General features: G+C 45.2%; 225 protein-coding genes, 6 tRNA genes, 3 rRNA genes and 2 pseudogenes (2 of these 236 only partly in view). 111 read left to right on the forward strand and 125 right to left on the reverse strand.

Going from position 1 to position 230,686, the window contains the following annotated elements:
* The 6 genes in view from OC23_RS15880 to rfbB are tightly spaced (at most 2 nt apart) and all read right to left on the reverse strand, a layout consistent with a single transcriptional unit that may run on beyond the window.
* Positions 1–178: the beginning of a glycosyltransferase family 2 protein gene (locus tag OC23_RS15880; protein ID WP_038345955.1), read on the reverse strand. Its footprint begins 662 nt before the window's first position; 178 of the gene's 840 nt are visible here — the first part of the coding sequence; its start codon is at positions 176–178; the stop codon falls past the left edge of the window.
* 2 nt (positions 179–180) lie between these two features.
* Positions 181–1,437 carry an O-antigen translocase gene (locus OC23_RS15885; RefSeq protein ID WP_038345957.1) on the reverse strand — a complete coding sequence of 419 codons (1,257 nt, stop codon included), beginning with the start codon at positions 1,435–1,437 and terminating at the stop codon, positions 181–183.
* A 1-nt stretch (position 1,438) separates the two neighbouring features.
* Positions 1,439–2,554, reverse strand: coding sequence for a DegT/DnrJ/EryC1/StrS family aminotransferase (locus OC23_RS15890; RefSeq protein ID WP_038345958.1), 1,116 nt, complete (start codon positions 2,552–2,554; stop codon positions 1,439–1,441).
* A complete protein-coding gene (locus OC23_RS18910; RefSeq protein ID WP_081407337.1) occupies positions 2,551–3,411 on the reverse strand; it encodes a WxcM-like domain-containing protein in 861 nt (286 codons plus the stop codon). The genes OC23_RS15890 and OC23_RS18910 overlap by 4 nt, the downstream gene beginning before the upstream one ends.
* Positions 3,408–4,283: a glucose-1-phosphate thymidylyltransferase RfbA gene (gene rfbA, locus OC23_RS15905; protein ID WP_038345959.1), complete on the reverse strand. Its 876-nt coding sequence runs from the start codon at positions 4,281–4,283 to the stop codon at positions 3,408–3,410. The genes OC23_RS18910 and rfbA overlap by 4 nt, the downstream gene beginning before the upstream one ends.
* Positions 4,283–5,341, reverse strand: a complete 1,059-nt coding sequence (gene rfbB / locus OC23_RS15910; protein WP_038345960.1) for a dTDP-glucose 4,6-dehydratase — start codon at positions 5,339–5,341, stop codon at positions 4,283–4,285. Before rfbB ends, rfbA begins: the two co-directional genes overlap by 1 nt.
* 498 nt (positions 5,342–5,839) lie before the next feature.
* Between rfbB and OC23_RS15915 the strand changes: the two genes are divergently transcribed.
* The 4 genes from OC23_RS15915 (at position 5,840) to OC23_RS15930 (ending at position 10,778) form a co-directional block, all read left to right on the forward strand.
* Positions 5,840–6,937 (forward strand): polysaccharide biosynthesis/export family protein, encoded by a 1,098-nt coding sequence (locus tag OC23_RS15915; protein ID WP_038345961.1) that lies wholly within the window; start codon positions 5,840–5,842, stop codon positions 6,935–6,937.
* Positions 6,938–7,018: 81 nt separating this feature from the next.
* Entirely contained in the window at positions 7,019–9,136 is a 2,118-nt protein-coding gene (locus OC23_RS15920; protein ID WP_038345962.1) for a GNVR domain-containing protein, read from the forward strand.
* Positions 9,137–9,339: 203 nt separating this feature from the next.
* Entirely contained in the window at positions 9,340–10,047 is a 708-nt protein-coding gene (locus OC23_RS15925) for an FKBP-type peptidyl-prolyl cis-trans isomerase (RefSeq protein WP_038345963.1), read from the forward strand.
* Between the two features lie 47 nt (positions 10,048–10,094).
* Positions 10,095–10,778, forward strand: coding sequence for an FKBP-type peptidyl-prolyl cis-trans isomerase (locus tag OC23_RS15930; RefSeq protein WP_038345964.1), 684 nt, complete (start codon positions 10,095–10,097; stop codon positions 10,776–10,778).
* Positions 10,779–10,821: 43 nt separating this feature from the next.
* Here the strand turns inward: OC23_RS15930 and murJ are convergent, their stop codons facing one another.
* Both murJ and ampD read right to left on the reverse strand, forming a co-directional pair.
* Entirely contained in the window at positions 10,822–12,372 is a 1,551-nt protein-coding gene (gene murJ, locus OC23_RS15935) for a murein biosynthesis integral membrane protein MurJ (protein WP_171194816.1), read from the reverse strand.
* A 62-nt stretch (positions 12,373–12,434) separates the two neighbouring features.
* Complete coding sequence (ampD, locus tag OC23_RS15940; protein WP_038346441.1) at positions 12,435–13,028, reverse strand: 1,6-anhydro-N-acetylmuramyl-L-alanine amidase AmpD; 594 nt, start codon at positions 13,026–13,028, stop codon at positions 12,435–12,437.
* Between the two features lie 145 nt (positions 13,029–13,173).
* Here ampD and nadC point away from each other — a divergent pair, with 145 nt between their 5' ends.
* Positions 13,174–14,019: a carboxylating nicotinate-nucleotide diphosphorylase gene (nadC, locus tag OC23_RS15945; protein ID WP_038345966.1), complete on the forward strand. Its 846-nt coding sequence runs from the start codon at positions 13,174–13,176 to the stop codon at positions 14,017–14,019.
* On the opposite strand, the gene OC23_RS15950 is transcribed toward nadC, so the two are convergent.
* From OC23_RS15950 to OC23_RS15975, 5 genes are all read right to left on the reverse strand, one after another.
* A complete protein-coding gene (locus OC23_RS15950) occupies positions 14,016–14,204 on the reverse strand; it encodes a hypothetical protein (protein ID WP_038345967.1) in 189 nt (62 codons plus the stop codon). The genes nadC and OC23_RS15950 overlap by 4 nt on opposite strands.
* Before the next feature lie 495 nt (positions 14,205–14,699).
* A complete protein-coding gene (locus OC23_RS15960; protein ID WP_038345968.1) occupies positions 14,700–16,880 on the reverse strand; it encodes a phosphocholine-specific phospholipase C in 2,181 nt (726 codons plus the stop codon).
* Positions 16,881–17,197: 317 nt separating this feature from the next.
* Entirely contained in the window at positions 17,198–17,914 is a 717-nt protein-coding gene (gene rph, locus OC23_RS15965) for a ribonuclease PH (protein ID WP_005228254.1), read from the reverse strand.
* 98 nt (positions 17,915–18,012) lie between these two features.
* Positions 18,013–19,155 (reverse strand): fatty acid desaturase family protein, encoded by a 1,143-nt coding sequence (locus OC23_RS15970; protein WP_171194827.1) that lies wholly within the window; start codon positions 19,153–19,155, stop codon positions 18,013–18,015.
* 33 nt (positions 19,156–19,188) lie between these two features.
* Complete coding sequence (locus OC23_RS15975) at positions 19,189–20,214, reverse strand: flavin reductase family protein (RefSeq protein ID WP_038345970.1); 1,026 nt, start codon at positions 20,212–20,214, stop codon at positions 19,189–19,191.
* 312 nt (positions 20,215–20,526) lie between these two features.
* On the opposite strand from OC23_RS15975, the gene OC23_RS15980 reads away from it, so the two are divergent.
* Both OC23_RS15980 and OC23_RS15985 read left to right on the forward strand, forming a co-directional pair.
* Positions 20,527–21,177: a TetR family transcriptional regulator gene (locus OC23_RS15980; RefSeq protein WP_038345971.1), complete on the forward strand. Its 651-nt coding sequence runs from the start codon at positions 20,527–20,529 to the stop codon at positions 21,175–21,177.
* Positions 21,178–21,284: 107 nt separating this feature from the next.
* Complete coding sequence (locus OC23_RS15985; protein WP_038345972.1) at positions 21,285–21,920, forward strand: TetR/AcrR family transcriptional regulator; 636 nt, start codon at positions 21,285–21,287, stop codon at positions 21,918–21,920.
* A gap of 49 nt (positions 21,921–21,969) precedes the next feature.
* Here the strand turns inward: OC23_RS15985 and OC23_RS15990 are convergent, their stop codons facing one another.
* Positions 21,970–22,590 (reverse strand): thiol:disulfide interchange protein DsbA/DsbL, encoded by a 621-nt coding sequence (locus tag OC23_RS15990; RefSeq protein ID WP_038345973.1) that lies wholly within the window; start codon positions 22,588–22,590, stop codon positions 21,970–21,972.
* A gap of 178 nt (positions 22,591–22,768) precedes the next feature.
* Here OC23_RS15990 and ubiG point away from each other — a divergent pair, with 178 nt between their 5' ends.
* From ubiG to OC23_RS16055, 13 genes are all read left to right on the forward strand, one after another.
* The gene (gene ubiG, locus OC23_RS15995) at positions 22,769–23,482 is read left to right on the forward strand and encodes a bifunctional 2-polyprenyl-6-hydroxyphenol methylase/3-demethylubiquinol 3-O-methyltransferase UbiG (RefSeq protein ID WP_038345975.1); all 714 of its coding nucleotides are present in this window, start codon (positions 22,769–22,771) and stop codon (positions 23,480–23,482) included.
* The gene (locus tag OC23_RS16000) at positions 23,479–24,180 is read left to right on the forward strand and encodes an HAD family hydrolase (RefSeq protein WP_171194817.1); all 702 of its coding nucleotides are present in this window, start codon (positions 23,479–23,481) and stop codon (positions 24,178–24,180) included. Before ubiG ends, OC23_RS16000 begins: the two co-directional genes overlap by 4 nt.
* 30 nt (positions 24,181–24,210) lie before the next feature.
* Complete coding sequence (locus OC23_RS16005) at positions 24,211–24,957, forward strand: YciK family oxidoreductase (protein WP_038345978.1); 747 nt, start codon at positions 24,211–24,213, stop codon at positions 24,955–24,957.
* A gap of 182 nt (positions 24,958–25,139) precedes the next feature.
* Positions 25,140–25,523: an RcnB family protein gene (locus OC23_RS16010; RefSeq protein WP_038345979.1), complete on the forward strand. Its 384-nt coding sequence runs from the start codon at positions 25,140–25,142 to the stop codon at positions 25,521–25,523.
* Positions 25,524–25,635: 112 nt separating this feature from the next.
* Positions 25,636–26,994: an amino-acid N-acetyltransferase gene (gene argA / locus OC23_RS16015; protein WP_038345980.1), complete on the forward strand. Its 1,359-nt coding sequence runs from the start codon at positions 25,636–25,638 to the stop codon at positions 26,992–26,994.
* Between the two features lie 310 nt (positions 26,995–27,304).
* Entirely contained in the window at positions 27,305–28,297 is a 993-nt protein-coding gene (locus tag OC23_RS16020) for an aliphatic sulfonate ABC transporter substrate-binding protein (protein ID WP_038345981.1), read from the forward strand.
* A gap of 12 nt (positions 28,298–28,309) precedes the next feature.
* Positions 28,310–29,299 carry an aliphatic sulfonate ABC transporter substrate-binding protein gene (locus tag OC23_RS16025; protein ID WP_038345983.1) on the forward strand — a complete coding sequence of 330 codons (990 nt, stop codon included), beginning with the start codon at positions 28,310–28,312 and terminating at the stop codon, positions 29,297–29,299.
* Between the two features lie 30 nt (positions 29,300–29,329).
* On the forward strand, positions 29,330–30,505 hold the full coding sequence (ssuD, locus tag OC23_RS16030; protein WP_038345984.1) for an FMNH2-dependent alkanesulfonate monooxygenase: 1,176 nt from the start codon (positions 29,330–29,332) through the stop codon (positions 30,503–30,505).
* Positions 30,502–31,305, forward strand: coding sequence for an aliphatic sulfonate ABC transporter permease SsuC (ssuC, locus tag OC23_RS16035; RefSeq protein WP_038345986.1), 804 nt, complete (start codon positions 30,502–30,504; stop codon positions 31,303–31,305). The genes ssuD and ssuC overlap by 4 nt, the downstream gene beginning before the upstream one ends.
* Positions 31,306–31,318: 13 nt before the next feature.
* On the forward strand, positions 31,319–32,119 hold the full coding sequence (locus tag OC23_RS16040; protein WP_038345988.1) for an ATP-binding cassette domain-containing protein: 801 nt from the start codon (positions 31,319–31,321) through the stop codon (positions 32,117–32,119).
* 242 nt (positions 32,120–32,361) lie between these two features.
* Positions 32,362–32,973: a TetR/AcrR family transcriptional regulator gene (locus OC23_RS16045; RefSeq protein ID WP_038346442.1), complete on the forward strand. Its 612-nt coding sequence runs from the start codon at positions 32,362–32,364 to the stop codon at positions 32,971–32,973.
* Positions 32,974–33,329: 356 nt separating this feature from the next.
* Positions 33,330–34,481, forward strand: coding sequence for a DNA cytosine methyltransferase (locus tag OC23_RS16050; protein ID WP_038345989.1), 1,152 nt, complete (start codon positions 33,330–33,332; stop codon positions 34,479–34,481).
* On the forward strand, positions 34,450–35,460 hold the full coding sequence (locus OC23_RS16055; RefSeq protein ID WP_081407338.1) for a hypothetical protein: 1,011 nt from the start codon (positions 34,450–34,452) through the stop codon (positions 35,458–35,460). The genes OC23_RS16050 and OC23_RS16055 overlap by 32 nt, the downstream gene beginning before the upstream one ends.
* A gap of 152 nt (positions 35,461–35,612) precedes the next feature.
* On the opposite strand, the gene OC23_RS16060 is transcribed toward OC23_RS16055, so the two are convergent.
* Positions 35,613–36,179 carry a 5'-nucleosidase gene (locus OC23_RS16060; protein ID WP_038345990.1) on the reverse strand — a complete coding sequence of 189 codons (567 nt, stop codon included), beginning with the start codon at positions 36,177–36,179 and terminating at the stop codon, positions 35,613–35,615.
* 61 nt (positions 36,180–36,240) lie between these two features.
* Positions 36,241–37,374: a TDT family transporter gene (locus tag OC23_RS16065; RefSeq protein WP_038345992.1), complete on the reverse strand. Its 1,134-nt coding sequence runs from the start codon at positions 37,372–37,374 to the stop codon at positions 36,241–36,243.
* A 207-nt stretch (positions 37,375–37,581) separates the two neighbouring features.
* Here OC23_RS16065 and ribF point away from each other — a divergent pair, with 207 nt between their 5' ends.
* From ribF to OC23_RS16095, 6 genes are all read left to right on the forward strand, one after another.
* Positions 37,582–38,589: a riboflavin biosynthesis protein RibF gene (ribF, locus tag OC23_RS16070; RefSeq protein ID WP_038345993.1), complete on the forward strand. Its 1,008-nt coding sequence runs from the start codon at positions 37,582–37,584 to the stop codon at positions 38,587–38,589.
* Between the two features lie 50 nt (positions 38,590–38,639).
* Complete coding sequence (gene ileS, locus OC23_RS16075) at positions 38,640–41,477, forward strand: isoleucine--tRNA ligase (RefSeq protein WP_038345994.1); 2,838 nt, start codon at positions 38,640–38,642, stop codon at positions 41,475–41,477.
* Positions 41,478–41,481: 4 nt separating this feature from the next.
* Entirely contained in the window at positions 41,482–42,012 is a 531-nt protein-coding gene (lspA, locus tag OC23_RS16080) for a signal peptidase II (protein WP_152607853.1), read from the forward strand.
* Positions 42,013–42,014: 2 nt separating this feature from the next.
* Positions 42,015–42,497: an FKBP-type peptidyl-prolyl cis-trans isomerase gene (locus tag OC23_RS16085; protein ID WP_038345996.1), complete on the forward strand. Its 483-nt coding sequence runs from the start codon at positions 42,015–42,017 to the stop codon at positions 42,495–42,497.
* A gap of 105 nt (positions 42,498–42,602) precedes the next feature.
* Positions 42,603–43,151, forward strand: a complete 549-nt coding sequence (locus tag OC23_RS16090) for an NADPH-dependent FMN reductase (protein WP_038345998.1) — start codon at positions 42,603–42,605, stop codon at positions 43,149–43,151.
* 317 nt (positions 43,152–43,468) lie between these two features.
* Positions 43,469–44,014 carry a type 1 glutamine amidotransferase domain-containing protein gene (locus OC23_RS16095; protein ID WP_038345999.1) on the forward strand — a complete coding sequence of 182 codons (546 nt, stop codon included), beginning with the start codon at positions 43,469–43,471 and terminating at the stop codon, positions 44,012–44,014.
* A gap of 77 nt (positions 44,015–44,091) precedes the next feature.
* Here OC23_RS16095 and rrf read toward each other — a convergent pair.
* The 5 genes from rrf to OC23_RS16120 all read right to left on the reverse strand — a co-directional run bounded on the left by rrf (position 44,092) and on the right by OC23_RS16120 (position 49,412).
* Positions 44,092–44,206 (reverse strand): 5S ribosomal RNA (rrf, locus tag OC23_RS16100).
* Positions 44,207–44,364: 158 nt separating this feature from the next.
* Positions 44,365–47,256 (reverse strand): 23S ribosomal RNA (locus tag OC23_RS16105).
* 353 nt (positions 47,257–47,609) lie between these two features.
* Positions 47,610–47,685: transfer RNA gene (locus tag OC23_RS16110), tRNA-Ala, on the reverse strand.
* A 54-nt stretch (positions 47,686–47,739) separates the two neighbouring features.
* A tRNA-Ile gene (locus OC23_RS16115) sits at positions 47,740–47,816 on the reverse strand.
* Between the two features lie 59 nt (positions 47,817–47,875).
* Positions 47,876–49,412 (reverse strand): 16S ribosomal RNA (locus OC23_RS16120).
* Together the 16S, 23S and 5S rRNA genes with 2 tRNA genes alongside form the textbook arrangement of a ribosomal RNA operon.
* Positions 49,413–49,981: 569 nt before the next feature.
* On the opposite strand from OC23_RS16120, the gene OC23_RS16125 reads away from it, so the two are divergent.
* Genes OC23_RS16125 through OC23_RS16135 form a run of 3 tightly spaced genes read left to right on the forward strand, consistent with a single transcriptional unit; the run spans position 49,982 to position 52,172 of the window.
* Entirely contained in the window at positions 49,982–50,455 is a 474-nt protein-coding gene (locus tag OC23_RS16125) for a YfiR family protein (protein ID WP_038346000.1), read from the forward strand.
* A 5-nt stretch (positions 50,456–50,460) separates the two neighbouring features.
* Positions 50,461–51,684 carry a diguanylate cyclase domain-containing protein gene (locus tag OC23_RS16130; RefSeq protein WP_038346001.1) on the forward strand — a complete coding sequence of 408 codons (1,224 nt, stop codon included), beginning with the start codon at positions 50,461–50,463 and terminating at the stop codon, positions 51,682–51,684.
* An 8-nt stretch (positions 51,685–51,692) separates the two neighbouring features.
* On the forward strand, positions 51,693–52,172 hold the full coding sequence (locus OC23_RS16135; RefSeq protein WP_038346002.1) for an OmpA family protein: 480 nt from the start codon (positions 51,693–51,695) through the stop codon (positions 52,170–52,172).
* Positions 52,173–52,216: 44 nt separating this feature from the next.
* Here the strand turns inward: OC23_RS16135 and OC23_RS16140 are convergent, their stop codons facing one another.
* Complete coding sequence (locus OC23_RS16140) at positions 52,217–53,227, reverse strand: metallophosphoesterase (protein WP_038346003.1); 1,011 nt, start codon at positions 53,225–53,227, stop codon at positions 52,217–52,219.
* Positions 53,228–53,396: 169 nt separating this feature from the next.
* Here OC23_RS16140 and OC23_RS16145 point away from each other — a divergent pair, with 169 nt between their 5' ends.
* Entirely contained in the window at positions 53,397–54,959 is a 1,563-nt protein-coding gene (locus OC23_RS16145) for a phospholipase D family protein (RefSeq protein ID WP_227505570.1), read from the forward strand.
* Here OC23_RS16145 and OC23_RS16150 read toward each other — a convergent pair.
* Positions 54,952–55,782: a lysophospholipid acyltransferase family protein gene (locus tag OC23_RS16150; protein ID WP_038346005.1), complete on the reverse strand. Its 831-nt coding sequence runs from the start codon at positions 55,780–55,782 to the stop codon at positions 54,952–54,954. The two genes, OC23_RS16145 and OC23_RS16150, sit on opposite strands and share 8 nt — an antisense overlap.
* Positions 55,783–55,972: 190 nt before the next feature.
* On the opposite strand from OC23_RS16150, the gene OC23_RS19325 reads away from it, so the two are divergent.
* The 6 genes from OC23_RS19325 to OC23_RS16175 all read left to right on the forward strand — a co-directional run bounded on the left by OC23_RS19325 (position 55,973) and on the right by OC23_RS16175 (position 59,798).
* Positions 55,973–56,113, forward strand: a complete 141-nt coding sequence (locus OC23_RS19325) for a hypothetical protein (RefSeq protein ID WP_171194818.1) — start codon at positions 55,973–55,975, stop codon at positions 56,111–56,113.
* Between the two features lie 74 nt (positions 56,114–56,187).
* Entirely contained in the window at positions 56,188–57,531 is a 1,344-nt protein-coding gene (gene hflX / locus OC23_RS16155) for a ribosome rescue GTPase HflX (RefSeq protein ID WP_038346006.1), read from the forward strand.
* A gap of 41 nt (positions 57,532–57,572) precedes the next feature.
* Positions 57,573–57,935, forward strand: a complete 363-nt coding sequence (locus OC23_RS16160; protein ID WP_038346007.1) for a hypothetical protein — start codon at positions 57,573–57,575, stop codon at positions 57,933–57,935.
* 11 nt (positions 57,936–57,946) lie between these two features.
* The gene (locus OC23_RS16165; RefSeq protein ID WP_038346008.1) at positions 57,947–58,615 is read left to right on the forward strand and encodes an LrgB family protein; all 669 of its coding nucleotides are present in this window, start codon (positions 57,947–57,949) and stop codon (positions 58,613–58,615) included.
* Between the two features lie 87 nt (positions 58,616–58,702).
* Complete coding sequence (locus OC23_RS16170) at positions 58,703–59,146, forward strand: DUF2147 domain-containing protein (protein WP_038346010.1); 444 nt, start codon at positions 58,703–58,705, stop codon at positions 59,144–59,146.
* A gap of 208 nt (positions 59,147–59,354) precedes the next feature.
* Positions 59,355–59,798, forward strand: coding sequence for a DUF2147 domain-containing protein (locus OC23_RS16175; RefSeq protein WP_413772406.1), 444 nt, complete (start codon positions 59,355–59,357; stop codon positions 59,796–59,798).
* Between the two features lie 196 nt (positions 59,799–59,994).
* Here the strand turns inward: OC23_RS16175 and OC23_RS16180 are convergent, their stop codons facing one another.
* Positions 59,995–62,178, reverse strand: coding sequence for a carboxy terminal-processing peptidase (locus tag OC23_RS16180; protein WP_038346012.1), 2,184 nt, complete (start codon positions 62,176–62,178; stop codon positions 59,995–59,997).
* A 239-nt stretch (positions 62,179–62,417) separates the two neighbouring features.
* Between OC23_RS16180 and nagZ the strand changes: the two genes are divergently transcribed.
* A complete protein-coding gene (gene nagZ / locus OC23_RS16185; RefSeq protein ID WP_038346013.1) occupies positions 62,418–63,440 on the forward strand; it encodes a beta-N-acetylhexosaminidase in 1,023 nt (340 codons plus the stop codon).
* Between the two features lie 335 nt (positions 63,441–63,775).
* Complete coding sequence (locus tag OC23_RS16190; protein WP_038346015.1) at positions 63,776–64,618, forward strand: class I SAM-dependent methyltransferase; 843 nt, start codon at positions 63,776–63,778, stop codon at positions 64,616–64,618.
* Between the two features lie 62 nt (positions 64,619–64,680).
* Here OC23_RS16190 and OC23_RS16195 read toward each other — a convergent pair whose 3' ends face one another.
* The gene (locus OC23_RS16195) at positions 64,681–65,991 is read right to left on the reverse strand and encodes an alpha/beta fold hydrolase (protein WP_038346016.1); all 1,311 of its coding nucleotides are present in this window, start codon (positions 65,989–65,991) and stop codon (positions 64,681–64,683) included.
* 354 nt (positions 65,992–66,345) lie between these two features.
* Here OC23_RS16195 and OC23_RS16200 point away from each other — a divergent pair, with 354 nt between their 5' ends.
* The gene (locus OC23_RS16200) at positions 66,346–67,611 is read left to right on the forward strand and encodes a glutamate-5-semialdehyde dehydrogenase (protein WP_038346017.1); all 1,266 of its coding nucleotides are present in this window, start codon (positions 66,346–66,348) and stop codon (positions 67,609–67,611) included.
* Between the two features lie 109 nt (positions 67,612–67,720).
* Here OC23_RS16200 and OC23_RS16205 read toward each other — a convergent pair whose 3' ends face one another.
* The 5 genes from OC23_RS16205 to edd all read right to left on the reverse strand — a co-directional run bounded on the left by OC23_RS16205 (position 67,721) and on the right by edd (position 74,098).
* Complete coding sequence (locus tag OC23_RS16205) at positions 67,721–69,349, reverse strand: NADP-dependent glyceraldehyde-3-phosphate dehydrogenase (RefSeq protein ID WP_038346019.1); 1,629 nt, start codon at positions 69,347–69,349, stop codon at positions 67,721–67,723.
* Positions 69,350–69,521: 172 nt separating this feature from the next.
* Positions 69,522–70,034, reverse strand: coding sequence for a gluconokinase (locus OC23_RS16210; RefSeq protein WP_038346020.1), 513 nt, complete (start codon positions 70,032–70,034; stop codon positions 69,522–69,524).
* A gap of 17 nt (positions 70,035–70,051) precedes the next feature.
* Positions 70,052–71,410, reverse strand: coding sequence for a gluconate:H+ symporter (locus tag OC23_RS16215; protein WP_038346021.1), 1,359 nt, complete (start codon positions 71,408–71,410; stop codon positions 70,052–70,054).
* A 193-nt stretch (positions 71,411–71,603) separates the two neighbouring features.
* Positions 71,604–72,224, reverse strand: a complete 621-nt coding sequence (gene eda, locus OC23_RS16220; RefSeq protein ID WP_038346023.1) for a bifunctional 4-hydroxy-2-oxoglutarate aldolase/2-dehydro-3-deoxy-phosphogluconate aldolase — start codon at positions 72,222–72,224, stop codon at positions 71,604–71,606.
* A gap of 20 nt (positions 72,225–72,244) precedes the next feature.
* Complete coding sequence (gene edd, locus OC23_RS16225) at positions 72,245–74,098, reverse strand: phosphogluconate dehydratase (RefSeq protein WP_038346024.1); 1,854 nt, start codon at positions 74,096–74,098, stop codon at positions 72,245–72,247.
* Between the two features lie 749 nt (positions 74,099–74,847).
* Here edd and OC23_RS16230 point away from each other — a divergent pair.
* Both OC23_RS16230 and pta read left to right on the forward strand, forming a co-directional pair.
* Positions 74,848–76,023, forward strand: coding sequence for an acetate/propionate family kinase (locus tag OC23_RS16230; protein ID WP_038346025.1), 1,176 nt, complete (start codon positions 74,848–74,850; stop codon positions 76,021–76,023).
* 33 nt (positions 76,024–76,056) lie between these two features.
* Complete coding sequence (gene pta / locus OC23_RS16235; RefSeq protein ID WP_038346026.1) at positions 76,057–78,192, forward strand: phosphate acetyltransferase; 2,136 nt, start codon at positions 76,057–76,059, stop codon at positions 78,190–78,192.
* Between the two features lie 65 nt (positions 78,193–78,257).
* Here pta and OC23_RS16240 read toward each other — a convergent pair whose 3' ends face one another.
* Positions 78,258–78,905 carry a DUF6348 family protein gene (locus tag OC23_RS16240; protein WP_038346027.1) on the reverse strand — a complete coding sequence of 216 codons (648 nt, stop codon included), beginning with the start codon at positions 78,903–78,905 and terminating at the stop codon, positions 78,258–78,260.
* Positions 78,906–78,974: 69 nt separating this feature from the next.
* Positions 78,975–79,880, reverse strand: coding sequence for a DMT family transporter (locus OC23_RS16245; RefSeq protein WP_038346028.1), 906 nt, complete (start codon positions 79,878–79,880; stop codon positions 78,975–78,977).
* A gap of 179 nt (positions 79,881–80,059) precedes the next feature.
* Here OC23_RS16245 and OC23_RS16250 point away from each other — a divergent pair, with 179 nt between their 5' ends.
* The 5 genes from OC23_RS16250 to OC23_RS16270 all read left to right on the forward strand — a co-directional run bounded on the left by OC23_RS16250 (position 80,060) and on the right by OC23_RS16270 (position 84,414).
* Complete coding sequence (locus OC23_RS16250) at positions 80,060–80,920, forward strand: helix-turn-helix transcriptional regulator (RefSeq protein WP_038346029.1); 861 nt, start codon at positions 80,060–80,062, stop codon at positions 80,918–80,920.
* 141 nt (positions 80,921–81,061) lie between these two features.
* Positions 81,062–82,588, forward strand: a complete 1,527-nt coding sequence (locus tag OC23_RS16255; protein WP_038346030.1) for a fumarate hydratase — start codon at positions 81,062–81,064, stop codon at positions 82,586–82,588.
* A gap of 81 nt (positions 82,589–82,669) precedes the next feature.
* Positions 82,670–83,227 carry a hypothetical protein gene (locus OC23_RS16260; RefSeq protein WP_052209189.1) on the forward strand — a complete coding sequence of 186 codons (558 nt, stop codon included), beginning with the start codon at positions 82,670–82,672 and terminating at the stop codon, positions 83,225–83,227.
* Positions 83,227–83,748, forward strand: coding sequence for a hypothetical protein (locus OC23_RS16265; RefSeq protein ID WP_227505571.1), 522 nt, complete (start codon positions 83,227–83,229; stop codon positions 83,746–83,748). The genes OC23_RS16260 and OC23_RS16265 overlap by 1 nt, the downstream gene beginning before the upstream one ends.
* Positions 83,749–83,871: 123 nt before the next feature.
* The gene (locus OC23_RS16270; RefSeq protein ID WP_038346032.1) at positions 83,872–84,414 is read left to right on the forward strand and encodes a DUF2059 domain-containing protein; all 543 of its coding nucleotides are present in this window, start codon (positions 83,872–83,874) and stop codon (positions 84,412–84,414) included.
* A gap of 22 nt (positions 84,415–84,436) precedes the next feature.
* On the opposite strand, the gene OC23_RS16275 is transcribed toward OC23_RS16270, so the two are convergent.
* The 4 genes from OC23_RS16275 to tig form a co-directional block, all read right to left on the reverse strand.
* Complete coding sequence (locus OC23_RS16275) at positions 84,437–85,153, reverse strand: DUF2846 domain-containing protein (protein ID WP_038346033.1); 717 nt, start codon at positions 85,151–85,153, stop codon at positions 84,437–84,439.
* Between the two features lie 153 nt (positions 85,154–85,306).
* Positions 85,307–86,617, reverse strand: coding sequence for an ATP-dependent Clp protease ATP-binding subunit ClpX (gene clpX / locus OC23_RS16280; RefSeq protein ID WP_038346034.1), 1,311 nt, complete (start codon positions 86,615–86,617; stop codon positions 85,307–85,309).
* Positions 86,618–86,658: 41 nt separating this feature from the next.
* Positions 86,659–87,264: an ATP-dependent Clp endopeptidase proteolytic subunit ClpP gene (clpP, locus tag OC23_RS16285; RefSeq protein WP_004640929.1), complete on the reverse strand. Its 606-nt coding sequence runs from the start codon at positions 87,262–87,264 to the stop codon at positions 86,659–86,661.
* A 349-nt stretch (positions 87,265–87,613) separates the two neighbouring features.
* Positions 87,614–88,945, reverse strand: a complete 1,332-nt coding sequence (gene tig / locus OC23_RS16290; RefSeq protein ID WP_038346035.1) for a trigger factor — start codon at positions 88,943–88,945, stop codon at positions 87,614–87,616.
* A gap of 441 nt (positions 88,946–89,386) precedes the next feature.
* Here tig and OC23_RS16295 point away from each other — a divergent pair, with 441 nt between their 5' ends.
* From OC23_RS16295 to rdgB, 8 genes are all read left to right on the forward strand, one after another.
* Entirely contained in the window at positions 89,387–91,666 is a 2,280-nt protein-coding gene (locus OC23_RS16295; RefSeq protein ID WP_038346036.1) for a TonB-dependent receptor, read from the forward strand.
* Positions 91,667–91,765: 99 nt separating this feature from the next.
* Complete coding sequence (locus OC23_RS16300) at positions 91,766–92,449, forward strand: Fe2+-dependent dioxygenase (protein WP_038346038.1); 684 nt, start codon at positions 91,766–91,768, stop codon at positions 92,447–92,449.
* Between the two features lie 458 nt (positions 92,450–92,907).
* Positions 92,908–94,605 (forward strand): 2-isopropylmalate synthase, encoded by a 1,698-nt coding sequence (gene leuA / locus OC23_RS16310; RefSeq protein WP_038346041.1) that lies wholly within the window; start codon positions 92,908–92,910, stop codon positions 94,603–94,605.
* A 422-nt stretch (positions 94,606–95,027) separates the two neighbouring features.
* Positions 95,028–96,188, forward strand: coding sequence for a homoserine O-succinyltransferase MetX (gene metX / locus OC23_RS16320; protein WP_038346045.1), 1,161 nt, complete (start codon positions 95,028–95,030; stop codon positions 96,186–96,188).
* Entirely contained in the window at positions 96,188–96,781 is a 594-nt protein-coding gene (metW, locus tag OC23_RS16325; protein WP_004775800.1) for a methionine biosynthesis protein MetW, read from the forward strand. Before metX ends, metW begins: the two co-directional genes overlap by 1 nt.
* The gene (locus tag OC23_RS16330) at positions 96,778–97,365 is read left to right on the forward strand and encodes a tetratricopeptide repeat protein (RefSeq protein WP_038346047.1); all 588 of its coding nucleotides are present in this window, start codon (positions 96,778–96,780) and stop codon (positions 97,363–97,365) included. The genes metW and OC23_RS16330 overlap by 4 nt, the downstream gene beginning before the upstream one ends.
* 142 nt (positions 97,366–97,507) lie before the next feature.
* Positions 97,508–98,053, forward strand: coding sequence for a hypothetical protein (locus tag OC23_RS16335; protein ID WP_038346048.1), 546 nt, complete (start codon positions 97,508–97,510; stop codon positions 98,051–98,053).
* Between the two features lie 59 nt (positions 98,054–98,112).
* Positions 98,113–98,736, forward strand: a complete 624-nt coding sequence (gene rdgB, locus OC23_RS16340; RefSeq protein ID WP_038346049.1) for an RdgB/HAM1 family non-canonical purine NTP pyrophosphatase — start codon at positions 98,113–98,115, stop codon at positions 98,734–98,736.
* A 17-nt stretch (positions 98,737–98,753) separates the two neighbouring features.
* Here the strand turns inward: rdgB and OC23_RS16345 are convergent, their stop codons facing one another.
* Positions 98,754–99,641 (reverse strand): permease, encoded by an 888-nt coding sequence (locus OC23_RS16345; protein ID WP_038346050.1) that lies wholly within the window; start codon positions 99,639–99,641, stop codon positions 98,754–98,756.
* A gap of 152 nt (positions 99,642–99,793) precedes the next feature.
* Here OC23_RS16345 and tatA point away from each other — a divergent pair, with 152 nt between their 5' ends.
* The 4 genes from tatA to OC23_RS16365 all read left to right on the forward strand — a co-directional run bounded on the left by tatA (position 99,794) and on the right by OC23_RS16365 (position 103,386).
* A complete protein-coding gene (gene tatA / locus OC23_RS16350) occupies positions 99,794–100,009 on the forward strand; it encodes a Sec-independent protein translocase subunit TatA (protein ID WP_038346051.1) in 216 nt (71 codons plus the stop codon).
* A 12-nt stretch (positions 100,010–100,021) separates the two neighbouring features.
* Positions 100,022–100,459 carry a Sec-independent protein translocase protein TatB gene (gene tatB, locus OC23_RS16355; RefSeq protein WP_038346052.1) on the forward strand — a complete coding sequence of 146 codons (438 nt, stop codon included), beginning with the start codon at positions 100,022–100,024 and terminating at the stop codon, positions 100,457–100,459.
* Positions 100,456–101,220: a twin-arginine translocase subunit TatC gene (gene tatC / locus OC23_RS16360; protein WP_038346053.1), complete on the forward strand. Its 765-nt coding sequence runs from the start codon at positions 100,456–100,458 to the stop codon at positions 101,218–101,220. Before tatB ends, tatC begins: the two co-directional genes overlap by 4 nt.
* A gap of 180 nt (positions 101,221–101,400) precedes the next feature.
* Positions 101,401–103,386: a PhoX family protein gene (locus tag OC23_RS16365; RefSeq protein ID WP_038346054.1), complete on the forward strand. Its 1,986-nt coding sequence runs from the start codon at positions 101,401–101,403 to the stop codon at positions 103,384–103,386.
* A gap of 50 nt (positions 103,387–103,436) precedes the next feature.
* Here the strand turns inward: OC23_RS16365 and OC23_RS16370 are convergent, their stop codons facing one another.
* The gene (locus OC23_RS16370) at positions 103,437–104,219 is read right to left on the reverse strand and encodes an NRDE family protein (RefSeq protein WP_038346055.1); all 783 of its coding nucleotides are present in this window, start codon (positions 104,217–104,219) and stop codon (positions 103,437–103,439) included.
* Between the two features lie 106 nt (positions 104,220–104,325).
* Here OC23_RS16370 and lgt point away from each other — a divergent pair, with 106 nt between their 5' ends.
* Together lgt and OC23_RS16380 are read left to right on the forward strand one after the other, a co-directional pair.
* Positions 104,326–105,138, forward strand: a complete 813-nt coding sequence (gene lgt / locus OC23_RS16375) for a prolipoprotein diacylglyceryl transferase (protein ID WP_038346056.1) — start codon at positions 104,326–104,328, stop codon at positions 105,136–105,138.
* A gap of 101 nt (positions 105,139–105,239) precedes the next feature.
* Complete coding sequence (locus OC23_RS16380; protein WP_038346057.1) at positions 105,240–105,602, forward strand: hypothetical protein; 363 nt, start codon at positions 105,240–105,242, stop codon at positions 105,600–105,602.
* Here OC23_RS16380 and wrbA read toward each other — a convergent pair.
* Positions 105,599–106,198, reverse strand: a complete 600-nt coding sequence (gene wrbA / locus OC23_RS16385; protein WP_038346058.1) for an NAD(P)H:quinone oxidoreductase — start codon at positions 106,196–106,198, stop codon at positions 105,599–105,601. The genes OC23_RS16380 and wrbA overlap by 4 nt on opposite strands.
* Positions 106,199–106,310: 112 nt before the next feature.
* On the opposite strand from wrbA, the gene OC23_RS16390 reads away from it, so the two are divergent.
* Positions 106,311–107,561 carry a YihY family inner membrane protein gene (locus OC23_RS16390; RefSeq protein WP_038346060.1) on the forward strand — a complete coding sequence of 417 codons (1,251 nt, stop codon included), beginning with the start codon at positions 106,311–106,313 and terminating at the stop codon, positions 107,559–107,561.
* Positions 107,562–107,588: 27 nt separating this feature from the next.
* Here the strand turns inward: OC23_RS16390 and OC23_RS16395 are convergent, their stop codons facing one another.
* Positions 107,589–108,494, reverse strand: coding sequence for a DMT family transporter (locus OC23_RS16395; protein WP_038346061.1), 906 nt, complete (start codon positions 108,492–108,494; stop codon positions 107,589–107,591).
* Positions 108,495–108,601: 107 nt separating this feature from the next.
* On the opposite strand from OC23_RS16395, the pseudogene OC23_RS16400 reads away from it, so the two are divergent.
* Positions 108,602–109,408, forward strand: a pseudogene (locus OC23_RS16400) (AraC family transcriptional regulator).
* An 81-nt stretch (positions 109,409–109,489) separates the two neighbouring features.
* On the opposite strand, the gene OC23_RS16405 reads toward OC23_RS16400, so the two are convergent.
* Together OC23_RS16405 and OC23_RS16410 are read right to left on the reverse strand one after the other, a co-directional pair.
* The gene (locus tag OC23_RS16405; protein ID WP_038346062.1) at positions 109,490–110,131 is read right to left on the reverse strand and encodes a fumarylacetoacetate hydrolase family protein; all 642 of its coding nucleotides are present in this window, start codon (positions 110,129–110,131) and stop codon (positions 109,490–109,492) included.
* Positions 110,132–110,164: 33 nt separating this feature from the next.
* Positions 110,165–110,662, reverse strand: coding sequence for a YcxB family protein (locus OC23_RS16410; RefSeq protein ID WP_038346063.1), 498 nt, complete (start codon positions 110,660–110,662; stop codon positions 110,165–110,167).
* A 355-nt stretch (positions 110,663–111,017) separates the two neighbouring features.
* Between OC23_RS16410 and OC23_RS16415 the strand changes: the two genes are divergently transcribed.
* Positions 111,018–112,316: an SRPBCC family protein gene (locus tag OC23_RS16415; RefSeq protein ID WP_038346064.1), complete on the forward strand. Its 1,299-nt coding sequence runs from the start codon at positions 111,018–111,020 to the stop codon at positions 112,314–112,316.
* Between the two features lie 41 nt (positions 112,317–112,357).
* Here the strand turns inward: OC23_RS16415 and OC23_RS16420 are convergent.
* A tRNA-Arg gene (locus tag OC23_RS16420) sits at positions 112,358–112,434 on the reverse strand.
* A gap of 491 nt (positions 112,435–112,925) precedes the next feature.
* Here OC23_RS16420 and OC23_RS16425 point away from each other — a divergent pair.
* From OC23_RS16425 to OC23_RS16435, 3 genes are all read left to right on the forward strand, one after another.
* The gene (locus OC23_RS16425) at positions 112,926–118,529 is read left to right on the forward strand and encodes a beta strand repeat-containing protein (RefSeq protein ID WP_038346065.1); all 5,604 of its coding nucleotides are present in this window, start codon (positions 112,926–112,928) and stop codon (positions 118,527–118,529) included.
* A gap of 606 nt (positions 118,530–119,135) precedes the next feature.
* Complete coding sequence (locus OC23_RS16430; protein ID WP_038346067.1) at positions 119,136–121,103, forward strand: hypothetical protein; 1,968 nt, start codon at positions 119,136–119,138, stop codon at positions 121,101–121,103.
* A gap of 344 nt (positions 121,104–121,447) precedes the next feature.
* The gene (locus OC23_RS16435) at positions 121,448–122,113 is read left to right on the forward strand and encodes a hypothetical protein (protein WP_038346069.1); all 666 of its coding nucleotides are present in this window, start codon (positions 121,448–121,450) and stop codon (positions 122,111–122,113) included.
* 48 nt (positions 122,114–122,161) lie between these two features.
* On the opposite strand, the gene OC23_RS16440 is transcribed toward OC23_RS16435, so the two are convergent.
* The 3 genes from OC23_RS16440 to OC23_RS16450 all read right to left on the reverse strand — a co-directional run bounded on the left by OC23_RS16440 (position 122,162) and on the right by OC23_RS16450 (position 122,462).
* A tRNA-Arg gene (locus OC23_RS16440) sits at positions 122,162–122,238 on the reverse strand.
* Between the two features lie 46 nt (positions 122,239–122,284).
* A tRNA-Arg gene (locus OC23_RS16445) sits at positions 122,285–122,361 on the reverse strand.
* 11 nt (positions 122,362–122,372) lie between these two features.
* Positions 122,373–122,462: transfer RNA gene (locus OC23_RS16450), tRNA-Ser, on the reverse strand.
* A gap of 260 nt (positions 122,463–122,722) precedes the next feature.
* Between OC23_RS16450 and rnr the strand changes: the two genes are divergently transcribed.
* On the forward strand, positions 122,723–125,161 hold the full coding sequence (rnr, locus tag OC23_RS16455) for a ribonuclease R (protein ID WP_038346070.1): 2,439 nt from the start codon (positions 122,723–122,725) through the stop codon (positions 125,159–125,161).
* 58 nt (positions 125,162–125,219) lie between these two features.
* Here the strand turns inward: rnr and OC23_RS16460 are convergent, their stop codons facing one another.
* The gene (locus OC23_RS16460; RefSeq protein ID WP_038346071.1) at positions 125,220–125,633 is read right to left on the reverse strand and encodes a putative four-helix membrane protein; all 414 of its coding nucleotides are present in this window, start codon (positions 125,631–125,633) and stop codon (positions 125,220–125,222) included.
* Between the two features lie 312 nt (positions 125,634–125,945).
* Between OC23_RS16460 and OC23_RS16465 the strand changes: the two genes are divergently transcribed.
* From OC23_RS16465 to OC23_RS16475, 3 genes are read left to right on the forward strand one after another with little or no spacing between them, the layout of a single operon-like run.
* On the forward strand, positions 125,946–127,985 hold the full coding sequence (locus OC23_RS16465; RefSeq protein WP_038346072.1) for a M3 family metallopeptidase: 2,040 nt from the start codon (positions 125,946–125,948) through the stop codon (positions 127,983–127,985).
* Positions 127,986–128,023: 38 nt separating this feature from the next.
* On the forward strand, positions 128,024–128,230 hold the full coding sequence (locus OC23_RS16470) for a YheV family putative metal-binding protein (protein ID WP_004775846.1): 207 nt from the start codon (positions 128,024–128,026) through the stop codon (positions 128,228–128,230).
* Positions 128,231–128,241: 11 nt separating this feature from the next.
* Entirely contained in the window at positions 128,242–128,691 is a 450-nt protein-coding gene (locus OC23_RS16475; RefSeq protein WP_038346073.1) for a hypothetical protein, read from the forward strand.
* A gap of 49 nt (positions 128,692–128,740) precedes the next feature.
* On the opposite strand, the gene OC23_RS16480 is transcribed toward OC23_RS16475, so the two are convergent.
* Positions 128,741–129,655, reverse strand: coding sequence for a DMT family transporter (locus tag OC23_RS16480; protein WP_038346074.1), 915 nt, complete (start codon positions 129,653–129,655; stop codon positions 128,741–128,743).
* Between the two features lie 112 nt (positions 129,656–129,767).
* On the opposite strand from OC23_RS16480, the gene OC23_RS16485 reads away from it, so the two are divergent.
* The 3 genes from OC23_RS16485 (at position 129,768) to OC23_RS16490 (ending at position 131,879) form a co-directional block, all read left to right on the forward strand.
* A complete protein-coding gene (locus OC23_RS16485; RefSeq protein ID WP_038346075.1) occupies positions 129,768–130,547 on the forward strand; it encodes an AraC family transcriptional regulator in 780 nt (259 codons plus the stop codon).
* A 439-nt stretch (positions 130,548–130,986) separates the two neighbouring features.
* On the forward strand, positions 130,987–131,226 hold the full coding sequence (locus OC23_RS19675) for an EamA family transporter (RefSeq protein WP_413772407.1): 240 nt from the start codon (positions 130,987–130,989) through the stop codon (positions 131,224–131,226).
* A gap of 110 nt (positions 131,227–131,336) precedes the next feature.
* The gene (locus OC23_RS16490) at positions 131,337–131,879 is read left to right on the forward strand and encodes a hypothetical protein (protein ID WP_038346445.1); all 543 of its coding nucleotides are present in this window, start codon (positions 131,337–131,339) and stop codon (positions 131,877–131,879) included.
* Positions 131,880–131,953: 74 nt separating this feature from the next.
* On the opposite strand, the gene OC23_RS16495 is transcribed toward OC23_RS16490, so the two are convergent.
* The 6 genes from OC23_RS16495 to OC23_RS16520 all read right to left on the reverse strand — a co-directional run bounded on the left by OC23_RS16495 (position 131,954) and on the right by OC23_RS16520 (position 137,508).
* Positions 131,954–134,158, reverse strand: coding sequence for a TRAP transporter large permease subunit (locus OC23_RS16495; RefSeq protein WP_038346076.1), 2,205 nt, complete (start codon positions 134,156–134,158; stop codon positions 131,954–131,956).
* 184 nt (positions 134,159–134,342) lie between these two features.
* A complete protein-coding gene (gene rrtA / locus OC23_RS16500; protein ID WP_038346077.1) occupies positions 134,343–134,921 on the reverse strand; it encodes a rhombosortase in 579 nt (192 codons plus the stop codon).
* A 76-nt stretch (positions 134,922–134,997) separates the two neighbouring features.
* Entirely contained in the window at positions 134,998–136,098 is a 1,101-nt protein-coding gene (locus tag OC23_RS16505; protein ID WP_038346078.1) for a hypothetical protein, read from the reverse strand.
* A 359-nt stretch (positions 136,099–136,457) separates the two neighbouring features.
* Positions 136,458–136,661, reverse strand: coding sequence for a hypothetical protein (locus OC23_RS16510; protein WP_038346079.1), 204 nt, complete (start codon positions 136,659–136,661; stop codon positions 136,458–136,460).
* 207 nt (positions 136,662–136,868) lie between these two features.
* Entirely contained in the window at positions 136,869–137,264 is a 396-nt protein-coding gene (locus OC23_RS16515; protein ID WP_038346080.1) for a hypothetical protein, read from the reverse strand.
* Positions 137,251–137,508: a succinate dehydrogenase assembly factor 2 gene (locus OC23_RS16520; RefSeq protein ID WP_038346446.1), complete on the reverse strand. Its 258-nt coding sequence runs from the start codon at positions 137,506–137,508 to the stop codon at positions 137,251–137,253. Before OC23_RS16520 ends, OC23_RS16515 begins: the two co-directional genes overlap by 14 nt.
* A gap of 187 nt (positions 137,509–137,695) precedes the next feature.
* Here OC23_RS16520 and OC23_RS16525 point away from each other — a divergent pair, with 187 nt between their 5' ends.
* Positions 137,696–138,868: an acyl-CoA dehydrogenase family protein gene (locus OC23_RS16525; protein WP_038346081.1), complete on the forward strand. Its 1,173-nt coding sequence runs from the start codon at positions 137,696–137,698 to the stop codon at positions 138,866–138,868.
* Positions 138,869–138,916: 48 nt separating this feature from the next.
* Here OC23_RS16525 and OC23_RS16530 read toward each other — a convergent pair whose 3' ends face one another.
* The 32 genes and pseudogenes from OC23_RS16530 to OC23_RS16680 form a co-directional block, all read right to left on the reverse strand.
* Positions 138,917–139,411, reverse strand: coding sequence for a DUF2059 domain-containing protein (locus OC23_RS16530; RefSeq protein WP_038346082.1), 495 nt, complete (start codon positions 139,409–139,411; stop codon positions 138,917–138,919).
* Between the two features lie 126 nt (positions 139,412–139,537).
* A complete protein-coding gene (locus OC23_RS16535) occupies positions 139,538–141,028 on the reverse strand; it encodes a flavin-containing monooxygenase (protein ID WP_038346083.1) in 1,491 nt (496 codons plus the stop codon).
* A gap of 330 nt (positions 141,029–141,358) precedes the next feature.
* Entirely contained in the window at positions 141,359–141,877 is a 519-nt protein-coding gene (locus tag OC23_RS16540; protein WP_038346447.1) for a tetratricopeptide repeat protein, read from the reverse strand.
* Between the two features lie 263 nt (positions 141,878–142,140).
* Positions 142,141–142,506: a 50S ribosomal protein L17 gene (gene rplQ / locus OC23_RS16545; protein ID WP_004641032.1), complete on the reverse strand. Its 366-nt coding sequence runs from the start codon at positions 142,504–142,506 to the stop codon at positions 142,141–142,143.
* Positions 142,507–142,524: 18 nt separating this feature from the next.
* Positions 142,525–143,532 (reverse strand): DNA-directed RNA polymerase subunit alpha, encoded by a 1,008-nt coding sequence (locus OC23_RS16550; RefSeq protein WP_004657700.1) that lies wholly within the window; start codon positions 143,530–143,532, stop codon positions 142,525–142,527.
* A gap of 18 nt (positions 143,533–143,550) precedes the next feature.
* Positions 143,551–144,174, reverse strand: coding sequence for a 30S ribosomal protein S4 (gene rpsD / locus OC23_RS16555; protein WP_038346085.1), 624 nt, complete (start codon positions 144,172–144,174; stop codon positions 143,551–143,553).
* A 12-nt stretch (positions 144,175–144,186) separates the two neighbouring features.
* Positions 144,187–144,573, reverse strand: a complete 387-nt coding sequence (rpsK, locus tag OC23_RS16560) for a 30S ribosomal protein S11 (RefSeq protein WP_004281491.1) — start codon at positions 144,571–144,573, stop codon at positions 144,187–144,189.
* Positions 144,574–144,592: 19 nt separating this feature from the next.
* Positions 144,593–144,949 (reverse strand): 30S ribosomal protein S13, encoded by a 357-nt coding sequence (gene rpsM, locus OC23_RS16565; protein ID WP_000090815.1) that lies wholly within the window; start codon positions 144,947–144,949, stop codon positions 144,593–144,595.
* Positions 144,950–145,056: 107 nt separating this feature from the next.
* A complete protein-coding gene (gene rpmJ, locus OC23_RS18925) occupies positions 145,057–145,173 on the reverse strand; it encodes a 50S ribosomal protein L36 (protein WP_000867907.1) in 117 nt (38 codons plus the stop codon).
* Positions 145,174–145,194: 21 nt separating this feature from the next.
* The gene (secY, locus tag OC23_RS16570; protein ID WP_171068368.1) at positions 145,195–146,514 is read right to left on the reverse strand and encodes a preprotein translocase subunit SecY; all 1,320 of its coding nucleotides are present in this window, start codon (positions 146,512–146,514) and stop codon (positions 145,195–145,197) included.
* 45 nt (positions 146,515–146,559) lie between these two features.
* Complete coding sequence (gene rplO / locus OC23_RS16575) at positions 146,560–147,000, reverse strand: 50S ribosomal protein L15 (RefSeq protein ID WP_038346088.1); 441 nt, start codon at positions 146,998–147,000, stop codon at positions 146,560–146,562.
* Between the two features lie 3 nt (positions 147,001–147,003).
* A complete protein-coding gene (gene rpmD / locus OC23_RS16580) occupies positions 147,004–147,180 on the reverse strand; it encodes a 50S ribosomal protein L30 (protein ID WP_000849088.1) in 177 nt (58 codons plus the stop codon).
* 6 nt (positions 147,181–147,186) lie between these two features.
* Positions 147,187–147,684, reverse strand: coding sequence for a 30S ribosomal protein S5 (rpsE, locus tag OC23_RS16585; protein ID WP_004657688.1), 498 nt, complete (start codon positions 147,682–147,684; stop codon positions 147,187–147,189).
* A gap of 2 nt (positions 147,685–147,686) precedes the next feature.
* Entirely contained in the window at positions 147,687–148,037 is a 351-nt protein-coding gene (gene rplR / locus OC23_RS16590; protein WP_004641044.1) for a 50S ribosomal protein L18, read from the reverse strand.
* Between the two features lie 14 nt (positions 148,038–148,051).
* Complete coding sequence (gene rplF, locus OC23_RS16595) at positions 148,052–148,585, reverse strand: 50S ribosomal protein L6 (RefSeq protein WP_004641046.1); 534 nt, start codon at positions 148,583–148,585, stop codon at positions 148,052–148,054.
* 13 nt (positions 148,586–148,598) lie between these two features.
* Positions 148,599–148,994, reverse strand: coding sequence for a 30S ribosomal protein S8 (gene rpsH, locus OC23_RS16600; protein ID WP_038346090.1), 396 nt, complete (start codon positions 148,992–148,994; stop codon positions 148,599–148,601).
* A gap of 11 nt (positions 148,995–149,005) precedes the next feature.
* Complete coding sequence (gene rpsN / locus OC23_RS16605; RefSeq protein WP_038346091.1) at positions 149,006–149,311, reverse strand: 30S ribosomal protein S14; 306 nt, start codon at positions 149,309–149,311, stop codon at positions 149,006–149,008.
* Between the two features lie 9 nt (positions 149,312–149,320).
* Entirely contained in the window at positions 149,321–149,857 is a 537-nt protein-coding gene (rplE, locus tag OC23_RS16610) for a 50S ribosomal protein L5 (protein WP_004877617.1), read from the reverse strand.
* A 15-nt stretch (positions 149,858–149,872) separates the two neighbouring features.
* Positions 149,873–150,190 (reverse strand): 50S ribosomal protein L24, encoded by a 318-nt coding sequence (rplX, locus tag OC23_RS16615; protein WP_038346092.1) that lies wholly within the window; start codon positions 150,188–150,190, stop codon positions 149,873–149,875.
* 9 nt (positions 150,191–150,199) lie between these two features.
* On the reverse strand, positions 150,200–150,568 hold the full coding sequence (gene rplN / locus OC23_RS16620; RefSeq protein WP_004657680.1) for a 50S ribosomal protein L14: 369 nt from the start codon (positions 150,566–150,568) through the stop codon (positions 150,200–150,202).
* Positions 150,569–150,660: 92 nt separating this feature from the next.
* Complete coding sequence (gene rpsQ, locus OC23_RS16625; protein ID WP_004657679.1) at positions 150,661–150,918, reverse strand: 30S ribosomal protein S17; 258 nt, start codon at positions 150,916–150,918, stop codon at positions 150,661–150,663.
* Positions 150,915–151,112: a 50S ribosomal protein L29 gene (gene rpmC / locus OC23_RS16630; protein ID WP_000849927.1), complete on the reverse strand. Its 198-nt coding sequence runs from the start codon at positions 151,110–151,112 to the stop codon at positions 150,915–150,917. Before rpmC ends, rpsQ begins: the two co-directional genes overlap by 4 nt.
* The gene (rplP, locus tag OC23_RS16635) at positions 151,112–151,525 is read right to left on the reverse strand and encodes a 50S ribosomal protein L16 (protein WP_004657678.1); all 414 of its coding nucleotides are present in this window, start codon (positions 151,523–151,525) and stop codon (positions 151,112–151,114) included. Before rplP ends, rpmC begins: the two co-directional genes overlap by 1 nt.
* A pseudogene (gene rpsC, locus OC23_RS16640) lies at positions 151,465–152,281 on the reverse strand (30S ribosomal protein S3). Before rpsC ends, rplP begins: the two are co-directional and overlap by 61 nt.
* Before the next feature lies 1 nt (position 152,282).
* Positions 152,283–152,612, reverse strand: a complete 330-nt coding sequence (rplV, locus tag OC23_RS16645) for a 50S ribosomal protein L22 (protein WP_005086837.1) — start codon at positions 152,610–152,612, stop codon at positions 152,283–152,285.
* Between the two features lie 11 nt (positions 152,613–152,623).
* Positions 152,624–152,899, reverse strand: a complete 276-nt coding sequence (rpsS, locus tag OC23_RS16650; protein ID WP_004641066.1) for a 30S ribosomal protein S19 — start codon at positions 152,897–152,899, stop codon at positions 152,624–152,626.
* Positions 152,900–152,912: 13 nt separating this feature from the next.
* Complete coding sequence (rplB, locus tag OC23_RS16655) at positions 152,913–153,737, reverse strand: 50S ribosomal protein L2 (protein WP_038346094.1); 825 nt, start codon at positions 153,735–153,737, stop codon at positions 152,913–152,915.
* Positions 153,738–153,748: 11 nt separating this feature from the next.
* Positions 153,749–154,069, reverse strand: a complete 321-nt coding sequence (gene rplW, locus OC23_RS16660) for a 50S ribosomal protein L23 (RefSeq protein ID WP_038346096.1) — start codon at positions 154,067–154,069, stop codon at positions 153,749–153,751.
* Positions 154,066–154,668, reverse strand: coding sequence for a 50S ribosomal protein L4 (rplD, locus tag OC23_RS16665; RefSeq protein WP_004641072.1), 603 nt, complete (start codon positions 154,666–154,668; stop codon positions 154,066–154,068). Before rplD ends, rplW begins: the two co-directional genes overlap by 4 nt.
* 11 nt (positions 154,669–154,679) lie before the next feature.
* Positions 154,680–155,318: a 50S ribosomal protein L3 gene (gene rplC, locus OC23_RS16670; protein WP_038346097.1), complete on the reverse strand. Its 639-nt coding sequence runs from the start codon at positions 155,316–155,318 to the stop codon at positions 154,680–154,682.
* A gap of 58 nt (positions 155,319–155,376) precedes the next feature.
* Entirely contained in the window at positions 155,377–155,688 is a 312-nt protein-coding gene (gene rpsJ / locus OC23_RS16675) for a 30S ribosomal protein S10 (protein WP_000070912.1), read from the reverse strand.
* A 226-nt stretch (positions 155,689–155,914) separates the two neighbouring features.
* Complete coding sequence (locus tag OC23_RS16680; RefSeq protein WP_038346098.1) at positions 155,915–156,643, reverse strand: type 1 glutamine amidotransferase; 729 nt, start codon at positions 156,641–156,643, stop codon at positions 155,915–155,917.
* Positions 156,644–156,810: 167 nt separating this feature from the next.
* On the opposite strand from OC23_RS16680, the gene OC23_RS16685 reads away from it, so the two are divergent.
* The 6 genes from OC23_RS16685 to OC23_RS16710 all read left to right on the forward strand — a co-directional run bounded on the left by OC23_RS16685 (position 156,811) and on the right by OC23_RS16710 (position 163,392).
* The gene (locus tag OC23_RS16685) at positions 156,811–158,004 is read left to right on the forward strand and encodes a PLP-dependent transferase (RefSeq protein ID WP_038346099.1); all 1,194 of its coding nucleotides are present in this window, start codon (positions 156,811–156,813) and stop codon (positions 158,002–158,004) included.
* Between the two features lie 20 nt (positions 158,005–158,024).
* The gene (locus tag OC23_RS16690) at positions 158,025–159,572 is read left to right on the forward strand and encodes a helicase HerA-like domain-containing protein (protein ID WP_038346100.1); all 1,548 of its coding nucleotides are present in this window, start codon (positions 158,025–158,027) and stop codon (positions 159,570–159,572) included.
* Positions 159,573–159,713: 141 nt separating this feature from the next.
* Positions 159,714–160,925, forward strand: a complete 1,212-nt coding sequence (gene hmpA, locus OC23_RS16695; protein WP_038346101.1) for an NO-inducible flavohemoprotein — start codon at positions 159,714–159,716, stop codon at positions 160,923–160,925.
* Positions 160,926–161,004: 79 nt separating this feature from the next.
* A complete protein-coding gene (locus OC23_RS16700; RefSeq protein ID WP_038346102.1) occupies positions 161,005–161,457 on the forward strand; it encodes an RrF2 family transcriptional regulator in 453 nt (150 codons plus the stop codon).
* An 84-nt stretch (positions 161,458–161,541) separates the two neighbouring features.
* A complete protein-coding gene (gene yihA / locus OC23_RS16705; protein WP_038346103.1) occupies positions 161,542–162,318 on the forward strand; it encodes a ribosome biogenesis GTP-binding protein YihA/YsxC in 777 nt (258 codons plus the stop codon).
* Between the two features lie 132 nt (positions 162,319–162,450).
* On the forward strand, positions 162,451–163,392 hold the full coding sequence (locus OC23_RS16710; protein ID WP_038346104.1) for a metal-dependent hydrolase: 942 nt from the start codon (positions 162,451–162,453) through the stop codon (positions 163,390–163,392).
* 59 nt (positions 163,393–163,451) lie between these two features.
* On the opposite strand, the gene OC23_RS16715 is transcribed toward OC23_RS16710, so the two are convergent.
* Both OC23_RS16715 and OC23_RS16720 read right to left on the reverse strand, forming a co-directional pair.
* A complete protein-coding gene (locus OC23_RS16715; protein ID WP_038346105.1) occupies positions 163,452–164,693 on the reverse strand; it encodes a dicarboxylate/amino acid:cation symporter in 1,242 nt (413 codons plus the stop codon).
* Between the two features lie 124 nt (positions 164,694–164,817).
* A complete protein-coding gene (locus OC23_RS16720; protein WP_038346106.1) occupies positions 164,818–165,690 on the reverse strand; it encodes an acyl-CoA thioesterase in 873 nt (290 codons plus the stop codon).
* A 276-nt stretch (positions 165,691–165,966) separates the two neighbouring features.
* Here OC23_RS16720 and plsB point away from each other — a divergent pair, with 276 nt between their 5' ends.
* The gene (gene plsB, locus OC23_RS16725; protein WP_038346107.1) at positions 165,967–168,513 is read left to right on the forward strand and encodes a glycerol-3-phosphate 1-O-acyltransferase PlsB; all 2,547 of its coding nucleotides are present in this window, start codon (positions 165,967–165,969) and stop codon (positions 168,511–168,513) included.
* Between the two features lie 198 nt (positions 168,514–168,711).
* On the opposite strand, the gene OC23_RS16730 is transcribed toward plsB, so the two are convergent.
* Entirely contained in the window at positions 168,712–169,692 is a 981-nt protein-coding gene (locus OC23_RS16730) for a putative solute-binding protein (RefSeq protein ID WP_038346108.1), read from the reverse strand.
* Between the two features lie 123 nt (positions 169,693–169,815).
* On the reverse strand, positions 169,816–170,634 hold the full coding sequence (locus OC23_RS16735) for an NAD-dependent epimerase/dehydratase family protein (RefSeq protein ID WP_038346109.1): 819 nt from the start codon (positions 170,632–170,634) through the stop codon (positions 169,816–169,818).
* A gap of 18 nt (positions 170,635–170,652) precedes the next feature.
* On the opposite strand from OC23_RS16735, the gene recG reads away from it, so the two are divergent.
* Positions 170,653–172,698 carry an ATP-dependent DNA helicase RecG gene (gene recG, locus OC23_RS16740; RefSeq protein WP_038346110.1) on the forward strand — a complete coding sequence of 682 codons (2,046 nt, stop codon included), beginning with the start codon at positions 170,653–170,655 and terminating at the stop codon, positions 172,696–172,698.
* Positions 172,691–173,374: a ComF family protein gene (locus OC23_RS16745; protein WP_038346111.1), complete on the forward strand. Its 684-nt coding sequence runs from the start codon at positions 172,691–172,693 to the stop codon at positions 173,372–173,374. The genes recG and OC23_RS16745 overlap by 8 nt, the downstream gene beginning before the upstream one ends.
* Here the strand turns inward: OC23_RS16745 and OC23_RS16750 are convergent.
* Entirely contained in the window at positions 173,328–173,723 is a 396-nt protein-coding gene (locus OC23_RS16750; RefSeq protein ID WP_171194819.1) for an NUDIX hydrolase, read from the reverse strand. The genes OC23_RS16745 and OC23_RS16750 overlap by 47 nt on opposite strands.
* 10 nt (positions 173,724–173,733) lie before the next feature.
* Positions 173,734–174,318 (reverse strand): TIGR00730 family Rossman fold protein, encoded by a 585-nt coding sequence (locus OC23_RS16755; protein WP_038346114.1) that lies wholly within the window; start codon positions 174,316–174,318, stop codon positions 173,734–173,736.
* 172 nt (positions 174,319–174,490) lie between these two features.
* Between OC23_RS16755 and OC23_RS16760 the strand changes: the two genes are divergently transcribed.
* Positions 174,491–175,507 carry a CorA family divalent cation transporter gene (locus tag OC23_RS16760; RefSeq protein WP_038346115.1) on the forward strand — a complete coding sequence of 339 codons (1,017 nt, stop codon included), beginning with the start codon at positions 174,491–174,493 and terminating at the stop codon, positions 175,505–175,507.
* Between the two features lie 45 nt (positions 175,508–175,552).
* Here OC23_RS16760 and OC23_RS16765 read toward each other — a convergent pair whose 3' ends face one another.
* The 6 genes from OC23_RS16765 to OC23_RS16795 form a co-directional block, all read right to left on the reverse strand.
* Positions 175,553–175,840, reverse strand: coding sequence for a lipid asymmetry maintenance protein MlaB (locus OC23_RS16765; protein ID WP_038346116.1), 288 nt, complete (start codon positions 175,838–175,840; stop codon positions 175,553–175,555).
* Positions 175,841–175,851: 11 nt separating this feature from the next.
* Positions 175,852–176,484 (reverse strand): phospholipid-binding protein MlaC, encoded by a 633-nt coding sequence (locus OC23_RS16770; RefSeq protein ID WP_038346117.1) that lies wholly within the window; start codon positions 176,482–176,484, stop codon positions 175,852–175,854.
* Positions 176,485–176,503: 19 nt separating this feature from the next.
* Entirely contained in the window at positions 176,504–177,178 is a 675-nt protein-coding gene (locus OC23_RS16775) for an outer membrane lipid asymmetry maintenance protein MlaD (protein WP_038346118.1), read from the reverse strand.
* Positions 177,178–177,957, reverse strand: coding sequence for a lipid asymmetry maintenance ABC transporter permease subunit MlaE (mlaE, locus tag OC23_RS16780; RefSeq protein WP_038346119.1), 780 nt, complete (start codon positions 177,955–177,957; stop codon positions 177,178–177,180). Before mlaE ends, OC23_RS16775 begins: the two co-directional genes overlap by 1 nt.
* Positions 177,954–178,772 (reverse strand): ABC transporter ATP-binding protein, encoded by an 819-nt coding sequence (locus OC23_RS16785; RefSeq protein ID WP_038346120.1) that lies wholly within the window; start codon positions 178,770–178,772, stop codon positions 177,954–177,956. The genes mlaE and OC23_RS16785 overlap by 4 nt, the downstream gene beginning before the upstream one ends.
* 418 nt (positions 178,773–179,190) lie before the next feature.
* Positions 179,191–181,065 (reverse strand): DEAD/DEAH box helicase, encoded by a 1,875-nt coding sequence (locus OC23_RS16795; RefSeq protein ID WP_038346123.1) that lies wholly within the window; start codon positions 181,063–181,065, stop codon positions 179,191–179,193.
* 433 nt (positions 181,066–181,498) lie between these two features.
* Here OC23_RS16795 and OC23_RS16800 point away from each other — a divergent pair, with 433 nt between their 5' ends.
* Positions 181,499–181,870 carry a hypothetical protein gene (locus OC23_RS16800; protein ID WP_227505573.1) on the forward strand — a complete coding sequence of 124 codons (372 nt, stop codon included), beginning with the start codon at positions 181,499–181,501 and terminating at the stop codon, positions 181,868–181,870.
* 41 nt (positions 181,871–181,911) lie between these two features.
* Here OC23_RS16800 and OC23_RS16805 read toward each other — a convergent pair whose 3' ends face one another.
* Positions 181,912–182,742, reverse strand: coding sequence for an inositol monophosphatase family protein (locus OC23_RS16805; protein WP_038346127.1), 831 nt, complete (start codon positions 182,740–182,742; stop codon positions 181,912–181,914).
* 136 nt (positions 182,743–182,878) lie between these two features.
* On the reverse strand, positions 182,879–184,774 hold the full coding sequence (gene dxs / locus OC23_RS16810; protein WP_038346129.1) for a 1-deoxy-D-xylulose-5-phosphate synthase: 1,896 nt from the start codon (positions 184,772–184,774) through the stop codon (positions 182,879–182,881).
* A 305-nt stretch (positions 184,775–185,079) separates the two neighbouring features.
* Here dxs and ribA point away from each other — a divergent pair, with 305 nt between their 5' ends.
* Complete coding sequence (gene ribA / locus OC23_RS16815) at positions 185,080–185,682, forward strand: GTP cyclohydrolase II (RefSeq protein ID WP_038346448.1); 603 nt, start codon at positions 185,080–185,082, stop codon at positions 185,680–185,682.
* Positions 185,683–185,813: 131 nt separating this feature from the next.
* A complete protein-coding gene (gene hemF / locus OC23_RS16820; protein ID WP_038346130.1) occupies positions 185,814–186,755 on the forward strand; it encodes an oxygen-dependent coproporphyrinogen oxidase in 942 nt (313 codons plus the stop codon).
* Positions 186,756–186,809: 54 nt separating this feature from the next.
* Here the strand turns inward: hemF and OC23_RS16825 are convergent, their stop codons facing one another.
* A complete protein-coding gene (locus OC23_RS16825; protein WP_038346131.1) occupies positions 186,810–187,391 on the reverse strand; it encodes a histidine phosphatase family protein in 582 nt (193 codons plus the stop codon).
* A gap of 157 nt (positions 187,392–187,548) precedes the next feature.
* Between OC23_RS16825 and aroE the strand changes: the two genes are divergently transcribed.
* Positions 187,549–188,337 carry a shikimate dehydrogenase gene (gene aroE, locus OC23_RS16830; RefSeq protein WP_038346132.1) on the forward strand — a complete coding sequence of 263 codons (789 nt, stop codon included), beginning with the start codon at positions 187,549–187,551 and terminating at the stop codon, positions 188,335–188,337.
* Between the two features lie 61 nt (positions 188,338–188,398).
* On the opposite strand, the gene OC23_RS16835 is transcribed toward aroE, so the two are convergent.
* Positions 188,399–190,711 (reverse strand): hypothetical protein, encoded by a 2,313-nt coding sequence (locus OC23_RS16835; protein ID WP_038346133.1) that lies wholly within the window; start codon positions 190,709–190,711, stop codon positions 188,399–188,401.
* 239 nt (positions 190,712–190,950) lie between these two features.
* Between OC23_RS16835 and OC23_RS16840 the strand changes: the two genes are divergently transcribed.
* Positions 190,951–192,774 (forward strand): acyl-CoA dehydrogenase C-terminal domain-containing protein, encoded by a 1,824-nt coding sequence (locus OC23_RS16840; protein ID WP_038346134.1) that lies wholly within the window; start codon positions 190,951–190,953, stop codon positions 192,772–192,774.
* A 56-nt stretch (positions 192,775–192,830) separates the two neighbouring features.
* Here the strand turns inward: OC23_RS16840 and OC23_RS16845 are convergent, their stop codons facing one another.
* Positions 192,831–193,502: a hypothetical protein gene (locus tag OC23_RS16845; RefSeq protein WP_038346135.1), complete on the reverse strand. Its 672-nt coding sequence runs from the start codon at positions 193,500–193,502 to the stop codon at positions 192,831–192,833.
* 351 nt (positions 193,503–193,853) lie between these two features.
* Here OC23_RS16845 and OC23_RS16850 point away from each other — a divergent pair, with 351 nt between their 5' ends.
* The gene (locus tag OC23_RS16850) at positions 193,854–194,123 is read left to right on the forward strand and encodes a PspC domain-containing protein (protein WP_038346136.1); all 270 of its coding nucleotides are present in this window, start codon (positions 193,854–193,856) and stop codon (positions 194,121–194,123) included.
* A gap of 62 nt (positions 194,124–194,185) precedes the next feature.
* Here the strand turns inward: OC23_RS16850 and OC23_RS16855 are convergent, their stop codons facing one another.
* The 5 genes from OC23_RS16855 to OC23_RS16875 form a co-directional block, all read right to left on the reverse strand.
* Positions 194,186–195,289, reverse strand: coding sequence for an HPP family protein (locus OC23_RS16855; protein ID WP_038346137.1), 1,104 nt, complete (start codon positions 195,287–195,289; stop codon positions 194,186–194,188).
* A gap of 121 nt (positions 195,290–195,410) precedes the next feature.
* The gene (locus OC23_RS16860) at positions 195,411–195,827 is read right to left on the reverse strand and encodes a lysozyme inhibitor LprI family protein (protein ID WP_038346449.1); all 417 of its coding nucleotides are present in this window, start codon (positions 195,825–195,827) and stop codon (positions 195,411–195,413) included.
* Between the two features lie 131 nt (positions 195,828–195,958).
* Positions 195,959–196,750 (reverse strand): TIGR03915 family putative DNA repair protein, encoded by a 792-nt coding sequence (locus tag OC23_RS16865; RefSeq protein ID WP_038346138.1) that lies wholly within the window; start codon positions 196,748–196,750, stop codon positions 195,959–195,961.
* 2 nt (positions 196,751–196,752) lie between these two features.
* Positions 196,753–198,015, reverse strand: a complete 1,263-nt coding sequence (locus OC23_RS16870) for a putative DNA modification/repair radical SAM protein (RefSeq protein ID WP_038346139.1) — start codon at positions 198,013–198,015, stop codon at positions 196,753–196,755.
* A gap of 213 nt (positions 198,016–198,228) precedes the next feature.
* Complete coding sequence (locus OC23_RS16875; RefSeq protein ID WP_038346140.1) at positions 198,229–199,023, reverse strand: tetratricopeptide repeat protein; 795 nt, start codon at positions 199,021–199,023, stop codon at positions 198,229–198,231.
* A 152-nt stretch (positions 199,024–199,175) separates the two neighbouring features.
* Between OC23_RS16875 and OC23_RS16880 the strand changes: the two genes are divergently transcribed.
* The 7 genes from OC23_RS16880 to OC23_RS16910 all read left to right on the forward strand — a co-directional run bounded on the left by OC23_RS16880 (position 199,176) and on the right by OC23_RS16910 (position 204,976).
* Positions 199,176–199,649 carry a hypothetical protein gene (locus OC23_RS16880; protein ID WP_038346141.1) on the forward strand — a complete coding sequence of 158 codons (474 nt, stop codon included), beginning with the start codon at positions 199,176–199,178 and terminating at the stop codon, positions 199,647–199,649.
* Positions 199,650–199,741: 92 nt separating this feature from the next.
* On the forward strand, positions 199,742–200,719 hold the full coding sequence (glyQ, locus tag OC23_RS16885) for a glycine--tRNA ligase subunit alpha (protein WP_038346142.1): 978 nt from the start codon (positions 199,742–199,744) through the stop codon (positions 200,717–200,719).
* A 13-nt stretch (positions 200,720–200,732) separates the two neighbouring features.
* Entirely contained in the window at positions 200,733–201,209 is a 477-nt protein-coding gene (locus OC23_RS16890; protein WP_038346144.1) for a DUF6678 family protein, read from the forward strand.
* The gene (gene glyS, locus OC23_RS16895; RefSeq protein WP_038346145.1) at positions 201,206–203,272 is read left to right on the forward strand and encodes a glycine--tRNA ligase subunit beta; all 2,067 of its coding nucleotides are present in this window, start codon (positions 201,206–201,208) and stop codon (positions 203,270–203,272) included. The genes OC23_RS16890 and glyS overlap by 4 nt, the downstream gene beginning before the upstream one ends.
* Before the next feature lie 76 nt (positions 203,273–203,348).
* Positions 203,349–203,819, forward strand: coding sequence for a hypothetical protein (locus OC23_RS16900; protein ID WP_038346146.1), 471 nt, complete (start codon positions 203,349–203,351; stop codon positions 203,817–203,819).
* A 107-nt stretch (positions 203,820–203,926) separates the two neighbouring features.
* On the forward strand, positions 203,927–204,346 hold the full coding sequence (locus OC23_RS16905; protein ID WP_038346147.1) for a hypothetical protein: 420 nt from the start codon (positions 203,927–203,929) through the stop codon (positions 204,344–204,346).
* 216 nt (positions 204,347–204,562) lie between these two features.
* On the forward strand, positions 204,563–204,976 hold the full coding sequence (locus tag OC23_RS16910; protein ID WP_038346148.1) for a hypothetical protein: 414 nt from the start codon (positions 204,563–204,565) through the stop codon (positions 204,974–204,976).
* A gap of 87 nt (positions 204,977–205,063) precedes the next feature.
* Here OC23_RS16910 and OC23_RS16915 read toward each other — a convergent pair whose 3' ends face one another.
* Both OC23_RS16915 and OC23_RS16920 read right to left on the reverse strand, forming a co-directional pair.
* The gene (locus OC23_RS16915; RefSeq protein WP_413772408.1) at positions 205,064–206,362 is read right to left on the reverse strand and encodes a S8 family peptidase; all 1,299 of its coding nucleotides are present in this window, start codon (positions 206,360–206,362) and stop codon (positions 205,064–205,066) included.
* 129 nt (positions 206,363–206,491) lie between these two features.
* A complete protein-coding gene (locus tag OC23_RS16920; protein ID WP_038346150.1) occupies positions 206,492–206,800 on the reverse strand; it encodes a hypothetical protein in 309 nt (102 codons plus the stop codon).
* A 62-nt stretch (positions 206,801–206,862) separates the two neighbouring features.
* Here OC23_RS16920 and OC23_RS19210 point away from each other — a divergent pair, with 62 nt between their 5' ends.
* Positions 206,863–207,021, forward strand: coding sequence for a hypothetical protein (locus OC23_RS19210; RefSeq protein WP_161792306.1), 159 nt, complete (start codon positions 206,863–206,865; stop codon positions 207,019–207,021).
* Between the two features lie 392 nt (positions 207,022–207,413).
* Positions 207,414–208,028, forward strand: a complete 615-nt coding sequence (locus tag OC23_RS16925; protein WP_038346151.1) for a hypothetical protein — start codon at positions 207,414–207,416, stop codon at positions 208,026–208,028.
* 62 nt (positions 208,029–208,090) lie between these two features.
* Here the strand turns inward: OC23_RS16925 and OC23_RS16930 are convergent, their stop codons facing one another.
* Positions 208,091–209,365 carry a hypothetical protein gene (locus OC23_RS16930; RefSeq protein ID WP_038346450.1) on the reverse strand — a complete coding sequence of 425 codons (1,275 nt, stop codon included), beginning with the start codon at positions 209,363–209,365 and terminating at the stop codon, positions 208,091–208,093.
* 121 nt (positions 209,366–209,486) lie between these two features.
* On the opposite strand from OC23_RS16930, the gene OC23_RS16935 reads away from it, so the two are divergent.
* Both OC23_RS16935 and OC23_RS16940 read left to right on the forward strand, forming a co-directional pair.
* Positions 209,487–210,266, forward strand: a complete 780-nt coding sequence (locus tag OC23_RS16935; RefSeq protein WP_038346152.1) for a class I SAM-dependent methyltransferase — start codon at positions 209,487–209,489, stop codon at positions 210,264–210,266.
* A gap of 19 nt (positions 210,267–210,285) precedes the next feature.
* A complete protein-coding gene (locus tag OC23_RS16940) occupies positions 210,286–210,846 on the forward strand; it encodes a hypothetical protein (protein WP_038346153.1) in 561 nt (186 codons plus the stop codon).
* 63 nt (positions 210,847–210,909) lie between these two features.
* Here the strand turns inward: OC23_RS16940 and OC23_RS16945 are convergent, their stop codons facing one another.
* Positions 210,910–211,473: a hypothetical protein gene (locus OC23_RS16945; protein WP_038346155.1), complete on the reverse strand. Its 564-nt coding sequence runs from the start codon at positions 211,471–211,473 to the stop codon at positions 210,910–210,912.
* Positions 211,474–211,640: 167 nt separating this feature from the next.
* Between OC23_RS16945 and OC23_RS16950 the strand changes: the two genes are divergently transcribed.
* On the forward strand, positions 211,641–212,276 hold the full coding sequence (locus OC23_RS16950) for a class I SAM-dependent methyltransferase (RefSeq protein WP_038346156.1): 636 nt from the start codon (positions 211,641–211,643) through the stop codon (positions 212,274–212,276).
* Here the strand turns inward: OC23_RS16950 and OC23_RS16955 are convergent.
* Entirely contained in the window at positions 212,273–212,740 is a 468-nt protein-coding gene (locus OC23_RS16955; RefSeq protein WP_038346158.1) for a Holliday junction resolvase-like protein, read from the reverse strand. The genes OC23_RS16950 and OC23_RS16955 overlap by 4 nt on opposite strands.
* 129 nt (positions 212,741–212,869) lie before the next feature.
* On the opposite strand from OC23_RS16955, the gene OC23_RS16960 reads away from it, so the two are divergent.
* Positions 212,870–213,514, forward strand: a complete 645-nt coding sequence (locus tag OC23_RS16960) for a ParA family protein (protein WP_038346160.1) — start codon at positions 212,870–212,872, stop codon at positions 213,512–213,514.
* 70 nt (positions 213,515–213,584) lie between these two features.
* On the opposite strand, the gene OC23_RS16965 is transcribed toward OC23_RS16960, so the two are convergent.
* Positions 213,585–213,935 carry a hypothetical protein gene (locus OC23_RS16965; protein ID WP_038346161.1) on the reverse strand — a complete coding sequence of 117 codons (351 nt, stop codon included), beginning with the start codon at positions 213,933–213,935 and terminating at the stop codon, positions 213,585–213,587.
* A gap of 338 nt (positions 213,936–214,273) precedes the next feature.
* On the opposite strand from OC23_RS16965, the gene OC23_RS16970 reads away from it, so the two are divergent.
* Entirely contained in the window at positions 214,274–215,368 is a 1,095-nt protein-coding gene (locus OC23_RS16970; RefSeq protein WP_038346162.1) for an AI-2E family transporter, read from the forward strand.
* Positions 215,369–215,476: 108 nt separating this feature from the next.
* Positions 215,477–216,058 carry a superoxide dismutase family protein gene (gene sodC / locus OC23_RS16975; RefSeq protein WP_038346163.1) on the forward strand — a complete coding sequence of 194 codons (582 nt, stop codon included), beginning with the start codon at positions 215,477–215,479 and terminating at the stop codon, positions 216,056–216,058.
* A 91-nt stretch (positions 216,059–216,149) separates the two neighbouring features.
* On the opposite strand, the gene OC23_RS16980 is transcribed toward sodC, so the two are convergent.
* Together OC23_RS16980 and OC23_RS16985 are read right to left on the reverse strand one after the other, a co-directional pair.
* A complete protein-coding gene (locus OC23_RS16980; RefSeq protein ID WP_413772409.1) occupies positions 216,150–217,385 on the reverse strand; it encodes an MFS transporter in 1,236 nt (411 codons plus the stop codon).
* 356 nt (positions 217,386–217,741) lie between these two features.
* Positions 217,742–218,113 (reverse strand): hypothetical protein, encoded by a 372-nt coding sequence (locus OC23_RS16985; RefSeq protein WP_038346164.1) that lies wholly within the window; start codon positions 218,111–218,113, stop codon positions 217,742–217,744.
* A gap of 180 nt (positions 218,114–218,293) precedes the next feature.
* On the opposite strand from OC23_RS16985, the gene OC23_RS16990 reads away from it, so the two are divergent.
* The 3 genes from OC23_RS16990 to OC23_RS17000 all read left to right on the forward strand — a co-directional run bounded on the left by OC23_RS16990 (position 218,294) and on the right by OC23_RS17000 (position 220,195).
* On the forward strand, positions 218,294–219,169 hold the full coding sequence (locus OC23_RS16990; protein ID WP_038346165.1) for a DUF4349 domain-containing protein: 876 nt from the start codon (positions 218,294–218,296) through the stop codon (positions 219,167–219,169).
* Between the two features lie 110 nt (positions 219,170–219,279).
* Positions 219,280–219,867 carry an NAD(P)H-dependent oxidoreductase gene (locus OC23_RS16995; protein ID WP_038346167.1) on the forward strand — a complete coding sequence of 196 codons (588 nt, stop codon included), beginning with the start codon at positions 219,280–219,282 and terminating at the stop codon, positions 219,865–219,867.
* 13 nt (positions 219,868–219,880) lie between these two features.
* A complete protein-coding gene (locus OC23_RS17000) occupies positions 219,881–220,195 on the forward strand; it encodes a putative quinol monooxygenase (protein WP_038346169.1) in 315 nt (104 codons plus the stop codon).
* An 86-nt stretch (positions 220,196–220,281) separates the two neighbouring features.
* Here OC23_RS17000 and OC23_RS17005 read toward each other — a convergent pair whose 3' ends face one another.
* Together OC23_RS17005 and OC23_RS17010 are read right to left on the reverse strand one after the other, a co-directional pair.
* The gene (locus OC23_RS17005) at positions 220,282–221,046 is read right to left on the reverse strand and encodes a DNA polymerase beta superfamily protein (protein WP_038346170.1); all 765 of its coding nucleotides are present in this window, start codon (positions 221,044–221,046) and stop codon (positions 220,282–220,284) included.
* A gap of 489 nt (positions 221,047–221,535) precedes the next feature.
* Positions 221,536–222,945 carry an FAD-binding oxidoreductase gene (locus tag OC23_RS17010; RefSeq protein WP_038346171.1) on the reverse strand — a complete coding sequence of 470 codons (1,410 nt, stop codon included), beginning with the start codon at positions 222,943–222,945 and terminating at the stop codon, positions 221,536–221,538.
* Positions 222,946–223,292: 347 nt separating this feature from the next.
* Here OC23_RS17010 and serA point away from each other — a divergent pair, with 347 nt between their 5' ends.
* From serA to OC23_RS17025, 3 genes are all read left to right on the forward strand, one after another.
* Positions 223,293–224,525, forward strand: coding sequence for a phosphoglycerate dehydrogenase (gene serA, locus OC23_RS17015; protein ID WP_038346452.1), 1,233 nt, complete (start codon positions 223,293–223,295; stop codon positions 224,523–224,525).
* A gap of 103 nt (positions 224,526–224,628) precedes the next feature.
* The gene (locus OC23_RS17020; RefSeq protein WP_038346172.1) at positions 224,629–225,513 is read left to right on the forward strand and encodes an EamA family transporter; all 885 of its coding nucleotides are present in this window, start codon (positions 224,629–224,631) and stop codon (positions 225,511–225,513) included.
* Between the two features lie 53 nt (positions 225,514–225,566).
* Positions 225,567–226,424 carry an EamA family transporter gene (locus OC23_RS17025; protein WP_038346173.1) on the forward strand — a complete coding sequence of 286 codons (858 nt, stop codon included), beginning with the start codon at positions 225,567–225,569 and terminating at the stop codon, positions 226,422–226,424.
* A 13-nt stretch (positions 226,425–226,437) separates the two neighbouring features.
* Here the strand turns inward: OC23_RS17025 and OC23_RS17030 are convergent, their stop codons facing one another.
* From OC23_RS17030 to OC23_RS17060, 7 genes are all read right to left on the reverse strand, one after another.
* Entirely contained in the window at positions 226,438–227,205 is a 768-nt protein-coding gene (locus OC23_RS17030) for a sulfite exporter TauE/SafE family protein (RefSeq protein ID WP_038346174.1), read from the reverse strand.
* 11 nt (positions 227,206–227,216) lie between these two features.
* Complete coding sequence (gene truB, locus OC23_RS17035) at positions 227,217–228,110, reverse strand: tRNA pseudouridine(55) synthase TruB (protein WP_038346175.1); 894 nt, start codon at positions 228,108–228,110, stop codon at positions 227,217–227,219.
* A gap of 138 nt (positions 228,111–228,248) precedes the next feature.
* Positions 228,249–228,620 carry a 50S ribosomal protein L19 gene (rplS, locus tag OC23_RS17040; protein WP_004657502.1) on the reverse strand — a complete coding sequence of 124 codons (372 nt, stop codon included), beginning with the start codon at positions 228,618–228,620 and terminating at the stop codon, positions 228,249–228,251.
* Between the two features lie 192 nt (positions 228,621–228,812).
* Entirely contained in the window at positions 228,813–229,553 is a 741-nt protein-coding gene (gene trmD / locus OC23_RS17045; protein ID WP_038346176.1) for a tRNA (guanosine(37)-N1)-methyltransferase TrmD, read from the reverse strand.
* A gap of 45 nt (positions 229,554–229,598) precedes the next feature.
* Positions 229,599–230,147: a ribosome maturation factor RimM gene (gene rimM, locus OC23_RS17050; RefSeq protein ID WP_038346177.1), complete on the reverse strand. Its 549-nt coding sequence runs from the start codon at positions 230,145–230,147 to the stop codon at positions 229,599–229,601.
* 16 nt (positions 230,148–230,163) lie between these two features.
* Entirely contained in the window at positions 230,164–230,421 is a 258-nt protein-coding gene (rpsP, locus tag OC23_RS17055; protein ID WP_004776006.1) for a 30S ribosomal protein S16, read from the reverse strand.
* 163 nt (positions 230,422–230,584) lie between these two features.
* Positions 230,585–230,686: the final stretch of a type IV pilin protein gene (locus OC23_RS17060; RefSeq protein WP_038346178.1), read on the reverse strand. It continues 462 nt past the right edge of the window; 102 of the gene's 564 nt are visible here — the last part of the coding sequence; its start codon lies beyond the right edge, outside the window — the gene reads right to left on this strand; it ends in the stop codon at positions 230,585–230,587.

Below are 230,686 nucleotides of genomic sequence, written 5' to 3' on the forward strand. Positions count from 1 at the left end.
GAGCCTTCATTATTTGTATCTTCTCAACAGATTTATCTTTTGAACCATCATCAATAATTATGAGTTCAATATTTTTATATGTTTGATCGATAACACTCCGAATACAAGATTGCACATATTGTTCATGGTTATAACATGGGATTACTATTGAAACGACAGGTTGAATATCTGACTTCATATTTATATAGCCTTATTTCCCAAAAATTTAAATACAAAAATACTCATAACACTCCAATATATTGCATAGTTTATTAAATGCGCAATAGAAACACCTTCAAAACCAAACCAATGTGTGCATATATATGTTAGAATTATAGAGGTAATCGCAAATATAATCTCTGTTATTACAAAAAGTTTGGTCATGGCCTTACTTAACATTAAGTAAGCAAGTATCCAACTACCAATTTTTAAAGCATCGCCAATCATTTGCCATAAAAATAAATCTGCCATTGGTAGAAATTTTTGACTAAATAATATAAGAATAATCCAATCTCTAAGTATATAAACACAGAGCCCCCCAATAACAGCTAATGGGAAAATAAACTTATAACCTAAATAAATTTCAGTTTTAATTTCTTTTACAGTCTGAAGCTCTGATAGTCTTGGCAAGTAATAGACACCCAATGTTGTAGTAACTAACATTAAATAGGCTGCACTTAAACGAATCATTGCCTCCCAGTAGCCCGCATAATCTACGCCAAATTTTTGTCCCAGATATGTTCTTATAACAATTTGAGAGAGAGGTACACAAGCAGCACTTACTAAAGCCATTATTGCAAAGGAGGAAAATTTCTTTGCAATATCTTTATCAATTTTTCCAAATAAACTAGAAAAGTAAAACCAATCTGTTTTATAACAAATATAAAGGGTTATAAAAAAAGCTACTGACTGATATAACGATAGTGCAAGTAATGCACCATATAAATGATATTTTATTGCAAGAGTACTTGTAATAATTAATGCAATAACACTTCCAGAAATATTAGCAATTACTAATTTTAATATTTCTTTCTTTCCATTTAATATAGCTAAAAATAGAGTATTAAAATTAAAAAATATAAGAAAAACTGCAAACCAAGTAAAAATAGATTTATATTCAACTGTATGAAATATATAAAATGAAAGTTCTTTTTGAAAAAAAACAATTAAAAATGAAAAAATTATACTCAATAAAAAAACTATACTGCCCGCATTTCGCCAAATATTTTCTTGTTTTTTTTCATCCTTATAATATTCCGCTGTATACTTAGTAACCGCAGTATTAATCATATTTCCAGAAAAAGTCGTAACCATCTGGATAAAATTTTGGAATTGACCAATTACCGCATAGCCTGAAGGACCAACATAAAGTGCTAGAATTTTATTTAAAATAAATAAAGTAGCTGTTTTAATTAAAACAGCTACTCCATTTAAAACACTTGTTTTTAGCAAATTCATATCAAGGACTAAACTCGTTACATATTTTAACTATATATTGTGCATCTTCAAGTTTTAATACAGGGCTTATTGGTAAACTGAGTACAGTCGTGTGTATCTGCTCAGAGATTGGAAAACTTAAATCATTCCAATCCTGATAAGCTTGTTGCTTATGAGGTGGAATTGGATAGTGAATCAGAGTTTGTATCCCATTCTCCGTCAGGTATTTTTGCAGGGCTTCACGATGTGAGGTCTGAATGACAAATAAATGCCAGACGTGTTGCTGATTTTCAATAACATTTCCATCTATTCTCGGCAACTGAATAAACGGATTATTAATTCCTAAAGAATAGATATTGGCAATTTTACGACGGTGTTCAGTTTCTTGATCAAGATATTTAAGTTTAATGTCAAGCATAGCTGCTTGAATTTCATCTAAACGGCTATTTACACCCTGTACCAAGTTTTTATATTTTTCATGTGATCCATAGTTACGTAAAGCTTTGAGCATATTGGCCAAATCTTTATCGTTCGTTGTGATAGCACCGGCATCTCCTAAAGCGCCTAAGTTCTTACCAGGATAGAAACTAAAACCTGATGCATCCCCCCAGTTGCCTGCTTTTTTTCCATTTATTTCTGCCCCATGACTCTGGGCTGAATCTTCCAGTACCAATAAATTATGTTTTTCTGCAATCGCCATAATTTCAGGCATTGCTGCAAGCTGACCATATAGATGAACAGGTAAAATGACTTTAGTTCTATCTGTTATCACAGCTTCTATTTTCGTGGGATCAAGATTAAAAGTATCGGGATTTGGCTCAACAAGTATCGGTTTAAGCTGATTAGCACTGATCGCTAAAATACTGGCAATGTAAGTATTTGAAGGTACAATAACTTCATCACCTTCTTGTAACTTGCCCAGCTCTTTCCATGCCCTCAATGTTAAGATAAGCGCGTCTAATCCATTTGCAACGCCAATCGCATACTGTGTACCACAGTATGTCGCAAAATTCCGCTCAAATTGCTCAAGTTCAGTACCACCAATATACCAACCAGAATCAATTACACGCGTACAAGCATTAATCAACTCTTCACGATATTGTTTATTAATATTTTTGAGATCAAGAAAAGGAATCATTGTTCAACATAACCTTTAATTTTGGCTGGATTACCGACCATAATTGCATTTTCTGGAACATCTTTCGTCACAACTGCACCTGCGCCAATTAATGCATTTCTTCCAATACGAATACCAGGTAAAATCGTCGCATTAGCTCCGATACTAGCGCCTTGTTCTACAATTGTTTTAGCAAAATACTCAGGGTAATGTTTAGAGCGTGGTTTTTTGTCATTAGTAAAAGCTACACACGGCCCAATAAATACATTATCCTCTATGGTAATACCGTCCCAGATATAAACACCTGATTTCACAGTGACATTATTACCAATATACACATCATTTTCGATTAAAGTGTGGGCACAAATATTACATCCGGTACCAATAACGGCCTCTTTCAATATAACGCTATATTGCCAAATTCTTGTATTTTGCCCAATATTTTGTGACTGGACATCAGCTAGCGGATGAATGAAAGGCTGATTTACAACAATTAAAAATTCATCATATTTACGAATATAATCACTTTCATCGTAGTGTTCACTTGCCAATACCAATAAAACACAATCCTCAGAAAAATCATGCATCTCATGCCATACGAGCGGAGGAATCATCAATCCCTTATTGGCTTGATCCATCCATACTTCTTGTTTTTCAGTGCCGTTATCCATCACCATCCTGCATTTTCCTTTTATACAGAATGCAACCTGATGTAGCGCTTTATGGGCATGAAAACCTCGCGGGATATCTGACTTTGCATCAAAAATATAATATATGCGCTTGACTTTAAAAGGAATATTCTTGGTTTCCTCAGCAACAACCAAGCCACCACGCTCATCACCTAGATTTGGCAAGTCAATCCATTCAATCAGTTTCATACTTCACTCACCAAAGACATAAGATATTGACCATAATCATTTTTATTCATACTTTGGCCAATTGCTAAAATTTGCTCTTTGCTTAACCAGCCATTGTTAAAAGCAATTTCTTCTAAACAAGCTACTTTATAACCTTGGCGTTTTTCAATTGTCTCTACAAATTGTGCCGCTTCTAACAAGCTTTCATGCGTACCCGTGTCCAACCAAGCAAAACCACGTCCAAGTAATTCAACATTTAAATCACCACGCTCAAGATACATTTGATTGACGGTAGTAATTTCTAACTCACCACGTTCTGAAGGTTTAACTTGTTTGGCAATCTCAATTACTTCATTGTCATAGAAGTAAAGTCCTGTGACCGCAAAATGTGATTTCGGATGTTTAGGTTTTTCCTCCAATGAAACAGCTCGCTTTTGCTCATCAAACTCGACAACACCGAAACGTTCTGGATCTTTCACTTGATATCCAAAGACGGTAGCACCTTTTTGACGTGCAACAGCCTGACGTAACATTGGTGTAAAGCCTTGACCATAGAAAATATTATCGCCTAGTACTAAACATACATTACTAGTGCCAATAAATTTCTCTCCAATAATAAAAGCTTGAGCCAAACCATCGGGGCTAGGCTGAATTGCATAGCTCAGATTAATACCAAATTGTGAGCCATCACCCAGTAAACGCTTAAATCCATCAATATCATCTGGCGTACTGATAATTAAAATTTCACGAATACCAGCTAGCATCAAGACTGACAAAGGATAGTAGACCATCGGTTTATCATAAATAGGAAGTAACTGCTTAGATACGCCTTTAGTAATTGGATATAATCGCGTACCAGAACCTCCAGCAAGAATAATACCTTTTGTCGACATTAGACATTTACCCCTAATCTTTCACGTTGATAGCTGCCATCTTGCACACGACGACACCATTCTAAATTATTTAAATACCATTCGACTGTTTTATAGATACCTGTTTCAAAGCTCTCCTGAGGTTTCCAGCCGAGTTCACGCTCAATTTTTGAAGCATCAATCGCATAACGTAGATCATGTCCAGGACGATCTTTCACAAAAGTAATTAAACTTGCATAAGATTGTGCCTTAGGCTGTGGCCTTAATACATCTAAAATTTTGCAAATGGTTTGCACTACTTCAATATTTTGTTTTTCGTTATGTCCACCAATATTGTAAGTTTCACCAACCCTACCTTGGGTAACGACCAGATACAATGCTCGGGCATGATCTTCAACAAACAGCCAATCACGAATTTGATCACCCTTTCCATAAATTGGTAGTTTCTTTCCGTCCAAAGCATTTAAAATTACCAATGGGATCAATTTTTCTGGAAAATGATAAGGACCATAGTTATTAGAGCAGTTCGTCACAATCGTCGGTAAACCATAAGTTCTTTGCCAAGCGCGAACTAAGTGATCTGAACTCGCCTTACTTGCAGAGTAAGGGGAACTCGGTGCGTAAGATGTTGTTTCAGTAAATAGATCTTTTGTACCATCCAAATCACCATAAACTTCATCTGTAGAAATATGATGAAAACGAAAATTCTTTCTCTTGGTTTCATCCAATGTTTGCCAGTATTTACGTGCTGCTTCTAATAAAGTATACGTACCTACAATATTTGTCTGAATAAATGCGCTCGGACCATCAATTGAACGATCAACATGAGATTCCGCAGCAAGATGCATTACCGCATCAGGTTGGAACTGTTCAAAAATATGTTCTAATCTCGATGCATCACAAATATCAACTTGCTGGAACTGATATCGTGAATCTTGATCAATTTCTTTTAATGACTCTAAGTTACCCGCATAGGTCAGTTTATCTATATTTAAAACGATATCTTTCGTTGTTTTTATAATATGACGTACAACAGCAGAACCAATAAATCCAGCACCGCCTGTTAATAATATTTTCATATTTTTCCACTATACTGCATTGAGTAGACTCTATCTAAACTTTATATCTTTGCATAAAAGCTAAAGTATTTCTGAACAATCTTATCGTATCTTTGACAGAGTAATGGAAAGAGCTAGATTTTCACCTTTAAAGACAACCCTATCCTACTGAAATAACTAAAAAAATAAGATTCAAAAAACTTTAAACTATTGCAAAAAATACAATGCGGCATGATATAACAAAATACAAAAATTTGTTAGCGCATCACGCTCTTTTATTTAAATATTTTTCTCATTAAACAGATCTAGCTCTAAGTAGCTATTTTAGAATTTTAGTTGAATAAGATCATGTTAAAGTTATGAATTCTTTTTAAAATAGACGAAGCCTAGGAGGAAAAAAGATTATTATGTTTTTTTAATCTTTTGATATAAAATCAGCACACTTTAGCGTCCTTTGTCTATTGATGATCTATGGGCAATAGGTATTGATTAAAAAATAAGATTATCCAAGGGTTTCATGTGAAGTATTACCAACTTTTTCCAATTCTTACACTGAGTATTAGTGCTGTTAGTTGTGCAATCACTTCAGGATTCCAAACACATGATTTGCCTGAAAATGGAGAGTTTACGACAGAACAAGGCGCTAACCTTACCGTTGTACAACTGTCACAAGAGAACATCCCAACCCTAAAGATCAGTTCCATTTCATCAAAACAGAATAATTTAACAGCTTTATTTCATCAATCGCATACGCCATATCGTTTAAGTACAGGTGATATTTTATCTATCCAGTTATGGGCTTATCCTGAAATTACACCACCCATCCAAGATGGGAACAATATAAGAACTACAGGCTATCCAATTGATAGTAACGGAAATATCCAATTACCATTAGTAGGACAGGTACATATTGCAGGTAAAACACTTGCTGAAACCAATCGTTTTATTCGTGCCCAGTTCGCAAAGTATTTAAAAACGCCTGATGTTATTGTCCGCGTATTATCCTATGAAGGAAACCGTTACTTCGTTAATGGGCAAGTCATGAGAAGTGGACAATATACTCTCAATGATCAACCTATTAGCTTATATACAGCACTTGGTATGGCAGGGGGTATTAACCCAGAAACCGGAGATAATACGTCTATTCAATTGATCCGCAAAGGTATTACTTATAATTTAGATGTTGTCGCTTTAGAAAAGAATGGATTATCGCTGCATAAACTGTTAATACAGCCTAACGATACAATTTTTGTAAATACCAAACAAAATCAAAAATTGTACGTAATGGGTGAATCAAGTAAAAACCAAGCTATTCCTTTACGTGATCAGGGCATGACTTTAAGTGATGTGCTTGGTGAGAGTGAAGGCATTAATCCCTATACAGCAAGTGCTGCTCGTGTGTATGTTATGCGGACGGATCTTGATACTCGACATTCAACACTTTATCAATTGAATTTGAGTAGTTTAGGCAATCTTGCCTTAGCCAATCAGTTTGCCATGCAAAAGAATGATATTGTTTATATTGATGCAACTGGTTTAACCCGTTGGCAACGGATGGTTAATCAAATTATACCTTTCTCTAACGCGCTTTATAGTTTTGACCAATTAGGTAAATAGGTATACACACCTCCGTCTAATGATTGAAATATTAATGAACCTGCATGTTGCTACTTCAAAATTTTAAATAGTTGTTTTCATATGAATCAAAATACTCAACTGTCTGATGATACAATTAATCTTAGAGAATTACTTTTTGCACTCATCACTCAATGGAAGCTCATCGCTTTTTGTACTGTATTCGCCTTAGTTTGTGCGGGGATTTATCTTAAAATTGCGAAAAAAACTTACTCCGTTGATGCCAAAATTCAGATTATTGATAATAAACAAAATGGATTAGCAAGCTTAAGTCCTCAGCTAGCTTCCCTAGGAAGTTTAGCCGGCCTTAATCTTGGTGGCCAGCAGTCAATCCAAACTGAAATTGAAATTTTACAGTCACGTTCAGTCTTAGGTAAAACGATTGAGGATTTAAATTTAGATATTCAAATCCAACCTGATCAATCCTTTTTCCAAAACCTCTTAGATACAGATCGATTCCATACCACTTATTTGGCTGATCAAGTAAAAGTTACAGATCATAAAACAGCATTTTCTATCCATGAATTTAAGGTACCAGCTCAATATCTTGACCAAAACTTAATTTTAAGTTTTCAGGGACAAAAATTTAGTATTGTCTCGGAGAAGACTGGATTAGAAGTTTATAAAGGGATGCTTAATCAAAAAATACCTACCGAAACGCTTGAAGCATCATGGAAAGTCAGTATCTCTGGCCAACAACCATTAGATGGACAATATATTGTACAGAAACAATCATTACTTGCTGCCGTTAAAGGAATTTTAGTTACGTTAAAAGCAACCGAACTTGCAAAACAAACAGGTATTATTGCTCTCAGCTATGATGGAGCAGATAAAGTACATATCATGAAGGTGTTAAATCACATTCTAACGATCTATCAAGAGCAAAATTTAGCTACAAAATCTGCTGAGAAAGAAAAAACCTTAACTTTTTTAAACCAGCAATTGCCACAACTGAAAGATTCATTAGAGCAAGCTGAACAAAAGTTTAATGCCTTCCGTGAAACCCATGGAACAATTGATATCCAGCAAGAAGCCGGACTTTATTTAAAACAGAGTGTAGAACTAGAAACACAAAAAATCCAATTAGAACAAAAGCAGGCCCAGCTAGCAGCACAGTACACCGCTCAACATCCAATGATGCAGGAAATTAATGCACAAATTGGCCTATTTAATAAAAAAATCAATGAACTAAATGATGCTTTAAAGAGATTACCAAATACTCAAAGTCAATACTTGCAATATTATCGAGATGTGCAAGTTCAGACACAAATGTACACTAATTTATTAGGTACTTACCAATCTCTAAGCTTAGCCAAGGCAGGTGAAACAGGAAACTTACGTGTTTTAGACTATCCTGTTGAGCCAACTAAACCTATCAAGCCTCGTAAGCTGATTATCTTAATTCTGTCTATTCTTGTTGGCGGTTTTATTGGGGTGTTGATTGCCCTGATTCGCAATATGCTGCAAACAGGTGTACGTAGCCGTGATGAAGCTGAACAGGCAACCGGCATTAAAACCTACATCGAACTGCCAAAAGCGAAAAAGAAAGATACGCCCGATTTGCAGGCACTCAAATCATTTATTCCGACTTTGCGCCATAAGCTCAGTCAAAAACAGCATAATATTGTCATGCTGACCAGTGTTACGCCTGATCAGAATCAAGGAAGCATTACTCAACATTTGGCTCAATATCTTGGCCAGGCTGGGCAACGGGTTTTAGTGATTGATAGTGATCTGTATCGTGGTCGGCTTGCTCAAATTTTTAACAGCAACACTACCTCCGGCTTGGCAGAATACTTACGTGGTCAAGCGTCACTCGATCAGGTTGTGTTTAAGACAGCTTATCCAAATTTAAGTTTGATTGGTCGGGGCCAAAGTAATGATGACGTGTCCATTAGCTCGCACCAGATCCGTTTTGCAGAACTGATCCAGCAGATACGGACCCAATATGATTACGTTATTATCAATGCTGCTCCAGTGCTCGCAGCGTCAGATAGCTTGATTATTGCCCAGACAACAGGTTTTAACCTATGTCTAGTGCAATATGCCAAAACACAGCTTAAGGATATTGAGCTGGCCAAATCTTATTTTGAAAATGCAGGACTTGAGATTGATGGTCTGGTACTCGATCAGGTTCCCGCCTACCAGCTAAAACAGTATCAATACCAAACCGGTCAATAGTCTAGCTTTTATTGGTTTACACAAAAACCGGAGCATTGCCAATGCTCCGGTTTTTTTGCAAACTCATTGCTTTTGATATCACAAACGGTTCAATCCTCATACAAAAATCCATGCATTTTTTGCGTCGGATTATTCAATGCACTCACCCAGACATGCTAAGATCAATCTTATATGTTTTATTAAAATTTCATTTTGGACATCTCATGAGTAAAGCTTTACCTTTCATTGTCGCGGTCGTTTTAGGCGGTGCAGCGCTTGTTCCTGTCTATTATGCAACTCAACATCCAGCGACAGAGCTTGGTGCAAAAGCAGATAAGAATGCAACGCCTGTAGCAAAAATCAGTTATGCACTTGGCTATGAAGTTGCCAAGCAGACCCCACCAGAACTGGAAACATCTGCATTTATTACAGGCTTCCGTGATGCGCACGGACAAAAGCCGGCTGCTTATACCGAAGAAGAATTACAAGCGGCCTATGTAGATTTCCAGAAAGAGTTACAGCAAAAGCAACTGGAAGAAAGCAAGAAAGTTGAAGCCACCAATAGCAGTTTCCTTGCAGAAAATGCCAAGAAAGAAGGTGTAAAAACGACTGCTTCGGGCTTGCAATACAAAATCACCAAAGAAGGGACAGGCAAGCAACCGACTGCAAGCTCTATTGTAAAAGTCCATTACAAAGGCCAGCTTCCAGACGGTAAAGTATTTGACAGCTCTTATGATCGTGGCGAGCCAATCGAGTTTCCTTTAAATCAGGTGATTCCAGGTTGGACTGAAGGCCTACAGCTCATGAAAGAAGGCGGTAAGGCAACACTTTATATTCCTGCAAACCTCGGTTACGGTGAACAAGGTGTTCCTGGTTCAATTCCGCCAAATAGCCCGTTAGTGTTTGACGTAGAATTAATCGCTGTAAAATAAATGATTTAAGGAGGGCTGGTGCCCTCCTTTATTTTTTGGAAGATAGAATGAAAAAATTAGGCCTGATTTTAATTGCCTCAACCATCGGAACGGTTCAAGCAGCACCCATTTCAACAAAGAGTCCACAAAAAGATCAACTTGGCTATAGCTATGGTTATCTGATGGGTCGAGGCAATGCCGAAACACTCAAAGATTTAAATATCGAGACTTTTGTACAAGGCTTACAGGAAGCCATGCAAGGCAAAGCAGCTTCTTTAACCGATGAAGAAATGGCCACAGTGCTCAACCAGTATAAAAAACGTCTGGAAGCCAAGCAACTGGTAGAATTTCAGGAACAAGCCAAAAAAAATGATCAGGCAGGGAAAGCATTCCTGGCTGACAATGGCAAAAAAGCCGGTATCGTAACCACCAAGTCAGGCTTACAATATCAGGTATTACAAGCAGGTAAAGGCAAGTCTCCGAAAGCCAGCTCTACCGTTAAAGTCAATTATGAAGGCCGCTTACTCGACGGTACTGTCTTTGATAGTTCAATTGCGCGTAATCATCCTGTAGAGTTTAAACTGAGTCAGGTGATTGCAGGCTGGACCGAAGGGGTACAAACCATGAAAGAAGGCGGTAAGAGCCGTTTCTTTGTCCCTGCAAATCTCGCTTATGGTGATGTCGGTTCCGGCGATGCCATCGGACCAAACAGTACTTTAATTTTTGATATTGAATTACTTGAAGTGAAATAATAAAAAAACCCTCCTTGATGGAGGGTTTAATTTTTGATCTGGCTTATGCCTTTAAATGACGGGGACGGAAACCTGTCACCAGCAACCCGATCAGATAGGCTACCACACCCACCACGCATAAACCGATAACCTCAGCAACGCGTAACCATTGTGACACATCTCCCTGATACCAGCTTAGTGCGTACCAGAGCGCTGCAATCATGGCAATATTGGCCACTGCATATTGCAATGCCAGTTTTTTCCAGTGCGCACCAAAACGGAAAATATTCCGTTTATGCAGATAAAAGTACAGCATGCCTGCATTGACCAAAGCCGAGCCAGAAGAGGCCAAGGCTAGCGCCATGTGCTCTGCATGCCAGTCGATCAGCTTAAACAAGCCAATAAACACCACGTTTAAAATGGCATTGGCAGCAACCGCCATTAGGCCGACGCGAACAGGCGTTTTAGTATCTTGCTGCGCATAGAAGCCCGGTGCAAATACCTTGATCAGCATAAACGAAATCACCCCTGCACTCATGCATTGCAATGCCAGAGCGGTCATTTTGGTATCTTCCAGGGTAAATTCACCACGCTGGAACAGCGCCTGAATAATCGGGGTCGACAGCATGAATAAGGCAATACTGGCAGGAATCCCGACCAGCATAATTACTCTGGCAGCCCAGTCGATCATGCTCTTGAACTTGGCCTGATCCTGTTCAGCATGACGTGCAGACAGCGAAGGCAAAATGACCGTACCAATTGCCACACCAATCAGGCCCAATGGCAACTCGGTCATCCGCTCGGCACTGTATAACCATGACACAGAACCATCCTGCATAAAGGAGGCCCAAATGGTATTGAGCAACAGGTTAATCTGGGTGACGGATACGCCAAACAGGGCCGGAAGCATCAGCTTCAAGATGCGGTCCACACCTTCATGTTTGAAATCCACTTTAGGTGGAATCAGCAAATTCTTCTTCCATAATTCCGGAATCTGGATCGCCAATTGCAAAATACCGGCCGCTACTACCGCCCATCCCAATGCCATGATGGGCTCAGCCATATACGGCGTCAACCACCATGCACCGGCAATCATCGCCACATTCAGCAATACTGGCGAAAATGCAGGTGATGCAAAAGAACCATAGCTGTTCAGGATACTGCTGGCGAAGGCCGTCAAGGACATAAACATCAGGTAAGGAATGGTCAGGCGGAACATATCGACCGCGAGCTCAAACTTCTCCGGATCGTTATGGAAACCGGGCGCATACAAATAAATAATCGCTGGCGCAGCCACCATTGCCACAAAAGTCAGCAAGGACATGGCCGTCAGTAAACAGCCAAATACCCGGCTAATGAGAATCTGGACCTCGGCATGGGCACGGCTGGTTTTATATTCGGTCAGAACAGGAATAAAAGCTTGGGAAAAAGCTCCCTCTGCAAACAGTCGCCTGAAAAAGTTGGGAATACGAAAGGCAACAACGAAGGTATCGAAGTCCTTGCCTGCACCAAACACATTGAGCAGTACCACATCCCGTACCAGCCCCAACACCCGAGATAACATTGTCATTGCACTGACAATTACAGTCGATCGCCACAATGCCATCGCATTCACCCACGGCTTAATTTTTGAAAAGCGTTATTGTAATGAAACTCCCAACAGATTTTGTTATGAAATCATAAATCCGATGATATTTTTTTCGCACGCTTGTTCTGGGAAAGTAACTTTCTAAACAGTTGCCAGTCAAAGTATTCACCGGGATCGGTTTTACGCTTTGGCGCAACATCGGAATGGCCTGCAATATGGTTCTGGATTTTCGGGTAAGCCTGCTGCAAGGTACAGACAATTTCAGCCAGGGCCTGATATTGTTCTGGCTCAAAAGGCAGATCATCACTGCCTTCCAGCTCAATCCCGATCGAATAGTCATTACACTCTTTTTGTGCCAGATAACTGGAGCGGCCGGCATGCCAGGAACGGTCATTGAAGTTGACAAACTGGATCACTTCACCCGTACGCAAAATCAGCAAGTGTGCCGAGACCTGCATGCCTTCAATGGTCTGGAAATAAGGATGCAGTGACCAATCGAGCTGGTTCTGAAAAAATTGCTGGATATAGCCTCCTCCAAACTGGGAAGGCGGCAAACTGATATTGTGAATCACAATCAGCTGGATGTCCGTCCCGGCAGGACGTGCATTAAAATTTGGCGATGCAATCTGGGTCGCACCCACCAATACACCTTGTTGTACTTGAGCAAATCTAGCGTGTTGCATCATGACCTGAATCAGCAATTTAATCTTTACTGGCGCCATTCTGCCATGCTTTCTCCAGAATAATCGAGATGAAATACTTATTTTTTATAGGGAGGGTGTTAATATAGGGCACACGTTTTTTAGTCAAACCTACACTGGAACTGGTATGAGTATTCCTCAATCTTTGCTTGAACAATCTATTCAAATCAATATTCAACAAGCATTACAGGAAGATATCGGAGACGGCGATATTACCGCCATGCTCACACCAGCTGAAGAACAGGCCACCGCAACCATTATTAGCCGTGAAGAGATGGTGCTGGCTGGCCAGCCTTGGGTCAATGCCCTGATTGAGGCCTATGACAATAGCGTACAGGTGACCTGGTTAAAACAGGAAGGTGATGTTGTTGCCGCCAATGAAGCGTTCCTAAAACTCGCCGGCTCCGCGCGCAGCTTACTCACCGTAGAGCGTCCAGCTTTAAACTTTATCCAGACCCTGTCTGCGGTGGCGACGAAAACTGCAAATTACGTTAAACAGCTCGACGGTTTACAGACCAAACTGCTCGATACCCGTAAAACCTTACCGGGCCTGCGGGTTGCACAAAAATATGCTGTAGCGGTCGGTGGCGGACAAAATCACCGCTTAGGTTTGTTTGATGCGTTCCTGATCAAGGAAAACCATATTATGGCTGCTGGTGGCATTGCCCAGGCCATCACCAAAGCCCACGAAATCGCCCCAGGCAAACCGGTCGAAGTCGAAGTGGAAACCTGGGATGAGTTAAATCAGGCACTGGAAGCAGGGGCTGATATCGTGATGCTGGATAACTTTAGCCAGCAACAGATGATTGACGCAGTGAAACACGTTGCCGGGCGCTGCAAGCTAGAAGCATCGGGCAATATCACTATTGAAAATTTACGTGAAGTGGCGACCACTGGCGTGGATTACATCTCAATGGGCGTGTTGACCAAAGATGTAACAGCGGTCGATTTATCCATGCGTTTTAATGCTTAAGCCTGATCGGTCTCTTTGTTTTGAGACTCATGCTTTTGTGAAGCTAACATTTCTGTGTTCTTAGCGACTTCTGTCGTTTCAACCTGCCATGCTGATTTGGCTTCGGTCGAATCAGTGGGGCGTGGATCTGCCGCCATTAAAACAAAAGTCACTGCAGTTAATAATACGAGAAAAACTTGTAACATCCTTACCCCGAAATTGCTTCATTTCAATTTTTGCTCAATTTAGCAAATTTAAATGAGTAAAATCAGTGGGCTGTGTTACAGGCATGTAAACTCTCGGTAATGTTGTGTTGACGATGCTGGCTTTCTGTCTGCTTTCCTTTCTTGCTGTGTAAGCCTACACTGTCCGGCAACATGCCTGATTAAAATAATAACGATGGATAGTCTATTTGAGGCTTTATTCCACTGACTTTTTAAGTTTTTCCGCTTTGTGTTTATGAATGTGATCTTTGAGATTCTGTTTGAAGGATTGATCCGCAGCATCGGTTATGCAGTCGTGCGCTGTTATCGTTTCGGGCAGCGGGTGGCGTTTGGCAGTACTGAAGTATGTGTAGCGGGTTTTCTCAGTCTGTCGCTGCGGATCGCACTCTACCTTTACTTTTTATTATGCTAATCGAATCTAAAACTGCAGCCCAAGTGCTCACTTGGACTGCTTTTTCTGATCTGATCCAATATAATTTATAACTCCATAAAGCCCATATACGGATCAGAAATCGAGTCTTCACTGGTTTCAATACGCCCAGCAAAACGACGGCGATAGCTCGGATCATGTTCAATCGTGACAGTAAAATCATACCAGCCACCGAACTCGCTCATATCCCAGTTCAGTTCCCGTTCAGCCGCAGCCGTTTCGATGTGCCAGGTCTTATTCGGCAAATAGGCATTGGCCTTGACCTGCAATTTTGCAGTCTGCCCGGCATCATTGCGTACTTTCAGGAACAGTTTGGGATCACATTCTTCCATACAGACCCGGATTTCCGGCAATGCCTGAATTTGTGCGAGCTGCGTCAGGTCACCGCTAAAGCTGCGATGAAAACCATTAGGGCCCAGTACCCATAAATCATACTGATTGTCCTTGCTCTGCCAAAGATCGTCCAGTTGCTTGCCTGCCTCCACCATATAACGGCGTGGAATGGCATCCAGATTCAATTTATCGTAGACATGGAATACGGCTGCCTGTGTCCCGGTATTGGAAAACATCAGTTTGACTGTTTTCGCGGCAAGGTCCACTTTGGCACTGGTGTGCAAAATATATGGCAAGGCACGCGATGGCCGGATGCCCAGCTCCTGAACCGGATAAGTCTGGTTGTCTGGACGGCTGACCTGAGCCAATTGCTCCTGAGCCTTGCGAATCGCATCTGCTTCGTTTTTACTCTTCTTACCTGCCAGATCCGGCATGGGCAGTAAATTCGGGGTCTTAAAGTTAAAGGCCGAGGTCAGGTCACCACATACGGCACGTCGATAGGGACTGATATTCGGTTCCTGTACCCCAAAACATTGCTCCAGAAACCGGATCACGGATGAATGATCAAACACCTGTGAGTTGACCCAGCCACCACGACTCCACGGCGAAATGATATACATCGGTACCCGAATACCCGGCCCATACACCCCGACCCCGTTACTGACCTCTGGATCGGTAAAATCCGGTTGTCCTCTCGATGCCTTGGCATGCGTGGCATATTCATAAGACATTTGTTCTTTAGTCAATGTGGTTTTGCCATAGACCTGTCCTGAAACATCCATTGACGGTGCACTGGGTGACGGCACGTGATCAAAGAAACCATCATTTTCATCAAAGTTAATCAGGAAAACTGTCTGGCTCCAGAGCTCCGGACGCTCTGTGAGCGCATTGAGGACTTCCTGAATATACCATGCGCCTTGTACCGGACTAGAAGGCCCCGGATGTTCGCTATAAGTTGCAGGAGCCACCAGCCAGCTCACCTGTGGTAACTGCCCTTTGGCAATATCCTCTTTAAATGAACCGAGAAATCCGCCATCCGGCATGGTATTGGCAATCCCTTTATATAAAGGCTGTCTGGCATCAATCGCCGGGTCGTAAGCCGGGCAAATGGTGGTGTTATTTACGGGTTTGCCAGATAATTCATTGGCACGGCGGTACTTTTTAAACCCGGCCAGGGGGTTGTCGGTAAAGTTGTCTGGCATGTTCTGATACACCTTCCAGCTAACGCCTGCTTGCTGCAAGCGTTCAGGATAAGTGGTCCAGTCATAACCTGTAAGAGAGGAGCCAATCGAGTCCAGATCATTGACCACGCTGGCAACATTGGCCCCGGTTGGACCATTGGTTCCCGTCCAGATAAACATACGGTTGGAGTTGGTGCCGGTATGCATGGCGCAGTGATAGGCATCACATAAGGTAAAGGCATTGGCCAAGGCAAACTGGAATTCAACTTCCTGCTGTTTGTAATAGCCCATCGATTGCGGTTGCTTGTATTGCACCCATTTCCCCATCCGGCCATGATCCCAGGCATACTGGCCATCGGTCCATGAATGCGGCGTGCCACTAACCCGCTGCGCATTGCCGCGGCTGCTGTCTAAATGATATGGATAGACCTTGTTCTTTTTGGCATCGTACTGTTCCCAGACTTTACGGCCGTCACTTAAAGGAATGGTAAATCGGTCGCCAAATCCACGTACCCCTTTCAGGGTGCCAAAATAATTATCAAAAGAGCGGTTTTCCTGAGTCAGGATCACCACGTGTTTCACGTCCTTGATGGTGCCGGTTTCGACCTTGGCGTCAATCGCCAGTGCCTTTTGAATACTCATCGGAAAACTGGTGAGCGCAGCCGTACCAAATAATGCTTTAGCTGAATTTAAGACAAATTCACGACGGTTCATTGTATTAACTTCCTTATTGTTATTCTTTAAGGGGCGCAATGCATCTTGCAGCTTGAGGTAGGTGGCTTCGGCTCTGGTTGAGCGTTATTGTTATCACCACTATCGCTATCGTTACAGGCACTGAGTAACAGGCAGCTCCCGGCAAGTAACGCTAAAAAGAAATTTCGCATTTGACGATCCGTTCAATATCAGTGCAGATAGTCAATACAATCTAAATGACAGTTCGATGATGATTTGATCGCAGTTTGATGACAAAAAAACAAGATAAAAAAAAGGCGGTCTAAACTTACCAGACCGCCCGCACTATCAACTGGAACTTACCAACCGAGTGCCTGCTGTTGCTTCTGAATCAACTCCATGATTCCTTTTTCGGCAAGCTCTAACATGGCATTGCACTGCTGGCGGGTAAACGGCTTATCTTCGGCCGTGCCCTGAATTTCAATAAATTCGCCCGCCTGGGTCATCACCACATTCAAATCGGTTTGGCAATTTGAATCTTCTTCGTAGCATAGATCGAGGAGGACTTCGTCCTGATACATGCCCACTGAAATTGCTGCCACCAGACCTTTTAACGGGTCCTGTTTAATTTTCTTGTTGCTAAGCAATACATTCATGGCATCCACCAGCGCCACTGCTGCACCGGTGATTGCCGCAGTACGGGTACCGCCATCGGCCTGAATCACATCACAGTCGATGGTAATGGTGTTCTCGCCCAATTTCTTCAAATCCACCATGGCACGTAAGCTACGGCCAATCAGACGCTGGATTTCCTGAGTACGGCCGGTTTGCTTGCCACGCGCCGCTTCACGATCACTACGGGTATGGGTTGAGCGTGGCAACATGCCATATTCAGCAGTTACCCAGCCTTGCCCCTGCCCTTTCAGGAAGCGTGGTACCGAGTTATCAATACTCGCGGTACACAACACTTTGGTATGACCAAACTCAACCAAAACCGAGCCTTCTGCGTAACGGGTATAGTTACGGGTAATTTTTACCTCACGTAATTGGTCTAGTGCTCTTTGGTCAATACGCATAACGATTCCTTAAAAACTATGGCTCAAATATCATTGCGCCATAGTATAGCTCAATTACACGTGCTTTCAGTTTTACTTATTCGTTACAATTCACCCAATTAAGCAAGTTTGAGCTTCGCTTTCAGCATGCTCCAGCTGTGTGCCAGTTGCGCAGACAAGTCGTTTGGCAACGAACATCTGGCCAGACGCACCCACACGGTCCAGAACTGCTTCATAAAGTTGGCTTCGTTATAATTCACCCCATATTCGGCACATAAGGCCCTGATTTTTGGGGCAACCTGTTCATAACGATTGGCAGGCATATCTGGAAATAAATGATGCTCGATCTGATGGCTTAAATTACCGCTCATGAAGTGCATCCATTTCCCGCCGGTGAAGTTACTCGAACCACGAATCTGACGCAGGTACCACTGTGCCTTGGTCTCGTTCTCGGTATTGTCCGCTTCAAAGGTCTCGGCATCTTCAGTAAAGTGACCATTAAAAATCACTGCTGATGACCACAGGTTGCGGATAATATTGGCGACGGCATTACCCGCCAGCACTGGAATAAAGTTGATGGTCGCAATCGCCGGGAAGAACACATAATCTTTTAACACCTGACGTCTGGCTTTCTTGCGAAATTCTGCTGCATCGGCCCAGACCTGTTTCCAGCTTTTGGTTTTATACACCAGTGCATCTTCCAGATGCAGGTTTTGTACTCCCACATACCACTGGAAAAACAACATCAGCTGTAAGGCCAATGGAATATTGAACAGATGGCGCACTTCCCACTTCTGGTCTTCAGTGACACGTAAAATGCCATAGCCGACATCATGGTCTTTGCCAACAATATTGGTATAGGTATGGTGCATATAGTTATGGGTATAACGCCAGTCATTGCCTGAGCAGGTATTGTCCCAGTCGTAATCTTCGCCACGTAAGCTCGGATCATTAAGCCAGTCAAACTGACCATGCATCACGTTATGGCCCAGCTCCATGTTCTCGACAATCTTAGACACGCCCAGCATGGCGGTTCCCAGCAACCATACCGGTGGAATCCAGCCACCGAACATCAGCATGCCACGCGATGCAATCTCGGTATAACGCACGAAATTACGCACTTTATAAATATATGTTGAATCCTCTTCACCGAGGTTTTGCATGACTTCCAGCCGGATTTGCTCGACACGGCGACCAAACTCTTCAACCTGTTCAGGGGTTAAATGCGCGGACTTGGATGCGGTTTTAAATTCTAATGCCATATTCATGGTGCTGATCCTCAAATCTCTTTGTTTTTATAGGTCAATGGTGACTGGGCTCAGCGCCTGGCTCACACATAACTTGATTGGACGGTTGGGTTGATCATCAATTTCACCCGTGAGCAGGTTCTGGGTCACACCGCTGACTTTGGTACAGCTACAACGGTTACATACGCCCATGCGGCAACCATGTTGTGGTCGTAAGCCCGCTTGCTCTGCACTGCTCAGCAGATTGGTGGTTGCCATAAAATGCTGTTGTGCACGACGGAAGCTAACCGGTTGTGCCTCACTGGAATGCTCTGCCTGGACCGGTTGGAAAAACTCTTGATGAAAGTTTTCTGCAACTCCATGCTGGGTATAGATCTGTTGCGCCTGTTTCATCATGCTGTGGTGACCACAGGCATAGGTTTGGATCTGTTTAAAATTCGGGACAAGTTTCTCTAATAATGCTGCATCTAAATGCTGTTTTTGCTGTGCCGTATTAAAGAAGTGATAGTTCAGCTGTGGATGCTGCTCAGCCAAGGCCAAGATGTCCTGATGCAGCACTTCGGCACGGTTAAAATACAGTACATGAACCTGTTCAAGCTGCTGCTGTAATGCCTGTTTTAATAAAGCATAAATCGCGGTAATGCCTGAACCCGAAGCAATCAGTAATGCAGGTTGCTGGCCTTGATGCAAGACGAACTCGCCCTGAGCCTGAGAAATTTCAAAGCTGTCTCCAACACGTAATTGTTGTGCTGCTTTAGACACCACACCTTGCACTTTAATGCCCAGACGGATTTCACCTTGCGGTGTCACCTCAACAATCGAATAACTACGTTGCTGATAAACCCCGTGAATCTTCAGGGTAATTAAAACACTCTGGCCAGCCTTGACCTGGCTAAAATCGAAATGATGATTGGGCTTTAAGCTGAGTAACACCATATCTGCGCTCAGTGGCTGCACGGCAGTCACTTGCGCAAGAATGCGTTTCCAGGCCAAGGTTGGCTTGATCTTTTGCAAGATAAAATCAACGAAATCTTCCCTGATCCAGTGTGGCTGATAAGCGATTTCTGCGTTCATACGTTCCTCGTTTTGTATCTGGCTATTTATTTTGAGTGAACAAATGTTCATGTAGTGAACATGTGTACACTATATTTATTTGTGTTCACTGAGTCAACACTTGTTCACTAATTTTTTGAATATTTTTTATACGGGTTATAAGCCATTAAAAATAAGGGGAAAATAACGGATTTTTCCAGGAGGCTGCCTGTCATTTGTCTAGCGATGGCATGAATAAAAATCAAAAACATCCGTATTTAGCAATGTACGAACACTAAAAAGTTTCTGTTTTTTTTGCTAGACTTTGCTGTACGGTTTTAATGGATCTTATTCATGTCGATTAGAGATGAACGAAAACAACAGAGTCGACAGGCTTTGCTGGATGCAGCCCTTCACCTCAGCACTGCTGGGCGCTCATTTAGCAGTATTAGCTTGCGTGAAGTTGCACGTGAAGTTGGTTTGGTTCCAACGGCATTTTATCGTCATTTTCAGGACATGGATGCGCTCGGACAAGAGCTGGTCGATCAGGTTTCCCTGCATTTAAAAAGCCTGATCCATCAACTGGGCCAGAGTTATCTGCAACATAGCGGTTCGGCCAAAACCCGCACCAGCATTGAATTATTCGTACAGGCCGTTAATCACAGCCCGCAACAGTGGCAATTCATGATTGCAGAGCGCTGGGGCGGCTCTGAAACGGTGCGTATTGCCATCGCACGTGAAATCGAGTTCCTGATCGAAGATCTGGCCATTGATCTGTGCAAGCTCGAGACCTTCAAGCACATCAAGGAAGCCAGGCATTTACAGGTACTGTCTACCATTCTGATCAATATGTCTTTTACCTGGGCCATGACCTGGATCAATCTGCCAAAACAGTTCCCGATTGATCATCTGCTTGAACAGCAAAACCTGTTTATTGACAATGCAGCGACTCAGGTACGCTTATTATTCAGCGGGATTTCCAACTGGGAACCCCAAAACGCTTGACCATATCCAAACCAAAGTTTGATATATAAAAGCATTGCTTCGCGTTATGATGCATTGGACACTAATGCAAATGCAGTGTAGAACACTATGAGGAGCTTATAAGCATCATGAATCCAGATCGTCATACTCAGTTCTTAATTCGTAAAGAAAAAATCTTGCAGGTTGCAGAAAAACTGTTATTAGAAAACAACCAAGAAATGACCCTCGATGAACTGGTTGCTGAACTGGATATTGCCAAAGGCACCTTGTATAAACATTTCCGTAGCAAAAATGAGTTATTGCTGGAACTGATTATCCAGAATGAAAAAGAAATCTTAAAAATTTCAGACAAATACAATACCGATGTCAAGGAGTATGCACCACGTTACATGCTCTATCACCTCACCTCGCCAAGCCGTACCATCCTGCTGCATCAGTTAGAAGAACATCTGACCATGACCGAATCCAAGCTCAAGCATCTGTTTGACGAGCTTTACTCGATCCGTCAGCAACGTATTGTGTCGTTAAAAGAAATGACAGAAAAATATTTAAAATCACAAAATTATGATATGTCGATTCGTGATTACCTGTCTTATATCTGGTCTCTCACCTATGGTGCGGCATTGTTGCTGAACTCGAGTTATTACCAGCGCTCGATCGGTTCACGTGAAAAACTGATTAACCTGTATGTCAACCAGGCCTTGTCACTGCCTACCCAGAAAGTCCAGATTGACCTGAAAGATTATCAGCTGGATCAGGAATAAATAAAAAAAAGGACTGTCACGACAGTCCTTTTTTTTAAGAATACGCCGGTTATTTGGCTTTACGCTCTTTTTCCAGCAAATAATCTACCACCTGGGTCACTTTACCATCTTCACCCTGCACAATATATTTTCCATTTACAACCACGGCCGGCACACCGGTCAACTGATACTGTTGTGCCAGCTTATTTGACTCGGCAATTTTTGCAGTGATCGGGAACGAGTTAAACATACTATTAAATTTCTGCTCAGGTACGCCATAACGCGCAAAGAATTTTGCCTGGGAAGCCTGATCAAAGATCTGCTGACCACCTTCATGAATGGCATGGAACAGTGGGATATGGGTCTTTTTACGCACACCCAATGCTTCAGAGACATAATAACCACGCGCCCCTTGTTCCCATACATTATTCATTGCTGCAGGTGTACGGAGGAAATACACGTCTTTTGGAATTTTCTTTAACCACGCTTGCATATGTGGCTCAAGCTTGAAGCAGTGCGGACAGCCATACCAGAAGAATTCACGTACTTCGAGCTGCCCTGCAGGAGCAACGGTCTTGCCCGGATTGGCAATGACGGTATAGTCTTTACCTGCCACAAAATCTGCTGCCATCGTATTCATTGAGACAGCCAGTGCCACTACACTCAAACCACTTAATACTAACTTTTTCATTGACTTTGCTTTTCCTCTAAGCATTTTTCGTAAGTTTATATGCTAAATATAAAACAAACACGAGCAATTCGTTTTGCTTATGTGAAGTTTTTTATGGGATTTATCGCTTTTTTTGCCAGAATCGCTACACTACCAACAGATTAAACCTAAATAATCATCCTAATATAGAGGTGACACCATGTCGCAATTGAATGTTGACCCGCAAGAAATCGCAAAATTTGAAGCATTGGCTGCCAAATGGTGGGATCAACATTCTGAATTCCGCCCGCTCCATCAAATCAATCCCTTACGCTTGAACTGGGTAGACGAACGTGTCGGCGGCCTGGCAGGCAAGAAAGTCCTTGATGTCGGCTGTGGTGGCGGAATCCTGGCAGAAAGTATGGCACGTCGTGGTGCCAACGTCCTCGGCATTGATATGGGTGAAGCGCCGCTTGCCGTGGCACGCCTGCACGCCCAGCAAGACCAGGTTGAAAATATTGAATACCGTCAGATTCCGGTCGAACAGCTGGCGCAGGAACAGGCTGGCCAATATGATGTGGTGACCTGCATGGAAATGATGGAGCACGTACCCGATCCGGCTTCCATTGTCAAAGCTTGCCAGACCCTGGTCAAGCCAGGTGGTCATGTGTTCTTCTCGACCATTAACCGTAATCCGAAATCGTATTTATTTGCCATTATCGGTGCCGAATACGTGCTTCGTTTACTGCCAAAAGGCACGCATGACTATCATAAATTCATTCGTCCGTCCGAGATGGCACACGATATCCGCAATGCAGGTCTGAGCCTGAAGGAAATGACCGGGTTACATTACAACCCGCTTACCAAACATTACTGGCTGGCGCCTAATGTTGATGTGAATTATATGGTCCATACCATCAATACAGGTGCATGATGAAAGCTGTTTTATTTGATCTTGACGGTACACTGATCGATACCGCTGCCGACTTTATCCGTATCATCCAGCAAATGTGCCGTGATGAACAACGTCCTGTCGTTGATGCCGCCACCATTCGCACGCAGGTGTCTGAAGGGGCACGGGCCATGGTGAAACTGGTCTATCCGGAACTGGAGACAACCGATCCCGTATTTCTGGCACACCGGCAGCGCTTTTTAGACACCTATGGTGACAATATTGTAGTCGAGACCGACCTGTTTACCGGGATGTATCCGCTGCTTGAAGAACTGGAAGCCCATGATATTCCCTGGGGTATTGTCACCAATAAGCCCCGCGGCCTCAGTGAACTGTTATTGGCGGCCCTCAACCTGACCGAGCGTTGTGCGGTTCTGGTCTGTCCCGAAGATGTCAGCAATACCAAGCCTGACCCGGAACCGATGTATCTGGCTGCCAAACAGCTTGGGATTGATGCCAAAGACATCATTTATGTCGGTGATCATCCGCGCGATATTGATGCGGGCCGTAATGCAGCCATGTATACCATTCTGGCAGCCTATGGTTATTTACCAGTAGATACACGCGATGATCTGGCGGCCTGGCAGGCTGATGCCATTATTCACACCATCCCCGAGTTACACCAGCTGCTTAAACAGAAAATCACTGTTTTGTCAGAAAATCAGGGTATGATGGGTTAACCATTAATGATAAAAACAGGAGGCATAACAATGAAATATTCAGAATATCAACCTCGTCCGGATTTACTTAAAGACCGTATTATCCTGATCACTGGCGCAGGTGACGGTATTGGACGCGCTGCTGCGATGAGTTATGCCCTACATGGTGCAACGGTGGTGCTGCATGGCCGCACGCTCAATAAACTGGAAGTCATCTATGATGAAATTGAAGGTCTGGGCGCACCACAACCTGCAATCTTGCCATTACAGCTTTCAACCGCATCCACACATGACTACGAATTGCTGGTCAATACACTGGAACAGCAATTTGGCCGTCTCGATGGCATTTTGCATAATGCCGGCATGTTGGGTGATCGGGTTGAACTGGCCGAGTATCCGGTCGATGTCTGGGATGATGTCATGGCAGTCAATTTGCGTGCCCCGTTTGCAATGACACAGGCCTTATTGCCGTTACTACAGAAATCGGAACATGCTTCGGTGGTGTTTACCAGCTCCAGTGTCGGCCGTGAAGCCCGGGCATTGTGGGGAGCCTATTCGGTGTCCAAAGTCGCCACCGAAGCCATGAGCAAGATCTTTGCTGCCGAGAATACCTATCCCAACATCCGTTTTAACTGCATCAATCCAGGTGGCACACGTACCGCAATGCGCGCCAAGGCATATCCGGAAGAAGACCCTAAAGTACTTCCAACCCCGGATAGCATCATGCCTGCCTACCTGTACCTGATGGGTGATGATAGTCTGGACATGAACGGCCAAAGCATTGATGCTCAAGGTTAATAGCCACTTTACAATAATTCTAAATAACATTGGACACTGGCGTTAAAATGCTTGTCTTGCAGAGAAATGGACTGAAAATCTTCATCTTTTTAATGCAATGATGAATTGATCTTCACAGTTTCTCTGCATTTTTAACGTACAGTAGTTCACATGAGAGACATCCGAAGTCAATAAGGTGCATCATGAAAAAATTTTTCATTATCTTGGTTTTAGGTTCGACGACCCTGTTTAGCAGTATGGGGAGTTTTGCAGGCCCGCATGATCGTGATGAAGATTCACGGGGTGGCGGCTGGCAGAATGGTCGTGGCTTTGACCGTCCAGATGGTGAAAACCGTATGCGTGAGCGCCGTATGCGGGAAGAACGTGGTGTGGAGCGTCTAAAGCAGCATCGCTGGCAGGCAGGTTATGTCATGCCGCAACACTATCGTGGCAACGGTTATAAAGTGGATTATAAAGACAATAATCTGCCTCGTCCCGGCCGCAATGAACAATGGTACAAAATCAACAACGACTACATTTTAGTCAACTCGGATGATAACAGCATTGTCCGTATCATGGGATTCTAGCCCCTTTTAAACAGGTGCCTGCCATTAAAGTTGCATGTTGGCTGGAGGAATAGATTTATCTTTTGATTTTTTTCGTTAAAATCAGATCAATTGCTCCATCTCTGAGATTCACATGGCGACCCAAATGACTGAAACTTCACATAGTACAACGCAAGATTATGTACACTGGTTTCGCCATTCCGCCCCTTATATTAATGCCCACCGCGATAAGACCTTTATCCTGATGTTTGCCGGTGAGGCGGTTCAGCACGAAAACTTCCAGCATATTATTCATGACATTGCCCTGCTACATTCTCTGGGCATCCGCCTGATTCTGGTTTACGGCGCCCGCCCGCAAATTAACCAGAATCTGCTTGATCGCCAGATCGATACACCGTTTCATCATAACCGTCGCATCACCACCCGTGAATCGTTACGGGGGGTCATGAATGCCGTAGGTTCCATCCGGCTGGAAATTGAAGCCCTGCTCTCGATGGGACTGGCCAATTCACCGATGTATGGCGCCCGCATTGATGTGGTATCGGGCAATTTTGTGACAGCCAAGCCTTATGGCATCCGTGACGGTATTGACTTCCAGCTCACGGGAGAAGTCCGTTCTGTCGATACCGATGCCATCCAGCGACATCTGGATAACCATAATATCGTGCTGCTCGGCCCGACTGGCTATTCCACCACCGGAGAGGTCTTTAATTTACTGGCCGAGGAAGTTGCAACCAAGACAGCGATTGCCTTAAAGGCCGATAAACTGATTTTCCTGGGTGAAAAACAGGGGCTGATGAATAAGCAGCAACAATTACTGCGTGAATTAAGTCCTCGACAGTTACAGCCCTATATTGAACAGTTCGAGCCACAATATCCTGAATTTGCGCTGCACCTGAAACAGGCGCAACAGGCTTCTTTGTCAGGTGTACATCGTGTGCATCTGATTTCCTATGCCTATGATGGCGCCCTGATTGAAGAACTATTTACCCGCGATGGGGTCGGCACCCTGATTACCGATGCCCATTACGAAGAGGTACGCATTGCCAATATCAATGATGTCGGTGGCCTGATCAACCTGTTACGTCCACTGGAGCAGGAAGGCATTCTGGTATATCGCTCCCGTGAACGTCTTGAAAGCGAAATCGAACAGTTTGCCGTGATTGAACGGGACGGCATGATCCTCGCCTGTGCAGCCTTATATCCGATTCCGGCTGGAGAACATGAAATCCGCTCTGCCGAAATTGCCTGCGTTGCCGTCGATGCAAGTTACCGTAAATCCAACCGGGGCAGCCAGATTTTACAGTTTCTGGAAAGCCGGGCGAAACAGCAAGGGATTCAGCAACTATTTGTGCTGACCACCCGTACGGCGCACTGGTTTCTGGAACAGGGCTTTAGCCCCGCCAGCGTGGATGATTTACCCAATGCCCGACAGGCCTTATATAACTATCAGCGTAATTCACTGGTCTTTAAAAAAGCACTGGTTAAATAAAAACCCGACTGGAGATATTTTTATTTTTGATAAAGATATCTCCAGCTCATCATCATTTCTGCTGAAGGGCATCTTGAAAAACAAATTGACCCATCGTTAAAAAATCATAAATCATATTAAAAAACATCATATTAAAAAGAAAAAAGATAACAGCGCTTATTCCTGTGATCGCTAAGATTATGCAATCTTCTGTTTTGCACTTTTCATCATAAGCAAAGCCCGATTAGTTATTTTTTATGCAATAAAAAAAGCTTTAGCTTAGGTGCTCATCTTATTTAAATCATTTGATTTGTCGGGGAGCACAACCAGCATGGCTCATTTAATCAATCGCTCATGGGCAACCTCTACCCTTATTGCAGCAACGCTTGTTGCCCTGCTGGGGAGTGCAGGCTGTGCAAAAAAACCTGAGCAGCAAGACACCCCAAAACAAGAAACCACAACATTTAATATCGGCTTTCAGAAGTATGGCATCTTGCCGATTGTCAAAGCAAAAGGTGAATTAGAAAAAACGCTTGCTGCTCAAGGTGTGCAGGTGAAATGGGTTGAATTTCCGGCAGGGCCTCAACTGCTGGAGGGCCTGAATGTTGGCAGCGTGGTGTTTGGTGAGGCAGGTGAAGCGCCACCGATCTTTGCGCAGGCCGCCAACCCCAATCTAGTCTATGTGGCGAACCAGCCGCCTGCGCCAAGCGCAGAAGCCTTGATTGTGCAAAAAGATTCTCCGGTTCAATCGATTCAGGATTTAAAAGGTAAGCGTATTGCATTGAATAAAGGCTCCAACGTGCATTACCTATTACTTAAATTACTGGAAGAAAATAATCTAACCCTGAACGATATCCAGCCGGTTTATCTGCCGCCTTCAGATGCCCGTGCGGCATTTGAAAAAGGTGCAGTCGATGCCTGGGTCATCTGGGACCCTTTTCTGGCAGCGGCAGAATATCAGATTCATGCCCGCGTGATTGCCAATGGTGAACATCTGGTCAGTAACCATCAGTTTTACCTGTCTGACCGCCAGTTTGCAGCCAGTCATCCGGACATTCTCAATACCGTGGTCAAAACGCTGAACCAGACCACCGACTGGGTCAAAACCCATCCTGACGATGCGGCCAGGCTCCTGGAAAAACCTACGGCACTTGGGTTCGATGTTTTAAAAACTTCTATCTCACGTATGGGCTTTGGCGTCCAGCCTGTCTCTGAAAAAGTGGCCAAGGAACAACAATATGTAGCTGATGCCTTCTTTAACCAGAAGCTGATTCCCAAGCAGCTGGTGATTCAGGATGCCATTCTCAAAAATCACGTTCAATAACAGGAAACCATGATGAGTGCATTCACCAGAATTGCTGTACCCGGTTTGCTAATCTCTGCGGTTTCGCTGGCCGGCTGCCAGAAACACGAGTCACCAACCACCCAAAAGGCGGGTTCGGCCCCTGAACAGGCAACTGTCCAGACCCTTTCCATCGGTTTCCAGAAATCATCCCTGAATTTGCTGGTGGCCAGACAGCAAAAGCTATTTGAACAGGCATTTCCAAAAGCCAAAATTGAATGGCGCGAGTTCCCGGCTGGCCCGCAAATGCTGGAGGCGCTTGCTGTCGGAGCAGTCGATTTTGGTTATGTCGGCAATACACCACCGATCTTTGCCCAGGCAGCAGCAAAACCTTTGCGCTATGTTGCGTATGAGGTGGTCGCTCCGACCGGACAGGCCGTACTGGTGCATAAGCATGGCCCAATCCACAGCCTGCAGGCATTAAAAGGTAAACGCATTGCCGTACAAAAAGGTTCCAGCGCGCATGAACTGCTGGCAAAAACCCTGAAAAAAGCAGGCCTGACCTGGCAAGACATTCAACCCATCTGGCTCCCTCCAGCCGATGCCCGTGCCGCATTTGATAAACAGGCCGTCGATGCCTGGGCCATCTGGGAGCCTTACTTGGGTACGGCAGAGCTGCAAGGACAGACCAGAACCCTGATTGATGGCTCGGCTTTCCCAACCACCTATTCTTTTTATATTGGCAATCCGGAGTTCATCCAGCAGCATCCGGATGCAACCCAGAAATTCATTCACAGCGTGAATAGCGCAGATCAATGGATTGTGCAGCATCCCGATCAGGCCTTGCAGATCTATGCGGACAGTACCGGACTCACCACTGCGGTCGCCCGGCAAGTGCTCAACAAGCGGCCGAAACCCTCTCCGGTCTATGCGCTTAATCATGACGTCATTCAGAGCCAGCAACAAATTGCTGATCTATTTCAACAAGAGCAGCTCATTCCTGTGCATATCGATATTCAGCACAGTGTCTGGTCTGCCCAATAAATATATTGCATTTTCATAAGGAACATCGACATGAATATTTTCTGGTTTATTCCCACTCATGGTGACAGCCGTTATCTTGGCACCAGCAAGGGTGCCCGTCAGGTCGATCATGCTTATATGAAACAGATTGCGGTAGCGGTGGACAATCTTGGCTATGCCGGTGTCCTGATTCCGACAGGACGTTCTTGTGAAGATCCATGGATCACCGCTGCCAGCCTGATTGATGCCACCAAACAGCTGAAATTCCTGGTGGCGCTACGTCCCGGCATTACCACTCCGGCACTTGCTGCACGGATGGCCGCCACCTTTGACCGTCTCTCCAATGGCCGTATTCTGCTTAATCTGGTGACTGGTGGTGACGAGCAAGAACTCAAAGGCGATGGTCTCTATGAAGATCATGGCACCCGTTATCAGACCGCCGCCGAATATGTGAAAATCTGGCGCGAAATCCTGACCCGTTCGCATACGGGTGAATCATTTACCTTTCACGGCGAACGTCTCAGTGTCGATGACGCCAAACTGCTCTACCCGCCGGTACAGCAACCCTATCCTCCACTGTGGTTTGGTGGCTCATCAGACGCGGCAACCGAGCTGGCGGCAGAACAGGTCGATACCTATTTGACCTGGGGCGAACCGCCTGCGGCAGTAAAACAGAAAATTGAACATTTGCGTGCCAAAGCAGCGGCCAAAGGCCGTACCCTGAATTACGGCATCCGTTTACATGTGATTGTCCGTGAAACCAATGAGCAGGCCTGGGCTGCAGCCGATGAGCTGATTCAATATCTGGATGATGCCACGATTGCCGCAGCGCAGAAAAAATTTGCGCAAATGGACTCGGTCGGCCAGCAGCGTATGGCTGCCCTTCACGGCGGACGTAAAGATCAGCTCGAAGTTTCACCCAACCTATGGGCAGGCATTGGACTGGTTCGTGGCGGCGCAGGAACCGCTCTGGTCGGTGATCCTGAAACCGTTGCCGCACGTATCCAGGAATATGCCGATTTAGGCATTGATACCTTTATCTTCTCGGGCTATCCACATCTGGAAGAATCGATCCGTTTTGCCGAACTGGTGTTCCCGCTCTTACCGCTTCAAACCCGCGAGAAACTGGCACAGCCACATCTCACCGGCCCATTTGGAGAAATTATTGCCAACAATTATGTGCCGGAAGTGAAAACGCCAAAAACCTTGGCCAAGGAGGATGCATGAGTGCACAATCTTTTCGGGAAAATGTTTCACGTGGAACACAAAAATTAAGCAAAAGTCTGTTGCCTTGGCTATTTCCCGTTTTACTGGTACTGATCTGGCAAGCAGCTTCCAGCGCTGGTGTGTTGCAAAGCCGGGTGCTGCCGGCTCCCACGGCGGTCGTAGCTGCCTTCTGGCATTTACTGCTCAGTGGTGAACTTTGGCAGCATGTCAAAGTCAGTGCAGGTCGCGCTTTACTGGGTTTACTGATTGGTGGTGGATTAGGATTGATTTTAGGGCTGCTCAATGGTTCATCCCGGGTTGCCTCCACGCTCCTGGATACCACCTTGCAAATGATCCGTAATATTCCGGCATTGGCCCTGATCCCCCTAGTCATCTTATGGTTCGGGATTGATGAAACGGCCAAACTGTTTCTGGTGGCGGTGGGCGTGTTTTTCCCGATTTATATCAATACCTATCACGGCATCCGTTCTGTCGATCCACAGCTGATCGAAATGGGCAAAAGCTATGGACTAAGCCGCTGGCAGTTGTATAAAGACATCATTTTACCCGGTGCCATGCCTTCCATTCTGGTCGGCTTACGTTTCTCCCTTGGCCTGGTCTGGGTACTGCTGATTGTGGCCGAAACCATCTCTGCCCAATCCGGAATCGGCTATATGACCATGAATGCACGGGAATTTTTGCAAACCGATATCGTACTGGTCGGCATTTTACTCTACGCACTGCTGGGTAAATTGGCCGATGTCTTGGCTCAAGGTTTAGAACGTTATTTGTTGCGCTGGCACGCAGGCTACCAGAAATAAAAGGAAGTTAAGGATGAGTAATTTAAATCTGAATTTCTATGAAAATTCACTGGTTCAACCTGTGACCGAACCAGAAGCAGCCCAGGCACCTGCCAATGGCGCAGATATCCTGATTGAACAGCTGTATAAATTTTATGGTGAGGTCAAGGTACTCGAAGATCTTGACCTGCATATTCAGGCAGGTGAATTTGTTGCGATCGTCGGACGCAGTGGCTGTGGTAAAAGTACCCTGCTCCGTCTTATTGCCCAACTTGAAAAGGCCAGCTATGGTGAAATTAAATTTCAGTCGGCCCGCCATTTTCGTGAAGGTATCACCAATGCCGACATTCGGGTAATGTTTCAGGACCCTCGCCTGTTGCCGTGGAAAAGTGTTCTGCAAAATGTTCAACTGGGTCTACCAAAAGACCAGTACCCGCTTGCTGAACAATTACTCGACAAAGTCGGCTTAAAGGCAAAAGCCGGCCAATGGCCAGCACAACTTTCAGGAGGCCAGCGTCAGCGTGCTGCCCTCGCCCGTGCACTTTCACATACCCCGCGTATCTTGTTGCTGGATGAACCACTCGGCGCACTAGATGCCTTAACCCGACTGGAAATGCAGAACCTGATCGAGCGTCTGTGGAAGGAACAAGGCTTTACCGCGATTCTGGTCACCCATGATGTCAGTGAAGCCGTCCAGCTGGCTGACCGGATTATTCTTCTGGATCAGGGGCATATCGCACATAGTTTTCAAGTCAACCTGCCTCGCCCGCGTAAAAAGAGTATTGCCTTTGCCCAACTCGAACAACAAGTGCTGGATGCGGTTTTAGCCACCTAAAGCCGCTTCAGTAGTGCTCAAAATAATTCTGGTGAGCCAAAAAGAACGATTCTGTTTGATGACCGACAGATGAATTATTTACAAAATATGTATAGGTCTTTTTAGATTTCAATAATTATCAAATACATCGTCAGCCTTGGCCTAAAAAGTATATTTTTTTCGACAAAATAATGGAGGGACTGTGCACAAATCCGGCAATTTATCTTACAATGTCAAAGACATTTTTTGAATCAAGCTCGCAGATGGAACAGAAAAAAAGTACACAAAAGCGCAATCAACTGCTGAATGCTGCCCTGGATGTTTTTTCCGTCTATGGGTTTAGCGGCGCCAGTCTGGATGAGATTGCACAGCTCGCAAATATGCATAAATCCAATATTTTCTACTACTATGAAAATAAAGAGTCACTGTATGTCGAAGTTCTGACCACGGTTCTGCAAAAGTGGCTGGCACCTTTACAGACCCTGGAGTCAGAACTTGAACCGACAGAAGCGCTGACGCATTATTTAATTCAAAAAATCGAAAGCTCACGTGACCAGCCGAAGGCTTCACGTTTATTTGCACTGGAGATCATTCAAGGTGCACCACATATTTTACCGATCTTGAAAGGTCCTTTGAAAAAGCTGTTTAAACGTAAAGCTAAAGTTATTCAAACCTGGCAAGAACAAGGCAAATTATCAGCCGATGTTGATCCAGAACTGTTGATTCTGAATATCTGGGCCATTACACAAAATTATGCGGATTTCTCAACCCAGATTGAAATGGTGACAGGCAAAACCTTACGTAACCGGAGTATGTTCCAACGTACCATCGAACATACTGTACATTTAATGTTATACGGCGTGTTGCCGCGTTAAATTCTCTGCCGTTAAAAGCTTTTATTTTAATGATTGAAATACAAAAAGCGGCTTTGTTAGTCGCTTTTTTATTGTCAAATGGTTAAGGCAATTATTCAAGTAAGCTAATCAAAAATGTGGAATATTGATTAAGAAACATACGTAAAGCGTGAAAAATCCATAAAAAAGCCTGATTGCTAAGAATCAGGCTGTACTCAATACTGTAAAATATTGAAATAAAATAACTAAGACAGATGATCACGTATAAGGCGTATTATGTTAATTTTAGGTATACTAAAATTTAGACGAACAAAAGTATTGCTCTGATTGAACCCAATTTTTCTATATACTTACTTTTTTTAATATCTCTGAGACTAATGAAGGCTATAGAACTTTTTGCTGGTATTGGTGGTTTCCGACTAGCATGTGATGAACTTGGTATTGATACCATTTGGGCAAATGATATCGATAACAATGCATCAAAAGTTTATCGACAAAATTTTCCTGAAACCATTCATATTCAAGATGATATAAATGCACATATTTCCGAAGTTCCTGATCATGACCTTTTAACAGGGGGCTTTCCTTGTCAACCTTTCTCCAGTGCAGGTAAGAAACTCGGAATTAACGATGTTCGTGGGACGTTATTTGCCTCTATCGTTGAGATTATAAATTTAAAACAACCTCAATTTTTTGTGTTGGAAAATGTAAAACGCTTATTATCTATGGATAGTGGTTCACATTTTTCTACTATTTTGAATGCGTTAAGCTCGATCGGATACTTTATTGAGTGGCGTTTATTAAATGCTTCAGATTTTGGACTTCCTCAGAATAGAGAAAGAGTAATTATTACTGGCTACCGTACGGATACTATTAAAGAGATTACTCCAAGACTTATTCCAAAAGATGACATAATCAATATTAATTATCTATCTTTGAAAAAAGTATATAATTTCTCTCAATGGATTGATTTTTCAAAACATAAGTCTAAGTTTAAAAATTGGGGATGTGCCTATAATGGTAAATTTATAGATATTGATATTAAAGAATTTTCAATGTCTTTACCTCCAAAGTATCTCTATCAAGTTCTAGAAAAAAATCCCGATAATTCTTTCTTCTTTAATGAAGATACAAAGAAAAGAATCGAAGAAAGTATTGAAGTGAATAGGTATTACAATGGTGTAGAAATACGATACAACCAAAAAGGTGGAGCTCGTATGGGCTATTCAATCTTTGGGGTGAAAGGTGTTGCACCAACTCTTACCAGCTCAACTAGTCGTCATTATGAGCGTTATGAAATTGATGGAGCTTATAGAAGATTGACTAATGTTGAATATGCTCGTATTCAAGGATTCCCCGATAATCATTGTCGAGATATTTCCGTTTATGACCAATATGTTCTTTTTGGAAATGCCGTACCACCTGCACTCGTTAAATGGGCAATAAATCAACTTACCAATACCAACGGTTTGAGACTAAACCAACTAGAGAATACTGATGACTTTGAACTTACAGCCTCAAGCTTCTGACTTAAGAAATAGAGTTTCGCAAAATTTAGAACTTATCCAAACATCCCTAAACAATTATTTAGCAGGAAATGATTTAAATGAAATCGAGCCAATATTGACTCGATTAGGGAGAGGCGGACAATTACCTCATTGGTATGAAGGACTAAGTCATCGTTCTTTACCTAATTTTGATGGTAAAACTATTGGAAGCATTATTGAAATGATGCTTCTAGCTACCATTGAACATAAGGTTCTTCATGACGTCGAAAATCTGCCGACTTTGATGATCAATCCAGCGAAAGGTGTTGATTTTCCCCAATTAGGTTTAGGCGTTAAATCTCCATCTGATAACTGCTGTACTAGTGAACCATTTTTCTCTACTTATGAACGCTTATTAGGCAACGTTCATGATAGTTTAGTTTTATTGACTAACTATCAAGATCAGGCTTTTAAGAGAGGTAAATCCACTCTTGCCATTAAACAAACTAAATTTTTACGTGGAAGTGAGTTAGCAGATAAAAATTTATGCGCTCTAGCTCTAACTCATAGACAATTTTTATTAGAAAGTGCTGGTGAAACTACTTGTAAGAAATTTATCCAATTTCTAGCTCATATAAACCAATCTGATGTTATTGCTAAATATTTATTGAAGCTATTACATCTTCTTCAAAAAGATAAAAGAACAATCGATACTCAAATAGATTCGATAAAAACTGCATTTGAAGCAAAAATAGCATCACAAATAGAAGATGGTGTTGTTCCTGACGATATAAGTGAAATAAGTAAAATTCTACAAATCAAAGATACTCCTCACCAAGTAGAGGCTATTATTAATTGCTGTAATGATTGGGTCGTTGAGAATCAAAAAGAATTCGCAAGAGCACCAAATGATAATGAATGGGAAAGATTCCTTAATAGTCCTTTAGACGGAAAAATTTCAATCAGTTTTGCTTTACAATGGAGATATAGTTTTAAAAGTATATTTAGAATAACTGAATAAGTTGTTGATATTTTAGGCAGATAAAATCTTATCTGCTTTTTATTTAACCTAAAATCTCTTATGCGAACCCAAATAAAATAACACATTAATTTTTACAATCTGAGAATACTCGAAAATTTACACGTACACCCTACAGCCTTAAACCTTTACATCTAAAAATGCGCCTGATACAACGCCAATAATTTTTGTGCGCCTAGTAACAGGTTTTCTTCCCAATCCAGATGAGCCGTATCATTGGCACCATCAGTAATATATTTCACTGAAATCAAACGCACTCCCAGTTTTTGGCACACTTTGGCTAAGGCATAGCCTTCCATATCGACCAGATTACAACTGACTTTCGGTAAGCCCGTTTCAAACGAATCACCCGTACCACAAATTCCTTTGGGTAAAAGCTCAAAATGCGGCTGGGTATGGATTTCAGCAGGAAATTCGTCGTCCATTGGCGTGACACCAACAGCGAAACCGAGTGGTGAAACATCCATATCCCGTTGCACGAAAGTAATCACCTCAACCAGACTATGCGCATCAAAGTGAGAGCTTCCTGCACTGCCTAAATTGATCAGCGTTTTGCATCCCGTCTTTTGAATCACCTCAAAGGCTTTGAATGCTGCATTAATTTTGCCAATGCCACTGTAATGAACGTCAATACCTGCTTGTTCAAACAAACCTTTGGATTCACTCGGCAACGCCATAATCAGAGCAATATCAGCATTCATAAAAAGACTCGTTCAAATAAAAAAGAGACACAAAAAAGGTATGCTCAGGCACACCTCGATATTATTGCATCTTCTGCTGTAAGGCGACCAAACAGGGAGAGAAAAATAATTGTCCGCTATATGCGCCAGCCACGGTTTTCTTCATCACCAGCGCCCACAATCCAATCAGCAACACGCTTAACACAACCGCGACCTGATATAAAAAATCGATATGTAGCTGATGCGCCAGATTAAAGATCGCCAGAATAAACACACCGAATGGGAACGTAAGGCCCCACCAGCCCAGGTTAAATGGAATACCGGTGCGCATATGGCGTAATGTGGTCAAAATCGCGATACCAAACCACCATAAACCAAAACCTAACAACACCAGACTGGCTACAATACCTAAAGCAGGTAATAAAGTTGCCAAGCCTTCAAAGCCCATCGCGTGCATGATCCGTGGCGCCTGCTCACCAAGTAATAATAATGCTAACGCCCCTGTCCCGATTGGGCCCAAACATAACCAGCTAGAAATTGCGACTTCTTTCTCGGGCAATTGATGTAAGGCCAGACGTAACATCAGGATGGTTAAAATTGCAAAGGCTGGTAAGACAGAAATGCCCCACAATACATAGCCTGTGATCAAGATGTTTAAGGCATGCTGATCGGCTGCGATATGTTGCAGCAACAAACCTGCTGAGCTGGCAGCAACTTCACAGGCCACGATCGGCAACAGCCAGACGGCGGTCATGCGTTGTAGTTGATGGTCCTGACAGCTAAACATGCAAAATGGCACCAACCAGGCAATTATAACGGCCAGAAATACATCGATATACCAAAGGTAAGTGGCTATCTGTATGGCGATATCACCATATAAATCAATACCAAAACTGAGAAAACCATTGGCAATTGTCGCCAGCCCCATTGGAATTGCGCCCAAGAACAGGCTCATGTTGGGATGGCTAAAAATCTGTTTTGCTTCAGTCGGGAACAAGATCCAGCGTAAGCCGTATAGCACAGTAAAAGCCGTAAATAACAGAATGTTGAATTGCCACAACTTTGTCGCCAGCATCAACAAAACAGAGGAAGCGAAAGGCAGCTGTGTTAAAATCATCGCCACAACCCCGGTGCCCATGGTGGCAGTAAACCAGTTTGGGGTAAAATGACGAATCACATCTCTCGTCTGTTCCAGCTGATAAAACGGCTTTTTCATTTCGATCTCTAGGTAAAGCGACTATTGGCCTAGTTTAATTAAAATCATAAATAAGAAAAATTGATTTATTTTTATTTTAACAATCAATTTAATTGATATATAGAGATTAAATCCTGAAATTTTTCTGGGTAAAAACACAACAACAAGACGAAACGCTGAGAATATGGCAATATATAGCCTTTGCAAAAATCACTGTATTTAACGCCCATGAAGTTGCTTCGTCTCAACGCATTATCGCCAGATTTTCAGTTACCGCCGACTGCGGTAACCATTGGCAATTTTGATGGTGTCCATCTTGGCCATCAAGCGATGATTGCTCAACTCAAAACGCTGGCTTCTGCACAAGGCTTAAAAACGTTAGTGATGATTTTTGAGCCGCAACCACTTGAATTTTTTAAAGGTTATGATGCTCCGCCACGCATTAGCTCATTACGTGAAAAAGTAGAATATTTAACTGAGCTGGGCGTGGACTATATTGCTGTAGCCAAATTCAACCATTTCTTTAGAAGTTTAAATGCCACCGAATTTGCCGACTTGCTCAAGCTCAAACTGAATGCTCAAAGTCTGGTACTGGGTGATGACTTCCATTTCGGGAAAGACCGCCAAGGCAATAGTGAATTTCTACGCAACTATGGCTTTGATGTCACCAATTTAAATACCGTTGCCTTAGATGGTGAACGGGTCAGTTCAACCCGTATTCGTCAGGTGTTACAGGCGGGCGATCTGGCGCTGGCTGCGAAATTGCTGGGGCGTCCTTATAGCATTACAGGTCGTGTCCAGTACGGTGACCAGATTGGTCGCACCCTTGATTTTCCAACGATTAACGTACGTTTAAACCGCCATAAACCGTGTTTAAACGGTATTTATGCGGTCGATGTGATGTGTGAAGATGCATCGCTGACCGCAAAAATAAAACATGCAGATCCTGCCCTGAACGGCATAGCCGGCTATCAAGCCGACAGCTTGTTTGGAGCAGGTCATGTAGGAACACGCCCGGCCATCAAACAAGAGCAGCCAGAATGGCGATTAGAGGTACATTTCCCTGATGTTTCTGCTAATCTGTATGGCTTGTTGATGCGGGTAACCTTCCTTCACTATTTACATGGTGAGCTGAATTACCCTTCGCTTGAAGCCCTCAAAGCCGGAATTCATGATGATGTGCAAACGTTACGGGATTATCGTAGCAGCACACCAGAATTTCCTTTTTCAATTTAAAACGTAATACATGTCAGTTTACAAACTGATCAAACTGGAAGAAAACTTGCATGAGCGATAAGCAAACTCCTGAAAATGCAGTGGATTATAAAGCCACACTCAATTTGCCAGCGACTGAATTTGCCATGAAGGCAAACTTGGCTGTGCGTGAAGCCAAATGGTTAGAAGAGTGGTATGCCGACAACATTTATCAGCAGATTCGTGCATCGCGTATTGGCAAGAAAAAATATGTGCTTCATGACGGCCCTCCCTATGCCAATGGTCAAATCCATTTAGGTCATGCCGTCAATAAGGTGTTAAAAGACATCATCATCAAAAGCCGCGTTTTAGATGGCTATGATGCTCCCTATGTACCGGGCTGGGACTGTCACGGCCTGCCAATCGAACTGAAAGTCGAAGAAAAAGTCGGTAAAGTCGGCGTCAAGGTAGATGCATCGACCTTCCGTAAGGCCTGCCGTGAATATGCCTACACTCAAGTCGAATTACAGAAAAAAGACTTTGTGCGTATGGGCGTGTTCGGTGACTGGGACAATCCCTACCTCACCATGAACTTCAAACAGGAAGCCGATATCGTACGTGCGCTTGGTGCAATCGCCAAGGCAGGTCATATCGAGCCGGGCTTAAAACCGGTGAACTGGTGTATGGACTGTGGTTCTTCACTGGCTGAAGCTGAAGTTGAGTACGAAGATAAAAAATCAGATGCCATCGATGTCGGCTTCACCGTGGTTGACCTGAAAGATCTCAGCACACGTTTGAATGTCGAGGTTAAAGATGCAACCGATATCGTGATCTGGACCACCACGCCATGGACTTTGCCTGCCAACCAGGCCGTCGCGTTGCATGCTGAAATCGACTATCAACTGGTACAGGTGAGCACTGAGCGCGGTACCCAAAACTTTATTCTGGCCAAAGATCTGGTCGAATCGGCAATCGAGCGCTATAAGCTTGAAAACCCGATTGTGTTAGCCGATTTCAAAGGTTCAGCACTGGAAAACCTTCTCCTGCAACATCCGCTTTTAACGGATCGTCAGGTACCTGTCATTTTAGGCGAGCACGTAATTGCAACCAGTGGTACAGGCGCAGTCCATACCGCACCGGGCCACGGTGTAGACGACTATAAAGTTGGCTTGCTCTATCAGTTGAAAGTTGAAAACCCGGTTGGCGGTAATGGTGTGTATTTGCCAAATGCACCTATTTTTGCAGGTGAGCACATCTACAAAGCCAATCCGCAAATTATTGAAGCATTGGGCGCAGTGGGCCGTTTATGGGCTCATCAGCCAATCAAGCATAGCTATCCACATTGCTGGCGTCACAAAACACCAATTATCTTCCGTGCGACTCCACAATGGTTTATCAGCATGGATGCCAATGGTCTACGCCAGAATGCATTAAACGCGATTGAAAATGATATCGAATTTGTCCCTGACTGGGGCCAGAGCCGTATTCAGGCCATGATTGAAGGCCGTCCGGACTGGTGTATCTCACGTCAACGGACCTGGGGGGTGCCAATCCCGTTCTTCGTTCATAAAGATACCAATGAATTGCATCCGCGCACACCGGAACTGATTGAAGAAGTGGCCAAGCTGATCGAACAGGAAGGGATTGACGGCTGGTATAACCGTGAAGCCAGTGACTTTATTGGTGCAGATGCCGAAAACTACAATGCCATTCGTGACACGCTCGATGTCTGGTTCGACTCTGGCACAACCCATTATGCAGTGCTACGTGAACGTGAAGAGTTGCAAGACCCTGCCGATTTGTATCTGGAAGGTTCAGATCAGCATCGTGGCTGGTTCCAGTCGTCCTTGCTGACCTCAATTGCCATCAACGAACGCGCGCCATATAAAGGCTTGCTCACTCACGGTTTTGTGGTCGATGAGAAAGGCCGCAAAATGTCTAAATCATTAGGCAATATCATTACCCCGCAAGACATCATTAAAGACATGGGTGCAGATGGCTTACGCTTCTGGATCGCCTCTGCAGACTACCGCTATGAAATGACCGCCGGTAAAGAAATCTTTAGCCGTGCTTCAGATGGTTACCGTCGTATCCGTAACACCTTACGTTTCTTGCTGGCAAACCTGAATGGCTTCAAACCATCAACAGATGCCTTACCAGTGGACCAGTTGATCGCATTGGACCAGTACATCCTGCAACGTGCTGCCGAGGTTCAAAAAACCATTCAGCAAGCCTATGAAGAGATGAACTTCCATATCGTGACCAATGCACTCACCAATTTCTGTATCAACGATTTGGGTGGTTTCTATCTCGATATCATCAAAGATCGTCAATACACCACCAAGGCAGATTCTCAGGCACGTCATTCTGCCCAAACTGCACTGTATCATCTCGTTCAGGCCTTTGTTCGCTGGATGTCGCCAATTCTCAGCTTTACTGCTCAGGAAGCGTGGCCATTAATTCCAGAACAGACTGAAAAATACGTATTCACAGCAGAATGGTATGACATCCCGACCGCTTCAACTGCCAACTTACTGTCTGAAGCAGACTGGCAAACATTGATTAGCGTAAAATCAGCAGTAAATAAACAGATTGAAGCAGCACGTAACGCTAAACTGATTGGCAGTAACTTGTCTGCAAAAGTTGAACTCTGGGCAGATCAAGCATTACAGAAATTGTTAAACCAATTGGCTGATGAATTACGCTTTGTCTTGATCACCTCTCAAGTCATTGTGCATCCTTATGCTGAACAAGGTGAAGCCACAGACCTTGACGGGTTACGTGTTCAGGTTTCCGCGGCAGATGGTGAAAAATGTGTACGCTGCTGGCATGTACTGCCAGATGTAAACACACATGTTGGTCATGCTGGTTTATGCGCTCGTTGTATTATCAATGTCACTGGCAGTGGCGAAGTGAGAAAATATGCATAATTCTGTGCAAACAAGTCCCGCAAAAAAAGGCTTATTCCAGTTTTACCCGCACAATTTAATGTGGCTTGGACTTTCTGTCCTGGCCATTGCGCTGGATCAATGGACCAAATGGATTGCGAGTACGCATTTACAATATTCTAATTCTGTCCCGGTTTTGCCTTTTTTAAACTGGACATTACTTCACAATCATGGTGCAGCATTCAGCTTTTTATCCGATGCGGGTGGCTGGCAACGTTATCTGTTTACCTCGCTCGCAGGTATCGTTTCGATTATTTTTGTATTCTGGCTCATGCGCATGCCCAAGAAAATGATCGTTTTGCCGATGGCGATTGCGTTGATTCTGGGTGGCGCGATTGGCAACCTGATTGACCGTGTCAGTCTGGGTTATGTGGTCGATTTTATCCACGTCTATTACCAGGATAGCCACTTTCCGGCATTCAACCTTGCAGATAGTGCCATTACTTTGGGAACAATCTTGCTGCTGATCGATACCTTCTTCCTTGAGAAGAAACGCAACCAAAATGTGGATGCATAAACATGACTGAAATTATCCAACCCAACGAAGAAATTCGCATTCAAGATGGCTCAAAGGTCGAGTTGCATTTTTCTGTTTCAATCGAAAATGGCGTGGAGATCGACAATACCCGTAGCCGCGAAGAACCGGTCAGTCTGGTGATTGGTGACGGTAATCTGTTACCCGGCTTTGAAAAAGCGTTATTCGGTTTACGGGCAGGCGACCGTCGTACCGTGCATTTACCCCCAGAAGATGCCTTTGGCCCATGGAATCCTGAAAATATCCAGATCTTCGATACGGTCAAATTTGAACAACGTCCAGTCGTTGGTCACATGATCGAATTTGAAGACAAAGCCAAAGCAACCTTGTTCGGGATCGTCAAATCGGTCAATGATGACAGTACAGAAATCGATTTTAACCATCCGTTGGCAGGCAAAAATATTACCTTTGAAGTAGAAATCTTTAAGGTTACTCCTGCCGGTCAGCAAGGCATTAAATTGATGTAACAGAAAAGCCCTCAAATGAGGGCTTTTTTTAACGCCGAATAAAAGTATAAGATCATGAGTACAACACCATTTTAAAATCAAACCAATAAAACCCGGGAATCTCATATGCTCATTTATATTATTGTTGGAAGTATCCGCGAAGGAAGAACTGCCATTAAAATCGCCAACTGGATGCATCAGGCGATCAATGATCTTTCACTCACACAGGTACAAACCGAGATTATTGATCTTAAAGAATGGGCATTGCCGATCTTTGCAGGGGCTCATCCACCAGCGACAGGGATTTATGATCAGCCAAAACAACAGCAATGGGCCGATAAAATTGCCGCAGCGGATGCATTTATCCTGATTAGCCCGGAATATAACCACGGCTACAGCCCTGCCCTGAAAAATGCCCTGGATTACGTGGCTAAGGAATGGCAAGGCAAACCGGCAGCTTATGTCGGTTATGGTGCAACCAATGGTTCGCGCTCAATTGACCAGATCCGTCAGGTCGCGACCTATATGGGATTGGTGGATAGCAATGCAGTACTTGAAATCCGTGATATTTTTAAACGTAATCAAGAAGAAACTTTTGCAGCCAATGAATATGAATTAAAGGCACTGCACGCTATCGTAGAGAAGCTACAGCAGTACCATGCAGCAGCGAAGTAAGCTTAAGCTTACATCACTTGCAATGATTGGCGCATAGATCTAACGTGTATATGGCCTTATGATATGAAGCATACAGAGACAGGACGTCTCATTGAGAATAATAAAATACACAGGACGTGGTCGTTAATAGGATATCAACGACATAAGCGAAATATGAAGAAGCCCCGTCAGGATGATGGGGCTTCTTTTTATCCATTTGAGGCATGTAACAGAAATTGACATCGTATCCAGCAGGATACAATCTGCCCCAGAAAGCCCTACATTTTTCATGTTTTTAGCTTGTTAACCTAAAATAAAAATGATTTTGAGGGTTAACCATGGGTAAAAAAGTATTAATCATTACTTCAAATGCAGGCGTTGAACATGATGAACTGATTCAGCCTTTAGAGTTTCTAAATGGCAAAGGCATCGAAGTCATTCATGCCGCAGAAAGCTTTGAGGCGGTACAGACAGTAAAAAGTGATAAAGAAGCAGGGCCAAGTTACTCCCCACAAGCCTCATTAGATCAGGTTGCTGTAGAGGACTATGACTTGCTGATCATTCCGGGTGGAACAGTCAATGCAGATACCTTACGTCTCAATGAAAATGCCCATGCCATCATTCAGTATTTTAGCGATCAGCACAAGCCAATAGCTGCCATCTGCCATGCACCTTGGACACTCATCAATGCAGAACGGATCAAGGATAAAAACCTGACATCCTATAAAAGTATTCGTCTGGATCTGGAAAATGCGGGTGCACACTGGGTGGATGAAGCCGTACACCAGTGTAATACCAATGGATGGCTATTGATTACTTCACGTTGCCCAGATGATATTCCACAATTTAACGAGGCAATTTTAGAAACGTTAAACCAAGGATAAATTCTTGGATAATATATTTTTTCCAAAGCATAAAAAAACATCCCTAACCATTTGGTCAGGGGTGTTTCGTATTTAAAAGCTGGCGATGACTTACTCTCACATGGCAAGTGCCACACTACCATCAGCGCTAAGAGGTTTCACTTCTGAGTTCGGGAAGGGATCAGGTGGTTCACTCTTGCTATTGTCGCCAGCAAACTGTTTTGGCTTTGGGTGGTCTTACGTTTTTTGCCACTTAGTACCGAATGAGTTATTAACGGATTAGTTAATTGAGTCGTATTGTAACCAGTTTTGACACTAAATCAAGTTATGTATTGAATTTATCTTGCATACAACAACTGTTTGGGTGTTGTATAGTCAAGCCTCACGAGCAATTAGTATTGGTCAGCTTCACACGTCACCGTGCTTCCACACCCAACCTATCAACGTCCTAGTCTCGAACGGCTCTTTAGAGGAATAAATTCCTGGGGAAATCTTATCTTGAGGTAGGCTTCCCGCTTAGATGCTTTCAGCGGTTATCCCTTCCGAACATAGCTACCCGGCGATGCGACTGGCGTCACAACCGGTACACCAGAGGTTCGTCCACTCTGGTCCTCTCGTACTAGGAGCAGATCCTCTCAAATTTCCAGCGCCCACGGTAGATAGGGACCGAACTGTCTCACGACGTTCTAAACCCAGCTCGCGTACCTCTTTAAATGGCGAACAGCCATACCCTTGGGACCTGCTTCAGCCCCAGGATGAGATGAGCCGACATCGAGGTGCCAAACACCGCCGTCGATATGAACTCTTGGGCGGTATCAGCCTGTTATCCCCAGAGTACCTTTTATCCGTTGAGCGATGGCCCTTCCATACAGAACCACCGGATCACTAAGACCTACTTTCGTACCTGCTCGACTTGTGGGTCTCGCAGTTAAGCGCGCTTTTGCCTTTATACTCTACGCGTGATTTCCGACCACGCTGAGCGCACCTTCGTACTCCTCCGTTACTCTTTAGGAGGAGACCGCCCCAGTCAAACTACCCACCAGACATGGTCCTCGTCCCGGATTACGGGACAGAGTTAGAACCTCAACATTACCAGGGTGGTATTTCAAGGACGGCTCCATTGGAACTAGCGTTCCAACTTCAAAGCCTCCCACCTATCCTACACAAGTAAGGTCAAAGTTCAATGTCAAGCTGCAGTAAAGGTTCACGGGGTCTTTCCGTCTAGCCGCGGGTACACTGCATCTTCACAGCGATTTCGATTTCACTGAGCCTCTGCTGGAGACAGCGCCGCCATCATTATGCCATTCGTGCAGGTCGGAACTTACCCGACAAGGAATTTCGCTACCTTAGGACCGTTATAGTTACGGCCGCCGTTTACTGGGGCTTCGATCAAGAGCTTCGCTTACGCTAACCCCATCAATTAACCTTCCAGCACCGGGCAGGCATCACACCCTATACGTCCACTTTCGTGTTTGCAGAGTGCTATGTTTTTAATAAACAGTTGCAGCGGCCTGGTTTCTGTGGCTGCCAATAGCTCAGGGAGCAAGTCCCATCACCGTCAGCAGCGTACCTTCTCCCGAAGTTACGGTACCATTTTGCCTAGTTCCTTCAGCAGAGTTCTCTCAAGCGCTTTGGTCTACTCGACCTGACCACCTGTGTCGGTTTCGGGTACGATTCCTGTGTAACTGAAGCTTAGAGACTTTTCCTGGAAGCATGGTATCAGCCACTTCACTGTACAAGTACAGCTTGCTATCAACTCTCAGCATAGAGCACCCCGGATTTGCCTAAGATGCATGCCTACTGTCTTCCACCTGGACAACCAACGCCAGGCTGACTTAACCTTCTCCGTCCTCTCATCGCATTACACAGAAGTATTGGAATATTAACCAATTTCCCATCGACTACGCCTCTCGGCCTCGCCTTAGGGGTCGACTCACCCAGCCCCGATTAACGTTGGACTGGAACCCTTGGTCTTTCAGCGAACGGGTTTTTCACCCGTTTTGTCGTTACTCACGTCAGCATTCGCACTTCTGATACCTCCAGCATGCTTCTCAACACACCTTCATCGGCTTACAGAACGCTCCCCTACCACGTATACAAAGTATACATCCGCAGCTTCGGCACATAGTTTTAGCCCCGTTACATCTTCCGCGCAGGCCGACTCGACTAGTGAGCTATTACGCTTTCTTTAAAGGGTGGCTGCTTCTAAGCCAACCTCCTAGCTGTCTATGCCTTCCCACATCGTTTCCCACTTAACTATGATTTTGGGGCCTTAGCTGGCGGTCTGGATTGTTTTCCTCTTGACTACGGACGTTAGCACCCGCAGTCTGTCTCCCGGATAGTACTCATTGGTATTCGGAGTTTGCATCGGTTTGGTAAGTCGGGATGACCCCCTAGCCGAAACAGTGCTCTACCCCCAATGGTATTCGTCCGAGGCGCTACCTAAATAGCTTTCGGGGAGAACCAGCTATCACCAGGCTTGATTAGCCTTTCACCCCTATCCACAAGTCATCCCCTGGCTTTTCAACGACAGTGGGTTCGGTCCTCCAGTTAGTGTTACCCAACCTTCAACCTGCTCATGGATAGATCGCCTGGTTTCGGGTCTACACCCAGCAACTAAACGCCCTATTAAGACTCGATTTCTCTACGGCTCCCCTATGCGGTTAACCTTGCTACTGAATGTAAGTCGCTGACCCATTATACAAAAGGTACGCAGTCACACCACGAAGGTGCTCCCACTGCTTGTATGCATGCGGTTTCAGGATCTATTTCACTCCCCTCACAGGGGTTCTTTTCGCCTTTCCCTCACGGTACTGGTTCACTATCGGTCAGTCAGGAGTATTTAGCCTTGGAGGATGGTCCCCCCATATTCAGACAAGGTTTCACGTGCCTCGCCCTACTCGTCATCATTATGTGTGCCCTTTCGTGTACGGGAATATCACCCTCTACGTTCGCACTTCCCAGAGCGTTCCACTAGAACACACACAACTTAATGGGCTACTCCCCGTTCGCTCGCCGCTACTAAGGGAATCTCAATTGATTTCTTTTCCTAAGGGTACTGAGATGTTTCACTTCCCCTCGTTCGCTTCAACAACCTATGTATTCAGTTATTGATACCTACCTTATAGTAGGTGGGTTCCCCCATTCAGAAATCTCCGGATCAAAGGATATTTGCCGCCTCCCCGGAGCTTTTCGCAGGCTATCACGTCTTTCATCGCCTCTGACTGCCAAGGCATCCACCACATGCACTTAATTACTTGACTATACAACCCCAAACAGTCGTTAATACCTACAAGTAGTATTACCAACATTACAGTTTGACGCATTGTGCACTTAAGCACCGTACAGCTTCAATCTAAATTCATATACCAAAACGCTTGATTCAGTGTTTTTGCTAGTTCTCATTTCATTCAACTTAAACATCGAAACGTTTAAATCAAAGAATGAGTGAACAATTTATTTCAGACTCAATTCTACTAATCTGTTAATGATTAACTACCACCTCGTCGGTGCGTAGTAAACTGTGATAAATCACAGAGATTAATAAACCAGTCAACTTGGACCGTATTCACTAAACTCTATAATCTATTTTAGCTCAGAATTACTTAGTAATTCATGGTGGAGACTAGGAGAGTCGAACTCCTGACCTCCTGCGTGCAAAGCAGGCGCTCTACCAACTAAGCTAAGTCCCCAGCTTACAATCATCATGAACGATATATCTCAATCTCAGCTTCAGCTATCAGATTTGGTGGGTCTGACAAGACTTGAACTTGTGACCCCACGCTTATCAAGCGTGTGCTCTAACCAACTGAGCTACAGACCCTCAGATACATCTTCGAAGAACAACTTGTTGTGGATTCTTACCGGTCACCAATCTTTCGTTAAGGAGGTGATCCAGCCGCAGGTTCCCCTACGGCTACCTTGTTACGACTTCACCCCAGTCATCGGCCACACCGTGGTAACCGCCCTCTTTGCAGTTAGGCTAGCTACTTCTGGTGCAACAAACTCCCATGGTGTGACGGGCGGTGTGTACAAGGCCCGGGAACGTATTCACCGCGGCATTCTGATCCGCGATTACTAGCGATTCCGACTTCATGGAGTCGAGTTGCAGACTCCAATCCGGACTACGATCGGCTTTTTGAGATTAGCATCCTATCGCTAGGTAGCAACCCTTTGTACCGACCATTGTAGCACGTGTGTAGCCCTGGCCGTAAGGGCCATGATGACTTGACGTCGTCCCCGCCTTCCTCCAGTTTGTCACTGGCAGTATCCTTAAAGTTCCCATCCGAAATGCTGGCAAGTAAGGAAAAGGGTTGCGCTCGTTGCGGGACTTAACCCAACATCTCACGACACGAGCTGACGACAGCCATGCAGCACCTGTATCTAGATTCCCGAAGGCACCAATCCATCTCTGGAAAGTTTCTAGTATGTCAAGGCCAGGTAAGGTTCTTCGCGTTGCATCGAATTAAACCACATGCTCCACCGCTTGTGCGGGCCCCCGTCAATTCATTTGAGTTTTAGTCTTGCGACCGTACTCCCCAGGCGGTCTACTTATCGCGTTAGCTGCGCCACTAAAGCCTCAAAGGCCCCAACGGCTAGTAGACATCGTTTACGGCATGGACTACCAGGGTATCTAATCCTGTTTGCTCCCCATGCTTTCGTACCTCAGCGTCAGTATTAGGCCAGATGGCTGCCTTCGCCATCGGTATTCCTCCAGATCTCTACGCATTTCACCGCTACACCTGGAATTCTACCATCCTCTCCCATACTCTAGCTTCCCAGTATCGAATGCAATTCCCAAGTTAAGCTCGGGGATTTCACATCCGACTTAAAAAGCCGCCTACGCACGCTTTACGCCCAGTAAATCCGATTAACGCTCGCACCCTCTGTATTACCGCGGCTGCTGGCACAGAGTTAGCCGGTGCTTATTCTGCGAGTAACGTCCACTCATCCTGGGTATTAACCAGAAGAGCCTCCTCCTCGCTTAAAGTGCTTTACAACCATAAGGCCTTCTTCACACACGCGGCATGGCTGGATCAGGCTTCCGCCCATTGTCCAATATTCCCCACTGCTGCCTCCCGTAGGAGTCTGGGCCGTGTCTCAGTCCCAGTGTGGCGGATCATCCTCTCAGACCCGCTACAGATCGTCGCCTTGGTAGGCCTTTACCCCACCAACTAGCTAATCCGACTTAGGCTCATCATTTAGCGCAAGGTCCGAAGATCCCCTGCTTTCTCCCGTAGGACGTATGCGGTATTAGCATTCCTTTCGGAATGTTGTCCCCCACTAAATGGCAGATTCCTAAGCATTACTCACCCGTCCGCCGCTAGGTCCGGTACCGAAGTACTTTCCCCCGCTCGACTTGCATGTGTTAAGCCTGCCGCCAGCGTTCAATCTGAGCCATGATCAAACTCTTCAGTTAAAATCATTTTGAACCTTTAATCTAAGGTTCTAAATCTGGCTCATCAATTACTGACTTATATTCGCTCAAATAAACTTCGAGAAATTTAAACCAATTAATCAATGAAATATATTCGATCGATCAACCGGTAAAAATCCACACAAGTTGTTCTTCTATTCTCTTAATGATCTTCTCGATGATTCGTCACCATCAAGCTAGGTCGGCTATATTACTCTCAATTTCTTAAAAGTCAACAGGTAATCTAGATATTTATTCAAACTTATCAACCACTCAAAAATCTAACCATTTTAGCCAAATCCTTGTTTCTCAACAAGTTTTTATCTGCATCACCGCCGATGGATGTGCATTCTACAGCATTTCAGATCGGTTGCAACCGCTTTCTGCAAATTTATTTAAATTATTTTATCAAGCGCATGTTTTTTGAACTGATTAGTTACTTTTAATGCCTTTTCAGCATAATTAAGAACTTTTTTTAAACAATCAACTTAAGTAGAATGTGTCTCTTGCTTCACACTTTCTGGCACTTCTGATTGAAAATACGGTTTTTGAATATAAAGGCTCGAACTCTATTGCTTACAGCCCTGTTTGTTGTGAGCCCGCTTTGCTATGCCATTTCGAGCCACAATTTCTATGAGCTGGCATTATCGATATTAAGCTATAGTAAATGGTCGAATACAAACCGGCCTTCGATCTGCGTCATTGACAATACAGAAGCAGCCAACCAGTTTCAGTCCAATATTCGGCAATTGGCTTACGATTATCAGGTGCAGGCGGTCAGCGCAAAAGATTTTCCCAAGACCGCCTGTCATGTTGTCTATTTCACTACAACATCTCCGCAGCAACAGCAAAACCTGATTCAGGCTTATCCGTCTCGTTCCCTGCTTTCGGTGAGTACCAATAATCCGGCGTGCGAAGTGGGCAGTATTTTCTGTTTATATAATAGAAAAACCTTTTCTACCTTTAAGGTAAATCTGGAAGCCCTGAGTTATTCCAAAGTTCATATTGATCCAAGAGTTCTGCTCCTGGCCAAGAATGCGGAGTAAAGCAGATGTTTTCCAATTTATATCAGTCCACTTCTTTACATGCCTTATTCCGTAAATCACAGTTTGCAATTTTTGCCATTACCTTTGTGATCTGCTCCTTTACGTTTGCCACCATTTCCATGTTTACCATGGAAACCTATGCCAAGCAGAACCTGCAACTTTTGAGCCAGACCGTACTTGAGCGTATTCAGCCTGCGGTCGTGTTCAGAGATCGCGGTGCAATTGACCAGATTCTGGATGATTACACCCGCGAACATGCGATCCGGACCATTCATGTTTATGATCCCCAGCACCAGTTACTGGCACAAAGTACCAAGAAAATTGCACATACCTCAATGATGCAGGATTTGATGGATCGCTGGTTTTTACACGATCCGGTCAAGCTGATGATTGTGCATCACAAGAAAAAAGTTGGCGAGCTGGTGTTATATGGCAGTTCAGAAAATATCTTACATTTCTTGAAAACCATTATTATCGGTTTGGCTATTTCAATGTTCTTTATTGTGATTGCATTGTTATGGTCGGTGAATATTACTTATCGTCAAATCATGCAGGCGATTAAACCATTAACCCATATTGCGCAACTGGTCAGTGACCAGAAAGCCTATAACCTGCGTTTTCCCAACAACCATATCAAGGAATTCCAGAATTTAAATACGGTCTTTAATGAGCTGCTGGAGGAAATCCAGATCTGGCATACGCATCTACAAAAAGAAAATCGCCAGCTTTCATTTCAGGCACATCATGACCAGTTGACCAGCCTGCCAAATCGTCATTACTTTTATCAGGAATTATTCGAGATTTTCGAGAACCCGCAATATCGTCATAATTCGGCCTTATTATTTATTGATAACAACAAGTTTAAAATGATTAATGATGAGTACGGACATTTGGCTGGTGATGCAGTTTTGAAAGAAATGGCAGAGCGTTTAAAGCTTTCTGTCCGTCATGAAGATTTTATTGCCCGTTTAGGTGGAGATGAGTTTGCGATTATCCTGCACTCGATTCACCATGCGGATCATTTACAGACCATTGCTGAAGGTTTACTGGCCAGTTGCAAGGAACCTTTAGATTTCAACGGTGAAATAATTCATTTTGGTTTTAGCTTAGGAATCGCCTTTTCACAATTTGCCGAAAATCCGGAAGATTTGATTATGCAAGCCGATCAAGCCATGTATAAAGCTAAAAGTTTAAATCCACATTGGTTTCTTTATAAACCGGAAATTTAGGACATGTTATGCGCGCTCACACCATTAAAATTTCATTTATTGCGTTACTCTGCCTAACATTGGCTGGATGTTTAAGTTTTGGCCCATTGAAATATCGTCAGGTCAAAATGTTAAAAAAAGAAGGCTTCGTTTTAACTGATGAAGGCTGGAGCCTTGGCTTGCCAGAGCGTCTCTTGTTTGATTTTAATAAAGTTGATATCAAGCCGGAGCATCAACAAGAGATTGTACGCCTTGCAACCCAGCTCAATAAATATGAGCTGCAAAAATTAAAAATTGTAGGCCATACCGACAATATCGGTAATCCTGAATACAACCAGAAACTATCTGAAGAACGTGCTCAAAGCGTTTCATCTATTTTCATCAATCAGGGTTTTAAACCGAATAACTTAACCGTAATTGGCCGTGGTTCAAATCAGCCTTTTGTGCCGAATACTACCGATGAAAATCGTGCCAGCAACCGCCGGGTCAATATCATCATTATTCCTTAAACCTGCCCGCAACAAAAAGCCGACTTTATTTAAGTCGGCTTTTTCTAAATCAGTTCAATAATATCAATCGTCGGAGGCACCCTGAAACGAAAAGGTACACCGACCATGCCGGTTCCTACCGTCACAAATACATCTGCATGCTCATGCGTATAAAAGCCTTTTTTATGTCCTAAAATAGACACCCGCTTCATAATATAATTGGTAATCCACGGTAGTTCGATCTGGCCACCATGCGTATGTCCCGACAACATTAGCGGACGTGAAGGCAATTGTGGCACCATATCCACCGTGTCCGGATTATGTGACAAAATCAGCCAGGGCTTGTCTTGTGGCAAGTCCGGCATAAAGCGCATATTCGCCTTGCCTGCCCACAAGTCGCCGATACCAATGAGACGGAACTCATCAAAATCAACAATCTTGCCTTCAATATCAATTACATTATTCTGCTCTAAGGCTTGACTTAACAGGGCCTGAATTGGGGGACCGGGATATTGCTCGTCGTGATTTCCCGGCACGGAATAGACCGGTGCCTGAATGTGCTTGAGTACTTCCAGCTCATCTACCAGACGGTTTTCCGGTTCATAGGTCCAGTCCCCGGCCACGACCACCAGATCAGGTTTTTCCTGATTGAGTTTTTTTACAATGGTCTTTAATTGACGTTCATGTCCTGAAAAAAGCCCCACATGCATATCTGCCACCAGTGCAACCTTGACCGGCTGGGCAAACTCACGCTTTGCATTGAGACGGTATTGATGATGTCTGACATGAATCTGATGCGGTTCAATAAAGCGTGCGTAGACCAGCACACTACTTAATAAAAAGACAAAAATGGCCTGATGCAGGCTGTAATAACCGCACCATCCTGCATACAGGCTGAACAACCAAAGCGGGAGCAGCAGATAGGAAAGATAAAAAGCCAGCAGATGCACAAAGGCCTTAAAAGGATGAATGGTTTCTGTGCGAGCCTGGTGAACCCAGGCCTGAATCAATGCCCATAATGCCAAAACAGTAAAAATAAGATAAAAACCAATAATAATGGTATCTGAATTCGACATTACAGCCCTCATTCGCTTCACTTTAGGGACATACATCTCATCTTATATTTATCTTTTTCGATGAAATGGTATACTCGAGCCCAACTTTTAATCAGTAACGATTATGACGCAATTTTCTCATTTAAATGGCAAACATACAAAGATAAGTACAACCGCTTACAATAAAAATATGCTTGCGATTTATTGCACCATTGCGCTAACCGTGACCGGTTGCAGTACGCTACCCAAGCATACGATCAAACCGGTTCTCCAGACTGCCAACCAGATTGATACTGATCAGACCTCGTTGGCCCAGGTGATCCGCCCCTTACAGGAGCAGCATCCAGACCTGACCGGCTATCATGTGTTATATGAACCCCTAGAAGCCCTGGCAGCTCGCCTGCGTTTAATTGACAAGGCAGAGAAAACACTCGATTTACAATACTATATCTGGGATAACGACAAGGTTGGGGCTTTGGCACTCCACGCTTTAATTCGTGCCGCCGATCGTGGGGTAAAAGTCAGATTACTGATTGATGATAATAATGCCAAAAAGACTGAAGGTATTTTTCTGGCACTGGCCCAGCATCCCAATATAGAAATTAAATTATTTAACCCGTACCGGTTCCGCAAATACCGGGCACTGGACATGGTGCTTGACCTGAAACGCATTAACCGCCGGATGCATAACAAGAGCTTTATTGCCGATCATCAGGTGGCCCTGATTGGCGGTCGCAATATGACCAACCAGTATTATAATGTCAGTGATAATTATCAGTTTTCTGATGTTGACGTGATGCTGTTCGGCACAGCCGTCAATGATATTTCAAAATCTTTTGATGATTACTGGAATCACGAATATGCCTACGATGTCAGGGAAATCGTAAAACCGAAATCACACCGGCTTAGTTATGAAAGCTTGAAACAGCAACTGGATGAACACTACAAGCGCATCACGGTACAGAATTATGTCGATCTGACCAGCCGTTCCCAGGCGATTGACTCCCTCATGAACCGGGACATTTCGCTGGAATGGGTCAAAGCCGAGGTGGTCAAAGATTCCCCTGATAAAATTAAGGCCAAAGCCAAAAAAGAAGAACACCTGAATTTTCAGCTGATCAACCATCTGGAACAGCCTGAAAAGAATATCGACCTGATTTCAGCTTACTTTGTACCCGAAAAAAAAGGGGCAAAAATCCTGTCTGACCTGGCCCAACAAGGGGTCAAGGTTCGGGTATTGACCAACTCGTTTAAAGCCAATGACGTAGCAGTTGTACATGCCTTTTATGGAAAATACCGTCAGGAACTGCTCGAAAACGGCGTACAACTGTATGAGTTCTTACCAGCGCTGGATAAAAATGACCTGGATAAGCATACCGAAGAATTAGCGAAAAAGGCCAAGGTCAATATCAAGGGCTTAAGCCGCTCAAGCCTGCATGCCAAGCTCATGGCTCTGGATGAAAAACAGGTCTTTATTGGCTCATTTAACTTCGATCCGCGCTCAGCTTATTTAAATACGGAAATTGGCGTTTTACTGGACAGTCCGCCTTTGGCACAAGCCATTCATACCACCATGGACCATAACCTGCGGACTTATGCCTACCGTCTGGTCCTGGATGCCAACAAGAATATGACCTGGCAGAGAGAAACGCCGCAAGGTCCCCTGATTTATACCAAGGAACCAAAAATGAAATGGTGGCAAAAGGCAGGGATTAAAATCATCTCATGGCTGCCCATTGAAGGTTTTATGTAGACTCGGCAGCTTCAGGCAAAACGCTTAGAACCTTACGCTGTAACTCGGCCAGACCGGCACGCATCTGACGGTCGACCTCTCTGGTCAGACTATCGACAGTATGCCCCGTAACAGGAATCGCCGGTAAAGTCATCAAGTGTGCGGTCACTTTAGGCATTTCCAGCACACGCTGTACATGTTCTGCAAAAGTCATCTCGCCAATAAACGGCGCAACCAGATCTAATTCACCCTGTTGATTGACATAACAAATGACACAGACCTGTACTGGCCGCTGTGCCTCAATGGCTGCCCCCAGCAGGCGCCCGTGTACTTTCTTGACTTTACGGCCGTCGGTTGTTGTGGCTTCAGGAAAGAATAAGACCGGAATATCCTGTTTTAGAAATCCGGTAATCTGCTCGCGGATGCGAAGCGAGTCACCCGAGCCACGTTTGATAAATAAAGTCCCGCCGCCTTTTGCCAGTTTTCCCAGAATCGGCCATTTTTCAACTTCCGCTTTGGCCAAGAAGAACACTCGGGCACCCGACCCAAGCACTGCGACATCCAGCCAGGAAATATGATTACTCACCCACAGGGCCGGTTCCCGCGGTATGGCACCGTGCACTTCAACCTCAATGTTGAACACTTCGCATAAGCGGCGACAGAAATACTGTACATAACGCGTATTTACGGGGTTATTCGGATCTTTATACAAGCCGTGACGATAAATCAGATAAAAACCTTCGCCTATTGTTTCCAGGCCTGAGGCTAATTTTTTACTATACAAACTCAATTTAGAAATTAAATTTAATGGAGGGTTATTTACCGAAGTTATTTCTTGAGTCATAAATCATTAAAACCGTACGCATAGATGCACATGTGCATTGAATTCATCCAGTTATATCATGCCGATATCGACTTATAAAAGTTGCCTGCATCATAAAAAACGAATGTGGGCATAATTTTTTTCAATTTTAAATGGTTTATTAGATCAAATATTATAAATAAATCGAATTTATTGATTAAAAGGTGAAGTGATGAATCAGCAAAGCACAACTTCAACACCTCAAACGACTGTTCCTTATGGTTATGCCTTAAGGATGTTCCTTGGCTGGGCAATTTTATATCTGGGCACACTGGTCGGATTTATTGAGCTGATACGTCGTAATGTCATATAAATCGAGTAAGCCTTTGCCCTTTGCTTTAAGTTTATTCTAGAATAAGACTTTAACAATAAGGATCTCATACACGCGTGGAAAATTTTGAGCAGCGTCAAAGTGGTGAACGGGCAATTTTAGTCAGCGTATCTGTCCAGTTGCTAGATGATCTTGATGCTGAAGAGTTCCGGTTGCTCGCTCAATCCGCTGGTGCTGAAATCCTTGAACATCTTTCGGTGCAACGTAACAAGCCCGATCCCAAATTTTTCATTGGCTCGGGAAAAGTCGATGAAATTGCGGCACTGGTCGCAGCGCATGACGCAGAACTGGTCATCTTTGACCACTCGCTTTCACCTGCCCAGGAACGTAACCTGGAACGCATCTTGAAATGCCGGGTGATTGACCGCACCGGTCTGATTCTGGATATTTTCGCCTTACGCGCGCGTACCCATGAAGGCAAGTTACAGGTTGAACTGGCTCAGCTCAAGCATTTATCCACTCGCCTGATCCGTGGCTTTACCGGCAATCTGGAACAGCAAAAAGGCGGAATCGGCCTGCGTGGCCCCGGTGAATCACAACTTGAAACCGACCGCCGTTTAATTCGGGTGCGGATTACCCAGCTCAAAGACAAACTGGTGAAAGTGCAACAAACCCGTTTGCAAGGTCGAGCTGCCCGCCAAAAAGCCGCTATCCCGACCATTTCGCTGGTCGGTTATACCAATGCCGGCAAATCAACCTTATTTAATCTGCTGGCAAAAAGTGATGTCTATGCCGCAGATCAGCTATTTGCCACGCTTGATCCGACCTTGCGCCGCCTCGACTGGGATGGCATTGGTACGGTCGTTCTGGCAGATACCGTCGGCTTTGTCAGAAACCTGCAACACGATCTGGTTGAATCCTTTAAAGCCACCCTCGAAGAAACCTTAGAAGCCACCTTACTCCTGCATGTAATTGATAGCAGCAGTCCGAATATGCCGGAGCAGATCGAAGCGGTTGAATCTGTCTTAAAAGAAATCGGAGCCGATGCACCGATTTTGCATGTTTACAATAAAATCGACCTGAGCGGCGATGCGGCCAAAATTATTTATAAAACAGCCGATCTTCCAGACCGTGTTTATGTCTCGGCACATTCCGGGCAGGGACTGGAACTGCTCAGTCAGGCTGTCCAGCAATGTCTGTTGGGCCAGTTACAACAGTTTGATTTAGTGTTAAAACCAGCTTATGGGAAACTGCGTACCCAGCTATATACCCTGAATGTAATCCAGTCTGAACATTATGATGATCAGGGTGATCTGCATTTAACCGTACGGATTGCCCCGCATAAACTGGAACAACTCATTAAACAGGCCCATTTACCATTAGACGAAATAGTTGGAAAAAAAGCTTCCTTATTCCAGCGACCTTTGGAAGAATTTGAGATCGATCATCCCTCACAATAATTACGATCAGTCATCGTTTAGATCAGCGAGAGTAAAACAAAATGAAGAATATTGATTGGACAGCTTGGTTTGGCACGATTCTGTTAATTATTGCCTATCGCGAAGGGGCTGTTGCAATCACCAAGGCCTTTGGTCATCCCGAACTAGGCAATCTAGTCGGGCTGATCAGCCTGTTAATCACGCTGTTGATTTGGAGACGCTTTAAAAAAATTTCCAACCGTCTGATCGATACCAATAATAAAATCTTGAAAGAAAGCGCTTTTGCCTTTTTACCGATCTGTGCAGGTTCCTTAATCATGCTGGTACACATGGGCAAAGAGATTCCTGCCTTTCTATTTATATTAACGTTCAGTACATTATTGCCATTATGGGCCTATGCCAAAATGGCAAAACGCTGGTTATAAGGAGCTGATTTATGTCGATGGTTATCTATGGCTTCATGATTACCTTTATCAGTTATCTTATCGCCAAACCGCTGAACCAGAAATTTCCACAGGTTCCCCTGATCGTTTTTGGCATGTTTATTGTCATTGCATTCTTGGCCATTTTCGGTATTCCGTATCAGCAGTATATGGATCATGTGAACAATATATTCAACCACTTGCTCGGCTACGTCACCGTGGCTCTAGCTATTCCGTTGGCCGCCATGCGGTATGATGACTTACCGATCAAGTCAATGCTCGGGATTTTATGTTTTGCCAGTATTAGCGCCGTTGCCTTACCAATGGGGCTAGCGTATTTACTGCATATGTCCGAGCCGACCATTCTGGCCTTTGCTACCCGTGCCGTCACCACTCCGATTGCGCTGAATATTGCTACCTTGTTGCACGCCCCGCTCATGCTGGTGACATTAATTGTCATTTTATCCGGTGTCATCGGTGCTGCATTTTCGCCATGGATTTTAAAACACATCCATGATGAGCGTGCTTCCGGCCTGGCACTGGGTCTGGCAGCTCATGCCATTGGTACCGCACAGGCATGGCAACGTGGGCCGGTTGCAGGCCGGTATGCTGCATTTGGCATGGCAGTCAACGGCGTCTTTACCGCGATCTGGCTCCCGACCTTTATCCTGTCTTTATCTTAAAATTTGCCACAAATATCAGTTAAAGGTTGAACTGGTTGTCATAAATCCTTCATAATGAAAGCTTAAATATTAAAAGGATTTTTAATAATGGGGAAAAAATTACTTGGGGCGTTATTATTAACGACCACCAGCAGTTTGGCTTTTGCAGAGGATATTACGGGGCTCTGGCAAAGTATTGATGACAAGACCGGTGCACCTAAGGCACTGGTCGAAATTCGTAAAGAAACCAATGGCACCTATGCCGGGAAAGTTGTAAAAATCACACCACGCACGGGTTATACCCCCAAGGAAACCTGTGTTGATTGTCCTGCACCTTATACCAACAAACCGATCGTCGGCCTGGATGTACTGACCGGACTGAAATATACCAGTGGTCTAAATTATAGCCATGGCCGGATTCTCGATCCTAATACAGGCAAGCTCTATAGTATGAAAGCCAAGTTAAGTGCCAATGGTAAACGATTGCATTTGCGTGGCTATCTGGGCGTTTCTGCATTAGGCCGTAACCAGATCTGGATTCGCGCAGAGTAAAGCTGCACAGGGATCATGATTCTTCCCTGCCAGTACCATCTATAACCTGAAAGCCTCTTCATATTAAGCGCAAATGGAGAGGCTTTTTTAATGGAGTTGTCAGGGTTGATTGAATTTTCAAATATAAATATACAACTGTAAAATAATGATTGAACCGTTTATTAGATATCCTACATAATAAAAACAGGCGTTAAACGGATTTTTAATGATGGCAAAAAGATTAATAAGTATTTTATTTTTAACACTGATCAGTAGCTTTAGCTTTGCCGAAGATATTACCGGACTCTGGCAAAGCATTGATGATAAAACAGGCGCTCCCAAAGGAGTGGTGGAAATCCGCAAGGAAGCCAATGGAACCTATACCGGAAAGGTAGTCAAGATTACTCCGCGTGCGGGTTATGTACCGAAAGAAACCTGTGTGGACTGCCCTGCCCCCTATACCAACAAGCCGATTCTCGGCCTGGATGTTGTTACCGGTTTAAAGCATAGTGAAGGCCTGAATTACACCAGTGGCCGGATTCTTGATCCGAACTCAGGCAAAATCTATAGCATGAAGGCCAAATTGAGTGCCAACGGCAAGCGTCTGCACTTACGTGGCTATCTCGGCGTTTCAGCACTTGGCCGTAACCAGATCTGGATTCGGATTGAATAAAATTGCGGTGCCCGGCTGATACATGGCCCCTGCCGCTGCCTCGCGAGGCAGGCACGAACCATGACTAGCCAACAGGCTATGTCTGAACATTGAGCAGAGATCTCTCCAAGACCAGCCCCAATCTGCAGCCCTGTCACTTAAAGACAAACAATAAAAAAAAGCCCTGTATCAGACAGGGCTTTTTTAACGGCTTTAATTAACGGTTTTGCAATTTGGCATAATCCAGAAGTACATTGGCCGCTTCTGTAATGAAGGTTTCTTCCTCAGGAAGCGGTGGACGCAAATGCACTTTCATTTTGGCACGGGATTCGACCAATGCATCAATCGAAGCCTGATAACTTTCCCAGTTTGCGTAAGGCGCCTGTCCTGTTGCTATACGACGCTGGTTTTCAGCATTCAAGGTTTGTTTTTCAAGGTCAATCAGCTCTGCACGGCGCTGGTTAATATCCAGCACCACCTTTTTCTGATCAGAAGTTTTTTTGGCAATCGCCTTGCGTGCTTCCAGATATTTAAACTGCGAGTCGGCTGCCACACGTTGCTGAGATAACTCGGCGAGCTTGGCAATATAAGGTTGTACGGAACCTTCCCGTTTAAACGGTGCCGTTGGAATGGTGTCCCACTTCAAGGCATTTTTGGCCTTACGTTCACCAAACTCTTCATTATAGATATCCACCAGTTTGATATCCGGTACTACACCTTTATTTTGTGTACTACCACCGGTAATGCGGTAGAACTTACGCTGGGTCAGCGTTGCCTGACCATAGGCAAGCGAATCTAGCTGAACCTGCGCTGTTCCTTTACCTGTAGTCGTGCTACCAATAATAATACCGCGCTCATAATCCTGTATGGCCGCAGAATAAATTTCACTTGCAGAAGCCGATGCCAGATTGACCAGTACCGCCATAGGGCCTGCATAAAGCTGCTGCCCACCATCGGTATCTTCAAAGACATTGACATTGCCATTACCGTCACGAATCTGTACAACCGGCCCGGACTTGATCACCTGACCAAGCATACGTGCAACTTCTTCTAACGAACCGCCCGGGTCATTACGCAAGTCGACCAGTATCCCTTCCACTTTTTGTGCTTTCAACGATTCCAAAGCCTTGGCTGTATCTTCAGAAACCGAACGATACTCGGTTCCGGCACGACGTGAACGGTAGTCAAAGTAGAATGACGGAATTTCAAGTACACCAAACAGGTGCTTCTTGCCATCCCGGGTAATTTCAACTGTACGCGAACGAACCCCGGCATCCTCTTCCTGAATGATGTCACGGGTTAAAGTAACATTACGTGCCTGACTCATCGGCGCCCCGGCACCTAACAGACGTACCACCACCTTGGTACCCCGTTTACCGCGTATCAGCCCTACAATTTCCGAGCTCGGCCAGCCGATCACATCTACCATTTTATCGCCATCTTGAGCGACACCAATGATACGGTCTCCCGATTTGACCTGACCGGATTTGCTTGCCGGCCCACCTTCAACAATGGTCTCGATCTTGGTGTAATCTTCATTGCCACGTTCTGGACGGATCGAAACCCCGATCCCCTCAAGTTGCAGGGTGGTTTGCCGGTTCAGTTCCATCGCATCAATAGGCGGATAGTAATTACTATGCGGATCATAGGTTGCCATCATGGCATTCAGGGTTTTGTCGAGTACATCGTCACTCTTAACCCGACCGATACGCTCAAGCTGACGGGTATAACGCTTGGTCAGGGTCTGAACCGGGGTTAAATCTTCCGGCCCAGTCAAATCTTGCCCATTGGCCAGCGAAGGGTCTGCCTTTAACGCTTTTTGCTTGGCCTGTTCTTCTTCTTTGCTAATGGTCAGATTAATAAGCTGTGACACCAGCATCTTTTGCCAATGTGCCTGTTGTTCGGCAGCAGTCTGGAAATAAGGAGCTTTTTCCCGATCTGTCTCGAGATAGACATCTTTCTGGTTCAGGTTTTGCGGCTTCTTCAACTCGGCCAGCATAAACTCATAAAACTGTTTCAAACGGTCACGATATTGGGCATGGATGGCAAAAGGCCCGGTCAAGTTGCCTGCTTTTAGCGAACTGCCAAAAGTTGAACCATACTTATTTTTATATTCTGCAACTTCACCGCTTAAAAATAATGAATGGTCTGGATCAAGACTATCCAGATACATATCCAGGATACGGTTTGACGTGGCTGCATCTAGACGCATATTCAAATAATGCTGGCGATCAACCAGAGTTGCGAGCTGGCGAGATACAAGCGCCTGTTCTTGTGATGGCTTGATGACGCTTGAAACAACCGGGGTCTCTGTTGCGGCAAACGCCTCATTCATGGTATGAGAGAAAAACAAACCACCAGTCGCTATTGCAACTGCACACGCTATCATTTGAAGTTTCATAAAATTTTGGTACTTCCTTGGATATGGCAATTATTACACGCTGATACTGTCAATATGAACACGTTTCATTCGATAGGTTACCAACTTGCAGCCCTGACTGGTCATCTTAAATAAATGACCAATAAGCACTTATCATCAATATCATGTAGTTTTATCATATTCTATACTGACAAAATGTAGCAAATCATTGCACAATTTATCTATCGTTTTTTTTCATCAAAAACCAAAACGGAATCCTTATGATCGGCGCATTGATGCTAGATATTGCTGGCACAGAACTTACTCAAGAAGATATTGAACTATTACAAGCTCCGCAAGTCGGTGGCATGATTTTATTTGCACGAAATATTGAATCCCCTCAACAAGTCCGTGCTTTAACCGATCATATGCGTCAAATCCGTCCAGAAATCCTGATTGCTGTCGATCAGGAAGGTGGACGTGTACAACGTTTAAGACAAGGCTTTACCTTGCTTCCGGCAATGGGGCGTCTAGGTGAGCGCTATCTCAGCAATCCTCAACAGGCCTTGGAACTGGCTGAACAATGTGGCTGGCTCATGGCCACAGAAGTGCTTGCGGTCGGTATCGATTTCAGCTTTGCACCTGTACTGGACCTGAACGACATCAGTGATGTCATCGGTGATCGCGGTTTTGCCAAAAATATGCAGGATATCGTGCCACTGGCCGATGCCTTCATGCGTGGCATGAAAAAGGCTGGCATGGCCACTACCGGTAAACACTTCCCGGGTCATGGTTCAATTAAGGCCGATTCACACATTGCAGCCGCAATCGATAGCCGTTCATATCAGGAAATCTACGATAAAGACATGCAAAGCTTTATCAAGCTGATGCCTCAACTCGATGCCTTGATGCCAGCCCATGTCATCTATGATCAGGTTGACCCAAATCCAGCTGGTTTCTCATCATTCTGGTTACAAGAAATCTTGCGTAAACAGCTGAATTTTGACGGCGTGTTATTCTCAGATGATCTGGGTATGCAAGCTGCCTGTGTTGCCGGTGGTGCAGATGCACGGATTCTGGCTGCATTAAATGCAGGTTGTGATATGGGTCTGGTCTGCAATGACCGTGCAGCCGCATTGACTGCACTGGATGCTGTTCAGGATTTAGCCTTACCAAACCAGCAACGTCTGGAACGCATGCGCGGTAAAATCCCGAATATCCAGGTGGGTACGACTTTGACGCTGGATGACGAAAACTGGCATAACGTCAGAAAAGTCATTGAAGAATTTAAGAATTCGTTCTAACTTAGCTCACATTAAAAAGAGGTTTTTACCGATATACGATACTCGGTAAAGTCATCCGCAACCTGAGCAAGTCAAAGCGACTAAAGCTTTGACGTAGTGCAAGACAAGCGAAGTGCGTAGTCTATACTCAAGCATAGCTTTCGCCTTGCGGTGCGACAAAGATTATTAATCTTTGTCGCACCTCAGGTTTTGCGGATGACAATGCCTTTGGTTACTTTGGGCAAAACCAAAGTAACTCCAGCTGAAAGCTTATCCTGTTATCAGATGAGAACTCGGCAAGACACCGTTATAGATATCGTTAAAAATAAGAATCAGGAAAATAGAGTCTAGGACAGATGACACAACAACTTTCAAAACACCGCCATATTTCATTTACTGCACACTACACCGGTTATATCTGGTATCAAATGGGGATCTCACATCCTGCCCTGGCCACCACAAAAGGCAAGACTCTCGCAACGCTGGTTCATCCTATTGAAAGCTGGGCAGAAAAATATGTCGGTGGCAGCATGCGTAGCACTCTCAAGCAACGCCACACCATGCTCGATCATTCTCTGGAACAGCTGATCCGGCAACATCCCGACTTGCAGGTACTTGAAATTGCCTGTGGCTTATCGCCACGGGGCTGGTGGTTTAGACAACATTATCCTGAAATCACTTACCGCGAACTGGATTTACCAGATATGGCGGCCACCAAACAGGCAGCATTACAGCAGATCGAGCAAAATGCCGAGGACGTATTGTCTGTAGACCTGTTTACCGATGCCTTTGCCGATGCCTTTGAGGTATTTGATCCCCAGCGTCCTCTGGTGGTCATTAGCGAAGGACTGATCAATTACTTTGAAAAGCCGTTATTACAACAATTGATTCGGGCTATTGCCCACTATGGTCAAGACTTTAAAGCATTGCACTATTTAACAGATATTTATCCGGAACCCACGCAAAATAAACTGGCATCGATTATCTGGAACAGCAGCCGCTTGTTGAAATGGATGTCTCGCAGTGCCTTTAGCTTTCATTTCAAAACCCCTGCTGAAATTGAACAGTTTTTCCATGCAGCAGACTTTCATCAGGTTACCGTACAACAACCCAAACAGTTTTTTGAACAAGCAACGCCAGACCCTCTACAACCGCACTTGGGCGATCTGGTCTGGGTGATTCAGGCAACCCGTCAATAAATACCAATAAAAAAAGGGAAATGGTGTCTGCCACTTCCCTCTTTAGTTGTTACAACCGCTGCTCAAGGCTGCTTTTGCCGTGCAATAAAGCGGGTCAAACGTTCCGCAATATCAAAGCTGCCGTGTTTAAACAAGATACGCAGCCCCTGTGCTGTTGCCTCAAAGATTAAACATTCAATTTTAAATTCGCCTTCTTCATCTGCTAGATGCAAGGCCAGATCACGCGGATGCTGACTGACAAAATCAAGCTGCTCCAGTTGATGAAGCTTTAAATAAACCCCAAAGAAAGTGATATCAATAATCTTTACCGCCGCCTCTGCCTGCAAATGGCGATGGGTCAGTCTGGTTTCTGGCTGCGATACAGAAATACGTTGTTCACCACGGCGTTCCATCTGCTGCATCTGTTCACGGCTCAGCGGAATGATGCCCTCCAGATTGTCGATGGAATCGCCTTTTAAGAAGGTGGTAAACAGATTCATGGTTTCCTTACGGCGCTGCAATTGCGGCACATGGTCGGCATTGGCAATCAGGGCAAACTGCATGTCCTGACATTGCAAGGCAAAATCTGCATTTTCATGCGGTAAGGTAAAGCTGTCATACTGCCCGGCTGCCACCAGGGTTTTACATTGCGGAACCGGCACGTCGCTCAAACGCAGCAAGCGATTGCAGTTAATTTCATAACGCTCGCGCTCTGTCGCACTAAACTCCGCCATTTGTCTGAAGAACAAACGTTTTGCGGTAGGCGACATACGTGTTTTGTCAAGCTTGGCATGATTGACGAGATAGAGTATGACCGCCTGTCCAAACTCCTCCATACGGTCTTCACGCATCAAGTGCAAAGACTCCTCCAGCAACATGCGCCAGCTTTTCCGGGTTTTCTGCATGACGCCCATCAACACCATGCGGTCAATCAGGTCAGGACGCTGGTCGGCAAATGAAGAAGCCACCACCGACCCCAGAGACATGCCCATCATTGAAACCTTGCCAATGCCAACAATATCCAGCCATTGGCCCAGCATCCTTGATAAATCAGGCAGCTCCAGAACACCGGCAGACTCGCCGGTATCTACATTACGGATCTGCTGGTTTGCCCCCATGGAAGGTAAATCGATTAAAATGACAGGTCCACTCTCGAAGAGTTGCTCAACACAATACTTATAAGAGTTAAAATTTTGAAATGCGCCCCCGACAATGACAATTGGCGTGTTATAGATCGTTTTAGGATCTGCAATCGCCATATATTCAATTTTCCAACCATCAATCCACGTGGTACGCGCCGGTTGCTTAAAACTGTTTTTATTGTATATGTCGAAAAAACCAAAGCCTGTGTAGGTGTGATTGATATCCGAGTCCATTTGGATAATGGAATTCATGTCCTTCCTCCATCCGTGTTTATTTTTCTGTTGCAAGCGTCTCATTTTCAGCGATCTATACTTGCAAGTTAACAAATTTATAAAATTTGTATTACATTTATCCTATACTTTTTCATTCTATACAAATGCACGTTTTATACGCAATCATTTCCTTAACCGCTTATCTTGTTTACCAGAATAATCTTTTGCAAAATATGTAGTCTGCGCTTTGGATTCAATATCTTTATCGCACTAAAATAAAAAATTTTGCGCCAATTAACGTTTTATAATTTTTTGAATTGTCAGTTTCGCCTATTCATTGTTCAGCCTTTGACTGTTACTATCTTTATAAATACATGCAAACATCAAAATGCTATGCAAGATACTATTGAAAATTATATGCAACAAGTCGGTGCCCAGGCACGTCAGGCATCCCGCCTGTTAACCAGTGCATCTACGCATTTAAAAAACCATGCCCTGTCTGCCATCTATACGGCACTGGAAAACAGTCAGTCCCAGATTTTAGCCGCCAACCAGATCGATATGGACAATGGCCGTCAGCGGCAGCTGGACAGTGCCCTGCTCGACCGTCTAGAGCTCACCCCTGCTCGCTTTAAAGGCATGTTGCAAGGCCTCAAGGATGTGATCGGCCTGATTGATCCGATTGGAGAAATTACCGATCTGGCTTACCGCCCGTCAGGTATCCAGCTGGGTAAAATGCGTGTGCCTTTAGGTGTTATCGGCATGATTTATGAATCAAGACCGAACGTCACGCTGGAAGCAGCCTCCCTGGCCTTAAAATCAGGCAATGCCATTATCTTACGTGGCGGGTCAGAAGCACTGGAGTCGAACAAGGCCATCGCGGCTGCCATTCAGCACGGCCTGCAAGTATCAGGCCTTCCTGAGCATGCCGTACAGGTGATTGATACACCGGATCGTGCCGCTGTCGGTCACCTGATCACCATGACCGAGTTTGTTGATGTAATTGTACCGCGTGGGGGCAAAAGCCTGATCGAACGTATCAGCAACGAAGCCCGTATTCCTGTGATTAAACATCTAGATGGCAACTGCCATGTATTTGTTGAAGCTCAGGCAGACCTGCAAAAAGCCCTACCGATTGCCCTGAATGCCAAAACCCATCGCTACGGCGTATGTAATGCCATGGAAACCTTACTGGTGGACGAAGCCATTGCCGAAGAATTCTTGCCACGTATTGCTGAACTGTATGCTGAAAAGCAGGTCGAACTGCGTGGCTGTGCGGAAACCCAACGGATTCTAGGCGTATCGGTAAAAACCGCAACAGAAGAAGACTGGTATACCGAATATCTTGGGCCAATTCTTGCGGTCAAAGTGGTCAGCGGTATGGACGAAGCGATTGAGCATATCAACACGTATGGTTCACACCATACCGATGCCATCATTACTGAAAACTTTAGTCTGGCACGCGAGTTTCTGGCACGTGTAGATTCAAGCTCCGTGATGATCAATGCCTCTACCCGCTTTGCTGATGGTTTTGAATATGGCCTCGGCGCTGAAATCGGGATTTCAACCGATAAAATCCATGCGCGTGGCCCAGTGGGACTGGAAGGTCTGACCTCACAGAAATGGATTGTTTTTGGCGATGGACAAATCCGCCAGTAACAGGCTGTGAGCGTTACCCAGAATGCCTGATCAGATTCAGGCATTTTTATGGGGTCAGTTCTCCTAAAAAAGCCAGTCCGAAGACAGGCTTTTTTTGATCGTAGCTCAATTAGAAAATAAAGTCGGTATTCACAAATTTAGAATAGTGCTCAGATACCATGGAAGCCAGCATACCTTTACTGTCATCCGTCTGTTTGGCCGCAATCATAGAGCGGATCGAAAAAGCACGAAGCGCATCATGTACAGATAGTGTACCTTCCGCAGAATCTTTACGCCCACCGAACGGGAATACATCCGGGCCGCGCTGACACTGACAATTGATGTTTACACGACATACCTGATGAACCAGCGGATCGACCAGATGACCAATTTGCTCGGGGTCGCTACCAAAAATACTCACCTGCTGACCATGATCGGAAGTCGTGACGTATTCCAGCACTGTTTCGATATCATCATAGACCGCAACCGGTACCACAGGACCAAACTGTTCTTCGCGGTACAGTCTCATCCCCTCAGTCACCGGATAAACTACTGCCGGATAGAACAAGGTCTTGCAGAACTCACCACCTTCCGCATTGACCACTTTAGCCCCTTTTGCCACAGCATCTTCAATCACTTCTGTCATGTAAGCTGTACGGTGCATACCGGGTAACGGGGTAATGGACACACCGTTTTCCCACGGCATACCGACTTTCAGTTTTGCCAGTTCAGCCGTTAAACGGTTCACAAACTCATCCGCGATCGAGCGGTGCACCATCAGCATTTTCAAAGCGGTACAACGCTGGCCATTGAATGACAATGCTCCTAACAGACACTCTTTTACCGTCAGTTCCAGATCGGCATCCGGTAAAATAATGGCTGCATTCTTTGCATCCAGCCCCAGAATCGCACGCAGGCGGTGAGATTTTGGATGTTGTTTTTTCAAGTGATCGGCCACTTTGCTAGAACCAATCAGCGCCAGCACATTAATTTGCCCGGATGCCAGCAAATGCGGCACCACAAGAGAGCCTGGTGCATAAATGGTATTGATCACCCCTTTGGGAAATGAATCACGAAACGCCTCTAGCAATGGTTCAAATAGCAAGGTTCCAAATTGAGGCGGTTTAAAGATAATGGTATTCCCCATCAGCATGGCCGGGATCAGGGTTGCAAAGGTTTCGTTCAGCGGATAGTTATAGGGCCCCATGCACAACACCACACCGAGCGGGGTACGACGAATCTGGCCAATGGTACCTTCAGCAATGACAAAGCGGGAGTTGGCATTATCCAGATCTTTCAGGGCATCAATGGTTTGTCGCATGTAGGTAATGGTACGATCAAACTCTTTCTCTGAATCGGCCAGGCTCTTGCCAATTTCCCACATGATCAACTTAATAATCAGGTCTCGTTGCTCTACCATGCGCTGGATGAAATTTTGCATGCAGGCAATGCGCTCGCCCACCTTCATCATGGGCCATTGGCCACGACCATTGTTATAAGCCCGTACCGCCGCTTCGAGTGCTTCATCGCTTTGTTTTTCACCCATGACTGGATAACTGCCAAGTTCAACTTGCTGCAGGCTACCGTCTGGCTGCTGAATCCAGACCGGGGATAATGTTTTCCGGGTTGCACCCGCCCATAACTTCAACTCACCATCCACAAGCGAGACACGCTGATGAATCTGAGATGGCAGACGTACACTTTCGGGAATGCTGTCCACAACTGGAAATTTATATTGCAAGTTATTGAAATGACTCATTCTTGTTAAAACCTTATTATTTGTATGTCTTGATATTCCCCCGAACTTTATACTGGTATCAGATCGTGTTCGGGGCAATTCCGCTCTTATTATCAGTACTCACCTTGCTTGAACCGTAAATCACAAGGTGAATTCTTAATGCATTGTCAGTTTTCGTATGTTCTAGCTGAATTTACCCCCGGCACACATTATCAGTCACCCCTAGCTTCTGGATGACTTGTTCAATGATCTGTTCTGGTGTGAGCGCAATATCAATTGCAATCGCTTCGTTCACATCAGGCTCTTCTAAGGTATCTAGCTGGGTCTGTAACAAGGACGGATCAAAAAAATGACCAGACCGCTCTGCAAGCCGTTGCTGTAATAGTTCATAAGTCCCTTTTAGGTATATAAACTTAATATTCTGGTCCTGCCCTCTTAAAATTTCGCGATACATCCGCTTTAAGGACGAGCAGGTAAATACAGCTGTTTCACCACCTTTCTGTTTGGTTTCAATCACCTGACGAATGGCCTGTAACCAGGGCAAACGGTCCTCATCCGTCAAGGGAATGCCTTGGCTCATCTTGCTTTTATTGGCAGCTGAATGCAGCGTATCGCCATCCAGAAACTCACACGCCAACCGTTCTGATAACAGCTCACCAATCAGGGTTTTCCCTGTTCCACAGACACCCATTGCGATTACAATCATGGATTACCTACCTCTAATTACAAAACAACGCTAAGCAACAATGTAAAAGACAGACCCAGTACCGAAATAATCGTTTCCAGTACCGACCAGGTCTTCAGTGTCTGCCCAACGGTCATTCCAAAATATTCTTTGATTAGCCAGAAACCGGCATCGTTCACATGCGAGAAAATTAATGATCCGGAACCTGTTGCCAATACTAAAAGCTCAGGTCGCACAACCACACCGGCTGCTGCCGCAATAGGTGCAACAATGCTACAGGCCGTAGCCATTGCAACAGTAGCCGAGCCTGTGGCCAGACGGATCAGGGCAGCCACCAGCCATCCTAACAATAAAGGCGAAAGGTTGGCTTTTAAGGCGGTGGTTACGATTTCATTAGAGATACCGCTATCTCTTAAAATACCGCCAAATCCGCCACCTGCGCCCACAATCAACAAAATACCCGCAATTGAAGCCAGACATCCGCCACAGAATTTTTCAATCTGCTCACGGTTAAAACCCTGCATGCTACCAAAGGTAATAAAGCTGACCAGAACGGCAATCAGCAAGGCAATATCAGAAGATCCGATAAAACGTAATAACTCGTTTGCAAACGTTTTTGGCGTGAAGAATACATCCGCCCAGCTTCCCACCAGCATTAAAACTACCGGTAACATGATGGTAAATACCGTCAGGCCAAAGCTTGGCAATTCACGGGTTGTCTCATGATCTGCCTCAACAAACTGTGTAGCCAGCGGATTGTTTTCCGGCAGTTTGACATATTTGTTGATCCATAAGGCATATAACGGTCCTGCGGCAATGGCTGTGGGTACCCCCACCAGCAAACTGTACATAATCGTTTTGCCAATATCTGCATGATAAGCCTGTACCGCGAGCAAGGCTGCCGGATGTGGAGGAATGAGGCCATGTACAACCGACAGACCGGCGACCATCGGCAAACCGACCACAAGCAATGATTTACCCGTGCGTTTTGCAATATTGAATGCAATCGGAATCAGCAGTACAAAACCGACTTCAAAAAATACGGGTAATCCGACAATCAGTGCAATAAACATCATGGCCCAGTGAATATGCTTCTCACCAAACCATTGAATTAAAGTAATTGCTATGCGTTCTGCACCGCCCGACTCGGCCATCATCTTGCCGAGCATGGTACCCAATGCAATCACAATGGCAAGATGCCCCAATGTTTTTCCGGTACCTGCTTCATATGACTGGACAATTCCATCCATTGGCATGCCAACAGCAAGACCTAAACCGAGGGAAACAATAATAAGAACCAGAAAAGGATAAATTCTAAATTTCGCGATCATGATGATCAAAGCAACGATCGCGATTAATGTATAGATCAGCAACATGCCACCCTGAACGGTCTCCATGTGACATTTCTCCTTGGAATAATACGATTTAGGCACACCAGCCTAAATAAAGCTCCTCAACAGAGTCATTCTCATTGTTGAAACACTTATTTTTTATATTAACTGCGACTGGCGCCTGCCAGTCACATCGGCACAAAAGTCTCAGGTGCTTGGCAAGCACCTGATTTTTAATTCATCATCAAGCTTGTATCACTCACAACTGACTTGCGATCTGGGCCAAACGGGTAATTTCCATCCAGTCCTGTGCAGCAACCGTAGCCTTAGGCGTTAACCATGAGCCACCGACACACACGACATTGGGCTGTTTTAAGAAATCCGGCGCTGAAGCTGCCGTGATGCCACCTGTAGGACAAAAGCGCAGGTTTGGAAACGGGCCATAAAATGCTTTAAGCATTTCGATGCCACCAGCCTGCTGGGCAGGGAAAAACTTGACAATATCGTAGCCCAGCTCAATGGCCTGAATCAGGTCACTCGGCGTCATGACTCCGGGTAAAAGCGGTAAACCTGCATCTTGTGCAGCCAAATGCAAGTCTTTGGTCAGGCCGGGAGATACCCCGAATTTTGCACCGGCTTTTTTAGCTTGCGCACAATGTTCAGGTCTGGTGATTGTTCCGACCCCGACCACAATGTCCTCTGCCAAATCGGACGCACGCTCGATGGCAGCAAGCCCGGCTGCTGTACGTAAAGTAATTTCCAGCACCTTTACACCGCCAGCATGCAATGCGCGTGACACATGTTCACCTTGTTCGGCAGAGTCAAAAGCCAACACTGGAATTACCGGGCCTAAACTGACGACCTCTTCAATCTTGCTCATTATGTTGTAATCCCTTGATTTCAAATAGGGGCTTGAGGGTCTTCCCGCACAAGCGTACCAAACACAGATGCACCATGTTCAGCAGGCGCTGCTGCCGCACGGAACACACCAAATAACTCTCGACCAAAACCGACTTCGTTTGCTGCCTGATGTTCCGGCTGCGCAACAGGGCGTGACTGCCATACCTGTTCATCGAGCTCAATCTCGAGCACACCGGCTTCGGCATCAATGATCAGCATGTCTCCGGTCTGAACCTTGCCAATCGGGCCGTTCAATAACGCTTCTGGAGACAAGTGAATAACGGCCGGTACTTTGCCTGAAGCACCCGACATCCGGCCATCGGTGACCAATGCGACATGGAAGCCCTGATCCTGTAAAACGCCCAGTACGGGTGTCAAACGGTGCAATTCAGGCATACCGTTCGCCCGGGCCCCCTGAAAACGGACAACCGCGACAAAGTCCCGGTGTAATTCACCACGATCAAACGCTGCCTGTACTGCCTCTTGAGAATCAAACACAATCGCAGGTGCTTTCACTTTACGGTGCTCTGGCGCAACCGCAGAAATCTTGATGACCCCCCGGCCCAGACGACCTTGCATTAGGCGCAAGCCCCCATCAGGCTGGAATGGCGCATCAATGCTACGCAGCACCTTGTCGTCCAGACTTTGGACCACACCGTCCACCCAGGTGAGCTTGCCATCAATCAGTTTCGGCTCTTTGGTGTAATGCTGTAAACCTTTACCAGCAACAGTCATGACATCGTTATGCAGCAAACCAGCCTCAAGCAAGTTACGAATCAGGAAGGCAACCCCGCCCGCTGCCTGGAAATGGTTGACATCGGCCTTGCCATTTGGATAGATTTTTGCCAGTAAAGGCACTACAGCCGACAACTCATCAAAATCATTCCAGTCAATCAAGATGCCAGCGGCCCGGGCTATTGCAATCAGGTGTAACGTGTGGTTGGTTGACCCGCCGGTCGCCAGTAAAGCCACAATGCCGTTGATAATGGCTTTTTCATCAACCACATGACCGATTGGGGTGTAGTTCCCCCGTCCTACGGTCAAATCAAGCACGCGTTTGGCTGCTTCTGCGGTTAATGCTTCACGTAACGGCGTATGAGGGTGAACAAATGCAGCACTTGGCAAATGCAAGCCCATTACTTCCATCAGCATCTGGTTACTGTTGGCAGTCCCATAGAAGGTACATGTGCCCTGGCCATGATAGGCAGCCGACTCGGCTTCAAGCAGGGCTTCGCGCCCCACCTGACCGGTAGCATATTGCTGGCGAATTCTGGCTTTATCATCATTCGACAGACCGCTACTCATCGGGCCTGCCGGTACAAAGATGGTCGGTAGATAACCAAACTGTAAGGCACCAATCAATAAACCCGGTACAATCTTGTCGCAGACTCCCAGACACAAGGCAGCGTCAAACATGTTATGGGAAAGTGCAATTGCCGTTCCCATTGCAATGGTTTCACGTGAAAACAAAGATAATTCCATGCCGGCATTACCTTGGGTAATACCATCACACATGGCTGGTACACCACCGGCAAACTGCGCCACGCCCCCATTTTCACGGGCAGCTTTTTTTATAATGTCTGGAAAGGTTTTATAGGGCGCATGCGCCGAAAGCATTTCATTATATGAAGACACTATCCCGATATTGGGTTCTCCCCCCACTTTAATAATTAATTTTTCATTCTCTTCCATTGCCGCAAAACCATGCGCCAGATTGGCACACGATAATGCTCCACGAGCCGGGAATTTCCCTTGGGCGCGTTCAATATGCTGTAAATATGCGGCACGCGTTTTTTGGCTACGCGCAATTACACGTTCGGTAACTTTTGCCAGTACCAAATTCGGCAAGTCCATGCTGGACGCTCCTGTACAACCGGATAAGCCGGAACATAAAAGTGAGACCGAATGATAGATTTAACGACCATCTGGCCAAGGATGAACAATATTATTAAGGCAAAAAGCGACATGCAAGCCCCGGTCCGGGTGAGCAGAATGTGTTAAACAGGGCGATTGAGCTGATGAGTGAGTGAATAAAAGTAAAAGAATGGTTTTAATTTTGTTAAACTTTATCTTGTTATAAAAGCCCAATAAATACGAGAAAATTCTCATAATTTCAAGGCAATAAAATATGTTTATTTATCTATAAACTGCTGCATTGTTCCGGCTATTTTTAATTTAAATCAATTTATAATCTATTTTTTTCAACTTATATGACAGTTATTCACCATTAAAATTAAATTACGTATATGATTTGTAATACCTCCTTCATGTTAATCTAAAAAAACATATTCCCCTTAAGTTAAAAAATCCGGCTTTCAGTATTTGATAAATAAATTGAATAGAAACCTTTTATTTATAAATAGATACAACAATGCGCCGAAGAATTGTACAAAAATGGCCATGACATGATTAAAATTCAGGCTAACACATCCTGAGTGATCAATCACCTGCGCCTGGATAGTGCTTAAGTCTAATGGGCTAAAGTCTATCTTCGCCAATACGACCTCCCATGTTAAAACATTGCGCTTGATTCCACTGCCTTATGCAATGCAGCAAGATCAAGGTGTTCATCATAAAATTTAAAATCTGTTAGGTGTTCAAACGTGGCTATATCTGTATTAGTAATTAACTGTGGTTCATCATCAATCAAATACGCACTGATCTCGGAACGCCGTGAAGATCGTATTTATGGTCTGGCAGAAAATCTGGGCGCAGCCGATGCCCGTATTAAAGGTATCACCTTGGGGGGTGAACCGTTAGAACTTTCAATTCCTTATGCAGATCATGCCAAAGCACTGGAAACCTTGCTGGCCCGCTTGGCCAACTACAACCCGCAAGCCATTGGGCATCGTGTGGTTCACGGCGGCAACATCACCAAAGCAGAGCGACTTACACCGGAGCTGGTACAACGGATTGAAGCCGCGACTCCACTTGCCCCCTTGCATAATCCGGCTCACCTGATCGGAATCGAAGCCACCATGCGCCTGTTCCCGCAATTGCCACAGGTTGCGGTTTTTGATACGGCATTCCATCAAACCATGCCTGAACATGCCTACCGTTATGCCCTGCCACAGTACTTATATACCGAACATCAGGTACGTCGCTACGGTTTCCACGGCACCAGCCATGCCTATGTGACCGAACGTGCCAGTGAGCTGGCAGGCAACAAGAATCAGGGCGGCTGGCTCAGTGCCCACTTAGGTAACGGTAGCTCCACCTGTGCCGTATGGAATGGGCATAGTGTCGATACCTCAATGGGCATGACCCCGCTGGAAGGCGTGGTCATGGGTACCCGTAGCGGTGATGTCGATCCAAGCCTGCATCTGTTCCTGGCCAGCAATCTGGGCTGGGATATCCAGAAAATTGACAGCATGCTCAATAAAGAAAGCGGTTTACTTGGCTTGTCGGGCTTATCCAATGACATGCGCACTCTGGTAGAAGCCTCTGAAAACGGTCATGAAGATGCAAGGCTAGCCATTGAAGTATTCTGCTATCGTCTGGCCAAATCCTTGTCTGCTTTAAGTTGTGGCCTGCCACGTCTGGATGGTTTAGTCTTCACAGGCGGTATTGGTGAAAACTCGGCTTATGTACGTGAAAAAACCTTGGGCTATTTAAATCATTTCGGTTTGCACTTTAGCAAAGAGAAAAATGCCACCCTGGCACGGGGGAGCGAAGGCCGTATCGATCAGGGCACTGGACCACAGATCTGGGTGATCCCGACCGATGAAGAAGGCCGTATTGCCAAGGAAACCCGTCAGGTTGTTGAGGCAACCGCCTGATTAAACGAAATATAAAATACGGATAAGTTCATTATGAATACAATTTTACTCATTCCCACCGGGGAAGGCGTAGGTTTGACCTCGGCCTGTCTGGGCATGATTTATGCGCTGGACTGTAAAGGCATCAATGCGGGTTTCCTCAAGCCATTTTCACAGATTGCCGATGCGCCGGTAGACCGGACTACCACGCTCTACCAGCATTTATTTCAACACCCTTCGGTTGAACCGATCAGTTATGAAAAACTGACCCAGCTGATGGCCTTGGGCGAAACCGATGAACTGCTGGAACAAGCCGTAGCACTGCATCGCCAGATTGCAGCCCATCATGATGTGATTATTGTAGAAGGCCTCGTTCCTAACGGACAAGATCATTTTGCCAGCGAAATCAATGCGGCGCTCGCACAGGCCCTTGACGCCCAAGTGGTTCTGGTCAGTACTGCCGATCTGGCGGATGCCCGTAAAACGGCGGAAAAGATCGATGCCCATTTACGTCAGTTTGGCGGTGCAGCATCGGCACGGACAACCGGGGTACTGTTCATGCGGACCAAAGGCCTTCCTGAAGGCACCGCAGAAATTCCGGTGACACTGGACCCAAGCTTACGTCTGGACCAGCACATCGAGGCTTTTGCCCTGGAACTGCAACGCTATAACCGTTATATCGGCACCCATGACCTGCCAATTATTGGACTGGTGCCATTCAGCAATATTCTCAGTGTGCCGCGCAGTCTGGATATTGCGCCGGTGATTAAAGGCAGCTGGTTGCATCAGGGCGAAGCCAGACAGCGCCGGATTTTACATACCAGCTTGATTGCCTCGAATATCGAATCCGAACTGCATAAGTTTGTGGCAGGTGAACTGATCATTAGCGCCTCACAACGCACCGATGCGCTCTTGGCAGCCAGCCTCGCCAGCAGTAATGGTATCCCTTTAGCCGGTCTGGTCTTAACCGAACAGGCAGCGCCTGCAGAGAATGTTCTGGAATTTTGCCAAAGCGCAATTAAACAGGGCCTGCCTATTTTGCACACGCCCTTAGATACACTGGAAACGGCACAACTGTTACATGATTTTGGCAATGAAATTCCGGTTGATGATACCGAACGTGCCGAACAGGTAACACGTTTTGTCTCCAGCCATATTGATAATACCTGGCTTGATCAGCATACCCAGAATCACCTGCACCCTCGCCTGTCACCGTCTGCTTTCCGTTATGAACTGGTACAGAAATCGATTGCAGCGAAAAAGCGCATTGTTCTACCAGAAGGAGATGAACCCCGTACGGTACAGGCTGCGGTGATTTGCCAGACACGTGGTATTGCACAATGTGTGTTACTGGCCAAGCCTGAATCGGTTGCTGAAGTAGCAAAGGCACGTGGTATTCAACTGCCAGAAGACTTGGAAATTATTGATCCGGATCACATCCGCGACCAATACATTGAACCGATGGTGGAACTGCGTAAAGGCAAACTCGATGCCTTACAGGCCAAAGCACAGTTGCAAGATACCGTGGTGCTTGGCACCATGATGCTGGCGCTGGACCAGGTGGACGGTCTGGTTTCTGGCGCGATTCATACCACTGCCAATACCGTGCGTCCCGCATTTCAGCTGATCAAGACCGCACCGAATTACTCACTGGTGTCCTCGATCTTCTTTATGCTGTTGCCAGATGAAGTCTATGTCTATGGTGACTGTGCCATTAACCCTGATCCAGATGCCGAACAGCTGGCTGAAATTGCCATTCAGTCTGCCGATTCGGCCAAAGCCTTCGGTCTGGACCCGCGTATTGCCATGATCAGCTACTCAACCGGAACCTCCGGTACAGGGGCCGATGTCGAGAAAGTGGCAGAAGCCACCAAAATTGCCCAACAGCGCCGTCCTGATTTATTGATTGATGGGCCATTGCAATACGATGCCGCTTCAGTTGAAAGCGTCGGTCGCCAGAAAGCGCCCGATTCTCAAGTGGCAGGACGTGCCAATGTATTTATCTTTCCAGACCTGAATACAGGCAATACCACCTATAAAGCGGTGCAACGTGCAGCGAATGTGGTCAGTGTCGGCCCAATGCTGCAAGGCCTGAACAAGCCGGTGAATGACCTGTCCCGTGGTGCACTGGTGGATGATATTGTATTTACCATTGCCTTGACTGCGATTCAGGCAGCTCAATCAATGTAAGAATAAAAAACTGATGTAGCTGATTTTGCTACATCAGTTTTTTTAAAATAATGTCTAATCCGAGCTCAACTACGATCTTTCTTTTTTTTTACTATAATAAAATTACGAACACTATAATATCCAGAACTCGGTTCCCAAGATAAACGCTTTAAAGCATCTAACCCGTCTATCCACACCTGGTTTTCAGCTAATGCTTCAAACGTTTGCTCCCCCTTAAAATCACAGAAGAATACTCTATACCACGCAAGATCATGAGCTGGTTTATGTCTTAGAATGGCCTGTTCAATTGAAGAAAAGAATTCTATAGGTGGTGCTGGTGAATTATTGAGATCACGACGCTGTCCAATATTACCAATATAAGCTGTATATGTTTTTCCTGCTATTTGCCATTGCTCTATGGTGACCTCAGTGTGGTGATTCTGCTTCCAGAAAGCGGCAAGAAAAACATGTAATGAATTAACAGAAAAATTCTGCACCGCATTCAGCACTCCTGCGTTTCCCACCCCTATGCCAGCGAAACTTTCCTTGATGATTCGCTTATCCTCTAACATCACCTCAACATCTAGACGACCATGTGTTTCATGTTCCAACCAATTGGCCCGCATCGCCGGGAGTTGCCCATAAGGTATGATCCAGTCATCAAACGTTTGAACCGAAACACCATGTCCTTCTAACAAATCAATCATTATTTGTGTGACTGATTGATTATTCATAAAGCCTATTCCATATTTTTTATTCAATATATCAGCTTCATCTACCCACGAATAAATCAAATTTCATACTCAGGCTTGTTTTGACGCACCAATTTTTTTCAATTGCGGCCCTTTCACAAAGAAAATGGCATTACCGCATAGAATTAGAATCACCCCGATCACGGCATTCATGTGCCAGTGATAACCTTCCCATAAGGTCGATATCAGTAACGCCACCAACGGAAACAGCAAAGTACTATACGCCGCCTTGCCTGCGCCAATACGCCCCACCAGATAGAAATAGGCCGTAAAGCCGATCACCGAACCAAAGATGGCCAAATACAGCAATGCACTGACTGCGCTGAAGGACATGCTTGGGAAAAAATTATCCTGCTTAAACCATGAGATCAAAGCCATCAATAATGAGCCATATAACATGGCATAGGCATTGGTGCTAAAAATATCCAGTCCATGTTTCTGATGCCGGGTACTGATCATATTGCCCAAGGAGAAACCATAAGTACCCAGAATACATAGCCCGATACCGATCAAGGTATCACGATTTAAACTGGTACCTGCCACGTCATGCCAGAACAAGGCTACAATCCCCAGCACACCGAGTAAAGCGGCCGGATAAAACCGCGAGGACACTTGCTGAGAAAAAAACAATCGGGCATTAAGGGTATTGAAAATCACCGCCATCGAGAAAATGACCGCTTCTAAACCACTGCTGACATATTGCACTGCAGCGTAAAAACAGACGAAGTTAAAACCGAAAATACAGCAGGCCTGCAGCATACAGAATAAGTGATCTTTAGCTGCCAATTTCTGTAACTTTCGGCTTAGGGCAACAAAAACAAATAACACCAGCGCAGAAATAAAAAAACGCCAGAACACGGCAACACTGGCCGAGATCCCACTTTGTTGTTGCAGCGTAATGGCAATCCAGGTGGTTCCCCAGATCACCACCACCAAAGCATATAACAGCGCATTCATCTCATCTAAACCAAACTTGAAAACTCGTGCTATTGTGCGGGGTTAAACCACTTTACTGCTTGCATAATCTTGCGGTGATTATCATAAATTTGCGCTTTTATCAGATTTTTTAGACAGATGACAAAACAGCCTGAACGTTCTACACTAAACCGGATCATACCTGGCCCTGCATATAGAAGATGAAATATCAGATTCTAGATCAATTACAGCAATATAAAGCACAACTGCTCGACTCGGTGGAACTGGGTTCGGGAATGCAGCTGGCCATGTGGCAAAACAATCAGGACCGGGTCAGTGTCTGTAGTAATCACCATACCTTAAGCATGTATGTGCAAGGGGGCTATGAAAGCTACCAAAAGACAGCGCAAGGCTGGCACAATGGGGGTGGGCCTGATCGCATGTGCCTGATGCCACAGGATTTTGAATCGACCTGGGATCTGCGCGATCCACTCACCTTTGTTCATCTTTACTATACCGAACAACACCTGCACCGCGTGGCCGAACAAGTCTGGGACCGTGAACCCAGCCAGATTATTTTAAATCCGCAGATTTTTGTGGCCGATGCGCAAATTGCCATGATCTACCGGCATTTTTTACTGAGTGGTGCCTGGCAAGACCGAGAAAACCATTTGCAGATGAGTACGGCCACCACCTTACTCCTCAACCACCTGATTAAGCATTATAGCCATGCACAATGGCAGGCACCTGAAGTGAAAGGAGGCCTCTCGCCTTATGTGCTTAAACAGCTGCTGGAATGGATTGATCAACATTTACATCTGGGACTGACCCTGTCCGATCTGGCCCGGCAAGCACAGCTCAGTGAATATCATTTTGCCCATATGTTTAAGCAGTCCATGCAGATGCCACCACACCAGTATGTGATGCAGCGCCGCCTTGAACTGGCCCATCAGGCCTTGCACGGCAGCAGCCTGAGTTTGACTGAAATTGCTGTCCAGTATGGCTTTAGCTCCAGTAGCCATTTTAGCCATCGTTTTAAAAAGCAGTATGGCTATTCGCCTTCACACATAAGAAAAAACTAAACAGCCGCTTTATCCCGATAAAAGCTCATCCCTTTGCAGCATTAGACCTTATGCCAAATCTGAGCTAAAACTCCCACAATGCCTGCTTTTTGTCATATAATTTAGCCCGCCAGCTAATCGCCCGCTCAAGAGAAATTTGATATGACAACGATCATCAAACAAGATGACTTGATTACATCAATCAAGGATGCCCTGCAGTTTATTTCTTACTATCACCCGCAAGACTTCATCCAAGCGATGAGCCGTGCCTATGATCGTGAAGAAAACAAAGCTGCAAAAGATGCTATTGCACAGATCCTCATCAACTCGCGTATGTGCGCTGAAGGTCACCGACCAATCTGTCAGGACACAGGGATTGTTAACGTTTTCCTTGAAGTGGGTCTGGACGTTAAATTTGATCTGACCATGAGTCTGGATGATGCCGTCAACGAAGGCGTACGTCAGGGTTACCTGGAGAACTCAAACGTGCTGCGTGCTTCGGTTTTGGCAGATCCGGCGTTTGGTCGTAAGAATACCAAAGACAATACCCCTGCCGTCATTCACTACAAACTCGTACCCGGCAATAAAGTTGATATTACCGTGGCTGCAAAAGGTGGCGGTTCAGAAAATAAATCTAAACTTGCGATGTTGAATCCGTCTGATTCAATCGTGGACTGGGTACTTAAAACTGTTCCAACCATGGGTGCAGGCTGGTGCCCACCAGGTATGCTCGGTATTGGTATCGGTGGTACTGCCGAAAAAGCCATGATGCTTGCCAAAGAAGCACTCATGGAAGAAATCAACATGGACGAATTACTTCGCCGTGGTCCACAAAACAAGATGGAAGAACTGCGTATCGAGATCTTCGAGAAAGTCAATGCATTAGGTATTGGTGCACAGGGTCTTGGCGGTTTAACCACGGTGCTTGATATTAAAATCAAGGATTACCCATGCCACGCAGCAGGTAAGCCAGTCGGTATAATTCCGAACTGTGCCGCAACCCGTCATGCACACTTCCAGCTAGATGGTACTGGTGTTGCACATATTCAGGCACCAAAACTTGAAGACTACCCTGCTGTAACCTGGGATTCTTCACAGTCAAAACGCGTCAACCTGGACACCATTACCCAGGAAGAAATGGATTCATGGAAACCGGGTGATACCTTGTTATTAAACGGTACCATTTATACCGGTCGTGATGCAGCGCATAAGCGCATGGTCGACATGCTCAACAATGGTGAAGAGCTTCCGGTTGATCTGAAAGGTAAATTCATTTACTACGTGGGTCCAGTTGACCCGGTGGGCGATGAAGTGGTTGGTCCTGCTGGCCCGACCACCGCAACCCGTATGGATAAATTTACCCGTCAGGTATTAGAAGCAACTGGCCTGTTCGGCATGATTGGTAAGGCGGATCGTGGTCCTGCTGCCGTTGAAGCAATCCGCGACAACAAGGCAACTTACTTAATGGCCGTTGGTGGCGCAGCTTATCTTGTTTCTAAAGCAGTACGTGAAGCTGAAGTGGTTGCCTTTGCTGATTTGGGTATGGAAGCCATCTACAAGTTTGTAGTTGAAGATATGCCGGTTTCTGTTGCCGTGGATGTGAATGGTACGTCAATCCATGCCACTGCACCAAAAATCTGGCAAGCCAAGATCGGTAAAATTCCAGTGGTCGACGCCGCTGCGTCATAAGCACTCAAAAGGAGCATCAACACGATGCTCCTTTTTTATTTTTAATGCAGATAGAATTAAATAAAAATTGAATGAGCAACCATGAGCTATTTTTCTCTGTTGATGTCCTTTTTTGCCCTTGTCTTTTTTAGTGCAACCCAGGCTTGGGCCAGCCCTGCCCAACCAGAAACCATTCAGAAATATCTTGAAGTAACCCAGTCTGAAAAAGCCTACCCGCAATTGTACGAGAACCGGAAGGCCTATTATCTTGATCTGGCAATTCAGCGGGTGCTTTACCATATACACGCCCCTAAACCAGACGCTGCTTTACTCACCCCTCAGCAATATCAAGCCGCAGAAAAAATTGCAGCGTTATACCTCAAAAACGACCCTATATTTAGCTCAGCAGAACAGTTTCATCAATTCACAACCAAACAGCTGCAACACTATTACTCCGATGAAAGCCTGTTATATTTTATTGAGCAATATCAAACTGAAGCCGGTCAGCGCCTTGTAGAAAAAAATAGGTTAACCGAAATCTATTTAGCCAGTCTTCTCCCTCAGCTCTTAATAAACTATCTCGATGAACGTGAGTTTATGCACAAGATTTTTAAAGATATTTTGACATACAAGAACCCACCCTCAGTCGCTGGAGAGTAATGATGTCATTCAAGCCAATGCCTAAGTTCCGGTCTTTTTATCTGTTATTATTCATTATGGCTCCTTCAGTTTTTGCCATGCCGGCGACACAGGAAACGGCAACTGCCGTTTTAAAAGCAAGTATGCTCGATCAAACAGTCCAGCATTATCAAACCGGGCGTGTGGCACAACGCTACAGTCAAAGTATACTCCAAGGCATTCCGGCAACAGATTTAGTCGAAGACAAAACCTATTATGAACAAAAAATACAGCAATTATTTCTAGAACAGATGCAATCTGCTGATTTTAAAAATTATTATGTCCAGAAAATGCGACAACCCTATTTAAGATTTTATCAGGAGGAAGAACTGATTCACCTGTTGCATATCTATCAACATCCGCTTGCGCAAGCTTACTTTCAACAGAATCTGCAAGCTATCCACGATCAACAAGATCAAAGTTATCGTCATGAACAAAGCGCAAAAGACCAGGCACTAGAACAACAGATTATTACATTATTAAGGTCTTTAAGCCCGCAATAAAACAGCCCGATGATGTACTCATCAGACCATTTACAAAATCATAGCCGAATCAATGTATACGGCTATTTTTTTCGCCCATGCTTCTGCTAGATTATAAAGATGAGAAGAATAAAGGGAATGCACATGAATAAATACCTGATCAGTATGCTGATTGGCCTGAGCCTGCTCGGCAATATACAGCATACTTTTGCATCCCCGGCCCAAAGCAAATCGGTCAAAGAACTGATCAAGCTCAGTGACCTTGAGCAGGTGCTAAATAGCTCACTGGATGAAATGCAACCCTCACTCGACCTTGAGGCTGAAAATATTTTATTGCGTGTGTTGGGCAAAGATGAACTCACCACCACACAGGAGCATCTGGCAGTACTGGAACTCAGCCAGTTATTAAAGGATACCAGCGCCAAGATGTTTGCCCGGCCTGAAACCATTCAGGCCATCGAAAGAATCTACGCCGATGCACTGAGCGAGGAAGAAGTCCAGGCCTATTTAAAATTTTTAAAAACACCCGAAGGCCAGTCGATTAACCAGAAAACCTTGCAAATCACCACGCATGTTTTTCAATACATGAATAATATCAGCCAAAAAACCCTAAGTGATCCGGAACAAAGCTCCCAGCTTAAAGCGCAGTTCCTGACAATTATCAAGCCATTGATTCAGGAGGAATAAACAGCTGGTATCATTGTCATGACTACCAGGTCAACGGGTTCCACAGCTTAAACGGTTTGATCAGATGCACTTCCGATTTCTCATCGTATCTGGCCGGTTTTAACTCTTGCGGTTTAGAACGTACCTTGCCTGAAGCATCCTGTGCCACAAAGTTATAGCTGGATGATTTTAACCGGGTAAAGGCGATTTCCTGATGTGCCACCTTATCTGGCATGAGCATAAATGGTCCAGTATGTTCACTGCGGGAAATCTTGTTTTCTTCATCATACTTGATGAAATAAGTCTGGGCAGCATCGACAGTGAAATCCAGATATTTCGGTTTCTGGAAATGCAGCCCAATCAACGGACGGCTTACACTGAGCCGGTAAGTACCTGCTGGTAGCTCCAGCCAGTAATAATGATTATGCAATAAACTCGGAATACGCTGGCCATTAATAAACAGATTGGCGGCGGCAATTTCCTGACGGTTCCAGCGCGTATCCGGACGGTATAAATAGACCACTGCCGCTTGTTCGTTTTGCGGTTTGACCGGCGCGTAATACTGGCCTAATTTCTGATTGACCCAGCCGCCCACACTAAAGCCGCCGACATGATACTGATCCAATAAACCCGGTTCTTTTGCTGTATCGACAGGGGGTAATGTTGCAGTCAGTGCGGTCGGGTTTTCCTTAATGGCTTTATGGCTTTGACAGCCTGCCAGTACCCCTGCACAACATAATGACAATATTAAATAACGCATGACATCCCTCAAGGCGTTTTCTTGAATTTATTTTTAACAACGCAAAACTATGCGGATTTTTTTCAATTTCAAGATTAACACCTCGCTGCCCAATTGCAAATAAAAAAAGCATGAAAAGCCTGGCCTTTCATGCTTTTTTCAGATGGATGAGAATCAAGCCGATTTAGTATCGACCACCTTCAAATCCTTCTTTTCACTGAGTTCGGGTACAGCATCCTGCGGCAAACGCTCAGGCTTGAATGTCGGCTTCGCTGTGCCATTAATCACCGCTTCGTCAATAATCACAGTACCGACATCGCTACGGCTTGGTAAGTCGTACATGGTTTCAAGCAGGACATTTTCCAGAATTGAACGCAAGCCACGGGCGCCAGTATTACGATCCAGCGCCTTTTTGGCCACAGCACGTAAAGCTGACTCATCAAAGACCAGATCGACATCTTCCATGGTGAACAGATATTGATACTGGCGTGTCAGCGCATTTTTAGGTTCTGTCAGAATCTGCATCAAGGCTTCTTCATCCAGCTCCTCTAAAGTGGCAATCACAGGCAAACGACCAATAAACTCAGGAATCAGACCGAATTTAACCAGATCCGTTGCTTCTACCTGACGGAACAACTCAGAGACTTTTTTACTGTCATCCTTGTTCTTCACATCTGCGGTAAAACCTATACCACCTTTCTCTTGACGTTGCTGTACGATTTTTTCCAGACCGGAGAATGCACCACCACAAATAAACAGGATATTGGCGGTATCAATCTGGATAAATTCCTGCTGTGGATGCTTACGCCCGCCTTGTGGCGGAATGGAAGCCACCGTGCCTTCAATCATTTTTAATAAGGCTTGCTGAACGCCTTCACCTGAGACATCACGGGTAATTGAAGGATTTTCAGATTTACGGGTAATCTTATCAATCTCATCAATATAGATAATGCCTTTCTGCGCTTTTTCGACATCATAATCGGCTTTTTGCAACAGCTTCTGTACAATGTTTTCCACATCTTCACCCACATAACCGGCTTCGGTTAAAGTGGTTGCATCTGCCATCGCAAAAGGCACATCGAGTAAGCGTGCCAGTGTTTGTGCCAGTAAGGTTTTGCCTGAGCCTGTCGGACCGATCAGCAAAATATTACTTTTTGCAATTTCAATGTCCTGATGGCCATGAGTCGACTGCCCCACCTTCAAACGCTTATAGTGGTTATAAACCGCAACCGACAGGGTTTTCTTGGCAATATCTTGTCCAATCACATATTGATCCAAGGCAGCACGTATTTCATGTGGTTTTGGCAATGGCTTGGTTGCCCAGTCCCCTGCTTCAACTTGCTGGCTGGTTTGTACCAGATCCAGACAGACATCCACACACTCATTACAAATATATGCGTCCTCACCAGCAATCAATTTTCCAACTTCAGATTGCGTCTTACCACAAAATGAACAATGTTTTTGTCCTTGAGGATGTTCGGACATATTTACTCCACAACTTAAATCTTAAACTTAGATCCTAAAAATCAAGGACGTTTGCTTAGTACCTGGTCGACTAGACCATATTCTTTTGCAGCCTGTGCAGTCATGAAATTGTCACGATCCGTGTCACGTGCAACAGTTTCATAATCCTGGCCACTATGCTCAGCCATCAAGCGGTTTAAACGCTCTTTAATAAACAGGATTTCACGGGCATGAATTTCAATATCAGAAGCCTGACCACGGAAACCGCCCAGAGGCTGGTGAATCATGACTCGGGCATTTTCAAGGCAGTAGCGTTTGCCTTTGGCACCGGCATTTAACAAGAAAGCTCCCATGGATGCAGCTTGCCCCATGCAGTAAGTCACGACATCCGGTTTAATAAACTGCATGGTGTCATAAATTGCCATGCCGGCAGTAACCGAACCACCCGGTGAGTTGATATAAAGATGGATATCTTTTTCCGGATTTTCTGCTTCAAGAAATAACATCTGCGCAACAATCAGGTTGGCCATGTTATCTTCAACTTCGCCCGTTAGAAAAATAACACGCTCACGTAATAAACGTGAAAAAATGTCAAATGAACGCTCGCCGCGAGACGATTGTTCAACAACGACAGGAACTAAAGCATTTTCAATTGTTGGAACATACATACGTTTACTTATTCCTAAAATTATTGTGACTCGATCTATGCCAACAATATGAGGGATAATCGATGAAATTGCAAAAGGTTCAATCTGAAATATTCGATTATTTAGACTAAAATCTGGTAATTTTTCTGCAAATTAACACTTTCATAACACAGGGTCTGGAAGCACTATTCAACGCGTTCCAGTCTGCTGGCTTTTAAAATACCAGCAGCCCATATCCCGCTCATTTCACTGGCAAAATACCCAGTCTGGATACAGCAGTTCAGTCCGAACCGAACCACCTGAATGACGGATTGTCAGCCTAAAGAAAAAGGCGCATTAAGCGCCTTTTCTTCAATCAACTTTTGAAAGATTAGCCACGACGAGCCTGTTGTTCTTTCAATAAGTCTTCGTAGCTGATCGCCACATCTTTGACTTTAGCAGCAGCCAAGATGTGATCAACCACTTGATCTTCTAACACAACAGCTTCGATCTGAGCGCGTTGCTGTTTGTCATTTTTGAAGTATTCAACCACTTCTGTTGGATCTTCATAAGAAGAAGCCATGTCATCGATGTAAGCATCAACACGAGCCTGGTCAACTTCAAGTTTGGCATCAGCCAATACCTTGCTTACCAGCACGCCAAGCTTCACTGATTTTTCAGCTTGTTCTTTGAACAATTCATCTGGAAGCATGCTGCTGTCAAATGCGCCTGCACCTTGAGCACCAAACTGCTGCGTGAATTGCTGGATCATTTGTTGACGTTGACGGTCAATTTCCTGAGCAACCATAGACGCTGGAACTTCGATTTCGTTAGCCGCAACAAGCGCATCAAATGCAGCTTGTTTCACCTGGTTACGCAAACCGTTGCGAACTTCACGTTCCATATTCTTACGAACGTCAGCTTTTAACTTGTCCAGACCTTCTTCTTCAGTTAAACCAAAGATTTTCAAGAATTCAGCATCGATTTCTGGAAGTTTTGGTTTTTCAACCTGCTTCACAGTGATTTTGAACTGAGCCGCTTTACCCGCCAGATTTTCAGCTTGGTAATCTTCAGGGAAAGTTACATCGATAACTTTCTCTTCGCCAGCTTTCATACCAACGATACCGTCTTCAAAACCTGGGATCATACGACCTGAACCAAGGACAAGTTTAAAGTCTTCAGCAGCACCGCCTTCAAACTTCTCACCATCCACAGTACCTTCAAAGTCGAAAGTCACTTGCATGTCTTTCTTCGCCATACCTTTGGTTACAGCCCAGGTCTGACGTTGCTTTTGCAAGTTTTCAATCATCACGTCAACGTCTTTGTCGTTGATTTCTGATGATTTACGTTCAACTTCCAGGTCAGCAAAAGATTTAACTTCTACTTCTGGATAAACTTCAACAGTTGCTTCATATACTAAAGCATCATCTTTGTTTTCAACTTTCTCAATGTTCGGCATACCGACCGCATTGATTTTTTCTTGTTGAATTGCTTCAAATACTGTGTCACGAATGACATCATTCACAACTTCTTGGTAAATGCTTGCACCATATTCACGGCGAACAACATTTAAAGGCACTTTACCTGGACGGAAGCCGTTGATCTTCACAGTTTTGGCAGTGCGTTTTAAGCGAGCTTCAAACTGCTCGTTAACACGGCTCGTCGGTACAGAAACATTTAAACGACGGGCAACGCCCGAAACCGCTTCAGTCGTTACTTGCATGGCTTCCTCGATATTAGTTAGTAATAACAATTTTTAAAGTGCCACATTATATGACAACTTTCTGGATATACAAAATCGGAAGCTAAAAATTGTCCTTTTCTCTTTGCTTTAAGCGTATAAAACTGCTTAAATTCTGATTCATTAAAATTAACAAATTGATATTCAATCACTTTGCTACAATATTTTTAGCAAGACCGTTTTAATCCAGATTAAAATAGCCAAAATAGAAAAATCTAAATTAAAAATAATCTATACAATAACAATCGTTTTTTTAGATTAAAGAAAAAAATCAACAAATTAACTACATTTCACAACAGATATTCATTCATATTTCCATAATTTAAAGCTGGAAGAATTGGAAAAATCAATTCAAAACAAATGAATATAGAAATAAGAATGATTATTCTTTGCATGAATTTTTATACTGTTTAGGCGTGACTCATGTCATTTATCAAATCACGGAAGAAACTCGTCTCTTCTGCAATTGCATCTTCGCTTTCTGTTGTTGCAGTTCCAGCGATTGCACAGGATCAAACTGTTCAACTCCCGACTATTCATGCTCAGGCTGAAAAAGAACAAAGTCTTAAAGTCGATCAATCTGCCAACAGCAAATTTGTTGCCCCCCTTCTGGATACACCAAAATCCGTTTCTGTGATTTCAAAACAACTGATCGAAGATACCCAGGTAACAACTTTGAGTGATGCCTTACGCACCATTCCGGGTATTACACTCGGTGCCGGTGAAGGTGGTAACCCGAATGGTGACCGTCCGTTCATTCGTGGTTATAACTCTGAAAGCTCAATGTATGTGGACGGTGTGCGTAGCTCGACCTCACAGAACCGTGAAATGTTTGCAGTTGAACAGGTTGAAGTGACCAAAGGTTCGGCCTCTGCTCTAGGTGGAGCTGGTACAACTGGCGGCAGTATCAACATGATTTCTAAAGTTGCTAAAAAAGGCGATGCTTTAGAAGGCTCGATTTCTGGTGGTACAGACAACTATGCCCGTATTACCTTAGATGGCAATAAAGATTTTGGTAATGGTGTTGCGGCACGTGTTGTGGTGATGGGCCACCAAAATGAAAAAGCCGGACAACATGATGGCGCTGAATATAAACGTGCCGGTATTGCGCCAAGCATTAGCTTCGGTCTGGATTCTGCGACCCGTGGTACCTTAAGTTACTACTACTTGAAAACTGATGATGAGCCGGATTCAGGTATTCCATATCAGTACGATACAACCAAAAAAGCGACTGCAGGTAAACCTGTCGATGTTAAACAGGGCACTTATTATGGTTGGAAAGATCGCGACTTCCAGAAACAGGAAAATCAGATTGGTACCCTCAAATTAGAACATGATTTAACAGATAATTTGACCCTAAGTAATACCGCTGTTTACAGCAAGTCTAAAAACAACTATTTATGGACCCAACCCGATGATAGCCAAGGCAATGTCGTAAATGGTCAGGTTTGGCGCCGGGTCAATACCAATTTAACCAATACAGATACCTTTACGGATCAACTTGCATTGACCGGTAAATTTAATACTGGTGCACTCAAGCATAGCTTCAATACCGGTGCTGAATACTCGAAACAAGATTCAGATCGTGGCAGCAATATCGTTACTGATCCAAACACTTCAAAAATTGGTGGCAGTGGTGCAAATAATGCCTGTTCATTATCTAGCTCAAATGGCTGGTGTACCGACCTCAACAATCCTAATGCACGAGACCAGTGGCTCGGGAATATAAAAGCCAACCCGAAAGTCACCAATATCACTTCAAAAACCCAGTCCATCTATGTGCTGGACAATATCACCATCACACCACAGTGGTTACTTGACCTCGGTGTGCGTTGGGACAAATTTGAAACTGATATGAAGTACAATAAGGACTCAGGATCAGTCAAAGCCGGTACAAAATACAGCTCAAGCAATGATTTCTTCAACTATCAGGCTGGCCTGACTTTTAAACCGGCTGAAAATGGTGCGGTCTACATCAGTTATGCAACCTCGGCCAATCCTGTAGGTGTAGATGCAGGCGATGGTTCTGAAGGCATCAGTGTTCCAGGTAGAAATACAACTGATGAACAGGCACGTGCGATCAATAACCTGAAGCCAGAAGAAGTGAAAACTTACGAGATCGGCACTAAGTGGGATGTATTCAATAACAAATTGAATTTAACCGCTGCAATTTTCCGTACCGAAAAAGAAAATACACGTGCACTGGATAGTGATGGTTTTACCAGAAATATTGGTGAAACACGCGTGGACGGTATCGAGCTTGGTGCGAATGGTAATATCACAGATAAATGGGCCGTATCAGCGGGTTATACCTATTTAGATAGTGAAATTGTTGATGCCGGCTTTATCAAGGATGCAAATGGTAAATATGTACCAAGTCCAAATAATGGCCATCAAGTACAAAACGTAGCTAAAAACTCGGCAACCCTCTGGACGACCTATAAAGTATTGCCACAGCTTACTTTAGGCGCCGGTGCTGTAGCGATGGATAAAGTTTATGGCGATGCAGCCAATACCAAATGGGTACCAGGTTATGTCCGCTACGATGCAATGGCTCGTTATAACGTTGATAAAAATGTTGACCTGCAGTTAAACATTAACAATTTATCGGATAAACGCTACTTCACCAAAGCCTATGCTTCTCATTATGCAACTGAAGCAGAAGGCCGTAGTGCAGTATTATCGGTAAACTTCAAATACTAAGCCGAATAAAAGCCATAATTTAATTATGGCTTTTAGCGTAAGAATAGCCTCATAATGAGGCTATTTTTTATCAGTTATTATTCTCACAAGGTATTTACTGTGATCCATCATATTCCTCATGTATTAAGCAAAGAACAGGTTCAGTACTTTCGTGAAGAAATGGACAAAATCGAATGGACCAATGGCAAAGTCACCGCAGGGACACTTTCGGCAACGGTCAAGAATAATCAGCAACTACCAGAAGATCATCCTTTAACGCATCATCTTAGCAATATTATTTTAGAACAACTGGGCAAGCATCCCCTGTTCCTGTCTGCCGCCATACCACTGGATATTATCCCGCCACTTTTTAATCGCTATGAAAATCAGGAAGCTTTTGGCTTTCATGTCGACAACTCGATCCGCCGGATTCGTGGCAGCAAGGAGCGCTTACGTACGGATTTGTCCTGCACGCTCTTCTTGTCCGAACCAGAAGAATATGACGGCGGCGAACTGGTGATTGAAGATACCTATGGCTATCACGAAGCCAAATTGCCGGCTGGTGATATGGTGCTTTACCCTTCTTCCAGTTTGCATGAGGTGACCGCAATCACCCGTGGATGCCGTACCGCTTCGTTCTTTTGGGTACAAAGCATGGTGCGGGACGATGCTGACCGGAATATGCTGTTTACCCTTGACCAGACCATTCAAAACTTGCGTATGCAACTGGGTGACAGCCATCAGGAAGTCATTAAACTCACCAACCTCTATCATAACCTGATGCGCAAATGGGCTGAGCTATAAAATCGCCTTGATGCTTCAGCATCAAGCAAAAATAAAGTTTATTTTCAATAAAAATAAGAATGACGGTAAATATTTTCTCTGTTTGGCAAATTGATGCAAAAAACAGGAAAATATTTTCCAGCCAATGCCTTTAAAATGTTTTATAGACCTTTGCAGCCGGTGGTATTTTCACCTAGACTGATCACAGTTAGATGATTAATATAACGGCAAAATTAAATAACTTATACGAATGGTAGATGATGAAAACAAATCGCGGCTTTACCCACCCGTCTCATACAACACATCGTGCTGCTCTTCTCCTGATGCTGCGCCTCGCGCGCATATAAATTTTTCGCCTGTACCTTTAGGCACCTGATTCCCGGTTTCACTTTAAATTCATTCTTATAGACACCATATATATCTGTAGTACGTTGCCTTTTATCTGACTCAGCAACCATGCTACGACAAGGAGTTATCTCATGATGTTGGCTGACCCAAGCAAAAAATACCGCCGTATGTACCAGCGCGTCGATTTACCAGATCGTCAATGGCCAAATAACGAAATTAATCAGGCACCGATCTGGATGAGTACCGACCTTCGTGACGGTAACCAGGCAATTTTTGAGCCGATGAACATGGAACAAAAATTAAAAATGTTCCAGATGCTGGTGAAAATCGGCTTTAAACATATCGAAATCGGCTTTCCTTCTGCCTCACAGATCGATTTTGATTTTACCCGCAAGTTAATTGAAGAAAACTTGATCCCTAAAGATGTTTACATCGAAGTTCTGGTGCAGGCACGTGATCACTTGATCGAGCGTACTTTTGAAGCTTTGGCGGGTGCCGAACGTGCCATCGTGCATATCTACAATTCAAACTCACCGACTTTCCGCAAGAAGGTCTTGAATGTCGATGCCAATGGCTCAAAACAGCTTGCCATGAATGCAGCAAGCAAAGTCAAGCAATATGCAGCACAGTACCCGGCAACAGAATGGATTTTCCAGTACAGTCCTGAATGTTTCTCTGCCACTGAACTGGAAGTCGCCAAGGATGTCTGTGATGCGGTAACTGAAATCTGGGAAGCTTCACCGACCAATAAAGTGATCTTGAACTTGCCTGCCACTGTGGAAGTATCGACACCGAATGTCTATGCCGATCAAATCGAATGGATGCACCGTAACTTGGCGCGCCGTGATGGCGTGATTATCTCGGTTCACTGCCACAATGACCGTGGTTGTGGTATTGCCGCCTCTGAATTGGCCATCATGGCAGGTGCTGACCGAGTTGAAGGCTGTGTCTTTGGCAATGGCGAACGTACCGGTAATGTTGACGTGGCTGCCATTGCCTTGAACATGTATACCCAAGGTGTTGCACCTAACCTTGATTTCTCCAATATCAATGAAATCATTGCAACAGTTGAAGAATGCACGGGCTTACCGGTTCACCCTCGTCATCCGTATGCAGGTGATCTGGTCTTTACGGCATTCTCCGGCTCACATCAGGATGCCATCAAGAAAGGCTTCGAGTTCCAGAAAAACGAAGACATCTGGGATATGCCTTATTTGCCTATCGATCCAAAAGACCTGGGCCGTGACTACGACGCCGTGATCCGTGTCAACAGCCAGTCAGGTAAAGGTGGTATTGCCTACTTGCTAGAATCGAACTACAACGTGGCCTTGCCACGCCGTGTACAAATCGAATTTAGCCAGATCGTGCAGCAACATACCGATGAGAATGGTACTGAAATCAGTGCACATGAAATCTGGAGCTTGTTCCAGAACACCTATGTGGATGTGAAAAACAGCCATTATCACACCAGACATTATCAGTTATCCGATATTAACGGTACGCAAATCATTGAACTGGACATTGAAATTGACGGTGAGGTTCAGCGTCTGCGCGGTGAAGGCAATGGCCCGATCTCGGCCATGTTGAATGCCTTACAGTTACCGATTGATGTCGTAAACTACGAAGAGCGCAGCATCAGCTCAGGTGCCAATGCCAAAGCCCTTGCCTTGATTGAACTTCAGGTAAAAGGTACAGGCAAGAGCGCATTTGGTGCAGGCGTGCATGACAATATCGTAACCTCATCGATTGAAGCCATTATTGCATGTACTAACCGCTTGATTGAGCAAGGGGTATTAACTACCGATCAAGTGGCTGCTGCGGCGGTATAGGTAGATGAAATAGCACATAATCGTCAGTAAAGCTGAGTTGTAATATCAGAAAAAATGACTTTTGAAAGGATACCCGAATTGGTATCCTTTCAGTTTCATTGAGATTGAATATAATTTCTCGTTTAAACTCAGATACTCGGAAAAATCATCCACAACCCGCCCGGTGCTTGTAAGATGCTTTTTCTGCGATAGAATGAGAAAAACACAAGAAGTGAACAGGTTTTGTGGCAAGCTGCGGTTGTAGCAGCACAAGAGGCCTTTGCTTACTTTAGGCGAAATCAAAGTAAGTCTAACTGAAAGTTTATCCTGGAACTGGATAACAACTCGGCAGGACTCCGTTATTAAAACCATGATTTCAAGTAACGAGAGATTCAATTGAACTCTGTTTATTGATTCAAACTTATATAAGGCGAACGATTCCAGTGTCTTTTCCATCGGATTCAGTGGGTTTAGTCACTCCACAAAAGTTTCAGTTTGAACAACCGCTAGAGCTTGAATGTGGCCGCATATTGCCACGTTTTGATTTAATGGTTGAGACCTATGGAACACTTAACGCAGACAAGTCAAATGCCATCCTGATTTGCCATGCGCTCTCAGGACATCATCACGCAGCCGGCTACCATCATGAAGATGACAAAAAAGCAGGTTGGTGGGACAGCTGTATTGGACCTGGAAAAGCGATTGATACAAACGACTTCTTTGTTGTGTCATTAAATAATATTGGCGGCTGTAGCGGTTCTACAGGCCCCACCTCACCCAATCCGGAAAATGACAACCGGCCTTATGGACCTGACTTTCCACTGGTGACTGTACGCGACTGGGTAAAAACCCAGGCCATGCTGTCAGACCGGCTGGGTATCGATGTCTGGTACGCTGTGGTTGGCGGTTCCCTGGGAGGCATGCAGGCCTTGCAATGGTCACTGGATTACCCGGATCGTCTGAAAAAATGTGCCGTGATTGCCAGCGCCCCGAAATTATCGGCCCAAAATATTGCTTTTAACGAGGTTGCACGCCAGTCGATTCTGTCTGATCCAGACTTTCATCATGGCCGCTATCTGGAAAATGACAGCTATCCAAGGCGCGGCCTGATTCTGGCTCGTATGGTTGGCCATATTACCTACTTGTCCGAAGAAGCCATGAAACAGAAATTTGGCCGTGACCTCAAGTCAGGCAAATTTATGTATGGTTTCGATGTCGAGTTTCAGGTCGAAAGCTATTTGCGTTACCAAGGTGAACAATTCAGTCGCAATTTCGATGCAAATACTTACTTGATTATGACCAAGGCTCTGGATTATTTTGACCCCTCCCGTGAGTATGGTCATTCTCTCACCAGGGCCATGAGTAAACCGAAATGCCAGTTTCTGGTGATTTCATTTACCACGGACTGGCGCTTTAGCCCAAGCCGCTCACAGGAACTGGTCGATGCCTTGATTGACAATCATAAACCTGTCAGCTATCTGGACATTGATGCTGAACAGGGCCATGATTCTTTCTTGTTCCCGATTCCCCTTTATGTAAAAACATTACGGGCATTTTTAGGTGGTGAACAACAGTTGCAATCGACACCGCAGGAGCAGCATTAATGCGTATAGATCAACAACTCGCCGAAAAATGGATTAACCCGAACTCTAGCGTGTTAGACTTGGGCTGTGGTGATGGTGAATTGCTGGCTCACATGAGTAAACAGCACAATATTCGCGCCTACGGGTTAGAAATTGATCAAGAAAAGATTGCAATTGCCATCAGTCGGGGGTTAAATATTATCCAACAGGACTTGAACCTCGGTTTAAGCCGTTTTGCCGACCAGTCTTTTGACTCGGTGGTCATGGCTCAAGCTTTGCAAGCTGTGGATGCACCTGATGTCCTGCTTCGTGATATGGTGCGTGTCGGCAAACAGGCCATTATTACCTTTCCAAACTTTGCACACTGGAAGACACGTTCTTTTCTTGCATTGAAAGGGAAAATGCCTGTTTCGGAAGCTTTGCCTTATATGTGGTATAACACCCCGAATATTCATTTATGTACTTTCCGTGACTTCGAGGCCTTATGTGCCGAGAACCGGATTAAAATTATTAATCGACTTGCCGTTAATGGTGACCAACAAGGTAGTATGCTCAGCAAGCATATGCCGAACCTATTTGGTGAAGTCGCAATTTATCGAGTGAGCGCTCTATGAAAAAGACATTAATCAGCACATTTTTATTTGGTCTGATCAGTATACAAGCGCATGCTGACTATGTTGCCCAGCCACAATCGGTCGCAACCCAGGCAGCACGATATTCAGTGATGGGTATCGGTGAGTTGCAAAGCGCAGCAAAAGCTGGTCAAGCCGGGGCTCAGTTTTATTTAGCCACCCGTTACCAGTATGGTAAAGATGTGGCTAAAGATGAGAAGCAAGCTTTTAGCTTGTTCAAGGCTGCCGCAGATCAGGGCTTGTCTGCCGCACAACTGAATGTTGGCCGTATGTATGCCGATGGTATTGGCACCAAGAAAGATGAAGCTTTGGCACGTAAATATTTCGAGAAAGCAGCCAGTAATGGCGATAACCGTGCCAGCTTTAATCTTGCCATGATGGAAGAGCAAAAGAAAAACTATATGGGTGCTTACCAATGGTATGAGCTTTCAACCCGTGATGGCATGCTCGATACCAAAGTGATCAAGCTTTCTGAAGGCAAGAAAACCGCGTTGGCGGCAAACCTGACCCAAGACCAGATCCGTACTGCTCGTGACCGTGCTGATAAATGGATCCAGGCGCAATAATCTTGTTTAGATTTATTGATTAATATAAAAACCGACTTGTAAGAGTCGGTTTTTTATTAGCATGGTTCAAGCCTAATAAAAAGAGGTCATCCCCTAAGCAATAATGCTGATTCACTTAAAGTGATTAAAAAGAGAAAGCTTGATGTTTGAGAGAAATATCCTTAAGAAATCAATTTATATCAGTGTTTTCATTATAGTTGCCTGTTTTATTATTGTTCAGCTATTAAAACCCTTCTTCTTTGACCACTCACAAAAGCTAGATTTTACACTTCAAATTACATCTTATAAAAATGGCTATACACAAAATGATTTTTTAAATGAGTTAAAGGAAATTAATTCGGCAGCTTATGCAATGTATGAGTCTGATTATTTTGTTCCCTTGATCACAACCCACCTGCAACGTGAAACCATCTTAATGCTGCCTATGCTCAGAAAGAATACAGATATCGAGACCAGTCATATCTTGCAACAACCTGATCATCAGTTCTATTTTCAGCTCCCGTTATACTCCCAAAAACATTCGTATCCTATCTCTTATATTGACTTCAATCTTCCATCGATGTCTGGCGGGATTTCTTTCGATTGTAAAAGCAAGCACCCGCAACAAACTTCTTTGATTGAAACAGAAAACTATAAAGCCCGAGTTATTTTTAATCAGAAAAAATGTTCTATTCGCTCATATTCATAATGCCGCTATTCCATGCTGGAAATGCGTTAAAATACACAAAACTTAAATAGGTTTAACTCATGTCTACCCAATCCTGGCTCAACCAAGGCAGCCTTGTGCTTGCAAGTAACAATAAAGGCAAAGTTGCCGAATTTGAACACCTCTTTCAACAGCTTAACCTTCCGGTTGAAATCATTCCACAAGGCAAACTCGATATTGAAGATGCCATCGAAGATGGTCTCAGCTTTGTTGAAAATGCCATTATCAAGGCACGTCATGCGTCTAGGCTTTCAGGTAAACCTGCACTTGCAGATGACTCCGGGCTGTGTGTACCGGTTTTAGGGGGCGCGCCTGGCATCTACTCGGCGCGCTATGCGGGCGAACATGGCAACGATGCGGCCAATAACCAGAAACTGCTCGCCGATCTTGCGCCCTTACGTAAAGACGGTGAAGTAATTGAAGGAATGTTTGTGTGTGTACTCGCACTGGTCACTCATGCAGAAGACCCGTTGCCACAAATTTTCCAAGGTATCTGGAAAGGCGAGATTTTGGAAGCAGCGCGTGGTGAAAACGGCTTTGGTTACGATCCTTTATTTTGGCTACCTGAGCTGAATATTTCGAGTGCTGAACTGACCAAGGCCGAGAAGAATAAGATCAGCCATCGTGGCCAGGCCATGCAGCTGTTTAAGGCCAGTCTGCTTTAAAATACACACGTGCCCTGCTAAATCAGGGCACTTTTTACATGCAACAAGATGCCATACACGATCATGACCACACCGCTTACCATGGTTCCGGCAGCGATATAGCGGGCTGAAACACCCGTCCCCAGATAATGCGTCTCCAATGCCACAATATTGGCGGCGGGCGGCAGACAGAACAAGAAAAACAAAACCGGAATCAGCGATTCAATTTGCGGAATCGCAATACAATAATAAGTTACTATACAAATGATGACCCCGCAGAATAGCTTGAACATTAAATTCCGGGTACTTAGCAGCAAGTCAGCCCCATGTACACGGGTATGTCTCAGCCACATTCCCAGAATACACATGCCGGCAAAGCTCATCCCGAACCTGGCAACCTCATAGGTCCCTTCTACCAGCACATTGCCCTGCAAATGATGCGCTCCCGACAGCCATAGAACCAAGGCTGCCAGCAAGGCCAGTACCGGCGGAGATTTCAGTACTTTTTGCAATGTTGCAACATAATCGGCTGGCCCGTCTGAAATTGCAGCCACTGCCCAGATATTGCCAAACAGTGAACCACCAATATATAACGCAATCATGGCGGCGCTGACCTGTTCACCAAATAAAGCCACAGCAAATGGAAAACCTAACCAGCCGATATTGCTATAGCTAAAGCACAATGCCTGTAAACGGTCTTTAGAAAAATAGGCAAAGACATAAAACAGCAGTACAGACGAGATCAGGCTAAACAGCATCAAGGCCAAGCTACCCGCCTGATAAAACACCATGTTGTAAACGATGACTACCGGAATAAATAGCCGGGCCAGTAAGGAAGACAGGATTTTCTTGGCCTGCCCTGCTATTTCGGTCTGGGCAAGCAACAACCCGAAAATAAAGGCACTTATAGGGAGGAGCAATGTCATGTCGATCTATTTTTATCGGGTCTTGCAATGCTGCTTATGCTAGCACTTTTTAGTAGGGGATCAATGCACTGTCTTAAAACTGCAATATAAGTGTCACATCTTTGTCATGCCCAGCTGTTGAGATATACCCAAAGTTTTACAGGAATAACAATATGGCTGGTTTATCTATTTGGCATGTACTGATTTTTGCAATTGTGGTGATCTTGCTGTTCGGTACATCAAAACTTAAAAACCTGGGTAAAGATGTCGGTGGTGCGGTCAAAGACTTTAAAAAATCAATGAAAGAAGACGAAGTCACGGCGCCGTTAAACGAACCACGCACCATTGATGCACAAGTTAAAAATACTGAAAGCTCAGTAAAAAGCTAAGCAGGCAAGTCTATGCTGAATTTGGGAATGACCGAGATTTTTTGCTTTGCGGTGATCGCATTGCTGGTACTCGGTCCTGATAAATTACCGGAAGCTGCCCGCTTTGTCGCGAAATGGTATGGAAAGATTAAAAAGTTTATCAACAATATTCAGAACGAAATTGACCGCGAACTTCGCCTGTCGGAGTTTCGCGAAGAAATGCAAAAAGAAATCGAGAAAATTACAGAACTTGAACGCAGGATGCAACAGCAGCTGGATGCACTTAAAAATACCCAAATAGCCACTGCGGCAGCGTCCCAGGCAACCGGGCATCTACCTGTCCGCTATACCCTGATTGCGCAGCCAGCCTGTATTCCCTTCAGTCTTGAATACCACAAGCAATTACCTTTCAAGCTAGAACCGAGCCTCCCGACTCAACAGTTTGATACCGAATTAAAGATTGCCGTATGAGCCAGTTACCTTCGACCTCAGTAGATACTGAAGAAACCTTGCAGCAAATGCCGGTGATGCAGCATTTGATCGTACTCCGCCAATATCTGTTCAAGATCGTTGGGGTAACGATTCTGCTGTTCTTCTGTTTATTGCCGTTTAGAAACACCACTTATCAATGGCTTTCCGAGCCGTTAAGACAACAGTTGCCAGCCAGCTCAACCATGATTGCAACCGATGTCACGGCAACCTTCATGGCCCCGTTTAAGCTGAATCTGTTTGTGGCATTCCTGCTGGCCATGCCATATATCATTTACCAGATCTGGTCATTTATCAGACCAGCCTTGTATGAAAAGGAACGCCATCTGGCTATTCCGCTACTGCTGGGCAGTATTGTACTGTTTTATCTGGGTGTGGCCTTTGCCTATTTCATTACCTTGCCGGCGATCCTGCATTTCTTTATCAGTGTCTCACCTGAAACCGTGGCCCCCATGACCGACATCAACAGTTATTTGGGGTTCTGCCTGAAACTGTTTTTAGTATTTGGTTTCACTTTTGAGATTCCCATCATTACGCTGGTGCTGATCCTGATTGGAGTGGTCAGCACGCAAAGTCTGGTTGAAAAACGCCGTTTCATTGTAGTTGGCTGTTTCTTTATTGCCATGTTTGTGACGCCACCTGACGCCTTGTCGATGATTATGCTGGCGGTCCCGATGTGGATGCTATTCGAGCTGGGCTTGCTGTTTGGAAAAATACTGGAAAAACGTCAGCGTCCAGCTTGAATGGGAACGGCTTCATCCCTGAACTGGCTTCAGGGATGTCTATTTTAAATTTATATTTTTTAGCCATTTATAAAAATCAAATTGTCTTGAAACTGCCTTAAAAGTGTCAAAAAACTGTCATCTCTGCTTCATAGAATCGATCAGGATTTATTTACCATATATTATAGATACGGATTTATTATGACAGCCAATACCCATCAGCCAAGTCGTCGTGATATTTTAAAATGGTTTGCAGGTATCCCGTTTTTACCATTGGGGGCGATGAGCACAGCAGCAGTTTTGACCGGTTGTAATGATGACAACGATAATAACGTTGTGACGCCACCGACCAAGCTGGTCAAGTTTAAAAATGCCAAATTTACCCCGATGGCAGCTCCATCGACCACAGCAGAAATGGCGACCACTTCAGTCAAGTCTAGCCTGACCGTGACCTGGGAAGACAATACCAGTACCGAATATAAACTGGGTTATCAGGAATTTTTCCGTACAGGCATGCAAGTCGACAATATCGACGGCGGAAAAATCATTGCCGGTAGCTATTACGACATTCACAATCAACCAATCCGTGATACCTCGGTTGCAGGACAGGAACGTCAATTCTTTTCGGACTGTCCGGATGGTTCTTCCATGATCCATATCAAGGATGCACAGGTGGCCGGGGTAAATCATCCGGTCTTCCATGTCGTACAGTTCGAGTACACCACCCAGAACCTGGCCAAACAAAGCATGTATGGCCAATTACCTTCTCCGATTGCGGTCCTCACCCTGGATCAGGACCAGAAAACAGGTCATCTGACATTGAAAAAGTACTTCAATGTCGACATGTCCAAAGTGCACGGTCTATGGATCACTTGTGGTGCCAGCCTTTCACCCTGGAATACCCACCTTTCCAGTGAAGAATATGAACCGGATGCATTTGACCAAATCGGTAGTAGCCTTGCTACATTGAGAGCCTACAGTAAAAACCTGTATGGCAATGAAAATACAGCCAACGTCTATAACTATGGACACTTGCCAGAGATTATTCTGGACGGTAAAGGTCGCGGAACGGCCGTTAAACATTATTGCCTGGGCCGTATTTCACATGAACTGATTCAGGTGATGCCGGACAACCGCACCGTGATTATGGGCGATGACTATACCAACGGCGGCTTCTTTATGTTTGTGGCCGATAAAGAAAAAGACCTCTCTGCCGGGAGCCTGTACGTTGCAAAATATACGGCTGAGCTGAATGAAACCTCCACTGCACCTATTCAATGGATCAAGCTGGGCCATACCAGCAGCAAAACCATTGAAGATCTGGTCAATGTCCGGGGCATTAAAGCCGAAAACATTATGGAAAGCCTGACCACTGCCCCAGCCGATTTAACCGGTTATACGCAGATCGTACTGGATAAGAAAACCCTCTGGGTCAAGTTAAAAGAAGCCAATAACGGCTTTAGCAAGGAAGAAATTGAACTGGCAGCAGCTTTCCTTGAAACCCATCGTTACGCTGCACTGAAGGGCGGCAGTATGGCCTTTACCAAAATGGAAGGCACAACCGTGAACATCAAGGATAAGGTAGCTTACTCTGCACTGGCCAATATCCAGGATTCCATGATTGAAGGCAAATCCAGCTGGGTGGCGGCACATAACGTCAAGTTCAAGAGCACCCTGAAAGCAGGTGGTGTACTTGCACATGACCTTAAAGGCAGCCAGGTTGACCACTTAAATGGTGTGATCAATAGTGAATGGGCACCCTACCAGAGCCATATGCTCCTGATGGGCAAGGATATTCCGGTAGATAGTCTGGGCAATACAGCCGATCCGAACAACATTGCCAGCCCTGACAACCTGAAATTCTCTGAAACCTTACGCACCCTGTTCATTGGTGAAGATAGCGGTAACCACACCAATAACTTCCTCTGGGCATATAATGTAGAGACCAAGTCGTTAGACCGGATTCTATCGACGCCGGCAGGTGCAGAATCTACCGGCCTGCATGCGGTTGACTCCGTCAATGGCTGGACGTATATCATGAGTAATTTCCAGCATCCTGGCGACAGTTCAAGTCTGCCGGCCGACTTAAAAGCAACGGTGCTGGCCAACTATAACGGCGGTTATAGTGCCAGCGTCGGCTACATTACCGCTGACCCGGTTGCACCATCGATCGAGAAAAAAGCCTAACTCCCGGCTTTTATTGCAAAAAGAAAATGCTGGCGTCATGCCGGCATTTTTTATGGGTGTAACCCCAGTTCTAGCTCAACAATCTGGCCCTGCTGTTGTCCTTGCTGGGATTTTTCCAGCCAGTGCCATTGTCGGGTGTCGAGTCTTAAAAAGTTGGAGCATCGGGTACCGTATACCGGACTCTGGATAAAGGTTGAAGACAACAGCGCCTCCATTTCGGTACTGATGCCGGTGTCCGGCAATAAATCGGCAATGACCTTGCGCTCATCTTCCAGAATATCCCAGGCGGCCTGCCTGAGTGCAGATTCCGGAACAGGGGCCTGTTGCAGCATCGGTAAAAACTCCTGGGTAAAGCGTTTGCGCAAATGCCGGGTCTTTTGCCAGTCTTCAGACATTAAGCCATTCGACACCACGTATACCCCATTCGCCAGCACCTGGGGTGCCTCTCCCCGGTTACTCATATACACCGCCTGCTTGCGGTCACCCACAAACAGGTTAAACCCGGCATAATCCTGCTGTTGCTGTTCCAGTTGCTGGGCAAAACGGATCGGTGCCAGCTCACTTTCCAGAAAAGCCTGAATCAGATGGCCACGGGAAGTGCTATAGGATTGCTGATCCCGGCCATTCCGGAAATTGGTCAGGATAGCCCAGCGTCCCGATGCGGTTATACCCATCCAGGTACCGCCAGACTGCAGGTCCTGCCCGGCCACAATCGCACTTTCCGGCCATGGATGTAAGGCGGCACTGGGCCGGTGATAGAACTCATCACGATTTGAAAGTAAACATAATGGCATCCCTTCCAGTACATGCCATGCAAAAGCGACAATACACATTGATCTGGTTCTCACATCTTTACACATTGAATGTACAACATTTTTCAGATCATTCCGCTACAATCTGATCAAAACTTAATTTCAAATTTTAAACTGAGGAACAGCAATGCTGACCTATCCAAATATTGATCCAGTTGCGCTGAGCTTGGGACCGGTCAAGGTGCACTGGTATGGACTCATGTATCTTCTGGCTTTCCTGTGTGCCTGGGGTCTGGCCTCCTATCGCGCCAAACAGCGTGATGGCTGGACCGCCGATATGGTTTCAGACCTGGTGTTTTACGGGGCATTGGGGGTAGTGCTGGGTGGACGTATCGGCTATGTGCTGTTTTACGAATTCGGCAAGTTCCTTGAAAATCCACTGTGGCTGTTTCAGGTCTGGACTGGCGGCATGAGCTTCCATGGCGGCTTTCTCGGCGTCATGATTGCCATGCTGTTCTGGTGTAAAAAGTACCAGAAAACCTGGTTCCAGACGCTGGATTTTATCGCTCCCTGCGTACCGACAGGCCTGATGTTTGGCCGTTTTGGCAACTTTATTGGTGGTGAACTGTATGGCCGTCAGGTACAAGACCCGAATTATCCGTTCGGAATGATTTTCCCGACCGATCCATTAGGTCTGGTCCGTCATCCTTCGCAAATCTATCAGGCCCTGTGTGAAGGCCTGATCCTGTTTATCGTGTTGTGGTGGTTTAGTTCCAAACCACGCCCACGGATGGCGGTTTCGGCACTGTTTCTGGTTGGCTACGGCGTGGCGCGCTTCTTTATGGAATTCTTCCGTCAGCCCGATGCAGACCAGGGCTTCATCCTGTTTGGCTGGATGACCAAAGGCCAGCTCCTTAGCTTCCCGATGATCATTATTGGGCTGTGGATGATCTGGTATGCCTATCGTCGGAATATCTATGACTGGCAGTTAAAGAAATAAAAAACGGGAGCTTTGGCTCCCGTTTTTTTGTGCTTTATCCACACCAGATAAACCGCGTATAGTGACTGGATAACACAAGCAGTTTACAGCAGGTCAAGACCATGCCAGATCAGTATTCAGGTTTTAAAAGTCACCAGCTCTTTCTTTCCCTGTCTCCCTTACAGCTCAATCAGCAGATTGTGACTGAAATCGAGAAAAGGCTGGGCCTCAGCCTGCTCGATAAGGATGCAGCGCATCGGGTCTGCTTTGCCAACCAGAATGCCGAATTACAGGATGCCTATAAGCAGGTATTTAGCGCAGATGACCTGCTGGATTATGTCTATGCACAACTGTCCGGGACAAAGTCCGACCCTGATCTGGGCAGTGCCCTGATGTCAGATACCCTGATTGCTTATCCTGATGAGCCTCTGGCGTTTTGGCAACAGGTTCGCCGTGGTCACAGCTTGCGCCAGTGCCGCCACTAAAATGTAGCAGCCAGCACCTTGGCGATTTGCCCCAGACGCTTGCCTTGTGCTTCACACAAAACCTTTTCATCCTGACTCAGGCTTTGCTCATGGCGAGTCCCGCTGACATGACTGGCACCATACGGTGTTCCCCCGGTTTTGGTGTTTGACAGCGCCGGAATCGAGTTGGGTAAGCCCAGAATCATCATGCCATGATGGAACAATGGCGGTAGCATGCTCAGCAATGTACTCTCCTGCCCGCCATGCATGGAACCTGAAGAGGTAAAAACACAGGCAGGTTTATTATGCAAAGCGCCATTCAGCCACAAGCTGGTGGTTTGATCCCAGAAATATTTCATTTCACTGGCCATATTGCCAAAACGCGTTGGCGAACCCAGTGCCAGTCCAGAACAATGTGCCAGATCATCCAGCGTGCAATAGAGATCGCCCTGTTCCGGAATGCTGGCTTCAGCCTGCGTCACAACGGTCGATAAATTGGGCACGGTCCGGATACGGGCAGTCATGCCGGCAGCTTCAATTCCGTCGGCAATGAGATGGGCCATTTGTCGGGTTGAACCATATTTACTGTAATAAAGAACAAGAACGTAAGGTTGCATCGCTTTCAAGAATTTTGTTAAAAAGGACACTATACGACATTTTATACTTTTTAGGCTGTTACAAGTCCTGTCCCGGCACAGGATCTTATTAAAAATAATTAGGATAGAACCCATGATCTTAAACCGTTATCTAAAAAAACTGCCTTTTTTAGAAAAAACATGGTTTCAATTTATTGTGTTTGTGTTACGACGTTTTGAAGCAGACCGCTGTCGCGAGCAAGCAGGCGGACTCACCTACACCACCCTGTTTGCAGTCGTGCCGATGTTGACCGTTTTCCTTGTCATTATCTCCTCGATCAAGGCACTGGAACCTGCACGCCAGCAATTACAACAACTGATTTACAGTAACTTCTTGCCTAAAAGCACCATCGCCTTTGACAAGGCCCTGAGTGCATTTACCGAGAAATCGAGTAACCTGACCATCATTGGGGTGCTGTTCCTATTTGTCACCACTGTGCTCATGCTGACCTCGATTGAAAATGTGTTTAACCGTATCTGGCGCGTCAAGGAAACCCGCACCGGTCTGGTCGGTTTCATGCGTTACTGGACCATTATTTCACTGGGCCCGATCGTGTTAGGCAGTGCTTTTGTACTGTCATCAACGGTTGCGTCAATGAGTATTCTCAGCAATAACTTTGCAGGCTATCAGCTAGATGGTGCGTTCCTGCTCTGGCTGATTTCGTTTTTACTGACGATTGTCGGTTTTTTCATTTTATACTGGACCATTCCTAACCGTATTGTGCCGGTGTTTTCAGCCTTGATTGCCGCCTGTTTCAGTGCGACCGTGTTTGAAGTGCTCAAGCGTTTCTTTGGCTGGGTCATGAGCAACTTTACCAGCTATGAAATCGTTTATGGCGCATTTGCCGCAGTGCCTATTTTCCTGCTCTGGATCTATCTGTCCTGGAATATCATCCTGCTGGGCGTAGAAATCAGTTATGCCCTGACGGCCTTTCATTCGGGTAAAGAACAGAAGCGCCATCCGATTTTGATGCTACTGGATATTCTGGAACTATTTTACAAGAAACAGCAGCTTGGGCAAAGTGTCAGTGAAAAAGAGCTGTTAAATATCATTGGCCGTGGTGAATTAGGCCGCCTGCCGGCTTATATCCTGCAACTGGAACGGCAAAACCTGATTATGCGTACCGATAAAGATGAATATGTACTGGTTCGCAACCTGGCCCAGGTGGATTTCTGGAGCTTCTTTACCGATCTGCCGTATCCATTGCCCCTGCGTGATGATGTCAGCAATATCCATCAGGATGATGAATGGATGGAGCGACTTGGCCCTGCACTGATTGAGAGTAATGATTATCTGGCAGCCAAACTGTCCATTCCACTGTCGACCCTGTTTGAGCAGAAGTAACAAAACAGGCCTCATAGGAGGCCTGTTCTATTTTTTGATCCAGCCTTGCAGGCTAACCACCACAATGCCAAGCAGCACCAGAGCCGAACCGATCACAAAATTCAGCTCAATGTGCTCCCCCAGTAACCCGACTCCAAAAGCCATGCCAAATAACGGGGTCAGGAATGAAAACACCCCAAGACGTGACGCCAGATAATTGCGTAATAGCCAGAACCACACCAGAAAACTGGCAAAAGACACAATCAGGGTGTGAAAGGCCAGACTGCCGATCACCAGTGGAGTAAAATGAATTGAGGCCTGTCCCAGCATGATCGCCAGTCCGGACAGTAAGACAAAACTGCCCGCCAGTTGATAAAACAAGGTTTGTGTTACGGCGGCCTGTGCCAGCGAAGATAAACGCACGGTAATGGTGGTTGCCGCCCAGGCAATGCTTGCAGCCAGAGCCAGCAGGTCTCCCCAGAGCATCTGTTGTTCGGGTGCGCTTGCAGCAGGTTGACCCCGTATGAAGGTGACCACAATTCCCAAAAAGGCAATGGCAATGCCACCCCACTGTAACAGGCTCAGGCGCTCGGAAGGCAGTTTCCAGTGCAATCCCAAGGCCACAAAGATAGGCGCGGTATACAGTAAAACGACCGCATGAGAAGCCGAGGTCCATTGCAAGGCCTGCGCCAGCAGAAAGAATTCCAGCGAAAACAGAAATGCGACCAGTCCACCTGCCTTGAGGTTCTGGCGGTTAAAGAGCTGGCTGGCTTTATCCAGATAAAGCAAAGGCAATAATAAAACAGCCGCCAGTCCGGAACGTAAGGCAATCTGCATTAGGGGCGTGATATCTGGGGCCGCCATTTTTAAAATGACTTGTTGCAAGCCCCAGATCATACACAATATGATCATTAGACCAGATGCTTTGGCATCCAGTGCTTTGCGCTCATCCATCGCATGCTTCCGATTGTATTATTTGAGCATCAATATAAGACTGTCAGATTTTCATGATATAGTGAAAATCTGACAATAGATGCATGTTTTCGGGCAATTCTCATGTTATGAAAAAATCGGCACAACGGATTCAGGATTTTCAGGCCATCCCTGCCTGCAATGATATTCCGGCCCCGTTATGGCTACGGGTGCGGGAAGCGCCGGCAGAAACGTTCTGCCCCAAACATGCACACGCCTAGGGAGAGTTTATTTATGCCTTTGACGGCGTGCTTGAAATCAATATCGGGCAGATCAATTACCTGACCCCGCCGCCCTACGGTATCTGGCTTCCTCCGCATGTACAGCACAGCGGTATTAACCGGAATGACGTGACCTATTGTACCTTGTACGTGCATGAGACCTTATGTCAGCACATGCCACAACAGGCAGGCATCTTGCTGTCTGCTCCGCTGGTGCCGGCCCTCCTTGAACATCTGCGTAAGTCCCCGTTTGCAGAACAGGACCCCGAATATTTACGTTTACTGCAGGTACTGCTAGACACCCTCGGCCATGCCGAACTGGTGGGTAGCTATTTGCCCACGACCCAGCATCCGGCACTGGCCAAAATCCTGGCTCATCTGCATGCATCTCCTGCCGATAACAGTACCCTTGAACAGCTTGCACACAAGATCAACATGACCGAACGGACGCTGGCACGTTATAGCCAAAAAGAGCTGGGGATGTCACTGCATGAATGGCGGCAACGCCTCAAGGTCATGAAAGCCATGTCGATGCTGAATCAGGGCAAAACCATTGAAAGTATTGCACTGGATCTGGGCTATGCCAGCTCATCTGCTTTTATTTATATGTTCCGGCGCTGGATGCATTGCACGCCGGATCAGTTCCGCAAGCTGTATCCGGTCAACGCGTCCTGAGCGGAACCTGAAACGCTTTCAGCCAGGCAAAAAAAAGCGCTGCCCTCTTGATCGCAACGCCTTTTTATCCCCGCGTGAGACTTAGCCTTTTACAAAGCTATCCCAGTCATATTCGCCAGAGCGGGTAATCAGTTTCATGGTCAACCGGTCATTGGCCCGTAAAGCACCCACACCTGCTGGTGTACCGGTCATGATTACATCTCCCGCTTCCAGACTAAAACACTGGTTAATCTCGACCAGTAAAGCGCCAATGTCCCGGATCATGTCTTTGCTAAATCCATGCTGACGTTCAACACCATTAATGCTGAAAACCAGTTCCAGATCTTGCAGGTCGCCAACTTCATCCGCCTCAATCCAGTCTGCCAGCAGGCAGGCACCATCAAAGGCTTTGGCACGCTCCCAAGGCTCTCCCTTGGCTTTTAAATCGGCCTGTAAATCACGCAAGGTCAGATCCAGCCCCAGTGTTACGGCACCCACCGCTTCCAGTGCCTTGACCGGATCAGTTTCCAGTGATAAAGGCTGGGCCATCTGCAAACAGATTTCACATTCATAATGACACTCCCCCAAAGCCTGATTCCAGCTAATCCCTTGAGATAACGGGCTTAGGCTGCTCGGTGGCTTGATAAACAAGATCGCTCGATCAGGAATAGGATTGCCTAGTTCTTTGGCATGTTCAGCATAATTCCGGCCGACACACACAATTTTTGAAGGACGTGTACTCATGAATATTCCTTGTTCTTTGAACCGCTGATAAATTTACTTTTTAAAACTGTTTTCAAATTTGACCTGATCTGCCGAATTTGCAAATGCACGCTTTGGCACAATAATCACGGTATGATTTTTCAACTCCAGCATATAGGTGAGTTTGCCGACTGCAAAGGATTGTACCTCGGCATACTGGGCGTTCTGGGTTTTACCGGTTGAATACAGCTCAAAATGATCCTGATATAAATCAATTCCCTGTTCACTCTTACCAAACTGGTAACGTACAAACTGGCGCTTGAACAACATCGGCAATAACCAGTAGCGCATCACGCCCTGCATCAGCAGGAAGAATGCACCCAACGCCACATAATAGCGACCGACCCCGGAGAAGCCTAAATAAATCCCCCACAGGATAATCGCGATACTGATCACGGGTGTTAGAAAACGGCTGAAGGTCTTTTTACCAAAAGTGACCAGAGCAAAACCATCTTGTGATTCTTCCAGATTCAGATAATAGCGCACAGAGACCGTTGGACGTTGTTCAGACATTTTTAAATTTCTAACATTTGAAAAAACTGACCTATTAGAACATAAATGCTTCGCTGGTAAATCACCTTTCTGGCGTTTTGATACAAAATTTAAATCGGGGCATTCAGCTGACTTCATTCTTTTTTTTGAACCACATTATATTGAATCCTGTATTTTCCAAGTCCTGCAAAATGTGGTTTGTTCTTGAAGCTTATCATATCTATCAAGGCACTGAATACAATGGAGTCTCTGGCAAAGTTTTACACAATACGACTATTTTTTAACACTAAAAAATCTTATTAATAATGGGCGTGGATACACTCAATCACAGGGTGTTAATGCCCGCCAAATCACGGATAAAAACCAAAGGAATGTGATGCGTTATTTGCACGGACTACTTGTCGCCTGTATTTTTCTAGGCACAACACAAAGTGGTTTTGCCCAGCTACTGACTTGGAATGACAATATTCCCAGTGCCTTACAGCCATTTCAGAACAATCCCAAAATCCTGGCAAGCTACACCCAAAACACGATTTTTATCTATGGACATCCTGTCACAAAAACGGCATTGCCCACCTTAAAAACCAATCCTCAACCCAGCGTGAGTTTTAATTCTGCGGCAATAATTGTACCCGTCAACGCCCGCCAGGTTGCCAAAACCTTGACTGATTTCAATCAATATACCGGTTTGTTCCCGACCGTGAAATCGGCCAAAACCCTGCAACAGTCAGGCAATATTGTCCAGATGAAATATCGGGTTTCGATTCCGACACCTATTCCCGTGCTGAACTTCAATGAAGAGGTCACCTTACAGCATCAGATCCAGCCTAATAGTATTTCCAGCTTGGTGATTGATGCGCCCATTCCCTATGGCGTGGGTAAATTTGAATGGTTTGCCCTGGATGAGCACCGTACCTTGATTACCCTGACCCAATGGGGAGACCTGAACCAGCCCAAGGGATTTATTGTTAAGAAAATTCTAAATGCCATTCCTGAAGTCAAGCTTGGCATCCCCAGCAGCAGCAACGCTTTTGTAATGGAGGCGCTCAGAAACCGGTTTAACCAGCAAACTATAACAGCCTTGCATGCCGGACAAATTCCCAGCCCGCAACTTAATAACGCCCAACTGATGAAAATTGCACAACTGAGCCAGAATGCCCAGCAGCCGGTGAGCTTTCTGCATGCGCCCACCAGTGTACTCTATACCCACGGGCGTGAAGCCATGCGCTTCACCACAACGTATCGGTTTTATCAACAGTCGCCCCAACAACTGCAAAAATGGCTAACACCTGCAGCCTATCAGGAACTGTTCCCCCGCCAGATCAAGAAAGTGGTTACGACAGCTGTTCAGAATCAGGCACAAGATGCAGATCTACAGATCAATGTCGGTCTGGGCGTGATCAATATTCCGTTTGCCTTCAAATTGCATTTTAGTTATCCCGGCAGCACTGAAAATAATTTTTATGCCAAAGGTGGAGATTTACGCTTTATTAAAGGGCAAATGCAATTGACTGGCGCAAACCCGGGTACTTTATTGAAAATGACCAGCAGTATGAAAATCGATGAAAAAGCGCCTTTTTTACTCAGGGCAATGCGCAGCCTGCCTTATCACGAGCTGTTACCTGCGGTTGGCGGTAATGCGGTATTTGTACAGAAGCTCAAGACAAAAATTTAAGGCACAAAAAAACCGCATTTAAGCGGTTTCTTTTTTCAAATTGGTGCGCTCAGAGAGATTCGAACTCCCGACCCCTTAGTTCGTAGCCAAGTGCTCTATCCAGCTGAGCTATGAGCGCATATTTGATGAGGGGCATTATACGCACTTTTTCGCAAAAGATAAGACTTTTTTCACAAGTTGCTAACCAAGTGGCTAGAGATTCAGCGTTCCCGCCGCAAAAGCCTGACCTGAAGCATTCAGCCAGTTGAACCGAGAGTGCTATGCAGCGCTGCTAAACCGTATAGGCCATAAATTTCCTAAAAAATAAAAGAGATATAAATTAACTTTTAAAATTCAATTAAATAAAAACAGCCCTTCAGAACAAATCAAACTACTCTGTTGTTTTATAAATAATCTATGATTTCATAATATTAAAATATGCATTCAAAAAACAAAAATACAATTATTTGTTTTATATAAATTTTATAGGCTATTAAAAAATATGATACATACTGCAATATTGACATTAAAGCGATAATCAAACAATACTAATTGGTATATTATGAGACAGGAGTCACATAATTATTAAGCTAAATAAAACAAAACTCCAATAATTATAGGTATATCGACATGTTATTTAAAAGTATTTTATCACCAATTACGGGTATTCTCTCGCTTTCGAGTAGCAATAGCCCTACTACGGCACCGGCGCCTGTCAACACTGTATCGACAACAAATCATGTTCAGGTCGAAGATACCACCATCACCAATAACAGCAATGGTTCAGGTGATGGTTTATTCGGCAGTGTTCTATCAGGCAATGGTCAACAAAACTATGGGGCTGGTGTGGGTAATGCCCAGGACTTTAGCTTTCCCCTTCCATTTACGACGGCTTTTCACTCATTAGGAAATTCATTTCCCTGGCTGGCAGATGCTTCATCTGTGAATACCGCCACCACCAGTACTTCGACGCAGATTCAGGACAATGACATCATTAATAATAGCAATACTGGCGCAGGTGCCGGCAATGGCAGTAATGGTGGCCTATTAAGCGGTATTGCTGCTGGCAACGGCGAGCACAATTATGGGATCGGCAATGGTAACGGTGACGATGCTACCCTGACAACGCCGGTTACTGTTCCGTTCGAGGCGCTAGGTAACTCGCTGGCTGCTCTGGGACAGGGCGAACTGGATTCAGTCAATACTACCCCGACCACATCAAGCGTCAATATTCAGGACAATGACACCACCAATAACAGCAATACGGGGACAGGTGCCGGCAATGGCAATGGCGGCGGCTTGCTCAATGGTGTTGCGGGCGGAAATGGCGAACACAATTATGGCATTGGTAATGGCAACGGCGATGATGCCACTGTCACGGTTCCATGGACCACTCCTGTACAAGCTGTTGGCAATTCAATTGCAGGTCTGGGAGGTGGCGATATTAATTCAGTCAATACTGCACCAACCAGCTCGAGCACCAATATTCAGGACAATGACAGCATCAACAATAGCAACAGCGGTAGCGGTGCTGCCGGTAATGGCAGTGGAGGTGGCTGGTTAAATGGCGTTGGCGCGGGCAATGGCGAGCAGAACTATGGCATCGGTAATGGTAACGGTGACGATGCCGCCATCACCACACCAGTCACGGCACCCTTTCAGGCACTTGGTAATTCGGTTGCAGGTCTCGGCGGCGGCGATGTGAATTCGGTCAATACCGCACCGACCACCTCAACCACGAATATTCAGGATAATGACACCACCAACAATAGCAACAGCGGTACTGGTGGTAGCGGTAATGGCCTGGGCGGATTGCTGAATGGCATCAGTGCAGGCAATGACGAACACAATTACGGCATTGGCAATGGCAACGGTGACGATGCCAGCGTAACCATACCATGGACGACTCCGGTACATGTACTGGGTAACTCTTTTGCCGGTCTGGGCGATGGCGATGTCAACTCAACCAATACCGCACCGACCACAAGCTCAAATATCATTCAGGACAATGACACCACCGATAACAGCAACAGCGGTACAGGTACCGGTGGCGTCGGCAATGGTGTAGGTGGCTGGGGCAACGGCCCTGCCGCAGGCAATGGCGAACAGAACTATGGTATAGGAAACGGTAATGGAGATGATGTCGACATTACCGTGCCTTGGACCACACCTTTAAATGTACTTGGCAATTCTGTTGGCGGTGGTGGCAATAATTCGTCGACCAATTCGGCACCGACCACCACACTGAACCATGTTCAGGACAATGACAGCACCGACAACAGCAATAGCGGCACAGGTACCGGCGGCACTGGCAATGGTCTGGGTGGCTTACTCAACGGAGTCAGTGCGGGCAATGGCGAACACAACTACGGCATTGGCAATGGCAACGGTGATGATGCCGACTGGACGTCTCCTGTGGTCAGCCCGATCAATGCCATGGGTAATAATGTGTCCTGGTTTGGTAGTCATGATCCGGCACATACCGGCAATACCTCAGTCAATAATGGATCAACCCATACCACCAATATCGTCGAAGACAATGATCATATCGACCATAGCAACAGTGGCGCAGGCGCTGCCGGCAATGGCATTGGTGGACTTTTGAGCGGAATTGGTTCAGGCAATGGCGAGCAAAACTATGGGATCGGCAATGGCAACGGTGATGATGTAGGGATTACCACCCCGATCACAACGCCAATCAACGGTCTGGGCAATGAGTTCTCATTTTTTGGTGATGCCAATAATGCATCTCATAACAATGCTTCGACCACGACCACCAATATCGTTCGTGACAATGACACCACAGACAATAGTAACAGCGGCGGTACAACGGCTGGCAGTGGAGCTGGTAATGGTATCGGCGGCCTGCTCAATGGGGTTGGTGCTGGTAACGGCGAACATAATTATGGCATTGGTAATGGTAACGGAGACGATGTCGGTGTGGTTATGCCTATTACCACACCACTGAGCGGTCTGGGCAACTCGTTCTCTGTCTTCGGCGACGCAACCACCAGCTCGGTCAACAATTCATCGACCACAGCCGTCAATCATTATGAAGATAATGACAGTACGGATAATAGCAATAGCGGTACAGGGCTGACAGGCGACTCTGCCGGCAATGGTATCGGTGGCTGGGGCAATGGCCCTGCTGCGGGTAATGGTGATCACAACTATGGGATCGGCAATGGCATTGGCAATGATTCCAGTGTGGTTGCACCGATCACGACACCAATCAGCGGTTCTGGCAATGCCTTCTCGCTCTTTGGCAATGCCACTTCAAACTCGGTTAATGACTCGTCGACCAAAACCACCAATTACTTCCAGGACAATGACAGCATTAACAATGGCAATAGCAGTAGTGGTGTTGGCGGTACGGCGGGTAATGGTGTCGGTGGTGGCTTATTAAATGGTGTAGCCGCAGGTAATGGTGAACACAACTATGGTATTGGCAATGGTATTGCCGATGACGGCAGCGTCGTTGCGCCAATTACCACACCAATCAATGCTTCTGGCAATGCCTTCTCCATCTTTGGCAATGCCACATCCAACTCGGTCAATAATTCTTCGACCACAACCAATAACTACTTCCAGGATAACGATACCACCAATAACAGTAATAGCGGTGGTAACGGTACAGGCAGCGGTTCGGGTAATGGTAGCGGAGGCGGTTTATTAAACGGTGTTGGCGCAGGCAACGGCGAACATAATTATGGTATTGGTAATGGTATTGCCGATGATGCCAGTGTCATTATCCCGATTACGACTCCAATTAATGCATCGGGTAATGCCTTCTCCATTTTTGGTAATGCAACAGCCAATTCAACCAACAACTCATCAACCACCACCAATAACTACGTTCAGGACAACGATTCAACCAATAACAGTAATAGTGGCGGTAACGGCGTAGGTGGCGGTTCAGGTGGCCTGCTTGGACTGGGTGGTTTACTTAACGGTTTTGCAGCAGGTAATGGCGAACATAACTATGGTATCGGCAATGGCATTGCCGACAATGCCAGTATTGTTGCCCCGATTGCCATTCCGATTAACCTGTCTGGCAATGCAATCTCTTTATTTGGTAGTGCAACAGCCAACTCTCACAATAACTCATCCACAACCACCAATAACTATGTTCAGGACAATGACACGACCAATAATGGTAATGGCACTGGCAATGGTGGCAGCGGCAACGGTTCAGGCGGCCTACTCGGTGGTATTGGCGCAGGTAATGGTGAACATAATTACGGTATCGGCAATGGTATTGGTGATGATGCCAGTATCGTGACACCGATTACGATTCCAATTAACTTCTCTGGCAATGCCATCTCTGTGCTTGACCTCAGCGGTTTAAATGGTGAAGGTGAATTCAATCCACTTAGCCCGGTTACCAATATTCTGCATATTGTCGCCGGTGATGGCGAAGGTGGTACGGGTCTCCTCGGTACTGTGACAGGTGTTATTGGCGGAGTTACTGGAGGTATTGGCGGTGAAGGTGGGCCTCTTGGCGCAATCACGGGCATTATTGGTGGCATTACCGGCGGTATCGGTGGTGGTGAAGGTGGGCCTCTAGGTTCGATCACTGATATTATTGGTGGCCTTACCGGCTGCATCGGTGGTGGTGAAGGTGGGCCTTTAGGCGCGATCACGGACATCATCGGTGGTATTACTGGCGGTATCGGTGGCGGCGAAGGTGGTCCTCTAGGTTCGATCACTGATATTATTGGTGGTATTACTGGCGGCATTGGCGGCGGCGAAGGTGGGCCTTTAGGGGCAATCACCGGCATCATCGGTGGTATTACTGGCGGCATTGGTGGTGGTGAAGGTGGGCCTTTAGGTTCGATTACTGACATCATCGGTGGTATTACCGGCGGTATCGGTGGTGGTGAAGGCGGGCCTCTTGGCGCGATCACTGGCATTATCGGTGGCATTACTGGTGGTGACCTGGGCAATAATCCTGTTACTGGTGTCATCCAGTCTGGTATTGATGTACTGCAAGGGGTCGAAAGCCTGAAAACCGATCTTATCAATACGGGTATCACGACTGTAGGTGGTGCAATTGGTAGCGTGCTGCCGGGTGTTCATCCAGTGACTGACCTGACCAATCTCGGTACCCTCACCTTTGAAACCTCTCGCGACACTGTAAACGGTACTCTTGAAGCCATTTCTGATCTGGCGGGTGCCGATATCGGTGGCGCTGCCGGTTCGCTTACAGGTGTGGTCGGTACACTGATCAATAACGGTTCAACCGCTTCCGGTCTGGTTCAACATATTGCAGGTGACCTGACTGATGTCGGTGGCCTGCTGGGCGGCATCGGTGGCGGTGAAGGCGGTCCTCTTGGCACGATCACTGGCATTATTGGTGGTATTACTGGCGGTATCGGCGGTGGTGAAGGCGGTCCATTGGGCGCGATCACTGGCATTATTGGCGGTATTACTGGCGGTATCGGTGGCGGCGAAGGCGGTCCTTTAGGGGCAATCACCGGCATCATCGGTGGTATTACTGGTGGTATCGGCGGCGGTGAAGGTGGTCCTTTAGGTTCGATCACTGACATCATCGGTGGTGTTACTGGTGGTATCGGCGGTGGTGAAGGCGGTCCTTTAGGTTCGATCACTGACATCATTGGTGGTATTACTGGTGGTATCGGCGGTGGCGAAGGTGGTCCTTTAGGTTCGATCACTGACATTATTGGCGGTGTTACTGGCGGCATCGGCGGCGGTGAAGGTGGTCCTTTAGGTTCAATCACTGACATCATTGGTGGTGTTACTGGTGGTATCGGCGGTGGTGAAGGCGGGCCTTTAGGTTCAATCACTGACATTATTGGTGGTGTTACTGGTGGTATCGGTGGTGGCGAAGGTGGGCCTTTAGGTTCAATCACCGACATCATCGGTGGTATTACTGGTGGTATCGGTGGCGGTGACGTGATTTCCGGTATTGCCCAGCCGATCCAGATTGTAGTAGGGAGTGGTAGCTTAACGCTCGATATCTTACAAGAGAGTGTAACGAGCCTGTCGCATGGTAATCTATTCGATAATATAACTGACCTTGTTCATGTGAATAATGAAGATGGCAGTGTAGACAATATCTTGACAGCGATTACAGGCACACTTTCCAATAGCTCCGGTATTGCAGTTGGAGAACCAAATCCGAATGGCGGGGCTTTAACCGACCTGATCTCGATTACCTCTCCATTGTCTGGCCTGACAGATCATCTGTTTGGTTCAGTTCATCACTTTTAATCTTTAAACTCAGGAAAGCCACCAAAATCAGTGGCTTTCCCCTTTTCTTGTAAAAGGATCACTTGAGTTCCCGTTTTAAATTACAGGACACCATGTATTAATAAGTTTTGATTAACAACACTTGATAAACAAAGAAAAATGGATGCATTCCCGTGATTTCTTAAGTAAAGATTACGCTTATTAAAAACTATAAACCTTTGATATATTTAGATATTAAAATTCAGACTTGAATAGAAATATTTGTTTTCAAATCAGTAACAAATTTCACAACTTTTCCAGTACTTGCCCCTCAATGACTTGCAATTTTTTTGCCGATTTTAATTTAATTGTCTGATATCCCTGATTATATTTTATTCTGCAGTGTTTATAGGATATTTCAAAATAAAATACACATGTACATTTAATAGAATGTTTTCCCTTATTAATACTCATATAAATCAAAAAGTTAAATCTAAATTTAACAATCAGATGCAATACCGTTACAGATTGACAAAATAACTGCCACATATAACACTAAATGTGGTTAATGTGACTTTAATCACAGAATAATCATAGCGATTTCATAACTATTTAGAACAACACAACTTTAAGAATATAGGTATCGATATGCTTTTTAAAAGTCTTCTATCACCCATTAAAACGATTACATCAAGCCTGACCGATAGTAATCACTCGACATCTCATGTTGGCGGTTCACTTCTAGCTCCCCTCTCCCTTTCGACAATCACGAATCTTGTTTCAACGCCAACACTCACAAATACAGTCAGCAGCATTACTGGTGGAGCAGCCAACAATCCACTAGGAGCTGTTACCAACATTCTTGGCAGTGTGACAGGTGAAAGCAGCGGGAGTCCACTGGATTCGGTGACACATATTATTGGAGGAGTTACAGGTGGAACGGCCGGCAATCCGCTTGGTGCAGTAACCGGTATTATTGGTGGAATTACGGGTGGTACTGATGGTGGCCCACTTGGCGCAGTGACTGGTATTATCGGTGGCATCACAGGCGGTGTCAGTGGTGGCGAAGGTGGTCCTTTAGGTGCGATCACCGGCATCATCGGTGGCATCACGGGTGGTGATTTAAGCCATAATCCGGTTACCGGTGTCATCCAGACAGGCATTGATGTGCTTCAGGGGCTGGAGAGCTTAAAAACCGACATCATCAACACCGGAATCAATACTGTTGCAGATACAATTATCAGCACTGTTCACCAATCTGAACACCCCATTGGCGATCTAGCCAATCTGGGTACCCTCACCTTTGAAACATCCCGCGATACTGTAAACGGTACACTTGAAGCGATTTCTGATCTGGCGGGTGCCGATATCGGTGGCGCAGCCGGTGCGCTTACTGGCGTGGTCGGTACACTGATCAACAACGGTTCAACCGCTTCCGGTCTGGTTCAACATATTGCAGGTGACCTGACTAATGCTGGTGGCATCATTGGCGGCGAAGGTGGTCCTCTTGGCGCGATCACGGGCATTATCGGCGGCATTACTGGTGGTGACCTGGGCAATAATCCTGTTACTGGTGTAATCCAGTCTGGTATTGATGTACTGCAAGGGGTCGAAAGCCTGAAAACCGATCTTATCAATACAGGTATCACGACTGTAGGTGGTGCAATTGGTAGCGTGCTGCCGGGTGTTCATCCAGTGACTGACCTGACCAATCTCGGTACCCTCACCTTTGAAACCTCTCGCGACACTGTAAACGGTACTCTTGAAGCTATTTCTGATCTGGCGGGTGCCGATATCGGTGGCGCTGCCGGTTCGCTTACAGGTGTGGTCGGTACACTGATCAACAACGGTTCAACCGCTTCCGGTCTGGTTCAACATATTGCAGGTGACCTGACTGATGTCGGCGGCCTGCTGGGTGGCATTACTGGCGGCATCGGCGGTGGTGAAGGCGGTCCTCTAGGAGCAATTACGGGTATTATCGGTGGCATCACGGGCGGCGCAAGCGGTGGTATCGGTGGTGACCTGCTTGGTTCTGTTACAGGTGTTATCGGTGGCATTACAGGCGGCGCAAGCGGCGGTATCGGCGGTGACCTGCTCGGCTCTGTTACAGGCGTTATCGGTGGCATTACAGGCGGCGCAAGCGGTGGTATCGGTGGCGACCTGCTTGGTTCTGTCACAGGTGTTATCGGTGGCATTACAGGTGGCGCAAGCGGCGGTATCGGTGGTGACCTGCTCGGTTCTGTTACAGGTGTTATCGGTGGCGGCATTAATAGTGGAGACATTATTTCCGGTATTGCCCAACCCATCCAAACTGTCATCAGTAATGGAAATGTAACTGTTGATGCTTTACAGACTCATGTTAGCACTCTCTTTGGTGATGATTCATTTAACGGTATCAATGACCTCATTAGTGTAACTGCCGGAGATGGTGACTATAGTATTAATGGCAGTGTTGATAGCATCCTGGATGCATTAACCGGAACCGTTTCATCAGGCGCAGGTATCGCAGTTGGCGAACCAAATCCAAATGGTGGTTCGTTGACAGATCTGGTCTCACTTCAATCATCTCTCGGTCATTTAACCGATCACCTGTTCAGTTCAGTTAACCACTTCTAAATAGATCACTATCAAAAAGCCGCTGTCATCAGCGGCTTTTTGATATTTATAATTTTTAATCTCAGTCTATTCCAAAAACGAAATTCCGGTATTTTTTAATTCATCAGATTATGTCTATCATTACTACGCACAAGGTTGAACATTTCACAACTTAAAACGACCTAAATCCATAGATTTAAATAGTCTCAAACCTCGAGATACACTAACCTAGTTTTCCCATGCTGGCTTCATTTTATGATATACATATTTGGCCTGATCGGGTCTAGCAGACATTTCCATGCCTAGTTTAACAAAAGAACGGGAAAATAAAATCGAGCTAAAATCGCTTGTACTCAAGAGAACAAATGCTAAAAACCATTTTTAAAAACACGCCTGAAGAAGACTCCATTTCAGATCACTTTAAATCTGCTTATCTCTGTTTTATTTTTTCTTTCATCATCCTATTGATTTTTGGCTCGGCTCATCAAGCTGCCTTACATCAACTCGATCTTGCCAGAAACCACATGTGGAAAATCTCGAAGCAACAGATTGACTCAAGCAACGAAGCCTACATTCGCCGCGAACGGGCCGGCGCATCAATCATACTTCCAACCCATACCAATCATTCTTTAATAATGAAGTGTGATGCCAAACTCATGAAGTTATGCCAGCAAGAGCTTAAGCAGCCAAATCATGCAATCCAAACAGTCTATTACTATCAAACCATTCCGATAGCAAATAACCAGCCCGAATACCAGCTCAAAGCGATTGATTATATTGATCTTAAAGGAAATTTAATTCATATCGATTATCAGCAACTGGCTCCCAATACTCCAACTGCGATACAAAAGAATAACTGGAAACTCTGGATAATTACCTTCATTGGAGCGTGGATGTTTTTATTAATGGCTTTTATGATTTCGACTTTATTAAAAATATTCTCAAATAAGATCAGAATTACACTCATGGCTTTACTGGGCCTATATTATATTTCAGTCGTTTATAGCAGTGTGATGCTTTATATTTGTTAAAATTCAGGCACAAAAAAACCGCAATCAAGCGGTTTCTTCTATTTAAGTTGGTGCGCTCAGAGAGATTCGAACTCCCGACCCCTTAGTTCGTAGCCAAGTGCTCTATCCAGCTGAGCTATGAGCGCATTACTTATCTGCCTATTCAGGCGTGTGTTACTTTAAATCTTTACTTGGTGCGCTCAGAGAGATTCGAACTCCCGACCCCTTAGTTCGTAGCCAAGTGCTCTATCCAGCTGAGCTATGAGCGCCTTAAGTAAAGTGGCGGTGAGAGAGGGATTCGAACCCTCGATACAGTTGCCCGTATGCATCCTTAGCAGGGATGTGGTTTCAGCCACTCACCCATCTCACCGTAACACGAGCGCAATAATACAAACTAAAACCACATTACACAAGGGATGTTCCGGTTTTTTTCTACTTTTTTAGCTCAATCAAATATTTTTTAAACAATTTTCACATTTTTTCGGCATTTTTTACTTCAGTGCTTGCTAATATAGTGTTCTCTCCTTTATTCGGATCGGGGCAATAAACAGAATCTTGCAATCTTTGACGTGCAGTTAGAGTTTGGATGACTTATGCTAAACCGATCTGCCAGATGTGAAATGAAACGATATGACTAAAAATTGGGCCGATCCTGAAGCAAAAGCAGAAGCGCAACGTTACGACAATCCTATTCCTAGCCGAACTCTTATTTTAACTACATTAGAACAATTAAAAACTGCCCAGTCTCATGCCGAGCTGGTCGACCACTTTAATATTCCGGATCAAAAAAGTATTGAGGCCTTAAACCATCGTTTAAGTGCAATGGTCCGTGATGGGCAGTTGATGAAGGATGGTTTTAAATACCAGCCTGCAACCGACTTGCCAAGCCATGAAGCCACAGTCTATATCAACAGTAAAGGACTGGGGACTGCCAATATCGCAGGTCAGGATGATGTCTTGCTGCCAGAACGTGAATTACGACTGGTCTTCAATGGCGATCGCGTTAAAGTCCGTCAGACCTCCGTTGACCGTAAAGGCAAAGCCTGGGGCTTTATTACCGACGTGGTACAGCGCCGGGTTAAACAGATTATCGGCAAAGTGGCTGAGCATGAAGGTGAATATTTTATTCAACCGGGCAATCCCAACCAGCATCAACCGATCACCCTGGAAAAAGAACTGATCGAGCATGCCAAGGCCAAAGTGGGCGACATGCTGCGCGTGGCCATTGATGACTACCCGACCCGTGAAGAACTGGCAACCGGTCATGTGGTGCAATCGATGGCGGATAAAGCCGATACTGAAATTATCATTCCGCAGACCATTTTAGAATTTGGTCTGCCTTATGAATTTCCAGAAGCGGTGATTAAGGAAGCCGAAAGCTTTAAAGAACCTTCGGAACAGGATCGTAAAGGCCGTGTTGATTTACGTGACCTGCCACTTGTGACGATCGATGGTGAAGATGCGCGCGATTTTGACGATGCAGTCTTTGCCGAAAAACGTCCGGGAGGCGGTTATCGCGTTGTCGTGGCCATTGCTGACGTTAGCCATTATGTACGCCTCGGTTCTCCATTAAATGAAGAAGCAGAAGAACGTGGTACCTCGGTTTATTTCCCGCACTTTGTATTGCCAATGCTGCCGGAAGCCTTATCTAATGGTTTATGTTCATTAAACCCGCATGTGGACCGTCTGTGTATGGTCTGTGACTTAAAGCTGTCACGTGCCGGTAAAGTGACAGGTTATGAGTTCTACCCTGCGGTGATGCATTCCAAGGCACGCTTGACCTATACCCAGGTGGGCCAGTATTTTGAAGGCGCCACCGATGCCATTCCGGCAGATAAAAGCATTCATAAATCACTAAATACCTTATTCCAGCTTTATCAAACGCTAAAAGAGTTACGTGCCAAACGTCATGCCATGGAATTTGAAACCATTGAAACCTACATGACCTTTGATGAGCTAGGCGGAATCAAGGAAATCTTGCCACGTACCCGTAATGATGCGCATAAACTGATTGAAGAATGCATGTTGCTGGCCAACGTTGCAGCAGCCGAATACGCCTTGGAACATGATATTCCGATGTTGTATCGTGTGCATGAAGCACCCGAATTCTCCCGTATTCAAAAAGTGCGTGATTTCGTCAAATTACTGGGCTTGCCATTCCCTGAACAGCCAACTCAGGCCGACTACCAGGCGGTAATTGAAGCGACCAAGGACCGTCTGGATGCACCAAGCATTCATGCCGTCCTGCTGCGCTCAATGATGCAAGCCTATTACGGCGCTAAAAACTCAGGTCATTATGGTCTGGCTTATGAAGCCTATACGCATTTCACTTCGCCAATCCGTCGTTATCCGGACCTGCTGTTACACCGTGCGATTAAGGCTTATCTTGACAAGAAACCTTACCCGCTTTCAGGTGCAGCATTAGATGATGCCGGTGAGCATTTCTCACAAACTGAACGTCGTGCCGATGAAGCATCACGCAGCGTCACCACTTGGCTGAAATGCCATTATATGCAACAGCATTTGGGCGATGAGTTTGTCGGTGTGATCAGTGCAGTAACCGAATTCGGCCTGTTCGTCACCCTGAAAGACCTGTATGTGGATGGCATGATTCATGTCAGCCAGCTCGGTGAAGACTTCTTCCTGTATGATCAGGCCAGCCAAAGCCTCATCGGTCAGAATCGCGGACAGTCGTTTAGCCTGGGTGATGAAGTCAAGATTCAGGTGGCTGGTGTAAATCTGGAAGAACGTAAAATTGACTTCCAGCTGGTGCAACAATTAACGCATCTCGGTCGTGTGATTCGCCAGAAAGCACCTCGTACTGCAAATGCTTCTAGCCCGAACCGTGCGTCAGCCACTGAAGAAGTCTTTGGCAAAGCACCGTCAGCAACAAAAGCCAAACTCAGTGAAGATGGCGAAAAGCCTGTGCGTAAGAAAAAGGATAAAAGTAAACCGAGTTCTTATAGCAAAAAAGCAGCAAAAAAATCTTCTGCAAAGTCTGAAGGCAAAGAAAAGGCCAAAAAGAAGGTCAAGAAGAAAAAGTCAAATGCAAAGGCTAAGGCTGATTAAACGATAACAATAAGGGAGCTTCGGCTCCCTTGTTTTTTCCGGTTTAAATTTTTATCGATCAGGTTCGATGTAACAGCAGAAGCAGCCCCAGAAAACCGGGATAAATAAAGTACCAGGTTTGTTGTACCAGCTCCCTTCCCCCAAAAAGGCTGAGTATTACAAAGACCAGTCCAGAGGCAAACAATGCAAGTAGTCCAAATATTGCCAGCATGGTTGCCCAGTCCGTAAAACCATATAACCGTTCCGGTTCTTCACCATTCTTTTTACGCTTCATCCAGCCTAAGAATGATTTATAGTAAAAATATAGTGCGCCCGTTCCCAATACCAGAAAGAACAAGGTCGAGACTGGACTATTGGCAGACGGACTTCCACCCCCCCTAGAGCCCACATATACCGCATTGTTTACTGTAGCGCTGGCCTGGACAGATAGGCAGCAAGTTAACAAAAAAGCATTTATATTTTTTAATCTCATGATTACGGTTTAGCCTATCCAGTTAACTATCACATTACAAAATGTTCTTCGTTCGATTTTTCTTTGATCATGAGTTTAGCAAGAAATCGGTTTTCATCAAGCAATTGACACTGTAGATAAAATTCCTTTCCATTACCAGAGCTTAACAAGCTTTTCAGCCGCCATGTACGCCACGCATCCAAACAGCATACAGGCGTTTACGCATAGAAAAATGCATCCCGATCTGAGAGATCAAGCCGGGTAGCACTTGATTTCTCCTGCGCCAAGCCCTACATCTATACCTATGTTTAAAGATGATATGGCAAAAATACAATGACATTACAGCAAGCGACACTTCCCGTTCCCCAGTTTGACCAGATTCAACTTGCCGGTTTAAAACAACAGATCGAACAAACCATTCAAGACGGTCAAGACTTCCTCAATCAACTCAATGAGGTTCCACAAGGTACCGAAGCCCAACTGGCCACCTTGGCACAGGTTGATCTGCTTGAAAATAACATGAGCGAATCTTGGGGTATTTTGTCGCATCTGAATGCTGTGATGAACAATGCCGAAACCCGTGGGGTCTATCAGGCACTTTTACCGGGTTTAAGTGAATACTATACCCGGCTTGGACAGCACACGGCGCTGTATCAGACCTATCAGCAAATTCATGACAGTACGGTATTCCACACCCTTAGCGACGCACAGCAAAGTGCCATCAAACTGGCCTTGCGCGATTTTAAGCTGTCTGGTGTGGCACTCGAAGGCGAAGCCAAAAAACGCTATGCAGAAATTTCGGCACGCTTATCGCAACTGTCTTCGGACTTTTCCAATCATGTGCTTGATGCAACCCAGGCCTACTTTAAGCCTTTAACAGAAACACAGCTCAAAGGCTTGCCAAACAGCAGTATTGAACTGTTAAAGCAATACGGACAACAGCGCGAGCTTGAGCAGGCTGTGGCCACCCTCGACTTCCCGGCCTATTTTGCGATTATGACCTATGCCGATGACCGCGAATTAAGAGAAGAGCTGTATAAGGCCTATGTCACCCGTGCCTCGGAACAGTCCGACAAGACTGAATTTGATAATACACCAGTGATGGAAGAAATCCTCGGCTTACGTCAGGAAATGGCGCAACTGCTCGGTTTCAATAACTTTGCTGAATATTCACTGGCCAGCAAGATGGCACCTGATGTCGAAACGGTGGATAAATTCCTGGTTGATCTGGCAGAACATGCACGTACCCCGGCACTGGCTGAAATTGCAGAATTGAAAGCAATTGCACAACAGGATGGCATTGATGAGCTCAAGCCATGGGATGCCACCTACTACTCTGAAAAGTTGAAACAACAACAGTTCAACCTGTCTCAAGAAGCGCTTAAACCGTATTTCCCTGCACCGAAAGTGGTACAAGGTTTATTCCAGATCGTGCAACGTTTGTACGGTATCCAGATCATCGAACGTCAGGCACCCGTCTGGCAGGATGATGTGCGCTATTTTGAAATTGAAGATCAAGGTCAGGTGGTCGGCGGTTTCTACTTCGACCTGTATGCCCGCAATGGCAAACGTGGGGGTGCATGGATGAGCGGCTTCCGTTCACGTGTACAAATGGCAAATGGCCTGCAAAAACCGGTTTGCTATATGGTGTGTAATTTCACCCCACCGATTGGCGATCAGCCTGCCCTGCTGACGCACGATGAAGTGATTACCTTATTCCATGAGTTTGGACACGGCTTGCACCACATGCTCACCGAAGTGGATAACATCTCGGTGGCAGGTACACATGGCGTGGCTTGGGATGCAGTAGAGCTGCCAAGCCAGTTTATGGAATTCTGGGCCTGGGACAATGAAAGCCTGGACGTGCTGAGTGAACATACCGAAACCAAACAAACCCTGCCACAAGAACTGCTATCTGCATTATTGAATGCGCGTTTCTTCCAGTCCGGTATGCAAACCCTGCGTCAGATCGAGTTTGCCCTGTTTGACCTGACCATCCACCGTCAGGTTCCTGCGCTCAATAGCCAGCAGATTCAGGACACGCTGGATGAAATTCGCCACAAGTTTGCGGTTGCTCCGACTGTTCCATACAACCGTTTCCAGCACAGTTTCAGTCATATCTTCGCGGGTGGCTACGCTGCAGGCTACTATTCATATAAATGGGCAGAAGTTTTGGCCAGTGACGCCTTTGACCGTTTTGAAAGCGAAGGTATTTTTAATACCGAGACCGGAAAAGAGTTTAGAAAGTTTATTCTAGCAGTTGGCGGAAAAGATACAGCACTTGATGCGTTTCGCAATTTCCGAAAAAGAGAGCCTAAAATAGATGCGTTATTACGTCATCAAGGTTGGACGAACACCGATAAAACCGCTTAAACTATGTCATTATTATTCACAGGGTGTAATGAACTGACATGAAAAGACAATTCATCGCGGGTGCAAAATGTCCCAAATGTGGAGCGTTAGATCGTGTCGTCAAGATCATCACTGTGGATGACGAGTGGATTGAATGTATCGACTGTGCTTATAGCGAGAAGCGCCCAACCCACGTGGAAGAGCAACAGCCCGCTGAGCCAGATGAAATTGGGGTGATACAGTTCAAACCTCGTCATTTTGACTAGAAAGGTTAAAAATGATGTCCACCTACCCAACTGACAATTCCCGATTATTATGGATGATCATCGGGGGAATAAGTGTTGTTGTGGTTCTGTTCCTTGCTGTTCAATGGTTTTTGACACAACCAGAACAGCAACCCGCAACCATGCCGGCACCATCTGTTGCAGCTCAGGCTGTCGAAACAGCATCGCCAGACACCACAATGACGGCTGCGCCTGTCATCACAGAACACCAGCCTGCCGAGCCGGTTAAACTGGTCGAAGAGTCGCTTGTCAAAGCACCGCTTCCTGCCAATGACACACTGGCCAAAGAAGAAATTGCAAAGCTGGATGATATTCATGCCCAGCTTCAAGACCAGCAACATGAGCTAAAACAGCAACATGAAGATGTTGATCAAATGCTGAAACTGAAAGAAGAGCAGATCAAGTTATTAGAGGCACAACTGGCTGCCCAGAATCATTCTTAGACAGAAAAAGCTTTAACTTTCGTTAAAGCTTTTTTTATGGCCGGATGCTTTAATCTAAAAGCTGACCAGAACGCGATTTCAACTGAAGCGGTTTCTGCATGGTTTGTGCAATCAAGATTCCCGCCAAAGTCAAACCACCACCCATATAATGGAACATTTGCAAATGTTCTCCGAGTAGGGCCACGGCAATCAAAGCCGTAAATAGAGGCAACAGGTTCATAAAGATACTGTTGCGATTTGGTCCTAAATGCCGGACGCCTTCAATCCATAAATAAGACAGCAACACCGATGAGAAAATGCTGGCATACACAATCAACGGAATCGTGTGCTGATTCAGCTGTATATCTTGAGCGGGTAAAAACACAAAGAAGGGCAATACATATAAAATCGCAAAGCTGGATTGGACAAAATTCGACTGCCAGGCCGGAATCGGCATTTTCCAGCGCTTTAACAACACCCCATATAAAGCATAACCTGCTGCTGCAATCAGCATTAAACCATCGCCGAGGTGTACGCCCTGCTCCCATATATTACGAATATGACCATGACTCAATAAATATAAAATGCCATAAAAAGACAGAGCCCCACCGAATAACATGCCATAGCTGATCCGGTCTTTGAGCAACACACTGCTCAATAGCATGGTCAGTAATGGAATCAGGGCCGTGACAATCGCCATATTGGTTGCCGTGGTCGTTGCTGCAGCCTGATAAGATAAAAACTGAAATAATGACACCGACAAGAAACCGCCCAATGCCAATTGCTTCCAGTATTGCCGGATGGTGTAACGATTTTTCCAGACCGGGATCAGTACAAAGGTACTCATTACGGCGAGCGCCAGTACCAGACGATAAAAGGTAATCGCGACAGGAGAAATGGCATGGCTGGCCATTTTGGACACCACCACATTGCCCGCCCAAAATAAAATGGCAAATAATGGATAAAAAAAAGCTTTCTGAAACATGAACTCCACCTATACATGGCTGTAGCGATCATGCTAAAAAATAATCAGCTTGCTTTTACGCGATAAAAAGACGAAAACTATCGTAAAAAAGACATTTAACTTGAGCATCCGCATGGGACAACACTTTCAACACGGCTTTCTGGATTATCCGGTCTATGCTTTCTCGGAAAACTATCCACATGGCCATATCGAAGACTGGCACAGTCATGAGCGGATCCAGCTGATTCATACGCTCAGCGGCGTGATCCGGGTACAGACCCAGGAAGGCATCTGGATTACCCCGCCAGGACGAGGCGTCTGGATTCCTGCGCATAAACCGCATGCCTTACTCAGTAGTGGTCATGTCAAGGCACGAGGCGTATTTATTGACGCGTCAATCCAGCACGGCATGTGTAATGAGTGTCGTGTCGTCGCCATTCCAGCCCTGTTAAGAGAATTAATCAGCAGTGCCATACAGATCCAGCATGCTATACAGCCTGCAAGTCGCAATGAACGATTATTACAACTGATTCTGGATGAAGTTCGCCTGTTGCCAACGCTGGCATTTAGTTTACCCGAACCACAAAGCCCCAAGCTGCAACAACTCTGCCAGCGCATTAAAAACAATCTGGCCTTAGAATGGCATCTGGAGCAGAGCGCCCGGCTATTGCATATCAGCAGTAAAACGCTGGCGCGACATTTTCAAAAAGAAACCGGTTTACATTATTCCGATTGGGTTCGGCAGGCAAAACTGATGCAGGCCATGATCGATTTATCCCTTAATAAGCCGGTGTTAAATGTGGCACTAGATTTAGGCTATGAGAGCCCGAGTGCTTTTAGTGCCATGTTTAAACGTGAAACCAGTATGACACCCAGTGATTATCTGAAACAGTTTTCTGCTGAGCCTGTTTAAAGACAGGAAATCTTCCTATCGGCAAAATGCGCATTCCCTTCACTTTCGCACAGGCATAAAATAAGCCCGAACCCTCAATTATGCCATCGCACATCTGAAATTCTCCAATGCCATGGTATTTACCTGTTCTTCCCTGATTTTTATTCCGCTGATCGCCTAGCTGTTCCTGAAAGAAAAAGTTACCACGACGATGCCTTGTGCCGCTGGACTCAGCTTTATTGGCGTATTCTGCGTGGCAAAACCCGATCAAGGCTATTAAACTGAATCTCCATTGTCAGCATCAGTTCAAGTCTATTGGCCTGTATGGCCTTCGGCACCGTTCGTGCCCTGAGCCAAACAGAACCTCCTGAACGGATCATATTCTATTTCTGTCTGATTGTTTCCCTGCTTTCGGTATTTACCATATTCAGGGTATGGCGGCCTTATCATCTCATGAACTATTTTTCCTGGTCGTGGCTGGTATCCTAGCCAATGTCAGCCAGATTTTTATGTCTCATGCCTATCGTTTGCCCCTGCTGGACAGATTGCCCCTGTCAATTATATTGCGATTAACTTCGCCGGAGTTTGGGGATTTTTGCGCTGGCATGAAATGCCAGATTTATATAGTGTGATTGGTTTCGGCATTATTTTATTGGCCATCCTATTATGCCGTCCCCTGTTCCAAAGGGAAAACAGTTAATTAAGTACCCAATCATTTATATATATCAAAAATCACCAATAAAGGCTCCACTATTATTTTATTGGGTCTTTTGATAAATTGTGCTGCTTTATAACAACTGGAAATATCAAGTGAAAAAAATATTTTTAACCTCATTCATCGGGGCATTTTTACTTCTTTCTGGATGCTCAACCACAATGCCTATTAATTATATTGCTTCTCCATCTATTCGAGGACAAGGGGATATTGGTGTTGGTGTATTCAAATATATCCCCGCTGAGAAAGGTTTGGTTAAACAAAATGAATTTCAAAAACCCACAGCAGCAATTGGCAGTATGTATATGTCTGATAAAGCAAATGTATTGTTAAAATCATCATTAACTAAAGAATTAATTGCCGCTGGATTCAATCCAAGCCAAGATGCAGAACTAAAAATTTCAGGAGATATTCAAAAATTTGAATATAACTGGATCGGCTTTGTAGAAGTAGATTTTTATTTAGATATTGAATATTTAGTCACAAAGAATGGAAAAACAATTTATAAAAATACTATTAAAACGCATAAAGCAGCTCCCAAAACAGCAGGAGGAACAGACTCCGAAGCTGTACGCTCAGCAATTTCTTCAAATATTGGAGACCTTTTACAAGATCTAAGAAGCCAGAAAATTATCTAAAAATAGTTTTACTTAAATCACTATTTATTTCGTAATAAAAAAGCACCCGAAGGTGCTTTTTTTAATTGTCACTGTTAGTGTTTATACCAGCCAAACATCTGGAAGATATACGGTGCATAGGTCACCAGCACCAACGATGAGAACAATACAATAATCGGCAATAACCAACGTTCATAACGGAAGTAGAAACTGGTGTATTTCTCTTTCGCTTCCCTGTCGGCAGCCGAGACTTCCTCATCCCCGACGGAAAGCCTTGTCAGCAAGTGGTTCAAGGCGACCGGTGGCGTTACATAACCAAACTCGAAGGCCACCAGTACAATCATCCAGAAGTGAATCGGGTGAATACCATTCTCGTAGGCCACAGGGGCTACCGTCGCCGCCACCAGAATCACTGCACCGAACGGATCGGTAGTCATGCCAATAATCGCCAGTAACAGGGCAATAAAGGCAAGAGAAATATAGATATTGCCCAAATGCGTCGGCAATAACTCCACCACTTCAGCACGTTCGATCAAGCCACCGACACTGGCAGACAAGGCCATCAGCAAGATCAATGCCCCGATATGACCAACAGTTTCTGACGTTGCAAAACGTAATGCACCACCAAAACCGAAGTGCTTGCCTCCATGCGGATCATGCGTTTTCAAGAATTCAGATTTTTTCTCATGTTCACGTACCAGTGCTTCATGCTTTGGATCAATGACCGGTGCTGACGCGACTTTTGCTGCGAAGAGCTTGTCAAACAGGATCATGGCGATCAACACCAGCGGTAAAATCATAGGTGCAGTGAATTCATTGATCGAGGTATCTAAAGCCAGCTTATAGAACATCACCACGGCGAAACCAATAATCACATAAGGGATAACCGGTACACACGCGCGTAACATGCCGGGTACTGCAACCTTAGGTGAATTCACACGGAATTTTTCTTCCGCAAGAATCAGGGAAACGCCCAGGAAAATAAATGCGGTTAACCAGAAAACATAAATACCATGATCAAATAATTCGGTCGAGGTCACATGGCGACTGTCGAGCATTGAAATCAGGATCACCAGCAAGCATGGACGAATCACCACACCTAAAGAACCTGACATTGCCGATACAGCTAATGCATATTGGCGACGGGCACCCGAGTTCCAGACTTCCTTATAGATGATGGCACCGGCTGCAATCACGAAAATCCCTGAAGCGCCTGTATAAGCGGTTGGAATCGCTGCTGCGATCAGGATCAACCAGGTTAAGGTTTCAGGTGCCAGGTTCCATGGGCGCAGGATATTTAAGAACAAATCCATGACACGGGTTTGGGTCAGTAACATACCGGCCCAGATAAACAGTGCCAGATTCAGGAAAATACCCGAAAACTCGACCAGAATACCTAAGTAAATCCCTTGCCCCATCGGATAATCCATGAAGAAGGTAAACACAATTCCCGTTACCAAAGACATGAAGGCATATAGAGGAACACTCAGTAGAGCCAGACCAAAATTACCTTTCGGCTGGGCCGTCTTTGGAATAAAGATAAACTGGAAGATACTGATAATGGTCAGCGATACAAACAGTGCAATCCACAACCAGTACAGCACTGCCGTTTTGCCAGCGACCTCAACCCCAGAATTCAGTACGGAATGATACTGGCTTACAACCGAATAACTGAGCAAGGCATTGCCCGCCACCATCAAGGCTGAATAGACACGGAAGTCGATTCTGGTTTTTGGTGCACGTAAACCAATATGGTGATAACGCAAAGACGCTGTAATCGATGCGAACAATACCATTATCAATAAAATAACGGTCTGGTTTTCAGAACCGAGTTTAAATATCCCAAAGAAGGTGGTTTCGACTTTACGATAGGTCCGGATACTTGGATGTGCTTCCAGATGCTTCATGGCCTTGTCGTAAAATTGATATTTTTCTTCACACTGCTGCTGTGCTGCCAATAAAGAAGCACGCACATCAGACTCGGAAGCTGCGCCGAACATACTGGCAAATTCATCGGCAGCATTGGCTTTCATCTGCTCTTGAACCTGTGCCTCGATATTCGGATGCCGATCACAAGAAGGTTTTTCAGGCTCGGCCCGTAAAAACGAATATTGCATTCCTGTGCTTTGATCACCGTAAAGCCGCTCCCCCATACGGAGCATTTGACCGTGAATCATCTCGCCCGTACCAATAAGCAACGTCATTAGCAACAAAGCAAGAATGATGAATGTGGATATCCAATCATTCCAGATATAGCCTAACCAAGCCAATCCAGACTTTTTCTCTTGATCATTTTGCATGTCTATTCCAGTTTATTGTTATCAACATCCATCCAAAGATGTTGAATCATGCGCTGTCCATGGTTGATAGATAAATGAATTTACCCTCTTATTAACCAATCCCTTTTAAACCGCTTAAATTTGAATCAAACTTTTTCTAAAAAGAATGACTACAATCACTTTTTTATTGGTTGTTTTTATCAATTTATGTGTTCTCTAATTCTTTCCTTCTTAAAAATAAATAACTTGCTCCACACACAACACCACCAATCGCCCCAGTCAGATGAGCTTCGATGAGAACCGGACTACCAATCAGCTGGGCTGTTCCTGTTTGCCCGAAGGTATTTTCCCAAATCAGTTTTGCAGCAATCAGGGCCAACACCAGCAAGGCAAATTTGCGTTCTTTCCGGTATTGCAGATATACCAGCCCGACTGCACTGTATAAACCATGCAGCACGCCGGAAAGTCCAGCATAGGCCTCGATATAAGGCAGATAAAAATAAAAAACCAAACTGATGAAAGGCGGCAAGATCAGTAGCAATGTCCATAAATGCCAGTTGCGGACATGAGGAAAGATGAAAGGCAGACAGGCAAAAGCCAGCATATTTAACAGAAAATGCACCCAGCCCACATGTACCCAGTGGGCAGTCCACAAACGCCAGAACTCGCTGAGCAAGCTGGGTCTCCAATAAATGAAATGATCAGCAAAAACTTGCAGACATGCCGATACCGAAACACAGATCGCGATCAAAATGACTTTTTCTATCCATATTTGATCTTTCATTTATCTACCACCTCTTGAAAAACAGACCTTTTACAAAGTGTAGAGGCTCACCTTGTAAAAGGCCGTTTAATTCAGGTTACTCCGCTGGCGTTTCTTGCGCAGGAGCCGCCTCATTTTGTGCCGGTGCAGATGCGCCATCGCCACCATCAAAGAGCGAATCCAGTTCGGCCGAGCTTTCCTGTTTATCATCCCAGAACGTGCTCATGCCTTCATCGCCCGCTCTCACACCGGTATGTTCAGTCCAGTAACGGTCTGCAATACCACGCACCATCAAGCCGGCCATTTTATCAATCAGCCTGAACTGTGGATTTGCCGGTTTGTCATCCCCTGTGGCCGCCGCATAGGAACGCAGTGCATCGCGTAACTTGGCATCGTCCCCACTGGCCTGTGCTGCCACTGCATACAAGGCATGTGATAAACGCACCCCTTTCTTCTCGCCAATGGCCATAGACTGTTTCATGGTGGCATACGGTTCCGGTTTACCATCGCCCGCGCCTGGCAACAAGGTCCAGATCACGGCGCGAGTCGCCATTGGCGCACCCCAGAATTTTTCATTATCCAGACAGGTCATGCCCCGCTCCACAATCCCGGCGATATCCTTAGGCACGTTGACTGCACCACCCGAATTGATGTCATTGGTCATGGCTTGCAAGCCACTCACCATTCCCAACAAGTAAACTGTCTGATCCAGATCATTGCGCATGGTCGGACATGAGTCGCCTAATTTATATTTGTATTTGGCTTCCCAGCGATTGGCAAAAAGTTGATAACCTGCATATTGGCGTTCAGCAGCAATTGCTGCCCAGCGTTTCTGTTCGATCCGTGCATCCTGGGCTTCAGATACCTGACCGGCCTTAGAGGCACGCAAGTAGCGTAATTCAGCTTCCAGCGCCTGATTTTCAGCACAAATTCCTGCTGCAGTATAGAGCAAGACCGCCATGCGGGTCGGGTCTGCCCCCATGTCCTTGGTTGACATCACTGCAGGTGTCAGGGCATTGCCCGAATTACACACCATTTCAGCATCATCCATGGCTAAAATCGGTGGAACAATATGCTTTTCACCAAAACCCAAGGCAACATTTGCCCCGGTCTTGATCACATATGAACATCCGGACAACATTGTTGATGTCAGTAAGGCAACTGCCACACCTTGTCCCATTTTATGCAGTTTAGACATACTTCCTGTCCCTCTAATAATTTGTTTTTTCCTTTTAGCTGTACCTTATCAGATGCAATACTTGAATTAAAGAGTAATTGCTCTAATGATCACAGAACATTTTGACATACTTCACAAAGCAATGAATTGACAGATATGCAGGAATCGCCGAATTTCAGGCAAAAAAAAGTAGCATTGCGACGGTTCAGCACATGCTACTTATTAACTGGGAAAAACGTAAAACTGTTGTTCTTTTAGTTTTGTTGAAAATAATCCTTTAGTAATGTTCCGGCTCTTCCTACAACAATCGCCATCACGATTGCGATTACCAGAAACATCCACATTGAAATCTCCATAGAGACCTCCTACACTTTTCGTATCTACTTCTGGTAGATACGAGATTGGCGTTCATCACCGACATTCACGGGAGTGTGATATATTGATGACACTTTCAATCTCTTTCTCTTGCTCATAGCAACGGGTTGCTGTGATTCAAGATATTCCCTGAGTAAAGTTCCTGCTCTTCCTACTACAATCGCAAAAACAATTGCGATCACCAGAAACGACCATGTTGGAATTTCCATTTTGGACCTCCACCATACTTTACGTTGGTGTTTGTACTTTAACGAAAATAATCCGGCAGTGAGGGTCAGATTGTCTGACAATCATAATTTTCATATTTTTTTAGAGTATTTAATCTAACAATTTAGACAAAAAATCTTATTTTAATCTTTATATTATTGAAAATAATAATTTTATTATTTATATACAGATGTAGAATTGTCAAACAATCAGGCCAGTTTTGCCAGTACTTTCAGGTTTTTCCATTGTAAATATGACAGCTGATCCCACCAGATAATGAAATTTTTATGCTTTGGATCAGAAAAATACAGCACCACATAAGCCTGGTGATCTATGATTTTACTTATCTGCCGACACTCAATCTGGCCGGAGAGATCATCAAATTCAAATGTCCATTCCTGTTGATGCAGATGCTCAAAACGTTTCAGCTGAGGCTGCCGGAGAAACAGCAACCAGCTCAGGAACAGCAGGACGCAACTACTTAGCCATAATGCCAGGGACAATAATGAATAACTTAAAAACAGAATAAACAGCAGGACAAAACACTGCAATGCAATCGCAAAACGACTGTATTGCAGCTCAAAAACCCGATTAGCCGTGGACATAATGTTTAAGTTTGCGAATAAATTCTTTCAGTTCGGCCCGGGGTGGCTCGCCCACTTCCATAAACCAGTCCAGCAAATCCGGGTCTTCCTGATCAACCAGCTCTGCAAACAAGGCTTTTTCAGCAGGATCTGCCGTGAGATAGTGGTTTTTTACATAGGGATCAAAATATACATCGATTTCTTTTAGACCACGACGTGCGCGATATACCACTTTACGTTCTTCCAGCGTCATTTCATCAGCCATCATATCTTCCACCATGCAACATTTTGCCGCCTAGTTTACCCGATCCGCGTTTAACTTCGCAGCGTTTTTTCTGAAGTGACCAAATACATCAATCAAATTGAGCATTGATCACATTGTCCCCTATTTTCCATTTCTTGTATGGTGAAGCAGACCATCTAAATTCAACACCTCAGGGAAAATATAACAAATGCAATCAGGTGCAATCCGTCCGGTTCCAAATATGCTTCCACGCAAGCTGTTTACTTCAGATCATGAAGCATTTCGTGAAACTGTACGTAAATTCTATGAAAAAGAAGTTGTCCCGAATATTGAAAAATATGAGAAACAACAACATGTTGACCGTGACTTATGGAATAAGGCCGGAGAACTGGGCCTATTGTGTACCACCATGCCGGAGCAATATGGTGGTTCAGGTGTCGACCGGCTCTACAGCATGATCCTGATTGAAGAACAGGCTTATGCCATGGACTCAAGCACAGGCTTTTCCTTACATTCGGATATTGTGGCGAACTATATCAACAACTTTGGTAATGAGGCACAAAAGCAGCACTGGCTACCCAAAATGGCAACTGGCGAAACCGTGACAGCAATCGCCATGACTGAACCAGGGACAGGTTCCGATCTGCAAGCCGTCCGTACCACCGCAGTACTGGATGGCGATGACTATGTGATCAATGGTTCCAAGATTTTTATTACCAACGGCTATCTTTGCGATATGGCCATTGTGGTATGTAAGACCGGCAACAATGAAAAGGGATCGGCCAACCTTTCCTTGATCATCGTTGAAGCAGATCGTGCTGGTTTTAGTAAAGGCAAACCGTTAAATAAAATCGGGATGAAAGGTCAGGATACCTGCGAACTGTTCTTTGATAATGTCCGTGTACCGAAAGAAAACCTGCTGGGTATGGAAGGTATGGGCTTTATCATGCTCATGAAAGAACTGGCCTGGGAACGCATGCTGGTCGCCATTATCTGTCAGGCAGGCGCAGAGGCCGCTTTTGCGCATACTGTACAATATACCAAAGACCGCAAAGCCTTCGGCAAAGCCATTGGTACCTTCCAGAATACCCGTTTCAAGCTGGCCGAATTACGCACCGAAATCGATTTTTGCCGTACTTATCTCGATCGCTGTATGGAACTGCAACTTGAAGAAAATTTAGGTGTCGATGCTGCGGCTGCTGCAAAATATAAAATTTCCGATATGTTTTCCAAAGTGGTCGACGAGTGCCTGCAGTTGCATGGTGGTTATGGCTACATGCTGGAATATCCAATTGCCCGGGCCTATATCGACAACCGTGCCAACCGTATTTATGCAGGTACCAATGAAATCATGAAAGAGTTGATTTCCCGTACCCTGTAATCACAGCAAAACCGAAAAGGGAGCATAAAAAATATGCTCCCTTTTTATTTATTTGCCTTCTACTTTGTCATTGACAGCTTGCGGGTTCATCCGTTGCATCAACTGCTTGACCTTGGGATTTTCACTATATTGCTGCATGGTGGTATTGAGTGCATGACGCGCATGCTGTGTGGTGAAGTGTGCTACCTCAGTACCGACATCGCTAGCCTTCTTGGCCCAGACCTTGCCTTCCGCAGATTGGTAGAAATTTAAGGCAGCCTGTAGTTCTTTTTGGCTAAAGCTGTCTACATAGCGCTGCACAATAAACTGCTTCCGTTGTTCACTATTCAGATTTTTATTTAAATCGGTATAAAAGCTTTCTGGCAGGTCTTTGGGTAAACGCATCCGGATCTGTTCTAAAATCATTTTATCAGTGCTTTGCAACCCCTGTTCCGTACCATCAACCGCTACCAGTTGTTGTGCAAGCGCTTCCTTCTGTTTTGCATCATCTGCAAAAGCCAAACTGCTTGATAACATGATCCCCAAAATAATAAGTTTTTTCATCAAATTATCCCTATCCTCATTTTCTAATCTGCTCAATATACGTGATATTTTTAGAATTCAAAGCCTGTTTCCAATAAAAAAACCCTACGCATTGGCATAGGGTTTTCAGCTCATCAACCAGACAGGTTATGACACCAGTTTAGGTTTGCGCTCAGCCTGCACATCACGGCTATGGAATTGTAAGATACCATCATTAAACTTGGCATCCTTCAATTCTTTACGGTCTGCCAGATAGTTATTGGTAATTTTCCAAGGTGCCTGCTTGCCTTGTTTAGGCATCACATCTGCAGCACGGGCAATATAACCGGAAGACATCTTGCCCATAATGGTGTCATGTTCGCGTTGAGATGGATCTGCATGCGCAATCACTTCATCAAAACCATTTTGATCCATATGATTTAATAAACGGCAGATATAATCTGCAGCAATATCAACTTTTAAGGTCCAGGATGCATTGATATAGCCAATAATCATGGCCATATTCGGCACATCACTCACCATTACACCCTGATATAGCATGTGTTGTGAGGTATCCATCGGTTTACCGTCAATTGAACCTTGGACACCACCTAAAATCTGGATTTCAAGACCGGTTGCAGAAATCACAATATCCGCCTCCAGATGCTTTCCTGACTTCAGCTGGATGCCATTGGCCGTGAATTTCTCGATCTGGTCGGTTTCTACACTCGCCTTACCTTCACGCAATGCCTTGAATAGATCACCATCCGGCACCACACATAAGCGCTGGTCCCAAGGATTATAGCTCGGGGTAAAGTGTTTCATGTCCACTTTACCTTTCAGCTGCAACTCAATCCCTTTCAGCAATAAGCGACGTACTGTTTTTGGATATTTCTGTGCCAGTGCATAGATACCGCGTTGCATGCCAATATTACGTGCACGGGTAAATTTATAAGCCATTTCTTCCGACATGAATTTACGGGTTTTTTCGTAAATGAAATCAATTGAAGGCACTGTCGCAATATAAGTCGGTGAACGTTGTAACATGGTGACATGCCCTGCTCCGCCTTTCACCATGGAAGGAACTAGGGTAATGGCTGTAGCTCCACTGCCAATAATCACGACTTTCTTACCCGTATAATCCAGGTTTTCTGGCCAGTGCTGCGGATGGATAAACTGACCTTTAAAATCTTCCTGTTTCGGGAATTTCGGTGCATAGCCCTGATCATAGTTATAGTAACCCGTGCACCCCATCACAAAGTTTGCCGACCAGGTCTGTTTTTTCTTATTGTTGTCTTCAATCTCGACAAACCACTTTTTCTTGGTTGAATCATAATTTGCAGAAAGTACACGATGACCAAAATGGATTTTTTCTTTCAACTGATTTTCATTGATGACATCGCTGAGATAGCTCTTGATTTCAGAACCGCTGGCAAGCACCTTTTCCTTCGCCCAAGGTTTGAAATTAAAGCCAAAAGTCGACATATCCGAATCTGAACGGATACCAGGATAACGGAATAAATCCCAAGTCCCACCAAAACTGTCACGACGTTCTAATATTTCAAATTTACGTTGGGGGCAGTTCTTAGACAGATGCACAGCTAACCCGATCCCAGAGATGCCTGCACCAATAATTAATACATCAACTTGCTTTTCCATTTTTTTTATACCCTGTATAAACCATGACTTTATTAAAACACAAATTTGACAATACGCAATGTCAAGTTCAGTCATTCATCGGTTTTTTTATATCAGTTCGGGACATTTTGATAAAAATTTGCTGTCAAAAAAGTTGAGATTTTTGCTTGGATTTGTTTTATAAGAGGCTCTTAGTTAAAAGAAAAGATAGTGTGTTTAGATACCTTATCGGCTCGAGTTCATTAGAAAAATAATATTTAAAAAATTCATAAAAATAAAAACCATTCTAGAATCTTTTATACTTGAATGGCTTATAAAAAATATAAAATTAAATCAATAATTTAAAATAGATTAATTAGCATTTGCTTTATCTTCCCAAAATTTTGCAGTATCTAAATCTTGTTCTACACCTATTCCATATTGATACATAAACTCTATCTCTCTCATAGCCTCTTTACTTCCTCTAGCAGCAGATTTCTTAAGTAAATCTAATGCTTGCTCAATATTTTTTGTAACTCCCTCACCATTCCGATATAACCTAGCTAAGCCAACCATAGAATCAATATGATCGAGTTCTGATCCTTTTGAAAACCAAATAAACGCTTTTTTATAATGATCTTCAGCGTCTATAGGATCTGTATCTTCAACCAAACCTGCATATGTTACATATCCGTCGCCTAGCCAATGCATAGCATTTACATTACCATTTTCAGCAGACTTCATCGCCCAAGATTCTGCTTGATCCTCATCTTCCTCAATCCCATAACCATGTATATAAACGTCTGCTAATTCTAATTGCGCTGATGAATCACCATTCTTTGCTTTAATTAATAGCTCATTTGAGAAGGTTGGATTAGCTGATGTATGCATAGAGATAATTAGTCCTAAAGTAATAGATATGAACCCGAAAATTTTCATTTTCTGCCTTTAAATTAAATTTCTTCGTTCTTTAAGTTTTGATAATACTTTATAAATATGGAAATCATGAGTCTATCTAACCAACTTATAATGATTTAGAAAGAAATTAATAGCTTTTTGATGCTAAATGCTGTCTTCTTTAAATAAACAATAAAAAAGACCGGTTATTACACCGGCCTTTTTTGGAACAACTGACTGTTCTACACGTAGAAGTATTATTTTACTTCACGGTCAACGAGTTCAACGTAAGCCATCGGTGCAGCATCACCTGCACGGAAGCCCGCTTTAAGAACACGAAGATAACCGCCGTTACGTTCTTTGTAACGAGGGCCAAGAACGGTAAATAATTTACCAACAGTTGCTGCAGAACGAGTACGAGCAAACGCTAAACGACGGTTTGCTACTGTATCGTTTTTTGCCAAAGTGATTAAAGGCTCAGCAACACGACGAAGTTCTTTCGCCTTAGGCAAAGTTGTTTTAATTAACTCATGCTCAACTAAAGCATTTGTTAAGTTTTGGAACAACGCCTTACGGTGGCTGCTTGTACGGCCTAATTTCACACCACTATTACGATGACGCATGGTGATAGTCCTACTTAATTAACGGCTACGATAGGCAAAACGGTCATCCATACGGAGACTAGCTGGTGGCCAGTTCTCTAAACGCATGCCGAGTTGTAAACCTTTCGATGCCAAAACATCTTTGATCTCTGTTAACGATTTTTTACCTAAGTTTGGAGTTTTTAACAACTCGACTTCAGTACGTTGAACAAGATCACCAATGTAGTAAATATTTTCTGCCTTCAAACAGTTAGCAGAACGAACAGTAAGCTCGAGATCATCTACTGGACGAAGCAAAATCGGGTCAACTTCTTCGCGAGGTTCTTGAGCAACAGGAGTCTGGTCTTTCTGAAGATCAACAAAAATTGCAATTTGTTGTTGCAAGATTGTTGCCGCTTTGCGGATCGCTTCTTCCGGATCAACAGTTCCGTTAGTCTCAAGATCGATCACTAACTTATCAAGATCGGTACGTTGTTCAACACGAGCATTTTCTACTGTGTATGAAACACGTTTAATCGGGCTATAAGAAGCATCTAACTGTAAACGGCCTACTGGACGTGTTTCACCTTCAGGGAAACGTGAGTCAGATGTTTCATAACCACGACCTTGAGCAACTTTAAGGCGCATTTTCAATGAACCTGTAGAACTCAAAGTACCGATTAAATGATCAGGGTTAACCACTTCAACATTATGAGGTAAACGAAGGTCAGCTGCAGTTACGTCACCTGCCCCTTGTTTCTCCAATGTCAAATATGCTTCATTTTGATCGAACAGCTTAATAGACAATCCTTTTAGGTTCAGCAAGAGCTCGACGATGTCCTGCTGCAAGCCTTCTAAAGTACTGTACTCGTGCTCGACACCTTCTATTTCTACTTCAACCACAGCAGCGCCAGGTAAAGAAGACAATAGAATGCGACGTAAAGCATTACCTAGAGTATGACCAAAGCCACGCTCCAAAGGTTCCAGAATCACTTTTGCCGAGGTCCCGCTCACCGCTTCGACCTTGATCGCTTGCGGAGTTAGAAACTCGTTTGCAGTACGCGTCATTTATTGCTACCTCAAGGATTATTTAGAATACAATTCTACAATCAAGCTTTCGTTGATTTCAGCAGGTAAATCAGAACGATCTGGCGCAGCTTTGAACGTACCTTCTAGCTTAGAATGGTCAACTTCCATCCAAGCCGGGATACCACGTTGAGCAGCTAATTCAATTGCGTTTTTAATACGTAATTGTTGCTTAGCGCCTTCATGTACTGCAATTACATCACCAGCTTTAACCTGGATAGATGCAATGTTAACACGACGGCCGTTCAAAGTGATGCTACGGTGAGATACTAACTGACGAGCTTCTGCACGTGTAGAACCAAAACCCATGCGATAAACAACGTTATCAAGACGGCTTTCAAGCAATTTCAACAAGTTTTCACCTGTTGCGCCTTTAACACGAGCAGCTTCTTTGTAGTAGTTACTAAATTGACGCTCTAACACACCGTACATACGACGTACTTTTTGTTTTTCACGTAATTGTAGTGAATACTCAGATTGTTTTGCACGGCTTTGACCATGTTGGCCAGGAGCTTTAGCATGTTTTTTAGTCTTAACGTCAAATGGTTTAACGCCAGATTTTAATTGCAGGTCTGTCCCTTCGCGGCGAGAGAGTTTGCATTTTGGACCAATATAACGAGCCATGAATGTTTCTCCTTACACGCGACGTTTTTTAGGTGGACGGCAACCGTTGTGCGGAATTGGAGTCACATCGGTAATGCTGTTAATTTTATAACCCACTGCACCTAATGCACGAACCGCAGACTCACGACCTGGACCAGGACCTTTAACAAGGACGTCCAAGTTTTTCAAACCGTAATCCAAAGCAGCTTTACCAGCAACTTCAGCAGCTACCTGAGCAGCAAACGGTGTTGATTTACGTGATCCACGGAAGCCTTGTCCACCTGAGGTAGCCCAAGCCAATGCATTACCTTGACGATCGGTAATCGTAACAATGGTGTTATTAAAAGAAGCGTGAATGTGTGCGACACCTTCAGAGACGGTACGAGTGACCTTCTTGCGTGCGCGAGTATCTTTAGCCATCTTTTAGCTTCCAGAAATCTTATTTCTTAATCGGTTTGCGCGGACCTTTACGGGTACGTGCGTTAGTTTTGGTGCGTTGTCCGCGAACAGGCAAGCTGCGACGATGACGAAGACCGCGGTAGCAGCCTAAATCCATTAAACGTTTAATGTTCATGGAAATTTCGCGACGTAAGTCACCTTCGGTAGGAACCTTAGCAACTTCTGCACGAATCGCATCAAGCTGAGCATCATCTAATTCACGGATCTTTGTAGTTTCAGTGATACCTACAGCAGCCAAGATGTTCTTAGCAGTGTGGCGACCGATACCAAAAATATACGTGAGAGAGATAACAGCATGCTTGTTATCCGGAATGTTTACACCGGCAATACGAGCCATTCAATTTTCTCCAAAAAGGCAGTCAAGATAATCAACCGCCCCACAAAAATCTTGAGGGGCGGATAATAACCTAATTAGCCTACTGAAATCAACAGGTCTTAATTAAATTAACCTTGACGCTGCTTATGACGAGGTTCTGCGCTACAAATTACGCGAATAACCCCATTACGACGGATAACTTTACAGCTACCACAAATTTTCTTTACAGAAGCTTGTACTTTCATGATGAAACCTTCTAAGTGCGCTTATCCCTTAGGATGAGCAGTCGTTTTTCTCATTAACGTTTGATTATCATACTGATGCGATGTAAGGTGCGCTTGGAGTTGCGCCATAAAGTCCATTACTACTACCACTACGATCAATAACGATGTCCCACCCAGATGGAATGGAATACCGAATGAACTTTGTAGCACCATAGGCATTAAACACACTACAGTGATGTAGATCGCACCAATGAAGGTCAAACGGTTAAGAATATGATCTAAATAACGAGCCGTTTGCTCACCTGGGCGGATACCAGGCACATATGCCCCGCTACGCTTTAAATTCTCTGATACTTCTTTCGGACTAAATACTAGCGCCGTATAGAAATAACAGAAGAAGATAATTAACGCGCCAAAGAGCATTAAATACAACGGCTGTCCAGGCGATAACACCAATGCCAGATCTTGTAGGCTACGTTTTACAATCCCTGCATTTGGATCAGCACTTCCTAACCACTGTCCCAAGCTCGCTGGAAATAATAACAATGAGCTTGCAAAAATCGCTGGAATCACACCGGCCATGTTAATTTTTAACGGCAAATGTGTTTGCTGTGCAGTAAATACACGACGGCCTTGCTGTTTTTGTGCGTAGTTCACTGGAATACGACGCTGTGCCTTTTCAATAAACACAATCGCAGCGAGAACGGCTAATGAGAGTAAACCGAAAACAGCTAAACCAATTAAACTACCCTGACCATTTTGTACAGACGTAAACGACTGAATCACAAGATTAGGCAAACCTGCCACGATTCCTGCGAAAATGATCATCGAGATCCCATTACCAACACCACGTTCGGTAATCTGCTCGCCCAACCACATCAAGAACATAGTTCCTGCAACTAACGAAGTTACTGCTGGAACATAGAATGCCAGACCTGATGTTAAGGTAATACCTTGACTGATCAAGCCAGCACACATCCCAACCCCTTGCACGAGTGCAAGAAACAAGGTGCCATAACGCGTATATTGATTGATTTTACGTTTGCCTTGCTCGCCTTCTTTTTTCAAAGCTTCCAGCGAAGGAACCACCGTAGACATTAACTGCACGATAATCGATGCAGAAATGTACGGCATGATTCCTAACGCCAGAATCGACATGCGTTCTAATGCACCACCAGAGAACATATTAAATAAACCTAAGAAGGTACCTTCATTAGCTTTAAAAAAATGTGCCAGTGCTACATTATCAATCCCCGGCAACGGAATATGCGCTCCTAGTCGAAAGACCAATAACGCGCCAATCAAGAACATTAATCGACGAATAATTTCACGGTATTTCACATGAAACGGTTGGCCTTTCATCATGTTGACATGACCTGAAGAACTAGGAGTCATAGACACTCGAGATTACTCCTCGACTTTACCGCCAGCAGCTTCAACAGCAGCTTTAGCGCCTTTAGTCAACACAACACCTTTAACAGTGAATGCGCGAGTGATTTCACCAGAAAGAACGATGCGAGCACGAATTTGGTCACGACGAACAACATTCGCAGCTTTTAAAGTTTCAAGGCTAACTACATCACCTTCAACTTTATTGAGCTCAGACAAACGTACTTCAGCAGTTTTCAAAGCGATTTGGCTAGTGAAGCCGAATTTTGGTAAACGACGATAAATCGCAGTTTGACCGCCTTCAAAGCCCGGACGAGTACCGCCACTCTTACGTGAGTTTTGACCTTTGATACCACGACCACCAGTCTTACCAACGCCAGAACCGATACCACGGCCTAGACGACGGTGTTCACGTTTTGCACCTTCTGCAGGTGAAAGTTCATTTAAACGCAGAGTCATGGCTTATTCCTCTACACTAACCATATAGTAAACTTTGTTGATCATACCACGGTTAGAAGGCGTATCTTGCACTTCTACAGTATGACCAATACGACGCAGACCTAAACCTTGAAGGCAAAGTTTATGATTTTTTAAACGATGCGATGAAGATTTAGTCTGGGTAACTTTAATCGTTTTCATGATTGATTACCCTTGAATTTGTTCTACTGAAAGACCACGTTTCGCAGCGACTTTCTCAGGAGAAGTCATATCACGCAAACCTTTGAAAGTTGCGTTTACTACGTTAGCAGCATTTGTAGAACCATAACATTTAGCAAGTACGTTATGTACACCTGCAGCTTCAAGAACAGCACGCATCGCGCCACCAGCAATTACGCCAGTACCTTCTGAAGCAGGTTGCATGTATACACGGCTTGCGCCATGACGAGCATTCACAGGGTGTTGTAAAGTAGTCCCCGCAAGGTCTACAGTGATCATGTTACGACGAGCAGCTTCAAGTGCTTTAGAAATAGCAGCTGGAACTTCACGTGCTTTACCACGACCAAAACCTACACGACCGTTACCATCACCCACAACAGTTAATGCTGTGAAAGAGAAGATACGACCACCTTTAACAACCTTGGCTACACGATCAACGGCAACCAGCTTTTCAACGAGACCTTCGTTTTGTTCAACTTTCGCCATGATTAGAACTCCAAGCCGCCTTCACGAGCAGCATCAGCCAAGGCTTTGATACGACCATGATATTTAAAACCAGAACGGTCAAATGCAACTTTAGTAACACCAGCTGCTTTAGCACGTTCTGCGATCAAAGCACCAACTTTCGTAGCTGCTTCTACGTTACCAGTAGTACCGCTACGTAAAGATGCATCTAAAGTTGAAGCTTGCGCTAAAACTTTGCCACCATCTGCTGAAATAACTTGCGCATAGATGTGACGCGGAGTGCGGTTTACACACAAACGAGTCGCACCCAATGCACGAATGTGCAAGCGTGTGCTTTTCGCACGACGCAAACGGGTTTGTTTCTTTTCGTTCATAAGAACCTCGCGCCTTATTTCTTCTTAGCTTCTTTACGAAGAATAACTTCATCCGAATAACGAACACCTTTACCTTTATATGGTTCAGGAGCACGGTATGCACGGATTTCCGCTGCCACTTGACCTAACAACTGCTTGTTTGCTGATTTCAAGATGATTTCAGTCGCAGTTGGAGTTTCCGCTGTTACACCTTCAGGTAAAGCGTAGTCAATTGGGTGTGAGTAACCAAGGTTAAGGTTTACAACAGTACCCTTAACCGCAGCTTTATAACCAACACCAACAAGCTGTAACTTACGTTCGAAGCCTTCGCTAACACCTTTTACAAGGTTGTTCAATACAGCGCGAGCAGTACCAGCTTGCATCCAAGCGTCTTTCGACTCTTTAGCCGGAGCAAGTTGAAGTTTACCTTCTTCCTGTTTTAGCTCGACCAGCGCATGCAGGTTGAAAGACAATGTACCTTTGCTGCCTTTCACTTCGACCTGCCGGCCGTTCTGAGTAACTGTTACACCATTAGGTACAGTTACTGGGGCTTTAGCCACACGAGACATGAGGAATCACCTATTAAGAAACAAAAGCAATAACTTCACCACCGATGCCCGCAGCACGTGCAGCGCGATCAGTCATGATGCCTTTGCTTGTAGAAACAATTGCAATACCTAAACCTTGCTTAACGCTAGGAATTTTATCTTTACCGCGGTATTGGCGAAGACCTGGACGGCTTACACGCTTAACGGTTTCGATAACTGGCTTGCCTTCGAAATATTTTAAAGTAATTGTCAAAGTAGCTTTTGCATCTTCTTGAGCAACTTCTACATTTGAAATATAACCTTCTTGTTGAAGTACGTTTGCAATTGCAACTTTCAACTTAGAAGAAGGCATAGAAACAGTTTGTTTCTTTGCCATTTGTGCGTTACGAACACGTGTTAACATGTCGGCAACGGTATCTTGCATACTCATTTAGTCGCTCCTTACCAGCTTGCCTTAACAACGCCTGGTACATCACCCTGCATTACTGTGTCACGTAATTTGTTACGGCTTAAACCGAACTTACGGAAGTAACCATGAGGACGACCAGTTAAACCACAGCGGTTACGAAGACGTACTGGAGATGCATTACGTGGCAATGCTTGTAACTTTAACATCGCATCGAAACGTTCTTCGTCACTTGCGTTTACATTTGCAATAACAGCTTTTAATTCAGCACGTTTTGCAGCGTATTTAGCAACTGTCTTTTCGCGTTTCAATTCGCGATTAATCATACCTTTCTTAGCCATATCGACCTCTTATTTGAACGGGAAGCCGAATGCACGCATAAGCGCACGGCCTTCGTCATCGCTACGAGCAGTGGTCGTAATAGTGATATCTAAACCACGGATACGATCAATTTTGTCAAAATCGATTTCAGGGAAAACGATTTGCTCTTTTAAACCCATAGAGTAGTTACCACGACCATCAAATGATTTCGCAGAGAAACCACGGAAGTCACGGATACGAGGGATTGCGATCGAGATCAAACGATCCAAGAATTCGTACATTTGGTCGCCGCGTAAAGTAACTTTACAACCGATCGGCCAACCGTCACGGATTTTGAAACCAGCGATTGATTTACGAGCAAGAGTCACAACTGGTTTTTGACCAGCAATGAGTTGCATGTCAGCAACAGCGCCATCTAATAATTTCTTATCAGTTGCAGCTGCGCCTACACCCATGTTCAGGGTGATTTTTGTGATGCGTGGAATATCCATCACGTTCTTAACGCCAAGTTCTTCTTTTAACTTCGCTTTAAGTTCGTCATTGTAACGTGCTTTAAGTCTGGCCATTGCCTTTTCAACCTATTACTTCGCTGCCGCCACTGATTCACCATTTGATTTATAAACGCGAGTTTTCACGCCATCAATCACTTGGTAACCAACACGGTCAGCCTTTTGGGTTGTAGCATTAAAAATTGCCACGTTTGAAATATGAAGCGTAGCCTCTTGAGTAACGATGCCGCCTTCAGCGCCAGTTACACGGTTTGGCTTTTGGTGCTTCTTCACTAAGTTAAGGCCTTCGACCTTAACTCGATCTTCAGAAACAGACAAAACAACACCTTGTTTGCCTTTTTCTTTACCTGCGATCACAATTACTTGATCGCCTTTTTTAATCTTAGCCATGATTGCCTCTTATAGAACTTCAGGAGCCAATGAAATGATTTTCATGAACTGTTCAGTACGAAGTTCACGAGTCACTGGTCCGAAGATACGAGTAGCAATCGGAGCTTTGTTGTTGTTCAAAATTACAGCAGCGTTATCGTCAAAACGAATAACAGAACCATCTGGACGACGGATACCGAATTTTGTACGTACAACTACAGCATTCATCACGTCACCTTTTTTAACACGTGCGCGTGGGATTGCTTCTTTTACAGTAACTTTAATAATGTCGCCAACTGAAGCATAACGACGGTGTGAACCACCAAGTACTTTAATACATTGTACGCGGCGTGCACCACTGTTGTCTGCTACGTCGAGCATACTTTCGGTTTGAATCATTGCCCTACTCCAAAACCGAGCATCACCGGTCACAATTTCGAAAGGCTCAAAGAGTACTCGAAATTGTCCGATGATGCAACAAGAACGTCTAATTACTCAGCAGCAGCTTCAACTACTTCCACTAAAGTCCAAGCTTTAGTTTTAGAAATTGGGCGGCTTTCTTTGATGGTTACCAAGTCGCCTAATTTAGCAACATTGTTCTCATCATGAGCGTGTAATTTAGTTGAACGGCGGATTGATTTGCCATACAACGGGTGTTGAACGCGGCGTTCAATAAGCACAACAATAGACTTGTCCATTTTGTCGCTTACGACTTTGCCGGTTAACGTGCGGACTGTTTTTTCACTCATTGTCCGTTCCCCTGTTTTTCGGTAAGGAGTGTCTTAATACGAGCAATTGTCTTACGAGCAATTTGCACTTCATGCGATTTGCCTAATTGACCGGTTGCTTTTGCCATACGAAGACGGAATTGGTTAAGCTGTTGCTCATCAAGCAAAGCTTTCAACTCTTCTACCGACTTTTCACGTAGATCTTTAGTTTTCATTACATTACCGTCCGAGTCACGATAGTGGTTTTAAACGGGAGTTTAGCAGCAGCTAAAGCAAAAGCTTCACGCGCTAACTCGTCGCTAACACCTTCAATTTCGTACAGGATCTTACCTGGCTGGATCTGACAAACCCAGTATTCCACGCTACCCTTACCTTTACCCATACGAACTTCTAATGGTTTTTCGGTAATTGGTTTGTCCGGGAATACGCGGATGAAGATTTTACCACCACGTTTGATACGACGGCTAATGGTACGACGTGCAGCTTCAATCTGACGCGCAGTCATACGACCACGTTCAGTTGCTTTGATTGCAATCGAACCAAATGATACTGTACTACCACGATGCGCTAGACCAGTGTTACGGCCTTTGTGCACTTTACGGAATTTGGTACGTTTAGGTTGCAACATGGATTATTCTCCCTTGTCAGCAGCACGGTCACCGCGACGACCACGACGCTCTTGACCTTCACCACGACCACGACCGCGTTTAGCTGGACGCTCTTCAGCAGGAGCAGGGTTCATGACTTGTTTCATGCCACCCAAGATCTCGCCACGGAAAATCCAAACTTTAACACCGATCGTACCGTATGTTGTTTCTGCGCGCATAGTTGCATAGTCGATGTCGGCACGAAGTGTATGCAAAGGTACACGACCTTCACGATACCATTCAGTACGAGCGATCTCTGCACCACCTAAACGGCCAGAAACTTCAACTTTGATACCTTTAGCGCCGGCACGCATTGTGTTTTGAACCGCACGTTTCATTGCACGACGGAACATAACACGCTTTTCTAATTGAGAAGCAATTGCTTCAGCAACTAAACGTGCATCCAAGTCTGGGCGATCAATTTCATTGATGCTGACTTGAGCTGGAACACCCATAATATTGGTGAGTTCGCGCTGTAATTTTTCAATATCTTCGCCTTTTTTACCGATAACGATACCAGGACGAGCAGTGCTAATTGTTACTTTAGCAGCGCCTGTAGGACGTTCGATAAGAATATTGCTCACCATCGCATTCTTAAGTTTTTTGATCAAAAACTCACGAACTTGAAGATCTTTAAGCAAGTATTCAGCGTATTGTTTCGGATTCGCATACCAGTTAGCGTTATGGCGTTTCACAACACCTAGGCGGATACCGATTGGATGAACCTTCTGACCCATATCAAACCCCTACCTTAACGGTGATGTGACAAGTACGCTTAGTAATACGATCTGCACGGCCTTTAGCACGTGGCATGATACGTTTCAGGCTCATGCCTTCATCAACGTAAATCGTAGTTACTTTAAGGTCATCAACATCTAAGCTGTTGTTGTGTTCAGCATTCGCAATTGCAGATTCAAGCGCTTTTTTAACAAGCACAGCTGCTTTCTTGTTGCTGAAGTTTAAAATGTCTAGCGCACGCGCAACCGACTTACCACGGATCAAATCAGCAACTAAACGTGCTTTTTGTGCCGAGATAGCGGCACCGCGTAATTTAGCAGTAACTTCCATCATAGCACCTATTAACGTTTAGACTTCTTATCAACACCGTGACCACGATAGGTACGAGTTGGTGCGAATTCACCCAATTTATGACCAACCATGTGTTCAGTAACGATTACTGGAACGTGGTTACGGCCATTGTGAACAGAAATTGTTAAACCAACAAAGTCTGGAAGGATCATTGAACGACGTGACCAAGTTTTGATCGGCTTACGGTTGTTAGCAGCAATAGCAGCTTCAACTTTAGCGAACAAATGTGCGTCGACGAATGGACCTTTTTTTAATGAACGAGGCATTATTCAGATTCCCTTACTTGACGCGACGGTCGCGAATAATCATCTTAGTCGTACGCTTGTTGGTACGTGTCTTGTACCCTTTAGCTTTTTGACCCCATGGGCTTACAGGTTGGATACCCTTACTACGCCCTTCACCACCACCGTGCGGGTGATCTACCGGGTTCATCGCCATACCACGTACGGTAGGACGAACACCGCGCCAGCGCGCAGCACCAGCTTTACCCAATGAACGAAGGTTGCTTTCTTGGTTAGAAACTTCACCAATAACAGCGCGACATTCAACATGGACTTTACGCATTTCGCCAGAACGTAAACGAACGATCGCGTAAGAACCATCACGACCCAGTAACTGAACTGAAGTACCAGCAGAACGTGCTAACTGAGCACCTTTACCGATTTTAAGTTCAAGGTTATGAAGGGTAGAACCGATTGGCATGTTACGAAGTGGCAAGCAGTTACCTGGACGAATTGGAGCATCGTTACCAGATTGAACTTTATCACCAGCACGTAAGCCTTTAGGCGCAATGATGTAACGACGTTCACCGTCAGCATATTTCAACAAAGCAATATGTGCTGTACGGTTAGGATCGTATTCGATACGTTCTACAGTTGCAGGAACGCCATCTTTATTACGTTTAAAGTCAACAATACGGTAGTTTTGCTTATGACCACCACCCACGTGACGTGTAGTGATGTGACCATTGTTATTACGACCACCAGTACGTTTTTTAGCTTCTACCAACGGTGCATAAGGCGCGCCTTTGTGAAGATGGTCATGAACCACTTTCTCTACAAAGCGACGTCCTGGAGACGTTGGCTTACATTTTTGAATTGGCATAATTCTCGTCCTTATTCCGCTGCGTTTTCAGCGGTATCGCCCAAGTCAGCCATTTCTACATCTTGGCCAGCTTTCAGGGTGACGTATGCTTTTTTCACATCAGAACGACGTCCTAATGTTTTACCAAAGCGTTTTGTTTTACCTTTAGTGATTGTTGTATTTACTTTAACAACTTCAACACCAAAGAGCTGCTCAACTGCTTTCTTGATTTCAAGCTTGTTTGCATTTAATGCAACTTTGAACACTTGAACACCAGCAGTATCACCTAAAACTTGTGCTTTTTCTGAGAATACTGGTCCTAATAGGACTTGATAGATACGTTCGTTGTTCATCCGAGTTCTACCTCAATTTTCTTAGCAGCAGCTACAGACATTACAACTTTATCAAATGCGATCAAGCTAACAGGATCAATAGCAGTAGCATCAACCACATCAACGTGTGGAAGGTTGCGCGCTGCAAGATACAAGTTCTCATCTACAGCATCTGTAATGATCAATGCGCGAGTTGCATTCAAGTCGGTAAGTTTTGCAAGCAATTCTTTAGTTTTTGGAGCTGCAACAGCAAACTCTTCAACCAATACAAGACGATCTTGGCGAACAAGTTCAGCTAAGATACATTGCATTGCACCGCGATACATCTTACGGTTTACTTTTTGAGACCAATCTTGTGGGCGAGCAGCAAAAGTTTTACCACCACCAACCCAGATTGGGCTACGAATAGAACCCGCACGAGCGCGACCAGTACCTTTTTGACGGAATGGCTTTTTACCACCGCCAGAAACATCTGCACGTGATTTGTGAGCACGAGTACCTTGACGACCACCAGCTAAATAAGCTGTAACAACTTGGTGTACAAGAGCTTCGTTAAATTCACGTCCGAAAGCAACTTCAGACAATTCAACAGCAGAGCCGGAAACAGTTTTTAAATTCACAGTATTTCCCCTCAGGCCTTGATGGTAGGACGCACGATAACGTCACCGCCAGTTGCACCAGGAATAGCACCCTTAACAACCAAAACAGAACGTTCAGCGTCAATAGATACGATTTCAAGACCTTGAACTGTTACGCGTTCATCACCTAAGTGACCAGCCATTTTCTTGCCTTTGAACACGCGACCAGGAGTCTGGTTTTGACCTGTAGAACCTAATACACGGTGAGATACAGAGTTACCGTGAGTAGCATCTTGCGTACGGAAATTCCAACGCTTAACACCACCTTGGAAGCCTTTACCTTTTGATTGACCAGTTACGTCAACAATTTGACCAACTGTGAACAAATCAACACCGATAGAAGCACCAACTTCGCGGCCTTCAAGCTCAGCTTCAGTAACGCGGAATTCTTTAACCAAACGGCCAGCAGCAACACCTGCTTTCGCAAAGTGACCTTTCTGAGCGTTAGTTACGCGCGATTCGCGACGTTCACCAGTAGTTACTTGAATTGCTTGATAACCATCAGTTTCAAGTGTTTTGATTTGCGTAATGCGGTTTGGATCGACTTCGATAACTGTAACAGGTACAGATACACCAGCATCCGTAAAGATGCGAGTCATACCACATTTGCGACCGACTAAACCAATAGCCATGTGCATAAACCTCTAATAAAGCGGCCTAATTAACTAAGCAGTTAATTAACCGAAAGCCTTAACCCAAAGCGATCTGAACATCTACACCAGCAGCAAGATCTAACTTCATCAATGCATCAACAGTTTTATCTGTTGGTTGAACGATATCGATCAAGCGCTTGTAAGTGCGGATTTCGTACTGATCACGAGCGTCTTTGTTGACGTGTGGTGAAGTAAGAACGTTGAAGCGTTCGATGCGAGTAGGCATCGGGATTGGACCACACACTTGTGCGCCAGTACGCTTAGCGGTTTCTACGATCTCTTGAGCAGATTGATCAATCAGGCGATGATCAAAAGACTTCAAACGGATACGAATTCTCTGGTTAGACATACCAGTAAACTCCAAGCCAAATATATAAAGAATCACCCATGACGCACCTCACCTTTTGGCAAGTGTCAAGGGCAGTGAAAATCACTATGGTCGTGATCGATGCCACGACTGTAATGCGTTGACTACTTTCTTCGTAGTGAACGCCCTCCATTTGAGGGTCGCCCATTATAACGATTGTTTAAGTCTTATGCAATTCTTCTTTTCATTTTTTAGGCATTTTATCTGTTTATGGACTCAACACATAGTCAATGGCCTGATTCAGCAAGCGGTTTCCCGCTTCAAACCGGCTTTTCCGGGTGCTTTTCAATTCAGCCATTGCCTGCACATGTTCACCCTTGAAAACAGCCATATCTTCTTCATTTTCGATCAGCAAAGCCAAAGCCTGTGGCGTGATTTCCGGATGAAACTGGAATCCAAGCACATTACGTCCAATCTGGTACATCTGGTTCCGGCAAACTTCATTCTCGGCCAGACGTACCCCACCTTTAGGAATTTCAAAGGTTTCACTATGCCATTGTAAAATATTCAAACGCTCGGGAACCTGAAAATAATCATCCGGAATATGTGAAGCACGCCCGACATCCATCCAGCCCAGCTCCTGAACCGGATTACGGCTGACAGCAGCACCCAGCGCATTGGCAATCAGTTGCCCGCCCAGACATAACCCGATGGCAGGCTTTCCGGCCGCCAGATAACGGCGTAACCATCTTTTTTCAAGTTTTAACCAGGGATAATTCGCCTCATCATTTACGCTCATGCTTCCGCCCATAATGATAAGCAAATCGACCTCATCTATATGCGGCAAAGCCTCCAGTTCAAGCGGTAAATCGACAGGCAAGGCAAAAAATTCGGTTGCAGTAATTTTTGCCTGATGAGCTTTCAAATACTCATAACAACTGCCAAAACCTTCACCAGCAATATGCTGAAAATAATGCACCCTTAAATGCGTCTTCATGCGCTATAACCTATTATCGTTAGAATGATGCTTAGTCTTAGCAAAAATAAAGCCAGTTTTAGGCAGGGCCCTGTATCTGTAACGTTTCTGTACAAAAGCGGTAAATCACTGGCAGCTTTGTTCGTTTTCTCTTAACCTCACAGATTATCCTGATTAGATTTTGCCCCATGACAACACCGAACCAAGCACAAACCGATCTCATCCACGCACCCCGTCAGGCACCCCAATATATTGAAACGGTTCAGCCTCCCCTATTTCGTGCATCAACCATCATTTTCAAAAGTACGGCGCACCTTTTTGACCGGCACTGGACCGATGCCTATGACTATAGTTATGGCACACACGGTACACCAACAACCTTTACCTTAGGGGACAATATTGCCCGGATTGAAGGCGGAAAATACTGCTTGCTGGCACCCAGCGGCTTATCTGCGATCAATCTGGTCAACAGCACCTTGCTAGCTACAGGAGATGAAGTCTGGGTACCGGACAATATTTACGGCCCTAATCTTGAGCACCTGAACCATCTGCAAGACCGTTATGGCATTAGGGTTAAAATGTATAATCCGGTTGATGCCGCCAGTTTTCAACCGACAGAGAAAGCCAAGCTGATCTGGCTGGAAGCAGCAGGCTCGGTCACGCTAGAGTTTCCCGATCTTATCAACCTGGTCAAGAAAGCACAGCAGGCCAAGGTACTGACTGCATTGGATAACACCTGGGGCGCCGGCCTGGCATTTAATGCTTTCGACTTCTCTGCTGAACATTTAGCAGTCGACATCACCGTACATGCCCTCACCAAATACCCGAGCGGAGGGGGTGACATCCTCATGGGTTCAGTGGTGACCCGCGATCAACAGCTCCACCACAAGCTATACCGGATGCATGCGATTCAGGGGATTTGCGTTTCTGGTGATGATACGGCGCAGATTCAACGCAGTCTGGCCCATATGTCACTCCGCTATGACCAGCAATCACAAAGCGCCCTGCACCTGCTTGAATGGCTCAAGCAACAACCGCAATTTAGTCAGGTCTTGCATCCGGCCTCACCTGATTCGGCAGGTCATCAGTTCTGGACAGAAATTTGCCCGAGCAGAAAAAGTGCCGGACTGGTCAGTGTCATTTTCAAAGCAGGATATGATTTGAGCGCAGTTCGTAAATTCTGTGATAACTTAAAACTGTTTAAGCTTGGATTTAGCTGGGGTGGCCCGGTTAGTCTGGCCATGCTCTATGACTTAAAGCAGATGCGCACACTGCAAAATACACATTTACAACAAGGTTTGCTGGTGCGCTTCTGTATTGGACTAGAACATCCGCAGGATTTAATACAAGATATTCAAAACGCATTAAAACAGCTCGAATGAAATTAAAAAACAGGTGAAGCATGAATACACCCATCGTGATCGCTAAAAAAACTACAGATACAACACAAGAAATTGTTTTGCATTCTAAATTTGCAAACCGGCATGGTCTGATTGCCGGTGCCACAGGAACCGGTAAAACCGTTACCCTAAAAGTGCTGGCAGAAAGCTTTTCCCGACTGGGTTTACCCGTATTCCTTGCCGATGCCAAAGGCGATGTTTCCAGCCTTGCCAAAGCTGGTGAGAGTAATCCCAAATTTGATGAACGACTGAAAACCTTACAACTTGAACCTGTCCCCTTTGCTGCTGCACCTGTAATTTTCTGGGATTTATTTGGTCAGCAAGGCCACCCGATCCGCACCACCATTTCAGAAATTGGCCCCTTATTACTGGCTCAGATGCTAAACCTGAATGATACGCAGGAAGGCGTGCTTTCTGCTGTATTCAGGATTGCCGATGATCAAGGCCTTTTACTGATCGATTTTAAAGATCTCAAAGCAATGCTCAGCTATGTCAGTGAAAATGCAGCCGAGCTAAAAGCTGAATATGGCAATCTCTCTCCGGCCAGTCTCGGAGCCATTCAACGTAATTTACTGGCTTTAGGCGATCAGGGCGGTGAACAGTTCTTTGGTGAACCGAGCCTGAATATCCTCGACTTTATTCAGACCGATCCCCATGGTCATGGCTACATCAATATTTTAGCAGCCGACAAGCTGATGAATACCCCAAAACTGTACGCCACCTTCTTACTCTGGATGATGTCGGAGCTATTTGAACAGCTACCGGAAGTCGGCGATATGGACAAACCCAAACTGGTGTTCTTCTTTGATGAGGCACACTTGCTGTTTGACAATGCCAGCCCGGCCTTACAACAGAAGATTGAACAAGTGGTACGTCTGATCCGTTCCAAAGGAGTGGGGATTTACTTTATTACCCAGAACCCGCTCGATCTGCCAGAAAGTGTTTTAGGACAACTTGGCAATCGCGTACAGCATGCCTTACGTGCATTTACGCCCAAAGACCAGAAAGCAGTTAAAACTGCCGCAGATACCTTCCGTGCCAATCCAGAGTTTAAAGTGGATCAAGCCATTACCGAACTGGCAGTTGGGGAAGCATTGATTAGCTGTCTGGATGAACAGGGCACACCGCAAATCGTGGAACGTGGCTGGGTGATGCCACCCTACTCCTCTTTTACACCGATTAGCCCTGAAGAACGCCAAGTGATCATTTCACAAAGTATCGTCGCAGGTGTGTACGATCAAGCAGTAGACCGCGACAGCGCCTATGAAATGCTGCAAAAGAAAGTCCTGCAACAATCCCAGCAAAAGGAAGCAGAGGCCTTGGCAAAACAGCAAAGCAAAGAACAGGAAGCGCTGGCCAAGCAACAGGCCAAAGAGCAAGAGCGTTTTGCCCGTGAGCAACAGAAAGCTGCCGAAAAAGCGCAACGTGACCGGGAAAAACTGACGCAGGATATCGTGGGAACCTTTGCAAAAAGTGCCGCACGCAGTCTGGGTGGCAGTACCGGACAAAAAATTGTCCGGGGTCTACTGGGTTCACTGTTTGGTAAATAAATTAGTTATCTGGTTAAAAATTAAGGGATAATATATTATCCCTTAATTTTTTTATGGAATTTATTCCCACAGTTATTGCAAATGTTATTTATAAGATGTATTTTAAATACATCTTATAAATAACAGCCAAGCGAGATCCTCATGACTCCACAGCAAATTGAACTGGTCAAAGCCACTGTTCCTGTCCTTCGTGAAAATGGTGTGGCCCTGACCGGATATTTTTATAACCGCATGTTAGGAAACAATCCTGATCTAAAAGAAACCTTTAACATGGGGCATCAACGCAGTGGAGCTCAGGCACAGGCGCTTGCAGGGGCAGTTCTGGCTTATGCAGAAAATATCGAAGATCCTTCGGTACTGTTACCAGTGGTAGAGCTGATTGCGCACAAACATGTCAGCTTAAACATCCAGTCGCCAGACTACGGCATTGTGGGTGAAAACCTGCTGCATTCGATTAGTGAAGTATTGAATATTTCCATGGAAGATCCACTGATTGGAGCCTGGGCTGCAGCTTACGGACAACTGGCTGATTTGTTTATCAGCACTGAAAAAGCGATTTATGAGCAACATCAACAAACCCGAGGCAGCTGGCTGGGCTGGCGTAATTTCAAAATTGTCAAGAAGGTGGTAGAAAGTGACGAAATTACCTCTTTCTACCTCGCGCCTGTGGATGGTGGTGAATTACCACAATATGAAGCAGGCCAATACATTTCAGTTCGCGTATTTGTATCTGAGCTCAATTTAAGACAACCCCGCCAGTACACCCTTTCAACCAGCCCACAGGCAGATTACCTGCGTATCTCGGTGAAACGTGAAGATGAAAAAGGTGAACTTGCTGGTGGCTGGGTATCCAGTACCTTACACGGTTTAGCAGAAGGTTCGGAAATTGAAGTGTCGGCACCCACAGGAAACTTCTATTTAATTGACAGCAACAAACCTAATGTCTTTATCAGTGGAGGTGTTGGCTTAACTCCAATGATTGCCATGCTCAACCAGCTGGTAACTTTGGATATGCCACAACCGGTGAGCTTTATTCATGCCTGCCGTAGCAGCCAGGTTCATGCCATGAAGAAGCATGTGCAGGAGCTAAAAGGCAAGTATCCACGTTTAAGTACCTTTACAGCGTATGAATTTCCGCAGCAAGCTGATGTACTCGGTGAGGATTATGACAGCGCTGGTCGTCTGGATCTGAGCACGATGGATGCCGCCCTGCTTCCAGCCCATGCAGATTACTATTTATGTGGACCAATGCCATTTATGGCAGAGCAACACAAGGCACTGCTGGCACGGGGCATTCCTGCTGAACATATTCACAGTGAAGCCTTTGGTACCGGTGGTGTCAAACTGAGCTGATCTGCATTGCATTTTGTATAAGGCTAGCCTGTGATAGACTAGCCTTTTCTATTTATTGTCCCAGATCGAATCAAGCCACATGCAACTTAACAAGTTTACAGATTATGCACTCAGAATCCTGATGTATGTTGCTCGCCCGAGTGATGTACCCTATACGATTGCAGATATCGCCAAAGACTTGCATGTGTCGCAAAACCATCTGGTAAAAGTCGTGCATTTCATGGGCAAGCAGCAATGGATCGTGACCATTCGTGGCAAAGGTGGCGGTCTTCACCTCAACCCGGAGGCCAAAAACCTGAAACTGGGAGAGATTGTCCGGACTTTACAGGGCAGCCACCAGATTGTTGAATGCAATACCCCTCCCTGCGTATTAAGATCACATTGCGGACTTAAAGGGATTTTAGATCAGGCACTCGAATGTTTTTATCAGAGTCTGGATCAATATACACTGGGCGAAGTGGTGCAGCACGGAATCGTTCCCTCCTCAGCGCACTCAGACATCAGCTTTCTGGAACTGCTACACAAAGCCTGATGGCAGCTTCAACATCAGGATTCGCACGAAGCCTTCACATCCTTTATAATGGTCGTTGCTATTTCAATTCAAAAGTAAGCTTCTATGCGTCGTAGTGAAAAATCGAAAGACACCAAAGCCAGACTCGCACCTAAACAAAAAATCAGCTATGAAAAAAAGCCTGATCCAGCATTGACTGAATATGCGGTTCAATCTTTAACCTGGTTGCGCCAGGCTGAATTTTTAATGAGTGCGCCCAAGCTGGCTTTATGCGTAGAAGATACAGGCTATGAAATTGCATTTGCCGGGCGTTCAAATGCCGGCAAGTCCAGTGCGATCAACACTTTAACCAACCAAAAGCAACTGGCGCGCGCCTCTAAAAAACCGGGCCGCACCCAGATGATCAACTTTTTTAGTCTGGGCAATCCGGATCAGCGTCTGGTCGACTTGCCCGGTTATGGTTATGCAGCGGTGCCAGAAGCCATGAAAATTGTCTGGCAGAAAGAACTGGAAAACTATCTGATCCACCGTAAAAGCCTGCAAGGTCTGGTGCTATTGATGGATATTCGCCATCCCTTGCAACACTTCGACCTGATGATGCTGGAATGGGCACATTCCCGTCACTTGTTCGTACACATCCTGCTCACCAAGGCCGACAAGCTGAATCGCGGCCCTGCCAATAAAGCCCTGCTGGAAGTCAAGCAGCAACTGAAGAAGATGAAACTCGATTTCTCGATTCAACTGTTCTCGTCACTCAACCGAATCGGGCTGGAAGAATTGGCGAGTGTGATGGCTGGCCGACTGAACTTTACCCTTGACCAGCCGGCTGAATTTGATCTGGAGCAGATTCCGGAGGCTTCAGAAACCGACCTCGAAGAATAAAAAATGCATTTCATGCAACTTGATGCATTAAATAATTTTTAATTGTCCCGAATTGCTAAACACAAACACTAGGCAGTTTACATATACTGCTTAGTGTTGGTTGATTGCACTATCGATTGGGACGAAACAACAATGAAATTACTATCATTTGTGAAGAACAAGATTGGTTCTTCAATTGACTATAAAATCCTCCCGCGCAAGGTCAAGTTTGATTGGGAAAATACGCCCGTAGACTGGATCCCAGATCAACCTTTTGCCAGTTATTTCATTAATGAAATTAATAACATCTTACCTGCCGGCGAGTTCTGGTTCTGCCGTTTATATAATAAGGTCCTGCCTAAAATCACCGATGAAAAACTAAAACAGGATGTTCAGGCATTTATTCGTCAGGAAGCCATGCATGCTGTTGCCCATACCTCGGCAAATAAAGAATATCTCAGTCAGCGCAATATCGATATCCAGCGTAATCTCGACATTATGGATTTCCTGTTTGGCAAAGTGCTGGCAGACAAACCATTTGGTAAAGACATCCCGAAAGTTCTGGATCATCAATGGGACTTATTCCGTCTCGGTGTAATTGCCACCGTTGAGCATATGACCTGTGTACTCGGAAAATATGCGCTTTACAACAAACGCTGGGAAGAACTGGGTGCCGATCCGGAAATGCTAGACCTGATCAAATGGCATGGCTCAGAAGAAATCGAACACCGTACCGTCGCCTTTGACCTTTACCGTCATTTAGGCGGTGGCTATATTGCACGTTACTACCTCAGTGTCGCGGTCATTGCCGGTGTTCTCGGGCTATGGGTTGACGGCGCAGCCCATATCATGAGCCAAGACCCACGTTTTGCCGACAAGAAACCCAGCGTGTTTAAACCCTGGATCTGGATGGAATGGTCCAAGATCGCCTTAAAGGATTCTAAAATACTGCCCGGCCCTGCATGGTTGGTGGCACAACAGCTGGATTATTTGATGCCGTGGTACGACCCGGTTAAGGAAGGCAACACCCAGGATGCGGTGAATTATTTAAACAGTTCACCAGCCGCCAAACGGGCGTTACAGCAAGCCGCTTAAACCTTGAAACCTAAAAAAAGCAGGAATAATCTCCTGCTTTTTTTATTTTCCAATTCAGCTTAGCTTGCCTCGGCTTCGGCCTGTTTGGCATAGCGATCCACCACCACACTGATCATCATGTCTCCCTGCACATTGACCACGGTACGCACGGTATCGAGCACACGGTCAATCGGCAACAAGATGGCAATCGCTTCGGCTGGCAAACCGACGGATTGCAGTACCATAATCATGGTGACCATGCCTGCACTCGGAATGCCCGGCGCGCCCAGTGAGGCAATCATGGCAGTCAAGCAGACAATAATCTGCTGAGTCAAACTGAGATCCAAGCCCATTAAATTGGCAATAAATAAAGCGGCAGCGGCCTCATAAAGCGCCGTACCATCCATATTTAACTGGGTACCCAACGGAATCACAAAGCCTGCGGTCTGCGGCCGAACCCCCAGATTTTCCTGTGCACATTTCATGCTCAGCGGCATGGTGGCAGAGCTGGAACTGGTGGCAAATGCCGTGACCAGTGCGGTTCTCGCCCCCCTGAAAAAGGTGACCGGACTCATGCGCCCAAACACCCACAGCAAGGCAGGTAATACCACTACACCGTGAAAAATGGTGGTTCCGGTCACCACCGCCGCAAACTCGACCAAGCGGCTCAGTACTGACAGATCCTCAGTCGCAATCAGCTTGGCCAAGAGTGCAAAAATACCAATTGGAGCCAGCTTCATGACCCAGCCAACCAGCAGCATCATGATGTCAAAAAATTGCTGGCTGATATTGCGAACCAGAGCAAAACGTTCTCCCCCCTTAACCAGAGCAACCCCCAGAAATAAGGCAAACACCACTACAGCCAGCACATTACCTTCACTAAAGGCCTTGAATGGATTAATGAGCGTATTTTGAATAAAAGTGGTGAAAAAACTGGATGGCGTCAAGGTATCGGGTGTCTGATGACGCTCCATGGCAGCCTGAAACAGCTGGATATCTACGCCTTTGCCCACATCGAACAGATGGGCACAGCCAATTCCCAAAATCAGGGCCAGCGTGGTGGTGGTCAGACAGCTGAGCGCGGTAATTTTCCAGACTCGGCCAAACTGGCCTCCGGCCTGCAAATTGGACACACCGACAACAATCGAGCTAAAGATCAGGGGAATCAGCAGCATTTTCAGCAAACCGATAAACACGCTACTGAGCACACCCAGTCCATATAAACTGTATTCAACCCAAGCGCTGTGCGGGTAGGCGACCAGCAGGAAACCCAGGCCTACCCCCAATACGGCGGCAATCAAAATCTGTGTATTTAAATTCATTGTAATTGATAAAATCCTTTAACCTGACCTTACTATGGCATGCCGATATGGAAGAATCGAGCAATTTTTTGTCAGCCCGAAACTAAAAAAGCCATCAGGATGACGGCTTTTTGAATGCGGTATTTTACTGGGTTTCGATTTCCCTGAGCCGAATCAGCCCCTCCTGAACAGTGCTACAGACCAGTTGCCCATTTTGCCACATCCGCCCGAAATTCAGGCCCCGCGAACCGGCACTGACCGTGGCTTCCATATCATAGAGCATCCATTCATCGGCACGTAAAGGACGATGGAAATAAATGGTGTGATCAATACTGGCACATTGCAGATTTGGTGAAATCCAGGATAAGCCATGTGGACGTAATGCCGTGGTCATCAAGGTAAAGTCAGAATAGAATGCGACGATGGCCTGATGTAAGGAAATTTCGTCCAGCTCTTGCGGAATCGTGCCATGGGTACGAATATAATGCGCATAAAATGGCGCTTCAGGCTGCGGCTGGAACGGGTTGATCAACTGTGTCGGGCGAATCTCGACGTGACGTTCACGCATAAAGCTGGCACGTACATTTTCAGGGACAAAATTAATCAGGCTTTCTTTCAGTTCATTTTCCGATTTTAACGATTCCGGTGCCGGATACTCCGGCTCCTTATGCTGGTAGTTCAGGCCCTCTTCCGGGTTGGCAAAAGATACCATCGCAGAGAAAATCGTCCGTCCATGCTGGATTGCCCGCACCTGCCGGCTGGCAAAACTCTTGCCATCACGGAGCGGATCAACTTCATAAATGATCGGTGCGTTGACATCGCCTCCATACAGGAAATAGGCATGTAAAGAGTGTGCTGGACGATCTGTGGTATAGGACGCCGCCCTTAAGGCTTGTCCAAGCACCTGTCCGCCGAATACCCGTTTGCCTACCAAATTGCGGCTATTGCCCCGAAAAATATGCTCTTCCAGCTTTTCCAGGGTCAACAGTTCAACCAATTCTTGAGTTAACGCATTCATGTAATTGTCTTCCAACATCAATGGGGAGAGATCAACCAGTCCTTCAGGGTTGATATTTTTGATTGTGCCACAAATTCAAATGACAATGCTCAGGATAAAATGATTCATCCGTCACGTTAATCGTATTTATAACTGCTAAAAATACGATTTTTAACGATAAAATCTACCAAATACGCTATATTTTGTCAGAAAATAACATACCGTTTTATGTAAGAATAACGCAGAATGTCGTGTTCATCATGAATCGATGCTAGGATTATGATTTAGGAGTTTGTAATGTCCAAGACTGGATTTGGTCAAATGTATCGCCAACTTTCGAGTAAGTTACTTGACCTGGTGGTCACCCCACATGTCCTGGGTGAAGTTCCTACAGAATCCACCACAACAGAACCCAGCCTAACAGAATCCAATAAGCTGGTTTGCTATGTGTTGCAGAATTATTCGCGTAGTAATGCATTGGTGGTCGATGGTGAAACCCGTCGCCTTCACTTAAAACCTGCGCTGGACCCTCTAAGTTTCGGCACTTATCAAGAAAAAAACTCAGTCCTGTTTTTACATCATAACGAAAATAATTTCTTTAATACCCAGACCTATCCTCCCCGCCTGCTACAACTTGTTGAAGCTCTTGAACAGCATCCCGATATCGATGTACAGCTGGTGCCGGTTACCGTGTTATGGGGACGCTCGCCTGACAAAGAAGATTCCTGGTTCAAATTATTATTCTCCGATACCTGGGCCACACCGGGTACGGTCAAGCAGCTGATGAATATTGGCTTGCATGGCCGTCAGTCTTATTTAGAGTTTCATGAGCCGCAATCGTTACGTGAGCTGGTTGACTATGCCAAGGCCAATCATCCGAACGTTTCACCGGCAACCTATATCACCAGCTCACTAGACACCTATCTCGACCAGCAACGTGAAGTGGTGCTTGGCCCCGATTTGTCCGATCGCCGTAACGTCATGCAATCGGTGGTCAAGTCACCTGAAGTTCAGGAAGCCATTCGCCGTGAAAGCATCCAGCACAAGATCAGTATGCTGGAAGCAGAACGCCGTGCGATTGGCTACGTCAATGAAATCGTGTCGGACTATTCCGCCTCTGCAGTCCGTTTTGCCGATATGGCCCTGACCCGTTTATGGACACAGCTCTATGACGGCGTTGAAGTCCATAACTTCAGCACCGTGCGTGAACTGGCAAAAGACTATGAAATTGTCTATACCCCGTGTCACCGTAGTCATATCGACTATCTGTTATTGTCATACGTGATTTATAAACGCGGCCTGATGATTCCGTATATTGCCGCTGGTGATAACCTGAACCTGCCTTTTGTTGGCCAGCTATTACGTGGTGGCGGTGCTTTCTTCATTCGTCGTTCTTTCCGCGGCAATGCACTTTATACTTCTGTATTTAAAGAGTATTTATACAGCATCTTATCGCGCAATACTCCACTGGAATACTTCATTGAAGGTGGCCGCTCCCGTACCGGGCGTTTACTGCCTCCAAAAACGGGCATGCTGGCCATGACCATTCAAGGTCATTTGCGCGGCCCGGCCAAACCGATTGTATTTGTACCGACCTATATCGGTTATGAGCGCCTGATGGAAGGTTCGACCTATGTCGGTGAAATGCAGGGTAAACCGAAAGAAGCCGAATCGATTTTTGGTATCGTTAAAACCTTACGCAAGATTGAACGTATCTTCGGTAAGGTACATGTCAACTTTGGCGAACCGGTATTCCTGAACGATATTCTGGAACAGAATCATATAGAGCAAAACCAGAACCAAGTTCCAAGCTCGACCGAGATTTCAACGGTGGTTGCCAATTCGGCCAACCTGATTCTGGAAAATATCAACCGTGCCGTGGTAATCAATCCGGTCTCACTGCTCTCCTTAATCTTGCTGGCCACACCAAAGCACACCCTTGATGAAGAAATCTGTGCCAAACAGCTCGACATCTACCGTGATCTGGCCACCCAGCAGCCGTATGATGAACGTACGCAAGTCACTTCACTGTCTGGCAAGGAAATTGTTGCGTACGGCCTCAAACTGAAGCTGATCAAACGTGTCCAGCACGTATTAGGCGATATTATTGCGATTGAAGATAATCAGGCGGTATTGCTGACCTACTTCCGCAACAACATCCTGCATGCCTTTGTACTGCCTTCACTGGTTGCTTCCCTGGTTGAGCACAACGGCAAAATTCACAAGAACGATCTAAGTAATGTTATCCGTACCTTATATCCGTTCCTGAAAGCCGAGCTGTTCATGAAATGGCAAGCAGCCGATTTGCAACCACAGATTGATAGCTATATCGATGCTCTGGTGAAAATTGGCCTGATTTTCCAGGATCATGAAGACAACCTGTTTAGTCCGACACCAAACAGTGAAGAACACCAGAAACTGGTCACGCTGGCCATGCCGGTCAAACAGAGTCTGGAACGCTATTACATGACCCTTGCACTGATTACCCAGCGTGGTTCAGGCAATATCTCCACCAAGCAGGTTGAAGAACTCAGTCATTTACTGGGCCAGCGCCTCTCTGTGCTGTATGAATTCAATTCACCAGAATTCTTTGACAAGGCATTATTCCAGAGCTTTATCAAAGTGCTGACCCAGCAAAACTATATCCGCAACAATGATCAGGGCTTCATTGAATACGATGATAATTTCAGTGAAATGGCAGCTGGCGCACAACTGGTGCTGGATGAAACCACCTTGCAAATGCTGCAGCACATCACCACCTTTAGTGATGAAGAGCTGGCTGAGGCATTAGAAGCAGTCGCCTCACAACAGGCCAAACGTCGCCTGAAACGCAAGAAAGCGTAAATAAAAAATGAATCCTCCCTCTTGCGCTGCTACAACCGCAGCTCACCTTTTCAAGGGGGAGTTCATGAAGTCTAAAATTATCCTGGATTCCTAATCACCCTCTTTTTAAAGAGGGGTTAGGAGCGATTTTTAAATGAATAATTAAAAGGTTTGACTCACTGATCAATATTACAACTCCGCTTGCCTTTTTCTTTGACGTCAACGGCGACAGCCCAGATATTTAGGGTCATCCTGGCAACGCAGCCGGTTGATCAGCTCAACAAAATACGCATCATAATATCCGGTATCGACATAACGTTTGCTGATCTTGACCACCATTGCATCATAGCCCTGCTTCTCGTAGCTTGAGATATCTGCCCAATAATAAGCAGGTAAATGGTTTTCCCACTGAATGGCCTGCGCAGCCAGACTATTGCTATTTTTGACAAACCATGACCGCACCTGATGGCCAAAACCCGCAGGATAAGCTTGCGGCCGGATCACAAGATTCATCGCAAAGTAAGCGACAGGAAAATTCACCACCTGGGTCGCCTCACCAAATTCGGTTTTCAGGTTATAAGGCAGTATCCCATAAGCCGGCGCAGCCAGAATATCGATTTTTTTACGCTTAAACAAATCAATGGCATTGGAAAAATCGACATATACCGGTTTAGCTCCCACACTCTGTACCAGAGCCAGCTGTGGCGGGTTATCTGCCAGAATCCCGATCGTTTTATTGCGTAATTGCGACACCTTATTGATCAGCTGGGTGTTCATGGTCATATAAGCCGTACCAATCGGGATCATGCCGATGACTTCATAATCCGCAGCAATCATGCGCTTTTCGACATTGGAATGATTCAGCAGTTGCAGGAATGCACGTGCTACACGGTTATTCGGAATGAGGCCAATACCGCCTGTAGTTCCCATAAAATGATTATAACGATGCGTATTAAAGTTTGAAGCCACCAGACCGGAACACTGGTTTCGCTCAAAAGACTGAATGGCATCCTTTTCATTTTTATAGGTTTTAAGCTTCAACTCAACCTGGTTTTGCAATGCATAGGACCGTATATCCTGTAAACGGCGGCTAATATCACCCTGTGTACTTAACGGATCAAATACACACCATGACTGCTCGTCGGCCCAACTCGCCGTGGCGATCAATGCAAGCAGGCTCATCCAGATTATTTTTCTCATGTCTCACCTTCTATGCTTCTCAGCAAACGCTGGTTCCATTCAGGCAGTTCCTTTAAGGAATCTCATCATCGGCAAGGTTTATCACCTTGCTACTTTTTAAATCATCTTGACAGTGTAAAGTAATTATTCTGCATTACTATGGACAGATAAGGCTGCAGCGTAGTCATTAAAGCAAATCCGGTGCTCAATACTAAAACCGGTTTCAACCAGCCGCGTGGCATAAATTTGCTTGCCGGTCTGCTGTTTCGAGACCAATTGCAAAGCCGGTATCTGTAGTTGCCGCTGAAACCATAACAAGATTTCATGCATGGGCAACGGCCTGTTGTTGGTCACGATATAGCTCGTCTCAACTTTAGCCAGACTCATCAATAAAGCCAAAAAACCGGCCAGATCGTCGATATGAATCCGGTTGCTATAATGTATGGCCGGATAAGTCCGGGTTTGCTCAGCCAGACTTTTGAGCCGGGCAATGGAAGTGCCATAGATGCCTGCAGGACGGACAATAATACTTTCTTGCGGATAATACTGTTGCCACAACAACTCCATGCGACGCAGCAGATGGCCTTGCGGGTCAGCAGGCCGGATCTCGCTCTCGTCATCAATGCGTTGTCCTGCATTTTCTCCATAGATCCGGGTGGAAGATACCACAATGATACGTTGCACAGGATGGGGCTTTAGCGCCTGAACAATGGGCCCGATGCTATCGACATAGGTGTGCTGATAAGCCTCAACCCCACTTTCAGAAGGTGCCAGAATGATATACACCACATCCACAGGTGCCAGCCCGGTCAAATCAAGTTGATGAATGTCCTGAATATAATGGGTCGCGTAACAATCTGTTTTTGCACTGCGACTTATTGTGCTAATGTGGTGACCTTGCTCAAATAAGTGTTTAGCGACACGCTGAGATGTTTTACCATAACCAATAAATAAAATATGCATACACACCCTTGACCAGAGATGACATCAGTTCAGCAATTACAAGGCGTTGGTGCTGCCGCAGCGACCCTTTTAGAAAAGCTTCATATTTTTAGCACGGATGACCTGTTGTTTCATCTTCCCCGTGACTATGAAGATCGTAGCACTATTATTCCAATGAATCAGCTGGTCGTTGGACGAAGTTATCTGCTTGAAGGTGAAGTACGCTCTGTCGATTTCCCGCCCGGAAAAAAGAAATCCCTGGCCGCCCTGGTTCAGGATGACTTTGGCAAGGTCACCTTACGTTTCTATCATATTTACAAAGGATTAACCGACCGTATCAAGATCGGGCAACGACTGCGTATTTTTGGTGAAGTACGTGTCGGTGCACGCGGACTGGAGTTATATCATCCTGAAATTCAGGTGATCCAGCAACATAGCCCTCTGCCTAAAACCCAGCTCACCGCCATCTATCCCAGTACCGAAGGCCTGACACAGCCCAAACTGCGTGAATATGTGCGGCAGGCATTAAAACATCATAGTGATGACTTGCCTGAACTCTTACCGGGCAAATACAGCAATGGCTATGAACTGAAACAGGCCTTGCATTACATCCATGAGCCGCCAATTGATGCCAATATGCTGCAGCTTAATCAAGGCTCTCATCCTGCACAGCAACGGCTGATCTTTGAAGAGCTGGTGGCACATCAGATCAGCCTGTTAACACGGCGCGCCTATATCCGCCAGATCACAGCCCCCCGTTTCAGTAGCAGCAAGGTCTTGGCCAAAAAGTTATTAGAAGGCCTGCCTTTTCAGATGACCAATGCGCAAAAACGTGTTTCCAAGGAAATCTTGCAGGACCTTAAACAGGATCAACCGATGCTACGTCTGGTTCAAGGCGATGTAGGTGCAGGTAAAACACTGGTAGCCGCTGTCGCAGCCTGTCATGCGCTGGAAGCGGACTGGCAGGTGGCACTGATGGCACCGACCGAGATTCTGGCCGAACAGCATTATTTAAACTTTAAGCGCTGGTTTGAGCCTTTGGGCATTCAGGTGGCCTGGCTGTCAGGCAAACAAAAAGGCAAAGCCAGAACACAGGCAGAGCAACAAATTAAGGAAGGTCATGCCCAGCTGATCGTGGGCACGCATGCCCTGTTTCAGGATACGGTTGGTTTCTCTAAATTAGGTCTGGTGATTATTGATGAGCAGCACCGTTTCGGAGTCGATCAACGCCTCGCCTTACGAAATAAAGGTGCAGACCAGTTCACCCCACATCAGCTGGTGATGACTGCCACCCCGATTCCACGTACTTTGGCCATGAGCGCCTATGGTGATCTGGATACCTCGATTATTGACGAGCTTCCTCCCGGACGTACCCCGATCCAGACCGTTACCATTCCTCTGGATCGACGTGAACAGGTGTTGCAACGGATTGCCAGCAATTGTCGTGAAGGCAAACAGGCCTATTGGGTCTGCACCCTGGTCGAGCAATCTGAAACACTGGATGCACAAGCTGCAGAAGCCACCTATCAGGAGATTAAGGAGCGTTTTCCAGACATCAACATCGGGCTGGTACACGGCAAGATGAAAGCCGATGAAAAACAGGCCGTCATGCAGGCCTTTAAGGACAATCAGTCACAACTGTTGATTGCCACCACGGTGATTGAAGTGGGGGTTGATGTTCCGAATGCTTCCATTATGGTGATTGAGAATGCTGAGCGTTTAGGCCTGTCACAGCTACATCAATTACGTGGTCGTGTAGGGCGTGGTGCTACAGCCAGTTTCTGTGCCCTGCTCTACAAAACACCATTATCACAAAATGGACAGGAACGGCTTTCGATTTTACGGGAAAGTAATGATGGCTTTGTGATTGCAGAAAAAGATCTGGAGATTCGCGGCCCCGGTGAATTACTCGGCACCAAGCAGACCGGTGATATGGGCTTTCGTGTGGCGCGTCTGGAGCGCGATGATCACCTGCTGACCCAGGCGCATTATGTTGCAGAGCAAATCCTGAAAGACTATCCACAGCATGCGGAAGGCCTGCTCAAACGCTGGTTACCGGAAGCCCCCAGATACGCCTATGTTTAAATTACTGGGCAGATCAGCACAGCAGCTGTTTGACTATTTTACCCCGTGCAGCCTGTGTGATATTGGCATGAAACGGCACTTTGGTGTCTGCCAAAGCTGCTGGCAACAGTTGCCCTGGTTAAAACAGTCGGTTGAGCGCAATCAGCAACAGATATTTGTGGCCTGCCATTATCAATATCCTGTTGACCGTATCATTCAGCAGTTCAAATACCAGCAGAAACTGCATCATCAACGCTTGTTGAATGGCTTGTTATTACAACTCAGGCTCCCGAAAGTTCATGCCATTGTGCCCATGCCCATTTCAACAGACCGTCTGGTTGAACGCGGTTTTAACCAGAGCCTGTTATTGGCACAAGCCTTGGGTAAACACTTAAATATTCCTGTCTGGCAACCGGTACAACGTTTGGCCCAGCATTCGCAAAAGGGCTTGTCCCGACTGGAACGGCTGGAACATATTGAACAGCAGTTTATTGCAGCCCCGCCCGACCCGATTCGTTATCGCCGGGTTCTGATTGTTGATGATGTGGTCACTACAGGCAGTTCGATTACGGCGTTATCGCATGTGCTGCAACAACTGGGCTGCCAGCAGGTCTATAGCCTGTGTCTGGCAGCTGCTCAGCTTCAAAAGGTTAATTCAAGGCATGCTGCTGACACCACGGAATCACCACTTCTTTAGTTAACGGTGCCAGCACCGTCGACTGGTCATCCAGATCAATCCATTTCATCTCGGCAATCTCAGCTGCAATCTGTGGCCTCTGTTTTAACTCGACCGCATATACATAGCTGACCAGCACATGGTCAGGTTCGTTCGCTGCCGCTGTTTTAAACTCTCCCACAAACTCGCGAAGCTCACACTCACACCCGATCTCCTCCAGAATTTCACGTTGAATGGCGATCTCGGGTGCCTCACCTGCTTCAAGCTTGCCTCCAACCTGCATAAAGGCTTGCGTATTTTGTTTGCGCACCAGCAGCAACTGGTTTTGCGCATTCAGGATAATGGCCGCAGCAACGGTAATGGTTTTCAAACTCATCTCCTCAGGCTTGTATCTCGTTGCTGGAGGTCCATTTCGGAACCACGGGCTGATAGGCCGAAAATGCAGCCAGTATTGCCTCCATATCTTGCGAGACAATCAGCTTTTCAACAAAACGGGCCTGAGTAAAGCCACGCCCTACAGAGCCTTGCAGCATTTTGATCAGGTCATCATAAAAACCGTCGACATTCAGAAAGCCGCACGGTTTCTGGTGAATGCCCAGCTGGCTCCAAGTCCACTGTTCAAAAATTTCTTCCAGCGTTCCAGCACCACCCGGCAATGCCACAAAAGCATCGGATAATTCGGCCATTTTGGTTTTACGCTCATGCATATTGTTCACCATATGCAACTCGGTCAGACCGGTATGGGCCAGCTCGCGATCAGCCAATGCATGAGGAATGACCCCGATCACCCGGCCACCGGCCTGTAATGCGCTGTCCGCAACCACTCCCATTAAACCAGAGCGGCCACCACCATAGACCAGCGTTTTGCCCTGTGCGGCAATGGTCTGCCCGGTCAATTGCGCCATTTGCTTGTAAACGGGATCATTCCCGAGAGAGGAACCACAGAAAACACATATAGAATTCATACAATTCAAACCGTTTTATCTAACTGTCATGCTGATAAAGTAGACTATGTAACAAGATTTTTAAAAAAATAACGTTTAGGCAAGTGTTTTTCGCTTCATCCTTGTCTAAAATACACGCTGCTTTTCGGTAAAAGCCCGAAAATTTCACATCGACTGCGCAAGGAAAAAAGACATGCTTGAAGCCTTTTATGCCACTGAGCGCGGTAGTCTAGAAGATGCAACAATCAACGGTAGTTTTGACCTTCATTCCGAACTGGTCTGGATCGATCTTATTGCCCCATCCCAAGAAGAACAACAATGGATACTGGATGCCTATAAGCGAAACCTGCCAACCTTAAAGTCACTTGAAGATATTTCCTCATCAGCGCGATTCTACCGTGATGATGACGGAATTTTGCATATCAGTACCTATTTTTTAACAAAGAATAAAAATTTTCAATCTGATCGCGAACAAGAAGATCTCGAGAATACGCTCGCAGCTACCGTACATACCGTCGCTTTTTTACTCGACAAAAAACAGCTGATTACGTTACGGGGCGAGAAGCTGGTTGCGTTCCGGGCCTTCCGGGCACGGGCTAGACGCAATGACTATACCATCGACTACAAAGACCCGGTATGGATTCTATTGGGACTGCTCGAATCCAAACTGGATGAACTTTCAGACATTCTGGAAGATACGCACAAATACCTGGAAGAATATTCAGCCGAGGTATTAAACGATCATCACCGTGAACAGATCCTTGATCTGGATGACATGATCACCCGGCTGGCGCATCAGGAAGACATGCTAGGAAAAGCCCAGCTGTGTCTGACAGACCTGCGCCGTGTCTTGTCTTTCCTGTCACGTCCACGTGCACTGGGCAGCCATATTTATGATGCAGACATCCGGGAAATGAGTGAAGATGTACGTTCCCTGCTTGAACACAACACCTTCCTGTTTCAAAAGCTGAAGTTCTTGCTGGATATTACCACCGGTTTTGCCAATACCGAAATGAATGAAACCTTCAAGCGCTTCTCGATTCTTCCAAGCATGCTTGCACCGCCAATGCTGGTGGCCAGTATCTACGGCATGAACACCGAAGTGCTGCCTTTTTCACACGGCAGTACCAGTTTCTGGATTGTGATTTCCCTAGTCCTCACCTTCCTGATTGGTCCGACAATTTATTTCCGCTGGAAAAAATGGATTTAATAAAAAAGCACCTTACGGTGCTTTTTTTATCTCTACACGATTAACTCAGATCAGTGTCAGGTCATCTTGTAAATGACAGGCCTGAATGATTTTCAGCATTTTTTCAGACACATTCTTAAAATGCAGGCCCCTGTTCTGTGGTGTTTGACGCAACCACTGCACCAGTACCGCCAGAGACAAGGTATTTCCCTGCTCAAGCTGTCCCAGATCTACAACCAGAGGAAAGTCCTTATGTTGCCGGATATGTTTTAGGCCAGCCTGATAGATCTGCTCTGCATTTGCAAAATCAATCGTTTTTGAAACGATCAGTTGCTGATCAATATACTGAATCACCCGTCACCTACTTATTTCTTGCTAACTGCTGCATCGGCATCAGGTTTAAAGGTCGCGATGGCCTTATTGATATCACCGCCATTGCGCTGAACGGTTGCCGCAAACTGGTTACGGAACTGCAAGCCAAGGTCAATGCCCGATACGTTGATGTTACGCACTTTCCACTGGTCGCCCTTGTCGGTTAACTGGAACGACACCGGAATTTTCTCACCATTGTGCAAGAAGTCCAGAGTCACCACCGGCGTCTTGCTGTTGGTCGACTTAAACGGACGCATGGTATAGCTTTCATTGGTATATTTTGCAAAAGCACCACCATAGTTCTCGATAATCACTTCACGGAAGTTTTTCTCAAACTGGGCACGTTGTGCAGCATTGGTATACTGGTTGTTGGCATAAGTCCCCAGGACGATACGTGTAAATGCCTGTGAATCGACATACGGGTCAAGATTCTGACGGATAATGGTACGTACCAGAGCCGGGTTATTCTGTAATTTCGGTTTTTCTGCCTTCAAACGTGTAATCAAGCCATCAGCCACACGTTTCACAAAATCAGGCGGGGTTTCTGTTGGTGCTGCAAATGCCGCACTTGCAAGCATTGTCGATAATACGCTTGCGGTTAGCGTTTGTTTCAATAATGTATTCACTTCAATCTCCTAACCTGAATTACTCAACAAAAGAAGGTTCTGCTTCAGCAGCAGGCTGCGAAGCCGGATTATCCGGGGTTGTTGAGCTTGATGTGGCTTTACCAGCACCACCAGTAATAAATTTACTGATCAAATCTTCTAAATCCATTGTACCTTGGGTATTTGAAACCACGTCACCCCGTTTTAAGTAGTTCACACCACCTCCCGGGACAACTTTCAAATATTTCTCACCCAACAGGCCATTGGTTGCTACCATTATATAAGCATCTTCATCCAGCGTGGTGATGGAGGACATGTTACTGATAAGTTGCTGTTCCATTTCTTTTTGTTTCGCAGCATTGGCCTGTTCATAATCAGAACTGTAGTGCAACTCTTCCAGCGCATTTTTTTGCACTTCTTTCAGCTGTTCCGGATTGAAACTGGTCAGCTTGCCATCCAGATCAAATTTCACTGTTGCCAGACGTGATACCGGGTCAAGTGTAATCGACTCTACACGGCCAATCGTCACACCACTCATGGTGACTTTGGCACGTGGTTTCAAACCGTTAACGTTATCAAACTGTGCTGTCATGCTATAGCTGTCACGCAGATTAGTACCGACCAAACCGCTGACTTTCATGGCAAGAAAAAACAGAGCAACACCGAAGATAATGACAAAAATACCTACGGCCAGCTCACTAGTACGTGATTTCATTAAATCCCTCCGAACATGACCGCAGTCAACACGAAATCAAAACCTAATACACAAAGTGAAGAATATACGACCGTTCTGGTCATCGAAGTCGCGATACCTTCCGGCGTTGGTTCACAGGCATAGCCCTGATATACCGCCACCCATGTACAAATCAATGCAAAGACAATGCTTTTGATAATAGTACCGTTAAAAATGTCATGCCAGAACTGCACGCTGCTTTGCATACCGCTCCAGAATGAACCTTCATCCGCACCCAAAAAGTCAACTCCCACCAGCTTACCGCCGATGATACCGATGGTTGCAAAAATGACCGTCAGCATCGGCAAGCTCACAATCCCGGCCCAGAGACGGGGAGCAACAATCTGGCGCAGTGGATCAACCCCGATCATTTCCATGCTGGCCAGCTGTTCACTTTGCTTCATGGAACCAATCTCTGCGGTCAATGCCGAACCTGCCCGCCCCGCAAAGAGCAATGCAGCCACGACAGAAGCCAGCTCACGCAGCAAGGTTAACGAGATCGCGGTGCCGAGCATGGCTTCACTTCCAAAAGTGACCAGAATGCTATACATCTGCAACCCCAGCACCGCACCAATGAACAGGCCTGAAACCGCAATAATCAGCAGCGACATCACCCCGACACGGTACATCTGGTAAACAAAGCGCCGAAATCCACCTTGTGATGGCATGGAAAATAAAACTTGCAGGAGCATCAATGCAGCAGCACCAATCCCCTTTATTCGCTCAATAACGAGTCTACCTAGCCAGGCAATCGTATTCATGGACGAACCTCGTTATCTAAATATGCTTGATGAGTAAATTGATATTCCACAGGCCCCTCAGCCGAACCTGTCAAAAACTGGCGTACAAAAGGTGAAGCATGTTGTTTTAATTGTTCAGGCGTCCCTTCACCCTGAATCTTGCCTTCGGCAACCACATAAATATAGTCGGCAATCGATAAGGTCTCAGCCACATCATGCGATACGATAATGGTGGTCAGATCCAAAGCTTCCCGCAAGGAACGGATCAGACGGGTTAATACCCCCATTACAATCGGGTCTTGTCCGGCAAAAGGTTCATCATACATGATCAGGTCAGGATCAAGCGCAATGGCACGGGCCAAAGCCACACGGCGGTTCATCCCTCCGGAAAGCTCGGTGGGCATCAATTGCTCGGCACCACGTAGACCAACCGACTCTAGCTTTAAGGCCACAAGCTCGGCAATCAGGTGCTCTGGTAACCTGGTATGGGCACGGATTGGAAAGGCTACATTTTCATAAACGGACATGTCCGTAAAAAGTGCACCACTCTGGAACAGCATGCCCATACGTGCACGTGCAGCAAACAGTTCCTGACGCGACATCGAGGCAATATTTTTACCATCGAGCAGAACCTCACCCTGATCCGGGCTTAACTGCCCGCCAATCAGGCGCAACAAGGTCGTCTTCCCGGTACCAGACGGCCCCATGATTGCAGTAATCTGACCACGACGTATTTTGAGACTGATATCGTCATAAATGACGCGTTCTCCCCGATTAAAGCTTAAGTTTTTAACTTCAATTAAGGCTTCTGCATCAAGAGGAGAGTGGTTATTCATAATGGCGTTCATTCCTGCACTTTTTATGCTCGCATACTATACACTGAAACGTTAAATTCCTGTTTTTATTTTCATGTATGGCGTAACTGGATGATTTAATTTATGTAGTTATTTTTAATCACGGTCTGGCTGGTCGCAGGCTGTGAATTTACATTGAAGGATTCAGAATTAATGGTATCGAACAACGCATAAGCAAAGAATAAACCATTACACAGCATTAAAATTACGAATAGGCATGGCAGTCCTTCACTACAGATGAAAGACCAGGCTTGAACCAAAAGACTTTTATTTTGCTTAACCCTATTCATTTCTTTTATAAAATTTGAATTAGTACACATTTTTTTAATTTTACATGACTAACCCGAAATAAAAAAGCCAGTTTTTCAACTGGCTTCTTGTTTTTATCGGTTTTTAACGATTAAAAATCGTTTTTACGACGACGGTCGCCACCGAAATGCTCTTCACGGGTACCACGTACCGGACGGTCTTCACCGCCAAATTTACGTTTTGGACGGTCATCGCCAAAACTGCGCTTTGGACGGTCATCACCGAAGCTGCGCTTGCGATCACCAAAACCGCCTTCGCGTTGTGGACGATCACCGAAATCACGTTTAGGACGGTCGCCGAAGCCACCTTCACGACGTGGTTTATAATCTACGCGGTTACCACGGTTGTCATCATTTGAGTCAAAACGCGGTTTATCGTTGAAGCCACCTTCACGGCGTGGGCGATCCGAATTGAACTCGCGACGCGGACGGTCTTCACCACCAAAACTACGCTTTGGACGGTCATCAAAACCGCCTTCACGACGTGGACGATCCGAATTAAACTCGCGACGTGGACGGTCTTCAAAACCACCTTCACGGCGTGGACGATCTGAATTGAACTCACGACGTGGACGGTCAGAGTTGAATTCACGACGTGGACGATCTTCGCCACCAAATGCCGGACGCTCACCACGTGGCTTGTCATCAAAGCTACGACGTGGACGGTCATCACCGCCTTCACGACGTTTGAAGTTACCTTCACCTTCAAAGCGACGACCACCGCCAAAACCGCCACGACCACGGCCGTCACGACCACCGCGACCACGACCACCACCATCACGACCTGAACGTGCAGGAGGTGGAGATGGTTCTAAACCTTCGATTTCAGATACATTTAAACGTGCATCTAAATAATCTTCCAAAGCACGGATTTTGCCACGCTCACGGTAAGTCGCCAATGTTACTGCCTGACCGGTACGGCCTGCACGACCGGTACGGCCAATACGGTGTACATAGTCTTCATTCTTCATCGGTAAACCGAAGTTAATCACGTGAGAAATGGTTGGTACATCTAAACCACGTGCTGCAACATCGGTTGCAACCAGGATTTTTGCACGGCCTTCACGAATGCTACGTAAACGGCGGTTACGAACGGTTTGTGGCATCGCACCATGGAGTGCAACCACAGAGTGACCCGCTTCAGCCAGTTCTTCAGCCAGCATATCGGTATCTTCTTGGGTGCTTGCAAATACAACCGCTTGATCTACCGACTCGTCAGATAGCCAGTGCGTCAATAATTTTTTCTTGTGCTCGAAACCGTCAGTCCAATGTAATGTTTGAGTTACATCAGTGTTGGTACTGTGACCAGTTTCAATGGCAATACGTTGCGGATCATTCATCATGCTTTCAGCAAGACGGATAATACGGTCTGCAAACGTTGCAGAGAACATCAGGGTTTGGTTACGGTTTGCAGCCAATTCACCAATCGCTTCCAGATCTTCAGCAAAGCCAAGATCAAGCATGCGGTCAGCTTCGTCAACAATCAGAGATTCAACTTTATCAAGTTTTAATTGACGACGGTTTACCAGGTCAAGTAAACGCCCTGGTGTTGCAACCACAACCTGTGCGCCTTTCAACTGCTGGATTTGCTTACCAAAAGGCATACCGCCCATAATTGCAGCAATACGGACACCTTTCATGTGACGTACAAATGCAATCGCGTCCTGGCTCACCTGTTGAGCCAATTCACGTGTAGGCGAAATCACCAAAATGGTTGGCTGGGTTACTGCTTTCATGCGCTCTTTAAATGGCACAAAAGTTTCCTGACCCGCTAAGGCATTTAATGTTGGAAGTAAGAATGCTGCAGTTTTACCAGAACCGGTCTGGCTTGAAACTAATAAGTCTTTTCCTTCTAAAGCAGCTGGAATCGCTTGTTCTTGCACAGGAGTTGGTGTAGTAAAACCTAAACCTTCTAGGGCTTGTTGTAAGGTTTCGTGCAAAGAAAATTCGGCAAAAGTTTTGCTCATAGAGAGTTTCACCCTGAAGGGTGCTCCATTTTAATAAATACAAAAATAGACATCGGCAACAAGCGGCAAAGCGACTCAAGCTGAAAATAAATGAAATTCAGCGGCGATCCGAATAACGACGATGTGGACTAAACGCACGCTTGATTACTGCCTCAACCTGAAGAATCGCTAAGCGATTTGGGCGCAAGATGTGGTCCTCTCTATGGACAGCGTGCGCTAATATGAATAGAACTGAATGTTCAGGTAATGAACTGGAATTTAAGTGCGTGGGCGGATTATAGCAGAAAGTTTAAGAAAGTCACGTTTTTTTAGAAAATACTCGGCCTGACGGCCACAAATAAATAATACATTTCCATTAAATATCCAATTATCCTGATTGACAACAACAGATTATTTTAACTTAGACATGAAAAACCAGATACAAAATAATTCTATGCTCATCAGGTTTTTAGCAGCTTTATGGCTCTTTGGCTGCCTGCATATTATTTATCAGGGACAGCAAGAAAATCCCTATCCATTCATTCGTACTGCTGAATACGTCTTTGAGTATCCGGTTAAAGGGGTCGTGTTAACCTGTATTCTTTTTTCAATTTATTTTATGGTCCGTGGCCTCGCAATCCAGCTCGGAGCCGAACAGACATCCCCCATCCTGGCCTATACCGTCTATAGCCTGATTGTGCTTGGACAGTTGCTGATTGCACTTTTCGGGTCAATGCATGCCCCGCCATATTGGGCTGCCTATTTAATCAATACGGTTATTCTGCTTTTATGTCAGCTATTTATTATTCCTGCTCTATTGCATTAAAAAAAGAGTAGCTAGTTGCTACTCTTTTTTTAATCTACAAATTATTTTGCAGCATCGCCCCAGGCTGGAACAACGGCTTGCATCAATGGTTTTAACATCTTCAATGAACACGCAAGCACCTGACCATTGTCAAATGATTCATTGCCACCACGTGCATCAACAACCACACCGCCCGCTTCTTTCACGATCAACTCACCCGCAGCGATATCCCACGGTTTTAAGCCAAGCTCGAAGAAACCATCAAAACGACCCGCAGCAACATAGGCCAGGTCTAAAGCAGCCGAGCCGCCACGACGGATTTGCGCGCCAGATTTGGTCACTGCCAATAATGAAGCAAAATGTTGCTCTGCATAAGAAACGATTTCACCATTACGCTTGGCACGGTACGGATGACCGACTGCAAGGAAAGTATTTTCAAGGTTTTCTTTTACATTGACACGGATACGGCGCTGGTTCATCACTGCACCACGACCACGGCTGGCAGAGAATAGCTCATCACGTACCGGATCATAGATCACACCGTGTTGAGTCACACCTTTATGTTGTACTGCAATCGAAATACAGAAATGCGGGAAACCGTTGATAAAGTTTTGTGTGCCGTCTAGAGGATCAATCACCCAGCACCAGTCTGCATCATGACCTTTACCTTCTTGCAGACCAAACTCTTCACCAAGGAAGCTGTGGTTTTTATAGCTTTTGCGAAGTGTATCAATTGTAAGCTGTTCCAAGTAACGATCAACGCGTGTTACCGGACCATCAATGCCTTTTTCTTCAACTTGTAAATCGAGTTTATGACGATTTTGATGTGCCTTTAAAAGCTCTTGACCAACTGTTTGAGCCGCACGCGCAGCCATAACCACCATAGGTTCCATTGTGAACACCCACTACAAATTTGAAGATTTTGACAAAGAATAATGCATAAAAGCGCGTATATTCTAGCAAATATAAGCGCTTTTAGGGGAAAAATGTTGCGAAAAATTATTTTCGCTTTTACATGGACTTATTAAATTACAACCAGGCTTGCTCAATTGAAGCCAAGATGCCTTGAGCATCCAGACCACAATCTTGCAGCATTTGCTGATGCGTCGCCTGATGCAGGAAGCTATCTGGCAAACCCAGATTCAGGATCGGTTTGACAATCTTGGCATGTGCCATGAATTCATTCACTGCACTGCCTGCACCAGCCATTACGGCATGCTCTTCAACCGTTACAAACAACTGGGTAGTTGCAGCCAGGTCACGAATCATCTGCTCGTCCAGTGGCTTCACAAAACGCATATTCACAACCCGCACGCCAATCGCATGTTTCTGTGCAAACTGTTGTGCAGCTTCAACCGATGGTGCAACGCGACTACCAAATGCCAGAATACTGATGTACTGTTCAGCATCAGCATTAAATTCGGCCACGATTTCCGACTTGCCAATTGGCAAAGCAGTCATCTGCTGTTGAATCTCAACGCCCGTACCAGCACCACGCGGATAACGTACCGCAGTTGGGCCTTCATAGAGGTAAGCGGTATGTAACATCTGACGACATTCATTTTCATCTTTCGGTGCCATGATGACCATATTCGGTACAGTACGCATATAAGCGTAATCGTATGCACCTGCATGAGTGGGTCCATCTTCTCCCACCAGACCGGCACGGTCTATCCCGAAAGTAACATCCAGATTTTGCAAGGCAACATCATGGATCAACTGGTCATAACCACGTTGCAGGAATGTCGAATAAATCGCGACAACCGGTTTCAAGCCTTCACAGGCCATACCGGCAGCCAAGGTCACTGCATGTTGCTCGGCAATCGCTACATCAAAGAAACGTTCAGGATATTGCTGGGCAAATTTCACCATGCCTGAGCCTTCACACATGGCCGGTGTAATAGCGAGCAGGCGCTCATCTTGTGCAGCTTCATCACATAGCCATTGTCCAAATACATCAGAGTATTTAGGTGGTGCTTTTTTTACCGGTGCAGCAGCTGCAGGCGCAATTTTGGTAATGGCATGATAGGTAATCGGATCGGCTTCTGCTGGCGCAAAACCTTTCCCTTTTTTGGTATAGACATGAACCAGACGTGGCCCCTTGCGCTTTTTCAGCGCATGGAAAACCTGTGCCAGCTGTTCCACATCATGGCCGTCAAACGGGCCAAAATAATCAAAACCAATCGCTTTAAATAAATTATCAGCGGCATCGGTTGCCGATTGGTGTAACCGTGAATTATAGGTCCACTTCGGATGAGGCTGAACATAGGCTTCACCCTGCTCATTTACATTGACCAGCTGTCCCGTTTCCCAGATAGCGGCCAGATGTTTGGCAAAACCACCGGTACTGCACGAGATCGACATATCATTGTCATTTAGAACCACGATCAGGTCGGCATCATGCGCCACGGCATCATTCATGGCTTCAAAGGCCATGCCCGCCGTCATGGCACCATCACCCACAATGGCAACCACATCACAAGGATCTTTCTGATAACGGCGTGCCAGTGACATCCCCAAAGCGGCTGAAATGGCTGTGGAAGAATGGCCGACCCCGAAGGTATCAAATTCAGATTCATCACGTGCCGGGAATGCTGCCAGACCATCTTTACTACGAATGGTGGTAATACGGTCACGGCGGCCGGTCAGGACCTTGTGCGGATAAGCCTGATGGCCAACATCCCAGACCAGACGATCGTCCGGTGTATTAAAGCAATAGTGCAAAGCAACCGTGAGCTCAACCACTCCCAGATTTGCGCCAAAGTGTCCACCACTTTGCCCTGCTGCATACAAAATATATTGACGCAACTCATCCGCCACTTGTGCGAGTTGGCTTTGCGCGAGCTGACGTAATTGTTGTGGATGATCAATTCCATCTAACAATGGCGTAACAGGACGTTGAGTTGGAATTTCGGTATACAACATAATGTGGCAAAGCCTTTTTAAGCCTGGCAAATCCGAAGCTGGGTTAAATGGGGGCAATCATACAATTAAATACGATCTACCTTCAATCAGCCACATGTGCGAATGATGTAGTGCTGAACATTCTCAAGCCAATTCAAGAGAGTGACTCACAGATTATCCTGAATTATGTCACTGTTTATCAACCATTATTATATGCTTTATACGAAAAAGAAAAACTTATGAGAAAAATCAGAATTTCCAATTCACGCAATCTGGATACATTAAGCTATACTCAAACTGTTTTTTATGATCATAGTGAGTTTTCTGTGCCGATTGAATTTATTGCAACATCAAAGCTACCAACCGCTTTTGGTGACTTCAATATTTCCGTGTTCCAAGACCCTGAAACGGGTGAAGAACATGTGGCGCTTTCTAAAGGTTTAGAAACTGCTCCAGATAAGCCTGTACTTGTACGAATCCATTCGGAATGCCTGACCGGTGATGCATTTGCTTCGCTGAAATGTGACTGCGGGCCACAGTTACAGGCCACCCAGCGCCTGATTAATGAAGCGGGTCAAGGCGTGATTTTATATTTGCGTCAGGAAGGCCGTGGTATTGGCTTGACCAACAAGATCCGTGCCTATGCCTTGCAAGATCAGGGACATGATACCGTAGATGCAAACCTGCTATTAAACCTGCCTGCCGATGCCCGTCGCTACGATATGTGCAGCATCATGCTGGACCATCTGCAAGTCAAGGAAGTGAAACTGGTGACCAACAACCCGCTCAAGCTCAAAGCATTGACCGATCTGGGGATTAATGTGGTGGAACGTGTTCCGCTTACGGTAGGCCGCAATCCGTTCAATGAGCAATATTTAAAGACTAAACGTGAGCGTATGGATCATCTGTATAAAAAAGATGACTTCTGATTCACCCTATAAAACAGTTAGAAATAAGCCAGTTAAGGGATTTTTAGATAAAAACTTAAAAATCCCTTACTTTTTTTATGGGTTTTATGTTTTGATATAAGCATTCCCTGGATCACTTTAAGAGGATCATCATGCAGCATCCAGCTTCAGCTGATATTCAACGTGTTCGCGAGTTTTTACTCGATCTACAGGCACGCATTTGTGCAGGACTAGAGCAACAGGAACGTGCTGGCGGCGGTACCGCTGAGTTTATCATTGATGATTGGCAACGAAGCGAAGGCGGTGGCGGTCGCTCACGGGTTTTGCAAAATGGTGAAGTCATTGAAAAAGGTGGGGTGATGTTCTCCCACATCAATATCAGTAAACTCCCCGCCTCTGCCACTGAACGTCATCCGCAAATTGCAGGCGCGAAAGCACAGGCATTGGGTGTATCATTGGTGATTCACCCGAAAAACCCAAATATTCCGACCTCTCATGCCAATGTCCGTTTATTTGTCGCTGAGCCTGAAGGACATGATCCGGTATGGTGGTTTGGTGGCGGTTTTGACTTAACCCCCTTCTATCCAGATGATGAAGATATCCGGAACTGGCACCAGAAAGCCTATGACCTGTGCCAGCCTTTTGGCGAACATGTCTATGCCGAGCATAAACAATGGTGCGATGATTATTTCTATTTAAAACACCGTGATGAACAGCGCGGTGTTGGCGGTTTATTCTTTGATGATTTGAACCAGTGGGATTTTGAGACCTGCTTTAAATATATGCAGGCCGTGGGTAATGGTTATTTAGACGCGATCTTGCCGATTTTTGAAAAGCATCGTGAACAGCCTTATACCGAAGCACAGCGTGAGTTCCAGTTATATCGTCGTGGCCGTTATGTCGAATATAACCTGGTCTATGACCGTGGTACCTTGTTTGGTCTACAGACCGGTGGCCGGATTGAATCAATTCTGGTGAGCTTGCCTAATCTGGCGGGTTGGTCATATCGACCTGAATGGGATGCAGATTCGGCAGAAAAACGTCTTACCGATTATTATCTGAAACCAAGAGACTGGCTGGGACTAAATCCATAAATGAAATGACTCATCCCTGACATATAGCTCAGGGATGAATTATTTTGCAGATTCCTAAAATAAAAAGATTGCGGCATTTGGAATGGGTTGCTGGATTAAATTCTTTCTAAAATCTTGCATCAGTTCTCGACTCAAAGGCTGTGGTGCATGTCTTAGCGTGAGCAATAATTGTAAAAACTGACCATGGGTAAATACCGCCAAATTCTTATCTATATATTGCTGTGCTAATTGACTTAATCTTTTATGAACACATTGCACTCGCCCATATAAGTCAGCAAAAGATTCGGCATCATCGGCATCACGATAGCCATAATCCATTCTTTCCCAATACGCATTGACCCACTGCTTACGATCATCCAGATTGGTATTGGCGCACCTGCTTTCCGAAAGATAACTAAACTCATGCAAATTATCATCGACTTCTGCTGTGATCTGATACTTGAGTAAAACTGGTTGTGCAGTCTGATAGGTTCGGTGGTATTTAGAAATCATGACATGATCAATAGGTGGTAACGCTTCACAAAGTTGTTTTGCCTGTTGCCAACCCTGCTCACTCAGTTCAATGGCAGCATGTGACCGTGCACGACCATTGATATTCGCTTCACTTTGCGCATGCCGAATTAAATAAATACTCATCCTTAAAACCAGTCTCAACCTTTACAACGATCTAAAAATATCAAATCATGTTCTGGTGCTGTAATCATGCCTACCTGGCATGTTCAGATGTAAATCAATATTGCAGCCCTTGCCCCAAATTTATACACTTCAACTAACGCATAAGAATGATTCACCCATGACCAAACAATTTGCTGTAATTGGAAACCCGATTGAACAATCACGCTCACCCGAGCTTCACCATGCCTTTGCAGCAAAAACCGGGGTCGACTTAAACTATCAAAAAATCCTTACACCACTGGACGGTTTTGAAAGTACCGCCAAGGACTTCTTTGCCCGGAATGGCGTGGGAATAAATGTTACTGTCCCGTTTAAAGAGCAGGCCTTTGCGCTGTGTGATCAATTGACCGAACGTGCCAGGATTGCCAAAGCGGTGAATACACTCTGGATGCAGGATGGCAAACTTCATGGCGACAATACCGATGGTCAGGGGCTGGTTGCTGCAATGCAGGCTTTGGGCTGGCATCTGGATAATAGTCGCATTCTGATTTTAGGCGCTGGCGGTGCAACCCGTGGCGTGATCTATCCTTTAGCTCAGGCAGGCGCAAAACAGATTGTGATAGCCAATCGCACCCTCGCCCGCGCAGAGCAACTGGTTGAAGATCTAAGCGCTGCTGTCCCTCAAACGGAGCTGAAAGCGACCGGTTTGGAGCAACTGTCAGGTGAATATGATTTCGTGATTAATGCCACTTCAGCAAGTTTAACGGGAGATACCTTGCAGTTGCCTGAAAGCTTGATTTTCCATCATGCTTATGAAATGGCCTATGGCAAACCCTCCAGTTTTCTGGATCAGGCCCAACAGCGTCAAGTCCCTGCAACGGATGGATATGGCATGCTGGTGGGACAGGCGATTGAAGCCTTCTCCATCTGGAACGGAGTGAAACCGGAACTGAAAGATTTCCTATAGACGCCTCGGACACCATAAAAAAACCTGCAAAATGCAGGTTTTTTTAGAGCCAATTAGTCCATTACCGAACCGTAAGCATCTTCTGGTAAACCTCTTTAAAAATCTCATAATCAATAAATTCATTATGCTCAATCTTTAAGGCCTTAATCGATTGTTCAGACAGTCTGTTTTTACGTGCATCGACATAGACTTGTCCCAGAATATTTGCAGTTTGCGCCAGCAAGACTTTGTCCTCAGTTGAAGCCCCATTTTCCTGTTCAAACTGAAGCTGATATTGCTTGGCAAATAACTGTTGTGGCTGCTTATATTGAGCCTGTAGCTTTCTCCACTCCTGACGGGCCTGTTTCCCCTGCATTGCCTCAGCCACGATACGGTTCACGGCCTGTCCCAGATCATCATCAAACTGCACTTCATTTTGCAAATGATGTTTCTTTTGCAAGGCTTCAATTTTTTGCAGGGCTTTGCCTTCCGGATGATAAATCTCTTCATCGGCATACCAGTACGCATACACACTGGCAATTTCCTGCAATTCCTGACTAGAGTAACGCTGAACAATCTGTGGTGCAGTTTCAGTCAGTTTGGCAATAAAGACCGCTTTATAGGTCGGCTCATACGCACCTGTAGCATCATAGCGCTGCTCGGCAATCATGTTGAGCTGATCATCTAAAGATAAGCGATAAGGCGCTGCTGAACGTTCCTGAATGCCCGTCTGGCCCAGCTTTTCAGAGAAGCTGTTCACCGCCTGCTCCAGCATTGAACCTTTGCTGGCTTCGGTCCAGGACTTCGCCTGTTTCAATTGGGCCTGATCAATCGGCGTGCCTTGACCATAATTGGAAATCAGCATATCAGCTTTGACCTTAAAACGAGATTTCAACTCGGGCAGTGCATAATTTAAATCATAGTCAATTTTCGCCACACGTCCCTTGGCATCGAGTCCGATATCCATCACAAATGGATTGCGCTTATCAACAGGCGGTAAAGCTTTCTCAATATCCGCCCGATGTTTCAGCCAAAAGGTTTTAAATGCCTGATCATCAATAAACTGGTTCTGATCGTAAACCGCGAATTCTTTTTCAACAGCTTGTAACTTCTGGATATAAGTCAGGAAACCAGCTTCTCCTGGCTGACCTGAGAATACATCAATGCTATAAACAGTCTGGCAATACTGCACATCGCCATAGCTGGTTTTCAGGGCGGTTTGCAGGGCTGTACATTGTTGCTCAGATAAACCCGCCTGTTGCTCTTCAGATGTGTCTAGCTCATCAGATAGTTCCGGATATTCAGATGCTTTTGGCTCGTCAGCCACTGCTGCTTCCGCCGTATCTGCACGCTCATCAGCATCATCGGCCTCGACATCTTCAACACCAAAATGCTGATTCACAAGACGATATAGCTGTTGGCTCACTAAGCTGGCATCATCTGCCGAATCTTTTGCATCTAATAATGACGCTTTAGATTTTGCCTGACCGGCATTCGCCACTTCATCTGCAACCAGCTTTTCTAAATTTTGCGCGTTCAGATTTAAAACGCTTTGCATGAAATACTTTTCATTAACCTTGCTATATAAATTCGCTTGCAGGATCAGTTCTTCAACCGAGGTTTTTAAGCGAATTTTTTCCACTACGCCTGCCGCCTGATCAGCAGAAGAAACCGATAAGGCCTGAATGTTATTTTGATCGGCAAGACGATAGTACACGGCGCCAGAGGCTTTGACATATTCAGCAAACTTCTTGTAGTCAACCTGCTTGAACCTATCCTGATATTTTGAAAAATCCAGATAGGCCAGCTTGTTTTGGTTCTCCTTATTGACCAGATAAGGCATCAGGGCAAAGTTGTTGATATAGAATTTATAATGATTCAGATCAAGCACCATCGGCACCTTGGCCTGGACCAGTAACGTCGGCTTTTCATAACGTGCGGTCAGGTTAAATGAGCCCATTTTCTGGCGATAATGTACCGAGCCATCATATTCAAACTGCATGTCATTTAAGATATTGCCCATCACCTGCATAAACTTGTCGGCGCTGGAACGGGCATGAGTTTTTTGTTCTTGGGCAAGAGCCGTATATAAAGCCTGCTTTTGCGGCCGGGACAACGTGACCTTTTGATCACTCAGGTATTGATCAACTTTGTGTTTAAGGGCGGCATCCAACTCTACAGGCTGGCTTGTAGTCTCTTTTTTAGTCGGGTTCTGGTCAATATGAACCTTGAATTTACCCCGGTAATCATAGCTTGGATATTCATACATTGCATTCAGGCTATTCACGGCCTTCTGCTCTAGGCTGGTAGATACCGGATTGGTTTTAATGACATGTTGAGAACATGCACCAAGACTCAGACCCATTAAACATAAAGTTAAATATTTTAGACGCATAGCTTTACCAGACCCCTTTATATCATTATATTTTCAAGTATAAATTTCAGTATTTTTCACATTTAAGATGCGGTTAAACATCAACAGAAAAGTGATTTTCCCCGGTTCATCCAATCTGGACGATTCGCTTTTCTGACATTCTTTTCCCCCGTGGTTATCAATGTATTTTTATCGTCATTGTGAATAATCAAAGTATCGAAACAGATAATCCAAAATGATTCAAATACAGGATTAAGACTATGCCAGCTTATAAAGCCCCGCTCCGTGACATTCGTTTCTTGATGAACGAAATGTTAGATTATCCAGCACATTACCAAACTTTGACAAGTGGTCAAAATGCGGATGCTGATACAGTTGATATGATTCTTGAAGGTGCAGCAGATTATTGTGAAAACGTACTTTCTCCACTGAATCAGTCTGGTGATGAAGAAGGCTGTACGTTCAACAATGGCGAAGTCAAGACGCCGAAAGGGTTTAAAGAAGCCTATGACCAGTTTGTCATGGGGGGCTGGCAAGGTCTGTCTTATCCGGAAGAATTTGGCGGTCAAGGCCTGCCGATGTCTTTAAACCTGATCAAGTCTGAAATGATGGGGACGGCAAACTGGTCATTCACCATGTATCCGGGGCTCAGTACAGGGTGTATGAATACCATCATGCAGTTTGGTACGGACGAGCAAAAAAATACCTATATGCCAAAACTGGTAGAAGGCACCTGGTCAGGCACCATGTGCTTGACCGAGCCTCAATGCGGTACTGACTTGGGGCAGGTCAAAACCAAGGCCGAACCGAATGAAGACGGCACCTATAAAATTTCTGGTACCAAGATCTTCATCTCTGCCGGTGAACATGACTTAACCGAAAACATCATTCATATCGTGCTGGCGCGCCTTCCGGATGCTCCTGCCGGTACACGTGGTATCTCTTTATTTATCGTGCCTAAATTCATCCCGACTGCCGAAGGTGGTGTGGGTGAACGCAATAGCGTGTCTTGCGGTTCGATCGAACACAAAATGGGGATCAAGGCCTCTGCAACTGCAGTGCTCAACTTTGACAATGCAACGGGCTACCTGATTGGTGAAGTCAATAAAGGTTTACATGCCATGTTTACCTTTATGAACACGGCACGTATCGGTACTGCTGTTCAAGGGATTGCCCATGCCGAGCTTTCTTTCCAGGGGGCTTTACCATACGCCAAAGACCGTATGTCCATGCGCGCCCTGTCTGGCAAGAAAGAGCCTGAGCGCGTTGCCGATGCGCTTATTCACCATGCAGACGTTCGCCGGATGCTGTTAACCCAGAAAGCCATTGCTGAAGGCGGCCGCTCAATGATTTATCATGCAGCCAAACTTGCAGATAAAATGTCGGATGCACTGGCAAATGGCGATCAGGCAAAGTTTGAAGAATATGACGACAAACTCGGTTTCTACACCCCGATCCTGAAAGGCTTCCTGACCGAACTGGGTCTAGAAGCAGCTAACCATGGTATGCAGGTTTACGGCGGCCATGGCTATATCCGCGAATGGGGCATGGAACAGATTGCACGTGATGCACGTATTTCTACCCTGTATGAAGGCACCACAGGCATTCAGGCACTTGACCTGATTGGCCGTAAAGTCCTGTTAAGCTCGAAAGGCAAAGTGGTTCGTGATTACACGGCTGAAATCCTGAAATTCTGTGCAGCCCATGCACGTAATAAATACCTGCGTCGTTTTGCCTGGGATCTGACCAAGCTTTGTGCGCAATGGAACACCCTGACTGTACGTATCATGCTGGCTGCACGTAAAGACCGTGATATCGTTTCGTCAGCTTCGGTTGATTTCCTGATGTTCTCGGGTTATGTGATGATGGCCTATTTCTGGGCACAACAGGCAGTCGTTGCCTCAGAAAAGCTTGAGGCTGGAAACGGGATCGAAACGCCTGAATTCTATAAAGCCAAAATCAAGGTGGCTGACTTTTACTTCGACCGTTTATTGCCACGTGCACAAGGCCATGCCGAGTCAATGGTAACAACCTCCCGCACCCTGACCTCTCTGGCACCGGAACACTTCAGCTTCGATTACTAATCATGACTGTAAAAAAGAGCGCTAAATGCGCTCTTTTTTATAGCAGGATGGAATATTTATTCCACTCTTTTAAAAACATAGGCTTGCTGCGGAAAAGGATATTCTTTAAAGAACTTGCGGTTATTGCCATTGCCCTCATTCCACATCTTGTCCAGATTGAAAACCAGATCCCGGTTCGGATTAATCTGGTAATACAGATTTAAATCTGCCGCATCACAACGCACCATAATTTCATTGAGTTCTTTATGTACATGCCAGTGTACCTGCCGGCAGGTCTGCTCAATCTTGGTCACACTGCGTGAAGGGTCAGAACCAAGCCGTCCAAAGCTGGTATTGGTCCAGTAAACCGAGCCATCCTCTAGCAGGTTCAAAATATATTCTGATTCTTTTTCATGATTGACACACCCGGCAAAAGGGTCGGTACAGGGAATACGGGCATGATAGCGCCCAGCATAGATCAGGTCTGCACCAGAAGGCTGATGATGGTCATGTTTGCGTACTACCGGATGCGGCAAAGTGGCCTGTCCGGCCACCTGATTGAGTGACATGGCCTCTGTATCGGCAGAAGCTTGCTCAGGCTCATCTGCGAGTAAATGCATCACGTCGAGGTCGGATTGCGTCTGGGTCTGTTGCTTTAATGGCTCGGGATGATGGCTATCGCACGCGGTCAAACCAAGACCCAATAGAACTCCTACACTCAGCTGCTGTAAGAATAACCTGAACTGCATATCTATAAATCTCTAACATCAACATCGTTATCGCGTACTTTTCACTGCATAGCCTAATTTTTGCCGAATATAGGAAATCAATAGCCTGCTCGTTCATGGCCCGAACGGGTCAATAAAACGGTCGCAATAAGATAGAAATAGCAAATCGAAAAAGCAGTGTGCTTTAAGTCGGTGCATTTTAGGCGATGCTGTTGGTTTTTCCAGCAACAAGTTACACAACGTAACTAATCTCTCATGTGTTTAAACTTTAAAAAAAACCGATCGCCCCTATTTCTTAAATAACAGTCGCTATTCAGTCCATGAATATTTTACTTTTTGCTGCTGTTTCATGAATTTAAGGAGACAAACTCGATGACCAACGCTGGTTTATATCGCTCAAACCAACAAAGCATGATCGCTGGTGTAATGGGCGGTATTGCGGAACGGTTTGGTTGGAATGCAAATTTATTACGCCTGATCTTTGTTGTGATCTCGATTATGAGTGCCGCCTTTCCTGGTATTCTGGTTTACCTCATTTTGTGGCTGGTGATGCCAAAAAAGCAGCATGTTCGTGTTGATCATGTGCAAGGCTACCAGCAACCCGTCAGAACGGTATATGAAGACCAGAGTATAAAACGTTAATTGGCCTTTTACCTTTTTGGTCGCTACGGTTGAACTTACCCCAATCCAACCGTAGCTTTTTTTTAACTTAATTTTTGATTCAGCTGCTGTTGCAAGGCAGCAATCATATCTGCACGGCTCACGATCCCGACCAGACGCTGGTTTTCAACCACAGGGATATAATTAAAAGACTTCTCTACAAAATAAGGCACCAGATCCTGAATAGGTTGTAACGGGTCAACCGTAACCACCCGTCTGCTCATGATCTGGCGGACATAATGCTGCCATGAGTTACGCGGATCGGTTGCCCCCTTGAACCATTCGACGACTTCATACAGTGCCAGCGTTCCCACCAGTTGCTCTTCTGCATTGACCACCGGCAGGCTCATCAGGTTGACTGCCTTGAATTTATCCAGCGCCTGATGAATATCATCATTTTCATATAGCTTGATCACGTCACGGCTCATGATATCCTGACAGGCAAAGGCATTGACCAGGCGTTCATTGGCATGCTCCTGCGCTTCCAGAATGATTTTTTCCAGATCATACTGGCTAATGTCCAACAGCTCGGTGTGATGCTCTAAAGCATATTCAATATCTTTGGGCTGGATCGAGACCTTCTGTGTCGGGGTCGGGTCTTTGGAGCGTTCATTGACATGCGCCGTAAGAGGATAATGACGTCCCATAAGACGGTTAAAAAAGACAGCGAACAGCAACAATAAAACCGAGTTCAGCAAAACGGGATACAAGACAAAGTGAAAACCCAGTCGATGCACGGCTTCCCCGCCCAATACCGCAGTAATGGCAACGGCACCGCTTGGCGGATGCAATGAATCGGTAGTCATCATCATAAAAATGGCCAAACCGACCGCCACACTAAAGGCAGTGGTCAGGTCGGGTAAAAACTGGGTACAGGCCACCCCGATGATGCCCGCCAGCGTATTGCCTACCACCACGTTCCACGGTTGTGCCAGCGGACTGGCCGGCACCGCGAATAACAGCACCGAAGAAGCCCCCATCGGTGCGATGTACCAGGCATTCATGCCGCCCAGCACATACCAGCTAATCAGGGAAGAAATTGCCAGGCCACACAAGGCACCCGTGCCTGCTAGCATCCTCTCTTTTAAAGGCAGAACCTTATAATTGGGTTTAAGAAAATTTAGCCAGTCTGATGGGGTCGAGCTCACAATGCACCTTGCTGGAAGCGTGTTGTTTTATTCGAGGCAGCAGTATACGCCTACTCAAGCTGAAGGTGTATTTAAATTATAGTTTTAGATTATGAGTAAAGCTGTTGAAAAATAAATTTCTTCAGTTCACATATTCCTGAAGCTGTTCCAGCCGTTCACCATATTTTTGCATGGGACAATACTCATACATGGGCGAACCAATATACGCGCCGGCATTGCGGCATTCCTGATCTACAAAGTTTTTCCAGAGCTGCTGCGATTTCATGATGTCATTATAGCGTTCAGGCTGTTGATATTCTTTGCTCTGTTTCTTGATCTGATCAAGTACCTGTACAATCTGTCTGGCATACTGTGCTTTGGTCCTGCTACTGCAAATTGCGACCACGGCATTATTGATATTGCCCAGCCCCAGTTCCTGAATGGTTTCATCCACACAAATGCTATAAGCATCTGCTGATTGATTTTCTGCTTCGGCAAAGACATGCATACTCAGGCAGATCATTGCCAGTAACAGGCATTTAAAACTTGATTTCATCATTTTCGAGCTCTTTGTTTTCGTCATTTTTTATCATCATGCTCAACAAGTCAGAACAGGATTATTATTTATTCAGCCCCAATTGTAAGCGCAGCCACATCACAAATGTACTTCTTTTCAGCCGCATCCCGTCATTAAATATATTTTTCATTCAGATAACGCCAGTATCGTTTTGGCAAATACTGCACATGGAGCTTGATATTTTGCCGCTCTTTAATGTTGACGCTATTAAAGTAATCTTTCCATAGCTGATCATATAATACTTCCTGCTCATCCAGCTCCAGCTGGAAGCTTTGACTAAAGCCGGTTTCGATATGCCGGTCGACCTCATGTACATCCATCGAGACTTCATGAATCTCATGCAAGTCATAATACAAGCCGTAGTGCCGCTGCTCATCATAGATCAGCCAGTGCTGATCCTGATAACGGCGTTTAAAATGCGGCTGAATGAGCGGTAATACATTAAAATCTGGCCGTACCAGACTAAGAAACAGTCCATCCGAGGTTTTCTTGAAACGTATAAATGCCTCCATGCGGTGCTTTTCCCGCCCGACCTTTTTGGTCCATTGCGCAATTGCCAGCACACTCGGATGTGAATAGTCCTTTTCAATGGAAGCCTGCTGCTGAAATACATAAATACAATACTGAAACAGGTGCTGATAGGCCGCCAGCGATTCTGATAGAGAGGTAAAATACAACTGCCTCAAGGCTGACTGCGACAGTTTTTGTTGCAAGCCCGCCCAGACCCGTTGCGCATGCTGTTCATGGGTCGGCACCTCGATCAGACTGGAAAACAGGCCATGCTGGGTCTGGTGTGGCAGACATAGCTGCACTTCAAATTCTTTAAACTGAAAAGCACGAAACACACAGCTCAACAACCCGGCCATGGAACCATCAAAGCAATACGCCACAGGATCAGTCAGCACGGTTAAAAGCCTAAACTCAGCTGTGGGGACAGTTGTTGCACATACTTTGAGGAACCCTGCATCAAGATTCGCTGACGGATATCATGAGGAGCAAGTTCTTTCTGGAAACGCGGACTGTCTTCACAGCGAATAAAAAACTTTGCCCGCGAATAAGCCACACCGAGCTGTTTTAGCAAATCAATATGGATTTTGCCAAAACGTCTAGCCTGCACAATTTTCCTGGCCGACTTCACCCCGATACCCGGCACCCGCAGTACCATCCGGTAATCGGCGCGATTTAAGTCCACCGGGAACTGTTCAGGATGGCGTAAGGCCCAGCTCAGCTTCGGGTCAATATCCAGATCCAGATGCGGAAAATGCTCATCCACGATTTCATTGACCTGAAAGCCATAAAAACGCATCAACCAGTCACTCTGGTACAGCCGGTTTTCACGTAATAGCGGCGGCGCAGACCCCACAGCAGGTAAATAATGATTTTCGGTATTGATCGGGATATAACCCGAAAAATAAACCCGTTTGAGTTTAAATTCCTTATAGTGCCGATCTGCCATTAACAATACATCCTGATCGGTTTCCTGATGCGCCCCCACCACCATCTGTGTAGTTTGCCCGGCAGGTACATATTTCGGCACATGCTTGATCACCTGCCGTTCATCCTTCAACTGAATCAGGCGATCGCGAACCAGACCCAAATCTTTTTGTACTTCCTGATGCGATTTTTCAGGGGCAAAAGTTTTCAGTCCGGCTTCTGTCGGCATTTCCAGATTGATACTCATCCGGTCGGCATATAGCCCTGCTTCATGGATCAGCTCCGGTGATGCACCCGGAATGGTTTTGAGATGAATATAACCGTTAAAATTTTCTTCCAGACGCAGCTTCTTTACCACCTGTAGCATGCGTTCCATGGTGTAGTCTGCGGACTTGAAAATGCCCGAGCTGAGAAACAGTCCTTCAATATAATTACGCCGATAGAAATTGATGGTCAGGTCAACCACTTCCTGCACGGTAAAGGCTGCCCGTTTTACGTCATTAGAACGACGTGATACGCAGTAGGCACAATCAAAAATACAGACATTACTGAACAGGATTTTTAGCAAGGAAACACAGCGCCCATCTTCGGTATAGCTATGGCAAATTCCTGAATGGCTGGCATCTCCAAGCCCCTTGCCTTTGTTTTTACGGTCACTGCCACTGGAAGAACAGGACACGTCATATTTGGCAGCGTCCGCAAGAATCTGGAGTTTTTCACGAATGCGATCAGACATTTCAAACGACCTGGGCAGAACAGAGAAGATCGTCTAAAAATTAGCATGTCCATGCTGTGAAATTAAGAGCATGAGAGATGCTATACGTCATGGAGTGACGCTTAAATAAAATAGATATAAAAATATATTTATTATCAAACAATTAATCACCCTAAAACGGCAGGTATAAATAGAGATGGATTAACATCATATTTATACCTTATTGCATAGCGGCTAAAATCTGTTTTTATCCTTACAGGTATTTGGATAAGTCTCTTTTCTCTTCAGATCAAAATCAAAAACAGGCTGAATCGGTATTTCCTCCGTACGGTAATAACACATTTCACGCCATTTCATTGCTTCTTCTTTATTTTCTGGCAAACCATTTAAGCCAGAATAATAATTTTGAAACATATTCTCCTGACCATTTGCATACCCCAGCTTGGCAGCTTTGATATACCATTCTGTTGAAATCTTGCCATTTTGCTCTACCCCTAACCCTTGCTGATAAAGCACTCCAATATTATTCATTCCCGCCGGATTGCCCTGCTCGGCAGCTTTGCGATACCAATACATGGCTTTTTTATAGTCTGTATCTACCCCATAACCTGTATGAAAATATGTACCTACCCTGAACTGGGCATCAGCATTGCCTGCTTGCGCAGCCTCTTCCGAGAGTTTGAACATCTTAGGTACAAAACGACTTAAGTCTTCTTTCCGATAATACAGTGTCGTCAAATTCAATTTAGCTAAAGCACTTCCTTGTTCAGCCGCTTGTTGAAAGAGCTGCTCGACCTTTAAGGCTTTTTTTGCTTTTGTCGCTTCATCATAATTTCGATCTCGAATACGATCATTCATATTCTTATAATAGACTAAGGCTGCATAATCATTTAATTCATCTGCACTTAAATCTTTAAAGTGATAATCATAAGAAGCAGAAAGATAAGTCCAGTTATGCTTTAAATAGTAAAAACCCAAAATTCCTAAAAATAATATAAAAATACCAAGATAATACTTTTTTAAATTCATTTTCAGAACAATCTAATTCAAATTATGACAGGTTATCCTAACAAAATTTTATAGTTCCCTGTATACAAAAGATAATCGTCATATTTTAAATACAGATAGACATGCTCGGCAGATCATCTTAAAATTTTTAAAATCCTGAAAATACGCTATTTATGATGAACACAACAAAAAATATCGATTATCAACCTAAAATCAGCCTTATTATTACGCCTCTTATTCCGATAAGCCTGCTGTTCTTATTTTGTTTGTTTACCGGAAAATTCAGTCTTGACCTTGTTTATATCGCAGGTCTTTTTTGCGGTATTTACTATATTCTGTTATTTCCGGTTTTACTCCGGATTTGTCATATTCTCATTGCCAAAGATCGTTTTATTTTTCCGTTTATGTGGTTCGGTGCACATGTATCATTTAGCTTGTTATATTTCTTTCTGGCTATCTATGAAAATATTTCTCATAACCAACCGTTATTCGAATATGTTTTCCCAACGGTTTGGCATACGTTCGCCTCAACCTTTACGCTGACCATCAGTTTTATTCTGAGCCTGATTTTTTGGTCTTTTGCCTCGTTCCGACCTAAATTAAAAGCCAAAGAGATGAAAGAATCTGCCATAGATCATGCTGAATAATTTTTTTACGGGTAAAGAAACAAGCCTTTGCCACTCCATCCCAAAATCCTTATACTTAAGCACAATTTTTGTTTGATTCCAGTGGATGCACCATGAGTCGTGCTATATCGCATATTGATACCTTTCAGGGCTTGATTCTTGCCCTACAAAACTATTGGGCGGAGCAAGGCTGCGTCGTATTACAACCCTATGATATGGAAATGGGCGCAGGCACATTCCACACTGCGACCTTCTTACGTGCGTTAGGGCCAGAAACCTGGAACGCGGCATACGTTCAACCTTCACGTCGTCCGAAAGACGGTCGTTATGGCGAGAACCCGAACCGTTTACAACACTACTATCAGTTCCAGGTGGTGCTAAAACCAAACCCGGACAATATCCAGCAGCTTTATCTCGATTCATTAAAAGCAATCGGCATTGATACCCTGACCCACGACATCCGTTTTGTGGAAGACAACTGGGAATCGCCAACACTTGGCGCTTGGGGCTTAGGTTGGGAAGTCTGGTTAAACGGTATGGAAGTGACCCAGTTCACTTACTTCCAGCAAGTCGGTGGTGTTGAATGTTATCCGGTTACAGGTGAGATCACTTACGGCTTAGAACGTCTGGCGATGTACCTGCAAGGGGTAGACTCGGTTTACGATCTGGTCTGGACGAAGGGTCAGTTCGGTACAGTGACCTATGGTGATGTCTTCCATCAAAACGAAGTTGAGCAATCAACCTATAACTTTGAATACGCACCTGTCGAGAAAATGTTTGAACTGTTCGACTTCTATGAAGCTGAAGCGTCTCGTTTAATCGAAGCGGAACTGCCACTTCCAGCCTACGAACAGGTGATCAAGGCATCACATTGCTTTAACTTGCTCGATGCACGTGGTGCAATTTCGGTCACTGAACGTCAACGTTATATTTTACGTGTTCGTACTTTGGCGCGTTCAATTGCACAAAGTTATGTGGCGGCCCGTGCCAAACTTGGTTTCCCGATGGCAGAACCGCATTTGCGTGATGAAGTATTGGCTCAGCTCAAAGCACAAGTTGAAGCAGAAGCTTCATTAAAAGCAAAAGACTAAAGTTGTTTTACTGATGCAAAATCCGCACTCAATTGTCCATTATGGTATTGACGAGCAACAACAACGTATTGCGAATGCCGTTCAAAATGGCCAATGGGTGAGTGCTGCCAACAATACCAAATGGTCTGAGCTGATCACATTTATGCAAAACGATGACTGGGGTCCTAGTTATCGTTATTGCTGGATCAGTAATAAATTTATCAGCAATTGGGATGTTGAGTGGTTTGGTCATTTGCCCTATCCATTCGCAGGGGTGTTATGGCTAGACTTAAGTACATTAGAGCATCAGATAGAAAAGCCTTGGGGACATAAGAAAATCATTGACCACTCGGCTCGATTTAAAAATTTATTGGTAAAGATTGGTTTAGAGTTTGAACAACGTGAAGATATCATTCGGATTTGGGGATACTTACCTAAAGATGAAACGGATTTTCCACCTCAAACCAACTTTGTACAGCCACACCATATTTTTTCGGATACATGGAAATGACACATACCGTACTATTTGAATTGGGTTGTGAAGAACTTCCACCCAAAAGCTTAAAAACCTTACGTGATGCACTCAAGGCAGAAACTGAAAAAGGCTTAAAAGATGCAGGCTTAAACTTTGCCTCAATCGAAGCGTATGCTGCGCCACGCCGTTTAGCATTAAAAATTGTAGACATCGATGCAGCTCAGGCAGATACGCAAAAACGTTTTGATGGCCCTGCGGTACAAGCGGCGTATGATGCTGAAGGCAAACCGACCAAAGCGCTTGAAGGCTTTATGCGTGGTCAAGGCATTACCGTTGACCAGCTTTCGACGTTCCAGGCAGGTAAAGTTGAAAAAGTTTGCTTCCTGAAAGATGTCAAAGGTCAAAGCCTAGACGTTTTACTGCCGCAAATTTTACAGACTGCACTGGATAACTTGCCAATCGCAAAACGTATGCGTTCAGCAGCAAGCCGTACCGAATTTGTGCGTCCAGTCAAATGGGTGGTATTGCTGAAAGATGCTCAAGTGATTGATGCAACCATTCAAGATCATAAAACAGGTAACGTGACTTATGGTCATCGTTTCCATGCACCTGAAGCCGTGACTTTGGCGCATGCAAATGACTATCTGGCAACGTTAGAACAAGCCTATGTGGTTGCTGATTTTGCAAAGCGTCAAGCCACGATCCAAGCCCAAGTGAAGACCTTGGCAGATGAAGTCAATGCCACTGCAATTGTACCGGCTGACTTGCTGGATGAAGTGACCAGTCTGGTGGAATGGCCTGTTGCCTTACGTGCAACTTTTGAAGAACGCTATTTGGCGGTTCCGCAAGAAGCCTTGATTACCACCATGCAGGATAACCAGAAATATTTCTGCTTAATCAATGCCGAAGGTAAATTACAGCCTTACTTCATTACCGTTTCAAATATTGAGTCTAAAGATCCGGCTCAAATTATTGAAGGCAATGAAAAAGTGGTTCGCCCGCGTTTATCCGATGCGGAGTTCTTCTTCTTGCAAGACCAGAAGCAACCACTTGCATCTCGTAAAGAAAAACTGGCCAACATGGTGTTCCAGGCACAATTGGGTACACTTTGGGATAAATCACAACGTATTGCCAAACTGGCTGTAGCATTGTCGCCAATTACCGGTGCAAATGCAGCCGATGCTGAGAAAGCAGCATTATTGGCCAAATGTGACTTAACCTCGGAACTGGTGGGTGAATTCCCGGAACTTCAAGGGATTGCAGGCACGTACTATGCGCGTCTTGAAGGTGAAAATAACGAAGTCGCTGAAGCTTTAGGTGAACAGTATTTACCGAAATTTGCAGGCGATGTATTACCTCAAACCAAAACCGGTACAACCATTGCCCTTGCCGATCGTTTAGATACGTTGGTCGGTATTTTCGGGATTGGTCAGGCACCAACAGGTTCGAAAGACCCATTTGCATTACGCCGTTCTGCGATTGGTATCTTGCGTCTGATCATCGAAAATGAACTTGATGTGACCATCGAAGAACTGGTGAACTTTGCCTTGCAAGGTTATGGCGACATCATCAAAGATCATGACAAGACACGTAACGATGCAGTTGCTTTCCTTGAAGGCCGATACCGTGCCAAGTATGAGGACCAAGGCGTTGCAGTTGATGTAATTCAGGCGGTTCAAGCACTTGCACCAAAATCTCCACTTGATTTTGATAAGCGTGTGACTGCGGTCAATCATTTCCGCACCTTGCCAGAAGCGGCTGCATTGGCTGCGGCAAACAAACGTGTTGCCAATATCCTTGCCAAAGAAGCAGCACCTGAAGGTGCTGTGGTTGAAGCCAATCTGGTAGAAGCGGCTGAAAAAGCACTTTATGCAGAGTTATCTGCACTCACACCTGTAGTTCAGCCATTGCTTGCTGCACGTAACTACACCGAAGCCTTGTCTAAGCTTGCTGCGCTTCGTGCGCCAATCGATGCCTTCTTTGAAGGTGTGATGGTCATGGCAGATGATGCTGAATTAAAAGCCAACCGTTTACGTTTATTGGCTCAGTTGCGTGATCTGTTCACGGCGATTGCAGATATCAGTGTGTTGCAGGGCTAAGTCTGTATTCATTTGAATCCTTTAAGAAAACCTGCTAGTAATAGCAGGTTTTTTTTATGTGCATTGATTAATAAAAATGACGCAATCTAAAAATTACTATCGTATCGATCTCATTCTTGCCTTGATACATGCCGCTTTACTCTTGATCAGTTGGATAAGCCATACACGCTTTCCATTCATTCAAACCAAACCCGATATGAGTGGCCTGTTTTTTATGATCATTTCGATTTTAGGCGGAATGATTGCACTGATTATTCTGGCCGTTGTATTACCGCGTTTAGATCACTCGGTCAATCAATTAGCACTCAGGAAATTTTTATATGCCTTGCTCTACTGGATTTCCAGTAGTCTTATTTTTATTCTGTTTGGCAATACCCAATGGCTATTTCACCTACCCTTGCCTTGCATCTTTATATTTGCTGTCATCTTTTTAGGTTCAATCTATTTATCCATCATACGACTCGCAGATATACGCAAACAAGATTACCTGATCCTTCTGGCTATTTTTGGCTTCTTTTTTCTCTTCTTTTTCTGCACAAGTTTTTAATAAAGGTTACGTAGCGTATCAATTTCCTTGCATCACCACCCTTTTCTTCTCCACAACGATAAGATATAAAATCTCGATTGCGCCCGATCGCACAAAGGACAGAAAAGATGATGAAGAAACTACAACTCTTATGTTTAACCACTGCACTTGCAGCCTCGTCTTCTCTCTGGGCAGCAGATACCACAAATGCCTCAACAGTAACCAATGCCGAAGCTGAAAAAACCATGCCTTATGGTGATAATCCAAGTATTGGTCGTGTACTGCTGTATAAAACCGGCAAAGGCATACAGAACCTGGGCAACTCGATTCAGGGTGCCTCTGAAAACACCTCTCAAAAGATCAGTGAAAGATGGCAAGACACCAAGAAATATACCGAAGAACAGTCAGAAGTGGTTCAGGCTCAAACCGAAAAAGCCAAACAGTTTACCGCTAAAAAGTGGCAAGAAACCAAAGATGCAGTGGTCGGAACCAATGAAGGCAATGTTCCGATTGAGCGTGCAGAACTGAGCCAGTCCTCAAAAAATTAAACTGTAAGGCCGCTACATGATAGAGGCCTTTCATTGGCTACTGCATGAAATAACACTTGACCGGGATCTGGTACAACACGGTTCACGATGTTGCTTCTGTTATCATTATTAAAAAATAGGCTTTAGATTTACAGAGTGATCTCAAAACATGGCTTGAACTTCCGGACTGTAGTCGACACACTGAACCGATCAATTTACAGGACTGGAAGCCCGCACATGATCCAACGCCCATTTAAAATGATCTTACTATTTGCCATCAGCGGAATCAGCTTTACCGCCTGTTCTACGCTGCAAAGCCCGATGTCCACGGCCCAGCAGCCCTTGGAACAAGTAAAGAATATTGGGGCTTCACCTACCACTGAAGGAAATATCGCCAGACTGCTGAAACAGGGCCAGAACTGCACGATTGAATTTACCGGATATTTTGACGGCGGACAGGCTGTAGAACACTGGACCTTTAATCAGGCCGGATTGATTTCTGCCGGCTCAACCACACAGCATCTGCGCAATCGTACGCTGGTTTCCTCAAATACGGCGACTGCTTTTGATATTGATGATCCGGCGGTTCAGGAAAATTTCAAGAAACTACAAAGTAATTTTAGTGCGGGCAAACTGGCGCAGTGCCATTAAAGTGATACAAAAAACCCGTTACGCCTGTCTGGCCAGTAACGGGTCATGGCTATTTAAACAATATTCTGGATCAAGCCAAGCATACAACTAGTTCGGACTTAAACCGCTGGTTGCCGCGAGCAGGTCAATACGTGGAAAAACCAGTCCGGTTCTACGATCCAGCACCGGTTTTCCGGTTGCTTTCAGACGGTTGATGGTCTGGTCAATCGTTTCTGCCGGTCTAACCGGGTTGGCACGTAACAAGGCAATGGCACCCGCCACATGTGGCGCAGCCTGTGATGTACCGCCCTGCGTCTCGCCCCCTGCCGTAATCATTGCCCCCGGCGCCAGTAAAGTCACCAGTGAGCCTCCATTACTAAAGCAGGTCACTTTATCTGCAGCCGTGGTGGAATCGGAACAGGTCAGTGGATTGCCCCATGACACACTGCCAATATTACTGTCATAGACAGCCCCCACGCTGACTGCACCTGCGACACAGGCCGGCGAAGATACCCCGTCAGCAAAACCGTCATTACCCGATGCGACCACCGGTACCACACCCGCAGCACGGGCATTGGCAAAGGCAGTCCGGTAACTGCTTTCATCACATTCGGACGTATATTTGACATCAGGCACCCCCAGGCTCAGATTGACGGCCTTGATGTTATAGGTCTGGGCATTATTCACGGTCCAGTTTAAAGCAGCCAGAATATCGCTATCGTATGCTGTACTGCCCCATTGCCCATTAACACGGATTTTGCGGAAGGTATCGATACCAATAATTTTGGTCTGAGGCGCCACTTTAGCCACAATGCCGGCAACATTGCTGCCATGCCCATCATCATCCAGACTATTGTCATCAGGGGCACTATCAAAGGCATAGACCACCCGGCAGCTGGAAGCAGGGGTATTTACAGCGGTACAGCCAAAATCCGCATGCTTATAATTCACCCCGGTATCAATCACCACGACACTTGTACCGGCACCACTAAAGCCATTGCTCACCGCCTGTGGCTGGTTAATCAGGGGTAAACTCTGAAGCGTGGTGGTGACATTTTTACGGTTGGGATAGACCCCCTTGACCGCAGGATCATTCAGGACTTTTGCCAGCGTTTCACGGTTTTGAATCCGGTACAGGCCTAAGGGCAGGCCATTAAATTCGCGTAAGGTCTGAAAGCCGGCTGTGCGGTCAAATTTATTTTTAAACTGACTTTTGCTACTGGCAATCAGGCTACGTTTTTCTTGCCCTAAAGTGGTGCTGCTTGCACCCTGTTCATATTCAATCAGTAAATCATTCGAATCATTATTGAGCAGTGCATTGAGGTCAATTTTGCCTTTAGCCACCTTGCTGAGGGCGGCAGTACTCAGTTGTTGTTTAAGTTGAATGGCATTGAGCGTTGCAGCCATCGGGCTACTACTATAAAAAACACATAAGCCAAGTAATAGGAAGGTTTTATTTTTCACTGTTGGTCTCCATGATTCCAGGGTAAGGAATCTTTGTTTTTTTGGTTTTCTTGGATAAAGAAACCCAGTCATTTAAAGTTTTTTAATTTCATTTGCCGGATCCGTATCAGGATCAATCGGCTGTATTGACGGATCACTTTTGGTGTCATAAAACTGGGCATTGTTTTGATGTGTTTCCAGTGTCTTTGACAGGGTTGATGTCGCTGGTTCTGTAGTTACCTCCTCTTTATTTAATACAGCGGGAACAGCACCCGATTGCGCAGGGCCGACCTGATAGATCGCGGTATCATCTGCTGAACTTGCAGGTTCCGCGGGTTCAAAATAAAAAACCACGATACCCAGTACCACTAAAACAAGTAGAAAGGCTGCAATCTGTTTCATTTATATTCTCCAGTGCCTTATGGCTGACGCTTGCCTGGTTTTCATTTCTTTTTCTATAAATCATGCAGATACCAGTTAAAATTCACTTTAAATTTCACCTGATCATGTTCATCAATAACGGTCTGGATCCTGTACCGGTTCAGACCTACATGGGCATGATGGATGCCTTTATGGCTGCAATCAGCTCAAGCCTTTTTCACAACAGACCGGGTGAAAAATAAAATTCATTAAAAAACTGTACTCATGATTTAATCTATTTATACCAAGCAATAAAAATGCCATGACCACTATTCTGTTTGCTTTTCTTAAAGTGTTTTAGCTGCGCTTCAAAACCTATCTGGTTTGATAATAAAATGTTCAGAATAGATGGCTTCACCGCCTGTACGGCAGGCTAAAAAAGATGTTTTTACAAGCATTTATACGGGATTAAAAACGTTAATTTTCACGTATTTATACCAAATTTGAATCTCCACAATTTATCACCAAAGTGTGTTTAAGCTGTAATCCGGTTGTAACGTTTGATGAAAATCACACATTTTTGATTTTTTGCTCGCTATGATGCAATTGCGTTAATGAAGTATCGCTTTACGATACATCGCTTAAGGAAATCGCAATGAAAAAAATGATCAAAACAGCTATCGTGACAACAACTATCCTTGCTTCTGCATCTGTTTTCGCACAGAGCGCCGGAGTAAATGCGAATGGCTCAGCTCAAGTCAATGTACAAACTGGTGGCTTGCTTAAAGGCGTAACAGGCGCAGTGAAAAATACAGCACAAGGTGTAGGACACGTGGCACAAGGTGTAGGTCATACTGCTCATCACGTTGGCCATGCTGCCGTGAATACGGGTGTCAAGGCAACGCAGAAAACAGTAGGAACAGCAACGCAGATCGGCTCACAAGTGGTGAGCAAAACAGGTGAAACTGTTAAAAATACCAAAAACTATGCCGTAGACAAGGCTATAGATGGCAAAGAACTTGCCGCTGAAACCACGACCAATGTCAAACAGCGTATTGCCGACCAGCAAGCATCGGCAAAATCAAAATCATTGAATCTGGGCGCTGCCACCAATGCAGAAGCACAAGTCAATGGCAAGGCATCAGGTGTCAATGCACAGACCGGCTTAAATGTCGATAACAAAGGCCTGCAAACCGGTGCCAATGTCGGTGTCAAAGTACTGGGTGTCAATGCCAACGTGAATACCAATGCAAAAATTGGTAGCAACTAAGGCTTTCCAGCAAGCTGAAAAAAAGCCCTTTGCAATGCAAAGGGCTTTTTTATGACACCACGTTAATGACAGCGTTGTAGTCTGGTCTGATCATCCAGCGGCTGTTCAACAAAATGGGTAAATCCCTGTTCATCACAGCTTAAGGTCAGCTGCTTATAACTGATGCTGCAAAACCCGGCATAGCACTTGAACACCAGTGGCGACTGATCAAGGGCCAACTCCTCCCCGACTTTCACCAGTTTGTGAATACCACGGTCATTCATGGTCAGCAAATAACGTTCAGCATTCAGCTCAAGCTCTACCAAGGCGCTGGTTGTGACACTCAGCGGAACCAGATAGTTCTGATTGGCTGCAAGCGTAGCAGCGCTATAACTTTCCAGTTTCAGACTGACCAGATTAAAGACCAGACAGGTCTCTTGGGCAGTCATTAGGGTTGGTTTGGAGCAAGCAGTCTGTTGTACAAAATGCGGATGGATTCCGAGCTTGTGCAGGTTCTGCTCGCTGGCATGATTTAGCTTGAATAGCTGCTGTACCAGTTTCTGCTTGATGATGGCATCAAAATAGCGCTCATCCAGCTCAAACTGATTACTTTCCAGAATCTTTAATAATGCCTGCGGATGCCTTGGCAGCAATGCATCCAGCACATGCCGATAATAAAACTTGCTTTGCTTTTTAACGTCACGTACCCGCTTGTAGAAATAGGTAAGTTCAAACGGCTTTTCGACAAAATCATTGAGCAGTTGCGAGCTTGCCAGCACCGAAAGTGCTTCATGGCCGGTAAATGGCAAATGAATCACATGCAGCTGAGGCAATAAGGGCTGGATTTTTAAGAAATGTTCTTTATCTTCGGCAAAATAAGGATCGTAAACAATAATGTATTCACGTGAAGCATCCACTTCATCGGCCTGAATCTGCATCTCCTGATGAATGCTGGCATCAAAAAACTCGGCATAACGGCGGTCTTGTACCACTTCAGGATCGATTGAATATTGTGGAACAAAAGCCACCACTTTTTGCATATTCAACAGGTTGGAATATTTAATCGCAGCATAGCCGCCCATGGAGCCGCCATAGCCAACAATCTGTTTGAATTGCTGCAAAATAGGCAGAATCTGTTGCTGCATTTGCAACATGCTGCTTTTAGGAAACCATGATTTCTGTTTTGGCATAATGCCAAGGACATTGTATTGATATTTTATTAATGATTTTTCAGCATTGATGGACATTCCCTTGGCACGACTAATCAGGTCGCCGAACGAAACGACCAAAGTGCTACTGGAACCTTTTAGAAAAATAACGCGAATATGTTCATCTTCAAATACGATTTGCTTATCCATGCTCACACTGAATAACTGATCCAAGGCCTGTAGCAAAAAGTCATCAAATGATGGCTTTGCCAAACCATAATTGCGGAGTATCTTATTTTATAGAGATAAGACAGATAAAAAAGCGCAAAAGATGACACAATCCTTACACCCTGCTGCTCAAAAAGGCTTTAGTTCAGGGGCCGAACTGTACCAGCAAGTTCGCCCCAGTTACCCGCAAGATATTGCGTTTTGGCTGCAAGATCGCCTCCAGATAGGTGAAAACTCCACGGTCATAGACCTCGGTTCAGGGACTGGCAAATTCTTACCCTACCTGTTGCAAAACCGGGCAAACGTAATTGCTGTCGAGCCTGTCACTGAAATGTTGCAGCAGCTTCGCCACAGCTATCCGGCAGTCCGGTGCATACAGGCTTCTAGCGACCAGATCCCGCTTGCAAATGCCTCCATTGACGCCATTGTCTGTGCCCAGTCCTTCCACTGGTTTGCCAATATGACCACCTTGACCGAAATGCACCGGCTGCTGAGCGCGTCGGGACATTTAGGCCTGATCTGGAATCAACGTGACACCACGGTTGACTGGGTCAAGGCACTGGCAGATGCAATTGCCCCGTTAGAAGCTGACACGCCACGCTATCATAGTGAACAGTGGAAACAGGTATTTGAACAGCAGCAACTGTTTCACTTTGCTGAATTACAGACTTTTCAGCAGAAACATCGTGGCACGGTCGAACAAGTGGTGAGTAAGCGCCTGCTTTCGACCAGCTTTATTGCGGCCATGCCCGACGCAGAACAGCAACAGTTAAAAGCAAAGTTTGAACAAATTGTATTTGATTTTACCGGTTTAACTGCGCAAGATCAGATTGATTTTCCCTATACCACCTTTGCATATCATTTTCAGAAAATTGCAAAATAAATATTTGTCGAGTTGATCCATGCCGAGTATTAAGACCGCCTTTACCCTGAGCTGCCTGCTCAGTTCAGCCCTGCTCCTGAGTGCCTGCAATAAAGATAAAGAACCGCCTGCCCAGCAACAACAGCAAAGCGGTTCAGCTCAGGACACAATTGGACAGTTAAAGCAGCTGCCGATCAAACAGTTCCCTGCAACCGCGGATGATGGTCACGATATTGCCATACTGGATGACTATGACCGTCGTTTTACCGACATGAGTGACAGTATGGAAATGGAATTGGCCAAGATGAAAGAAGCCAATACCCTGACTCCGGAGTTTGAACAGCAACGCCAGAAGGACAATGTCAAATCTGCACTATCCATGCTCAAAGAGCTGGAGCTGAAAACCGAGCAAGGCCGTTATATTCAGGGCTTGCTATATGATTACTGGGAGCAGCAGGCCAAAGCCCTGCAACAGGCCGATAGCCCGAAAAGCGGTGCCAGCCAGAATGTCGATCAGCTCAATGAATATCTGCATGCTCAAAGCCAGCTGCATCACTGGAGAAGTACCCAGTCCGCTGAAACAAAGGCACAGGAAGAATAATGGATTGCCATAAAAAAAGAGGTTTTTTACGACCTCTTTTTTACCTCAATGGAGTGTAGTAATTTAAATATTCTGTTTTTCAATCCACTGAATGGAACTGACCCGGAACAGTTCACAGGCACCATCTCCGACACCGCCGGGGGTGAGCGACGATTTCCAGACCAGATCCTTATCACGAATCTCGACCAGTTCGCCTTTTAACTGCACCAGATCGCCACGCTTAACCTGCTTGATCTGTTTGGCAATCTCCGGATTGGCCGGAATAATATGCATATTCGACACCATTTTGATGGCCTGCTCCGGTGGTACAGGTAATTTGGTCATTTTCCAGTTCAGGTAACGGTCATACTGGCGTACATCAATGGTCCGTGCGATCTCGGGCTGTGCAAATAGTCCCAGACTGACCGCATAATCAATCGGGGAAAATTTGGCCTGCTCATCATCATGATAGACTTTTGAGCCAAGAATCCGGAAGTTGCCGTCAAAAGGTTTCAGGACCGAAATCGATTGATATTTCACAACGGGCGCTAAACCATTGGCAATATTATATTCTTCCCCACCGGTCGATGCATGTGTCTGCCCAATTGCAACAACCATGCATAAACTCATCAACAGACGTTTTTTCATGGCTCAATCATCCTCAAATCAGCAAAAACTTAGAAAAGTATTTCTGTTCATAGTATGCTTAGATGGTGAAAAAAAGTGCTTTTTTTAGTAACAATCCAACTGACTTTAGTCATATTTTTGTGGTGCAGATCCCATCCCCCTTCTTTTGAATCAATGAATGGAAGCCCATGATTTACCAATTTTACCAACGTCGCATTTTTCCGCATTTACTCAATCAGGTCATGCAGACCGCCAGCCTGATGGACCGACGCCGTGAACTGCTACTCTCGATCGAGGGAGAGGTCCTCGAGATTGGCTTTGGCACAGGTCTGAATATTCCGTTTTATGGCAATGTCGATACCCTGTATGCACTGGAACCCAATCCGGACATCTATCAGCTGGCTGTGGAACGGGTACAGCATGCACCGTTCTTTGTTAAACATGTACAAGCCTGTGCGGAGAAACTGCCTTTTGCCGATGCTTCTCTCGATCATGTCGTGTCGACCTGGACCCTGTGTAGTATTGCACAGCTCGATCAGGCCCTCGCAGAAATCTACCGGGTACTCAAACCGACAGGAACCTTTCATCTGGTCGAGCATGTCAAACATCCGGACTCGGCAAAAATACAGGCGCTGCAAACCCTGCTGACGCCCCTGCAAAAACGTCTTGCAGATGGGTGTCACCTCAATCGTGACATTGAACGGCACCTGTTACAGGCCCGATTTAAATTGATCGAGCAACAATACCTTGATGCAGAAGGGGTTCCGGCTGTTGCGCAAAAGATGCTCCTAGCCCGGGCACAGAAATTAGAGATCCCGCATTAATCTTCAAAATCGATTCTTAAAGTCTCAAAACGGATCCGGCCTTCGCGTACCGCCTGGGCAATGGCCTGCTGTCCTTTGCTCAGGCGCGCGCCGCCACTTTTGATGTCGAGCAAAATGACTTCGATATCTTCGGCTGCCCCGTCGCCATCACGGAAATCGGTATAGCCATCAAATACCACATAGTCGACCGGGTCTCCGAGAAATTTGGCATCACTTGGCAGATACTGGAACTCGGGCAAGATTGGCGCAAACTGTTCCGCCATTTTACCCTTCAGGACTGCACGGCTGGTATTGACACTGCGCTTCTGGGCATCCAGCAAGGCCTGTTTATGTTCCAGCTCCAGCTCGGCAATATACTTTTCATATTCGGCCTGCACACGACCATTCCGGGTACCCGACAGAATCAGGGTGGTGATGACGACTCCGATACAGCCACCGATCAACATTGCAAGCCAAACCGACATAGAAGCTTCCTTTTTATGAATGTCGCTATTTAACTGCAACATTAAACTTTTGTCATGTGTCACACACTCAGACTAAAAAGATGCTAAGGTATACCTGTATACGAGAGCCTAGTTAATAAATCTAATTTCATGAAAACCATATTAATCGCAAATCAAAAAGGTGGCTGTGGCAAGACCATGACAGCCATTACCCTCGCTGCTGCACTCTCACAAAAAGGCTATAGGGTGGCATTGGCCGATGCAGACAACCAGAAATCTTCCCTGCAATGGTTAAAACAGCGCCCGGATAGCGTAACCGGTATTCAAAGTCTGGACTGGCGACATGAAAAATCCATTGGCGAAGCACCAAAAAATCTGGATTATTTAATTATTGATGCGCCGGGCGCACTGTCAGGCGAGCATGCAGAGCAACTGGTCAGTGAAGCACACGCAATCGTCACACCGCTGCAACCGTCGTTCTTTGATATAGACAGTACCCGCCGTTTCCTGAAGCATTTACAAGACATTAAGCGTATCCGTAAAGGCAAGGTCCAAATCTTGCTGATTGCTAACCGGGTCAAGCCAAACAGTGCCAGTTCCAGAGATATTCAGGAGTTCTTTACCAAAATCGGGCAGGAACCGGTGGCATGGATTGCAGAACGGAGTGCTTATGGATCACTGGCCATGCAGGGTCTCAGTATTTTTGATAAAACCCAGAAAAACTTTGTCAGTATCCAGAGCCAGTGGCAACCGGTACTGAACCAGTTAGTCGATGATCCAAGCGAGTGGTTTTAAAGCCAGCGGTACCCCCTGCCGGATGGTACCGCTCACCTATTCGGCATTATGCTTTAAACATGGCTGCCGTTTATTCAGGTGAGATGAAAGGAGCAGGGTTTGCAGCCGGTTGCTCTGATTCGGTACTTTCATCTTTCAGGTTATGCTTCATTTCATCACGATCCAGATTTTCTGCTGCCTTGCGAATCTTTTCATTACCATGACTCCCCTCTGGATTTTGAGAGGCAGCGTTCTGGTCTAGTACCTGCTGTAATTGCTCCGTATCTGTCAGCCCTTCAATCTCCTGATAACTGGCTTTATCGTTATTCAATAGATTCGCAATGCTTGCATTGGACTGTGAAGCATCATCGGGGTTGGCTTTTTTTTGCTCAGGCTGATCTGGTTTTTCTGCTGATTGATTCTGATTGTTTGAATAAGTCATCGCACTACTCCTTAAAATTGATTTATGGATGCTGGATGAATTTAATCTAACAATACGCTTTGTAACTCGTTGCCGACTCCTGTATTAAACTCGATAGCAAATGTTGCCAGCGTGAGTTCATGTAGTTTGCTCCGGGGCGGTACAAGGATTTCATGATAAGCAGGCCTCGTTATTTTTCAGGCCTTGTGCATAAGTAAAAGTAGCGAAATGGCCTTTTAAATTTTATCTGCTTGGGCCATCAAAACATTTAAACGTGAAATTACCGAATGAAATTTTACTCAGCACATTTTTCAGTTAATATAATTTTATTCAAATTTTACTTTTAGAGACGGACGCTTGTGCAACAATACGCTCCTATATTACAACGCGTTTTGCTGTTTGGACTGTTCTTTGTCCTGCTCTTTTTGGGATTCAGTATCCTCAAGTACTTTATTGTCCCTGTCCTTTGGGCTGCCATTATTGCCTATATGACCTGGCCTGTTTACTTATGGGTGCAGCGTCGTTTCTTTGGTGAAAACCGGCCCACCCTGAATGCCACACTGATGATCACGCTGGTCATTCTGGTGATCGGTATCCCCTTCATTTTTGCCATCTTTATGCTGCAACTGGAAGGACGGAACCTCTATTTTAACTTACAGCGACAGCTGTTTTCGGGCAATATCCAGATTCCGGACTTTATCCGGAACCTGCCGATTATCGGCAAAGACATTAGCCGTACCATTAATGAACTGAGCAATGACCCGAACAGCATTACCAAGAATATTGCTGAATGGATTCAAAGCCACCTGAGTTATGGCCGCTTTGTTTTAAGTGAAATCAGCCGCAATCTGGTCAAACTGACCTTTGCCATCATGACCCTGTTCTTCTTTTATCGTGACGGGCAAATGATTCTGGCTCAGGTGAGCCGTGCCCTGGAAATGGTGATTGGCCCCCGTGTGCATCATTATCTGGATACCATTTCAGAAACCACCCGTGCCGTGGTCTATGGCGTCGGTTTAACGGCGGTTGCCCAGGCCCTGCTGGCCGGTCTGAGCTACTTTGTCGCGGGCGTACCCAACCCGATGCTGCTCACCATGGTGACCTTTATCCTTGCGCTGATTCCTTTTGGTACGCCGGTATCCTATCTGGGAGTCGGCCTGTGGCTGTTTGCCCAGGGTCAAACCATGGAAGCCATTGCTGTTGTGCTATGGGGGGTACTGATTGTCAGCAGTTCAGATAATGTGATTCGTCCATTGGTGATTTCCGGTGCAACCCAGATTCCATTTATCCTGATCATGTTTGGTGTACTGGGCGGTATTGCCAGCTTCGGTCTGGTCGGCTTATTCATTGGCCCGGTCATTCTGGCAATCCTGCTGGCGATCTGGCGTGAATGGCTGCATGAAAATGTGGATGAGCCAGTTGCAGCACTAGAAAGCCCACCTGAAACCAAATAGGTTTGTTTTGTTTAATTTTTTGTCATCAATTGATTAATGTTGCTTGCGGGATATCCTGGACTTTGTTTGAATCGGCAAATAAAGATAATTTATAAGGATATCTTCGCCATGACTGCTACGATTCAAAAACTTGCATTACTGGGCTGTATGGGCCTGAGTATTGCGGCCTGCTCCTCTGCCAAGCTGGATCACAACGCTTCCAAAATCCAGACACAGGCAACGACCCAGCCACAAAAACAGCTGGTACAGGTCTATCAGGTCGATGCCAAAGGTGTTGGGGCTTCGATTGGTACCGTGGCTTTTGAGGAAACCGCCAAAGGCCTGCTCATCACCCCAGCTCTTGGCAAGCTTTCGCCAGGTGAGCATGGTTTCCACATCCATGAAAACGGTTCATGTGAAGCTGCAATGAAAGATGGCAAAATGGGTGCTGCACTTGCAGCCGGAAGCCATTTAAACCCGAATAATGCACCGCATCACGGCACGCCAGAAAATGGCCATTTGGGTGACCTGCCTGTACTGGTCGTGAATGAAAAAGGCTTTGCCACCCAACCTGTCATCGCGCCACGCCTGAAACTGGCAGATATTCAGGGCCGGGCCATCATGGTGCATGTTGGTGGTGATAATTATTCCGACTCACCCAAACCTTTAGGCGGAGGTGGAGACCGTATTGCCTGTGGCGTAATTCAATAATTAAGGGCTATGGATATCTAAAAAGATATCCACAGTTGTGTTGCACTTTTAAACAAACGAAAAAAAAGCTGGGCAATCTGCCCAGCTTTTTTTAGTTGATTCCTTCCGCTTTACGCTCCAGCATCACCTGCTTCAATACCTGTCTAGGCTGGGCAAACCACAGGGCAATCAATGCCACACTGGCCAGCGCAAAGGCCCAGATATGGAAATGGGTATATAGCACCCGCACCAGTTCAATGATGACAAAATAACTCACCATCATCAGCATGGAAACGGCCGCTGCAACCGTACCTTTGGATACCTCTGAAGACATCAGGGCGAAACGGTACATGACCGAAAAACTGATGCCTTCCCCCAAACAGACCAGGGTCATGCCAATCAATAGACACGGCACCAGATAAGTTGGCCAGATCACGCCCAGCACCAGAAACAGCGTCCCCAGCAACATAATCGGCAAGCCCATTAAAATGGTTTTGCCGAGCGGGAAACGCTCAATAATCCGGATCAGCACCACATTGCCGATAATCAGGCCAAAGAATACCGGAAACTGCGCCAGGCCATACTGCACACTGCTCAGCTTCAACTCGTCGACCAGAATGATCGGTGACAAGGCAATCCATAACATTAACGGCATGCCGACCATGGGCAAGGCAATGCTTAAACCGAGGAAACGCCGGTTGCCAAATACTTTCTTGAAATCATCAAGAATATAGCTGAATGGCTGTTTCGGCTGTTTGCGGCTCTCCTGTGTGGCTGGCATAAATTTCTTTAAACCAAACCAGCTGATAAATGACACGGCAGCAATCACGACAAAGCCCCAGTGCCACGATACATAATCGATCAGGAAGGCGCCCAGTACCGGCCCCAGTAAGGGTGCAAGCAAAGAAATATTGGCCATGATTGCCATGACTTTAATGGCATCACGCTCTGCAAAGCTCTCCTGAATCGCTGCATAACCGACTGCAGTGATCACGCTCAGTCCCATACCTTGTAAAAACCGCAAGGTCAGGAACTGTTCAATGTTGTGCGTCAGTAAAATCAGCAAACAGCAGAGGGTAAAAAAAGCCACACCTGCCAGTAATACTTTTTTCCGTCCAAGGCGGTCTGAAAGTGGCCCAAGTAACCAGGCCACACTGGCACCACCCAGCAGGTAGAAAGACATGGAAGAAGGCGCCCAGGTCGCGCTGACGGCAAACTGCTCGGTAATGGCCAGCATGGCTGGCTGAATCAGGTCATTACCGATATAAACCGAAAATTCAAATAGCACTAAAGCTAAAGGAAACATGAGCGTTATACGGTTTAACGTCATGTTCTGATTATTCGTCATCATGTTTTATTCACAAAAATAACCAAATGGCGTCTGTCCCGTTTATAAAAAGAAAACAGGCCATCACCACGAGATATTATGGTTTAGATTTAAATTTTGATTTCATGCTATAAAAAAGCATGTGATAAATGTGAAAACACCGTATTCACAAGGTGTATATAAGAAAAAACAATCTATTTACGTGAGAGTGGTAAATGTTTTTACCTTTTGGCACATTTGCCAGGCGCAACTTTAGCACTTTTTTAAAATGACAGCAATTTAAACTACTTTTCAGGTCTTTTTTGGCCAATGTGAATAACCTGAAAGTTATCCACATTTCTGAATAGATTTTAGACTATGCAATAGAATCCCGATCATTATGGACATAACTCAAACTGGAAGGTTCCGGACTTTTCGCCTCTGGCACATTGATAACTTTGCTGTTTATGTACAATTTTCCAGACCTCTCCGTCACGCTTTAACTGATATTCGGTACGCACCGCCACAACAGAATCATCCAGTTGTGCCTGTTCAACCATGATCTGTGCATCGGTTGGATTTTCTGCCGTATTAAATTGCTGGTCTATTTTCAGGTTACTTTCATCGTGAAACAAATTCGGCTGATCCAGCAGTACCGCATGCATCGCCGTACTTTTTTGAACTGCCGCCTGCTGTTGCGATTCGGTGACGGGTTGATTACATGCGCTGAGGAATACAGCACATCCCAATAACATTGCAGTTTTATACATTTTGCCCTCTGCACTTCATGTTGCTCATTTATGCTACTATACAAAACTGCATGGTCAGGCAACAAAATGTTATGCCATGCTAGAGATTTGTTGGATTCAACAGTTTGCTCATAAATAAACAAATAAATCGAAGATACTGATTTTACGACCTTCATATCACAACAATTTAGGCATGCAAAGATGTCAGATTTCACTAAAAAATTAACTGTTATTTTAATCCTGGGCAGCAGTCTAGTTGCCTGTTCAAAACATCCAGATGATGCGGCAAATGAGGCTGCTGTTGCAACTGAGGCTGCCGCTGCAGACAGTCAGGCGATTCAGGACAATGCCGCGAAAAATCCGGAACAACTGGCGAGTCAGCAACAAAATGCCTTGGAGCAGAACCGTCAACTGGTTAAAAGTGCCCAACTCCAGTTTGAAGTCAAAGACGTATTAAAAACTACATCGGCACTGGAACAGCAGTTATCACAATACCAGGGCTATATCGAAGAGAAACAGATTCATTATCAAGTCAGTGACCGATCTGAACGGGATCGTATCGATGGCAGTGTTGATATTTATGAAAAAATCACCCCCACGGTACAACTCACGGTCCGTATCCCCAATCAACAGGTCACGCCTTTCCTGAATCAGCTATTGCCCTTGATGTTGAACTTTAATAGCCAAAGCTATGAAGCCAAACGTTATGAATTAAAACTGCTTGAAGAAAAACTGAATACCGCCAACCAAAGTAACAGTGCATCAAATACGGTCAATAACCAGTTGCAGCAACTGACCAATCTGGAAGTCAAAGACCGTTTGGCCTATAGCACCATCCGACTGGAGTTTTTCCAGCAAGCACAAGTCCGCAAGACCCGTGATCTCAATATCAGTCGCATTGCAACCTTAGACAGCGATCCTTTGCTCAGCCGAATCTGGGAAGCGATTAAAATCGGACTCTATGGTTTAAGAGAGACGATCATCTGGCTCGTGATGTTATGGCCGTTGTATCTCGCGATTGCAATTTTATGGGGCATTCGCCGTTGCTATAAGACGAAAAAGTCAAAAGCTGAATAATTTAATTATTGACTTTTGATCAATAGTATTTTGCTCATTTATGCATTTTTACTCATGAATAGATTTTCTAAAATACGCTCAGTTTTTAGTATCTATGTTTGAGTAATCCCATGAGCAATATTTTAATTATTAACGGCGCAAAAAAGTTTGAACATTCCAATGGTGAATTGAATGATACGCTGACCGAAATGTCTCAGGCCCATTTAGGTGCTCTGGGCCATAGCGTGCAAGTTACCCGAACTGATAGCGAGTATGATATTCAGGCCGAAGTTGACAAATATTTATGGGCAGATGTGGTGATTTATCAGATGCCTGGCTGGTGGATGGGTGCACCATGGACCATGAAAAAATATATTGATGATGTCTTTACGATTGGTCATGGTTCACTGTATGCCAGTGACGGTCGTAGCCGTTCAGATGCCTCTAAAAAATATGGTTCAGGTGGCCTAATCCAGAGTAAAAAATACATGTTGTCTTTAACCTGGAATGCACCGCTTGAAGCCTTTACCGATCCCGACCAGTTCTTCCACGGTGTTGGCGTAGATGGTGTTTACCTGCCTTTCCATAAAGCCAATCAATTTCTGGGTATGGAAGCACTGCCAACCTTTATCGTCAATGATGTGATCAAGGCACCGAATGTGCCAAGCTATCTTGAAGCGTACAAAGCACATTTAGATCAATTATTTGCAGCACTTTAAGCGAGAACCGATCATGCTGATTATTATTGCTGAAATCCGTACCCATGCAGGCGCCGAGCATCGTCAAGCGGTATTAGATGCATTTAAAAAAGTGACGCCAACCGTACTGGCAGAAGATGGCTGTTATGGTTATGAAGCCTTGATTGATCACCTGCCTGCGATTGAGATGCAGGCCACTGATGAGAAAACCATTGTCATGTTAGAGAAATGGCAAAGTACTGCTCATCTGGAAGCTCACATGCAAACTGCGCATATGCAGCAACATTTTGAAGCAACCAAAGACCATGTGGCTGATGTGAAAATCCGTATTCTGGTAAGCGGGATTTAACAGATAACATCATAAATCTGAGTCCGACAAAATATGAAATCATTGAATATTTAAGTCGAACTCAGCTGACGAATAAACGCTTTGTTTTACTGATAGTAATACTGTTTTAAATGACGGCTATAATCCGTTAAATAAGCTTCTAAACTGGCACGACGATCAGCCTTGGGCATCGACTTTGCTGCCAATTGCTCGATCTTGCTTTCCAACAACTGAAGAATTGCAGCTTGCTCCGCTTGGGGTAGCTGTGCTTTTTCTTGTTGCTGCTTTTTAATTTCCAGATAATCTTCTGCCCAATGACGTAATGGATCATTTACATCCACTTGCGCAAACAATTCGGTTATCAGTAATTCAGGCATCTGCTCTTGGGTTGCCAACTCTGCTGACATCAAACCACGAATCGAATAGAACACTTTCTTATAAGTAAAATTATCCGCGGTTTGCATCACTTTCATTCCACCTTTTGCCAATGATAAATAGTGGTGATACAACGCGCTATAATCAATTCGCTCTAGCAATCCATCTCGAAAAATTTGCCATTCTGGAAAAGCATTAAAATACACTATATGCGCTCTCACCCACTCTAAAACGGTTGGATTACTTTTTGTCAGTAACCCAAACATTTTATCGAGGTCATAAGAAACAAAATCAAAGTCCCCATCCATGATCTCAATCAAGTCACGATATTTTTTATAATCAAAATATTGATCTTTGCTCGGTAGATGAAAACCACGCACATCGTAGTCACTATCAGGACTGGCCATGCCCCATAAACGGCTGCCACTTTCGATATAAAATAATGGGATATCTTGGCGTTGTTGAAACAGATTTTCGATTTCGTGATGGATGTTCATATTTTTCTCTAAGATTCGATTAAGAGGAGGATTGCATTGTGTTTATCCACATCTATTTGATTTTCCAAATTTAATTCTTACAAAAAAATAATTTTCTAAGAGGTTAAACCTATTATCCTATAAAAAACCACTAAAATAGATGAGCCCTATTCGTTCACTTCTTAAATTGTAGAGTTCATAATTCTTGAATAAATTTAATTCTCCCTGATAACAAAGGAAGTTTGCCTCGCAATGAATAAGCTCTCCCAATACCCAGCAAGAGAAGTCTGCAAATACGAAGGAACAGGAATAAAATAGATTCGCGATTTTGACTCTCAACACAATACGCATACACTTTATATTATGCTGATTATAATAATGATCAATATAGTCTCCATATACTTGATCACTCTCTAGAAAGATATAAGCTTAAGTTTTCGTATTAGTTTTATAAAAAAAAGCGCATCTCTCGATACGCTTTTAGCAGAACTTCTTTTATCTAATCAAGCATTAAAGATCAAATAATTTACCCGGGTTCATAATCCCGTTCGGGTCAAATGCCAATTTCAATGCTTTCATATATTCAATTTCTTCAGGCGAACGTGAATATTGCAAATATGGCTTTTTGGTCATGCCCACACCGTGCTCGGCAGAGATCGAACCGTCATATTTTTTCACGGTATCAAACACGTATTTATTCACCACCTGACACTTGGCAAAGAACTCATCTTTGGTCAGGTTTTCAGGTTTTAAAATATTCAAGTGCAGGTTGCCATCACCAATATGACCAAACCAGCAGATTTCAAAGTCAGGATAATTATCTTGAACAATCGCATCAATTTCACGAATAAATGCAGGTACGTGGGTAATTAAGACTGAAATGTCATTTTTGTATGGAATAAACGGCGCGATTGATTCCGAAATATCTTCACGTAAACGCCATAAGCTTTCGACCTGATCAAGGCTCTGGCTCATCACGCCATCCAGCACCCAACCCTGCTCCATACAATGCTCAAAGATTTCCATGGCCTTGTCGACAATTGGCTCATACGGTGCTTCAAACTCAAGCAATACGTAGAATGGGCATTGTGTTTCAAATGGACGTTGTACATGACCGCGATCGAGCACCTTTTGCATCGCAAGTTCACCAAAGAACTCAAATGCGGTTAAGTCGATATCTTTCTGGAATGCATGGAGTACCGGCATCACCGCATCAAAATCAGGGACACCGAGCACCAGTACCTGCAAGTTCTGTGGCTGACGCTCAAGCTTGATTTCAGCTTCAGTGACTAGGCCTAATGTACCTTCGCCACCAATAAATAAATGCTGAAGCGAATAACCGGTGGCATTTTTAATCATGCCTTTATTTAAACGCAGGATATCGCCTTTACCTGTTACCACGGTCAGGCCAAGGACCCAGTTACGGGTCATGCCGTATTTGATGACTTTAATACCGCCCGCATTGGTGCCGATATTACCGCCAATCTGGCTTGAACCTGCTGAGGCAAAATCTACCGGATAGTACATGCCCTGTTCTTCGGCATAATTCTGTAATTGCTCAGTCACTACGCCTGCTTGTACCCGTACCATACGATCTGCCGGGAAAAACTCAAGAATCTGGTTCATCTTGTCAAAGCTGATCACGATCTCGCCATTGGTGGCGACAGCACCTGCCGAAAGACCGGTACGACCGCCCGATGGGGTAATTGCGACATTAAACTGGTTGGCAAGTTTGACGATGGCCTGCACCTGTTCAGTGCTTGAAGGAAAAACGATGACTGATGGGTTCGGATCAAAATGTTTAGTATGATCACGACCCCAATTTTCCAGACTGTCGGCATCGGTTTTAATACGGTTTTCACCCACAATTGCCGTTAATTGGGTCAATAACTCAGGTGTTAAAGCGACTGAAGCATTCATCGTTTACAGGCCTAGCAAGAAGTAAAGAGAGAGCATCTGGATAACAACATAATATTTTTCAATACTTTAATATGAACTATCCAAAATATAGAAACTCGGCAGCACAGTGCAGGCCTGAAGTGTCGAGGCCTGCCTATCAGATACCTGCATTTTACATAGAAGCAGGCATGGGATAAAGCGCAGGATAAAGATACTGTAATAACAAAATGTGTTTAACCCGTAAAATTCAGCACAAACTGAAAAATTATCAGCAATTCCGCTGTGCTAATTTTAAACCAAATATCTATAACTCAAAGCGGTATGCTATAGTACTGCAACTAAATTTTGGCCTTTGTAGCGGAGCCGTAATGAGCCAACATCTATCACTACCTAAAGACAAAATCCGTTTCCTTCTGCTAGAAGGCGTACATCAAAATGCGATTGATACCTTAAACGCAGCGGGTTATACCAACATCGACTACCACAAGACTGCACTTGAAGGCGAAGCTTTGAAAGAAGCCATCAAGGATGCCCACTTTATCGGTATTCGTTCCCGTACCCAGTTAACCGAAGAAATCTTTGAAGCTGCAAACAAACTGATTGCAGTAGGTTGCTTCTGTATTGGTACCAACCAGGTTGACTTAAAAGCGGCAATGTCTCGTGGTATCCCTGTTTTCAACGCACCGTATTCAAATACACGTTCGGTGGCAGAACTGGTTCTTGCTGAAACCATTTTGTTACTTCGCCGTGTGCCTGAAAAATCGAAAGATACACATGCGGGTGGCTGGAACAAATCTGCGGTGGGTTCTTTTGAAACTCGTGGTAAGACTTTAGGTATCGTCGGTTACGGCTCGATCGGTTCACAACTTTCTGTTTTGGCAGAAAGCCTGGGTATGAAAGTCATCTATTTTGATGCTGTGACCAAATTACCATTAGGTAATGCACGTCAGGTGGGCTCTTTAGATGAACTGTTAGAAACTGCGGATGTGGTGACTCTACACGTTCCAGATGTGCCATCTACGCGTAACTTCTTCAAGAAAGAACAGTTCGCAAAAATGAAAAAAGGCTCAATCTTCCTGAATGCTGCACGTGGTACCTGTGTGGTGATCGAAGATTTGGCGGATGCGATCAAGTCTGGCCACATTGCAGGCGCAGCGGTTGACGTATTCCCGAAAGAACCAAAAGCAAATGGTGAAGAATTCCAGTCTCCACTTCGTGGCCTAGACAACGTGATCCTGACCCCGCACGTGGGTGGTTCGACCATGGAAGCACAAGCCAATATCGGTCTGGAAGTTGCTGAAAAATTCGTTGCGTATTCAGATAAAGGTATGACCCTTTCTGCGGTGAACTTCCCTGAAATCGCATTACCACTTTCTGATGGTCAGCACCGTTTACTGCACATCCACAAAAACATGCCGGGCGTATTATCCAAAATTAACACCCTGTTTGCTGAACAAGGCATCAACATCTCTGGTCAGTCATTAATGACCAAAGGTGATATCGGCTACCTGGTCATGGATGTTGACGCATCTGCATCTCAAGAAGCACTGGATACCTTGAACCATGTTGAAGGCACCATCCGCGTTCGCGTATTGTTCTAATTTATAGTTAGAAATATGCTGAAAAAGCCACAGCCGATGCTGTGGCTTTTTTATGGGCATTTGAATTATTATGTGAATATTATACCGAATGTAAAAAAACAAGATGTCTAGCCCTGTACTGAAAACACCTCTGCATGCTTTATTGTTGTTGATGATTGCCATGTTATGTGTACAAGGCAGCGGTTCTTTAGCCAAAATCCTGTTTCAAAGCTTTCCTGTGCTGACCGTCTCTGCCATGCGCCTGTTTTTTGGGGCAATGATTCTGGCGTTCATTTTCAAGATCTGGACCATTAATTTTAAAGTGGTGCACTGGAAAGCTATTCTCAGCTATGGTGTTGCGCTGGCAGGTATGAATGCCCTGTTTTATTTATCCCTTGAGCGTTTACCTTTAGGCTTGGCAGTTGCCTTTGAGTTTATTGGCCCCTTAAGTGTTGCTTTATATCACGCCCGGCAAAAATACGATTTTATCTGGGTCGGCTGTGCCATTCTCGGTCTGGTTTTGCTATTTCCCTTACAGCAGGCCCAGCAAGGTCTCGACCTGATCGGCGTATTGTTTGCTATCAGTGCAGGTGCCTGCTGGGCACTGTATATTATTGCCGGACAAAAGCCTTCCGGCATCTCAGGCAATCACACCGTTTGTCTGGGTATGTCGATTGGCATGCTCTGCTTGCTGCCTTTTGCGCTCTTCTCCGGAGCAGTCGATCGGGTGTTTGAACTACCGAATTTATATTATTTTATTGGCCTGGCAATTTTAGCCAGTGCCCTGCCTTTTACCTTGGAAATGATTGCCTTACGGAGTTTGACCCCGCTGAGCTTCGGTACGTTGATGAGTCTCGAACCTGCTGTTGCTGCACTTTCCGGCTTTGTCTTTCTGGGTGAAACCTTACTCTGGAATCAGTGGCTGGCCTTGGGCACCATCATTATTGCCTCGATTGGCTGTACCTTTACCACGCAGCAAGCGCGACAGCACAAAGAAGAGGTCAAATAACCAATGCTGTATCCTTTCACCAAACACGCTTGTCCGCTGATGGGTGTCCGCTCATGAAAAATCTCCAGCTCGTTGCTGTGCTCTACATGATCCTGTCGATGGTGTCTTACCAGATCAGTGCTTCATTTGCCAAGCAACTGATTGCTACACTTGATCCACTGACCGTAACCATTTTAAGGCTCTGTTTTGCCAGTGTTTTAGTTGCCATCATGTTTCGGTCATGGAAGATTATCTCTAAATTGAACCAGTTGAAATGGCGCGATCTACTCTGCTATAGCGCTGCGCTAGGCTGCATGAATATCCTGTTTTATACCTCTTTGGGCAAACTCCCCCAAGGGATTGCAGTGGGGCTTGAGTTTATTGGTCCGCTCGGTCTGGCATTGTTGTCGATTAAGCAGCGTAGTGATTATATCTGGGTCGCGTTTGCAATTTTAGGCATCGCATTAATGGTGCCCTGGCAGGATGCACATGCCCAGCATTTTTCTTATGTTGGTGCTGCCTGTGCATTAAGTGCAGGTTTCTTCTGGGCACTGTATATTTATTATGGGCATCGTGTCGTCCAGCAAAACATCGGCATGCATGCGCTGACCATCGCAATCGGGTTATCCGCCCTGACCCTGCTGCCTTTTGGTCTCTGGAATAATGCGCCTGCACTGCTAGATACCCAATATTGGGGCAAGGCTTTGATTATTGCCCTGCTGGCAACGGCAATCCCTTATGCGCTAGATTTAATGGCACTGAAGCGTCTCAGCAAACTCAGTTATGGGACACTTTCCAGCCTAGCACCTGCATTGGCTGCACTGGCAGGTTTAGTCCTGCTCCATGAAAAAATCAGCCTGATTCAATGGGTGGCTTTGGCCTGTATTATGGTGGCTTCAATTGGTGTGACGTTGCGGGGTGGGAAAGCTTAGTTGATCTAAGCCTCTATCCTACAATGATCTGATAGCCCAAGCGGCAAATCAAGATACTCACCAAAATCAGGAATAAAATACGGATAAAGCCACTGCCATATTTTAAAGCCAAGCGGACCCCCAGTAATGAACCGGCAATATTGGCAACCGCCATCATCAGGCCCAAGGCAAACAGCACATGACCTGTAGGAACGAAGAAGCTTAATGCGGCCAGATTGGTCATTAAATTGCCAATCTTTGCCAATGCCGAAGCATGTAAAAAATCGACCTGTAGAAAACGGATAAAAAAGAAAATAAAGAAACTGCCTGTACCCGGACCAAAAATACCGTCATAGAAACCAATGGCTAAACTACCGATTGCAGCAAGCAGCAGTAACTTTGGGGTAATCTGCTGCTCCACATGCACTTGCCCAAACTGCTTTTTGGCGAAGGTATAAACCGCAATCACAATCAGCATCACCAAGACAATCGGTCTTAAGATATGAGTGGGAATCAGCGATACACAGGCGGCCCCCATAAAGGAGCTGATAAAGGCAAACAGCGCAATCACGCCCAACAGCGACCATTGCAATTTCACCCGTCGCACAAAGGAAAATGCAGCCGAGCCTGTCCCAAAAATGGATGCCAGCTTATTGGTACCAAATAAGGTGGCAGGTGCAGTTTGAGGTAAGGCACCCATCAAGGCGGGAATCTGAATCAGCCCACCACCACCAACGGCGGCATCAATGGTTCCTGCACAAAAAGCAAAGAACACCAGTGTCAGAATCAGTTCCCATTCCATGGACAATATCCTTACAGATTTAACAGACGTTTAGGTACCAGACGTTTTTTATCCGTGATTTCAGCCAGCCCCAGACAACGTTCGCCATCAAACACCAGCACTTCAGGCGCAGCTTCATGATCAATATTGCTTTCCTGACCATTGCCGAAATATTTTTCACGGCCTTCCGGCAACTGCACGCGTGGAAAATGCTCGACGGGTGCATACACAGGCAACAATAACGCATCGCGCTGTTCTTGGGTCAGGCTTTCAAGATATTCAATGGTATAGTCTGGATTAATCTCAAAATGTCCGGTTTGGGTACGATGTAGCTTGGTGAGGTGTCCACCGCAACCCAAAGCCTCACCAATATCTTCGCCCAATACACGAATATAGGTACCTTTCGAGCAGGTCACATCCAGGGTCAGGCTATCTTCGGTAAAATCGACTAGCTTTAAATCATAAATGCTGACCGGACGTGCGGCACGTTCAATCTCGATTCCCTGCCGTGCCAATTCATATAACGGGCGGCCTTCACGTTTCAATGCTGAATACATCGGCGGAACTTGCTGAATATCACCTCTGAACTCTGCCAGTACCTGTTCAATACCTTCTGCTGTTAAAGCCGGTACTTCTCTCTGCTGGAGAATTTCACCTTCCACATCACCTGTCGCGGTGGTTTGGCCTAACTTGACCGTGGTTTGATAACGTTTGGTTGAATCAAGTAAATAATGTGAAAATTTGGTCGCTTCCCCCAGACAGATCGGCAACAATCCGGTCGCCAAGGGGTCAAGCGCTCCGGTATGGCCCGCCTTTTGTGCATTGAATAGACGGCGTACCTTTTGTAGTGCCGAGTTAGAACTTAAGCCTAAAGGCTTGTTTAATAGGAACACACCGCTTAAATGACGGTAAGCACTTTTTTTCATAAAAAGAAAAGTCAAAGCATAAAGACCTATTTTAGCAAAACTAGGCCAAAGATTTAGAAAAGGATTGGCTTTTCAGCCGATACAGACATAAAAAAATGCGCCAAAGGCGCATTTTTTTGCTTTACAACAAAGTTAAAATTAACCTTGTTTACGAGCTGGTAACTTTTCACGAATACGTGCAGCTTTACCAGACAACTCGCGTAGGTAGTAAAGTTTAGCACGACGAACGTCACCACGACGTTTCACTTCGATCTTAGCAACGATTGGAGAGTGAGTTTGGAAAACACGCTCAACACCAACACCGCTAGAGATTTTACGAACTGTGAAAGCAGAGTTTAAACCACGGTTTTTCTTCGCGATTACAACACCTTCAAATGCCTGAAGACGCTCACGGTCACCCTCTTTTACTTTAACTTGAACGATAACTGTATCGCCCGGTGCAAAAGCAGGGATGTCTGATTTTAACTGTGCATTTTCAACAGCTTGAACTAAAGGATGTTTACCACTCATGTGGAATCTCCAATATGTGCGGGAGAGAAGAGGTCTCTGACACCGCTGAGGATAGAGGCTAAAGCGCATATCTCTCGTTTAACTTTCCCCTTAAGACGAACATCTTAAAGAGCCTATTTTTAACTTAAACAACGTTTAAGTAGAACTCGAAGCAAAGCTTCTCGTTGTGTACGAAGATCAACTGCTATCAGTTTAACCTTTCGAATTTTTTAACCATTTCATTTGCTGTTTGCTCAACGTTACTTTTTCAACCAGTTCTGGCCGACGTTCTAAAGTCCGTTGATAACGCTGCAAAAAACGCCATTTCTCAATATTGGCATGATGTCCTGATTTAAGTACCTCAGGCACATCCAGCCCTTCAAAATGGTCTGGCTTGGTATATTGTGGACAATCCAGCAGACCATCCACAAAAGAATCCTGGATCGCTGATTGCTCGTCAGTCATGACATTGGGCAAACGGCGAATAATACTATCGAGCAACACCATGGCAGGAAGTTCACCACCCGACAACACGTAATCCCCGATTGACCATTCCTGATCAACATAATGCTGGATTAAACGCTCATCGACGCCCTCATAACGCCCACACAATACAATCAAACCATCATAATCAACGAATTGTTGTACTGCCTGTTCATTTAAGGTTTTGCCTTGCGGTGACATATACACCACTGGGGCATGAACACAGCCTGCTTGTGAAGCAAGTTGTTTGGCATGATTAATTGCTTTTGCCAAAGGCTCAGCCATCATCACCATACCCGGGCCACCACCGAAAGGACGTTCATCCACTCGCTTGTAATTGCCCTCAGCAAAATCTCGTGGGTTAATGCAAGTCACTTGCACGATGTCACGCTTTGCTGCACGTCCGCTAATCCCGTACGCTGTAATCGCTTCAAACATTTCAGGAAACAATGTGATGACTGCAAAAAACACCGCAGACTCCTCTATTTTCCTGCTGCGCTACTTTCCCTAAAAGGATTAGTAGTCTACGCCCCAGTTGACGTAAATACGACCAGCTTCAAGATCAACGCGTTGTACCACATCTTTATGCCACGGAATCATTCGCTCTTCAGCATCAACACTGTCGGCAGTCGCTTTGACCACCATGACATCATTGGCACCGGTTTCAAACAGTTCGTAGATTTGACCGAGATTGACTTCCTGTTCATCCTCTCCAAGACCCAACACGGTTAAGCCTTTGAGATCAGACCAGTAATACTCGTCTACATCTGCTTTTGGAAGCTGTGATTTGGCAATCCAGATATTTGCGCCAACCAGGTTTTCTGCAGCAGTGCGATCATTTACGCCCTTTAATGCCACAACCAGGCCTTTGCCATGTGGTTTCCAACGTTTTACATCCATGGTTTGCCACCCAGCCTTGGTCTCAACGTACCAAGGAAGGTAGTCAAACATATTGCTCATCGGTTCAGTATTTGAATAAACCCAGAGCCACCCATTCAATCCATAAGCTGAACGTAACTGTCCAATCTGAATACGATCTTCTGGCACATTCGGTGTCGATGTCATGGGCTACCTACTACAATTAAGCAGCAGTTGCAGCTTTTTTAGCTTGAGCAGCTAAAGAAGCAACGCGTTCTGAAGGTTGAGCACCTTGAGCAACCCAGTGAGCAAAACGGTCAGCGTCTAAACGAACTTTTTCAGCCTTACCTTGTGCAGTTGGGTTAAAGAAACCGATACGTTCGATGAAACGACCGTCACGTGCGTTACGGCTATCAGTTACAACGATTTGATAGAATGGACGTTTTTTTGCACCACCGCGCGCTAAACGAATAACAACCATGAGAACAACCTTATAATTTTTACGGATTATCCCTGCGCCGACCACCGGCAACATTTCAAACCCCTTTCATAGAGGGCGATATTCTACGTTAAATTGTCCATGAAATAAAGATTATTTTTCGGCTTATCCACAGCTTTGAATTTAATTGTTAAAATCTGCCAGCTTACCAGTCTTCGCTACCCAGTCCACAAGTCTGGTCCGTGATATTTGCCGGAGTTCTGGTCTTACATTTATAGCCTGAGCTGGTCAGCAGCAAGGAATCATT

The sequence above is a fragment of the Acinetobacter sp. A47 genome (assembly GCF_000805455.1).
Taxonomy (GTDB): Bacteria; Pseudomonadota; Gammaproteobacteria; order Pseudomonadales; family Moraxellaceae; genus Acinetobacter.

Bases quoted from the DNA above. Each gene is read 5' to 3' on its own strand.
- OC23_RS16395 (WP_038346061.1), bottom strand. From the start codon at position 108,494: ATGGATGAGCGCAAAGCACTGGATGCCAAAGCATCTGGTCTAATGATC.
- rpsS (WP_004641066.1), bottom strand. From the start codon at position 152,899: ATGCCTCGTTCATTAAAAAAAGGTCCATTCGTCGACGCACATTTGTTC.
- OC23_RS16050 (WP_038345989.1), top strand. From the start codon at position 33,330: ATGAAGGCTATAGAACTTTTTGCTGGTATTGGTGGTTTCCGACTAGCA.
- OC23_RS15960 (WP_038345968.1), bottom strand. From the start codon at position 16,880: ATGAACCGTCGTGAATTTGTCTTAAATTCAGCTAAAGCATTATTTGGT.
- nagZ (WP_038346013.1), top strand. From the start codon at position 62,418: ATGATCGGCGCATTGATGCTAGATATTGCTGGCACAGAACTTACTCAA.
- hmpA (WP_038346101.1), top strand. From the start codon at position 159,714: ATGACTCCACAGCAAATTGAACTGGTCAAAGCCACTGTTCCTGTCCTT.
- OC23_RS16980 (WP_413772409.1), bottom strand. From the start codon at position 217,385: ATGACGAATAATCAGAACATGACGTTAAACCGTATAACGCTCATGTTT.
- OC23_RS16715 (WP_038346105.1), bottom strand. From the start codon at position 164,693: ATGAATTTAAATACACAGATTTTGATTGCCGCCGTATTGGGGGTAGGC.
- OC23_RS16930 (WP_038346450.1), bottom strand. From the start codon at position 209,365: ATGGATAAGCAAATCGTATTTGAAGATGAACATATTCGCGTTATTTTT.
- OC23_RS16845 (WP_038346135.1), bottom strand. From the start codon at position 193,502: ATGCAGTTCAGGTTATTCTTACAGCAGCTGAGTGTAGGAGTTCTATTG.
- OC23_RS16775 (WP_038346118.1), bottom strand. From the start codon at position 177,178: ATGAAATCACGTACTAGTGAGCTGGCCGTAGGTATTTTTGTCATTATC.
- OC23_RS15985 (WP_038345972.1), top strand. From the start codon at position 21,285: ATGAATCCAGATCGTCATACTCAGTTCTTAATTCGTAAAGAAAAAATC.
- rplE (WP_004877617.1), bottom strand. From the start codon at position 149,857: ATGGCCAGACTTAAAGCACGTTACAATGACGAACTTAAAGCGAAGTTA.
- rpsM (WP_000090815.1), bottom strand. From the start codon at position 144,949: ATGGCTCGTATTGCCGGTGTAAACATTCCGGATAACAAGCATGCTGTT.
- hemF (WP_038346130.1), top strand. From the start codon at position 185,814: ATGCAGCATCCAGCTTCAGCTGATATTCAACGTGTTCGCGAGTTTTTA.
- OC23_RS16215 (WP_038346021.1), bottom strand. From the start codon at position 71,410: ATGGAGACCGTTCAGGGTGGCATGTTGCTGATCTATACATTAATCGCG.
- OC23_RS16140 (WP_038346003.1), bottom strand. From the start codon at position 53,227: ATGTCGAATTCAGATACCATTATTATTGGTTTTTATCTTATTTTTACT.
- OC23_RS16065 (WP_038345992.1), bottom strand. From the start codon at position 37,374: ATGAAAAAGCCGTTTTATCAGCTGGAACAGACGAGAGATGTGATTCGT.
- OC23_RS16390 (WP_038346060.1), top strand. From the start codon at position 106,311: ATGATCTTAAACCGTTATCTAAAAAAACTGCCTTTTTTAGAAAAAACA.
- rplC (WP_038346097.1), bottom strand. From the start codon at position 155,318: ATGGCTATTGGTTTAGTCGGTCGCAAATGTGGTATGACTCGCATCTTT.
- rpsQ (WP_004657679.1), bottom strand. From the start codon at position 150,918: ATGAGTGAAAAAACAGTCCGCACGTTAACCGGCAAAGTCGTAAGCGAC.
- OC23_RS16365 (WP_038346054.1), top strand. From the start codon at position 101,401: ATGACAGCCAATACCCATCAGCCAAGTCGTCGTGATATTTTAAAATGG.
- OC23_RS16145 (WP_227505570.1), top strand. From the start codon at position 53,397: ATGCTTGCGATTTATTGCACCATTGCGCTAACCGTGACCGGTTGCAGT.
- plsB (WP_038346107.1), top strand. From the start codon at position 165,967: ATGTCCAAGACTGGATTTGGTCAAATGTATCGCCAACTTTCGAGTAAG.
- OC23_RS16505 (WP_038346078.1), bottom strand. From the start codon at position 136,098: ATGTCTAAACTGCATAAAATGGGACAAGGTGTGGCAGTTGCCTTACTG.
- OC23_RS16710 (WP_038346104.1), top strand. From the start codon at position 162,451: ATGAAATTACTATCATTTGTGAAGAACAAGATTGGTTCTTCAATTGAC.
- OC23_RS16010 (WP_038345979.1), top strand. From the start codon at position 25,140: ATGAAAAAATTTTTCATTATCTTGGTTTTAGGTTCGACGACCCTGTTT.
- rplP (WP_004657678.1), bottom strand. From the start codon at position 151,525: ATGTTGCAACCTAAACGTACCAAATTCCGTAAAGTGCACAAAGGCCGT.
- OC23_RS16910 (WP_038346148.1), top strand. From the start codon at position 204,563: ATGATCCAACGCCCATTTAAAATGATCTTACTATTTGCCATCAGCGGA.
- OC23_RS16525 (WP_038346081.1), top strand. From the start codon at position 137,696: ATGCAATCAGGTGCAATCCGTCCGGTTCCAAATATGCTTCCACGCAAG.
- OC23_RS16045 (WP_038346442.1), top strand. From the start codon at position 32,362: ATGGAACAGAAAAAAAGTACACAAAAGCGCAATCAACTGCTGAATGCT.
- OC23_RS16890 (WP_038346144.1), top strand. From the start codon at position 200,733: ATGCAAAATCCGCACTCAATTGTCCATTATGGTATTGACGAGCAACAA.
- OC23_RS16840 (WP_038346134.1), top strand. From the start codon at position 190,951: ATGCCAGCTTATAAAGCCCCGCTCCGTGACATTCGTTTCTTGATGAAC.
- rpsP (WP_004776006.1), bottom strand. From the start codon at position 230,421: ATGGTTGTTATTCGTTTAGCGCGCGGTGGTGCAAAAAAACGTCCATTC.
- secY (WP_171068368.1), bottom strand. From the start codon at position 146,514: ATGAAAGGCCAACCGTTTCATGTGAAATACCGTGAAATTATTCGTCGA.
- clpP (WP_004640929.1), bottom strand. From the start codon at position 87,264: ATGTATGTTCCAACAATTGAAAATGCTTTAGTTCCTGTCGTTGTTGAA.
- OC23_RS16755 (WP_038346114.1), bottom strand. From the start codon at position 174,318: ATGAATTCTATATGTGTTTTCTGTGGTTCCTCTCTCGGGAATGATCCC.
- OC23_RS16250 (WP_038346029.1), top strand. From the start codon at position 80,060: ATGAAATATCAGATTCTAGATCAATTACAGCAATATAAAGCACAACTG.
- OC23_RS16335 (WP_038346048.1), top strand. From the start codon at position 97,508: ATGTTTGAGAGAAATATCCTTAAGAAATCAATTTATATCAGTGTTTTC.
- OC23_RS16485 (WP_038346075.1), top strand. From the start codon at position 129,768: ATGGGACAACACTTTCAACACGGCTTTCTGGATTATCCGGTCTATGCT.
- yihA (WP_038346103.1), top strand. From the start codon at position 161,542: ATGCGTCGTAGTGAAAAATCGAAAGACACCAAAGCCAGACTCGCACCT.
- OC23_RS15970 (WP_171194827.1), bottom strand. From the start codon at position 19,155: ATGGCATTAGAATTTAAAACCGCATCCAAGTCCGCGCATTTAACCCCT.
- OC23_RS16200 (WP_038346017.1), top strand. From the start codon at position 66,346: ATGCAAGATACTATTGAAAATTATATGCAACAAGTCGGTGCCCAGGCA.
- aroE (WP_038346132.1), top strand. From the start codon at position 187,549: ATGACCAAACAATTTGCTGTAATTGGAAACCCGATTGAACAATCACGC.
- OC23_RS16245 (WP_038346028.1), bottom strand. From the start codon at position 79,880: ATGAATGCGCTGTTATATGCTTTGGTGGTGGTGATCTGGGGAACCACC.
- OC23_RS16745 (WP_038346111.1), top strand. From the start codon at position 172,691: ATGTTTAAATTACTGGGCAGATCAGCACAGCAGCTGTTTGACTATTTT.
- dxs (WP_038346129.1), bottom strand. From the start codon at position 184,774: ATGTTGTATACCGAAATTCCAACTCAACGTCCTGTTACGCCATTGTTA.
- OC23_RS16870 (WP_038346139.1), bottom strand. From the start codon at position 198,015: ATGTCTGATCGCATTCGTGAAAAACTCCAGATTCTTGCGGACGCTGCC.
- rrtA (WP_038346077.1), bottom strand. From the start codon at position 134,921: ATGAAAGATCAAATATGGATAGAAAAAGTCATTTTGATCGCGATCTGT.
- OC23_RS16435 (WP_038346069.1), top strand. From the start codon at position 121,448: ATGCTAAAAACCATTTTTAAAAACACGCCTGAAGAAGACTCCATTTCA.
- lgt (WP_038346056.1), top strand. From the start codon at position 104,326: ATGCTGACCTATCCAAATATTGATCCAGTTGCGCTGAGCTTGGGACCG.
- OC23_RS16690 (WP_038346100.1), top strand. From the start codon at position 158,025: ATGAATACACCCATCGTGATCGCTAAAAAAACTACAGATACAACACAA.
- OC23_RS16190 (WP_038346015.1), top strand. From the start codon at position 63,776: ATGACACAACAACTTTCAAAACACCGCCATATTTCATTTACTGCACAC.
- OC23_RS16090 (WP_038345998.1), top strand. From the start codon at position 42,603: ATGCTCATTTATATTATTGTTGGAAGTATCCGCGAAGGAAGAACTGCC.
- OC23_RS16160 (WP_038346007.1), top strand. From the start codon at position 57,573: ATGAAGAATATTGATTGGACAGCTTGGTTTGGCACGATTCTGTTAATT.
- OC23_RS16000 (WP_171194817.1), top strand. From the start codon at position 23,479: ATGATGAAAGCTGTTTTATTTGATCTTGACGGTACACTGATCGATACC.
- OC23_RS16130 (WP_038346001.1), top strand. From the start codon at position 50,461: ATGTTTTCCAATTTATATCAGTCCACTTCTTTACATGCCTTATTCCGT.
- OC23_RS17030 (WP_038346174.1), bottom strand. From the start codon at position 227,205: ATGGAATGGGAACTGATTCTGACACTGGTGTTCTTTGCTTTTTGTGCA.
- rplS (WP_004657502.1), bottom strand. From the start codon at position 228,620: ATGAGTGGTAAACATCCTTTAGTTCAAGCTGTTGAAAATGCACAGTTA.
- OC23_RS15990 (WP_038345973.1), bottom strand. From the start codon at position 22,590: ATGAAAAAGTTAGTATTAAGTGGTTTGAGTGTAGTGGCACTGGCTGTC.
- OC23_RS16180 (WP_038346012.1), bottom strand. From the start codon at position 62,178: ATGAAACTTCAAATGATAGCGTGTGCAGTTGCAATAGCGACTGGTGGT.
- OC23_RS19325 (WP_171194818.1), top strand. From the start codon at position 55,973: ATGAATCAGCAAAGCACAACTTCAACACCTCAAACGACTGTTCCTTAT.
- OC23_RS15980 (WP_038345971.1), top strand. From the start codon at position 20,527: ATGTCGATTAGAGATGAACGAAAACAACAGAGTCGACAGGCTTTGCTG.
- OC23_RS16720 (WP_038346106.1), bottom strand. From the start codon at position 165,690: ATGAATGCGTTAACTCAAGAATTGGTTGAACTGTTGACCCTGGAAAAG.
- OC23_RS16510 (WP_038346079.1), bottom strand. From the start codon at position 136,661: ATGGAAATTCCAACATGGTCGTTTCTGGTGATCGCAATTGTTTTTGCG.
- rplX (WP_038346092.1), bottom strand. From the start codon at position 150,190: ATGGCTAAGATTAAAAAAGGCGATCAAGTAATTGTGATCGCAGGTAAA.
- OC23_RS16875 (WP_038346140.1), bottom strand. From the start codon at position 199,023: ATGAATTTAAAAAAGTATTATCTTGGTATTTTTATATTATTTTTAGGA.
- OC23_RS16170 (WP_038346010.1), top strand. From the start codon at position 58,703: ATGGGGAAAAAATTACTTGGGGCGTTATTATTAACGACCACCAGCAGT.
- OC23_RS16405 (WP_038346062.1), bottom strand. From the start codon at position 110,131: ATGAGTACACGTCCTTCAAAAATTGTGTGTGTCGGCCGGAATTATGCT.
- OC23_RS16410 (WP_038346063.1), bottom strand. From the start codon at position 110,662: ATGTCTGAACAACGTCCAACGGTCTCTGTGCGCTATTATCTGAATCTG.
- OC23_RS16005 (WP_038345978.1), top strand. From the start codon at position 24,211: ATGAAATATTCAGAATATCAACCTCGTCCGGATTTACTTAAAGACCGT.
- rnr (WP_038346070.1), top strand. From the start codon at position 122,723: ATGACTAAAAATTGGGCCGATCCTGAAGCAAAAGCAGAAGCGCAACGT.
- OC23_RS16150 (WP_038346005.1), bottom strand. From the start codon at position 55,782: ATGACTCAAGAAATAACTTCGGTAAATAACCCTCCATTAAATTTAATT.
- rpsK (WP_004281491.1), bottom strand. From the start codon at position 144,573: ATGGCTAAAGATACTCGCGCACGCAAGAAGGTCACTCGTACCGTCTCT.
- OC23_RS16860 (WP_038346449.1), bottom strand. From the start codon at position 195,827: ATGATGAAATCAAGTTTTAAATGCCTGTTACTGGCAATGATCTGCCTG.
- OC23_RS16425 (WP_038346065.1), top strand. From the start codon at position 112,926: ATGTTATTTAAAAGTATTTTATCACCAATTACGGGTATTCTCTCGCTT.
- OC23_RS17005 (WP_038346170.1), bottom strand. From the start codon at position 221,046: ATGAACATCCATCACGAAATCGAAAATCTGTTTCAACAACGCCAAGAT.
- OC23_RS16060 (WP_038345990.1), bottom strand. From the start codon at position 36,179: ATGAATGCTGATATTGCTCTGATTATGGCGTTGCCGAGTGAATCCAAA.
- rplW (WP_038346096.1), bottom strand. From the start codon at position 154,069: ATGAACAACGAACGTATCTATCAAGTCCTATTAGGACCAGTATTCTCA.
- OC23_RS16945 (WP_038346155.1), bottom strand. From the start codon at position 211,473: ATGAAAAAACGTCTGTTGATGAGTTTATGCATGGTTGTTGCAATTGGG.
- rpsN (WP_038346091.1), bottom strand. From the start codon at position 149,311: ATGGCTAAGAAAGGTATGATTAATCGCGAATTGAAACGCGAAAAGACA.
- rplF (WP_004641046.1), bottom strand. From the start codon at position 148,585: ATGTCTCGTGTGGCTAAAGCCCCAGTAACTGTACCTAATGGTGTAACA.
- rpsH (WP_038346090.1), bottom strand. From the start codon at position 148,994: ATGAGTATGCAAGATACCGTTGCCGACATGTTAACACGTGTTCGTAAC.
- rpmD (WP_000849088.1), bottom strand. From the start codon at position 147,180: ATGAAAACGATTAAAGTTACCCAGACTAAATCTTCATCGCATCGTTTA.
- OC23_RS16095 (WP_038345999.1), top strand. From the start codon at position 43,469: ATGGGTAAAAAAGTATTAATCATTACTTCAAATGCAGGCGTTGAACAT.
- OC23_RS16480 (WP_038346074.1), bottom strand. From the start codon at position 129,655: ATGTTTCAGAAAGCTTTTTTTTATCCATTATTTGCCATTTTATTTTGG.
- OC23_RS16040 (WP_038345988.1), top strand. From the start codon at position 31,319: ATGAGTAATTTAAATCTGAATTTCTATGAAAATTCACTGGTTCAACCT.
- ubiG (WP_038345975.1), top strand. From the start codon at position 22,769: ATGTCGCAATTGAATGTTGACCCGCAAGAAATCGCAAAATTTGAAGCA.
- OC23_RS16925 (WP_038346151.1), top strand. From the start codon at position 207,414: ATGAAAAAAATGATCAAAACAGCTATCGTGACAACAACTATCCTTGCT.
- OC23_RS16260 (WP_052209189.1), top strand. From the start codon at position 82,670: ATGAGCTATTTTTCTCTGTTGATGTCCTTTTTTGCCCTTGTCTTTTTT.
- OC23_RS16520 (WP_038346446.1), bottom strand. From the start codon at position 137,508: ATGGCTGATGAAATGACGCTGGAAGAACGTAAAGTGGTATATCGCGCA.
- tatB (WP_038346052.1), top strand. From the start codon at position 100,022: ATGCTGAATTTGGGAATGACCGAGATTTTTTGCTTTGCGGTGATCGCA.
- OC23_RS16935 (WP_038346152.1), top strand. From the start codon at position 209,487: ATGACACAATCCTTACACCCTGCTGCTCAAAAAGGCTTTAGTTCAGGG.
- OC23_RS15885 (WP_038345957.1), bottom strand. From the start codon at position 1,437: ATGAATTTGCTAAAAACAAGTGTTTTAAATGGAGTAGCTGTTTTAATT.
- OC23_RS15975 (WP_038345970.1), bottom strand. From the start codon at position 20,214: ATGAACGCAGAAATCGCTTATCAGCCACACTGGATCAGGGAAGATTTC.
- mlaE (WP_038346119.1), bottom strand. From the start codon at position 177,957: ATGAATACGATTGCCTGGCTAGGTAGACTCGTTATTGAGCGAATAAAG.
- rfbA (WP_038345959.1), bottom strand. From the start codon at position 4,283: ATGTCGACAAAAGGTATTATTCTTGCTGGAGGTTCTGGTACGCGATTA.
- OC23_RS16370 (WP_038346055.1), bottom strand. From the start codon at position 104,219: ATGTGTATTGTCGCTTTTGCATGGCATGTACTGGAAGGGATGCCATTA.
- OC23_RS16735 (WP_038346109.1), bottom strand. From the start codon at position 170,634: ATGCATATTTTATTTATTGGTTATGGTAAAACATCTCAGCGTGTCGCT.
- OC23_RS16685 (WP_038346099.1), top strand. From the start codon at position 156,811: ATGACAACACCGAACCAAGCACAAACCGATCTCATCCACGCACCCCGT.
- OC23_RS15930 (WP_038345964.1), top strand. From the start codon at position 10,095: ATGAAAAAATTAGGCCTGATTTTAATTGCCTCAACCATCGGAACGGTT.
- OC23_RS16345 (WP_038346050.1), bottom strand. From the start codon at position 99,641: ATGACATTGCTCCTCCCTATAAGTGCCTTTATTTTCGGGTTGTTGCTT.
- glyS (WP_038346145.1), top strand. From the start codon at position 201,206: ATGACACATACCGTACTATTTGAATTGGGTTGTGAAGAACTTCCACCC.
- OC23_RS15920 (WP_038345962.1), top strand. From the start codon at position 7,019: ATGAATCAAAATACTCAACTGTCTGATGATACAATTAATCTTAGAGAA.
- rfbB (WP_038345960.1), bottom strand. From the start codon at position 5,341: ATGAAAATATTATTAACAGGCGGTGCTGGATTTATTGGTTCTGCTGTT.
- OC23_RS16535 (WP_038346083.1), bottom strand. From the start codon at position 141,028: ATGGAAAAGCAAGTTGATGTATTAATTATTGGTGCAGGCATCTCTGGG.
- OC23_RS16880 (WP_038346141.1), top strand. From the start codon at position 199,176: ATGATGAACACAACAAAAAATATCGATTATCAACCTAAAATCAGCCTT.
- OC23_RS16785 (WP_038346120.1), bottom strand. From the start codon at position 178,772: ATGAATAACCACTCTCCTCTTGATGCAGAAGCCTTAATTGAAGTTAAA.
- OC23_RS16460 (WP_038346071.1), bottom strand. From the start codon at position 125,633: ATGAGATTAAAAAATATAAATGCTTTTTTGTTAACTTGCTGCCTATCT.
- OC23_RS16270 (WP_038346032.1), top strand. From the start codon at position 83,872: ATGAATAAATACCTGATCAGTATGCTGATTGGCCTGAGCCTGCTCGGC.
- eda (WP_038346023.1), bottom strand. From the start codon at position 72,224: ATGAGCAAGATTGAAGAGGTCGTCAGTTTAGGCCCGGTAATTCCAGTG.
- OC23_RS16915 (WP_413772408.1), bottom strand. From the start codon at position 206,362: ATGGCTGCAACGCTCAATGCCATTCAACTTAAACAACAACTGAGTACT.
- OC23_RS16530 (WP_038346082.1), bottom strand. From the start codon at position 139,411: ATGAAAAAACTTATTATTTTGGGGATCATGTTATCAAGCAGTTTGGCT.
- tatA (WP_038346051.1), top strand. From the start codon at position 99,794: ATGGCTGGTTTATCTATTTGGCATGTACTGATTTTTGCAATTGTGGTG.
- OC23_RS16475 (WP_038346073.1), top strand. From the start codon at position 128,242: ATGATGTCCACCTACCCAACTGACAATTCCCGATTATTATGGATGATC.
- rplB (WP_038346094.1), bottom strand. From the start codon at position 153,737: ATGCCAATTCAAAAATGTAAGCCAACGTCTCCAGGACGTCGCTTTGTA.
- OC23_RS16960 (WP_038346160.1), top strand. From the start codon at position 212,870: ATGAAAACCATATTAATCGCAAATCAAAAAGGTGGCTGTGGCAAGACC.
- OC23_RS16085 (WP_038345996.1), top strand. From the start codon at position 42,015: ATGACTGAAATTATCCAACCCAACGAAGAAATTCGCATTCAAGATGGC.
- OC23_RS16680 (WP_038346098.1), bottom strand. From the start codon at position 156,643: ATGAAGACGCATTTAAGGGTGCATTATTTTCAGCATATTGCTGGTGAA.
- sodC (WP_038346163.1), top strand. From the start codon at position 215,477: ATGACTGCTACGATTCAAAAACTTGCATTACTGGGCTGTATGGGCCTG.
- OC23_RS16985 (WP_038346164.1), bottom strand. From the start codon at position 218,113: ATGTATAAAACTGCAATGTTATTGGGATGTGCTGTATTCCTCAGCGCA.
- OC23_RS16940 (WP_038346153.1), top strand. From the start codon at position 210,286: ATGCCGAGTATTAAGACCGCCTTTACCCTGAGCTGCCTGCTCAGTTCA.
- rplQ (WP_004641032.1), bottom strand. From the start codon at position 142,506: ATGCGTCATCGTAATAGTGGTGTGAAATTAGGCCGTACAAGCAGCCAC.
- OC23_RS16825 (WP_038346131.1), bottom strand. From the start codon at position 187,391: ATGAGTATTTATTTAATTCGGCATGCGCAAAGTGAAGCGAATATCAAT.
- OC23_RS16295 (WP_038346036.1), top strand. From the start codon at position 89,387: ATGTCATTTATCAAATCACGGAAGAAACTCGTCTCTTCTGCAATTGCA.
- OC23_RS16835 (WP_038346133.1), bottom strand. From the start codon at position 190,711: ATGCGTCTAAAATATTTAACTTTATGTTTAATGGGTCTGAGTCTTGGT.
- OC23_RS16995 (WP_038346167.1), top strand. From the start codon at position 219,280: ATGAGCAATATTTTAATTATTAACGGCGCAAAAAAGTTTGAACATTCC.
- tatC (WP_038346053.1), top strand. From the start codon at position 100,456: ATGAGCCAGTTACCTTCGACCTCAGTAGATACTGAAGAAACCTTGCAG.
- serA (WP_038346452.1), top strand. From the start codon at position 223,293: ATGAGCCAACATCTATCACTACCTAAAGACAAAATCCGTTTCCTTCTG.
- nadC (WP_038345966.1), top strand. From the start codon at position 13,174: ATGAGTATTCCTCAATCTTTGCTTGAACAATCTATTCAAATCAATATT.
- rpmC (WP_000849927.1), bottom strand. From the start codon at position 151,112: ATGAAAACTAAAGATCTACGTGAAAAGTCGGTAGAAGAGTTGAAAGCT.
- OC23_RS18910 (WP_081407337.1), bottom strand. From the start codon at position 3,411: ATGAAACTGATTGAATGGATTGACTTGCCAAATCTAGGTGATGAGCGT.
- OC23_RS16255 (WP_038346030.1), top strand. From the start codon at position 81,062: ATGACAACGATCATCAAACAAGATGACTTGATTACATCAATCAAGGAT.
- OC23_RS16240 (WP_038346027.1), bottom strand. From the start codon at position 78,905: ATGAATAATCAATCAGTCACACAAATAATGATTGATTTGTTAGAAGGA.
- OC23_RS16730 (WP_038346108.1), bottom strand. From the start codon at position 169,692: ATGAGAAAAATAATCTGGATGAGCCTGCTTGCATTGATCGCCACGGCG.
- rdgB (WP_038346049.1), top strand. From the start codon at position 98,113: ATGTCTACCCAATCCTGGCTCAACCAAGGCAGCCTTGTGCTTGCAAGT.
- glyQ (WP_038346142.1), top strand. From the start codon at position 199,742: ATGAGTCGTGCTATATCGCATATTGATACCTTTCAGGGCTTGATTCTT.
- OC23_RS17000 (WP_038346169.1), top strand. From the start codon at position 219,881: ATGCTGATTATTATTGCTGAAATCCGTACCCATGCAGGCGCCGAGCAT.
- OC23_RS15950 (WP_038345967.1), bottom strand. From the start codon at position 14,204: ATGTTACAAGTTTTTCTCGTATTATTAACTGCAGTGACTTTTGTTTTA.
- OC23_RS16805 (WP_038346127.1), bottom strand. From the start codon at position 182,742: ATGGAACCTATGGTGGTTATGGCTGCGCGTGCGGCTCAAACAGTTGGT.
- OC23_RS16470 (WP_004775846.1), top strand. From the start codon at position 128,024: ATGAAAAGACAATTCATCGCGGGTGCAAAATGTCCCAAATGTGGAGCG.
- OC23_RS16330 (WP_038346047.1), top strand. From the start codon at position 96,778: ATGAAAAAGACATTAATCAGCACATTTTTATTTGGTCTGATCAGTATA.
- OC23_RS16175 (WP_413772406.1), top strand. From the start codon at position 59,355: ATGGCAAAAAGATTAATAAGTATTTTATTTTTAACACTGATCAGTAGC.
- ampD (WP_038346441.1), bottom strand. From the start codon at position 13,028: ATGCAACACGCTAGATTTGCTCAAGTACAACAAGGTGTATTGGTGGGT.
- OC23_RS16195 (WP_038346016.1), bottom strand. From the start codon at position 65,991: ATGAATTCCATTATCCAAATGGACTCGGATATCAATCACACCTACACA.
- OC23_RS16795 (WP_038346123.1), bottom strand. From the start codon at position 181,065: ATGAGCAAAACTTTTGCCGAATTTTCTTTGCACGAAACCTTACAACAA.
- OC23_RS16265 (WP_227505571.1), top strand. From the start codon at position 83,227: ATGATGTCATTCAAGCCAATGCCTAAGTTCCGGTCTTTTTATCTGTTA.
- OC23_RS17010 (WP_038346171.1), bottom strand. From the start codon at position 222,945: ATGAATGCTTCAGTCGCTTTAACACCTGAGTTATTGACCCAATTAACG.
- rpmJ (WP_000867907.1), bottom strand. From the start codon at position 145,173: ATGAAAGTACAAGCTTCTGTAAAGAAAATTTGTGGTAGCTGTAAAGTT.
- OC23_RS17025 (WP_038346173.1), top strand. From the start codon at position 225,567: ATGAAAAATCTCCAGCTCGTTGCTGTGCTCTACATGATCCTGTCGATG.
- OC23_RS16950 (WP_038346156.1), top strand. From the start codon at position 211,641: ATGATTTACCAATTTTACCAACGTCGCATTTTTCCGCATTTACTCAAT.
- OC23_RS15890 (WP_038345958.1), bottom strand. From the start codon at position 2,554: ATGATTCCTTTTCTTGATCTCAAAAATATTAATAAACAATATCGTGAA.
- OC23_RS16955 (WP_038346158.1), bottom strand. From the start codon at position 212,740: ATGTCGGTTTGGCTTGCAATGTTGATCGGTGGCTGTATCGGAGTCGTC.
- OC23_RS16020 (WP_038345981.1), top strand. From the start codon at position 27,305: ATGGCTCATTTAATCAATCGCTCATGGGCAACCTCTACCCTTATTGCA.
- argA (WP_038345980.1), top strand. From the start codon at position 25,636: ATGGCGACCCAAATGACTGAAACTTCACATAGTACAACGCAAGATTAT.
- ssuD (WP_038345984.1), top strand. From the start codon at position 29,330: ATGAATATTTTCTGGTTTATTCCCACTCATGGTGACAGCCGTTATCTT.
- rpsE (WP_004657688.1), bottom strand. From the start codon at position 147,684: ATGGCGAAAGTTGAACAAAACGAAGGTCTCGTTGAAAAGCTGGTTGCC.
- OC23_RS19210 (WP_161792306.1), top strand. From the start codon at position 206,863: ATGCAGATACCAGTTAAAATTCACTTTAAATTTCACCTGATCATGTTC.
- OC23_RS16965 (WP_038346161.1), bottom strand. From the start codon at position 213,935: ATGACTTATTCAAACAATCAGAATCAATCAGCAGAAAAACCAGATCAG.
- rpsD (WP_038346085.1), bottom strand. From the start codon at position 144,174: ATGGCTCGTTATATTGGTCCAAAATGCAAACTCTCTCGCCGCGAAGGG.
- leuA (WP_038346041.1), top strand. From the start codon at position 92,908: ATGATGTTGGCTGACCCAAGCAAAAAATACCGCCGTATGTACCAGCGC.
- edd (WP_038346024.1), bottom strand. From the start codon at position 74,098: ATGGACTTGCCGAATTTGGTACTGGCAAAAGTTACCGAACGTGTAATT.
- OC23_RS16920 (WP_038346150.1), bottom strand. From the start codon at position 206,800: ATGAAACAGATTGCAGCCTTTCTACTTGTTTTAGTGGTACTGGGTATC.
- clpX (WP_038346034.1), bottom strand. From the start codon at position 86,617: ATGTCCGAACATCCTCAAGGACAAAAACATTGTTCATTTTGTGGTAAG.
- recG (WP_038346110.1), top strand. From the start codon at position 170,653: ATGACATCAGTTCAGCAATTACAAGGCGTTGGTGCTGCCGCAGCGACC.
- OC23_RS16135 (WP_038346002.1), top strand. From the start codon at position 51,693: ATGCGCGCTCACACCATTAAAATTTCATTTATTGCGTTACTCTGCCTA.
- wrbA (WP_038346058.1), bottom strand. From the start codon at position 106,198: ATGCAACCTTACGTTCTTGTTCTTTATTACAGTAAATATGGTTCAACC.
- OC23_RS16905 (WP_038346147.1), top strand. From the start codon at position 203,927: ATGATGAAGAAACTACAACTCTTATGTTTAACCACTGCACTTGCAGCC.
- ssuC (WP_038345986.1), top strand. From the start codon at position 30,502: ATGAGTGCACAATCTTTTCGGGAAAATGTTTCACGTGGAACACAAAAA.
- rpsJ (WP_000070912.1), bottom strand. From the start codon at position 155,688: ATGTCTAACCAGAGAATTCGTATCCGTTTGAAGTCTTTTGATCATCGC.
- OC23_RS16465 (WP_038346072.1), top strand. From the start codon at position 125,946: ATGACATTACAGCAAGCGACACTTCCCGTTCCCCAGTTTGACCAGATT.
- OC23_RS17020 (WP_038346172.1), top strand. From the start codon at position 224,629: ATGTCTAGCCCTGTACTGAAAACACCTCTGCATGCTTTATTGTTGTTG.
- OC23_RS16850 (WP_038346136.1), top strand. From the start codon at position 193,854: ATGACCAACGCTGGTTTATATCGCTCAAACCAACAAAGCATGATCGCT.
- rplN (WP_004657680.1), bottom strand. From the start codon at position 150,568: ATGATTCAAACCGAAAGTATGCTCGACGTAGCAGACAACAGTGGTGCA.
- tig (WP_038346035.1), bottom strand. From the start codon at position 88,945: ATGCAAGTAACGACTGAAGCGGTTTCGGGCGTTGCCCGTCGTTTAAAT.
- rplO (WP_038346088.1), bottom strand. From the start codon at position 147,000: ATGACTCTGCGTTTAAATGAACTTTCACCTGCAGAAGGTGCAAAACGT.
- OC23_RS16205 (WP_038346019.1), bottom strand. From the start codon at position 69,349: ATGAGTCATTTCAATAACTTGCAATATAAATTTCCAGTTGTGGACAGC.
- rph (WP_005228254.1), bottom strand. From the start codon at position 17,914: ATGCGTATTGACCAAAGAGCACTAGACCAATTACGTGAGGTAAAAATT.
- OC23_RS16495 (WP_038346076.1), bottom strand. From the start codon at position 134,158: ATGCAAAATGATCAAGAGAAAAAGTCTGGATTGGCTTGGTTAGGCTAT.
- OC23_RS16540 (WP_038346447.1), bottom strand. From the start codon at position 141,877: ATGCATACATCAGCTAATCCAACCTTCTCAAATGAGCTATTAATTAAA.
- OC23_RS16380 (WP_038346057.1), top strand. From the start codon at position 105,240: ATGCCAGATCAGTATTCAGGTTTTAAAAGTCACCAGCTCTTTCTTTCC.
- rplV (WP_005086837.1), bottom strand. From the start codon at position 152,612: ATGGAAGTTACTGCTAAATTACGCGGTGCCGCTATCTCGGCACAAAAA.
- metW (WP_004775800.1), top strand. From the start codon at position 96,188: ATGCGTATAGATCAACAACTCGCCGAAAAATGGATTAACCCGAACTCT.
- OC23_RS16990 (WP_038346165.1), top strand. From the start codon at position 218,294: ATGTCAGATTTCACTAAAAAATTAACTGTTATTTTAATCCTGGGCAGC.
- OC23_RS16760 (WP_038346115.1), top strand. From the start codon at position 174,491: ATGCTTGAAGCCTTTTATGCCACTGAGCGCGGTAGTCTAGAAGATGCA.
- OC23_RS16700 (WP_038346102.1), top strand. From the start codon at position 161,005: ATGCAACTTAACAAGTTTACAGATTATGCACTCAGAATCCTGATGTAT.
- OC23_RS16550 (WP_004657700.1), bottom strand. From the start codon at position 143,532: ATGACGCGTACTGCAAACGAGTTTCTAACTCCGCAAGCGATCAAGGTC.
- OC23_RS16275 (WP_038346033.1), bottom strand. From the start codon at position 85,153: ATGCGTTATTTAATATTGTCATTATGTTGTGCAGGGGTACTGGCAGGC.
- pta (WP_038346026.1), top strand. From the start codon at position 76,057: ATGAATACAATTTTACTCATTCCCACCGGGGAAGGCGTAGGTTTGACC.
- rimM (WP_038346177.1), bottom strand. From the start codon at position 230,147: ATGACATCGACACCGAATGTGCCAGAAGATCGTATTCAGATTGGACAG.
- OC23_RS16055 (WP_081407338.1), top strand. From the start codon at position 34,450: ATGACTTTGAACTTACAGCCTCAAGCTTCTGACTTAAGAAATAGAGTT.
- OC23_RS16165 (WP_038346008.1), top strand. From the start codon at position 57,947: ATGTCGATGGTTATCTATGGCTTCATGATTACCTTTATCAGTTATCTT.
- OC23_RS16515 (WP_038346080.1), bottom strand. From the start codon at position 137,264: ATGTCCACGGCTAATCGGGTTTTTGAGCTGCAATACAGTCGTTTTGCG.
- OC23_RS16430 (WP_038346067.1), top strand. From the start codon at position 119,136: ATGCTTTTTAAAAGTCTTCTATCACCCATTAAAACGATTACATCAAGC.
- ileS (WP_038345994.1), top strand. From the start codon at position 38,640: ATGAGCGATAAGCAAACTCCTGAAAATGCAGTGGATTATAAAGCCACA.
- OC23_RS16025 (WP_038345983.1), top strand. From the start codon at position 28,310: ATGAGTGCATTCACCAGAATTGCTGTACCCGGTTTGCTAATCTCTGCG.
- OC23_RS16415 (WP_038346064.1), top strand. From the start codon at position 111,018: ATGCGTTATTTGCACGGACTACTTGTCGCCTGTATTTTTCTAGGCACA.
- rplR (WP_004641044.1), bottom strand. From the start codon at position 148,037: ATGAACGAAAAGAAACAAACCCGTTTGCGTCGTGCGAAAAGCACACGC.
- OC23_RS15925 (WP_038345963.1), top strand. From the start codon at position 9,340: ATGAGTAAAGCTTTACCTTTCATTGTCGCGGTCGTTTTAGGCGGTGCA.
- OC23_RS16900 (WP_038346146.1), top strand. From the start codon at position 203,349: ATGACGCAATCTAAAAATTACTATCGTATCGATCTCATTCTTGCCTTG.
- OC23_RS16800 (WP_227505573.1), top strand. From the start codon at position 181,499: ATGCTCATCAGGTTTTTAGCAGCTTTATGGCTCTTTGGCTGCCTGCAT.
- OC23_RS16210 (WP_038346020.1), bottom strand. From the start codon at position 70,034: ATGATTGTAATCGCAATGGGTGTCTGTGGAACAGGGAAAACCCTGATT.
- truB (WP_038346175.1), bottom strand. From the start codon at position 228,110: ATGAAAAAAAGTGCTTACCGTCATTTAAGCGGTGTGTTCCTATTAAAC.
- ribF (WP_038345993.1), top strand. From the start codon at position 37,582: ATGAAGTTGCTTCGTCTCAACGCATTATCGCCAGATTTTCAGTTACCG.